Below are 225,207 nucleotides of genomic sequence, written 5' to 3'. Positions count from 1 at the left end.
GTGCCAGGCCGCTGGCCAGGGCGGCTTCTTTACCGATGCGGTAGAAGTCGTCGGTAGAGGCGATTTCCTTGACCATCTGCGGGATGACGCCCTTGCTCAGCACCAGCTGGTGCGCGGTGGTTTCATTGGTGGTCAGCGCCAGGATCACCGCGTTCGGGAAGTATTTACGCACGGATTTCGCCGACTTGCCGCCGCTGGTGGCGACCACGATCAGCGGCGCGTCCAGTTTCTCGGCGGTTTCAACCGCACCCCGGCACACCGCTTCGGTGATGCGCAGCTTGCGGCGATCGTTCAGGGCGTCGATGCGGCTTGGCATCACGCGATCGGTACGCTCGCAGATGGTCGCCATGATGTTGACCGCTTCCAGCGGGTATTTGCCCTTGGCGCTCTCGCCGGACAGCATGACGGCATCGGTGCCGTCCAGGATGGCGTTGGCAACGTCGCCGGCTTCCGCGCGGGTAGGGCGCGGGTTCTTGATCATGGAATCGAGCATCTGGGTGGCGGTGATCACCACTTTACGCGCGCGGTTGCATTTCTCGATCATCATCTTCTGGGCGAAGATCACTTCTTCGACCGGGATCTCCACGCCCAAGTCGCCACGGGCAACCATGATGCCGTCGGACGCTTCGAGGATTTCGTCGAAGTTGTTCAGGCCTTCCTGGTTTTCGATCTTGGAGATGATCTGGATTTGCTCGCCGCCGTGGGCTTTCAGGTGTTCGCGGATCTCCAGCACGTCTGAGCGTTTGCGGATGAAGGACGCCGCCACGAAGTCGACGCCTTGCTCGCAGCCGAAGATCAGGTCGCGTTTGTCTTTTTCGGCCAGCGCAGGCAGCTGGATGGATACGCCCGGCAGGTTGACGCCCTTGTTCTCGCCCAGGTCGCCGTTGTTCAGCACTTTACAAACGACTTCGTTCTCGGTCACGTTGGTGACTTCCATGCCGATCAGGCCGTCGTCAACCAGCACGGTATTGCCGATCTTCAGGTCGGCGGCGAAGCCGGCGTAGGTGACCGCCACGCGTTCGCTGTTGCCGATCACGCTCTGGTCGGTGGTGAAAGTGAAGGTTTGGCCGGCGACCAGCGAGGCGTCTTTGCCGCCTTCCAGTTTCATGGTGCGAATTTCCGGGCCTTTGGTATCCAGCAGGATGCCGGCGTTGATGCCGGTTTTCGCCATCACGGCGCGCATGTTCTTGATGCGGTTGCCGTGCTCTTCATAGTCGCCGTGAGAGAAGTTGAGACGCATCACGTTCATGCCCGCATTGAGCAGGTTGGTCAGCATTTCTTCCGATTCGGTTTTTGGACCGATGGTACAAACAATTTTGGTCTTTTTCATGGCGGAGTTTTCTACAAGTTGTGATGGATAAAAAAACGAATTTGACCGGCGCGGTTTACGCCGGTAGGGAATTTGGGCCGTGCCTGGTGGTGAAAAACATAGTTAAGGATAGGTGACGACAGTTGAAGTGGGGCGGAAAAATTCAGCCCGCGCGGGGGCGCGGGGATGCTGCGCAACGGGGTAAGATCACATCGTGTTGTTATTGCGTTTTCGCAGATCAAGGGCTGAAACCATTCAACTGATAGACGTTGCGCATTATAAAGGCTAAGCGGCGGGAAACAAAATAAAAAACCGCGGCGGTGCGGCGGATATAGCAAAACGGGGCCAAATGTGGCGCAAATGCAACGCGTTGTGGGCCGTTTGTTGCGCAAATAACCTTTCTGTAAATATGGCTTACCGCGTTAGGGGGATTTCCAGCAGCACGCCGGCGCTCAGGCAGAAGCAGCCGCTGGCGACGTTGGCCGGCAATATCAGGCTCTCACCGGCCCGCACCACTCGCGTATCGCCGCCGAGAGTGAACTCGAATTCACCGGATATCACTCGGGTTTGCAGCGCGTGCGGGGGCTTTTGCAACTGGCCGAAGGCGCCGGCTTCGAAACGCACTTCCGCCGCCGGCGAACCGTCGCTCATCACGCCTTCACGGCGGGCAAGGCCATTGTCGAGCGGTAAAAAGGCGGTTTTGGCGGTAAAAGTGGTCATGTGGCGTTCCTGATGACGGTAGCACGGCGCGATCGACATAACGGGCAGGCGGTCGGGCAGAGACGAAATAACGGGAAGTATAACGCGACAGGGGGAGGTGAATCAGCAATATGGTGCGTCCGAGTGGACTCGAACCACCGACCCCCACCATGTCAAGGTGGTGCTCTAACCAACTGAGCTACGGACGCACTGCGCTGCTTCTGAAATTTGGTGCGTCCGAGTGGACTCGAACCACCGACCCCCACCATGTCAAGGTGGTGCTCTAACCAACTGAGCTACGGACGCACTGTACTGCTTCAGGAATTTGGTGCGTCCGAGTGGACTCGAACCACCGACCCCCACCATGTCAAGGTGGTGCTCTAACCAACTGAGCTACGGACGCATCTTTTCCTGCCTGTCATGGCTGACAGCGGGGACGAATATTAACGAGCTACCCGCGTGCTGGCAAGGGGAAAAGCGCAATTTTATTTGGTATTTCACGCGATTGCTGAGGTTGTGCGCAGTCCGGCGTTTTTTTCCGCAAACCGCAGCCCGGCCGGGGATGAAACCGGCCGGGCTGCGGATTCAGCGCGTGGATCGCTGCAGGATGACGGTGGTCGGCTGTTTCTGCAGCCAGCGCATGCGCAGCGCCATCATGATGGCGGCGAAGGTCAGGCCGATGATAAAGCCGATCCAGAAACCGCTCGGCCCCATCGCCGGCACCACCGCGTCGGTTAACGCCAGCAGATAGCCGCTCGGCAGGCCCAACACCCAATAAGCAATGAAGGTGATGAAGAAGATCGCGCGGGTATCTTTATAACCACGCAGCACGCCGCTGCCGATCACCTGGACAGAATCCGAGATCTGGTACAGCGCCGCCAGCAGCATCAGCTGCGAGGCCATCGCCACCACCGCCGGGCTGTCGTTGTACAGTAGGGCGATCGGTTCGCGGAAGGCGGCGGTAAACAGCGCGGTGCAGACGGCCATGGTGATGCCGACGCCGATGGCGGAGTAGGCGGCGACGCGCGCGCCTTCGACCGAGCCTTCCCCCAGACGATAACCGACGCGGATGGTGGCGCCGACGCCCAGCGACAGCGGCAGTACGAACATCAGCGCGCTGAAGTTAAGCGCGATCTGGTGGCCGGCGACCGCGACGATCCCCAGTGGCGACACCAGCAGCGCCACCACGGCGAACAGAGTGACTTCGAAGAACAGCGCCAGCGCCACCGGCATGCCGATGCCGATCAGGCGTTTCAGCGCCGCCCAGTCCGGGCCGCCGAGATCGCCGGTTTGGCGTTTGATGTCGCGCTGCGACGGCGCGCGCTTCACGTAGCCGCGCATCATCAGGAACATGATCCAGTAGACGCTGCCGGTGGCGACGCCGCAGCCGACGCCGCCCAGCTCCGGCATGCCGAATTTGCCGTAGATGAAGATGTAGTTGATCGGGATATTCACCAGCAGGCCGAGGAAGCCGATCACCATGCCGGGCTTGGTTTTGGACAGCCCCTCGCACTGGTTGCGCATCACCTGGAAGAACAGGTAACCCGGCGCCCCCCACATGATGGCGTGCAGATAACCGACGGCTTTATCCGCCAGCTGCGGATCGATGTTGTGCATCATGTCGATGACGAACTTGCAGTTATACAGCACGACGATCAGCAGCACGGACACGCCGGAAGCCAGCCAAAAACCCTGGCGCACCTGGTGAGCGATGCGATCGCGACGCCCGGCGCCGTTGAGCTGGGCGATAACCGGGGTCAGCGCCAGCAGCAGGCCGTGGCCGAACAGGATGGCCGGCAGCCAGATTGAAGTGCCGACCGCAACCGCCGCCATGTCGGTGGCGCTGTAAGCGCCGGCCATGATGGTATCCACCACGCCCATGGCGGTTTGCGATATTTGCGCGATGATGACCGGGATAGCGAGAGCCAATAAACTACGCGCTTCAATTAAGTACTTCTGCACGCATACACCTTTTCTATTTATATATGTGGGAGGGAGGGCTGCCGCGAGAGGACAACAATTAAAATAGCGGAATTTTGTCAAAAAGATTGTACCTGCTCGGCGTCGTTAAGCAAACGCCGCAGATAAATAGTTATTAAATGCGCAGCCATTCGTTTTTTGCCGTCGCGGATTTGGTTTTCAGCGCCAACTGGGGCAAACTGCCGATAGCGTTTTAACCTATTTAGTAAAAGAGGCACATATGTTCACCGGTATCGTACAAGGCACCGCGCCGCTGGTCGCCATTGATGAGAAACCCAATTTCCGCACCCACGTGATCGAAATGCCTGCCGAGCTGCTGCCGGGGCTGGAGCTGGGCGCGTCGGTGGCCCATAACGGCTGCTGCCTGACCGTCACCGCGGTGGAAGGCAACCGCGTCAGCTTCGATTTGATTAAGGAAACGCTGCGCCTGACCAACCTCGGCGATCTGGCGCTGGGCGACATCGTCAATATCGAGCGCGCGGCGAAGTTCAATGACGAAATTGGCGGCCATTTGATGTCCGGCCATATTATCTGCACGGCGGAAGTGGCCAAGATTTATACCTCGGAAAATAACCGGCAGGTATGGCTGCGCATGCCGAATGCCGAATTGATGAAATATGTGCTGCACAAAGGCTTCATCGGCATCGACGGCATTAGCCTGACCATCGGCGAAGTGGTGAATAACCGTTTCTGCGTGCACCTGATCCCGGAAACGCTGGATCGCACCACGCTGGGTAAGAAACGCCTGGGTGACAAGGTGAACATCGAGATCGATCCGCAAACGCAGGCGGTGGTGGACACCGTCGAGCGCGTGCTGGCCAATCGGGAAGCGGCGCTGGCGGCGGCGATGGCGCCGGCGCACAAAGACTGACAGCGATTCGGGCGTTGCCGCCGGAATCGAATCATAAGCAGAGAGGAGAAACGCGTGAAGTTTTATGGGAAAACGTTGTTGTTAACCGCGTTGCTGGCGCTGAGCGCCTGCAGCAGTTCGCCTGAGCAGGGCGCGAGCGCGCAAATGGCCGATGCGGATGATACCTGCGGCGCTTCGCAGTATCAAAACTTCGTCGGCAAACCGATGACCTCGCTGGAAGGCGTGCGGATCGACGCCAAGGTGCGCGCCATTCCGTACAACTCTGCCGTCACCATGGATTTCAACCTGCGCCGCCTGAACTTCCTTGGCGACAGCGACGATAAAATCATCCGCGTCTACTGCGGCTAAGCCGTACGCGTCGAACGAGCAAAAAAAGGCCCCGGCGATATTGCTGCCGGGGCCTTTTTTGTCGGGCAAGCGCTTAGCGGGCGACGCGGATGCCGCCTTCAACGCCTTTCGGGCTGAACACCACCTGCCACAGCTGCAGATCGCGCGCCCGGAACGCGCCGGCGCAGGCGTTCAGGTAATAGCTGAACATCCGCTCGAAGCGTTCGGAATAGCGCGGTGCAAGCTGCGGCCACGCCTGTTTGAAGCGCTCGAACCAGGCCATCAGCGTGCGATCGTAGTCGGCGCCGATGTTGTGCCAGTCTTCCATCACGAAATGGCCTTCGCTGGCTTCGGCGATATGGCTCACTGAAGGCAGGCAGCCGTTCGGGAAAATGTACTTGTTGATCCACGGATCGACGTTCATGTCGGTTTTGTTGGAGCCGATAGTGTGCAGCAGGAAGAGACCGTGCGGCGCCAGATTGCGTTCTACCACATTGAAATAGGTGCGGTAGTTTTTCGGCCCGACGTGCTCGAACATGCCGACCGAGACGATGCGATCGAACTGCTGATGCAGATCGCGGTAATCCTGCAGCAGGATCTGCACATCCAGCCCGGCGCAGCGCGCCTGAGCCAGCTTCTGCTGTTCTGCGGAGATGGTCACGCCGACCACCGATACGCCGTAATTTTTCGCCGCATAGGCGGAGAGGCCGCCCCAGCCGCAGCCGATGTCCAGCAAGCGCATGCCCGGTTGCAGCTGCAGTTTCTCGCAGATCATCCGCAGCTTGGCTTCCTGTGCCTCCTCCAGCGTGGTGGCGTCTTTCCAGTAGCCGCAGGAATATTGCATGTAAGGATCGAGCATCAGGGTAAACAGATCGTTGCCGAGATCGTAATGTTCTTTGCCGACGATCCAGGCGCGCTTTTTCGATTGCAGATTGGTCAGGCGCGCGGCGGCGATACGCAGGGTATCTTTCAGGTGGTGGGGGAGTTTCTTCTCCAGCCCGGCGCTGACCACGCGCTGGAAGAACATATCCAGCCGCTCGCATTCCCACCAGCCGTCCATATAGCTTTCGCCCAGGCCCAGCGAACCTTGCTGCAAGACGCGTTTAAAGAAATCGGGGTTTTTAACCTGAATATCGAAGGGGCGCGAACCGTTGATTTCAATGCCGGCCAGGCCGAGCATTTCGTGCGCGATACGGTACCACTGATTGTCCTGGATGCTCAGATCTTCTATACACGATGAACTCATAGCTTCTCCATCACCTTCTTCTGACTGATGACCCGTTAGGAAACAGCTTAGACAATTTCTGCGGGTGCATACGTTTACCGGCGGAAAATAGGCCCGCGGCGTCTGATATCCGACTATGAACAGAGGAAATTTAAAGAAGCGACCCGGCGCGAACGGCGCGGGATAAACGCATCCTTAAAAAAAGAGTGTGACGCAAAGCGCGTACACAAGCGCTAATTGAGATATAGAGATTATAAGGTGTTACTTTACAAGGTTGTTTTTGAGTATAGGCGTGCCGAGGCGTTGACTCAACTGTAAATCGCACTCGGCACGCATATTCTTTAAGTGATTATTAAACTTGGCAATTATGACGCTGAGTTAGCATGTTCCCGCTGCGGCTTTTGCTGCGCATCGGCCGCTTTTCCACGCTGCAGGAAATACCCCAGCGCGGCCAGGATTACCGTAGACACCATCACCGTCACCGTCGCCAACAGCGGCTGGGCAATAAATGCCGACACCAGCATGCTCGCCACAAAGCACAGCCCCAACTGCAGCGTATTTTGCAGCGCGGCGGCCTTGCCGCTGCTTTCCGGGAACGGCATCAGCGCATTCGCCACCATGATCGGATAGCCGGCGCCGTTGACCAGCGCCATCACGCAGAATGGGATCAGCAGCGTGGTGAGCGTCGGATCGGTCAGGGTGGCCACCAGATACAGCGCCACCATGCTGACACCATAAGCTACCAGCAGCCACGGCAGCAGGGTTTTGCCGTTGATGCGCTTGAGCGCGGCGCGGCAGCCGTAGCCACCCAGCAGGAAGGCCAGCGTTTGCGGCACGTAGCTCAGGCCGATATCGCTCGGGCTGTAGCCCATGTCACCGAGGATGAACGGCGAGCCGGTCAGCCAGGCGAAGAAGCCGGCCGAGCAGGCGGCGTACATGGCGACGTTGCCGCTGAACACCGGGGATCTCAACAGTTGCCAGAAGCTGACGCTGTTTTTTGGCGCATCGGCGCTGGGTTGCGTTTTGGCGCGCTCTTTGAGCAGCAGCGTCGGCAGCAGCAGCAGCGCGGTGATGGCCAACAGCGCGGCGAAGATCGCGCGCCAGCTGGCGTGGTTCAGCAACCAGGCGCCGAGCAGCGGCGCCAGCGCCGGCGACAGCGCTACCAGCGGCATAATGGTGGCGAACACGCGGTTGGCCTGGCCTTCGCGGTAACGGTCAACCACCAGCGCTTGCCAGATGGCGGCGGCGGCGCAGACGCCGACGGCCTGAATAAAGCGCAGGATCCAGAGCTGCACGGCGTTTTCCACCCACAGCATGCCCAGGCAGCCGAGGGCGAACAGCGTCAGCCCGATCAATAATACCGGTTTGCGGCCCAGACGGTCGGAGAGCGGCCCCCACAGCAGCTGCGCAAAGGCGAAGCCGGCCAGGAAGATGCTCAGGCTGGCGCTCACCGCGCCGGCGGAAATTTGCAGTTCCTCCCGCATGGCGCCGAAGGCGGGCAGATACATATCGGTCGCCAGATAACCCAGCATGCTCAGGCCGGCGAGGTAGAACATAAAGCCAAAGGAATTTCGCATGGTATTTCTCGTTAATATTTTAATGTCGCAGGTTTTTAGCGCCGGCCAGTGTATCCGGCTGGATCTCTGCTTGTGAAACGGTAATATTTGCAAAGTGCTGTTAAAAAAATTGAAGGCAAGGCGATGTGGTCTGAATATTCTCTTGAAGTGGTCGATGCGGTGGCGCGCACCGGCAGTTTCAGCGCGGCGGCGCAGGAGCTGCACCGGGTGCCGTCGGCGGTCAGCTATACCGTACGGCAGCTGGAGCAATGGCTGGCGGTGCCGCTGTTTGAGCGGCGTCATCGCGATGTGGAGTTGACGCCCGCCGGTGCGCTGTTTATCAAAGATGCGCGAGTTGTTATCAAAAAAATGCTCGACACCCGCCGCCACTGTCAGCAGGTGGCCAACGGATGGCGCGGCCAGCTGAATATCGCGGTCGACATCATCGTCAAACCGCAGCGCAGCCGCCAACTGGTGCTGGATTTCTACCGTCATTTCCCCGACGTCGAATTGATGCTGCAACCCGAAGTGTTCAACGGCGTGTGGGATGCCTTGGTGGACGGCAGGGCGGACATGGCGATCGGCGCCACGCGCGCGGTGCCGGTCGGCGGCGGCTTCGCCTTCCGCGACATGGGTTATATGAACTGGCTGTGCGTGGTGAGCCCGCAACATCCTCTCGCGCAGTTGACGGGGCCGCTGAATGACGATCAGCTGCGGCCGTACCCTTCGCTTTGCCTGGAGGACACCTCGCGCAATCTGCCCAAGCGCGTCACCTGGACGCTGGATAACCAGCGGCGGCTGGTGGTGCCGGACTGGACTTCGGCGCTCGACTGTCTGTGCGCCGGGCTGTGCGTCGGCATGATGCCGGCGCATCGGGCGCTGCCGCGGGTGCAGCGCGGTGAGCTGACCGCGTTGCAGCTGCAGCAGCCGTTTCCCGCCAGCCCTTGCTGCCTGACCTGGCAGCAGGATAAACCGTCACCGGCGATGAGCTGGCTGCTGGCGTATCTGGGCGATGGGGAGACGCTGAATCAGGAGTGGCTGAGCGAGGTGGAACCGGAAGCCGCGCAGGCTTCCGGCGCGGGGGATTAGCGGCGGTAGTCGATGAACGGGCCGTCGGCGACCGAGCGGCGTTCGATCAGCTTCGGATGCACTTCGATCACCTGCGACTCTTCGCGTTTACTGATAATGCGATCCAGCAGCATGGTGAAAGCCATTTCGCCCAGACGCTCTTTCGGCTGGTGAATGGTGGTCAGCGCCGGGGTGAAGTAGCGAGCGTTGCGCACGTTGTCATAGCCGATCACGGAAATATCCTGCGGCACCCGCAGCCCCAGCTCGTCGGCCGCGCAGATGGCGCCCATCGCCATGATGTCGCCGCCGCAGAATACCGCGGTCGGCCGCTGTTTTTGCGACAGGATTTGGTGCATCGCCTTGTAGCCGGACTCCGGCTCGAAGTCACCCTGGACGATCCACTCTTCGCGAATGTCGATATGCGCTTCCTGCAGCGCCTTCATAAAGCCCTGGTGACGGCCGCCGCCGGTGTTGCGCGACAGCTGGCCCGGAATGGCGCCGATATCGCGGTGGCCGCGCTCGATCAGGTAACGGCCGGCCAGATAGCCGCCTTCGAACGCGTTATCGATGATGGTGTCGGTGAAGTCGCCGCGCGCGGCGCCCCAGTCCATTACCACCATCGGGATGTTGCGGTAATCTTCCAGCATGCCCAGCAGCTGATCCGGGTACTCGGAGCACATGACCAGCAGGCCGTCGACGCGCTTTTGCGCCAGCATCGCCAGGTAGGCGCGCTGCTTGTCCAGATTGTTGTGCGAGTTGCACAGGATCAGGGTGTAGCCTTTGCTGTAGCAGCTGTTTTCCACCGCCTCGATCACTTCGGCAAAGTAGGGCGCTTCGCTCGAGGTGGCCAGCAGGCCGATCGACTTGGTGTGATTGACTTTCAGGCTGCGCGCCACGGCGCTCGGCGAGTAGTGCAGCTCTTTGATGGCGGCCCACACGGCCGCTTTGGTCTCTTCGGCGACGAAACGAGTCTTATTGATGACGTGCGAAACGGTGGTGGTGGAAACGCCCGCGCGTTTGGCCACATCTTTAATCGTTGCCATGTAAGGAATGACTCCTGAACTCACATGTTTACAGCATGTAAGTGTGATGTTAATCGTTTGCCTACGTAGATCCTTCTCCAGAGAAGCGAAAACTGAGTTTTTAGTGTGTTGAAGTCTTCAGCGCTTAATCAGGAGGGGCATGGATGCCGGTACGCAGTTGTGAACTGCGAATTTTGTCGCATATTGAACAAAAGTGGAAGAGGTAATCGAGATTATAAACCGGGAAATGATAACAAGATTTTATCGGCGAACTGTGGGAAAATGATTTGACGTACTAATTGTGCGCCTTTTATCCTTAGGAAAGCCCATTTTAAAGGAGTTGTCATGGATACCGAATTGAAGATGTCGCTGTTCACCACCGTCTGCGCGTTGGCGGTCATTATCGCTTTCAGCTTCGTTGCCGCGTTGAACTGATTTACCCCCGGTTATAAAAAAGGCGCAGCCTGGCTGCGCCTCATCACCTCAGAACCTGCGCTTACGCCAGGTTTTCCGCTGCGAAGGTCCAGTTGACCAACGCCCAGAAGTTTTCCAGGTATTTTGGACGCGCATTGCGGTAATCGATGTAATACGCGTGTTCCCACACGTCAACGGTCAGCAGCGGTTTGTCTTCACCGGTCAGCGGGGTGGCCGCGTTGGAGGTGTTGACGATCGCCAGCGCGCCGTCCGGTTTTTTCACCAGCCAGGTCCAACCGGCGCCGAAGTTTTTCACTGCGGCATCGGTAAACTGCTCTTTGAACGCAGCGAAAGAGCCGAAGGATTTGACGATCGCCGCCGCCAGTTCGCCCTGCGGTTCACCGCCGCCCTGTGGCGACAGGCAGTGCCAGTAGAAGGTGTGGTTCCACACCTGCGCGGCGTTGTTGAAGACGCCGCCGTTTGAGGTCTTGATGATCTCTTCGAGCGATTTGCCCTCGAACTCGCTGCCTTTCACCAGGTTGTTCAGGTTAACCACGTAGGTGTTGTGGTGTTTGCCGTAGTGGTATTCCAGGGTCTCGGCGGAGATGTGCGGCTCGAGCGCGTTTTTCTCATACGGTAATGCAGGTAATTCAAACGACATTGCTTCCTCCTTTACAGCGCCACTCTTTTTCCGCCGGAGCGGGAGCCGAATGGGCCGTTTTTTATTGTGGTCTTTCAATCTTAACAATTTTCATCATAAAAAACAGGAAGAAAAGCGAGAAATGCGCGTGAGGCGGTGTGATGGGTGATAGCTTGAGCAGGCGGTTGCGACCGGGGCCGCAACCGCGCAGAGCAGGGAATTAACGAATGGTTTTCGGCGTTACTACGCGGCGCGCGCCGATGTAGTGGTTTTGCCAATAGTCGTTGTCGAGCTGGCTGATACGGATCTCTTCGCCGGTGCGCGGCGACTGGATGAATTTGCCGTTGCCGAGATAAACGCCGACATGATCCGCCACGCCGCGGTTGTTGATGCGGAAGAACACCAGATCGCCACTTTCCAGTTCGCTTTTCTTGATCGGCGCCGCGTCGCGCAGGTGGTACATCTCGTTGGCGGTGCGCGGCATCTTGATTTTTACCACGTCTTTATAGGCGTAATAGATAAGGCCGCTGCAGTCGAAACCGGTGCGCGGCGAGCTGCCGCCCCAGCGGTAAGGTTTGCCCATCTGGCCCATCAGCTTGGCCATCGCGGTCTGCTTGGCATGCTGATAGCGTTTTTTGTGCGCCGGGCTGAGTTTCAACGGTTTTTCATCACGCGCCAGCTTGGCGGTGGCCATACCGGCTTCGCGGTGGCGGCCGTAGCCTTTTTTGTAGCCCTTTTTCGGCGGGGTGACTTTAATCTTGGCGGTTTTCTGCGCTTTGGCCTTGGGTTTGGCGCTGGCGATCTTTTTCGCGCTTTTCTCGCTTTTCGCCTTGGCGGTCTTGGTTTTTTTCGCGGGGGCCGTCACTTTGGCTTTTTTAGCGGTTTTGTCCGCTTTCTTTTTTCTGCGGTCATCGGGCCGCGCTTCATTAGCATGGCTTTTACGCTGCTCGGCGGCAACACGCGCCTGTGGCGCAGCGTGCGCCAAATTGAAGAAGAGCTGCGTAAACAGCAGCGCAAAGAGCGTAAGAATTAAACGCATGTCGACGTCACCAACCTTGGCCCCGAAACGGATATCGAAAGAGTTACAGTATTCCCGAATTTCGCCATATAAAACAGCGAAGAACTCATAAATAATAATCCATATTGTGAGAAAACGTTAATGACATTTTTTTTGGTTCAAAATCAGCCCGTTGGTGTATGAAAAAGCGCCGGCGGGGGCTATGAATATAATTAATCCGCGCCGTCAGCGCCGCGCAATATATTAGTGAAATGGTCGGATTAAAAATGTTATTCTCAACGTATGTTTTGACCGGAATGACGTGGCCGGTGAAACGCGATCGGCGGCGGGCGAATATCCTTGCAAAAGATGGCGTTTTCTTGCGACTGTTCCAGCCGCTACAATAGCCCGCGTGATGCATGTTGTAGCCATGAAATGTGGCTTGAGGAAGCAATAAATGACGACGACACTTGAAAAAATTCAGCACCAGATCGCTGAAAACCCGATTCTGCTGTACATGAAAGGTTCGCCAAAGCTGCCGAGCTGCGGCTTCTCCGCACAGGCTGTGCAAGCGCTGTCCGCCTGCGGCGAGCGTTTCGCTTACGTGGACATTCTGCAGAACCCGGACATCCGCGCCGAGCTGCCAAAATACGCCAACTGGCCGACGTTCCCGCAGCTGTGGGTAGACGGTGAGCTGGTCGGCGGTTGCGATATCATTATCGAAATGTATCAGCGCGGCGAACTGCAGCAGCTGATCAAAGAAACGGCAGAAAAGTATAAAGCGCAGGAAGACCAGCAGTCTTAATCGACGGGCTTGCGGTTATCGCGTAACGGGCGGCGCCAGTGCAAACTGGGCCGCCTTTTTCGTTGGGCTTATTCGGCGAGATCGCCGGCGGGCAGCGGCCAACCGCCGAGACGTTTCCAGCGGTTAACCAGCTCGCAAAACAGCAGGGCGGTTTGCTCGGTGTCGTACAGCGCAGAGTGCGCCTGGCTGCTGTCGAACGGCATACCGGCCGCGATACAGGCCTTCGCCAACACCGTTTGGCCCAGTACCAGGCCGCTCAGCGCGGCGGTGTCGAAGGTAGCGAACGGATGGAACGGGTTGCGCTTCAGGCCGGCGCGTTCGGCCGCGGCCATCAGGAAGCTATGATCGAAGTTGGCGTTGTGCGCCACGATAATGGCCCGGTTGCAACCGCGATCCTTGAGCCCTTTGCGCACCGCTTTGAAAATGGCGTGCAGCGCGTCATATTCGCTGACCGCGCCGCGCAGCGGGTTGTGCGGATCGATGCCGTTAAACGCCAGCGCTTCCGGCTGCAGGTTGGCGCCCTCGAAAGGCTCCACGTGGAAGTGCAGGGTCTCGTCCCGCTGCAGCCAGCCATCTTCATCCATTTTCAGCGTGACGGCGGCGATCTCCAGCAACGCATCGGTATTGGCGTTAAAGCCGGCAGTTTCAACATCTATTACTACGGGATAAAACCCACGAAAACGACCACTCAGGGCGTTAAGATCACTTTTTTCGGCCATCAGTTTCTTATCTTCATCGAATGCAGCGCGCATTATGGCAAATTTTGCGCCCGGTTGCAGGCGCTATCGCGCGGAGAATCAGCAGGGCGCAGCGCGCCCTGAAGGGGAGGCTTAGTGGCCGAGGCCCTGACCGGCGTGTTTGTTTTCGATCAGCTCGATTTTGTAGCCGTCCGGATCCTCGACGAAGGCGATGACCGTAGTGCCGCCTTTCACCGGGCCGGCTTCGCGGGTGACCTTGCCGCCTGCGCGGCGGATGCTGTCGCAGGTGGCGGCAACGTCGTCCACGCCCAGCGCCAGGTGGCCGAAGGCGGTGCCCATGTCGTAGCTGTCGGTGCCCCAGTTATAGGTCAGTTCGATAACTGCGCCTTCGCTCTCTTCCGTATAGCCGACGAAAGCCAGGGAGTATTTGTACTCCGGGTTTTCGCTGGTGCGCAGCAGGCGCATGCCTAATACCTTGGTGTAGAAGTCGATGGCGCGTTGCAGATCACCGACGCGGATCATGGTATGGAGTAAGCGCATAATTCCTCTGAATTGGCTGTGCCGTGGCAGACGGCGGGTGGATTGAAGCACAAGCGAGTATAGCCTTGTCCCGCAAGGGAATTCAACGTGACGAGTGCGTGACGATGTCACGTATTAGTTTTCCGTCAGCGCTGTCTAAATATTGATCGAGCGTACCGATCGATACAGAGTAATTGATCTGCACAATCAATTATCTATTCCAGCGGCAATCGTGTAAAAATTGAACGGCAATAGAGAACAACACCAGGGAACACCGGCCCGCCTCGTGCGGGCCTTTTTGCGCGCGGCGCACAAAAAAACGGCCATGCGATTGCGTGGCCGTTGGGGTCAGGAAGGGTTACTTCGCCAGAAACGGATAGTCGGTATAGCCTTCGGCGCCGCCGCCGTAGAAGGTTTCCGGCTTAGGTTCGTTCAGCGGAGCGTGCTGACGGAAACGCTCTACCAGATCCGGGTTGGCGATGTAGCTGCGGCCGAAGGCCACCGCGTCGATGAAGCCTTTTTCGATCAACGCTTCGGCTTTCTCGGCGGTGTAGGCGCCGGCGCCGACGATCACCCCGTTAAAGTGGGCGCGCACCGAGTCGCGGAAGGCGTCGGAGTACGGTTTGCCGCCGGCCCAGTCCGGCTCGGAGATGTGCAGGTAAGCGATGTTGCGCTTATTCAGCTCTTCCACCAGATACAGCGCCGCTTCTTCCTGATCTTCACCGTTGTCCAGCCCGTTGAACGGCCCCAGCGGCGAGATGCGGATGCCGATGTGCTCGGAACCCCATTCGGCGATGGTGGCGTCGACCACTTCCAGCGTCAGGCGAGTGCGATTCTCGATGCTGCCGCCGTATTGATCGGTACGTTGGTTGGAAGCCGGTGACATGAATTGATGCAGCAAATAGCCGTGCGCAGCATGCAGTTCGATGAAGTCGAAGCCGGCTTCCCGCGCGTTGGCGGTCGCCTGGCGGAAATCGTTGACGATGCCCGGGATCTCGCTGGTTTCGAGCGCACGCGGCGTGGAGGTCGGCACGCGCACCCAGGCGCCGGTTTCATCACGCACGGTGGTGCGAGTTTCGGCGTTGATTGCCGAAGGGGCGACCGGTGCTTGCCCGCCCGGCTGCAGGCTGGCGTGGGAGATGCGGCCTACGTGCCACAGCTGCACGGCAATATGGCCGTTGTTGTCATGCACTGCCTGCGTGATGTTTTTCCATGCGGCGATCTGCTCCGGCGTATGTAACCCCGGCGCGCCGGCGTAGCCTTTCGCCTGGAAGGAAACCTGGGTCGCTTCGGTCACGATCAGGCCGGCGCTGGCGCGCTGTGCATAATATTCCGCCATCAGCGGCGTAGGAATGTCGCCTGGCTCGATGCTGCGCAAACGCGTCAGCGGAGCCATAAACACGCGGTTGGGCAGGGTGATGGCGCCAACCTTCAGCGGAGAGAGCAATTTTTCAGTCTTCATAGTGCATCCTGTATTTAATAGACCGGTCGTCTAGTAATGGGCGATAAAAAAACCACGAACTGCATTTTCAATAAAAAGAAATTGTTACCGTTACGCTTGCGGCGGGCGCAGCAGCAACTCGATGCTTTCCAGCGCGCTGGTCAGAGGCGCCAGCGAGTGGCGGATCTTGGCGCGCAGCGAGGCACCGAGCCACAGTGAATACAGCGTTTCTGCGGTCGCCGCGGGGCTCATGGCCACCGACAGCGAGCCCTCGGCGATACCGCGCTCGATGGCCTCCTGCAGGTGGCCGATCACGCGAGCGGTGCCCGTTTCCAGCGCATGACGCATCGGTTCCGACAGATCGCTCACCTCGGCGGAAAGCTTCACCGCCAGGCAGGCGTTGTGGCATTCGCTGCGGCAGTGGTAGCTGATGGCCTGAGCGTAATAGCCGAGCAGCTGGTGGCGGGCATCGCCGCGCCTGTCGGCAAACAGCGCCTGCATTTGTGCGTCATAATGGGCGAAATAGCGTTGCAGCATCGCTTCGCCGAAGGCTTCCTTCGAGCGAAAATAGTGGTAGAACGAGCCTTTCGGCACGCCCGCAGTGGCCAGCAGTTCGCTCAGCCCCATGCCGGTAAAGCCCAGGCGCAGGCTGAGGGTTTCGCCGGTGGCGAGCAGATGTTCACGTGTGTCCACGTTGCAATGCGTTGATTTGGTCATCATGGTGCCGAGCATAATAGACCGATTGGTCTAGGTCAATGGGAATAAAAAAACCGGCGCACAAAACGCCGGTTGTCTGCAAACTATTGTGCCCCAGCGGCACGCGGAAGTTAAGCCCTTACGCCGCGTTGCGGCAACGCTGCAGGATATCCAGCCGGGATTGATATTCGCGGGTCTGTACGTTCAGCATGCCCAATAGGGTGTGGAACAGGTTGTCCTGCGACACGTCGCCCTTTTCCGCCAGCGCGTTCAGGCACTGGCGATCGATGCCGAAATTGCGCTGATAGTCGGCCGACATCCACATCAGAAAAGGCACGTGCGTCTGCTGGCTCGGCGCGAAGACATAGGGCGTGCCGTGCAGATACATGCCGTTTTCCCCCAGCGATTCGCCGTGATCGGACAAATAGACCAGCGCGGTATTGAACCGGTCGTCATACTGCCGCAGCAGCTTGATGGTGGCATCGAGCATCGCGTCGGTATACAGGATGGAGTTGTCATAGGTGTTCACCAGCTGTTCATGGCTGCAATCCTGGATCTGATTGCTGTTGCAGGTCGGCGAAAATGTCTGGAATTCTGGCGTGCTGCGGCGGTAGTAAGCCGGGCCGTGGCTGCCCATCTGGTGCAGCACGATCACGCCGTCGTCTTTCAGGCCATTGATATAGTCGTTCAGCTTGTACAGCAGCGCGTTGTCCATGCAAACCTCGCCGTCGCAGTCCTGCGGCAGTTTCAGCTTGGTCATGTCGATGTGCGGCACCCGGTCGCAGGCGCCTTTGCAGCCGCCGTCGTTATCGCGCCACAGCACGCTGACGCCGGCATGCGCCAGCACGTCGAGCATCCCCTCCTGGTGCGCCGCCTGAGTCGCGTCGTACTCCTTGCGCGGCATGTTGGAGAACATGCAGGGCACGGAGATCGCCGTTTCGGTGCCGCAGGAACTGGCGTTCTTGAAGTAGACCACGTTGTCCTGCTTCAGGCGCGGGTTGGTTTCGCGTTGATAGCCGCCGAGGGAGAAGTTTTCGGCGCGGGCGGTTTCGCCCACCACCAGGATCACCAGCGTTTTCTTGGCCTGCCCGGCGATCAGCGGCCCTTTGCGCGCGTCCTCGCCGATCTTGACCAGCGGCAGATTGCGGGTGAAGTAACGCTGTTCGGTAAACTTGATGGTGCCGGCGACGAAGTTGGAAGGGGTCAACATCTTCACCACGCTTTTATTGTTGCGGATCAGCGAAGCATAGTCTTTGTAGAACAGCGCGGCGACGATCAGGATCACCGCCAGCGACAGCATGACGTTGGCGGCGCGCAGTCCAACCATGTACCACCAGGGGCGAGTCTGGCGAATCTGGGTGAAGCAGACCGCTACCGCCGGCAGAATGCCGAGCAGCGCCAGCCACAATCCCATGCGCGGCGTCAGCAGCGCCGTCGCCTCCTGAGGGTTGGTTTCGAAGGCGTTTTGCATCATGTTGCCGTCGATCACCACACCATAGCTGAACATGAAATAGTTGGCTGCGGCGCTGCCGAGCAAGAAAAAGATGATCAGCGGCTTGCGCAGGTAGGGCACGGTCAACACGCTGAAGATGATATTCAGCGCACAGAAGATCACCACCGGCATGCTGGCAGCGAAAATCACGCTGTGGACGCTATCGAAGGTGATATACGACCAGGCGCGATGCAGGAATAACGCGTTTTGAAACAGAGTGAAGAACAGGGCGGTGGCGAGGGTAAAACCGAGGCTGTTGCACCGTAAGCGTTGACGTAACCACATTGCCGAATCGGGATCCTGAAAGTAGATAATGCTTTGAAATCTACCGGATGAAACTTAAGGAAACCTTAGAAACTCAGAATATTGGCGGCGGAGCCTGCGCGGAAAACGCCAGGCCGGGCGGCCTGGCGGTGGGGCGGTTTAGTAGGCGGCGGTGAATTGCGCGCGAATAAACTGAGGCTTTTCAATTTCGTCAACGATAGCGACCGCCAGGTCTTCTACCGAAATGCTGGCCGGCGCTTCGCCGTTCATCAGCAGTTGCGTGGTGCCGAGGCGGAACTGGCCGGTGCGTTTGCCCGGCTCCAGCAGGGCGGCCGGCGAGAGATAGGTCCAGTCGAGCGCCGATTCATTGCGCAGTTTGTTGCGCAGATCGCGCACCGCCTGCGCGCCGGGGCGGATATTTTCCGGGAACTGCGGCGTATCCACCAGTTCAACGCCGGGCGCCACTTCCAGGCTGCCGGCGCCGCCGACCACCAGCAGGCGCTTGACGCCGGCCTGTTCGACCGCGGTGAGGATCTGTTGGGTACCTCGGGTGGTTTTCTCATACAGGTTGTCTTCGCCCCAGCCGGGGTTGTAGGCGCTGATCGCCGCATCCTGACCGCGCAATTGCCCCGCCAGCCAGGCGGTATCGGCAACGTCGCCCAGCGCGACGGTCAGGTTGGCGTGCTCCGGCAAATCTTTTTTCTGGCGGGCGATTGCCGTCACCTGAATACCGCGAGCCAGCGCTTCATCCACCACGCGGCGGCCAACAAAACCGGTTGCTCCAATAATGGCTACTTTCATCTGCATGCTCCTTCGGGGATAGGTTCAGTATCGTGACGCAGGCCGATGTGCCTGCTGCGTGGTGTTTACTCTAGTCCTTAACAATAGCCGTGATTAGTGCCATATTCATGCTTTCTTGATTAAGTAAAACTTCATAATCGTGGATAAACTCAATCGAATGGCGGTATTCGCCACCGTGGTGGCGGAGGGATCGCTGGCCGGCGCGGCGCGGCGGCTGGGCATGACGCCGTCGGCGGTCAGCCAGCACATGCGCTCGCTGGAGAAGGCGCTTGGGGTGCCGTTGCTGCATCGCTCCACCCGCCGTCTGGCGCTGACCGAGGCCGGGGCGGCGTTTTACCCCGGCTGCGAGGCGATGCTGCAACAGGCGCAGCAGGCGGAGCAGCGGCTGGCGGAATTGCGGGATACGCTGGTGGGCGAGCTGCGCATCGCCACCCCGGTCGGCATCGGCGGCCGATCGCTTGCGGAGGCGCTGGCGCCGCTGTTGCAGGCGCACCCCAAGCTGACGCTGCGGGTGCTGGCGGACGATCGCATCGTCGATATGATAGAGCAGCGGGTCGACATCGCGCTGCGGGCCAACCGTCAACTGGCGGACGCCAATATGATCGCGCATCCGCTGACGGCGTGGCCGATGGTGCTGTGCGCCGCGCCGCGTTATCTCAGCCAGCATGGAGTGCCGGAAAAGCCGCAGGATTTGGTGCAGCACCGCTGGATCTCCAGCGGCTACAGCGGGGCCCATCTGGACTTGCTGCACCAGTCCGGCCAGCAGGTTAAGCTGCGGCTGGCGGAAGGGCAGATCGTCAGCGAGAGCATGAACGTGATGCGCGCCTTTACCCGCGCCGGGCTGGGCATTTCCGTTCAGCCGCTGTATGAAATTGGCGACGAGCTTCAGCGCGGCGAGCTGTTGCTGCTGTTGCCTGAGTGGCGGCCGGCGCCGCTGCGGCTGCATGCGCTGACGCTCGAGCGCAACGCGCCGGAGAAAAGCCGCCAGGCGCTGCGCTATTTGCGCGACTATTTTCGCCGCAATGGCGAAAAGGGACTTGCCAGCGGCGGCGATGGCGTCTTCAATTAGCAAGAGAACGCAGGAGGAGCCCCGTGGCGCAGCAGCTTGAGTTTTTCGACATTCCCAGCCCGTGTCGCGGCATTTGCCAGGCCGACGATCGCGGATTCTGCCGTGGCTGCCTGCGCAGCCGCGAGGAGCGTTTTGGCTGGATGAACATGAGCGACGCGCAAAAGCGCGAGGTGCTGCGCCTGTGCCGTCAGCGCTTCCTGCGCCTGCAGCGCGCCAATAAAGCGCCCGACGAGCCGCTGCCGGAGCAGCCGTCGCTGTTTTAACCTTTCCTGATCTGCCGCACGTTCGTGTGGCTTACCGCTTCCCTGTGCCTCACCGGCTTGTGTATGCTGACTGGCAACTAATGTCATGAGGTTTTCGCAATGGTAGAACGTATTCGTCTCGCGCCGCAGGGGCCTGAATTTTCCCGCATGATTTGCGGTTACTGGCGGTTGATGGAGTGGGGCATGTCGCCGCAGCAGCTGCTGACGTTCATCGAACAGCATGTCGAACTGGGCGTCACCACCGCCGATCACGCCGATATCTATGGCGGCTATGCCTGCGAACAGGCGTTCGGCGACGCGCTGCGCCTGAAGCCGGCGCTGCGCCAGTCGCTGGAGCTGGTGAGCAAATGCGGCATCGCCACCACCGCCAAGCCCGGTAACCCGATCGGCCACTACATCACCGACCGCGACCATATCGTACAGAGCGCGGAGCAGTCGCTCCGCCATCTGCATACCGACTACCTCGATCTGCTGCTGATCCACCGGCCGGATCCGTTGATGGACGCCGACGACGTGGCCGAAGCCTTTGTTGCGCTGCACAAAAGCGGCAAGGTGCGCCATTTCGGCGTCTCCAACTTTACGCCCGCGCAGTTCCAGCTGCTGCAGTCGCGCCTGCCGTTCTCGCTGGCGACCAATCAGGTGGAGATCTCGCCGATTCACCAACCGGCTATTCTCGACGGCACGCTCGACCAGTGCCAGCAACTGCGCATCAAGCCGATGGCCTGGTCCTGCCTGGGCGGCGGGCGCCTGTTCAACGACGCCGAGTTCCAGCCGCTGCGCGACGAGCTGCAGCGGGTGGCGCAAGAAATCGGCGCCGAGACCATCGAGCAGGTGGTGTACGCCTGGGTGATGCGCTTGCCGTCGTCGCCGCTGCCGATTATCGGTTCCGGCAAGATTGAGCGGGTGCGTTCGGCGCTGAAGGCGCAGAAACTGGTGCTGAACCGCCAGCAGTGGTTCCGCATTCGCAAGGCGGCGCTGGGGTATGACGTGCCTTAAGGCGGAGTAAAAAAGAGCAAAGCCGGGCGGCGAAAGCACCCGGCTTTTTTACGTCGATCTTTAGGCCAACACCACCTGATCGGTGTTGAAGTGATCGAGCGAGACGCCGATCAGCGTGACCTGGCTGTGGCCGAAGGCCAGCACCAGATCGTCGTTTTGCTGCGTGGCGTAGTCGCGGATATTCCCGCTGGCGCCTTCGGTGCCGACAAACACCAGCTTATCGGTGGCGTTGAAGCCATACAGCTGATCGCGGCCAAAGTCACCGCTGAACAGGAAGGTATTGCCGTTGCCAACGCCCTTCAGGATGTCATCGCCGCTGCCGCCGACGAAGGTCAGGTTGCCGCCGGCGTGGCCGTTAAGGGTGTCGTTGCCGGCGTTGCCGAATAGCCAGGCGTCGTGGCTGCGAGCCTGCAGGACGTCATCGCCGTCGCCGCCGGCGGTGGCGGCGGCATAGGCTTTGAGGCCAGAGTCCGATTTCAATCCGGCGGCGGTCACCTGATGGTCCACCTGTTTGTTGAAGATAAGCCACGAGGTTTCTTTGCTGCGCAGGGTGCTGATGTCGTCCGCCAGCGTAATGCCGCCTTTGGCGTCGCGCAGGTAAAGCGTGTTGCCGTCGTAGGCGATCTCGGTGTTTTTCAACGCCTGTTGGGTATCGAAGATATTGTGGCCTTTGCCGCCGGCGATCAGGTTGTAGCCGCCTGCATCGCGGAAGATATCGTCGCCGTCGCGCCCCTCGAGATAGTCGTTGCCTTTGCCGCCCTTGATCAGATCATTGCCGTCGCTGCCGATGATAAACGTCGGCCCGCTGTGCGTTTCCGCGTTGCGGTTCAGGTCTTCCACCCAGGTATTGCCGCGCGTCACGTTCGACAGGTTGGAGACGATGATGGTCGAGTCTTTGTCGGTCAGCGAATAAAACTCGGAGTTCAGCACCCGCATCAGGCCGTCCTGATAGAAGAACGGCAGGTGCGACAGCCAGGTCGGAATGTTGAGAATGGAAAATGGCAGCAGGTTCCAGGCGTCCGACGCGTAGTGGTCGTTGAAGTTGACGATATTGTTGGTGGCGGAGGCATGGGGCGCATCGTGTACGCCTAACGACGCCCCGGTCAGCGTGGTGCCGTCGAGCGCGCGGAACACCGGATCGTTCTCGTAGCCGATGTTGATCACCTTGCCGCCGGCTTCGTACTGGGTCGGCGAGGCGAAGGCGACATAGTTGGACTGCGCGTAGAAGCCGCCCCAGTTGGCGTCGCTCTGCGCCGCCATGCTGTTGACCGCCAGCCCGCCGAGGCTGTGGCCGCTGACCACCACGTCCTCGCCGCTCAGCCCGTGCGCCTGCGCGAACTTCGCCACGTCGCCCAGCAACTGGCCGAAGGCCTTCAGCGTGTAGCCGTCGGCGTAGCCTTTCGGCCCGAAGCCGGCCAGCAGATCGTTAATCACATCGCCGATGGTATCGCCGATCAACGACTCGCGCGGGCCGCTGGTGCCGCGAAATGAGATGCCAATGGCGGTGAGATTGCCTTCGCTGTCATATTTGCCCAGCACCTCGGCCTGAGCGGTGGTGTAACCGGCGGTCTCGCCGTAGTAGGTGCCGCGCGCATCGGTTTTGCCGGCGTAACCCAGCTGTGCGGCGCTGATCACCGACCAGCCGGCGTTATTCACCGCCTGCTGCGCTGCCTGTTCGGAATCGGGATTCCAGGGAATGCCGGGCAGGCCGCCCTGCGATTGGGTGCTGCCGATCAGCGCAGTGACCAGCGTCAGCGGCAGGCCCAGGCCGAAACCGGTCTGGTGATAGCCTTCATCGAAGCCGTTATCGATATTGTGGTAAGCGTAGGTAGAGATGGCCAAGGCGTCGGAAAATAGCGCTTTCGACGCCTTTTCGTCCAGATCCTTATAGCTAAAGATGCCCATATCAGTTCCTTATGAAGTATGCCGCGGGCCTGTAAGTGGACTCACATGCGTCGGCGGTGGAAACAGGGAAACAACGTTAGCCGAACGACAGCTGGTCAGAGGACCAACATCGGTAGAATTATTATTAGTGTTAAATATTAGGCCCGCGAATCAAATTAGCGAGATTGTGCGTTGGTTAACAGTGCCGGCGCAGGCTCTCCTATACTGATAGCTCGATATAGTCATTAAGGAGACTGATTGATGAAACGTTATTGGTATGCAGCGCTCGGCCTGATGGCGTGTGGTGCGGCTCAGGCGGCGACAACCGACGTCGAGATGCACCTGGTGACCGGGCAGGGGATCGGTCAGGACATCGGCAAGGTGGCCATCAGCGAAACGCCGTATGGCCTGCTGTTCACGCCGAGCCTGAAAGCATTGCCGGCCGGGGTACACGGCTTCCACGTGCATGAGAAAGGCAGCTGCGAGCCGGGCATGAAGGACGGCAAAGCGGTGGCGGCGCTGGCGGCCGGCGGACATTTCGACCCGCAAAAGACCGGAAAACACCTCGGGCCGTATGCCGACGGGCACCTGGGTGACCTTCCGGCCATCTATGTGACCGCCGACGGCATGGCGAACTATCCGGTGTTGGCGCCGCGGCTGAAAAAAATCAGCGACATTGAGGGTAAAGCGCTGATGGTGCACGCCGGCGGCGACAACCATTCGGATCATCCACAACCGCTCGGCGGCGGCGGAGAACGCTTCGCCTGCGGTGTGATCAAATGATTATCCGCCGCTAACGGCCGGTACGGCGGTGGGCTGGCCCATCGCCTGTTGCAACTGCTGCAGCGAGCAGTAGAGCCGCCAGATCAGGCCGGCCAGATCGCGCGCCGCCTGTTCCGGGTGGTGCGCCAGCGCGTTGCTCATGCGCAGCAACTCCTGCAGCGTGGCGTCCAGCGAACTGTGCTGCACGCCTTTCTCCGTCATGATGCCGCGCAGGCAGTGGATACAGACGTTGCGCACCGCCGAGAGCGGATCGGAACGGGTTTGCCAGTCGCGCAGTTGCCAGACGATATGGCTGCAGTTGAGCAGCACCACGCCCCAGCGCAGCAGCCAGGTGCGAGCGTCCTGATCCTGACTTTGATTAAGCTGGCTGATGCGATGGTAGATCAGCGATTCGAACTGGCTTTCGCTCTGCTGCGGCCGTTTGCTCAGCTGATCGATAAAGTCGCGCCGCAGCGCGCGGATAATGCGGCGGCTTTTGCGTTTGTCCGAACTGGGGCGCAGGATCTGAAACGCCAGCCCGGCCAGCAGCACGCCGACGATTTTAGCGATGTTGTCATTGATAAAGGACTGGTAGTCATAGCTCGGCGGATTGCTGACGGTCAGGAACGAGCCCATAAAGACGATCAGCTGCCCCCAGAGCGCGGCATAAGGCGGATTCTGCAGCTTGAGCATCTGCATGGTCACCAGGATCGGGAACAGGAAGGCGCAGAACACCCAGAAGTCGTCAATCTGGATCATCAAACCGAATTTCACCACGAAGCAGGCGACCGAGAGCAGCAGCACCGCCTTGAGCAAGGTGCTGACGCTGTTGATCGGCGAAGGCGTGGAAGAGTAGAGCACGCAGCTGATGGCGGTGAGCGTCAGCGCCGCGCTGCCGGCGTCCCACTGCGTGTTGATCCAGTAGGCGCAGCCGATCACGATGCACAAAAAGGTGCGCAGGCCGTTGTAGGCGGCTTCGTAGCTGTCGGTATGGCGCGCCAGCGAAGTGACGCGCGGCGGTTGGAGATCGCTGACCGCCGTGGCGCTTTCCAACCGCCGCAGCCAGCGGTTGCAGCGCAGGTAAAGCCAACAGAAATCGCGCAGCCGCAGCCAGAAGGCGCGATGGCGGTAGTCCGTAGCCTCTTGCGGGGCGATCTGCTGAAGCAGGCGCGCCAAACGGTATTTGTCGGTGGCGGGATCGCGCAACTCGTCCAGCAGTTGTGTCAGCACCGGCATCAGATTGGCGGGGCGATCCGGCCAGTTCAGCAGCATGCGGCGCAGGCTGGAGATAACGCTGGTCATGCGCAGCTGTTGGTGCAGCAGATAGTTGAGCAGGTTATTTTGCCGCCGCAGCCGGTAGTGGCTCCAGAATGCCTGAATGCGCAGCAGGTTCATGGTCAGGATCTGGCCGATGACCCCTTCGTGCGAGGTGCGCATCTGCGCGGTGATCTCCGGCTGCCACAGCATGGCGGCATGCTCCAGCAGGCGCAGCTGCATGCGCCGCAGCGAGGTCAGCAGGGCTTCGCCGTCCGAGGTGCTGGGCAGGATCATCATCATCAACCCGCCGCACAGAATGCCGGTGATCACTTCGCAAACCCGCGCCTGCGCGATATCGAAGATCTGCTGGGTATCGGTGACGTTGACCGTGCCGAAGGCGATGATGGCGGCGGTATAGCCCGCCAGCGCGAAGGCGTAAGAGACGTTGTTTTGGTAATGGTTGGAGACATAGGTGCACAGCCCGATCCAGGCGGCGATGAACAGCGTAAACAGCCAGGGATCGTTCAGGCAGTGGCCGGCGATCGCCACCGACGCGGCGGCGCCCACCAGGCTGCCGAAGATGCGGCCGATGCTTTTACTGATCACGCCGCCGATGGTGGGGAAGCTTACCACCGCGGCGGAGGTAAGCGCCCAATAGGGTTCGTCGAGTTCGAGCACGAAGGCTACCCATAGCGCCAGACACATCGCCAGTGAGTTGCGCAGCGCATAGCGCCATTGGCCGCCGGTCGCCTTACCCCAGGGGGTGCGGCTCCACTCCAAAAAAGGCAGGTTCACACTTTAGTTCCGCTGATGAATCGAAATGGTGCAGGTGGTGCCGGCGACCAGCGTCAAATCGACGGGCACGTTGAGCAATTTTATCCGTACCGGCACGCGCTGAGCCAAACGCACCCAAGGAACATTAGGCTTTACGTCCATTAATAGATCGTTGCTGCTGTCAACGCTCTGATCGTAAATGGCGCGGCCGATGCTCTCTACTTCCCCCTGTAGCGGCGTGTTGCCGTTATATAAAACGATGTCCGCTTTATTGCCTTCTTTTATATGCTTCAGCTTGGTTTCTTCGAAATAACCGAGCACATAAAACGAATGCACATCCACCAACGCCACCAGCGGCGTACCGGCGTTGGCGTAGTTCCCGACCCGCGCCTGCAGGTTGGTGATATAACCGTCGGTTGGCGCGTAAATTTTGGTTTTGCTCAAATTCCATTTGGCCTGTTCCAGATTGGCCAGGGCGGCTTTATAGGCGGCCTTCATTGCCTGCGCGGCTAAATTTGACTCGTCCAAATCTTCAGCGGAAATAACGTTACGCGGTAAACCGCGGCGGCGGGCAGCCTCGTGGTCCGCTTTGGCCAGATCGGATTGCGCTTTTGCCAACGCGGCCTCGGCATTGTCCAGCGCAATCTGGTAGGGCACCGGGTCGAGGGTAAAAATCAGACTTCCCGCAGGTACGAACTGATTGTCATTCGCGCTTATTTTCTCTAATCTTCCAGAGACTTCAGGGGTGATATTGACGAGTTCGGCGCGCACTTTTCCATCACGGGTCCATGGGGATTGCATATAATAATTCCAGAGCCACCAACCGGCGCAGACGGCAATGGCGCAGACGATCACCGTAGAGAAGTATTTTAATGTTTTATGCTGCATGGGTTACCAACTCGCTAAAATCCATAAGGAACCGCTGACGGTCAGAACGAAAATGGACAGGTCCATCAACATGGGATGCCAGATTTCACCGGAATACATCCAGTCTCTCAGCAGCTGATGAATCAGCAGCCATAAGAGCAGTCCTAGTAAAAAAGCTTTAAATATAGGTGGAAAATAAAGCGATGCTCCCAGGACCAAATCGGGCAAGGGAGATGAGGTGTGTAACCATGATGTATTCACATTAACAATCCCTAAGGGTGAATATGTTGAATATTTGCATAACGATTAAACAATAGCGGCTAAAAATAGTGGCTATTTCCACAATATACATTATATACATTTGTGTTTTTAATGTGAGTTACCCAAAATAGTCTAAGCTCTGGGAGGTAATGTTAGCATGCTAATTATAAGGAGGGGGAAGTGGAGTCAACATTAGGTTCAGATTTAGCACGATTAGTTCGTGTGTGGCGCGCGCTCATCGATCATCGGCTCAAGCCGTTGGAGCTGACCCAAACGCATTGGGTCACGTTGCACAATATCAATCGCTTGCCGCCGGAGCAGTCGCAAATCCAGCTGGCCAAGGCGATCGGTATCGAGCAACCGTCACTGGTCCGTACGCTGGACCAACTGGAGGAGAAAGGGCTGATCACGCGTCACACCTGTGCCAACGATCGCCGCGCGAAGCGCATCAAGCTGACCGAAGCGGCCGATCCGATCATCAGGGAAGTGGACAGTGTGATCACGTCTACGCGCAGTGAGATTTTAAGCGGCATTACCGCCGACGAAGTGCATCTGTTGGTAGGGCTGATTGGCAAGTTAGAACAAAATATCACCGAACTGCAGAACAAATAATAATATTCTTATTTTCTACGATTACAGTTTCACAGCATCAGAAATAAAACCGGAGGCGATTGCCTCCGGTTTGCCGCTTGTCGCCGGCTGGCTTACAGCGGAGAGACGGTGATGGTGTCGCCCATGCGCGCCATGCGCACGCGCTGGCCAGGGCTGAACTTGGTGTCGCCCGCTTTCTGCACCACCACGATGTTCTCTTTCTGGTCGGTTTTGATCTCCAGCTCGTAGCCGGAGGTACGGCCGGCCACTTCACCGATGCTGTTACCTGCCGCGCCGCCGGCGATAGCGCCCGCCGCGGTAGCCAGCGTACGACCGGTGCCGCCGCCAACGGTGTTGCCCAACAGCCCGCCAATCACCGCGCCGCCGATCATCCCCATGGCGTTGGAGCCTTCGCCGCCCTGAATTTTAACCGGACGCACGGAAACCAGCGTCCCGTAGGTGACGGTCTGCACCTGCTTGGCCTGCGAGGACGAGTAGACATCACCGGACATGGATTCATTGGCACAGCCGGCCAGCGTAACGGCGGCGACGGCAACGACGAGAAGACGCTTGATCATACAAAACTCCTGATGGTAGTAGTCCATAACCTGGCAATGCTCTCCAGGCAAGATTCAGTGAAAACGATAGACAAAGTATGGCTGAAAGTTGACACACCGCCATGCTTCATCGCTGCATGCAGCTTAACTTTTCTCTGTTCAACCAATAATAAACCGCGGTTTACCTTTATGACAGCCTTGGCGACATTCCGTCGCCTGTTATGGCACGGTTTAACACATAACCCGTGCCACAGCGGCGTCGGGGGGCATCTGGCTCACGAACCGTAAAAAAAGCATCATAATTCATGGCGTTAATCCGGCAATTCTGGTTTATTTGTCAGGATGAATTTTGCTTACCGCGCGGGTTAGAGGATGTTGCTATGAAGTCAGGCCGCTATATAGGCGTCATGTCCGGCACCAGTCTGGACGGAATCGATGTGGTATTGGCCGCGATCGACGATCGCATGGTGGCGCAGCAGGCCAGCTATAGCCATCCGATGCCGATGGCGTTGAAAAAAGAGATCCTGGGCATGTGCCAGGGGCAGCAAACCACGCTGGCCGCCGTCGGCCGGCTGGACGCGCGACTGGGCACGTTGTTCGGCGAGGCGGTGCTCGGCCTGCTGAAGCAAACCGGCATCGACGCAGAACAGATCACCGCCATCGGGTGCCACGGCCAGACGGTGTGGCACGAACCGGAGGGTGACGCGCGTTTCTCGATGCAGCTCGGTGATAACAACCGCATCGCCGCGCTGACCGATATCACCACCGTCGGCGATTTCCGCCGGCGCGACATGGCCTACGGCGGGCAGGGCGCGCCGCTGGTGCCGGCGTTCCATCAGGCGCTGCTGGGGCATCCCGTCGAGCGGCGCATGGTGCTGAACGTCGGCGGCATCGCCAACCTTTCTCTGCTGTTGCCCGGTACGCCGGTGCGCGGTTTCGATACCGGGCCGGGCAACATGCTGATGGACGCCTGGGTATGGCGCCACCACGCGCAGCCTTACGATCAGGACGGCGGCTGGGCGATGCAGGGGCGAGTCTGCTTGCCGCTGTTGCAGCAGATGCTGGCGGATCCGTACTTCGCGCTGCCGGCGCCGAAAAGCACCGGCCGCGAGTATTTCAATATCGCCTGGCTGGAGCGGCAGCTGGCCGGATTGCCGGCGATTGCGCCGGTCGACGTGCAGGCCACGCTCACGGAGCTGACCGCTGTCAGCATCAGCGAGCAGGTATTGCTGGCCGGCGGGTGCGAGCGCCTGTTGGTCTGCGGAGGCGGGGCGCGCAACACGCTGCTGATGGCGCGCCTGTCGGCGCTGCTGCCGGGCACGGAGGTCGGGCTGACCGACGATTTTGGCGTCAGCGGCGACGACATGGAGGCGCTGGCCTTTGCCTGGCTGGCCTTCCGCACGCTGTCCGGCCAGGCCGGCAATCTGCCTTCGGTGACCGGCGCCAGCCGTGAAACGGTGTTGGGTGGGATTTATCCGGTTTTGCCATTGGGGGCCCGTTAGCTCTGTTAGGATAGCCTGTGAAGGATTTTTCTAAGGAGCAACAGCATGAAAAAAGTCATTTTCGTCGCCGGCGCGCTGGCGCTGTCCGGCTGCAGCTACATCCTGCCGCAAAGCAGCCAGACGATGCACTACCAGTGCGGCACCACGCCGCTGACGGTGGCGCTTGACGGCAAGGCGAGCGAAGTCAGCCTGCTGATGGACGGCGAACAGCTGCATCTCAAGCAGGTGCTGGCGCTGACCGGCGCCAAATACAGCGACGGCAAATACACTTTTTGGTCGAAAGACCGTAACGCCTATCTTGAGCGCAACGGCAAGGTAGTCATGAGCGACTGCGTGTTGACGGAGTGAAGGTCGACGGCGGCGTCGGAGCGATTGAGTTCCTGACGCCGCAGGCGCAGAATGTAACGACGGATTTTTTCAGTTGGTCGATAACCCAGATGATTGAAAAGAGTGAGTTTGATGTTGCGGACCTGCGCCGTGAATACACCCGAGGCGGCCTGCGCCGCAACGATCTTACCGCCAACCCGCTCGAACTGTTCGAGCGTTGGTTGAAACAGGCCTGCGACGCGCGCCTGGCCGATCCCACCGCCATGTGCGTCGCGACCGTCGACGAACACGGCCAGCCTTATCAACGCATCGTGCTGCTGAAGCATTTCGATGAGCAGGGGCTGGTGTTCTACACCAACCTCGGCAGCCGCAAGGCGCAGCAGCTGGCGCACAACCCGCATATCAGCCTGCTGTTCCCCTGGCACATGCTCGATCGCCAGGTGATTTTCCTCGGCCAGGCGGAGCGCCTGTCGACCCTCGAAGTGCTGAAGTATTTCAACAGCCGGCCGAAAGACAGCCAGATCGGCGCCTGGGTGTCGCAGCAGTCGTCGCGCATTTCCGCGCGCGGCGTGCTGGAAAGCAAATTCCTTGAGCTGAAGCAGAAGTTCCAGCAGGGCGAGGTGCCGTTGCCGAGTTTCTGGGGCGGATTCCGCGTGAAATTTGACTCCGTCGAGTTCTGGCAGGGCGGCGCCCATCGCCTGCATGACCGTTTCCTGTATCAGCGGGACGGGAATGACTGGAAAATTGACCGACTGGCACCCTGAAGACGGAAAATCCCCTCTAAGCGCTGGTGCTGACGCCGCCGGCGCTTTATTCTATGCGCTACCCTGAATTTTTATTTCGCCACTGGGCGAAAGGCCGTGTACCGGCAAAGGTGCATTCGTTTATACATGGAGTCATTGATGGCAAGCAGCAACTTGATTAAACAACTGCAAGAGCGGGGCCTCGTTGCCCAGGTTACGGATGAGGAAGCGTTAGCGGAGCGACTGGCGCAAGGGCCAATTGCACTGTATTGCGGTTTCGATCCGACCGCTGACAGCTTGCATTTGGGCCATCTGGTTCCTCTGTTGTGCCTGAAGCGCTTCCAGCTGGCCGGCCACAAGCCGGTAGCATTGGTGGGCGGCGCCACCGGCCTCATCGGCGATCCGAGCTTCAAAGCGGCGGAACGCAAGCTGAACACCACCGATACGGTGAACGAGTGGGTCGAGAAGATCCGCAAGCAGGTTTCCCCGTTCCTCGATTTCGACTGCGGCAGCAACAGCGCTATCGCGGCCAACAACTACGACTGGTTCGGCGGCATGAACGTGCTGACCTTCCTGCGTGACATCGGCAAGCACTTCTCCGTCAACCAGATGATCAACAAGGAAGCGGTCAAGCAGCGCCTGAATCGCGACGACTCCGGCATCTCCTTCACCGAGTTCTCTTATAACCTGCTGCAGGGCTATGATTTCTCCGAGCTGTATAACCGCCACCAGGTGGAGCTGCAGATCGGCGGTTCCGATCAGTGGGGCAACATCACCTCAGGCATCGATCTGACGCGTCGTCAGCACCAGAAGCAGGTGTTCGGCCTGACCGTGCCGTTGATCACCAAAGCAGACGGCACCAAGTTCGGTAAAACCGAAGGCGGCGCGGTCTGGCTGGCGCCGGAAAAAACCAGCCCGTACAAGTTCTACCAGTTCTGGATCAACACCGCCGACGCCGACGTTTACCGTTTCCTGAAGTTCTTCACCTTCATGAGCCTGGAAGACATCAACGCGCTGGAGGAAGAAGACAAGAACAGCGGCAAGGCGCCGCGGGCCCAGTACGTGCTGGCGGAAGAAGTGACCGGCATGGTGCACGGTGCGGAAGGCCTGGCGGCCGCCAAGCGCATCACTCAGAGCCTGTTCTCCGGCGCGCTGCACGACATGACCGAAGCGGACTTCGCCCAGCTGGCACAGGACGGCATGCCGACCATTAAACTGGAGCGCGACGCCGATCTGCAGCAGGCGCTGGTGAATGCCGAACTGGTGCCGTCACGCGGCCAGGCGCGCACCATGATCGGCTCCAACGCGGTGACCATCAACGGCGAGAAACAATCGGATGCCGAATACCGCTTCAGCGATGCGGACCGTCTGTTCGGCCGCTACACGCTGCTGCGCCGCGGCAAGAAACACTACTGCCTGGTGGATTGGCAGTAAGCGTCAGGCAGCCTATATGACGTGAAAAGCCCGGGGAGATCCCCGGGCTTTTTTTATCACATGGCGCGGATGAAGATTAGGCAAACGCCTCCGGCAGCGAGTTTTCGGCCGCAACACCGTTCACGGTAATGGCTGGCGAGTGGTAGTGCAGAGAGACGGCAGCCAGATAGGGATCCTGATTGCCGATCGAGAACACCACATCATCGGCGTCAAACGTTTGGTTATGATTGTTATCCACGATGACATAGAGCGATTTGTCCAACTTTAGCAATCCGACTTCCGCCAGGTTGTTGGCGCTGGCGCCGTTGGTCATCTTCGCCAGAACCTGCGAGAACAGCGCTTGGGCATTGTCCGTCGCATTCAGGCCACTGAACGCATTTTGTAACTCAGCTTGGGTAGTGGCGCTGCCGTACAAGGTTGCGGTCTTGTCTCCTGTCTTGGAGAAAACCCATGGGTTATCGGTTTCTCCCACGGATATGACGCTGTTGGCATAGCCGGTATTGAGCGTGACCATATTGTCTATTTTGCTATCGGTAAAATGTAACGCACCGGCGCTATCCAGCGTCGTGTTGCCCTTAACGTCGGCTTTATAGACGGTCAATCCGGTGCGGTCGACCGTTAACTGGTCGCCGGCAAGTTCGGCAATGACATGGGCGAAATCGTCTTTATTGGCCAGCGTGTTTAGCGTGTTGTAGAAAGCGCCGCCGCCGGTGCCGCCTTTTTCTGCGACGAGGTACAGCTTCATGTCGGAGTAATAACGGCGTTCATCGGTAAATTCGCTGCCTATGATGGTCTTCAGGTTATCGCTAAAATCTGCGGCGACGGTCAGATTAAGCACCAGCGGTTTATCGCCTGTGTACATATAGCCGCTCAGCATCAACGTGCTAATCGAGTTGTCCCCGCCGCTCAGGGTCAACGTGCGATTTTGCACAATGTCGAGATTGCTGCCCATACGGATTTCGAGCGTTTCTTTATGGTTCGATGTAAAGCTGAAAGTACCCATATTGAGGTTGGTTACCGTATGGCTAGCCGCATCGGTAAAGAACAATTTAAAGCTGTCGTCGCTTTGCGCCGTATCGCTGATATGGATACGGCTTTTCGCGGTCAAGTCGCCGCCGAGGGTAAATTGCCCGCTGCTGACGTTGAGCAGCGTTAAATCTCCGGAGTAGGCCGTAATTACCCCCCCAGCCGATCCCGTAGCGTTTTGCGAAGCATTGGGCTGCGCCATTTCGCCTTGTTTTAGCGAGTTGATGTTGCCGTAAATCGGATGGGAGACGGTGGCTTCTTGCGTGAACAACCCAAAGTCAAAGACCTTGTTGCCTTCGGTGGCGACCCGCTGCCCGTTAAGATAAATCTCTCCGGTACCGCGATAATGGGTCAAATCTACATAGTTGAAGTACAGGAACTGATTAACGTTATTTGTGATTTCAGCATCATAGCCACCGCCGGCGCTGGCCGTCAGGTGGACGACCTTGGTGAAAAAATTGGCTGAGACACTGTAGTAAGATGTCTCGGGATCGCTATTAAGCGCCGTCGCTTTGAAATCACTGCTGACCCTATTGCCGCTGTCGGCGGTGGCATTGCCTTGCCAGACAAGCTGATGTTTCCCGGCGGCCAGATTGATTTGCGTGGCCGCCGTCGTCATATCGAGCCGGTCGGCGACGACGGTGCTGTTCTTAACGTTGGTAAAGTTAATCCCTTCGGGGGTGTTCAGCAGATTGCCCTCGCTAAGAATGAGAGTGATATTCAGGTTTCTCAGCGACTGTAGCATTGCGTCATTGGTGGCAAAATCGCCCTGCAGCGTGACTTTTTGCAACGATTTGGCAAAGCTGAGATCGACCGCGGAGCCGACCTCCGCGTTAAGAGTGATCTCGCGCAGTTGGCTGATTTCCGCATGACTTAACGTATGTTGCTTACCGGTATTCAGGCTGCCGTTGAGGGCGCCGTCGGCATTCGACATCGTGACGTTGCCACGGATCTGATACCCCAGCTCGCTGCCAATTTTGTATTCGAGATTGACGAGTTGCTCGTGACTGGGGCTGACTCCGCCCTCCAGCGGCGCTTCCCCGTTGCGGAACGCATGCAAAATATTCAGCGTCGCCTGCAGCGGATTATTGCCGGCTTTGAGCAGAATTGCCTGTTTTTGCAGTTCGCTCAGCGCCGGGCCGTAATACAGTTCGTGATAAACCCTGGCGAAGTCTGCGGCATCTTTGAAGGGGGAGGATTTAGCCAGAATGGTCAGCAGATCAAGCTCGGAATTTCCCGCGGCGAGGAATTTGCTGTAACTGTCCAACCCGGTTGATTCCAGCGTGGCCTTTTTCCCGAGTTGCAGAAAGAGCAGCGCTACGCTTTCCTGATAGTGGGTCGCAGCCATCTCACCCGCAGCGTAGACATGGGTAGCATTAAGAAAAGCCTGTTTGGCTGCGCCATGGGCAGTGTCGTTACGAATATCGGCGATCAGACGCATGATGACGTCGCCGCGCGTTTCGGTATGATTATTCAACCCGGTGACGTAATTGGCGAGCTCGCTTGCGCCTGCATCAACGCCGAACGTATTTTTATAGACGGTTTTGACGAAGTCTTCATTACTTAACGTGGTCAACGCGCTGCGCGTCTCGACGAAACGGCCGGCGATATAGCTGGCGTCGGCTTTTCCCGTCGCCAGAACCTGGCTCCAGTAATTGACGCCTTCCGCCACCGCAAGGCTGCCTACGATGTAAAACAGAGCTTGAATATCGGCTGCCGCTTCGGCGTTGGCGGGATAGGGGGACAAAGCGGGGTGTAAGGTTGTATCAATAATATCAAACAGATGCTGTTGCTGTGCGACCGGTGCCGCAGCGTCGCCCATATAGCTTTTCACGCCGGCGATGAGATCCTTGGTTATCAGCCCCAGCGTTTTTCCTGCATTGGCTTGCGCGACCAGCGTGGCCAGCACTGCGGGCGCTGGATCCGCGCCTGTCGTATTTTTATAGATGTATTGAATTTTTTGCGATGTTGTCAGGCCATCGTAGCGATGATGTCCATCCTGAGACTGGATGAATTTTTCTGCCAGTTGATCTCTGCTGTACTGCCCCGATTCCAGCTGGCGGGCAAAGAAGTTCAAGGCGGCGCTATCGGCTTTTTTACCGAGCGTGGCGTAAAAAAGGATGGCCACATCCTGTTGTGACGACAATAAACTCATGTTAACCCCTGTGTTGACATAGAAATAAGCATCAACAAGTACAGTTCAAAACCGGGTTATTGCAATGCGGCGAAATATGAGGAAATTCTGTTTCTGCCGAAAATGCGGTTGTCCTCTGTGTAAAAGCACTGCGGCGAAAGGCTCGATACTGGGGCAACCCTTTAGTGGCAGTCCACTATCGTAAATATCTTGGCGTGGATCGGGTTTTTCTCTCTGTCGAAGCCATGGCTGCAGGCTCGCGGCTTTTTTTGGATCGGACTTTTCGCTACAATATGCCGCCGTCGAAAGCATAAAAATCCCTCTCATTTCTTGTTTTTAACAGCGCCGGCATGACGTTTTAGCGTCGTGCACCCATTATCATTTCGCCGCGGGCTGATGCACACGGCATGGCGAGGTCAGTTGTTCCGATGAAAAACATTCTTTCTATCCAGTCGCACGTGGTGTTTGGTCACGCCGGCAACAGTGCGGCTGAATTCCCGATGCGCCGCATGGGCGTCAATGTCTGGCCGCTGAACACGGTGCAGTTCTCCAACCATACGCAATACGGCCAGTGGACCGGCTGCGTCATGCCTGCCAGCCACCTGACCGAGATCGCGCAGGGTATTGCCAATATCGAGCAGCTGCAACGCTGTGATGCGGTGCTGAGCGGTTATATCGGTTCGCCGGAGCAGGGCGATCATATTCTGGAGATCGTGCGTCAGGTTAAGCAGGCGAACCCGAACGCCTGGTATTTCTGCGATCCGGTGATGGGGCATCCGGAAAAGGGCTGCATCGTGGCGCCGGGCGTGGCCGAGTTTCACTGCCGCCAGGCGCTGCCGTGCAGCGACATGGTGGCGCCGAACCTGCTGGAGTTGGAGATGCTGAGCCAGATGGCCGTCGCCAACGTGGCCGACGCGGTGCAGGCCGCCCGCGTGCTGATCGCCAAGGGGCCGCGGCTGGTGCTGGTCAAGCACCTGGCCCGCGCCGGCTATCACGCCGACTGCTTCGAAATGCTGCTGGTGACGGCGGACGAGGCCTGGCACATCAGCCGGCCGCTGGTGGACTTCGGCGCGCGTCAACCGGTTGGCGTCGGTGATTTGACCAGCGGTCTGCTGCTGGTGGATCTGCTGAAGGGCGAGGCGCTGGACAAAGCGCTGGAGCACGTGACCGCCGCCGTGTATGAGGTGATGCTGACCACGCAGGAGATGGGCGAATACGAACTGCAGGTGGTGGCGGCGCAGGATCGGATCGTGCAGCCGCTCAGCGAATTCAAAGCGGTAAAGCTGTAAGTGCATCGAGCCCCGGCGACAGCCGCCGGGGCTGAAACTTTACTTCAATCCTTCGGCGTTCAGCGCCGCATCTACCGCCGGGCGCGCCGCAACGCGATCGAACCAGGCCGCCAGATGGGCGTGCTTGCGCACGTCGAACTGCAGGGCGAACGCCCAACGCAACACGGTGAACAGGTAGGCGTCGGCTACGCTGAAACGGCTTCCCAACAGGAAGTGCTGCTTCGCCAGCACCGAATCCAGATAGCTGAACTGCTGCTCCAGCTTGGCGCGCGCGATGGTTTGGTATTCCTCGGGCGTTTTCGGGTTGAACAGCGGGCTGAACCCTTTGTGCAGTTCGGTGGCGATGTAGTTCAGCCATTCGATCGCGTGGTAGCGCGACAGGGTGCCCGCCGCCGGGATCAGGTTGCGATCGGGCACGCGGTCCGCCAGGTATTGCACGATCGCCACGCCTTCTGTCAGCAGGCTGCCGTCATCCAGCAGCAGCGCCGGTACCTGTCCCTTGGGGTTGATGGCGAGGTAATCGGCGCCGCTCTCGGTCTTCTTCTGCGCCAGATCGACCTTCTCCGCCGTAAAATCCAGCCCTGCCTCACGCAGCACGATATGCGGGGACAGCGAACAGGCGCCGGCTTTATAGAACAGTTTCATCGGAAGCTCCTTGTTGATGACGAATGACGGGCATGCTTAACCTCTCATCGTAGTCCCATAGCGCCAAAATTACAGCGGCTTAGCTAACAAATTTAACCGATGATCGCCTCGGCGGGCTGCAGCTGCGTCAGCGTTGCGGCGATCTGCTGTTGCAACGCCTGCGGCGCTACCTGCATCGGCGAGCGCAGCTCGTTGGCGATCAGCCCCTGCTGAGCCAGCACCGTCTTGACCGGCGCCGGATTCGGGAAGCTGAACATCTGGTGGATCATCGGCAGCAGCTCATAGAAGTTGCTGCGCGCCGCGGCCAAATCGCCGGCGGCGACCTGCTGCACCAGCTGCACGAAACGTTCCGGGTGAACATGCGCGGCGGCGGAGATGGCACCGGTGCCGCCGAGGCACAGCGTGGTGAGGATCAGATTGTCTTCCCCGGTCATCACATCGATTTCGCCGTCGGCGATCAGCGCCATGGTGGCGTCAGGATTGCCGCCGCAGTCCTTGATGGCGGTGATGCGCGGATGGCGCGCGAGCCGGCGCAATGTGGCCAGCTCCATGGCGATGCCGGTGCGCTGCGGAATGTTGTACAGGATCACCGGCACGCTGGAGGCGTCGGCCAACTGGGTGAAATAATCGATCAGGCCGCATTGCGAAGGGCGGATGTAGTAAGGCGCCGGGATCAGCACGCCGGCGATGTCGCGCAGCTGAATGGCCTGCTGCATCTGCAGCGTGGCGGCCATGTTATTGCCGGAAAGGCCCATCACGACCTGGTGTGCGGGCGCCACTTCCAGCACGGCGTCGAGCACCGCCAGCTGTTCTTCTTTGCTCAGCGCGGCGGCTTCACCGGTGGAGCCGCAGACCACCAGGCCATTGATGCCGGCGTCGAGCAGGTGCCGCGCCAGGCGTTTCACCGCCGGCAAATCGACGGCATCGTGATTGAAAGGGGTAACCATCGCCACCCAAATACCCGAAAATGAGGCCATAAAATATTCCTTCTGTGTGACCGACAGAGAAGCCAGATGAGAAAATTGAAGGCGGGGCGTTGCGCGCCATCCAGTCAGCTCATCTGACGGGACAGCTCGCCCCGGTCAAATGAGCGTCTGTTTCTTCGATTTAACCGCCGCCAAATCGCCAACGGGCAACGCAGGTGTTATCAGAAAGTCGGCGTTGCGTGGGTAGGCCATGGCGGTCTCGTGAAAAGGGGAAGTGGGGTGATAATGAATATTCTTCATCAGGCTGTCAATTTACAACAGATTGATAACATTGTTATTCATGATTCGGTAGCGAGGATGAGTTTGGCTAATAAATAAAAATCCCCGCAGCGGCGGGGAGAGTTTGGCCGGCTCAGCGCGGCGGGCGGGAGCCGATGGTGGCGGACCAACTGAAGGTGTCGCCGCTCGGCCGATAGCGGTTGGCCTTGCGTTCTGCACGCTCCGCCTTGGCGAGCTTCGCTCTGGCGGCCATGATGCGCGCCACCACTTCATCCTTGACCTTGTGCTGTTCGGCGTTGGTCAGCGGCCTGCCGTGGCTCTTGCGCGCCTTGTCCAGTTCGGTTTTCACTTCCCGCTGTTCGCTTTCCGTCATCTCTTTCAACGTCAACTTTTTCATCTTTGCCGCCCGTTCGGTGAAGTTGACCTACAGTTTAGCGGCGTTATGTGACCGAAAATGTTATGGGCATAACGAAAATGCCTGGTAAGCCGGCATTACACCTCTTCCAGCAGATCGTCGACAAAGCGCCGCATGCGTTCGGTGCGCTGCTCGGCCATGTGCCGCCCGGCGGCGGTCTGGAAGCCGTCTTGCAGTTTGAACAGCTTGGTTTCGAAGTGATCCAGGCTGAAACGCTTGTCGTCGTATTGGCGATGCTCGGCCCGCGGGTCGGCGGCGTCGTACAGCGCGCTGCGCATGCGGCCGCCGATATAGAAGCAGCGCGCCACGCCGATCAGGCCGATGGCGTCGAGGCGATCGGCATCCTGCAGGATCTTCGCCTCCAGCGTTTGCGGGGGGATGCCGGCGGAAAAACTGTGCGCTTCGATGGCGTGAGCCACCGCCGCGATATCCGCCGGCGCCCATTCCAGCCGGGTCAGCGTCAGCGTGGCTTGCTCCGCCGCCATGCGTGAGGCCAGATGGCGCTGCGGCGAATTCTTTTCCACCGCGACGGCGTCGTGCAGCAGCACCGCCGCACAGAGAATGCGCCGGTCGCCGCCTTCCAGCTTGCTGATCCGGCGGCAGTTCTTCCAGACCCGGTGCAGATGCGCCACGTCATGCGAACCGTCGTCCGACTCGAGGGTGAGCGGCAACAGCGTTTGCGCCAGCGCCTGGTAGGGGGAAAAAGGTTGTAACAGCTCTTGCGTCAGCGAGGGTAAAGACACGTTCAGCTCCTGTTGGGGGAAATCGGTCAATCAGCATAGCCGCGCCGGATGCCGGGAGAATGACAGCAAAACGGCTATTGTTTACTAAAGTGCAACCCACTATTGTCATAACTGCGGTTTTTGCAGCGAAACAAGCAACCTAGAATAGCCGCATTCCGCCGTCTCCGCTTGGTGAGAGCCTGTGTCCGCGGAGATGGCCGGAATATCCTCATCAGCCATGGGAGAAGATATATGCCAACCCCTCTTGAAATAGTGCGCGCAACCTATGAAGGCAGCTCCGAAGAAAACGGCCGTAATCTGCTGGCGGCGCTGGCCCCCGATGCCGAGTGGACCGAAGCCGCCGGTTTCCCCTACGCCGGTACCTATATCGGCCCGGAGAACATCATCAAGAACGTGCATCAGCGCCTGGGCAGCGAATGGCAAGGTTACCGCGCCGATGTCGACCACTTTTACGACGCCGGCGACAATGTGATCGCTCAAGGTTTTTATCACGGCACCTACCGGGCCACCGGCAAATCCTTCAACGCCTCTTTTGCGCATATTTATACGCTGCGCGGCGGCAAAATCGTGAAGTTCGTGCAGATTGTCGACAGCGCCAAAGTGCTGGAAGCGATGCAGCCTTAATCGCCGCTGCGCTTGCCGAATTTGCGGTCGAACTCGCGCCGGTAACCCCGGGCCTTGTTGCGATCGCGGATCCACAGATAGCCGCACACCAGCGCAACCGCTCCCGAGAAGGTGACGTTGCGCATATCCCGGTCATACCAAAACACCAACAGCGCATCCAGCGCCGCAATCAGCGCGATCCATTTATACATATGGGATTGACGCCGCGTGGCGGCGTTGAGTCGCTTTAACTGTCTGGCTTCGTCCAACACCGGTTTTTGCTGCATAGCGTTTCGTTATCATCAGGCTGTTCACGCTAAATTAGCAGAATTTCCCTAACCGCCGCAAAGATTAACGCGCGGTGCCATGCGGTTTTCCCCGCCGCTGGCGCGGGGCAGAAAATTTATGCCGGACGCTTGAATTGTCCATTGGGCGTGGTAGGTTATTTATTCGCTATTTTTGGGTTTTTATTCAGCACTCGCCGTGTCATCAAGCTGCAGCACCGGGCGGTTAACGTGATGGGTTCGATACATGCGGCGATTAACTTCGGCAGGAGGATGTGATGAACGATAAAACGGCACGCCCGCAGGATGTGGTTCAGCAACAGCTTGACGCCTATAACGCCCGCGACATCGACGCCTTCATGGCCTGCTGGGCGGACGACGCGCAGTATTACGAGCATCCCGACACGCTGCTGGCCAGCGGCAAGGCGGCGATCCGCGAACGGCATCTGGTGCGTTTCCAGGAGCCGAGTCTGTACGGTGAACGGATAAAACGCATGGCGGTGGGGAACATGGTGGTCGATCAGGAAGTGGTGACGCGTAACTTCCCGCAGGGGCGCGGCAAAATGGATGTCATCGCCATTTACGAAGTGGAACAGGGGCGGATCGCCAAAGCCTGGTTCAAGATCGGCCCCTGCGTGCCGGATGAGGGCGCGCTCTAGCCCCGCATTATTGCAACGCCATCACCGCTTCTATCTCTACGCACACCTGCGGTGAAAACAACGCGCTGACCGCCATCAGTGAACAGGCCGGCAGCGCGCCATCGAAATAGTCAAACAGCACCGGGCGCACGCCCGCCAGATCGGCGATGTCGGTCAGGAACACGCTGATTTTAATCAACGCTTTAAGATTAACGCCTTCGCTGGCGGCGATAGTGGCTAACTGCTCGAGGATCTCTTGCGTTTGCTCCGGCGCGCTCAAGCCTTGCGCGTCGGTGGCGAAGGCCGTCAATCCCGACACGTACAGGCGATCGCCGTGGCGCACCGCATGCACATAGGGGCCGCCCGGCGTAGGCAACTGCGGATAATTCGTGCGTTTTAATAATGTCATGATCAAACCCCGCGCAAGACCGGTTAATAAAATCGACAAACTTGGTTAGGATACTGAGGAAACGGCGGCCAGACGCCGCGCACCGATGATATTTGAGAGTATCATCCTTCTTTATTTTATACGCCCTCTCTCACCAGAATGTGACAGTGTGGCGCAGCTCGGCCACAAGGACGCATGAGACGATGAACCCGCTTTTTACTCCCTACCTGCAACGCTGGCAACTGGAACAGGACGGCAAAGCCTTCGAAACCCACAGCAGTCTGCTGATGCCGGTGCGTTACCGGGGCGAGGCGGCGATGCTGAAGATCGCCCGCGAGCAGGAGGAGCGCTTCGGTGGCCAACTGATGTGCTGGTGGCGCGGGGAAGGCGCCGCGCAGGTGCTGGCGTGGCATGACGACGGCATTCTGCTGGAGCGCGCGCAGGGTGAAGGCTCGTTGGCGCAGCTGGTGCGTGACGGCGACGATGAGCAGGCCACGCAAATCCTGTGCCGGGCGATCGCCGCCTTGCATGCGCCGCGAGCGGAACCGTTGCCCGAGCTGATCCCGCTGCAGGAGTGGTTCAGCTCACTGTGGCCGGCGGCGCAGGCGCACGGCGGCATGCTGCGTCTCTGTGCCACGGCGGCAGCAGAATTGCTGCACAGCCCGCGAGAAGAGAGCGTGCTGCACGGCGATATTCACCATGACAACGTGCTGGACTTCGGCGAACGCGGCTGGCTGGCGATCGATCCCAAGCGTTTGTATGGCGAACGGGGCTTCGACTACGCCAATATCTTCTGCAATCCCAACTATGGCATCGCCACCGATCCGGCCATTTTCCAGCGCCGCGTGGAACAGGTCTGTCGCTTGGCCGGGCTGGAGCGCCGGCGCTTGCTGCAATGGATCCTGGCCTGGTCGGGGCTGTCCGCCGCCTGGTTCATGGAAGACGGGCAGGCGGCGGACATCGACTTTCGCGTCGCTGAGCTGGCGGCGCGCGCGCTGGATCTCCCGCTGCCGGGCGGCGACTCAGGGTTCATCCTGCCAGTAATCGAGCGAGGTTGAAGGGCGCTGCAGGTAGCGCACCTGCTGGCCGTCTGCGCCGCGCGCCATCGCCTGGTATTTGCCGGAATCCGGGTACATCACCAGCTCCGGCTGCTCGCGCGTGCTGACGGACAGGTACTTCAGTGGCGCATCGGAGGTGTTGATGATCTGGTGCGGGTATTCCGGGCCCGGCGGAATGAAGATGACATCCCCGCTGACGATCGGCAGCATTTCTCCGGCCACCCGCAGCGTACCGCTGCCTTCCAGAATGATGAACATTTCCTCCTGAGCGTAGTGAAAATGGTAGGGGCAGGAGCGCATACCCGGCGCGACACAATCGAAAGAGGCGCCCAGCTTGTCGGCGGCGGTGCCGGTGCCGAGGCGAGCGCCGACGCTGTCATACAGCGGCGGCCGCCGATCGTGCCGCTTATCTACTCGTTCGACATTGCGTATCAGGCGCTGAGCCAACAGCGCAGCTTTCTCAGTCATAGGCTTCCTTGGTGACGGCGTCACTTATTTTGTGAATTGATCTCAAGACGACAGAGAAAGTGAAGGCGCCATGGCGGCACTTGTCAATGTAGACCGCCCGTTATGCTTGGCTTGTTCGCTGCGGCAGCGACAGCAGCAGATGGGCGATCGCGCCGCCGACGATGCCCCAGAAGGCCGAACCGATGCCCAGTAACGTGACGCCGGAGGCGGTGATGAGGAAGGCGATCAGCGCCGCGTCGCGCTGTTTCTCATCATGCAGCGCGCGCTGCAGGCTGCCGCCGATGGTGCCGAGCAGCGCCAGCCCGGCGATGGTGTGGATCAGGGCGAGGGGCAGCGCGCTGAACAGCAGGCCGATGGCGCCGCCGAACAGCCCGGCCAACAGGTAGAAGCCGCCGGCGGCCACCGCGCCCATATAGCGGCGCTGCGGATCGGGATGCACGTCCGGGCCCATGCAGATGGCGGCGGTGATCGCGGCGATGCACACCGAGAATCCGCCGAACGGCGCCAGCAGCAGCGCGGTGAGCGCCGTCCAGGCGATCAGCGGTGACGTAGGCACGCGGTAGCCCGCCGCCTGCAGCGTGGCGATGCCGGGCGCATTCTGCGAAGCCATGGTCACCACGAAGAACGGCACGCCGATGCCCAGCAGCGTCGGCCAACTGAAGTGCGGCGCGATAAATTCCGGCATGGCAAACGCCGGCGCGTGTTGCGCCGGCTGGATATTGCCCTGCAGCGCGGCGATCGCCAGCCCGGCCGCCAGCGTCAGCACGATGGCGTAGCGCGGCAGATAACGGCGGCTGAGCAGATAGGCCAGCCCCATGCCGGCGCTCAGCGGGAAATTGAGCTGCAGCGAAGCGAAGGCGTCCAGCCCGAAACGCAGCAGGATCCCCGCCAGCATCGCGGCGGAAATCGCCTGCGGAATATAGTCCATCAGGCGGGCGAACAGCCCGGTGACGCCGCACAGCAGGATCAGGCCGGAAGCGAAGATAAACACCCCGATCGCCTCGTTGATCGGCGTGCCGGGCAGGCTGGTGACCAACAGCGCCGCACCGGGCGTCGACCAGGCGGTGAGGATAGGCGTGCGATAGTAAAGCGACAGTCCCAGCGAGGTGACGCCCATCGCGATCCCCAGCGCGCTCAGCCAGCCGCCGATCTGCGCCGGTGTGGCGCCCGCGGCGGCGGCGGCCTGGAAAATGATCGCGGCAGAGCTGGTGTAACCCACCAGAACGGCGACAAAGCCGGCCATGACGGCGGGCAGGGTCAGATGGCGCAGGGAGAGGGCTGGGCGCATGAGAAGCTCCAATTGGTGGTTGTGCGTTATAACGCACGATGAGAAATCAGCATAGCACCGTGCGCTATAGCGCACAAGCGGGTATAATCGGGCTCGACACGCAGAGGAGAACTGGATGCAGGAACTTGCCGGCCATTTGGCACACACCCTTCGCACGCTGCGCGCACAGCGCGGTTGGAGCCTGACGCAGGCGGCGGAATACACCGGCGTCAGCAAGGCGATGCTCGGGCAGATCGAACGCGGCGAGTCCAGCCCGACGGTGGCGACACTGTGGAAGATCGCCACCGGTTTCAACGTGGCGTTCTCCGCCTTTCTCGAGGCTTCTCCCGCGCAGCAGCAGGCGACGCTGCACCGCTACGGCGATCTGCCGGTCTACGATCAGGACAACGCCGACATGCGCGTAGTGCCGCTGTTTCCCTACGATCGCCAGCTGGGTTTCGATATGTTCGTCATCGATCTTGCGCCGGGCGCGCTCAGCGAATCGTCGCCCCATGAGCCGGGCGTGATCGAGCATGTGATCGTGATCAGCGGCCGGTTGGAGTTGGCGATAGACGGCGAATGGCACAGCCTGGCCGCCGGCGAGGCGATGCGCTTTCAGGCCGATCGGCCACACGCTTACCGCAACGCCAGTTCACAAACGGTGCGCATCCACGATCTGATCCACTATCCTCAATCCTGACTCAACGCGGCGGCCGTGGGCTTTGACTCCGCGCCGCCAAACGCCTACCTTGTTGAAAATGACTCTTATTTCACAGGCTGTCGCCCACGACGGGGCGGCGTTGCAGCCGACTCAAAAGGAGCTTGATTTTGCCGGTCACCAATCGACGTCAGTTTATTAAACTCAGTGCGCAAACCGCAGGAGCCGTATTCGCGATGACTTCATTACCCAACAGTATCCGCCTGGCGATGGCGGCGGAGGGCGGCGCGGCCGCCGGCGATGAATTCCTGTGGCTGGAGGAGCTGCAGGGTAAAAAAGCGCTGCAATGGGTGCAGCAGGAAAATCAGCGCTCCGTGGCGCGTTTCGGCCAGGGCGAAGACTTTCAGCGCATTGAGCGCGAGGTGCTGGATATCCTCAATAAAGACACCCAGATCCCGTGGGTGAGCAAGCGCGGCGAGTACTATTACAACTTCTGGCAGGACCAGGCCAACCCGCGCGGCCTGCTGCGGCGCACCACGCTGGACGAGTACCGCAAGGCCAAACCGGCCTGGGAAACGGTGCTGGATATCGATGCGTTGGGCAAGGCGGAGGGCAAGGATTGGGTTTATCAGGGCTCGCAGCCGCTGGCGCCGGAATACCGCTATTGCCTGATGCAGCTGTCGCCGGACGGCGGCGACGCCACCGAAATCCGCGAATTCGATCTGGTGGCCAAACGCTTCGTCAAGGACGGCTTCAACGTACCGGTGGCGAAAAGCCGGGTTTCCTGGGTCGATCGGGACACGTTGTTCATCGCCACCGATTTCGGCCCCGGCTCGATGACCCAGTCCGGTTACGCGCGCATCGCCAAACGCTGGCGGCGCGGCACGCCGCTGAGCGCCGCCGAAACGCTGTACGAAGCGCAGCCTGAGGACATGGCGGTCTTCGCCTATCACGATCGCACGCCGGGCTTTGAGCGCGATTTCGTCGGCCGCAGCCTGGATTTCTATCGCCGCGACTACTTCTTGCTGGCTCAGGACGGCCGGCAGATCAAAATCGACATCCCGGCGGACGCCGAGCTGGATACGCACCGTGAATGGCTGCTGATTAAACCGAGCAGCGACTGGGAGGTGGGCGGCAAGCGCTATCCGTCCGGCGCGCTGCTGGCGGCCAACTTCGATGACTATCTGGCGGGCAAGCGCGAGCTGCAGTCGCTGTTTACCCCAACGGCGGAGCAGGCGCTGAGCGGCTACAGCGGCACCCGCGATCACCTGATCCTCAGCATCATGGATAACGTGGTCAACCGGCTGGAAGTGCTGACGCCGAAGGGCGGCAGCTGGCAACGTCGCCCGCTGGGCAACCCCGGCGCCATCAGCACCATTTCCGCCGGCGGCATCGACGAAGAGAGCAACGCCTATTTCTTGACCGTCAGCGGGTTCCTGCAGCCGACCTCGCTGTACATGGGCAATCTCGACGGCGGTGAGGCGACGCTGCTGAAACAGGCGCCGCAGGATTTTGACGCGTCAGGCTACCAGGTGAGCCAGCATTTTGCGCGCTCCAAGGACGGTACCCGCGTGCCGTATTTCCAGATTGCCGCCAAAGATCTCAAACCGGATGGCAGCACGCCGACGCTGCTGTATGGCTACGGCGGGTTTGAAGTGCCGCTGCTGCCGGGCTATCTCGGCGGCAAGGCGCCGGCCTGGCTGGAGCGCGGCGGGGTGTACGTGGTGGCCAACATCCGCGGCGGCGGCGAATACGGCCCGGCCTGGCACCAGGCGGCGCTCAAGCAGAATCGCCATCGCGCCTACGAGGATTTCGCCGCCGTGGCCGAAGATCTCATCGCACGCAAGGTGACCTCGGCGCCGCATCTGGGCGCGCGCGGCGGCAGCAACGGCGGCCTGTTGGTGGGCAATATGCTGACGCTGTATCCGCAGCTGTTCGGCTGCATCGTCTGCGAAGTGCCGCTGCTGGACATGCAGCGTTATACGCAGCTTTCCGCCGGCGCGTCGTGGATCGCCGAATACGGTGACCCGAGCAAGCCGGAGCAGTGGGCTTATATCAAAACCTTCTCGCCGTACCACAACATTCAGGCGAAAACGGCCTATCCGCCGGTGCTGTTCTATACCGCGACCAGCGACGATCGGGTCAACCCGGCCCACGCCCGCAAAATGGCCGCGCGCATGCAGGCGATGGGGTATCAGCAGGCTTATTTCTACGAGAATACCGAAGGCGGGCACAGCGCCGCCGCCGACAAGCAACAGGCGGCGTTCCACAGCGCATTGGTGAGCGAGTTCATGTGGGCCAACCTGAGCGGCAAACCCAAGTCAGCGTAAGCCTTTTTCTTGCAGGCATAAAAAAACACCGGGGCGTTAACTCCGGTGTTTTTATTTACGTCTCAATCTGCCGGCGATCAGCGAGCCGCGGTGGCTTCCTGTGCTTTCTGATTGGCGTCTTCGGTGGTGTCCAGCGTCATGCGGTACAGCTTCGGCGCGGTCAGCATCATCAGGATAGCGATGACGGCGGTGACGATACCGATCTGCATAAACACATGGCTGTAGATGGCCAGCGAAGCGTGCGCGTCGTTGATGTCGCTCGGGACGGCGGTCAGACCGGCAACCTTACCGGCGATCAGCGCGGCGGCGGCGGTAGTCAGGAACCAGGAGCCCATGATGAAGCCCATCAGACGCTGCGGCACCAGCTGCGCCACCATCGCCAGGCCCAGGCCGGAAATCATCAGCTCGCCGATGCTCTGCAGCGCGTAGCTCAGGATCAGCCAGTTGACCGACACGATGCCCTGTTCGTTGGCGAAGCTGGCGCCCCACGGCAGCACCAGGAAGGCGCAGGAGCAGAGGATCATGCCGAAAGCGAACTTGTGCGGCATCGGCAGGCGATCGCCCATTTTGTTATACAGCGCCGCCAGAATCGGGCTGGCGAGCATGATCCAGAACGGGTTCAGCGCCTGATACTGCTCCGGCTCGAAGGCGACGCCGAAGATGCTGTGTTCCACGTTGTGGATGGCGAAGAAGTTCAGCGAGGTTGGCATCTGGCTGTACAGCACGAAGAACACCACCGCTTCCAGCATCAGCAGGAAGGCGACGATCATCTTGCGGCGAGCGGCGCCGTGCAGGGCGAAGGTTTCCTTGGCGAACACCAGAACGATGCCGGCGGAAACCAGGGCCAGCGCCCAGCGTGCGATCACCTGGTTGTGCAGCAGCCAACTGGACACGGCGATCAACGCCACGATGCCAACCAGCACCATCAGCAGTTTCGGCAGATGCAGCGGCTTGAAGTCAGGCTTGGAACCGTTTTCCTTCACCCACTTGCGGCACATCATAAAGTTGACCAGGGTGATCAGCATGCCGACCACGCTCAGCGAGAATGCCACGCTCCAGCCGTATTTCGCCGCCAGCCACGGAGTGGCCAGCATAGAGAAGAAGGAGCCGATGTTCACCGACATGTAATACATGGTGAAGGCACCGTCGAGACGCGGATCGTCTTTCTCATAGCAGGTGGACAACAGGGAGGACGGGTTGGCCTTGAACAGGCCGCTGCCCACGGCGATGGTCGCCATGCCCATGTAGACCCAGAAGATGTCGTGGCCGGAGTAGGCCACCATGGCGTAACCGGCGGCCAGCACCAGCGCGCCGAGCACGATCACGCGTTTGGCGCCCAGCACTTTGTCGCCCAGCCAGCCGCCGATGGCGACGAAGCCGTATACCAGGGCGCTGAAGGAAGAGAACAGGGTGATGGAGTCGGCTTCGCTCATGCCGAGCATCTTGACCAGATAAACCGCCATGATGCCCTGCAGGCCGTAGTAGCCGAAACGCTCCCACAGTTCGATCGAGAAGATCAGATAGAACGCTTTCGGCTGTTTGAACGCGTTAAGGCTAACGCTCTCCGGATGTTGGTTGTTTGCTGTTGACACTGGTACCTCTGTTTTTTCGCAGCCCGTCTTTGGAGGACGGGAAAGTACAAAAGTTGATGCGGAACGGCATCCTTTTGCGTTGTTATAGGATGGGGACGGCGGTTAATGTTCACTATCTTTGTCAACGAGGCAAGCAGTTTGTCATATTCGGTTACATTTAACGCCCGCAGGATTATGCGGCGATGTTGCAAATGTTATGCAGTATTAACTTTCGGGTTTTAATGGTTTGCCGATTTTTTGTTTTGATTAAAAGCTATACGAATTTTAAACAGGGATATATTCTGCTGAATTGCTATTTTTTAGCGCATCAGTGTAGGTGAGGTTATTAATCCGTTGGAATGTTGTGTATATGGCGCATTTTGTAAAATTATAGAAATTTGGGAAAACGGGGCTGGCATTTGTGAACGCCTTGTGATCCTGAAAGCGTGACGTTCACCGCAATTTTCGACTAATTTTTCGCTTGAAAATAACACGGCACTGAGTTTTTCACTGAAAACCTCGAAATTGCCGGGGTTACTGCTGCGCGATATCACATTTCCGATAAAAAAGAGGCGCTGGCGGGGGGAGAGGTGGCGACGGGTGCGGTTTGCCGCACCCAACAGACTCAGGATTCCGGATAAACCTTTTCTTTATACTCGCACAGGTCTTCGATAATGCAGGAGCCACAGCGCGGTTTGCGCGCGATGCAGGTGTAGCGCCCGTGCAGGATCAGCCAGTGGTGGCAATCGACCTTGAATTCAGCGGGCACCACCTTCAACAGCTTCTCTTCCACCTGATCGACGTTCTTGCCTGGCGCGAAGTGAGTGCGGTTGCACACCCGGAAGATGTGGGTGTCCACGGCGATGGTCGCCCAGCCGAAGGCGGTATTGAGCACCACGTTGGCGGTCTTGCGGCCGACGCCCGGCAGCGCTTCCAGCGCGGCGCGATCTTCCGGCACTTCGCCGCCGTGCAGCTCCAGCAGCATGCGGCAGGTTTTGATCACGTTTTCGGCCTTGCTGTTGAACAGGCCAATGGTCTTGATGTACTCCTTGACGCCATCAACCCCCAGCGCCAGCATGGCGGCGGGGGTGTTGGCGACCGGATAAAGCTTGGCGGTCGCCTTGTTGACGCTGACGTCGGTGGCCTGTGCGGACAGCAATACCGCGATCAGCAGTTCAAACGGCGTGGTGTACACCAGCTCGGTGGTCGGGTGCGGGTTGTTGTCGCGCAGCCGGGTCAGAATTTCCAGTCGCTTCTGCTTGTTCATCAGGCCTTCTCAGCACGTCCTTGTTCCAGCAGCGGTTCCACCGCCACGGCGCGGGCTTTGCGCGCCTTCATTTTTTCGTCGATCAGATACTTGACCGCCAGCAGCAGCCCCAGGCCGATAAAGGCGCCCGGCGGCAACATGGCCAGCAGGAATGGGCTGTCGAAATGCACCACTTCGATGCGCAGCGACTTGGCCCAGCCGCCCAGCAGCTGGTCGGCGCCGTCGAACAGCGTGCCGTTGCCCAACAGTTCTCGCATCGAGCCCAGCGTCACCATCACGCCGGTGGCGCCGAGGCCGATCGCCAGACCGTCCAGCGCCGAGAGGCCGACCGGTTTTCGCGCCGCCACCGCTTCGGCACGGCCGACCACGATGCAGTTGGTCACGATCAACGGAATAAAGATCCCGAGCGACTGATACAAACCGAAGGCATAGGCGTTGATCAGCATCTGCACGATGCTCACCACCGCGGCGATGATCATTACGTAGATCGGAATACGCACTTCGCTCGGCACCCAGCGGCGCACCGCGGAAATCGAGGCGTTGGTCAAGACCAAAACCAGGGTGGTGGCCAACCCCAGGCCGAGCGCGTTGGTGACGGTGGAGGTCACCGCCAGCAGCGGGCACATGCCCAGCAGCTGCACCAGGGCGGAGTTGTTCTTCCACAACCCCTGGACGATCAATTCTTTGGCTTCACTCATTCGGCGGCTCCACACGCAGGTAAGCTTTCAAGTTTAGGCGGCAGCGTTTCCATATACAACGCCGTGCGGCGCACCGCATTGACCACTGCACGCGGGGTGATGGTAGCGCCGGTGAACTGATCGAACATACCGCCGTCTTTCTTCACCGCCCAGCGCTTATCGTCCGGGCCTTCGATTTTCTTGCCGCTGAAGAAGGAAATCCAGTCGGAAATGCGCAGTTCGATTTTGTCCCCCAGCCCCGGGGTTTCGTGGTGTTCAATCACGCGGGTGCCGAGCACCGTGCCGTTGAAATCGGCGCCGACCAGCAGCTTGATGGCGCCGGAGTAGCCGTCCGGCGCGGTGGTTTCCAGCGCGGCGGCGGTCGGTTGCCCGTTTTTGCGCGCCAGGTACAAGCGGTGCGGCGCGCCGTCGCCCAGCGCCGGATCGCTGACCAGGAAGCATTCGTTCTGCATAATGTTGTCGTAGTTTTCCGGCGGCACCACCTGATCGAGCAGCGCTTTTTGCTGCAGCGCCGCCTGATGGGCGATGGTGCCTTTCGTCAAGGTATAGACCACGGCGGTCAGGCCGGTGGTGACCGCCGCGAACACCGCCAGCGTGGTGCCGTGCTTTCTCATGGAATTCAGCATGGCGGCTCCTCAGCGATGGCCGTACACGCGCGGCTGCGTGTAGTGGTCGATTAACGGGACGGTGATGTTGGCGAGCAGCACCGCGAAAGCCACGCCGTCGGGGTAGCCGCCATAGACGCGGATCAGCCAGACCAGTACGCCGATCAGCGCGCCGTAGATCAGGCGGCCCTTCGGCGTGGTGGAGGCGCTGACCGGATCGGTGGCGATAAAGAACGCGCCCAGCATGCTGGCGCCGGAGAACAGGTGGATCAGCGGCGAAGCCTGATGCGCCGGATCGATCCACCAGGCAAGGCCGGAGCAGAAGGCGATGGCGGCCAACATGCTGAAAGGGATTTGCCAATGGATCAGGCGCCGCGCCAGCATAAACAGGCCGCCGGCCAGGAAGCCGAGGTTGACCCATTGCCAGCCGATGCCGGCCAGCGCGCCGCCGAACAGCGGCTGCTGTAACACCTGTTCCACGCTGTGGCCGCTGCGCAGGCCGGTTTTGAAGCCGTCGAGCGGCGTGGCCTGGCTGATGCCGTCCACGCCCATCTGCAGTTCGTGCAGCGTCGCGCCTTGCGAGGTATGGCCGCTGAAAATGGCCAGCAGCGTGTCGTGGAGCGACAGCGCGGTGGCGCGCAGCTCATCCGGCGGCAGCCAGCTGGTCATCTGTACCGGGAAGGAGATCAGCAGCACCACGTAACCGACCATCGCCGGGTTGAACGGGTTCTGCCCGAGGCCGCCGTACAGCTGCTTGGCGATGACGATGGCGAAGAAGGTACCGATAACGATCATCCACCACGGGGCCAGCGGCGGCAGGCTGATGCCGAGCAGCAGCGCGGTCAGCAGGGCGGAGTTATCCGCCAGCCGGCTGCGCACCGGCAGCTTGCGCAGCCTGAGGATCGCGCCTTCTGCGGCCAGCGCGACGATCGCCGCCAGCGCCACCTGAATCAATACGCCGTAGCCGAAGAACCAAATCTGCGCCGCGATGCCGGGAATGCACGCCAACATCACCCACAGCATGATGCGGCTGGTGCTTTGCTGGTTGTGGGTGAACGGCGAGCTGGCGATGTGTAAGCCTTTGGCGGCTGTGGGTGATACCGGCCTGAACTTCATAGAGTAACGATACCTTCTGCGCCGCGCCTGCGGCAGTTTCGATGCGCCGAATTGCGGGCGCGGCAAAAATAATAGCCGAGCATTCTACCTGATTCGATGCGAGGGTAATACGCCTTAATGATAGGGGTATTCGGCTTTCCGCGCATCTGGCGATCGGGACGGCGCGATTTGATTTTTTTTTGGCCGGAAAATGGGCTAACGTGAGGAATTGTCAGTGGAACTTGTGCCGCCATCGACCGCAATAAATGGGTTAACCGTATGAATGAAATATCATTTTTCACCAGATTTCCGCACAAAATAACAACTTTCACATAATCCGTGTAGGTTACTATCGCGAACATTATTGAGTCAGTGAACCCATAATAATGACAAATGAAGACATTTTTTTTATTGAAGAGCTAATTGAGTGGGTGGAGATACATCTGGAGAAACGGCCAAACCTGGATGAAGTCGCGCGTATTTCGGGCTATTCCAAGTGGCATCTGCAGCGTAAATTCAAGCGTATTACCGGCATTCAACTCGCCACCTACATCCGTTCGCGTATCCTGACGCGCGCCGCGGTGGCGCTGCGCATTACTCGTCGCTCGATCATCGACATCTCCGATGAGCTGGGCTTCGACTCTCAGCAGACCTTTACCCGCATGTTCAAGCAGCGCTTCGGCACCACGCCCAATCGCTACCGATCGATGACGCACTGGGACGTGAAAAACCTGATGCCGCGCTTTAACTTCGATGCCAGCTACGGCGCCGGTTATTACCCGGAAGTGAAGCGGCTGACGCTGCCCGAGATGCAGTTGGTCGGTTTCACGCGCCGGCTGGATTTCGCCTCCGAACAGGAGCTGGAGTACTCTTCCTGCATGGCGATGAAGGACGAGATTTTCAACGACTTCTTCAAGGGGCTGCACGTCGACTGTCGGCGGATTTACAGCATCTACTCCCCTCATGCCGGGGAGGGCGACGAGCTCTCATCCACGCTGGTGATGGCGGTCGATCCTGAACACAAAAAAGATATTCTTTCCAACTATCAAATCGACACTTTCCATCTGCCGAGCCGCGAGTTTATCTCCATCAACCATAAGGGTTCGGCGAAAGAGTGTTTGCAGTTTTTCGGCTACCTGATGTCGCATGTAATGCCGGGGCTGAAGGATGAAGTGCGCGGCAGTATGGAAATGGAGATCATTCAAACCAAAGAGTGGAATCCGGAATCCAAACTGCGCCAGATTGATGTGGATTACACCTACCTGATCTCTATCGATTAAACGGCGCCGGCGTCAGCCAGGCGCCGCTGTCATCATTTGTCTTCCGTTTCCGCCGCCAGCGATTCCCTGGCGGCTTTTTTGGCTTTGGCGCGGGCGATAGCCGCCGCGACCGCCGCCTTGCGCGGATCTTCCTCGGTGACTGCCGCCGCCGTTTCCGCCGCTGCAGGGGCATCCGCCTGCTGAGCCGCTTTCTTGGCTTTGACACGCGCCAGTGCCGCCGCGACCGCGGCCTTGCGCGGATCTTCCTCGGTGGCTGCCGCCGCCGTTTCCGCCGCTGCAGGGGCATCCGTCTGCTGCGCCGCTTTCTTGGCTTTGGCTCGGGCGATAGCCGCCGCGACCGCCGCCTTGCGCGGATCTTCCTCGGCGGTTGCCGGCGCCGTTTCCGCCGCTGCAGGGGCGTCCGCCTGCTGCGCCGCTTTCTTGGCTTTGGCTCGGGCGATAGCCGCCGCGACCGCCGCCTTGCGCGGATCTTCCTCGGCGGCTGCCGGCGCCGTTTCCGCCGGTGCAGGGGCATCTGCCTGCTGCGCCGCTTTCTTGGCTTTGACACGCGCCAGAGCGGCAGCAACCGCCGCCTTGCGCGGATCTTCTTCGGCGCTTGCCGGAGCCGGTTCCGCTGCGGCTGGGGTATCTGCCTGCTGCTCTGCCTTTTTGGCTTTGACGCGCGCCAGGGCGGCAGCGACCGCCGCTTTACGCGGATCGTCCTCTGTTGCCGCCGGAGCAGTGCTGTCTGCGGCCGGCGCTTCCTTGCGCGCTTTCACGCGGGCCAGCGCCGCGGCCACGGCGGCTTTGCGCGCGTCGTCGCCGGAGGCCGCCGGTGGCGCCTCTTTTTCCGCCTCGGCCGCCAACTGGGCGCGGCGTTCACGCGCCTGCGCTTTACGCGCTTCGCGGGCGGCGATCATTTCGCTGTTATCCGGCTGCTGGCCGTCGACCGGCGTGACCGCCGCTTCGGCATTTTTGCTGCGCACGCGCGCCAACGCGGCCTGCACCGCACCCTGATCGTCGTCGGTCAGTTTGACGGCGGCTTTTTTGTGCCGCTCTTCGCGCGCCAGCTTCTCGCGCTCCAGGCGGGCCAGCTTGGCTTCGTAACGCGCCTTGGCCTCGGCGGCGCGCGCCGCTTCCAGATCGATAGCCTTGATCTCGGCCTTTTCCTGACGGTAGTACTGCACCAGCGGGATGTTGCTGGGGCAGACGAACGCGCAGGCGCCGCATTCAATGCAGTCGAACAGGTTATGGTTGCGCGCCTTGTCGTGCTCCTGCCCACGGCTGAACCAGTACAGCTGCTGCGGCAGCAGCCCGGCAGGGCAAGCGTCTACACACAGGCCGCAGCGGATGCAGGACTGCTCCGGCTCCTGCGGTGTCATTTCATCGACCGTCGGCGCCAGAATGCAGTTGCTGATCTTAACGATCGGCACGTTCAGCGCAGGCAGGGTGAAGCCCATCAGCGGGCCGCCCATGACCACCATCTGCTGCGCCTGCGGGCGGAAACCGGCGAAGTCAAGCAGGTGCTGCACCGGCGTGCCGATGCGCGCCCACAGGTTGCCCGGGCGCTCGATCGCGTCGCCGGTCAGGGTCACTACGCGCTCAATCAGCGGTTCACCGTCGACGATCGCTCGCTTGATGGCGAAGGCGGTGCCGACGTTTTGCATCAATACGCCGATGGCAGAGGAGTGCTTGCCGTGCGGCACTTCCTTGCCGGTCAGGATCTTGGTCAGCTGTTTGGCGCCGCCGGACGGGTATTTGGTGGGGATAACGCGCAGCGCAATGCCGGACTGGCCGCGTAACGCCTGCTTCAGCGCCGCGATCGCCTCCGGTTTGTTGTCTTCGATGCCGATCAGCGTGACCTTGGGTTGCAGAATATGTTGCAGGATCTGCGTGCCTTCAACGATCTGATCGGCATGTTCCTGCATCAGGCGATCGTCGGCGGTGATGTAAGGTTCGCACTCGGCGGCGTTGAGGATCAGCGTTTCCACGCCGCTCATGCCGCCCTGCAGCTTGCTAGCGGTTGGGAAACCGGCGCCGCCCAGACCGGCGATGCCGGCCTGATGAATACGTTGAATCAGATCCGCGGCGGGCGCTTGGCGGTAGTCAGCCACCGGATCGCGCTCGCACCAGCGGTCTTCGCCGTCCGCCTCGATAATCACGCACAGCTCCGTCAGCCCGGAAGGGTGCGCGGTGATGTGCGGCGTGATGGCGCTGACGGTGCCCGAGGTCGGGGCGTGAACCGGCACGGTGCGGCCGCGGCCGACGGTCAGCGGCTGGCCTTTCAACACCCGATCGCCGGCATTGACGCACAGCTCGCCTTCAGGCCCCAGATGCTGTTGCAGCGGAATGATAAAGGTCTTGGGCAGGGGAGCGACACGCAGCGGCGCACCGCTGGACTGCGTTTTCATTTCCGGCGGATGGATCCCGCCGTTGAAATCCCAGATCCGGTCTTTTTTAAAGGCGGCGAACAGATTAAGCATGTTGCTCCACGTGGATCACTTGCACCGGGATCGTCTTCATGTCCCACTTCCAGTTGGCGGTGGTGGTGGCGACCGGTCTCATTTCAATACAGTCGGTAGGGCAAGGGGCGACGCACAGGTCGCAGCCGGTGCAGAGGTCGGTGATGACGGTGTGCATGGCGCGGGTGGCGCCGACGATGGCGTCCACCGGGCAGGCCTGAATGCACTTGGTGCAGCCGATGCAGTTGGCCTCGTCGATATAGGCCACTTTACGCTCCGGCTCGGCGGCGGCTTCGCTGCCCAGCGGCTGCGGCTCGACGTTGAGCAGCTCCGCCAGTTTCAACATCACCTGTTCGCCACCCGGCGCGCATTTGTTGATCATCTCGCCGTTGGCCACCGCCTCGGCGTAGGGGCGGCAACCGGGGTAGCCGCACTGGCCGCACTGGCTCTGCGGCAGGATCGCGTCGACCTGCTCGGCGACCGGATCCTCCTCCACCTCAAAACGGCGCGCGGCGTAGCCCAGCACCAGTCCGAACAGCAGCCCGAGCGCGCTTAAAGCCGCGATAGCTATCCACAACGCAGTCATTAGAATTTCACCAGCCCGGTAAAGCCCATAAAGGCCAGCGACATCAGCCCGGCGGTGATCAGTGCGATCGAGGAGCCGCGGAACGGCGCCGGCACGTCGGCGACCGCCAGACGTTCGCGAATGGCGGCAAACAGCACCATGACCAGCGAGAAACCGGCGGCGGCGCTGAAGCCGTACACGGCGGACTGCAGGAAGTTATAGCCGAGGTTAACGTTAAGCAACGCTACGCCAAGCACCGCGCAGTTGGTGGTGATCAGCGGCAGGAAGATGCCCAGCAGGCGGTAGAGCGCCGGGCTGGTCTTGCGCACCACCATCTCGGTGAACTGCACGACGACGGCGATCACCAGAATGAAGGAGAGCGTGCGCAGATACACCAGATCCAGCGGAACCAGAATAAAGGTGTTGATCACCCAGGCGCTGACGGAGGCCAGCGTCATGACGAAGGTGGTGGCCATTCCCATGCCGATGGCGCTTTCCAGCTTCTTGGAAACGCCGAGGAACGGGCACAGGCCAAGAAACTTCACCAGAACGAAGTTGTTCACCAGTACGGTGCCGACAAACAGGAGCAGGTATTCGGTCATTGCGATGCCTAAAAAAATAAAAGCCGCCTATTATCGGGAATCGGCGGCCGGACGACAACATATGAATCGCAGGGGTATTGCCTTTTTTGGCGAAAATTTACACAAAACACCCGATAAAACGTGCTGCAACCGCCCTTAACGTTCGGTAAAGGTGCCTTTGACCCGCTGCGAGCGCTTGATGTAAGGCACCAGCAGCGCCGCCATCAGCAGCGGCCAGCCGAGGCTGCGCACTGCCACTTCATCCGGCACCGGCGCGAAGGCGAAGGCTTTCACCGCCAGGAGCACCGTGATCAGCAGCCACAGCAAGAACAGCTTGGGGAAGCGCTGCGAGCGCTGGCAAAACAGCCACAGCAGCCACAGGGTGAAGCACCACATCAAGAGCGTGGTCAGCACCGAAAAGTACCATTGCAGGGTAAACGCCTGGGCGTTGGTCAGCAGATAGTCGCGCGATTCGGGCATAAAGATCGCCATGGCGTACAGGAGCAGCATCAGGCTGGCGCTGAGCAGGGTGACGATCAGATAGGCCATCGGGGCCAGCAACCAACCGCCGATACGAGAGTATTCAGCTTGAGACATAAAGGCTTCCTGATTGAAACGGGGATCACAGGCGGCATAGCTTAGCGGGTAATACCGGCTTCGTCATCTCAATCAACCGGATAGCTCGACATCGCGGCGGGTGGCAGCACGTTTGGCTACTCGACGCCGTATTAAGCCCGCTTCAAATTAACATCTCATTTACTTCTTGTTCCATCCGGCCGCATGGTGTCAAATCGAAAGGTCTGTCGTGAGCCTGCAAGAGGAAATCCCATGGCTGAGAAAATTCGTGTCGGGCTGGTCGGTTACGGCTACGCCGGCAAAACCTTTCATGCGCCGCTGATCGCCGGTACGCCGGGGCTGGAGCTGGCTACCGTCTCCAGCAGCGATGCCGGCAAAGTGCACGCCGACTGGCCGTCGATGGCGGTGGTGGGCGATGCGCAGGCGCTGTTCGCCGATCCCACCCTCGATCTGATCGTGATTCCCACTCCCAACGACACCCACTTCCCGCTGGCGCAGCAGGCGCTGGCCGCCGGCAAGCACGTGGTGGTGGATAAACCGTTTACCGTGACATTGTCACAAGCGCAGGCGCTGCAACAGCAGGCGCAGCAGAGCGGCTTGCTGCTGTCGGTATTTCACAACCGCCGCTGGGACAGCGACTTCCTTACCTTGAAAGCGCTGCTGAATGAGGGCGCGCTGGGCGAGGTGGTGTATTTCGAGTCGCATTTCGATCGCTACCGGCCGCAGGTGCGCCAGCGCTGGCGTGAACAGGACGGCGTCGGCAGCGGTATCTGGTACGATTTGGCGCCGCACTTGCTCGATCAGGCGCTGCAACTCTTCGGCAAGCCCGAGCGGCTGTTCGTCGATCTGGGGGAATTGCGGCCGGGGGCGCAGGCGGTGGACTATTTCCACGCCTTGCTGAGCTATGGCAATCGCCGCGTGGTGCTGCACGCCAGCATGCTGGCGGCGGCGGAGAGCCCGCGTTACGTGGTGCACGGCACCCGCGGCAGCTATATCAAATACGGCCTGGACCTGCAGGAAGACCGGCTGAAGGCCGGTGAGCGCCTGCCGCAGGCCGATTGGGGCTATGACATGCGCGACGGCGTGGTGACGCTGTCACGTGGCGATCTGCTGGCGGAGCAGCCGCTGCTCAACATTCCCGGCAACTACCCGGCCTATTACGCCGCGGTGCGCGACGCGATCGCCGGCATCGGCGAAAACCCGGTGCCGGCCGCCGACGCCATCACGGTGATGGCATTGATCGAACTGGGGCTGGAATCGGCCCGGCTGCAGCAGGCGCTGCCGGTGGTCTGAGCCCGTCCATTTCTCTGTGGCCCGGCGCAACGTCGGGCCTTTTTACGACTTTACGTGCAAGGAAATCCGTTTCATGTCCTGGTTGCAGCGTTTGCGCATTGATAAATTTTTGCTGGTTCTGATTTTGGTGGTGATCGTCGCCTCGCTGTTCCCTTGCGAAGGCATCTGGAAAACCTTCTTTGAACACCTGACCACCGCCGCCATCGCGCTGCTGTTCTTTATGCACGGCGCCAAGCTGTCGCGCGAGGCGATCGTCGCCGGCATGAGCCACTGGAAGCTGCATCTGCTGGTGTTCCTCAGCACCTTTGCGCTGTTCCCGCTGCTTGGGCTGGCGATGAATCTGCTGGTGCCGGGCATCATGACGCCGACGGTCTATCTAGGCTTCCTCTATCTGTGCGCGCTGCCGGCCACGGTGCAATCGGCCATCGCCTTTACCTCGGCGGCGGGCGGCAACGTGGCGGCGGCGATCTGCAGCGCCTCGGCGTCGAGCATTCTCGGCGTGTTCCTGTCGCCGCTGCTGGTGGGCGCGTTGATGCATACCCAGGGCGGCAATACCGACGTGCTGCACGCCATCGGTTCAATCATTCTGCAGCTGATGGTGCCGTTCGTGGTTGGCCATCTGGCGCGGCCGCTGATCGGCAAGTGGGTCGATCGCCATCGTAAGCTGATCAACCTGACCGACCGCTCGTCGATCCTGCTGGTGGTGTATACCGCGTTCAGCGCGGCGGTGGTGGAAGGGATTTGGCATCGCATCGACGGCTGGTCGCTGCTGACCATCCTGGTGATGTCGCTGGTGCTGCTGACGGTGGTGTTGGTGATCAACACCTACGCGGCGCGCTGGCTGGGCTTCAATACCGCCGATGAGATCACTATCGTCTTCTGCGGCTCGAAAAAAAGCCTGGCGAACGGCATCCCGATGGCCAACGTGCTGTTCCCGGCCGCGGCGGTGGGCGCCATGGTGCTGCCGCTGATGATTTTCCACCAGGTGCAGCTGATGGTGTGCGCGGTGCTGGCGCAGCGCTATGCGCGTAAAACCGCCAAACAACGGGCCGAGGCGGAGGCGCTGGCGGCCAAATAGACCGCAGGCCGCTAACGGCAGCCCAGCGCGTCGAGCAGAAAGTCGGCGCGCTCGTCGGGCGAGGCGCGCGGCAGTTCCTGCAGCCGATAACCCGATCGGCGGTAGACGGCCAGCATCGCTCGATAGGTCTGCTCGGCTTCGGCGAAAGATTGTTTTCTCTCGCTGTCCTGCGCGTAGATCGCTCGCCACGGTGGGGCGATGAACACCGTATCGGCATAGCGAAAAGCGCCGATCGCCGCGGTTAAGGGGGCGGGGATCGGCAACCCGCACAGCGTCAGGTAACCGGCGATATCCGGCAGGCCGCGATCGAAGAACCAGCATGTTGCGCCCGTCGCTTCCCGCCATGAGCGCAGCTCCCAATCCAGCATCCGCTCGGCGAAAGCCTGGCGATCGCCCCACGGCAGCGCATTGCCGCCAATACTCACCTGCTCCTGAATAATCGCCCGGCCCGCCTCCTGCGAATGCGGGTAGCCACGGCGATGAAGAACCTCGATGAGCGTGCTTTTGCCCGAACCCGGGCCGCCGGTCAGCACGATGCGGCGTAGTTTGTCAGACATAAGAAATTCCTCTCGTGCGGCAGAGTTATGGGTGAAAACAGCGATAAAGACGAGCAGGCGGAAGAAAACGGGGGATGAGAAGAAGGCGCCGTGTGGCGCCTTGGGGGAATTTAACCTTGCACTTTGGCGCGCAGCGCCTGTTTTTCCTGCTCGCTGAGGAAGGCCAGCTTCAGGCCGTTTTCCTGCGCGGTGCGGATTTCCTGCGGCGTCAGCCCGGCCTGCGGCGCGGCGACGCGGTATTCGTGCTCGATCTCGATGCCCTGAACCGCCGGATCGTCGGTGTTGATCGATGCCAGCACGCCGTGGCGCAGGAAGGTGGCCAGCGGATGCTGTGCCAGCGAAGGCACGGTGCTGGTCTGGATGTTGGAGGTCAGGCAGGACTCGATGCCGATGCCGTGTTCCGCCAGGAAGTCCATCAGCGCCGGATCTTCGACCGCTTTCACCCCGTGACCGATACGCTCGGCGCCCAGCTCGCGGATCGCCTGCCAGATACTTTCCGGGCCGGCGGCTTCGCCCGCATGCACGGTGATGCGCAGGCCGGCGTCGCGCGCGCGGTTGAAGTGGTTGAGGAACAGGCTGCCGGGGAAGCCCAGCTCATCGCCCGCCAAATCCAGCGCGGTAATGCCGTCGCGGTGCGCCAGCAACCCTTCCAATTCCTGCAGACAGGCGGCCTCGCCAAAGGTGCGGCTCATGATGCCGATCAGGCGAATGTCGATGTCGCGATCGCGGCAGCCCGAACGGATCCCGTCGATCACCGCTTCCACCACGCCGGCGACCGGCAGCTGGTGCTTCATCGCCATGTAGTAAGGGGAGAAACGCAGCTCGGCGTAGTGCAGGCCGGCGTTGGCGGCGTCTTCGACGTTTTCGTAGGCCACACGGCGGCAGGCGTCCAGATCGCCCAGCACCGCCACGCCCCAGTCCAGTTTCTGCAGGAAGCTGACCAGATCCGGTTCGGCGTGGGTGATCTGCACGTGCGGGCGCAGGCTCTCCAAATCGTTGGCCGGCAGGGCGAGATTGAATTGGCGACCGAGGTCGAGAATGGTCTGCGCGCGGATGTTGCCGTCGAGATGGCGGTGAATGTCGGTAAGCGGTAGGCGGGGATCGATCATGCTGGGCACTCGCTAATTTATCGTAGGTAAAGTGCAGAACAGTATAAAAACAAATGAATGAAACTTGCCATCTCGTTGCATAAAAAAGTGACTTGAATCACAAATAATGCGAGATCTATCGCATTATCGTCGTGAATCAGGCTTTCAACACGCTGACGCCCGCCTGCTGCAACGGCGCGATCAATGCGTCGTCGGTGGCGCGTTCAACGATGATGGTATGCGCCAGCGTAATATCGCCGATCGCATACTGCGAGGCGGCGTTAAGCTTGGCGGCGGAGGCCAGCACCACGGTTTCCGCCGCGCGGGCCGCCAGCGCCCGCTTGATGTAGGCCTCTTCCAGATCGCCGGTGCTCAGCCCCGCGGTGGGGTGCACGCCGGTTACGCCCATAAAATAGATATCGGCGCGAATATGCGACATCGCTTCCACCGCGGCGGCGCCAACGCTGACGATCGAATGCTTGTACAGCCGGCCGCCGATCAGGATCACCTCCACCGTGGGGTGATCGACCAAGCCCACGGCGACGCTGGGGCTGTGGGTGACGATAGTGGCGTTCAGATTGGGCGGCAGCTGCCGGACCAGTTCTGCAGAGGTGGTGCCACCATCGATAATCACTACCTGGCCAGGGGCGATCATCGCCGCCGCCGCTTTGGCGATCGCGCGTTTGGCGCCGGATTCCAACTGATTGCGCTCGGCGAAGCTGGCAATGGCAGAGGAAACCGGCAGGGCGCCGCCATGTACCCGTTGCAGCAACCCCTCGGCGTCCAGTTCGCGCAGATCGCGCCGGACAGTGTCTTCCGACAACCCAAACATTTCGCTGAGCTGCTTGGCCAACACCTGGCCGTCCTGGGCCAGTTTTTCCAGGATGATCTTCTTGCGCTGGCTGGTCAACATGGCCATTTTCCTCTCAAAATTGCTTTGCACGAAATACCTTGATCATACACGAAACTGCACGATAGTATCAATTTCCTTCCTATGGCGGAGTAAACCGATGATAGCCACCAAAGACAGGGTTCGCATTGTCGAAACCCGGGTGTTGTCCGATGACTGGTACCTGCTGAAAAAAACCACCTTTGATTTTCTGCGGCGCGACGGCGTTTGGCAGCGACAGAGCCGTGAGACCTATGATCGCGGCGACGGCGCGGTGATTTTGCTGTTCAACCGGCAGGCGCAAACGGTGGTCCTGACACGCCAGTTCCGCTTTCCGGTCTTCGTCAACGGCCATGACGGCATGTTGATTGAGGCCGCCGCCGGGTTGCTGGACAACGCATCGCCGGAGGCGCGTATCCGCGCCGAAGCGGAAGAGGAAACCGGCTATTTCGTGCAGAACGTGGAGAAGGTGTTCGAAGCCTACATGAGCCCCGGCTCGGTCACCGAGAAGCTGCACTTTTTCGTCGGCGAATATCAGGCGAGCGATCGCCTCAACGAGGGCGGCGGGGTGGTGGCGGAGGGGGAAGATCTGGAGGTGCTCGAGCTGCCGCTGGCGCAGGCCCTGCAGGCGGTTCGCCAGGGCACGATCGTTGACGCCAAAACCATCATGCTGCTGCAGTTTGTCGCCTTGAATCGGACGTTGGAGGAAGAACGATGAAAGCGCAACAAATCCTGATCGCCGGCCCCTACCGCAGCGGCACCGATGGCGATCCGCAGCGTATCGCCGCCAATCTGGCGCGCCTGGAACAGGCAGCGCTGGCGGTTTACCAGCGGGGGCACGTGCCGGTGATCGGCGAATGGCTGGCGCTGCCTTTGGCGGCGGCGGCGGGTTCCACTCAGGTTGGCGATGCGGTGAGCGAGGCGTTTCTTTACCCGGTGGCTCACCGACTGATTGCGCAGTGTCAGGCGGTGTATCGCATCGAAGGGGCGTCTGCGGGGGCCGATAACGACGTGCGGTTGGCCAACGAGTGGGGTCTGACGGTCTATCGCCGCCTGGAGGAGATCCCGCCTGTTCAGGGGTAACGAAGGGGCGGGCAGAGGCTCGCCCCCTCGCGCTATTGGTCGCTCAGCACCAACCGCAATCCGGCGATCAGCTTGTCCATGCCGGCCTCCAGCTTGCTGCGCGGGCAGCCGACGTTGAGGCGCAGGAACCCGCGGCCTTCCTCGCCGTAGGTAAAGCCTGGCATGATCGCCACCTTTTCGCGCTCGATCAGCACCTGCTGCAGCGCCCGATCGTCTACGGCCAGCGGCCGCAGATCGATCCAGGCCAGGTAGGTGGCCTGCGGCGGACGCCAGCCCAGCGCGGGAAAAGCCTGCTCCAGCCGCTCGGCGACGTAGGTCAGATTATCCTGCAGGTAGTCGCGCAGGGCGTCCAGCCAGGGTTCGCCGTGGCGATAGGCGGCCACGTGCGCGGCCACCGCCAGCACCGCCGGCGAAGAGAGGCCGTCGCGGGCTTTGAGCTGCTGGAAGTAGGCTTCGCGGCTGGCGGCGTCGCTGATGAAGCCATAGGCGCCGGTCAGTGCCGGAATGTTGAAACTCTTGGAACCTGAGGTCAGCAGGGCCCAGGCGCCGCTCGCCACCTGGCTCCACGGCGTATGGCGGTGTTCCCCCCACACCATGTCCATGTGGATCTCATCGCTGATGACGCGCACGTCGTGGCGCTCGCACAGTTCGGCCATCTGCTGCAGCTCGTCGCGGCGCCACACTTTGCCGGTGGGGTTATGCGGGCTGCACAGCAGCAGGATCTTGGTCTGCGGCCGCGCCAGCAACGCCTCAAGGTGAGCCATATCGCAGCGCCAGTCGTCGCCGGCTTTTTGCAGCGGGCAGGCCAACAGCTGGCGCTGGTTGGCGAGGATCACCTTGTAGAAGGCGTCGTAGGCCGGAGTATGGGTCACCACGTAATCGCCCGGCACCGACCATTGGCGGATCAGTTGCGCCGCCATGTAGATAACGGAAGGGCCGTACACCGCCGTCGCGGTGTCGATGCCGACGTTGAAACGTTGCTGATACCAGTGGCGCAGCGCGCCGAGAAAATCCTCGTGCTGCCAGCGGCTGTAGCCCAGCACGCCGTGCTGCAGGCGCTGCTGCAATGCGTCGAGAATGCACGGCGCGGTGGCGAAATCCATATCGGAGATGGTGAACGGCAGCAGGTCGTCGCTGCCGAAACGATCGGCGATATAGTCCCACTGGGTGCACCAGGTGCCGTGGCGGTCGATCGGGGTGGAGAAATCAAACATGGGTGGCTCCCTGCAGCGCCGCGGCAGGTTGCGCCGTGGCTATCAGTGAGTCTAATTCATCCTTCACCGATTGCACCTGCGGGCCGATCACCACCTGCAGATTATGGTCGTTGAGATGCACCACGCCGATGGCGCGGTTGGCCTTCAGCGCCGCGTCGTCCACCCGGCTCATGTCGTTGACCGACAGGCGCAGGCGGGTGATGCAGTTGTCCAGCGTGATAATGTTGTCCGGACCGCCGAGCGCCGCCAAAATCGCCGGCACGTTGTAGCCGGATTTGCCCACCGCGCCGGCCGGCGCGCTTTGGCTAACGGCGCCGTCGCTCTCGCGGCCCGGCGTTTTGATGTTAAAGCGCTGGATGGCGAAGCGGAAAATGGCGTAATAGCCGACGAACCAGACGGCGGCCACCACCGGCACCAGATACCACTTGGTGGCGGTGCCGTGCAGAATGCCGAACACCACGAAGTCGATGATATTGCCGTCGGTATTGCCGATGGTCACGCCCAACAGCGCCATCACGGTAAAGCCCAACCCGGTGAGCAGCGCGTGGATCAGGTAGAGGAACGGAGCGACGAACAGGAACAGGAACTCGATCGGCTCGGTGGTGCCGCCGACCACGCAGGCCACCACGCCGGAAATCAGCAGCCCTTTGATTTTATGACGGTTCTCCGGTTTGGCGCAGTGATACATCGCCAGCGCCGCGCCCGGCAGCCCGCCGAGGAACGCCGGCATTTTACCCTGCGACAGGAAGCGAGTGGCGCTTTCGGCGAAGCCGGTGGTGGTTGGGCAGGAAAGCTGCGCCTGGAAGATGGTCAGGGCGCCGCTGACGCTGTGGCCGCACACTTCCATGGTGCCGCCCGCCTCGGTAAAGCGGATCAGCGCCACCAGAATGTGCTGCAGGCCGAACGGCAGCAGCAGGCGTTCGCCGGTGCCGAACAGCATCGGGCCAAAGGCGCCGGCGCTGTTGATCACCCAACCCAGCCCGGTGATGCCGGCGGCGAACCACGGCCAGATCAGCGGGATCACCAGGCCGCACAGGCCCAGCACCACGGTGGTGACGATCGGCACGAAGCGCGTGCCGCCGAAGAACGCCAGCGCGTCCGGCAGGCGGATGGTGTGGAAGCGTTCATGCAGGCGATAGACGATGATGCCGACGATCACCGCGCCGAGGATGCCGGTATCGATCGACTGAATGCCGAGGATGTTCTGGATATTGTTGGCTTTCAGTACCAGCGGATCGCTGGTGGGCAGCACGCCGGCGGCGGTCAGGTAGAAATTGGTGCCCAGATTCAGCACGGCGAAGCCGACGAAGCCGGAGAAGGCGGCGACGCCCTTGTTCTCGCGCGCCATGCCCAGCGGAATGGCGATGGCGAACATCACCGGCAGGAAGCTGAAGGCGAAGGAGCCTACCTTGCTCATCCAGGTAAAGATCAGCTGGAAGATCGGGTGGCCGATAAACGGCATCAGGGTGATCACGTCGCGGCTGCTCAGCGAGCTGCCGATCCCCAGCATGATGCCGCAGAAAGAGAGCAAGGCGACGGGCAACATGAAGGTTTTGCCCAGGCTCTGGAAGAACTCCCAGAGGGTGATTTTGGGTTTGTTGGCTGCTGACATAACCGACTTCTCCTGGCGAAAAGACGAGCAAAAAGAGGACTGCAGATTAGGTAAAAAGAAGATAAAACGTTTTACCTAGAAAAAATGCGCCGCCAATCACAAATCTGCCGCCCGGTTTTTGACGACAATGCGGTAGGCAGTAAAACGTTTTACTGAGATAACGGATTCGGTATACCCTTGATCATTACGGCGCGGGTTGCCCAGGAACGGGTTCGCAGAGACTATGAGCATCAAAAAGATCACCATCACCGATGTGGCGCAACAGGCGGGCGTGTCGGTCACCACGGTTTCCCTGGTGTTGAGCGGCAAGGGGCGCATTTCGCCGACCACCGTCGAGAAGGTCAATCAGGCGATAGAGCAGCTGGGCTATGTGCGCAATCGCCAGGCGGCGACGCTGCGCGGCGGGGAGTCCGGGGTGATCGGCCTTATTCTGCGCGACATCTGCGAACCCTTCTATGCCGAAATGACCGCCGGGCTGAGCGAAGCGCTGGAGGCGCACGACAAGCTGCTGTTTTTGACGCAGAGCGGGCGCGACGGCCAGGGCTTGCAGCGGGCGTTTGACGCGCTGCTGGCGCAGGGCGTCGACGGCATCGTGCTGGCGGGCGGCATTCGCGCGGCGGCGGGCCTGAAGGAGAAGGCGGCCGAGCAGGGCGTACCGCTGGTCTGCGTGGCGCGCTCCAGCGGTCTCGACGGCGTGGACGTGGTGCGGCCGGACAACATGCAGGCCGCCAAGCTGGCCACCGAATTTTTGATCAAGCGGGGCCACAGCCAAATCGCCTACCTCGGCGGGCAGAGCGACTCGTTGACGCGCGCCGAGCGGCTGGGCGGCTTTTGCGCCACGCTGGTGCAGTATGGCCTGCCGTTTCGCAGCGAATGGATCGTCGAGTGCGATTGCCGGCAGCGCCAGGCGGCGGAAGCGGCGGAGCAACTGCTGCGCCATTACCCGAATATTACCGCCATCGTCTGCCACAAGGCGTCGGTGGCGCTCGGCGCCTATTTTGGCCTGGCGCGCAGCGGCCGCAGCATCGGTTCGGACGGGGTCGACGCCTACTACGGGCGGCAGGTGGCGCTGATCGGCTTCGGCGACGTCCCGGAGGCCGAACTGACCGAGCCGCCGCTGACCTTCGTCTCCAGCTCGGCGCGGGAAGTGGGGCGCAGCGCCGCCGCGCGCCTGCTGCAGCGCATCGGTGACGCCGACCTGCCGGCGCAGAACGTCATTCTGCCGCCGACGCTGATCCGGCGCGGTTCCGCCTAGCCCTGTTGCTGTTCCTCCTCCGCCTCCCGGCGGATCCAGCCGATAAAGGTTTTCATCGCCGGCGTCAGATCTCGCGATTTCAAATGGGTCAGCCAATAAGCGCCGAGTGCGGCCTCGGCGGCAAACGGCCGCTGCAGCGCGCCGGCGGCCAGTTCGCGGCGGAACATGCTGACCGGCGCCAGCGCCACGCCATCGCACTGGATCGCGCCTTCCACCATCAGCCTTGACGAGTCGAACACCGGGCCGTTGATCCGCCACGGCGTCACCTGTGCCGCCGCGAACCAGCGTTCCCACTCGTCCTTGCGGTAGGTGCGCATCAGCTGCTCGTGCTGCAGATCCTGCGGCGTGCGCAGGCGCGCGGCGACCGCCGGCGGGCAGAGCACCGTCAGCGGCGCGTCGAACAGCTTGATATTGCAGGTGGCGGGCCAGAGGCCTTCGCCGAAGCGGATGGCGAAATCCATGCCGTCGGCCGACAGATTGACCAGGTTGTTGTGGGTCAGCACCCGTAGATCGATAAACGGGTGCGCCGTGCGGAATGCCGCCAGCCGCGGCATCAGCCAGCCGACGGCGAAGGTGCCGACCACCGCCACCGTCAGCACCTCGTGGAAATGCCCGCCTTCGAACTGCTGCAGCACCGCCTCGATGCGGTCGAAGGCGTCGCTCAATACCGGCAGCAGCGCCTGGCCCTCTTCGGTCAGATCCAGCCCGCGCGGCAGGCGGCGGAACAGCTGAATGCCCAGCTGTTCTTCCAGCATGCGCACCTGCTGGCTGACGGCGGCCTGGGTGACACGCAGCTCCAGACCGGCGCGGGTGAAGTTCAGGTGGCGAGCGGAGGATTCGAACGCCCGCAGGGCGTTGAGGGGAAGTCGATTGCGCATTGTCGATAGCCATAAGTTTTTCTTTATGCTGGCTGAAATTATTATCGCTTGTCAACCCGGCGGCAAAATCCGATATTTGGCGCGGCTGCTGTGAGCGTCGCCGCAGCCGTAAAGGAATGACATCATCAATCAGGGAAAGCGCCGTGCATAACGCCAATAAAAACTTTTGGCCGCGGCTGATACCCTGCAACCTAAGAGCTTCTATCATGACGAAAATGAACCGCCTGGCGGCCGCGCTGATCGCCGCACTGATCTTGCCGACCGCGCAGGCCGCGCAGCAGCAGGATATCGACGCCGTTATTCAGCCGCTGATGAAAAAATATGGCGTACCGGGCATGGCGATCGCCGTGTCGGTCGACGGCAAACAGCAGATTTACCCGTATGGCGTCGCCTCGAAGCAGACCGGCAAACCGATCACCGAGGAGACGCTGTTCGAAGTGGGCTCGCTGAGCAAAACCTTTACCGCGACGCTGGCGGTCTATGCGCAGCAGCAGGGCAAGCTGTCGTTCAACGATCCGGCCAGCCGCTATCTGCCCGAGCTGCGCGGCAGCGCCTTCGACGGCGTCAGCCTGCTGAATCTGGCGACGCATACCTCCGGCCTGCCGCTGTTCGTGCCGGACGACGTCACCAACAACGCCCAGCTGATGGCCTACTACCGGGCCTGGCAGCCGAAACACCCGGCGGGCAGCTACCGGGTCTATTCCAACCTCGGCATCGGCATGCTGGGCATGATCGCCGCCAAGAGCCTCGACCAGCCGTTTATCCAGGCGATGGAACAGGGGATGCTGCCGGCGCTGGGCATGAGCCACACCTACGTTCAGGTGCCGGCGGCGCAGATGGCTAACTATGCGCAGGGTTACAGCAAGGACGATAAGCCGGTGCGGGTCAATCCCGGCCCGCTGGACGCCGAATCTTACGGCATCAAATCCAACGCTCGCGATCTGATTCGCTATCTGGACGCCAACCTGCAGCAGGTGAAGGTGGCGCAGCCGTGGCGCGACGCGCTGGCCGCGACGCACGTCGGTTATTACAAGGCGGGCGCGTTCACGCAGGATCTGATGTGGGAGAACTACCCGTATCCAGTGAAACTGTCGCGTTTGATTGAAGGCAACAACGCCGGGATGATCATGAACGGCACGCCGGCCACCGCCATCACGCCGCCGCAGCCGGAATTGCGCGCCGGCTGGTATAACAAAACCGGCTCCACCGGCGGTTTCTCCACCTACGCGGTATTTATCCCGGCGAAAAATATCGCCGTGGTGATGCTGGCCAACAAGTGGTTCCCGAACGACGATCGCGTCGAGGCGGCTTACCACATCGTCCAGGCGCTGGAGAAGCGCTGACGGCCAGGGGCGCCGGCGAGGCGCCCCTACCACCGGTGCTGCCGTTCACGCCGCTCGCGCATGAAATCGATAAAGGCGCGCAGCTTGAGCGGCAGATGCCTGCCGGCGGGAAAGTAGATGAAAAACCCCGACGCTTCGCTGGCGTAATCCGGCAGCACTTCCACCAGTTGCCCCTGCGCCAGCTCCTGCAACACCGTGCCCTGAAAACGCTGTGCGATACCCAGGCCCGCCAACGCCGCATCCTTGAGCAGCCGATCTTCGTTAAAAATTAAACTGCCGCTGACGTCCAGCGCGCGTTCATCGTCGCCCAGGCTGAAATACCAGGGTTCCAGTTTGCCGCTGCCGGGGAAACGGTAGCGCAGGCAGTGGTGAACGGGCAGATCGTCCGGCGTGGCCGGTACGCCGCAGCGCGCCAGATAGTCGGGCGAGGCGACCAGCACCCGACGCTGGCCGTTGTCGATCGGCACGGCGATCATGTCCTTTTGCAGCATGGCATGCATGCGAATGCCGGCATCGAAACTGCCCAGTACCAGATCGGAAAAGCGGTCTTCGGTAAACAGCTCCAGTTGCACGTCGGGATAGCGCCGTTGAAATTCCGCCAGGTGCGGCATCACCAGCAGCGAGGCGGCCAGCTGCGGCAGCGTAATGCGCAGCAGGCCCGCCGGCTGCGCGCCCACAGCGCGCACGTCGTCCGCCGCCACGTCGATCTGGCTCATCGCCGGCGATACCTTCTGATAGAACAACCGGCCCTCGTCACTGAGGCGCACCGAGCGGCTGGTGCGATGAAATAACCGCACTCCCAGCTGATTCTCCAGCGCCTGAATGTTTTGCGACACCGCCGGCGGCGTGACGCCGAGCTGGCTGGCCGCGCGGGTAAAGTTGCCCAGGCGCGCGACGGCTTCGAAATAGGGCAACAGCTGCAGGAGTGAACTCATCTATCAATAACCTGTGCTTAATGATTCATTAAATTATGCCTTATTTTAATTTATGACGAAGGTTTTAGACTGATTTTACTTTCCATCAGAGAGATGAAAATCATGTCGGCAGAACAACGGGCGTTAACAGAACGGATCGCGGCGATCGATCAACAGGCGATGGCCGAAGGGCGCATCGTGGGTAGCGTAGTGCTGGTGGCGCGGCGGGGCGAGATTTGCTACGCCGGGGCGGCCGGCTATGCCGATCGCGAAGCGCGGCGGCCGATGCGGCGAGAAACGCAGTTTCGACTGTCGTCGGTCTCCAAACCCTATACCACGCTGGCGGCGCTGCGCCTGATTGAGCAGGGCAAGCTGAGCCTGGACGACGCGGTCAGCGACTGGCTGCCGTGGTTCACTCCGGCGTTGGCGGACGGCCGGCGCCCGGTGATCAAGATTCGTCATTTGCTGAGCCACACCGCCGGGCTGGACTATCGGCTGAACCAGCCGCCGGCGGGCGTTTATCATCAGTTGGGGATCCAGGACGGCGTGGAGCTGTCGACGCTGACGCTGGAGCAAAACCTGCGGCTGTTGGCACAGGCACCGTTGCTGTCGGCGCCGGGGGAGCGCTTCAATTATTCGCTGGCGATCGACGTGCTTGGCGCGGTGCTGGAACGGGTGACGGGCATGCCGCTGCCGCAGCTGTTTGTCGAATGGGTGGCGCGGCCGCTGGGGCTCGGCAATACCGCGTTTTATGCGACGGACGCCGCGAATCTGGCGACACCGTATTACAACACGCCGCAAGGGCCGCAGCGCATGCATGAAGGCCTGCGGCTGGCGCTGCCGGAGGAGATGGCGGGGGGCGAGGTACTGTTTTCACCCGCGCGGGCGCTTAACGCCGGGGCCTATCCTTCCGGCGGCGCGGGCATGGTCGGCGATGCCGACGATGTGCTGCGCCTGGTGGAGGCGTTGCGCAGCGGCGGGCAGGGCATGTTGCGGCCGGACACGGTGGCGTTGCTGCGCAGCCCGCACGTGGGGGCGCAGGCGCAAACGCAAGGGCCGGGCTGGGGATTCGGTTTCGGCGGGGCGCTGCTGGTGGACACAGATGCCGCGCAGACGCCGCAGCATGCCGGCACGCTGACCTGGGGCGGCGTTTACGGCCACAGCTGGTTCTTTGATCCACAGGCGCAGTTGAGCGTGGTGATACTGACCAACACCGCGTTTGAAGGCATGTGCGGCCGCTATCCGCAGCAGATCCGCGATGCGGTTTACGCCGCGGAAATGGGGTAAATAAAAAGGGCCCCGCAGGGGGCCCTTGATCAGGCTGTCAGGCGATTACTGCGCCGGTGCCGGAGCGGGTTCCGCTTCCTGCGCCGGTTCAGCGTCTTCCGCCGGGGCGCCCAGCATGGCGAACTGGCCGATGAACTCTTGCAGCGACATCTTGTTGCCGTTGAGGTCAACCTGGTTGTCGGCATAGTGGAACGTGCTCGCGATCACGCCGTCTTTCTGGGTGGTCAGCTTGAACATCTGGCCCATGGCCGCCAGGCCCTGCACCTGCTGCTGCGCCAGTTTCTGCGCGTCTTCCGCATTGTAACCCTGCAACAGCGCGGTTTTCGCGGTCACTTCGGTGGCCATCGCTTCCGGAATGGTCAGGTTGATATCCAGCTTTTTAACCGCCTGCGCGATCAGCTGATCCGGCGATTGCGCCGGGGAGGCGGCTTTGCTCGGATCGGTCAGCGCCAGATCCAGCGTGAAGGTGCTCTCGCCCTTGCTGTTTTTCCAGCTCAGCGGCGCGATGCTGAGGCTCGGGTTGCCTTTCAGCAGCAGCGGCAGGTTCTTTTGCAACAGCTCGGCGTTTTGCTGCTCATACACGGCCGGATCCAGGTTCTCGCCCTGTTGCAGCAGCGCCATGGTCTGGCGGTTGTAGCTGTCGGCGAAGTCTTTCAGCGCCTTGCCGTCGACGTTGTCGATTTTCAGCGCCAGCTTGCCGGCGCCGAAATCGTTGCCCTGCACCTTGAGCGCGTCCATGGTGTAGTCGATCTGGCCGCCGATGTTGCTGCTGCCTTGCTCGCCGAACTTGCTCACCAGGTTGAAACCGTCCAACGCCACGGTATCTTTACCGTCGATCGTCAGTTTGAACTGCTTGAGCGTCATCGTCTGATCGCCGAGCTTCACGCCGAACTTGCTCTCGTTGCTGTTGCCTTTCAGGTTGAAGCCCTGGAAGGTGATCTGCTCGTTTTGACCGAATTCGTTCGGGCTGGCGAACACGATATTGTCGCTATTGGCGTCCAGCACGAATTTTTTCAGATCGCTGGACACATCGGCGTTAATGGTGGCGCCGCTGAATTTCAGCGAAGACTTATCCTTTTGGTAGTCCAGCGGGATGATGTCGATGGCGGACGAGGTGTCCCCGCTGTAAGAGATGCGCGAATCGGCGGTAAACAGCGATTTGCCTTTGGTGGTGTCAAACAGGCCTTTCACCGCCGGGGTATTTTCCAGCTCGGTATGCACCGACGCCATGCTCGGCAGCAGATTGAATTTTTTCAGCTGGGCGAAGGGGAACGGGCCGTGATCGATGGTTTCCAGGAACGCCACTTCTTCGCCGGCTTTCAGCGCCGCGTCTTCACTGGTATCCGTGCCGTCGGAACGCAGCACATAACGCACTTTACTGCTGAACAGGCCGCGCTGGTAATTTTCATAGCTCAGCTTAACCCCGGCTTTCGGCAGGTAAGCTTTCAGCTGGCCGTTGGCGTTGTCGACGACTTCGCCCATGTGCTGCTCGATCAGTTTCCCGGTGTACCAGGATGCCCCGGTCCATGCTGCGCCAAGAACCACAATGACGCTGACAGCGACTAACGATTTTTTCATAGCTCTGTTTCATCCTTTTTTCTTATCACCCTCCGTTGCGCGGGAGGGGCAAATAGGGGCCGAAAATAAACGCCCGCAGGCGTTTAATTGTGGGGGTAGCTCTCGCTTTCAGCAAGCAATTTGCTGAAATTTATCAACGGTTAGGCCAGCTGGTTATAAACCCTGGCGATGCGGCCGCTGCCGCTGACGTTGACCGGGGATTCGAAAGCCCCGATAAAGCAGGATTCGCCCGGTTTGAGCGTCAGGCGTTGCCCGGATTTTTCCAGCGTCGCTTCGCCGGTGACGCAGAACACGATGGCGGCGCTTTGCTGCGCCAGCGCCTGCGGGGCGGTGGTCAAATCGTGCAGCGAGAAGGCGAAATCCTCCACCGGAATCGGGAAGAACAGCTCGTTGCCGCGCGGCTCCGGCTGGGTCAGCAGGCCGGAAGCCGGCTGCGGGCGGAACTGCAGATTGGCCAGCAGCTCGGGCACGTCGATGAATTTCGGCGTCAGGCCCGCGCGCAACACGTTGTCCGAGTTGGCCATCACCTCCAGCGCCACGCCTTTCAGGTAGGCGTGCGGCGTTTCGGCATACAGGAACATTGCTTCGCCCGGCGCGAGCTGCACCACGTTCAGCAGCAGCGGTGAGAACAGGCCGCTGTCGTCCGGATAGAAGCCGGCGATAAAGCGTACGGTGTCCCAGGGTTCCCCCTGCTGGTTGTTGAGCGCGGCTTTCAATACGCCGAGCGCCAGCGACTTTTGCTCGCCGCTCATCGTCAGCAGGCTGGCGAACAGGGTTGCGAGATGCGCGGTGTCCGGCTGTTGCAGGAAGGCGGCGATGTCGTGGTGTGCGCCGGCGATCGGTTGCAGCAGGGAAACGATATCGGCCAGTTCGCGAAAGCCGTTCATCGCCAGGAACGGCGTGAGGGCGAACACCAGCTCGGGCTTGTGGTTGGGATCTTTATAGTTGCGTTCGGCGGCGCTCAGGGGGATGCCGGCGGCATTCTCTTTCGCGAAGCCGATTTCGGCCGCCGCTTTGCTCGGGTGGACCTGGATCGACAGTGGCTGATCGGCGCAGAGTACTTTAAACAGGAACGGCAACTCGCCAAAGCGGCTGGCGACGTTGGTGCCCAGCTGTTTTGGCTGGTCTTCATCGATCAGATCGCGCAGCGAACGCAGCTCGCCGTCGGCGCTCGGCACGCGGGAAGGGCTCTTGGGATGGGCGCCCATCCACAGTTCGGCCATCGGCTGATTATCAGGGTTGGCGATGCCGTAAAGACGGGTCAGCGCATCGTGGCTGCCCCAGGCGTAATTCTGTACCGCGTTGGTCATTTTTTGCATGTCGATAAACGTCCTTAGCGTCATTGCCGTACCAGATGGCAATAACTTACTGATTTTATACGGTTAGTTAAATCTGTGCCGACAACCATCATACGCCCGCGTCGGCAGGAAAAATCATGGGCGCGATCAAAACAACGCCGAATAACGTCGCGCCCGGCAACGGGGCCAAAGTATAACGTGATAACGATCGGCGCCTCAATTGGCGCGCAGGCCTCAAGGCGGCCCGGAAAACCCGCCGATCGATTATTTTTTGAACCGGCGGGATTATTGCCGATAGTCCGCTCATCCTGCCGCATTATTTATTATTCAGCATGTCAAAATATGACTGCTGAATTTATTTTTTACCGTCTGAGCCATTCCCTTATTATTATTTTCGCGCTGCGCCGGGCGATCACACGCCGAGCTTAAACCTGCGCGCCAGACCTCTTTACCGTAACGGCTAACGAGTCGATTTAACAAAACCAGAGGTCTGTTGCATGAAAAAACTGTTGTTGCTGTTGGGGCTTTGCGCCGGCGCAGCCCAGGCGGCGGTGATCGTCACCTATCCTTACGCGGCGCCGCGCGCCGTGGCGATCGCGCCGGCGCCGATCGTCGTTGCACCCGCGCCGGTCGCGGTTCCCGCCGCGATCGTGCCCGTGGCGCACCCGTTGGCGCTCACCGCCGGCGCGGTGGCGACCGGGGCGTATCGGCATCATGAACGGCAGGACGCCTACGACGAGATCAATCATCTGCAGCAACAACGTATCGATGAGCTCAATCATTTACAGGCGCAGCGCATCAATAATTTTAATTCGCGTCATCCGCGTTAATGAGTAGCCACAGTTTTATTCTCCTGGCTCATTCCCGGCCGTTTATTTCGCCGCGGGTTAACCGATGGAAAATAACCGCGTCGTTAATGGGTAAAAAAGATGAAACGTGCTGTGAGATAACTCTCTTAATGCGAATAGTTATTATGTCACTATACTGGGAGTGCATGCCGACGGGGGGTAGCGCGTCGGCTCAACCCTACGATTTTAGGAATTATGCTAAGGAGATAATGATGGCAGGCGTTCGTATCGAAAAAGACTCTATGGGCCCCATCGAAGTACCGGCCGACAAGCTGTGGGGCGCGCAAACCCAACGTTCGTTGGCGCATTTCCGCATTTCCTCCGAAAAGATGCCGACCGCGCTGATCCACGCGCTGGCGTTGACCAAGCGCGCCGCCGCGCAGGTGAACGTGGATCTGGGGCTGCTGCCGGCCGAACGGGGCGCCGCCATCATCAGCGCCGCCGACGAAGTGCTGGCGGACAGCCATGCCGACCAGTTTCCGCTGTCGATCTGGCAAACTGGTTCCGGCACCCAGACCAACATGAACATGAACGAAGTGTTGGCCAACCGCGCCAGCGAGCTGCTGGGCGGCGTGCGCGGTGAAGAGCGCAAGGTGCACCCGAACGACGACGTCAATAAAAGCCAAAGCTCCAACGACGTGTTTCCCACCGCGATGCACGTGGCGGCGGTGATTGCGCTGCGCGAACATCTGATCCCCGAGCTGAAAGTGCTGCACAAGACGCTGAGCGACAAGGCTGAAGCCTACCGCGACATCGTCAAAATCGGCCGCACCCATCTGCAGGACGCCACGCCGTTGACCCTGGGGCAGGAGATCTCCGGTTGGGCGGCGATGCTGGCGCACAATCTGAAACACATCGAGGACAGTATCCCGCACATCGCCGAGCTGGCGCTGGGCGGCACGGCGGTCGGCACCGGGCTGAACACCCATCCGGAGTACGCGGTGCGCGTCGCTAAAGCGCTGGCGGAATTGACCCATCAGCCGTTCGTCACCGCCCCGAACAAGTTCGAAGCGCTGGCAACCTGCGACGCGCTGGTGCAGGGGCATGGCGCGCTAAAAGGGCTGGCGGCCTCGCTGATGAAGATCGCCAACGACGTGCGCTGGCTGGCTTCCGGCCCGCGCTGCGGCATCGGCGAGATTTCGATCCCGGAGAACGAACCGGGCAGTTCCATCATGCCCGGCAAGGTCAACCCGACCCAGTGTGAGGCGATGACCATGCTGTGCGCCCAGGTGCTGGGCAACGACGTGGCAGTAAACATCGGCGGCGCTTCCGGCAACTTCGAGCTGAACGTGTTCCGCCCGATGGTGATCCACAACTACCTGCAGTCGATTCGCCTGCTGGCCGACGGCATGCAGGGCTTCAACGAGCACTGCGCGGTGGGCATCGAACCGAACCGCGATCGCATCACCCAGTTGCTGAACGAATCGCTGATGCTGGTGACGGCGCTCAACACCCACATCGGCTACGACAAGGCGGCGGAAATCGCCAAGAAAGCGCACAAGGAAGGGCTGACGCTGAAAGCCGCGGCGCTGAAGCTGGGCTACCTGACCGAAGCGCAGTTCGACGAGTGGGTGCGGCCGGAAGCGATGGTCGGCAGCATGCAGAAATGATTGATCTGTGAGGCAACCGGGGGCTTACTGAGGTAAGCCCTTTTTTTGTGGAGAAATCAAGATGTCGCGCGCACAACGTTTACTCGATCTGATGCAGCTGCTGCGCAGCCGCCGTTATCCGGTGGCGGGTCATGCGCTGGCGCAGACGCTGGGCATCAGCATGCGCACGCTGTACCGCGATATCGCCACGCTGCAGCAGCAGGGGGCGGAGATCGCCGGCGAGGCGGGCGTCGGCTATGTGCTGCGCCCCGGCTTTATGCTGCCGCCGCTGATGTTCTCGCAGGCGGAGACAGAAGCGTTGGTGCTGGGGATGCGCTGGGTCAGCCGCCGCGGCGACAGCCAGCTGGCGAGCGCGGCGGGCCAGGCGCTGGCCAAGATCGCCGACGTGCTGCCGCCGGCGCTGCGGGAGGAACTGGAGGCCAACACGCTATTGATAGCGCCGGTTCAGGCGCCGCCGGTGGCGGATGAGCTGCGGGTGCTGATCCGTGACACCATCCGCCGCGAGCGCAAGCTGCATATCGACTATCTCGATCTGGCGGGGCAGCGCAGCGAACGCCTGCTGTGGCCCTTTGCGCTGGGCTTTTTCGAGCAGCTCCAGGTGCTGGTCGCCTGGTGCGAGCTGCGCCAGGCGTTTCGCCATTTTCGCCTCGATCGCATTCAGGCCGCCATGCCGTTGGAACAGCGCTATCCGCGCGGCCGGCGGCGGCTGCTGAAAGAGTGGCGCCTCAGCGAGGGCATTGCGGAGCAATAGCGGCACGCTGCTGCCATAAACTGTCAGCCGCGCGCTTTAGTCTGTGCCTATCGGGAACCGGCCGGTTCCCATCACCCAGAGGACAGACCGATGACTCTTCCCAGCATGACCCTGCTTTACGTCGATAACCCGCTGAACAGCGCCGCCTTTTATCAACGCTTACTGGGACAGGCGCCGGTGGAACTTTCTCCCGGCTTCGCCCTGTTCGTGCTCAACAACGGCTTTAAGCTGGGGATGTGGGCCAAACAGGGGGTAAAACCTGCGGCGACCCTGACCGGCGGCGGCGGTGAACTGGGCTTTTTGTGCCAGGATCCGCAAGAGGTCGAGGCGCGCTATAACCAGTGGCGCGAACTCGGGCTGCCGATTGAGCAAACGCCGACCGAGATGGCGTTCGGTTACACCTTCGTGGCGCGGGATCCGGACGGCCATCGCCTGCGGGTGTATGCCCTCAGCGAGTAGCGTCGTCGGTATACAGGTGCAGGCGCGGCACCAGCAGCCGCAGCGGCCGGGCGTCGGGTTTGTAACGGTGTTTCACCGCGTCGACGTCGTAGTTGAGCAGCTCGCCAATCTTCGGCACCGCGGCGCCGTTTTCAACCTGACACAGGGCGATCAGCGGCAGCGGGCAGGGGTGTTGCACCTGTTTTTGCTGCTGCTGATACCACACCCGGGCGATCGGCTGCACTTTGACCGGCCGCTTGATTTTCAGCGTCGCGTGCTGCGGCAGGCGGCTGACGTCGTCTATCTCGCGGCTGACCAGGGCAGCCCACTGTTCACGGCTGTGCGGCGGCACCGCGCGGCCGGCTTTCAGGCTTTTCTCCAGCTGCGCCAGAATGTCGTCCCGCTTGACGTTTTTGATGATGTGCTTGTTGGCCCAGCCGAAGCGCACGGAGTCGGGGTTGGTCAGGGCGGTGAGGGTGCGATAGGCGCTGAGGGTAATCAGCCCGTGCAGATGGGTGTGCACGAACTCGAAACGCTGCTCCGGCGCCAGGCCGGAATCGACGGTGATAATCTGTTCCAGCTCGCCCTTCAGGCGATTGATCAGCGCCAGCTGCGTTTGCAGCGCCTGATACTCCGGCTGCTCCACCGCCAGACAGATGACGCCGGGCAGGCGAACGGCGGCCTTGCTGCTGACATTCTCCCGGTTATGGTGGATGAACAGCCGCTGATAGTGCTCCAGCGCCAGATCGCGCGCCGCTTGCCCCACATGCTGTTCGACCGCGATATGTGAGATGGCCTGATGTTCCTGGCCTTTTTCAACCTCCGGCAGGCTGAACACCCGCGCCGCCAGCAACCGCAGCGGGGCGATCTGCTGCTGCAGCGCGCCGAGCGCCTGCTCCAGTTCGGTAAAGCAGGCGTTCATCCGGCCAATCACATCGTATCTGCTCATCGCACCCCCCCTATTTTAGTTACAACATACTATAGAAGAGTGGCGGACTGGGGGCAACATCGGCCCCTGAGCCGACGGCAGCTTCACCGACCACCCGGCTTACCAGCGGAAAATGCGCCATAACAGTCTTTGCCAGCAGGGCACGCCATACACCCGGTATGCGTAGCGTTTTGATTCATTGATGGATTTTCTCCTGTTTGTTTGCGTTTTGTTTAATCCATTTTCCGCTCGCCGTTGTCCAAACGCTGGAACAAACGGAATGGCAGGACGCGATGAGCCCTTGGGGTTATCTTTTCTTCTGTCATTAACGGGCGCTTTAAACGGAGGTTCACTGTGGATATTAAACAGAAAGTCAAAAACATGACGCTGGAAGAGAAGATCGGGCAAAAAATCATGCTGGATTTTCGCTACTGGGATCGGAACGGTAGCAGCAATCAGGATATGACCGTCCCCGATGAAGCCATTGGCAAGCTGATCGCCGATAACCACGTGGGTGGGGTGATCCTGTTTGCCAATAATCTGCAAGACAAGCAGCAGATCAACACGTTGACGGCCTGGTATGCCGCGATGAAAACCCACGCGGGCATTCGTTTGTTTATTGGCACCGACAACGAAGGCGGTAATGTTTTCCGGCTGCCGCGCGGCGACTATGCCTCATTTCCCGGCAATATGGCGCTCGCGGCGGCGATTGAGGGCGGTGCGGATAAACATCTCGCCGTTGAACAAGGCAAACTGATGGCCCAGGATATGCGCGCGTTGCATATCAATACCAACTTTGCCCCGGTCGTGGACGTCAACACCAACCCGTTCAACCCGGTGATTAACGTCCGCGCCTTCAGCGATGATAAAAACACCGTTTCCCGTCTGGCAGAGAAAATGGTGGCGGGCATGAAACAGCAGGGGCTGATCACCGCTTACAAACACTTCCCCGGCCATGGCAGCACCTCGACCGACTCGCATACCGGTTTGCCGCGCGTCGATCGCACGCGGGAAGAGGCTTTTGCCATCGATATCGCTCCTTACAAGCAGGCCATCGATCGCTGCGCGGCGCCGGACATGGTCATGACCGCCCATATTCAGTATCCGGCACTGGATAACCGCCAGATAGACACCCGCAGCGGTGAAAAAATCACGGTGCCGGCCACCATGTCGCATGAAATTCAGACCCAGATCCTGCGCAATGAATTGGGGTATGTCGGCGTAACGATTTCAGACGCGCTGGATATGGGCGCGATTGCCGAGCATTTCAGCCAGCAAGCGGCCGCTGAAAACGTCTTTGCCGCCGGGGTGGATATTGCCCTGATGCCTGTCAGCATCGCTTCGCCGGCCCAGGCGCGCTTGCTGCCGGATCTGATCCGTTACCTTGCGGACAGGGTGAAAACGGGGCATCTCAGCGAGGCTGATATCGATGCCTCGGTCGAGCGAATTTTGCGCCTGAAATTACGCCATAACCTGATGGGCCATAGCGACAGGCCGTGTTCCAACGACGCTTCGTCCTCAGCGCACAAGCTGGAAAAACGCATCGCCGATCGCTCCATTACCGTGGTGATCAATCGCCACAGCCTGTTGCCGTTGAAGGGCAAAACGCTGCGCTACTTTATTTTGACCCCGTGGGGCGAGCAGGCCAACGGCATTGCGCGCGTGATGGCGCAGGAGGGGTATCAGAACGTCGTTGCCGCGAAGGAAACGGAGCTGAGCGACGCCCAGGTCAGAGAGCATATTGCCGGCTGCGACGTGTTCCTGCTCGGAACGCTGTCAACCCGCTTTACGCCTGCCGAGCAGGATGGGGTGGTGACTTCCGCAACCGGAGCGGGCAATGAAGGCAGTCCTTATCCGGGCTGGTTGAAATACGCTGCCGAGCAAGGGAAAAAACGCGTTCACCTCTCACTGCGCGCCCCTTACGATATCGTGAACTATGCCGCAGAGGTGGAGGCGGCCGTCGCCACCTACGCCTACTACGGTTATGACAGCGGCGTGTGGCGCGGCCCTTCGATGGTCTCTTTGGCGCAGGTGCTGACGGGTAAAATCAAACCGCAGGGCAAATTGCCGGTCAACACCTGGCATGACTACGATGCGGAAACCAATACGGGCAAGGTGGCGTTCCCTCGCGGGACTGGGCTGAGCTGGTGATGGGATAAAGGCACCGGCGTCGTCTGAAAAAGGCGACGCCGGCAGCTTGATAACGGGCAGTTTCTTGCTCTGCACGCAACGACATGGGATAACCGTCACTCACGGAAGGAGAATCAGGATGCCGACAGGCGCAACAAAATTAGGCGGATGGCTGTTGATGGCCGCCATGCTGGGCGTGAGCGGATGCGCCAAGCCACCCGAACCGGAGAAGCCCCCGCGGCCGACACCGCCGATAACACCGATGCGGGGCATCTGGCTGGCCACGGTCATTGGCCTGGACTGGCCGCCGGCGGCCTCCCTGAAGGCGGAAACCGCGCAAGAGCGGGTTTGCCAGCAGAAACAGGGGCTGACGGACGCGCTGGACGAGATGGTGAAAACCGGGATTAACACGGTCTATTTTCAGGTTAAACCGGACGGCACGGCCCTGTGGCGCTCAAACATCTTGCCCTGGTCTGAGGTGTTGACCGGCACCGTTGGCCAGGATCCCGGCTATGATCCGCTGGCCTTTATGCTGCAAGAAGCGCACCGGCGCGGCATCAAGGTGCATGCCTGGTTGAACCCTTATCGGGTTTCCATGAATACCCGCCCACAGACGATTGAGGCACTCAATCATACGCTGCAGTCGCCGCCGGCCAGCGTCTATGCGCTGCATCCCGACTGGATACGCACCGCCAACGAGCGCTTCGTGCTCGACCCCGGCCTGCCCGACGTGCGCAACTGGATCACCGGCGTGGTGGCTGAAATAGTCAAAAACTACGATGTCGACGGCATTCAGTTTGACGATTACTTCTATTACGAAACGCCGCAATCGCCGCTGGATGATGAACGAACATATCGCGCATACGGCAAAGGATTTGCAGACAAAGCCGCCTGGCGCAGAGACAACACGCTGCAATTGATAAAACAGGTGTCAGCCGCCGTCAAAGCATTGAAGCCCGAGGTTGCGTTTGGCGTCAGCCCGGCGGGCGTATGGCGAAACAAAGCGGACGATCCTGACGGTTCGGCGACGCGGGCAGGCGCGCCATCGTATGATACGGCCTATGCCGATACGCGCCAGTGGGTAAAACTGGGGCTGCTCGATTATATCGCACCGCAGCTGTATTGGCCTTTTGATCGTGAAATTGTCCGCTACGACGTGCTGGCCAACTGGTGGGCCGAGGTGGTGAAAGGCACGTCGGTTCGGCTCTATGCCGGGGTGGCGCTGTATAAAGTGGGTACGCCTGCGGCTAGCGAGCCGGCCTGGGCCGTCGAGGGCGGCGTTCCCGAACTGAAAAGGCAGCTCGATCTCAACGAAAGCCTGCCGGGAATGGGGGGAACCATCCTGTTCCGGCAACGCTATCTGACTGAGCCGCAAACGGATAAGGCGGTGGCGTACCTGCGCACCCGCTGGAAAACCGGTCAATAATCACAGGCACTGGCATGACAAGCCGCGGCAAACCACCGCGGCTTTTTCTCTTCAAAGGCGCGCCGCTTCCGGCAGGCGTTTCAGGTAATGCACTACCAGCAGCGCCAGCAGCAGCATCAGGCTGATGAACGCCGCCACGCCATTCCAGCCGAAACTGTGCCAGAACACGCCGCCGAGGGTGCCGGCCACGCTCGAGCCGACGTAATAGCAGAACAGATACAGCGACGACGCCTGGCCTTTGGCGCGGCGCGCGCGGCGGCCGATCCAGCTGCTGGCCACCGAGTGGGCGGCGAAAAAGCCGGCGGTGAACAGCATCATGCCGATAAAGATCGCCGGCACCTGCGGCAGCGCGGTAATCAGAATCCCGATCAGCATAATCACGATCGAGGCCAGCAGCACCGGGCCGCGCCCGAAGCGCGAGGTGAGCGCGCCGGCCTTGGGCGAGCTGTAGGAGCCGGTGAGGTACACCACCGACAGCAGGCCGACGATCGCCTGGCTCAGGTGGTAAGGATCCGCCAGCAGGCGATAGCCGATGTAGTTGAACAGGGTGACGAAGCTGCCCATCAGCAGGAAACCTTCCGCGAACAGCAGCGGCAGGCCCTTATCGTGCCAATGCAGTTTGAAATTGATCAGCAGGGTGCGCGGGCGCAGCGAGCTGGCGCGAAAATGCCGCGAGGCGGGCAGGATGCGCCAGAACATGCAGGCGGCGGCGAGGGCGAACAGGCCGATGACCCCGAGCGACAAGCGCCAGGAGAAGAAGTCGGTCAACACCCCGGTCACCAGGCGGCCGCTCATGCCGCCGATCGAGTTGCCGCTGATATACAGCCCCATCGAGAAGGCGACGAAGCTGGGATGGATCTCTTCGCTGAGATAGGTCATGCCGACCGCCGCCACGCCGCTCAGCGACAGGCCGATCAGCGCGCGCATCAGCAAAATGCCGTGCCAGCTGGTCATAAAGGCGCAGATCAGCGTGCAGACCGCCGCCAGCAGCAACGCCACCACCATCACCGATTTGCGGCCGATGGCGTCGGACAGCGGCCCGGTAAACATCAGGCCGATCGCCAGCAGGCCGGTGGAGACCGACAGCGACAGGCTGCTTTCCGCCGGCGATACGCCGAAATCTTGCGACAGCACCGGCAGGATCGGCTGCACGCAGTAGAGCAGCGCGAAGGTCGCCAGCCCGGCGGAAAACAGCGCCAGCGTCACGCGCATAAACTGCGGCGTGCCGCGTTCGATGTAGGGGAGTTTGTTGTTGAGGGTGGAGCGTTTTACTTTTGGCGCAGCGGCCGCGTCATCGTTGGCGGCCAGCGTCGACGGCATCGCGGCCGCAGAACGCACAGGGGTTGTCACAGCGTTTCCTTACCGAACTTCGGGGAGATAAACAGACACTTTGCAGATAACAAAATGATAGGGAGCGGCGATTTTTTTGTCTAATATATTAATAATTAAAATTAAGACATTTTAAATATGAATATCGAATTGAGACACCTGCGTTACTTTATCGCCGTGGCGGAAGAGCTGCATTTTGGCCGCGCCGCCGAACGGCTGCGTATCTCCCAGCCGCCGCTCAGCCAGCAAATCCAGGCGCTGGAAGAGATGGTTGGCGCGCGGCTGCTGGCGCGCAACAACCGCAACGTCAGTTTGACCCAGGCCGGAGAGATGTTCCTGAAAGAAGCCTATCAGGTACTCGATCAGGTCGGGCGCGCGGCGGAAAAGGCGGCGCGTCTGGAGCGCGGCGAGCTGGGGGAAATGACCATCGGCTTTACCTCTTCCGCGCCCTTTATCGGCGTGGTGTCGCGCAGCCTGCGCGCCTTTCGTCAGCACTCGCCGCAGGTGCATATCAAAATGCGCGAAATCAACACCAAACAGCAGATCGAACCGCTGCTGAACGGTGAGCTGGATCTGGGGGTGATGCGCAACACGCGGCTGCCGGAGGCGCTTCACTATCAGCTGCTGCTGCGCGAACCGCTGGTTGCGGTGGTGCCGCAAGGGCATCCGCTGGCGGAAACGCCCGGCGGCGCGCTGCGGTTTCAACACTTGGCGAGGGAGCCGTTCGTGTTCTTTTCGCGTGAAGTGGGCACCGCGCTGTACGACGAAATTCTGCTGCTGCTCGGCAAGGCCGGCATTACGCCGTATATCACCCAGGAAGTGGGGGAAGCGATGACCATCATCGGGCTGGTTTCCGCCGGATTGGGGGTGTCGATTTTACCGGCCTCTTTCGCCCGGGTGCGGGTGGACGGCGTGCGCTATTTGCCGCTGGCGGAACCGGACGCCACCACCGAAGTGTGGCTGGTGCATCACCGCCGGCGGCCGCTGACCGCTGCGGCGCAGGCGCTGATGGCGTTGATGCTCAAATGACGCCGTAACCGGGTAAATAAAAATCAATTCACGCTGAAATCGCGAGGAATTTGTGCAGCAAATCACATAACGAATCAAATAGTTGACGCTGTATGACAAAAGCCCCACCATAACCCCTAGTCTTTATTTAGAAGCGCGAAAAATAGTAGGAGCAGGTTTGTGATTGCGGTTGGGCAGCCTGGGCATATCGATCAAATCAAGCAGACCAATGCGGGGGCGGTTTATCGGCTAATCGATCAACTGGGCCCGATTTCGCGCATCGAACTGTCAAAACGCGCGCAGCTGGCGCCCGCCAGCATCACCAAGATCGTGCGCGAACTGCTGGAAGCCCATCTGGTCAAGGAAACCGAGTACCAGGAAATCGGCAGCCGGGGCCGCCCGGCGGTGGGGCTGGTGCTGGACACCGAGGCCTGGCACTACCTGTCCGCCCGCATCAGCCGCGGCAGCATCACGCTGGCGCTGCGCGATCTCAGCAGCAAACTGGTAGTGGAGGAGCTGCTGCCGCTGGCGGCCGAACACCCTGAACCGCTGCTGAAACGCATCCTGACCGAAGTCGATCAGTTCTTTATCCGCCACCAAAGCAAGCTGGAGCGGCTGACGGCGATCGCCATCACGCTGCCGGGCATGATCGACGTGCAGTCCGGCGTGGTGCACCGCATGCCGTTTTACGACGTGCTGGAGATGCCGCTTGGCCCGGCATTGGAAACCCGCACTGGCCTGCCGGTTTACCTGCAGCACGACATCAGCGCCTGGACCATGGCCGAGGCGCTGTACGGCGCCTCGCGCGGCAGCCAGAACGTCATTCAGGTGGTGATCGACCACAACGTCGGTGCCGGGGTGATCACCGGTGGCCATGTGCTGCACGCCGGCAGCCACAGCGTGGTGGAGATCGGCCACACCCAGGTCGATCCCTACGGCAAACGCTGCTACTGCGGCAACCACGGCTGTCTCGAAACCGTGGCCAGCATCGAAAACATGCTGGAGATCGCCCAGCAGCGGCTGAGCGGCTCGATGAGCTCCAGCCTGCACGGCGCGCCGCTGACCGTCGAATCGCTGTGCGACGCCGCGCTGGCGGGCGATCAGCTGGCGCGGGACATCATTCTCGGCGTTGGGCACAGCGTGGGGCGCATTCTGGCAATCATGGTCAATCTGTTCAATCCGGAGAAGATCCTGGTGGGCTCGCCGCTCAACCGCGCGGCGGAGATCCTGCACCCGGCCATCGCCTCCTGCATTCGCCAGCAGGCGCTGCCGGCCTACAGCGAGCAGGTCAAGGTCGAATCCACGCAGTTCTTCAATAAGGGCACCATGCCCGGCGCGGCGCTGGTGAAAGAGGCGCTGTACAACGGTTCGTTGCTGGTACAGCTGCTGCAGGGCTAACATCAGAACTTCTTATTAATTCCGCAAAAGATTGAGCTACCTCAAGCCCCTATGGGGGCGCATCCCCTAGAATTTTTCCGCAAGACTTCTTCGCCGCCGGTGCGGCGACACATTGTTAACGGGGCATTCTGGGGCATTTTATTCATGTTGAAGCGTTTATTTGTGACAGGCACGGATACCGACGTCGGTAAAACCGTGGTTTCCCGCGGGTTGATGCAGGCGCTGGCCGCCGATGGCCGTTCGGTGGCCGGCTACAAGCCGATCGCCGCACGCTGCCAGGAAACCAGCGAGGGCATCCGCAATAAAGACGCTTTGGTGTTGCAGGCATCGTCAACCCTGCCGCTGTCCTACGAGGAGATCAATCCCATCACCTGCCTGGATGAGGTGTTTCACGCGCATGCGACCGAGGACATCAACTATGGCGTGATGAGCAGCGGTCTGCGGGATCTGTCCGCCAAAGCCGACACGGTGGTGGTGGAAGGCAGCGGCGGTTGGCGGGTGCTGATGAACGATCTGCGGCCTTACGCCGAGTGGGTGGTACAGGAACAGCTGCCGGTGGTGCTGGTGGTGGGCATCAAGCTGGGCTGCGTCAGCCACGCACTGCTGACCGCGCAGTCGATCATCAACGACGGCCTGCCGCTGTTGGGTTGGGTGGCCAACCGCATCAACCCGGGGTTGGCGCACTATGCCGAAACCATCGCGGCGCTGCAGCAGCGCATTCCCGCGCCGCTGCTGGGTGAGATTCCCTATTTGCCACGCGCAGAGCAGCGCGAGCTGGCGCACTACCTCGATATTTCCACGCTGCTGTAAGCCTGCTCAGGTGCACAGCGCCGCCAACAGCCGGGCGGCAATCAGCAGGCCCAGCCCATACACCGTGTGGGTGAGCAGGCTGAGGAGCCGCGCTTTTCGCGGGTAGGCGGTTTTCGCCGCCGCCACGCCAAAGCCCAGCGCGGGCTGCATCACCAGAAACGGCGCCGCCAGGCTCAGCCAGCCGCTCAACAGCGCGATGAGCGGCTCCGGCGCCGCATACCACCCGATGCCCGCCAAACCGATCGGGATAAAGGCAAACGCGATGCCGATGGCGTAATGCAATATCCAGCCGATTGTTCTCTCTCCCCGGCGCGGCGGCGCCGTAATGATGGTGGCGTGAAACCAGCGGCCGTCGAACATGCCGAGAAACCAGCGGCCCACCAGCGCATAATCGAGAGAAGGGATGCCGAAGCGCCGCCTCAGCAGCAGCGCCCACAGATCCATGCAGAGGGTGGCGCCAACGCCGGTTAACAGAATGCGCACTAACAGTTCAGGGGTCATAGGGGTGTCCTTGGCTCAGTGACGTGATAATGTGCGCACAGTGTGCAACTTAAAGTCGGCTTCAAGTCAATGGCAAAAGAACTGGATATCGGCACGGTGGCGCGCCTGAGCGGGATCGCGCCTTCCGCGCTGCGGCATTACGAGAAGAAAGGGCTGATCGCGTCGACGGGCCGCCACGGTTTGCGTCGCCAATACGCCGCCGGCGTGCTTGACCAACTGCGGCTGATCGCGCTGGCGCGCCTGGCCGGTTTTACGCTGGACGAGATGAGCGCCTTGTTTGACGAACGGGGCAAGATAGCGCTCGATCGCGGGCTGCTGGCGGCGCGGGCGGATGAGCTGGATCGCCATATCCAGCGCCTGGTGCAGGTGCGCGACGGGCTGCGCCACTTGGTTGATTGCCCTGAACCCGAGCACCTGCAGTGCCCGCAGTTCAGGAAAATCCTGCAGCAGGGCGAGTTCTAAGCCTCGCGTTTGGGTGGCGGCGCCGAATGATACACCGACACCGGCCGCAGGCCGCGCGACACGGTGGTGGCGATCACGCACGAGAGCAGAATGCCGGGCAGCAGGGCGTACTCGCCGGTCATTTCAAACACCATCAGCGCCGCCATGATCGGCGCATGGGTGGTGGCGGCCAGCAGGGTAGCCATGCCGGTCAGCGCCAGCAGCAGCGGCACCGCCGTATCCATGCCCGGCCACAGGCCAAACAGCTGACCGATGATCGAACCGAGCGCGGCGCCGACGAACAGCGTCGGGGTGAAGACCCCGCCCGGCGCGCCCGACCCGCTGCTGGCGAGGATCGCCAACAGTTTGCACACCAAGATCGCCCCCAGCAGCAGCACCCCCGGCGGCGCGATCAGCAGCGCCTGCACCACGCTGTAACCGTTGCCCCATACCTGCGGGAACAGCAGCGAAAGCAGCCCGACGATCAGGCCGCCCAGCGCCAGCTGCAACGGCGGTTTCAATCTCAGCGAGCGGAAGGCATGGCCGGTGGCGGTCATCAGCCATAAAAACAGCGGCCCGCCGGCGCCGGCCACCACGCCGACCAGCGCCATCAGCAGGTATTGCGTCGGCAAGGGAGCCGCGAGCGGCGTCACCAGATAGAGCGGCGCCTGGCCGCCGTTGAGCAGGTTGGTCATCAGCAGGGCGCTGACCGCCGCGATCACCACCGGGCCGAGCGAGGCCAGCATCAGGGTGCCGAACAGGATCTCGGCGATAAACAGGCTGCCCGCCAGCGGCGCATGATAGGCGCTGGCCATCCCGGCGGCGGCGGCGCAGGCCACCCACAGTTTCCACTCTTTCTCGTGCGTAAAGCGCTGAGCGAACAGTGAGCCCACCAGCGCCGCCAGCAGGATCATCGCGCCTTCGCGGCCGATGGCGCTGCCGCTCGACACCACCAGCAGCGACGCCAGGCACTTCACCAGGCTGGCGCCGGTGTCCAGCTTGCCGTTGCCGGTCTCGATCGCTTCCATATAGTCGGTGGGCGCCGCCGGGCGCTGGTGGCGGTAGCGCTGGTGAATATACAGCAGCAGGCCTGCCGCCAGGCCGCCCAGCGCCGGAGTGAGGGCGCGCCGCCAGCCGGGCAGCGCGGCGGCGGCGGCCACCAGGCTGCCGTCGGCATTGCCGAGCAGCAGCCACTCGAGGCCAATCATCGAACGGTGGAACAGCCACACCGCCAGAGCGGCGGCGACGCCGATGAACACGGCGATAAACAGGCTGCGCAACAGGGCGCGATAGTGGTGCAGGTGGACCAATCTTTTCATGCGTGGGCGGCGTCGTGAGAAAAATCAAAGGGTCATCAGCGCATTGTGCTTGGCGCTCCGGCCGATGACCAGTGAATCTTTAGCAAACTGCGGCGTGGGCGGGGCGGTGAGCGCCCCTGAGTGAGTTATTGCGGCGTCAGCACCCGGCGCGTGCGGCCGGAGCTGAGGTAGTCGGCGATGTAATCCTGCGAGATTTCGCCGCTGTAGCGGCCGTCTTCATCGACGATCGGCATCCAGGAGGTGTTGTGCTCGTACAGTTTCGACAGCACCACGCGCAGGTTCTCCTCCGCACGCGCGGTGACGCGGAAACGGTGCAGACTGTCGGCGCAGACGCCCGGTGCGCCGCGCGCTTCACGGCGTTTGACGTACCCCAGCGGCTTGCCGTCGGCGTCCACCACCGTCACCGAGCGGGCGTCGATATCGTCCATCAGCCCGAACGCTTCCACTAGCGGCGTCTCCCGCCGCACCGTCACCGTTTCCTGTTGATCGGCCACGTCGCCGGCCTGCACCAGCAGCAGGCGCTTCAGCGTGCGGTCCTGGCCGACAAAGGAGGCGACGAACTCGTTCGCCGGCCGCGCCAGCAGCTCATCGGCGCTGGCGTTCTGTACGATTTTGCCCTGGCGGAACACCGCGATGCGATCGCCGAGCTTCAGCGCTTCATCGATGTCGTGGCTCACCAGCATCACGGTCTTTTTCAGCTGGCGCTGCATGTCGAGAAACTCGTTCTGGATGGTTTCGCGGTTGATCGGGTCCACCGCGCCGAAGGGTTCATCCATCAGCAGCACCGGAGGATCGGCCGCCAGCGCACGGATCACGCCGATGCGCTGCTGCTGCCCGCCGGACATCTCTTTCGGGTAGCGGTGCAAAAAGCGCTTGGGATCCAGCGCCACCATGCTCATCAGCTCCTCGGCGCGATCGTGGCAGCGTTTTTTGTCCCAGCCCAGCATGCGCGGCACCACGGTGATGTTCTCCTCGATGGTCATGTTGGGGAACAGACCGATCTGCTGGATGACGTAGCCGATTTTGCGGCGCAGGCTGACGGTATCCAGCGCGCTGGTGTCTTCACCGTTGATCAGAATGGTGCCGCCGGTGGGTTCGATCAGGCGGTTGATCATCTTCAGCGTGGTGGTTTTGCCGCAGCCGGAAGGGCCGAGCAGCACGCAGATTTCGCCTTCCGGTACGTCCAGATTGATGTTGTCGACGGCGTTGAACGGCGTGCCGTTCTTCTGCATGAACTGTTTGGTCAGATTTTCCAATTTAATCATGAGCGGATCCCCTTGGGCGTAAGCGCAATTTGCAAGCGGTGCAATAACCAATCGAGGACGATCGCCAGCAGGCTGATCATCACGGCGCCGGTAATCAACTGGCGGATGTCGCTGCTGCTGATGCCGTTGAGCAGCAGCAGGCCGAGGCCGCCGGCGCCGATCACTGCGGCGATCGCCATCACGCCGATATTCATCACCACGGCGGTACGAATGCCGCCGAAAATCACCGGCAGCGCCACCGGGATCTCTACCCAGCGCAGGCGTTGCCAGAACGTCATGCCGATGCCGCGGCCGGCTTCGCGCAGCCCGCCGGGCAGATTGTCGAGCGCGGTGTGGGTGTTGCGCACGATCGGCAGCAGCGAATAAAGGAACACCGCGGTGATCGCCGGCACGTAGCCGATGCCGTGGCCGATTAAGGAAAACAGCGGGATCATCAGCCCGAACAGGGCGATGGAGGGCACGGTCAGCACCAGCGTGGCCAGGCTCAGCACCGGCGTCGCCAGCCATTTGTGGCGGACGATCAGCACGCCGAGCGGCACGCCGATCAGGATCGCCAGGCCGACGGCGACGCCGACCAGCAGCAGGTGCTCCAGCGTCAATCCGGCGATATAGGCCCAGTTTTGCCAGGCGTAAAGTACAGTATTCATCACATGCCTCCCTAAATCAGGCCGCGCTGCTTGAGGAACGCGTCGGCGACCTGTTGCGGCGTCTGGTAGTCGATATCCACCCTGGCGTTAAGCTCGGTGATCACCTGATTGTTGAACTGTTTCGACAGCGTGTTCAGCGCCGCTTCCAGCCCCGGCGTGTTTTGCAACACGTCGGCACGCACCACCGGCGTGACCGCATAGCTCGGGAAATAGCCCTTGTCGTCTTCGAGCACCTGCAGATCGAAGCCTTTCACCCGGCCGTCGGTGGTGTACACCAGCCCGGCATCGACGAAGCCGTCGCGGATGGCGTTGTAAACCAGGCCGGGGTCCATTTGGCGGATTTGCGGGCGATCGAGCGGCATGTCGTACAGCGCCTGCATCGGCTTCAGGCCGTCCGAGCGGCCGGCAAACTCCAGATCCAGCCCCAGCAGCCAGTTGTGTTTCGGGTCGGTTTTACGCACCTGTTCCACTTTGGCCACCAGCTGCGACATGGTGCGAATCTGCTCTTTTTCCGCGCGCTGGCGCTGCATGGCGAAGGCGTAGGTGTTGTTCATGTCCGCCGGCTGCAGCCACACCAGGCCGAGTTTGGCGTCGAGCTTTTTCACCGTGTCGTAAGTTTCCTGCGGCGTCATGCGCTTATTGATGTGGTTAAAGATGATCAGCGAGGTGCCGGTGTATTCCCAGGTCATGTCGATCTGTTTGTTGATCATGGCGTTGCGGGTGATCACCGTGGCCAGATTGGTCTTGGGTTCGACCTGAAAACCTTTGGCCCGCAGGTATTGCACGGTGATCGCCGACAGAATGCGCTGTTCGGTAAAGTTCTTGCTCGCCAGCGTGAGCGGGGCGGCCCAGGCGGCCGCGCCGGTCATCAGCAAAGAGAACAGCAGCGCGTGGCGGAGGCGTTGTAACCATCGAGTCATCGCGTTTCTCCCATCAGGATGCGGTGTGCGGGCTGAGCCGGCGGCCGAGACCGGCCAGCGCCAGATCGAGCAGCAGGGCGATCAGCGCGGTGGCGGCGGCGCCGAGGATCAGCGTCGGGAAGTCGTTCAGGTAGATGCCGGGGAAGATCAGTTCGCCGTAGCTGCTGGCGCCGATCAAAAACGCCAGCGGCGCGGTGCCGACGTTGATCGCCATCGCGATGCGCACCCCGGCGAAGATCACCGGCAGGGCGTTGGGCAGTTCGACCTGGCGCAGCCGCTGCCCGGCGGTCATGCCAATACCGTTGGCGGCCTCGACCAGCGCCGGCGGCACCGAACGCAGGCCGGCATAGGTATTGCGCACGATGGGCAGCAGCGAGGCGAGGAACAGCGCCACCACCGCCGGCCGGTCGCCGATGCCGATGATCACCATCGCCAGCGCCAGCACCGCCAGCGGCGGCAGGGTGTTGCCGACGTTAAAGATCTGCATCACGTGCTCCGCCCAGCGGCGGGCGAAAGGGCGGCTCAGCAGGATGCCGCTGGGAATACCGACCAGCAGCGACAGCAGCATGGAGCACGCCACCAGGAACATGTGCTGCTGGCCGAGGTAAATCAAATCTTCCCGGCGCGACTTGAGGGTTTCCCAGCCGATGCCGTAAACCAGCAGCGCGACGACGGCGATAAACAGCAGGCTCCCGAGGAGCAGGCGCCGGTATGGCGCTGACTTGTGCATGATGTTGCGTCCTCCGTTGCGCGGAGCGGCCGATAGGCGGCGCATTCCGCTCTGATTGTTACCCACTGCCCGGCGGGCGTGGCGGTACAAAACGGGCGTTTCGCATGAGGTTAGCGAGATTGAGCGAAGGGTGCGTTCGGCACAGCGTGCTGAACGTAGGCTCAATACGTGAGTTAATCAGCATAAGATACTGATATTTAAACCCGAGAAAGCACGAAGCCCAAAGGCGCCGGCTAGGGAAGGTATAGCACCCTGACGTTGAGCGTGCCAAGTTTTATGAACAAAATCAGCTGATTGAGTTTGCCCAGATTGGCGCCGCAGACCGCGTCAGCGCTGGGATGCGTGGAAAGTAAAAAAAATCCGCAGCAAAAAGTTACGCCGTAACAATCAGTCCAAATGGTGCGATTCGCCGCCGGCAAAGGCAGGATGTGAGGGCGGATAGACTCGGCGCAGACGCTTGCTGATATACTCAAGGAAAATAAAAACGCCAGGAAGCCTGCATAACGCCATGACAAATAACGTTTCACCCGCACCCATCACCCATCGCCCGCTGATCCTGATCGCCTGCATGCTGGCGATGTTCATGTCGGCGATCGAAGCCACCATCGTCGCCACCGCCATGCCGACCATCATCGGCGATCTCGGCGGCTTTTCGCTGCTGGGCTGGGTGTTCGCGGTCTATTTGCTGGCGCAGGCGATCACCATTCCCATCTACGGCCGGCTGGCGGATCTCTACGGCCGCAAGCGGGTGTTCTTCTTCGGCGCCACGCTGTTCCTGCTGGGATCGGTGCTGTGCGGCTTCGCCCCCGACATGTATTGGCTGATCGGCTTCCGTCTGCTGCAGGGGCTGGGCGCCGGTGCCATCATGCCGATCGCCTCCACCATCATCGGCGACATCTACAGCGCCACCGAGCGGCCGAAGGTGATGGGCTACCTGTCGAGCGTGTGGGGCGTGTCGGCGATCATCGGCCCGCTGCTGGGGGCGTTTATCGTGCAGCACCTGCCGTGGGCGCTGGTGTTCTGGGTCAACCTGCCGATCGGCCTGCTGGCGATGTTCTTCCTCTGGCGCTATCTGCCGGCGCATCAGCAGCTGCGGCGGCACGCGCTGGATCTGGCGGGCACCGCCTGGCTGACGCTGTTTGTTTCGGCGCTGCTGCTCGCGCTGTTGCAGATGGAAAGCCTGGGATGGTGGGTGGCGCCGTTGCTCGCGCTGGCGGCGGCGTCGCTGGCGCTGCTTGTCCGCCAGGAGCGGCGCGCGGTCGAACCGCTGTTCCCGCTGGCGCTGTGGCAAAGCCGGGTGATCGTCGCCGGCAACATCGGCGGGCTGGTGATCGGCGCGGCGATGATGGGCATTAGCGCCTTCCTGCCTACTTTCATTCAGGGCGTAATGGGCGGCTCGCCGCTGGAGGCGGGCACCACGCTGGCGCTGATGTCGATCGGTTGGCCGCTGGCCAGCACGCTGAGCGGCCGTTTGATGCTGATGACCTCGTACCGCGCGACGGCGTTGCTGGGTGCGCTGCTGTTGGTGGCGGGCGGCCTGATCCTGCTGATGCTGCAGCCGACCGGCGGCCTGCTGTGGGGCCGGGTGGCGGCGTTTATGGTCGGCGCCGGCATGGGGTTGTGCAACACCACGTTTTTAGTGTCGGTGCAGAACGCGGCGCATTACAGCATTCGCGGCATCGCCACCGCCTGTACGGTGTTTACCCGCATGGTGGGTTCGGCCATCGGCACTGCGATTTTGGGCGCCACGCTGAACCTCAACCTGCAGTGGCGTTTGCCGGAGGTTGACGATCCGGTGCAGCGGCTGATGGAGCCGGCGGTGCGGCAGAGCATGGGAAGCGAAGCGCTGGCGCAGCTGATCCAGCAGGTGGCGGCTTCGCTGCATTGGGTGTTCCTGGCTTCGGCGTTGGTGTCGTTGCTGGCGCTGGCGGCGGCGATGCTGATCCCGGCGCGTTGTCGGCCGCAGGGCGAAGGGGAAGAGGCGGAGCAGGCGTAAGGGAAAAGTAAAGGGCGCGGCTGTGAATGAACTGCGCCCTGGATAGCCGATGCGGCTTACTGCGTGTTGGAGGTATCCTGGCTGCTGCCGGTCTGCGCCGCGTCACCGCGATCGTCGCCATTGTTCAGGCGGGTATAGACGATCTTCTGGGTGTCGTTTTCGCAGTGGCCGACCACTTGGCCGCCCGCTTGATCGGCCTGATCGTTAGGCACGATCTCCAGTTTGAAGCCGGACTCCGGAACGCCGTTATTGATGATTTTCTGCGAAATATCCGCTTTCACGCTTTCGCAGGAGGCCAGAGCCGCCAACGGCGCGCCGGCCAGCAAGACAGCGGTTAATATCAGCGTTTTCTTCATCACGTCATCCTTTTAGACAATGGATTTCCTGTAACAGGATAGCAGTAATGGCGGCCGGGTTTCACGCTTGCCCGCCCGCCGCAGGCGGATTAAGGATTAATCCGACGCCCGGTCTGACGATCCAGACATTTACGGGTGTCCGGCTCCCAGTACGCGTTGACGTTGTTGCTGTCGTTGCAGCGATCTTCGTCATCCGCCGCGCGATCGGCCTTGTCGAACTCTTTCTCGACGCGAGTGTTAACCTTGTGGCGCAGGGATTTGGTATCATTCCACTGCTCTTTGCTCTGGCGTGCTTCTTCGGTGCTCATCGCGCCGCTGCCTTTGCCATCGACGGTGACGCAGGTGCTGCCCTGCGTGCAGGTGGCGGCCAGCGCCGGCGCCTGCCAGGCGCCCATAACGGCCAGCATGGCGACCGGCAGCATCCCGCGCAGCAGTCGTTGGGTCGAAAATGTTTTCATCGTTTCATCCTTATGAGTGAGTGCGCCTGATGATGGCGACACTGGCGTTACTTCGCCCGCAGGCGTGGTGACAAATATACCACCGCGCTTCTGAAATTCACCAGCCAAGCGCCGATTCGTTTACTTTATCGAGAGAAAACTGCGACCGATGTTAAAAACCACGCTGTTGTTTTTCGCCACCGCCCTGGCTGAAATTATCGGCTGTTTCTTGCCTTATCTCTGGCTCAAAAAGCAGGGCAGCGCCTGGCTATTGCTGCCGGCGGCAGTGAGCCTGATGCTGTTTGTCTGGCTGTTGACGCTGCATCCGGCGGCCAGCGGGCGGGTCTATGCGGCCTACGGCGGCGTGTATGTGGCGACGGCGCTGCTGTGGCTGCGGGTGGTGGACGGGGTGAAGCTGTCTGCGCTGGACTGGGTGGGCGCGGGGGTGGCGCTGGCGGGCATGTTGATCATTGTTTCAGGCTGGCGCGCAGCCTGAGCAAACACGGCGGGAGTCGCCTCCCGCCGCCGGAGATCAGGCGCCGCGGTGGATGTTCAGCCCGGCGAAGGACTGGCTGACCGGCATCATTTCCAGCGTGTTGATGTTGACGCGCGCCGGCAACGTCGCGACCCAGAACACCGACTCGGCGATGTCTTCCGGCGTCAGCGCATCGGCGCCTTCGTAGGTTTTGTTGACCTTGCCGTCATCGCCCTTGAAGCGCACGTTGGAGAACTCGGTGCCGCCCACCAGGCCCGGCTCGATATCGGTCACGCGGATGCGCGTGCCGTGCAGATCGGCGCGCAGTCCCAGGCTGAACTGTTTGACGAACGCCTTGGTGGCGCCGTACACATTGCCGCCGGCGTAAGGCCAGTTGGCGGCGGTGGAGCCGATGTTGATCACATGGCCGACGTTGCGCTCGACCATGGCCGGCAGCAGCGCGCGCGTCATGTTCACCAGCCCCTTGGCGTTGGTGTCGATCATGGTTTCCCAGTCATCGGCGTTGGCCTTGTGCGCCGGCTCCAGCCCCAGCGCCAGCCCGGCGTTGTTCACCAGCACGTCGATCTGGCGCAGCTCGGCAGGCAGTGCTTCAATCGCCTGTTGAATGGCAGCGCGGTTGCGCACGTCGAGCCGCACAATGTGCAGCGCTTGCCCTAATTCGTCCCGCAGCTCTTCGAGACGCTCAAGGCGGCGCCCGGCGGCGATCACCTGATGGCCTTCACGGATAAAACGGCGTGCGATTGCCTCGCCGAAACCGGAGGTGGCGCCGGTAACAAAAATAATCATGTTGCTGTTCCTCAACTGTTTTTACCCTACATGCCTCTATCATTAGCACAAACCCGCTGGCAGTGGCAGCGGTTATCGCGGCGCAGAGAAAAAAAGGCCGCACCGGGCCGGCTGCCCGGCGCGGATCAATGCTGAGGCGGCAGGTGGTAGACCACGGCGTCATACTTGATGTTTTCACGCTTGCCGGCCAGCACGCCGCCCAGCGACTCGGCGAGGCGGCGGCTGGCGGTATTTTGCTCGGCCACCGGGTAGATAAGGTGCTGAGGCTGAAAGCGCTCGCTGACCCAGCGCGCGATGCCCTGCACGATTTCGCGCCCGTAGCCCTGGCCGTGCAGGCTCTCTTTCACCCAGATGCCCAGCTCCGGGGTGCGGCTGCGCAGGTTGTGCGCGCCGCCGACGCCAACAAACTGCCGGTCTTCGCGCCGACGGGCGACGAAGATCACTTCTTCGCCTTCGCGCATCAGCGGCAGCCAGCCTTGCCAGACGTTGGCGAAATCTTCCGGCGACGCCTCCGGCTCAAAGGCCATAAAGCGCGTCAGAGTGGGGGTGATCGCCTGGTAAACATCGTCGGCGTCTGCTGCGGTAAAGGGGGCAATCAACAAACGGTCGGTGTCCACGCGGCACTGAGAAAGGTCATTATGATTCATCTTATTTTCCCTCGCTTTTCAGGCCAGAACGGCAAAAAATCCGCGCCCATAAATCAGGGCGGATCGTCGATATTACGCGCATTGACGGCAGAAGCGACTTATTTTTCGCCGCTTGGGCAAGATGGAAAGATCGGGGTTGGTGACAATGTCACGTTATGAATGAAGCGGCGAGCGCGATGAGGTGCGCCCGCCGCCGGGGATCAGAACTTCACCGAGCCTTGCAGATAGATCGTACGCGGCTGGCCGATGTACAGACCTTTGTTATTATCGTCATAGGCACGGGTGAAATACTCGTGGTTGAACAGGTTTTTCACGCCGACGCCCAGATTCAGGCCGGCCATTTCCGGGCCAAAATCATAGGCGGCGCGCACGCCCCACAGCATATAGCCGGGAATGCGGCCGGTGCTGCCGTCGGCGCTTTCCGCCACGGTGTTGGCGTTATCGGCGAACTGGCTGGATTGGAACTCGCCGTTGAGGTTAAACGCCCAGTTGCCCGGCGTGTAGTCCAGCCCCAGCGTGCCTTTATGTTTCGGTGAGAACGGCACCTGGTTGCCCTTGTAGCCGCCGTCTTCGCGGATAGTGGCGTTGACGTAGGCGTAGCTGGCGTAGGCGGTCAGATCGTCCAGTTTCGGCGTCAGCTGCGACAGATCGTAACGCAGGCTGCCCTCCAGCCCGGCGTGGCGAGTTTTGCCGCGCGCGGTCACGCTGTCGGTCACCTGGTTGGAGTCGTACTGGTTGTTGAAGTTGATCAGGAACAGCCCGATCTCGCCGGTCAGCGCATCGCCGGCGTAGCGGGTGCCCAGCTCCCAGGTGCGCGCCTTCTCCGGTTCAATCTTGCCGCTGTCGACCGCTTTGCCCATCTGGCTGTACTGCACGGTGCCGAAGGAGCCTTCGGTGTTGGCGTACAGGTTCCAGTATTCGTTAAGGTGATACATCACGTTCAACGCCGGCAGCGGCGCGTTATAGCTGACGTCGAGGCGGTTGTTCTTGATGTAGTTGTTCTGATACGACTTGATGTACTCGTAGCGCATGCCTGGCGTGATGGTCCAGTCGCCGATGTCGATGCGATCGTCGATATAGAAGGCGTGCGCCTCGGTGCCGGACTGGGTATCGCGATCGTACGGGCTGGCGCTGGACGGCAGCCGGCCGGTGCTGGCCTTGCTGGTGTAGCGCAGCTCGTGGGTGGATTCGCTGACGTAGCGGTAGCCGACGCCGACCTCATGCGCCGAGTCTCCCCAGCGGAAGCTCTGGCTGTAGCGCGGTTCCACGCCGCGCACCCAGTATTCGCGCGGTGACAACGTCAGATTTTTGCCCTGATCCAGATAGCCGCTGCGCAGGGTGTAGGTGTAGAAGCTCTGCACGTCGAACTTGTGCTGTTGATCCGGCTGATACTGATAGCCGAAGTTCGCCAGCTGGCGGCGGCCCCAGAACTTGTCGTACGGGCGCGTCGACTGGAACGGGTTGGCGTTGTAGTCCGCCCGGCTCAGGCCGCCCGGCATGTCCGCCTCGCCTTCGTAGTATTGCAGCAGGCTATTGAAGGTGTGCACCTCGTTCGGGGCGTAACGGCTTTTCAGCATCACGTCGTCAATCTTGGTTGTGCTGTGCTCGCGCCAGTCGCTGCCGCGGGTGCCGGAGTAGAGCAGCGCCGCGCCGAAGCCGTTGTCGGCAGTGCCGCCGATCATCAGGTTGCCGGTGCCTTTCGGGTGATCCTGGCGCGAAGTCGGGCTGAGCTGCCCCTGCATGCCGGCCTCCATGCCGAAGGTTTTCGGGATGGCGCGGGTGACGAAGTTGACGACGCCGCCGACGCTCTGCGGCCCATAACGCACCGCGCCGCCGCCGCGCACCACGTCGATCGCGTCCATATTGCCGAGCGAGACCGGCGCCAGCGACAGCTGCGGCTGGCCGTAAGGCGCGAAGGGCACCGGGATGCCGTCCATCAGTACGGTGGAGCGGCTGGCGAGGCGCGGGTTGAGGCCGCGAATGCCGAAGTTCAGCGCCATGTCATGGCTGCCGGTGCCGTTGTTCTCCGGCGCCACCACGCCCGGCACCCGGTTCAACGCTTCGCGCACGGCGGTGGTGCCGGTTTTGGCGAATTCTTCGCGGCGCACCACGTCGCGCGCACCGGGATGTTCGAACACGTCTACCTGGCGGCCTTCCGCCAGCCAGTCACCGACCACGGTGATGTCTTCTTCCTTCTGCGGCTGCGGCTGCGGCCGTTTGGCCAGCGTGTAACCGTTGTTGCCGAGCGCTATAGCCTGCAGGCCGCTGCCCGCCAGCAGGGCGTTCAGGCCGTCATCGACGCCGTAGCTGCCGCTCAGGCCCGGCGAACGTTTACCGGCGGTCAGCGTGCCGTCCACCGAGAGCGCGATGCCGGCGCGCGCGGCGAAAGCGTTCAGCGCGCCGTCCAGCTCACCGGCCGGAATATGATAGGCTGCGGCGGCGCTGGCGGCGCTCGCCGTCAGCGGTGCGGCGAATGCCAGGCCAATGGCCACGGCCAGCGGCGTGGCGCGTTTTCCCCAAAGCGAAGCCGGCGCTCCCTTTCCCCAAGCGTTGTTCATACCTTCTCCTGAATCATTTTTTATTTATTGCTGCAGTGTTTTCCTGGGAGTCGGATGAGCGAAGCAAAAGGGACAATCAAGAATGCGATTTTTTATCATTTTCATTTAAAAAATTCAGGCGGGAACGATTTGCAGCCAATAGCGGGTAAAGCTTTGCAGGCGCACCGGCAGCGTCTGGCTGAGCAGGGCGAGGGCGCGATCGGTATCGTTGAGCGGGAAACTGCCGCTGACGCGCAGGCCGGCGACGGCCGGATCGCAGCTCAGGTGGCCACGTCGGTAGCGCGCCAGTTCGGCGATCACCTGGTCCAGCCGCCATTGGCTGACGCTCAGCACGCCGCGCAGCCAGCCGTCCTCCGCCGCAGCCGGTTGCTTGTCGCTGAAGGCCGAGGCGCTGAAGCCGATCTGTTCCCCGGCGTCCACCCGGCGCGTTTGCTGCGGATCCTGCGCCAGCTGCGCTTCGACCGCATGCTCCAGCACCGTCAGGCGCGTCTCGCCGCCGATCTCGCGCACCAAAAAGCGGGTGCCGAGCGCGCGCATCGCCCCCTGCGGGCTTTGCACCCACAGCGGCCGGGGGTCGCGCCCGGTAATCAGGCTGATTTCTCCGGCGTGCAAACGGATCAACCGTTGACGATCGTCGTAATGCACGTCCACCGCACTGGCGGTGTTCAGCACCAGTTGGGTGCCGTCGCTTAACACAATGGGTTTGATTTCGCCGGTGGCGGTGCGGTAGTCGGCGCGCAGCTCCCGGCCGAACGGCGATTGGTAAAGGAAACCGCCGCCACCTACGCCAAGCAACAGCAGCAGGCTCTTCAGCAGGGTGCGGCGATCGATTGCCGACTGGCGGCCGGCGCGATCGAGCGCGCGGTAGCTGAACTTGCCCGGCACGCCCTGCAGCTGGCTCTGCAGCGCTTCGACGCGCTGCCAGGCCCAGCGGTGATCGGCGTGCTGCTGGTGCCAGGCTTGCCACTGTAGGCGCTGGCGGTCGGTGACGTGCTCATCGCACAGCAGGGCATACCAGTGTGCGGCCATCTTCAGCGCCTGGCGCTGCTCGGGGGTAATGGCGTTGCTCATGAGAAAACGTCGTTTTCCAGGCTGAACAGCAGGCAATGTTCGGTGGCCTTGGCCATGTATTTTTTAACCGAACTGACCGACACGCCGAGGCGCACGGCGATGTCCGCATAGCCCAGGCCTTCGAGCTGCGACAGCAGAAAGGCCTGTTTCGCTTTCGGCCCCAGGCCGTCGAGCATGGCGTCGATCTGCTGCAGGCTTTCCAACAGGCTCTGGCGCTGTTCCGGCGACGGGGCGTAGCCTTCCGGGATCAGCGTCAGCATCTCCAGATAGGCGCGCTCCAGCGTTCTGCGGCGGAACAGATCGACCATCACCCGCTTGGCGACGGTGACCAGAAAGTCTTTCGGCTCGCGCAGGGTCTCCGCGGCGTCGCTTTTCAGCAGGCGCATAAAGGTGTCCTGCGCCACATCGTCCGCGTCGAAAGCGCAGCCCAGCCGCCGGCGCAACCATCCCTGCAACCAGGCGTGATGGGTGGCGTAAAGGCGCGACAGCGCGGCGTGCGGGGCGGAAGCGGTGGCGGACATGGTTTTCGCATTGCTGGTCAAAAAGATGCGCGGATGATAATTGAGAATGGTTATCGTTTCAAGTTTGTCGGGTGGGTTCCTGAATGGTTCCGGCCTCTTTTTATCGCGTTGAAATAGGCTGACGGGCGCGAAAATATCCCTTTGCCCATTAAAGGTGCAGCAAAGGTGTTATTCCGGTAAGCAAACGGTTGCTATTAATCTGCCGTCGAAGATCGCCGCGTGTTTTATTCTTTTTCTTCGGTTGGTTTTCTTTGTTTAATTGGTATCACTTTGTTTTAACGTGAAAATATATTTTTTGTCGGTCTGTTGGCACACGGCTTGCTATGCTTAACCTGGTCTTTAAGTTTGGGCAACAGAAGGCATTGTTTCATCGACGCAGGTTATTATGCGGGTGAGATTGGCCGGTCGTCACAAGGAAGAAAATAATGGCACTGCAATTCACCACGGCTATTCGTGGCAATTTTTTTGATATCGCGGCCTGCGTGGAGGAACCGCAACAGCTTGACGAACGCCTGCGGCACATTCCCGACGGTTTGTTGCTGCTGAATGGGGGCGTCATCGCCTGGTTCGGCAGCTGGCAGCAGGGTGAGGCGCTGTTGCCGCCGGGTTTCGCGGTCACGGAGTATCGCGACAAACCGATCGTACCGGGCTTTATCGACACCCATATCCACTATCCGCAAACCGAAATGATTGGCGCCTATGGCGACCAACTGCTGGACTGGTTAAATAATTACACCTTCCCGACCGAAAGCCGCTATGGCTGCGAGCGGCACGCCGACGCGATGTCGGCCTTCTTTCTGCGGGAGTTGCTGAGCAACGGCACCACCACCGCGCTGGTGTTCGGCAGCGTGCATCCGCAGTCGGTCGATGCGCTGTTCAGCCAGGCGCAAACGCTGAACATGCGCCTGATCGCCGGTAAGGTGATGATGGATCGCCATGCGCCGCAGGCGCTGCTGGAAACGCCGGAGCAGAGTTACCGCGACACGCGCGAGTTGATTGAACGCTGGCACGGCAAAGGCCGCCTCGGTTACGCCATTACGCCGCGCTTTGCGCCAACCAGCACCCCGGCGCTGCTGGCGCAGGTGCAGCGGCTGCGCGAAGAATTCCCCGACGTGTGGCTGCAGACGCACCTGAGCGAGAATCCGCAGGAAGTGGCCTGGGTAAAATCGCTGTTCCCGCAAAGCCAAAGCTATCTGGACGTTTACCATCGCTACGGCATGACCGGCGGCAAAAGCGTGTTCGCCCACTGCCTGCACCTGGAGGAGCAGGAGTGGGACTGCCTGTGCGAGACCCGCTCGGCGATCGCCTTTTGCCCCACCTCCAACCTGTTCCTCGGTAGCGGGCTGTTCGACCTGCAGCAGGCCTGGCGCAAGCGGGTGAAGCTCGGCATCGGCACCGACGTGGGGGCAGGCACCTCCTTCAATATGCTGCGCACGCTGGGCGAGGCGTACAAGGTCGGCCAGCTGCAGCATTACCGGCTCTCCGCCGTAGAAGCGTTCTATCACGCCACCCTGGGCGGCGCCCGCGCGCTGTCGCTGGACGACAAAATCGGCAACTTCGACGTCGGCAAAGAGGCGGATTTCGTGGTGCTCGATCCGGCGGTGACGCCGCTGCAGCAGTTACGCTACGCCAACAGCGCCACGCCGGCGGAACAAGGCTTCGTGCTGATGACGCTGGGGGACGATCGCAATATTTATCGCACCTATGTGGACGGCAAGGTGGTTTATCAGGCGGCGGTGTCAGACTGATTTCATTCGCGGTGTTGGCGCAAAGGCATATTGGAATACGCCGACACCGCGTGGCGACAATTTTAACATAAGGAAGTGAAAGCCTTGATAGCGTTATTGCTGCACACGTTGTGGATGAAAAACAGACAATGGAAGGGCGGCGCATGATTATTTATTGGACATGCCGAGATGTAGTCTGAATACGATTATTTGGTTAGGAGACTCTTTATTGGTTTTTTATGAATATACCTAGTGATATACAGCCATGTTGCTGGATAAGTGCGTAAAAAGCATTGCATTTCTTCGGGGGGCTCTATATCATAATGAGAATAATTATCTTTACGATATCGCTGCTTAAAAAGCAACAGGCTTGTTTTAATCACTGTTGCTGTTTTTTCGGTGTACTTCTGCATTTTACGAGCCAGGATTGGCTTGAGCTTTATTTCTGGAAAGGGATTTCATGCGTGATTTGTTTCGACAGGAAGCCACGGATCATCAGCGGGCGAAATGGGCGGGTAAGGCCTTATTGATAAACGGCTTGCCCGCCTGGTGCTTTGGTCTTTTATCGTTTTTATTTATTCTTGTTTTCCTCTCTTTTCTTATATTCAGTCATTATACGCGCCGCATTAATGTTTATGGTGAAATCACCACCTTCCCCCGCTCAGTCAATGTGTTTGCACCCCAGCAGGGTTTTATCTCGGAACGCTTCGTCGAAGTGGGCGACGTGGTTAAAAAAGGCCAGCGTCTTTATCAGATTGATGTCAGCCGGGTGACGGATAACGGGAAAGTGAGCGCCAATACGCGCCTGGCGCTGGAAAACCAGTTAAAACACGTTGACAGCATCATCCTTAAGTTGCAAGACAACAAGCGCATGACGCTGGAAAATCTACGCGCGCAAAAAAAACAGTATGAATTGGCGCACATGCAGTCCAAACAGCTGTTGGATAACGCACGAGAAGGGGTGGCATTTGCTCAGGACAACATGCGTTCCTATAAGGAATATCAGCAGCGCGGTCTGATTACCAAAGATCAGCTTAGCGGACAAACCTATTCGTTTTATCAACAACAAAGTCTGTTCCAAAACCTGCATAGCCAACACATTCAGGAATCGTTGCAAATTACGAATTTGGAAAGCGACATCGTTACGCGCGCGGCAGATTTCGATAATCAAATTTCACAGTACCAGTTTCAGCGTAATGATTTGCAACGGCAGTTAGCGGAAGCCGATGCCAGCGGCGCATTGATCGTGAACGCCCCGAGCGATGGCCGCATTGAATCTCTCAGCGTTACCCCGGGTCAGATGGTCAATAGCGGTGACAGTCTGGTACAGATTATTCCACGTAATGGCGCGATTTATCAGCTAGTTTTATGGTTGCCGAACGCCAGTGTGCCTTATGTTTCAGCGGGGGACGCCATCAACATTCGTTATGATGCTTTCCCCTATGAGAAGTTTGGCCAGTTTCCCGGCAGGATAGAAAGCATCGCTTATGTGCCGGCCTCCATGCAAGAAATGTCAACTTACAGCAGTTCTCCCGTGCATCAGCCCAACGCGCAAACGGCATCTTATTACAAGGTCACCGTTTCCCTGGATGAAACGCATATCAGTTACCAGGGCAAGGCGTTGCAGCTCACTAACGGCATGCGGGCTCAATCCACGCTGTTTCTGGAAAAAAGGCCTTTATATCAATGGATGTTCTCGCCTTTCTACGATATGAAAAACAGCCTGATGGGGCCAATCAATGACTGAATCTTATTTCGACACGCTAAAGGGCAAACTCAATTTGTCGCTGCGCCGCAAAGTGCCGCAGATCCTGCAAACTGAAGCCTCGGAATGTGGGCTGGCCAGTCTGGCGATGGTATGCCATTACCATGGCTTGCAAATCGATCTGTTTAATCTGCGCAGCCGCTACGGCTTTTCTTCACGCGGGGCGACGCTGTCCGCGCTGATTGACATCGCGAGCGCACTGAAACTGCAATCCAGAGCGTTATCGCTGAATATCGATGAACTTAAGGCATTGAAAATGCCTTGTATTCTGCATTGGGACATGAAGCATTTCGTGGTGCTTGTCAGTGTCAGCCGAGGGCGGGCGGTGATCCATGATCCTGCCTTTGGCCGTAAAGTGCTGGGGTTGCATGAACTGTCGCGGCATTTTACCGGCGTAGCGCTTGAGCTGTGGCCAGACAGTGAATTTCAGCCGATCAAACAGCAAAGCAGATTGCGTTTTCGCAAGCTGATGAGCAATGTGCGCGGCCTCAAGGGGGCCTTGCTAAAGATCTTCTGTCTGTCGATCGTGATTGAAACGGTTAATCTGCTGTTACCCGTCGGTACGCAGTTGGTCATGGACCATGTGATTCTGGCCGGCGATCATGATCTTTTAGCGCTGATATGCATAGGATTGCTGTTTTTTATTTTATTCCGTACCGGCGTATCCATGTTGCGCTCGTGGATCTCTATCGTCATGGGCGCGTTGATAGACGTGCAGTGGAAGGCGGGAGTGTTCGATCATCTGATGAAATTGCCGCTTTCCTTCTTTGAGAAGCGCAAGTTGGGTGATATTCAATCCCGTTTCGGCTCATTGGATACGATAAGAGCGACTTTCACTACCAGCATCGTCAGCAGTATTATTGATGGCATCATGTCCGTAGGCGTATTTATCATGATGCTGCTCTATGGCGGCTGGTTGGTTTGGGTGGTGCTCGGCTTTACGGCGATATACGTTATTCTCAGGTTGTCGACCTATCAATATTATCGGCAGCTGTCGGAAGAGCAGTTGGTGAAAGGGGCACGAGCCGGGTCTCATTTCATGGAAACGTTGTATAGCGTCAGTACGTTAAAGGCGCTGGGGTTATCTGAAACCCGTTCGCAGTATTGGCTGAATCTAAACGTAGAAACGATCAATGCCGGTATCAAGCTGACCAAATTAAACATGATGTTTGGCGGCCTGGGGGCGTTTATCGCCACCTGCGATCAGGTGATCATCCTTTGGCTAGGCGCGGCATTGGTCATAGACAATCAAATGACGATCGGCATGTTTATCGCGTTTAACGCCTACCGCGGGCAGTTTTCGGAGCGTGCCAGCAGCCTGATCGACATGATGCTTCAGCTGCGAATGCTGAGTTTGCATAATGAAAGGGTGGCGGACATTGTGCTTTCGTCACCGGAATCGCAAATGCCCGCGCGCCAGCTCTTCACAAAAGGCAAAGCCGCGGAGCTTCGGGTGCGGAATCTGCGCTACCAGTATGATCGCTTGGCGAAACCCATTATCGCGGATTTGAATCTCAGCATTGCAGCGGGAGAAAGCGTGGCGATTGTCGGTCCCTCCGGCGCGGGTAAAACCACGTTGATGAAGTTAATGTGTGGGTTGCTGTCGCCGGATGAAGGGGCCGTGCTGGTCGACGGTATGGATATCAGCAACATTGGCGTTAATAATTATCGCCAATGTATCGCTTGCGTGTTGCAGGATGACAAGCTGCTGGCGGGATCTATCGCTGAAAATATTTCAGGATTTGATGCCGAAATGGATCTGAAGCGTATTGAGGCGTGCGCACGACGTTGCAATATGCATGATGATATTCAAAACATGCCGATGGGCTATGAAACATTGATCGGCGAACTGGGGGGGAGCCTTTCTGGCGGGCAGAAACAGCGCTTATTGATAGCCCGTGCGCTCTATCGTCGCCCCAGCATTCTGTTTATGGACGAAGCGACTAGCCACCTGGATCTAGATAATGAAACACATATTAACCGCGCTATTTCACAACTGAACATTACCCGCGTGATTATTGCGCACCGTCCGTCGACGATTGCCTCTGCGGATAGAGTCATTCGACTCGGGTAATGTCAGCTTCGCTTTACCTGGCCTCTTCACCCCGATATTTTCGCTACGTCAACCGCGCACTCATCCTGCGGTGAACCCATGAAAAAAGGGTTATCACAATGATAACCCTGGCATGATGTGACGCTTTAGGCGCTGAAGCCAATGTTAACCGCTGAGGTCAACCGCGAGGCTTGCAGGGCCCCGATCAGTTCGAATCGGTATTGTTGTTGTTCCCCCACATGGTACCGCCGCCGTTGCTCCCGCCCCAGGGAATGCCTGATGGGCCAACTGAGCCGGGGGCACGATCGCCGGTGACATAGTTACCGACAGCACCGCCGACAATAGTGCCGACAACGCCGCCCGCCACGCCACCGATAGAGCCGATGCCGCCGCCGATCGCTGCGCCGACAGTTTCTGCGGAAACCGTCAATGTACCGCTGCGATCTCCTGCACCGGAAATGATTGAACATTCTTCAGAGGTAAGATTGCGCATACTTGCTCCTTAGTAATTAAATTTTAAAATAAGCCACGTTGATCATGCTGAGCGTCGCCCGTGATCGCTATTGAGCAATTTATGCGTGGCGATAACGGCAAAGGCGATAAGGGCGTATTTCAAGAAACGATTGAGGCTGAAATAATCCGCAATCGCGCCAACAACAAGCCCGATTAAAATGGCGAACAATATAATGAATAATCTTTTCATATGATGGATACGAATCTTCCTGCATTAGTTACTGTCGGCAGGATTGTTCGTCGATGTTTGTTTATTGCCACCCAACATGGACTCCACCATTTTGCCAGCGGTATAGGCGGCACCACCGATAACGGCACCGGCAACAGCGCCTGGGCCAGCACCGACGCCGCCAGCCATGGCGCCGGTCATCGCTCCACCAACCGCGCCGGCAGCGACTGCACCGCCCAACTCTGCATAGCTGAAATCCCCAGCTGCCGCGATAAAGTTCACTTCATTAAGTGTAAGCTCTCTCATAATGACTTCCTTATATTATTGGTTTTTGGTTTTTGCAGTTTTCCGATACCAGAAAAATGCCACTAGCAAGGTTGAAAAGATAAAGGATTGAATGATTGTGCTGGTAAACCTCCTGTCTTCGGAAAAAAATAAAGAATAAAAAATATCCATAAATGTGTAGTAAAAGCAGAACAAAAAAATCCAACTGCTTGGTAATTTCATCAGTGCCTCGATAGGTTTGATTGATAGGGGGTATCTTCTCGCGTTATTCCAATGATGTTGACAACGCGTGCAGCAATTGCGTCAGCGCTCGAAGAAGTTGAGCGTTGTTTAAAATGCTGTAATGCGTTTCTGCACAATAACTGAGTTGAACGCTATGCGAGGATTGCATCTCCCAGCGTTGTGCAAGATGGGGGTGTTTACGCTGACGTTGCTGGCTGAGCCAAAGCGTTAGCGGTATCGCTATCTGCGGCAGGGGGCCGGCGTTATTCGTTAGTTCGAACGATTTTTTCAGCGCCCAACAGAAGGTTTCGGCATGTTCCAGCGTGATCTTCTCCGCAAGCACGCTCTGATTCAGCGCATAGTGCATTTTTATCTCGTTGGCGAAGCTGTCTATCGCATTCGTTTCTTGACGCCGACACAAATGGCGCGCAATACCGAGGGAGTCGAACAGACTGAGGTAACTTTGGGCCACGCTGAAACGTCGCTTCACTGCGGGCTGCTGGGCGGGAAAACCGCTGTCGACAACCACCGCATGCGCAAAGGGCGCGCCTTGTTCCGTGGCCAGCGCCGCCATATGGACAGCTAATTGGCCACCCAATGACCAGCCGGCGATAACGGCCGTGTCGCGTTTGGCACGCGGTATGGCCGCCAAGTGGGAGGCGGCCAATCGCTGCAGGGTGAGTGTGTCGTCTGCGCCTGGCGCGGCCAACCCCGGGCTGGCGATGGTAATGATGTTGGCGCAGGCACAAAGCTGTTTTGTCCACTTTGCATATTGATGTACCTGGCCGCCGGCGCCATGCACCAAATACAAGGTGGGCAGAGAGAGGCGATCGGCTGAGCCGGACAGCATCGATAACGGCAGGGGCGCATTCGCGCGCAGACGCTCGGCAAGTTTATCGAGCTGTGAGTAGCCAAGGATTTCCGCCAGGGTTAATTCCACATTAAGGGCGCGCTTGATGTTGCCCAAAAACGTGATGCCGGAAAGCGAGCTGCCGCCATTGCTGAAGAAGCTGGCATGGGGGTCGATCTTGTCTGGGGTACAGCCTAACGTATTCGCCAACAGCTCTCGTAGCAGCATGAGTTCCGCGGACGCCGCGGGTGCAACATCGCTGGCCTGACTCCGTTTGGCGCCTGGCGATAGCAAGGTGCGATCCAATTTGCCGTTGCGTGAAAGCGGGAAACGTTCAATGAGATGATAGCGGGATGGCGCCATATACGTGGGCAATGCGGCCGTAACCAGCTCGCGTATTCTTTGCTCTGCTTGAATGCAGGTTTTCCCCGCCTCGGTCAATGTGATGTAGGCCTCCAGATGCGGTGTGCCGTTCCCGGTTTCATCGCGACAGACGACACACGCTTCAGCGACCAGCTCGCTGCTTTTGAGCGCGAATTCGACGTCACCCAATTCGACGCGAAAACCCTGCAGTTTCACCTGTTGGTCTTCGCGGCCGAGAAACTCGATGTAACCGCTGCGATGCCAACGGCCGCGATCGCCGGTGCGGTACACGCGTTCTCCGGTGGTTGGGAAAAGCACAAAGCTGCCGGCGGTGGTTTGGCTATCGCGCCAATACTCGCGGGCAACCCCAACGCCACCGATATAAATGTCGCCGGTAACGCCGAAACCGCACGGCTCGAGTTTTTCATCCAACACCCACATGCTCTGATTTGGCAATGCGGTTCCATAGGGGATGGCGTTTCTGTAGTGCGTATCTCGTGTAACCGGATGATAAATTGACCATATTGCCCCTTCGGTTGCACCGCCAAGGCTGGTGATGGTGGCGTTGGGGCAAAGCCGATGTGCCTCGGCGATCAGCCGCGAAGAGATGCGATCGCCGCTCAGCCAAATATGCCGCAGTTGAGGCAGCGACAGGATGTTTTCTTGTGCGCAATATTGCACCAGCATTTGCAAGATGGCGGGAACCGAGTTCCAGATGCTGATTTGCCGCTGGCGTATCGCATTTAGCCATGCTGACGGCTCTTTCGCTTCATGCGGCGATAGCACCGTTACCGATGCGCCGGCTAGCCAGCTGCCGAACAGGTCATAGACCGATAAATCGAAGGCCAGATCGGCGAGCGCCAATACGTTGTCAAGATGAGAAACGTTAAACTGTCGGTTCATGGTCAGCAAGGTATTGGTGACGGCACCCTGTTCCATAGCCACACCTTTTGGCGTGCCGGTCGTCCCCGACGTATAAATGACATAGGCGAGCGCTTCCGCTTCGCCTGGCGGGAAGGTCGCTGTGTCTGTGACATGAGGGGAAAACAGCGCCTCCAGATCTTGAATGCGGGTAGTCTGCGGATAGCGGGCGCGATGGTGAGCCTGGTTGCTCAAAACCCAGGCGCAACCTGATATCCGCATAATGGCCGCTGCGCGGGCATCCGGCAATCCTTCGGCCAACGGCAAGTAGGCGCGTCCGGCGAGGATCACGCCGAGCGCCGCAATAGCTTGATGAGCGCCGCGTGGAAGATCGATGGCGATGAGCGCGCCTGGGGCGGTATGGGCGATCAGCCAATGCGCCACGAGGCCGGCGTGCCGCAACAGTCGATCGTAATGCCATACGCTATCGCCCTCGTACAACGCCGGGCGATCCGCATGCTGGTGGGCAGTGCGTAACAGCCGATCGGAAAGAGGTTGCCGCAAGAATTCCGGCATTGCCTGTCCGATGGAGAGCTGACGCAATTGCCGGTTATCGGCCATTGACGCCAGCGAATAGTGGCCGACGGCCCGCGAGGGATCGCAGGCAATTTGCTGCAGCAGCAATGCGTAAGCTTGCGCCAATCCATCAATGCGCTCCGGCGTAAACAGCTTGGCGTTGTATTGCCATTCCAACTGAATGCCCTCTGCGCTGGAAATCACTTCCAGAACCAGATCAAACTTGGGCGGCGCATAGCCTCTCGGCAGGGTGTTAACCTGCGCACCGCCAACATTTAGCTCATTGCTTTTGCGATGTTGGCAGACGAACATGATTTGAAAAATGGGGTGAAACTTGCCGCGCGTGGGCTTGAGTTGTTCAACCAGGTAAGAGAATGGCAAACCCTGATGTTTGAAAGCGCGCGCAAATTTATTCGCGTTCTTTTGCAGCAGCGCGGTGAAACTGTCGTCGCCAGTGATGATAAATTGGTGAGCGATCGTGTTGACGAAGCTGCCCACGGCATCGTTTAACGTTGGCTCGTTCCTGTTGGCGATCGGGCTACCGATGACCACGCGATCCGTCGCAGATTCTCTGGCAATCAGTAACGCGAAGGCGGAGTGCAACAGCGTAAACAGCGTCGTACCGTTATGTTTGGCTAACTGGGCCAGAGCCGACTGCAGTTCGTTCGTCAGCGATGTTCTGACGATATTCTGTGTTTTTCCTGCCGCGGTGATGGCGATATCGTATTCAAGCGCGTGTTTTTCCGGCGCACCATCCAGTTCATCGCGCCAAAACGCCATGCTGTCATCGACATTGGCGACGGCGAGGAAAGGGTCTTCAAGGTAGCGGAAAAACGCCTGGCCGTTGTCATAATGGCAATGCTCTTCGTGCGCGTGATAGCCACGGCTCAGTTCATCCACCAGCAAATTGGCCGTCCAGCCGTCGACCACACAATGGTGAAAGGTCAAGAACAGATAGTGGTGCTGCGCGCTCTTTCTCAAGATCCGGCAGCGCAGGGGATACTCGGCACCGAGATCAAACGGAATCGTGCACTGGGCGTTAAGCGCCGCTAGCATACTTTTTTGCTGCTCCTCACTATTCTGCCCGCTGATGTCCTCGAGACTGTGTTCGAAAATGGTTTCATCAGGATGCACGATGTCAACGGTGATGGCTTCCCCGTCTAGCCGATAGCGGCCGCAAAGCGCACCGTGCCGCTTGAGTAGTTTTTTCAGCGCGGCGAGCAAACGCGTGGGTTCAAAGGGCCCCAGGATCTCTTTGGCGATCGGAATGTTATACAGCGGGCTGTTCTTGGTGAAGTTTTCATACAGCCACAGGTATTGCCCCGCGTAGTGATTGACGGTGTAACAAGGCTTCTCCCCGGTGTCTCGCACTGCATTATCTGGCGTACAGACAGATAAAAATGCGGTGATGTCTTCCTGCACCGCACTGAGGGCGGCGGCGTCGACATGCTCGATGGTTTGGCGTCGAGGCGACAGCTCGCCGAATGTTGCTCCCTGTTTCGCCATTTCCATCAGATTGATCAGGCCGATGACGCTCATCAGTGCACTCCTTCCATGTTGACGTCGATAGCTTTCCCTGTTCGACCGCTTTTATTCGGGCGTTTGTCGCTGTGGGCGGAAATCAAATTCAGCCAATGCGACAAGCTACACAACTGCACTCCCGGGTTTCTCCGCTGTGCCATTGTGAAGGCGGCGCGATGATCGATATTCTCGCCATCATCGAAGCCGAAGATCCTCAGTACGCAGCCGTTCAATCGCTCATTGGCCGTATCGAACCGGATGTGCGGGAAATAGCCAAGCCGCGCGGAAAAGGCTATCAACTCAGTAACGCCGGCGTCGACGGCTTGGCGGCGCGAATCGGTTTTATGCAGCAACAGCAGCCGCTCATGCCGAAAATCGCGCAGCAGGCTTTGCGTGAGTCTGGCGCCGCCGGCTGTATCATGCATAAAGATCATGTAGTTAACTCGGCCGGGCAGGACGAGCAGCAGGGCCGAAAGCGCATCAAGCCAGCTGGCATATTGCGTGGCTTCGTTCGGTACGTTGAATATGGCCGCGTTCAGCGGCCATTCAGCATGCAACGGCAGCGCCTGCGGTGACAGAATGTCCACACCGTGTTTGTCGGCGAGGGCGGCCAACAAAAGTCGTTCATCTGCGCCTTCGGGAGATTGAATAAACAGCCGGCTGCTGGCCGGCGCCTCGGTTGATAGGCGGCGGCCGATAGCGCAGCGGATGTCCAGATGCTGCGGATCCAGGCCATAGCGTGCATGGGCCAGCTGCGTTAGGTGTCGGCAGAAATCGGCGAGTCTCGGATGTTCAAAAATGTCGCTCAGGTTCAGATCCAACCGACAGTGGGCGTTAAGCGCGTTAATGATTTTTATGGCCTGCAGCGACTCGCCGCCGAGCGTGAAGAAGTCGCCATCGTCACTGCCCAGCGTCGCGAGCCAAACCTCATTCACCAGGGTGTTGAATGTCGTCGAACGCAATTCCCGTGTGGGTTCAGGCAGCCGGGATTGTCTTTCCAGGGTGCGATAATCAATCTTGCCGTTAGCCAGTTTGGCCAGCGGCGTTGGGTGATGCACGAAGCGCTGAGGAATATGTGCATTGGGCAGTTCGCCATACAGCGTGCGGCGCATTGCCTCGCTGAGCGGCTGCCGGCTGTGATAATGCGCGTACAGTTCCGTTCCCGCGTCGCCGCTTTTGGCCAGCACGGCAATTTCGACAATTGCGGGCAACCGGGCCAGACAGCTTTCTATCTCACCCATATTGACGCGCTGCCCGGCGATTTTCGCTTCACGAATTTTGCGGCCAAGGAACACCAGCTGCCCATCCTGGCGCTGGCAGGCGATATCGCCGGTACGAAAGGCGGGCATGGGATGGCCGTTAACCTCAAGGGTGACGAACTTTTCCGCGCTCAGCGTTGGCTGATGCAAATATCCCAGGCTGACGGTCGCTCCGGCTATCAGTAATTCGCCGCTGCAGCCGAGCGGCAACAGCCTGAGATCCTCGCCGACGATCGCCGTGTATATACCGTCCAACGGTGCGCCTATCGTCACGGCGGCGCCATCGTTTTTGATTTCGGCGACCGTCGCCACCACGGTTGTCTCGGTTGGGCCGTAGGAGTTGAATAACTTTCTGCCTTTGGGATAGTGCGCGAACCAGCTTTCTTTGGCTCGCGGTGAAAGGCTTTCGCCGCCGATGATAACGGTCGTGACGGCCGGCGGCAGCGTCTGTTCGCCGCCGGAGGCGAACAGCATCTCATTAAAGTAGGCGGTCGGCAGATCCAGCAGGCTGATTTGATGATCGGCGCAGAATGTGAAGAAAGCGGCAAAACTGTGCTTGACGGCCTCAGGGGCGATACACAGGTGGGCGCCGGCACCCAGCGTCATGAAAATTTCTTCAATGCACGCATCGAAATGCAAGGGCGCAAATTGCAACACGCGTTCATGCGGTTGAATGCCATAGCATTTTATCGCCGCATCGACAAAAACGTTGAGAGCATGTCGGGCGCCTATCACGCCTTTAGGCATTCCCGTCGAGCCGGAGGTAAACATGATATAGCCGGTTCCGGCCGGGAATGGCGGCGCCTCTGCCGCTGTTTGCCGGCGAAACACGGTGAAGTGCGCGAAATCCGCCGGCATATCGAGTGTCGATGCGCGCCAATGCGCCAATACGTCAGGTTCGGAATGAAAGGAGGGAAGTGTGCGATCGGTAATCAGGATAGCGTCGCTAAACTGTTCAAGCAGTTGACGATGAGCCGCTCCATCCCCTTTGGCATTCAGGTTGACGAACGGCATTTTCAACTGCAGCGCAGCAAGCATGCAGATGATGGCTTCCGGCCCTTGCGGCAAGTCGAGCAACAGCACGGTGTATGCAGCACGGGCGGGGGCCAGGGTATCGGCCAGCGCACGCCACTGTTGCTGCAAAACGGCATAAGACAGCGCTCTTAGCGACAACGAAGCGTGTGCGGGCGTGAGGATCGCCGTGCGTTGCGGCGCTTGAACGACGGCACGATCGATACGTTGCATTATATCGACCACGTTCTCGTTGGCTGCTTTACCCTGCAGCGAGAGCGGGAAACGTTGTCGCAATGCCGCGACGGAAAGATTTTCCGGGTCGTGATACAGCAAGTCGCACAAGGTCTGTATCCCCTGGCTGTGCCGCACCAGGCTGGCCGCATCGTAAAGCCCTGAGTCGGCATCGATCTCCAGCCGAAGCGTTTGGTTATCGAGATCGGGACGCATGTTGAAGACCAGATCCTGCGCGCCTCCTGAGCGTAAATTACGGATTTCGCTGCGCTGCGCGGAAGAAAATGAGGCTGCCGCTTCAAAGGGAATGATATTGACCACGATGTTGAACAGCGGCGAGCGGCTGGTGACGCTCCTCAGACTTTTTATCTCTTCGTAACGGAACGCTTGATGTTTTTTGAGTTGCCTGAGCATGCGTTCAATGGTTTGCGCCAACTGTCGGCATGAGGCCGTGTCCTCAATATCGAGCGTCAAAGGAACAACGTTGGTTTTGCAAGTCAGCGCCTGCCTCGTCAGGGAGTCTGTTCGCGCCATCATTGGGACGCCGATCGTTTGCTGTTTCTCGCCGGTACACAAGTACAAATATGCCATCACTGCCACGAAAGTGCGCGCCAGCCAAGAAGGGTGCCCGGTTTGCAGCGCAAGGCGCTCGGCAGGATAGGGCAACGAAGTCACATGGCGGATCGTTTGTCCCGAGGGAATATTGGCGCAGGCTAATGTCATCGGGTCTGGCAGTGAGGCGCTGGCTGCTTGCCAAAAATGTCGGTCCGCTTGATAGGCGGCTGACTGTTTATACTCAGATTCAGCCCTGAGCAAGGCATCGATCGCAGGTACGTCTTGCGGTTGCTGCGTTTGGCCTCGGTAGGCCTGTGCCACTTGGTGGATCAGCAAATAAGTGCCGTAACCATCAAGCAGCAGATGGTGGCTGCAGAAATACCACAGAAAGCGTTGCTCACCCAGTCTAATGATTTTTTGTCTGAATAACGGCGCAGCGTTCAACGAGAACGGGCGCTTGGTATCCGCTTCCATTAATTCGATAGCGGTGGCCATATTGTTGGCGCGCTGCGAAAGATCTACCCATTCCACTGAGATGTTGGCGGTGACGGGATATTGATAAGGCGTACCGTTATCTTCATCAAACAGAACGTGCAGCGTCGGCGTTTGGCTGATGACGCGATGAATGGCACGTTTCATTCTTGCGATATCGAGAGTGTGATTTATTTCGACATATTCCGCGATATTATAGCTCGATTTGTCATCGCCGATCTTGGTGCCGTAGTAAAATCCCGCCTGTGAATCCAATAGTTGATGCTTGCTCATCGGCTCATCCCTGATGTTTATTTTTCTTTATTTTTTTACCGTCATCAGTTTGCCCGTTCGGCGGGAACGCCATACAACCGTGCGACGTTCTGCGATTGGGTGAACTGTTTTAAGGTGTTCCAAACATAAATGCGCGCTGCCTGGCTTGCAGCAAAAATCTAAAATACACAGCGTGCCGCCCTCATCCCATTCTGAGGTATGGAGAAGAAACTGCGGATCGTTAATAAATCGACCCAGCGTCTCATCTCTCAGGTAGGCCCAGGTTATATATCCTAACGGATTATCCAAATGGTCGAATAATATTTTGAATTGGTTTTGATTAATCGCTTCCTGAGTCCATAGCTGCAACGTTTTTATATGGTACAAACTGTAATTTTTATTCATCAGCATACAGTTAACGGCGAAGCCCAGGCTCTCGTATTGACTGAACTTACTTTTACCCTGCTGGTTTTCTTTGATAAAACTCACGAAATATCCTCAGCGTTATTATTGTAATACGTTGATCGCCTGGCGCTCGAAACGATCCAGATAGGTTTGCAACTGTTCGCTGATCTCGCTGACTTCACCGCGCCAGCCGGCAATTTCTTTAAAAATCACTTCACGGCGCATGAACGCGCGGGAGCCCAACCTTCGGGTGACGGTCTGCTTCATCGCCTGTTGTAATCCGGCGGCGGTTTGATCCGCTGATGTTTCCTGAAGGTACTTCGCGTATAACCGCTGGAATGCCAGAGAAAATTTCTCCTCTGCTGTCGTACCCTGTTGTTCGGCGGAAACCCTTACGGGCGAGTCGATGAGCCGATGCAACAGGGCAATCGCCGGATGAGCATTCCCCTGGCCCAGACCTTGTCGACGGCTAAAGACGCCGGGAGCCAAATCGAACATTTTTTGCAAGCGTTCGCCTAAGGCGAACCATTCGGCGGTGAGAGGCAGGCGTTGTAAAAATGCAGGGGCAAAACCCGCCATACCGAGATTATCCAGCAGGCAGGCTCGCTTGTAGGCCATACTAAAGGCCGCGCCGATGCCTTGGTGCGCTGCCGCGAGAAATGCCGGGCCAAATTGATGCTTGGCTAAATAAAATGCGAGATCTTGCATGCCTCTCAGCAACAAAGGGGCGTCTTCGTTGAGTTTGTTGTGCTGAATGTAGCTGCGGCCGGGATCTCGACGTTCTGCGGGAAAAACGCTGCGAACACCATGAAAGTCCAGCAGCCTGCCGGCCATATCACAATTGGAGGGTGAGGTCATCATCACCAAATGGCGGGTACGGCAGTAAGCTATCTGCGTCGCAAGGCGCCGGGCAAGCTCGCAGAGCCCGTAGAATGCTCGTTCTTCCTGCGGCAATGCCAACCAGCGCACAGCGTCAAACTCAGAGGGACGAGGCAGAAAGGACGGTGCGGCGACAATGAGCTTTTCGGTTCGCTCAATATCCGAAGGCTGCCTTTGCATCGCATCATGAGGATGATAGTAGGGCGCGCGGCAAAAATGTGCAGGGCGCACGACGGGTTCGCGCACCAGCAACGCCTTGCGGTTATGGACATCTCCCGCCGATGCAGGAGAGAGGGTGGCGATGGGGTTGTCGGTCAGCAAGATCGCCTTATTGGGCACGGCGCCGTAAGGCAGCAGTTTGGCCATGACGTTTCCCCACAATGCCTCCAATACTGCGCCGGTCATTGTCAACTCGCCATCGACATGCTTTGCCCCTTGACCGACTAACGCATTGGCTCCGATGCCTTTAACCTGCCATAGCCCATCAAAGCCACAGCGTGCGCCACCGCCGTTGCGCGAAATAGCCCCGCCGCCATAACGTTCGGCGAAAAAGACTTTTTCATCGTTTAAGAGCGGCGTGCCGTCATCAAAAATAGCATGACGATTATTTTCTTCGATGAGATAGCTGGCCTCATTTTTCAGTTCGTCCTGCTCGGCAGGGCTTAATTCGTTGTGCCAGAGTAATTGAGAACCTGTCTTTTTTGCGACAAAAGGAATCAAGCTTTCGTGAAGCATGGCGAGGTTTTTCATTTTTTTAATCGTTATTTTTATGGGCGCAGGGCAAGTTAAATATCGGCCTTATTTTTCAAGGGATAATAAGGTCCACGTTTTTTTAATTTGAAGAATCCGGTGTTGAAAGTGACGACGACGGTGAAGGGCGACCACCGCCACTGCCATTCCATGTTGGGCCCATGGGAACCTGTGGAATAGCAACGTTAACCGGCATGTGCGGTGCGGCCTGAATAGCGATTTCCGTGCCCACGCCCACGGCTAATGATACGGGGGTGGGCAATTTCGCTATTGTGCTCAGGCTGCCGACAATAAGTGAAGTCGGATTATAAGAATCATTGCCGTCAGAACCGTTAATACATGACAACTCAACTTCCGTTAAGGCTCTCATTTAAGCTCCTTCTTGCGAGAGGTAATAGATAACACAAGCGAAAAAATAACTGCCATCGACAAACCATACATTGCCGTGATTTTAAGGGCGGCCGTATCCAAAAGGATCGCTTGGCGCTGCCGGCAGTAGTCTAAAAATACGGCAAGGGGGAATATCAAGAACAGCATGACGATATGGTACGTGCGCAAGCCTTTTTTCTTCGCGTTTTTATAAGTTGCACTGATAATGAGGATGAAAATGACAATAAGAACTATTTCCGTTATAAGCTGCAATTTGATTAGCTCCATTAATCAAAATTTACATCAAGTTACATTGAGTAACCTGATAAGTCAACAGGGTATTTTATGATTCTTCTTTATTTATCAATGGCATTGAATTAATTTCCTATAAACTAATTACATTATGTGACTATATATTGATGATAAAAAACAAAGATGTCACTGGAGCTTCTGGCAGCGGCCGGCGAGGCGGCTAACTTCTAATCACTTGTTTTTGCTCAAACTGCCAACTGCACCTAAGCTAGGAGGTGACTCAGAGGGAGCGATACCCCGAGACCTTATTCCGTGAACATGGAGGAGTTTCGATTTGATGCGTTTATCCACATTGGTGCTGGCGATCGGCATGGCGCTGGGCTCGCAGGCACAGGCAGCAGAAACCCAACCTCACGCCGACCATAGCGCACTGCCCAGCGGCCAGGCGAAGGAGGCTAACGTGACCGGTGAAGCCAATCAGCACGACAAGCAAAAGACTCAAAATCCGTTCTTCTATCAAAGCCGTCTGCCGTTCCAGGCGCCGCCGTTCAACCTGATCAAGGAGAGCGACTACGCGCCGGCGATCGCAGCGGGCATCAAGCAAAAGCGGGAAGAGGTGGAGAAGATCGCCAACAACCCGGCCAAGCCCAACTTCAAAAATACCTTCGTGGCGCTGGAGCAGGCTGGTTCGTTGCTGACGCGGGTGATGAACGTGTTCGGCGCCATGACCTCGGCCAACACCAGCGACGCGCTGCAAAAGCTGGATGAAGAAACCTCGCCGAAGCTGGCGGCGCTGAACGACGACATCATGCTCAACGGCAAGCTGTTCGCGCGCATCAAGGCCATCTATCAGGATCGCGATGCGCTGAAGCTGGATCCGGAGTCGCGCCGGCTGGTGGAAGTGACCTATAAGAACTTCGAGCTGGCGGGCGCCAACCTGTCGGACGCCGATAAGGCCAAGCTGAAGGCGCTGAACCAGGAAGCGGCGACGCTGAGCACCCAGTTCACCAACAAGCTGCTGGCGGCGAGCAAAAACGGTGCGCTGGCGATAACCGACCAGGCGAAGCTGGACGGCCTGTCGGAAGGCGAGCTGGCTGCGGCGGCCCAGGCGGCCGCCGAACGCAAGCTGGAGAAACAGTGGCTGCTGGTGCTGCAAAACACCACGCAACAGCCGTTGCTGCAGAGCCTGAAAGATCGCGACACCCGCCAGGCGCTGTTCGACGCCTCCTGGACTCGTGCGGAGAAGGGCGACGGCAACGATACCCGCCAGACCATTTCCCGTCTGGCCAAGGTGCGCGCCGAGCAGGCCAAGCTGCTGGGCTACCCGAACTACGCCGCCTGGAAACTGCAAAACCAGATGGCCAAGACGCCGGATGCCGCGCTGAGCTTTATGCGCAACATCGTGCCGGCGGCCACCGCGCGCGCCGAGCGTGAAGCCAAAGACATTCAGGCGGTGATCGACCAGCAGAAAGGCGACTTCAAGGTGCAGGCCTGGGACTGGCAGTTCTACGCCGAACAGGTGCGCAAGGCCAAGTACGATCTGGACGAGTCGCAGATCAAGCCTTACTTCGAGCTGAACAACGTGCTGAACAACGGCGTGTTCTACGCCGCCAACCTGCTGTACGGCATCAGCTTCAAGGAGCGCAAGGACATTCCGGTCTATCAGCCGGACGTCAAGGTGTACGAAGTGTTCGACAAGGACGGCAAGTCGCTGGCGCTGTTCTACACCGACTACTTCAAGCGCGACAACAAGGGCGGCGGCGCCTGGATGAGCAACTTCGTCGATCAGTCGAAGCTCAACGGCACCAAGCCGGTGATTTACAACGTCGCCAACTTCACCAAACCGGCGCCGGGCCAGCCGGCGCTGCTGTCGTATGACGACGTAATCACCATGTTCCACGAGTTCGGCCATGCGCTGCACGGCATGTTTGCCGATCAGGAATACCCGAGCCTGTCGGGCACCAACACCGCGCGCGACTTCGTCGAGTTCCCGTCGCAGTTCAACGAGCACTGGGTCAGCGATCCGAAAGTGTTCAGCCACTTCGCCAAGCACTACCAGACCGGCGAGGCGATGCCGCAGGAACTGGTCGACAAGATCAAGAAGGCCGACAAGTTCAACAAGGGCTACAGCATGACCGAGCTGCTGTCCGCCGCGCTGCTGGACATGCACTGGCACATGCTGACCGCCGATCAGCCGCAGCAGGACGTGGACAAGTTCGAGGCCGAGTCGCTGCAAAAAGACAAGGTCGATCTCAGCTACGTGCCGCCGCGCTACCGCTCCAGCTACTTCCAGCACATCTGGGGTAACGGCTATGCCGCGGGCTACTATGCCTATCTGTGGACGGAAATGCTGGCGGACGACGCCTTCCAGTGGTTCACCGAACACGGCGGCCTGACCGCCGAAAACGGCCAGCGCTTCCGCGACATGATCCTGTCGCGCGGCAACAGCCAGGATCTGGAGAAGCTGTACATCGACTGGCGCGGCAAAGAGCCGAGCATCGAACCGATGCTGATCAACCGCGGGCTGGAGGACGAGTAAGTTCGGCCACTCCCGGTAAGCAAACAAAAGGGCGCGTTATGCGCCCTTGGTCTTTTTGGCTTGGTCGACATTCAGCGGTTCACCACCTTGGCCGGCAGGGCCACTACCAGCAGCGAGCTGAGCAGCAGGCAGCCGGCGAAGGCCCAGAGCGCGCCGCCGCTCTTGCCGGTCAGATCCAGCGCCAGCCCCATCAGCGAATTGCTCACCAGCCCGGCGATGTTGGCCAGCGAACAGGCCAGCGCGAAGCCGGTCGCCGCCGCCGTGCCGCGCAGGAAGGTGGCCGGCAGGCTGAAGAACACCGGCACCGCGCCGATGATTGCCGCCTGGGCGATGGAGAACAGCAGCACCGTGGCCAGCGCGTTGTGGGTAAAGAAGGTGCTGCCGGCCATCGCCACCGCGCCGACGATAAACGGCACGATGATATGCCAGCGCCGTTCGCGCAGCCGGTCGGAACTGCTGCCGATCAGCAGCATGCCGAGCAGGGCGGCGACGCTGGGGATCGCCGTCAGGTAGCCGATGGTGGTGATGTCGGTGACGCCGGCGGTTTTGATGAAGGTCGGCATCCAAAAGCCCATGGCGTAGGCGCTGAGCAGAATGGCGAAGTCGATGCCGCCGAGCATCCAGACTTTCAGGTTGAAGAAGCCGTCGCGGAAGCTGTGCTTGCCGTGATCGGCCTCGGCGTCGTCGCGCGCCAGATCGTCGGCGATGCGCTGTTTCTCCTCGGGTGTCAGCCACTTGGCCTGCTGGTAGGTGTTAGGCAACAGCCAAAAGGTCAGCACGCCCAACAGCACGCTGGGAATGCCCTCCAGCAAAAACAGCCATTGCCAGCCGTGCAGCCCGTGAAGCATGTCGAAATGGCCCATGATCCAGCCGGACAGCGGCCCGCCGATCACGCTGGACAGCGGCAGGCCGATCATGAACAGCGCGATGATGCGGCCGCGGCGATAGGTCGGGAACCACAGCGTCAGGTAAAAGAGCACGCCGGGCAGGAAACCGGCCTCCGCCACGCCGAGCAGGAAACGAATGACGTAGAACTGGGTCGGCGTGGTGACGAACATGGTGGCGGTGGACAACAGCCCCCAGGTGATCATGATGCGGGCGATCCACATCTTGGCGCCGACGCGCTGCAGGATCAAGTTGCTCGGTACCTCGAACAGAATATAGCCGACGAAGAACAGCCCGGCGCCGAGGCCGAAGGCCGCTTCGCTCAGCTGCAGCGCGTCGGCCATCTGCAGCTTGGCCAGCCCGACGTTGATGCGATCGAGGTAGGCCGCCAGGTAACACAGGCAAAGAAACGGGATCAGTTTCCAGGTGATTTTGCGGTACAGCAGCAGCGATTCTGCGTCCGCTTTCCCCGCCAGCGGGGTGTCGACAATGGCCATGATGTTGTCTCCAGGTGGTGCGTGTTGGCCTCCGCAGGAGGCGCCTGTTGTGTTTGCGTTGCAGGGGCGCCGCCCTGTTTCGGGCGGTCGCGTGAGGCGCTGTTTGCGCCTTCGTTATTGTCGTTGCAGGTGAATCCTTGACTCATAACCGGTTCAGGTAGTCGAGCGCCTCCCGTTTGTGCACCACGTCGCCGTATTTGCTGTCGATATCGAACAGGTTGGCTTCGTGCGGGCCGGGGTGACGATCGCCGACGCACTCGCGCACCACCATGGCGCGAAAGCCGTGCTGCACCGCGTCCACCGCGCTGGCGCGGATGCAGCCGCTGGTGGAGCAGCCGATCATCAGCAGCGTGTCGATCCCTTGCGCCACCAGCAGCGGCGCCAGCGCGGTGCCGAAGAAGGCGCTGGCGTATTGCTTGCTCAGCACCACCTCATCGGCCAGCGGCGCCACCGGCGGACAAAACGCCGCCAGCGGGTTGCCCGCCACCATGTCCTTCATCACCGGTGCTTTCTTCACCCACAGGCCGCCATCGGCAAAATGGCCTGCATGATAGCGGATGTGGGTGTGGATGACAGGAATTCCCGTGCGGCGCGCGCAGGCCAGCAGCTCGCGGCTCTCCTCGACCGCGCTCACCACGCCCGGCGCGAACAGCGGCGCGCCTTCGGTGGTGTAGGCCTGCATAAAGTCGATCGCCAGCAGCGCCGGGCGCCGGCCGAAGCCGATGCGCTGGCCCCAGACGCCGCGGTAGTTGTCGCTGAGGGTGTCGTTCATCCTGCCTCCTCAATAGGCGCCGGACAGCAGGGCGCCGGCGCCGGGGACGATCGGTTCCAGCTCCAGCGCGGTCAGCATCGCGTAAGTGGTGGCGATGGCGGCGGTGATCACCGGCTTGCCGGTTTGGGCCTCCACCGTCGGAACCGCCGGCAGCGAAGGCATCTGCACGCAGGCGGACAGCACGATAGCATCGACCTCGCGTAAATCCATCTCGGCGACGATCCCCGGCAGCCTAGCCGGATCGTGCCGGCCGACTTCGAGGTTGTCCGGGATCTCCAGCGCGCGCCACACCTTGACCTCAATGCCTTCGTGCTGGATGTAGTCCACCACCAGCTGGGTCAGCGGTTTCATGTAGGGCGCCACCAGCGCGATGCGTTTGGCGCCGATCACCTTCAGGCCGTTGACCAGCGCGCCGGCGCTGCTGATAACCGGCGCGGCGGCCTGATTGTCTTTCGTCACCTGCGCCAGCCGGGCCTGCGATTCGCGGTGGTAGCCCAGCCCCATCGCCATGATGGCCACCAGGCAGGCGTAGCCGAGCACGTCGACCCGCGCGTCGGACAGCTCCAGCGCGCAGCGATCGGACTCGGCGTCCATCGCCGCCAGCTCTTCTTTATTGACGTGTTTCATGCGCATGCGGCTGGAGTGAAAGGTGAAGCGCTCCGGGCGTATCAGCTGGCGCGCGCCCAGCATCGCCGGGATCTCGGTTTCCATCGTGGTGTTGGAGCTGGGCACGATCTGGCCGATGCGGTAGTGGTTGCTCATGTCGGTGTTCCTCAGTTAATCCAGAAAATCGCCCAGGGCGCGGAAGAAGCCGTCGAAGTCGTCCCACGGGATCATGTGCCCGGCGTTCTCGACCTCGACGATGGCGATCTCCGGCTGCAGCGCGCGGATCTCCGCCCGGTCTTCGGGCTGAATGACGCCGCCTTTGCCTGCGGCCATCAGCAGCGTCGGCATGGTCAGCAGCGGGTAGTCGCGGTGGCTGTCCACCTGATGAAAATCGTCGTAGGCGCGTTGGATCGCCGGCTCGTAGCAGGTGTGCAGCCACTCGGCGCGCAGTCGGCGCTGCTCTTCGCTCCAGGTCGGGCAGAAGGCGCGCATCTGCTCGGCGCTCATGCCCGGCAGCGACTGCCGGATCGAGTCGGCGTACCACGGCCATTGGCCGGGATAGGCGCGGCGGCCGGGGCCGGAAACCGGCGGATCGACCAGCACCAGCCGCCGCACGCCGGCGGGCTGCAAAACGGTGGCGCGCAGGGCGAAGCGGGCGCCCATCGAATGGCCGAGCAGGGCGTAACTGTCCAGGCTCAGCGCGGCGGCGAAGGCGTTGACGTCCTGCGCGCAGGTCTCCGCGTCATAAGCCAGTTCCGGGCCGCTGGACGACAGACCGCGGCCGCGCACGTCGAGCACGTAGACGTCGTATTTTTTCCCCAGCCGCTCGGCGACGAAACCCCAGGTGATCGCCGGGCTGGTGATGCCGGGGATCAGGATCAGCGCCGGGCCGTGGCCGCCGTAGCGCAGGTAGTGTTGGCGAATGCCGTTGGCGTGAACGTGGGCGCCGTAGAGGAAGGTGCTCATGCGGCGTTCTCCGATTTCAGCGCTTGCGCGTACAGGTCATAGCCGTAGACCCAGGCCGGATCTTCCTGGGTGCGCAGGAAGGTGTTGGCGTTGGACACCGCCTGCACCCTGGATGCGCGTTCCTTGCGGTTGGCTTCATACAGCTGGAAGGCGGTGCGGTAGTCGCCGAGGCCGGTTTCCTGCAGGCAGCGGGTCAGCATGGCGGCGTCTTCGATCGCCATCGCCGCGCCCTGCGCCATATGCGGCTTCATCGGGTGGCAGGCATCGCCGAGCAGCACCAGGCGGCCCTCGCTCCACAGCGGCAGCGGTTTGCGGTTCAGCAATGGCCATTTGGTGACCTGTTCGCTGGATTCGATCAGCGCCTGCACGATCGGGTGGTAGCCGGCGAAGGTCTCGAACATCTCTTCGCGGCTGCTGTCGATGAAGCTGCCCTGGAAATCCCAGGCCGGGTGCGGCACGCCGCTGACGTAGTAATACTCGTCGCGCCGTTGGGTGGTGTAGTAGACCATCAGATGGCGGTCCGCTGACCACCACTTCACGCAGTCTTCGAACGTCAGGTTGTATTTCGCCAGCTTCTCGCCGCGGATCAGCGCGCGGTGGGCCACCCAGCCGCTGTAGGTCGGCGCTTCGGCGCCCAGCAGATGTTCGCGGATGCGTGAATTGATGCCGTCGGCGCCGATCACGATGTCGGCATGGGCCGAGGTGCCGTCGACAAAGTTCAGCACCACCTCGTCACCGCGATCTTCAATCTTGCTCAGGCATTTGCCGAAGTGCAGGGTGCCGGGCTGCAGCGCGGAAAGCTGCAACGCCTGCAAATCGCCGCGGTGCACCGTCACATAGGCGGCGCCGTACTCCCGGCGGGCGAAGCCGCCCAGTTCGATGCGCGACAGGTAGTCGCCGCTCTCGGCATCGCGGCTGAACCAGAAATCGGGATGAGACGCCATCTGCTCCAGCCGCTGCTCAATGCCGAGCCGGCGGAAAATCTTCAGTACGTTCGGCCCCATGTGAATGCCGGCGCCGAGGCGCGAGAACGCCGGGCTCTGTTCATACAGATCGACGGTAAAGCCGGCTTTTTGCAGCAGCCCGGCGGCGGCGGCGCCCCCCAGCCCGGCGCCGACGACGGCGATGCGTGGTTGTTTGCTCATCATGTTTCCCCTGTCTGTTGGCTTTTTTCAGCGTAGGTCCAACGCATAGCTGGACGATCGATTTATAGTGTATGCGCTAGATAACGCAAAGTTGCAAAAGTGTTAAATCAGATCTTGCTCACGCTAATTGACAGCGCTTTACTGTTAAACTCATGTTAATCACAGAATTGACAAGGGATGAAATAGGACTTTCTTATGGTGGATATTCGCAGCTTGCTTTCCTTTGATTTTTTGACTTAGATAAAAATGAGTGTGTTCGCTTTAAATTGTTTGAAAAATCACCGCCGCCTTGCGGGCGTCGGACATCCTTGACGAGACAGGAGACAGGCCATGGCGGTCAATGAAACCCAGTTGGTACAGCTGTTCGAGCAGGTGCTTACGCTGTCGAAGGTCGATGCTTCGCAGAGCGTGGCGATTTTGAAAAGCCATTATTCCGATGCGCGCACGGTGCGCGCCGCGACCGACGCGGCGCTGCGGCTGGGCGCCAAGGTGTATGCCGTCGAGCTGCCGGCGTTCAACCATCCGCGGGCGATGGGCAACGACATGACCGCCTATTGCGGCGATACCGCGCTGACCGGCAACCTGGCGGCACAGCGTGCGCTGGAAGCCGCCGACCTGATCGTCGATACCATGATGCTGCTGCATTCGCCGGAGCAGGAGCAGATCCTGAAAACCGGCACCCGCATCCTGCTGGCGGTGGAGCCGCCGGAGGTGCTGGCGCGCATGTTGCCTAACGCGGAGGACAAGGCGCGGGTGCTGGCCGCCGCCGCCGTGCTGGAGCAGGCGAAGCTGATGCAGGTGACCTCCGCCGCCGGCAGCGATTTCCGCGCGCCGCTCGGGCAATACCCGACGGTGACCGAGTACGGCTATGCCGATGAACCGGGGCGCTGGGATCACTGGCCGAGCGGTTTCCTGTTCACCTGGCCGAATGAGGAGCAGGCGGAAGGGGTGTTGGTGCTGGAGGTCGGCGATATCTTGCTGCCGTTTAAAAGCTACGCGCGCGAACGCATCACGCTGGAGATCGAACAAGGCTTCGTCACCCGCATTCACGGCGGCTTCGAGGCGGAATACCTGCGCGAATACATGAAATACTTCGACGATCCGGAGGTGTACGGCATCTCGCATATCGGCTGGGGCCTGCAGCCGCGCGCCCAGTGGACGGCGATGGGCCTGCACGACAAGAACGACGGCATGTGCATGGACGCGCGCGCGTTCTACGGCAACTTCCTGTTCTCCACCGGGCCGAATACCGAAGTGGGCGGCACGCGCAAAACGCCTTGCCATATGGACATCGCGCTGCGCCGCTGCGACATCCGCCTCGACGGGCAAACGGTGGTGGCGGATGGGGAAGTGGTGGCGCCGGAGGCCTCGCGCGCGCGTCGGGCTTAATCGTTGCTGCCAACGGCGGGGGTTTGTACTATTCTCGTGAATTCCATAGATGGTGAGAGTAACGCAATGACGCCCCCCGAATACCCGTCAGCCGTGAGCGGCCAACCCGAAAATTATCATTTTACCGAGCAAGTCGGGCACCTGCTGCGCAAGGTTTATCAGCGCCACCTGGCGATTTTTCAGCAAAACGTCGGCGATTCGCAGCTGACGGCGGTGCAGTTCATCACCCTGTGCGCGGTGCGCGATATGGGGCCGAGCTCGCTGACCGAGCTGGTGCAGGTGACGGCGGTGGATCAGGCCACCATACGCGGCATCGTCGAGCGGCTAAAGGCGCGCGATCTGATCACGGTGACGCCGGATCCGGTGGATCGGCGCAAGGTGGTGGTCGGCCTGACCGACGCCGGCGCCGTGCTGCTGACGGAAACGGTGCCGCAGGCGGCGAAAATCACAGAGCTGACGTTCGGCACGCTCAACCCGGCCGAACGGATAGCGCTGATATTCCTGCTGAATAAAATGCTGGAAGATCCGCCCACCGGCTGATTCGCCCGCGCAACGTCGGTTGCCTGGTGGTCGGTGGCGAGAGGCCAGCCCATAAGACCATCAAGTGCAGGCGGAGACGCGAACAATGGCGATATCTGAAGTGCAGTCGCCCAGGGAAGGCGCGAAAACCACGCTGACGGAGCATCCGCTGATGCTGTCGGTGAACGGCGAACAGCTTCATGCGCAGGTGATGGCGGATACGCCGCTCTTGCTGGTACTGCGCAACGATCTGGCGCTCAACGGCCCGAAATACGGCTGCGGCCTGGGCGAATGCGGCGCCTGTACCGTGTTGATCGACGGCGTGGCGGCGCGCTCCTGCGTGATCCCGGCGCTCGGCGTGTCCGGCCGGGCGATCGTGACTCTGGAAGGCCTTGGCGATCGCCAGCGCCTGCATCCGGTGCAGCGCGCCTTTATCGAAGAGCAGGCGGCGCAATGCGGCTACTGCCTCAACGGCATGATCATGACCACCAAAGCCCTGTTGGATCGCAATCCCGCCCCGAGCGAGGCGGAGATCCGTCAGGCGCTGTCCGGCAACCTGTGCCGCTGCGGCACCCATCTCGAAATCCTGCGTGCGGTTCAGCGCGCCATCATTCTCTGCCGCGATGAGGGCGCCCACGCTTATGACTGATTCCCGTCCCTCATCGCCGAGCCAGGCCGAATTGCTGCAGCGCGACGGCGTGCTGCTGATCGTCGACAGCGTGCAACCGCCTTCGGGGCCGGTGCCCAAAGGGCAAGCGCCGGTGCTGAAGCCCAGGGAGCAGGGGCTGTTTATCGCCCTGTGCGACAGCGGCGAAATCTATGCCTTTAACGGCCATGTCGATCTCGGCACCGGCGTGCGCACCGCGCTCGGCCAGATCGTCGCCGAAGAGCTGTACCTGCGCATGGATCAGGTGCAAATGGTGTTGGGCGATACCGAGCGCGCGCCGAATCAGGGCGCCACCATCGCCAGCGCCACGCTGCAGATCTCCGCCGTGCCGCTGCGCAACGCCGCCGCCGAAGCGCGCCGTTGGCTGTTGCGCCAGGCGGCGCAGCGCTTCGATGCGCCGGTGGAACAGCTGACGCTGGAGGAGGGCGTGATCCGCAGCCCGCAGGGGCAGGCGCTGAGCTACGCCGAGCTGGTGGCCGGCGGTCATGTCGAGCTGTCGATTTCCGGCGACGCGCCGCTCAAACCGCAGGCGGAGTATCGCCTGGTGGGCACCAGCGCCGCGCGCGTCGATATTCCGGCCAAGGCGACCGGCGAAACCACCTACGTACACGATATGCGCCTGCCGAACATGCTGCACGGCCGGGTGGTGCGGCCGCCCTATGCCGGGTACGACAGCGGCGAATTCGTCGGCACCAGCCTGCTGGCGGTGGACGAAACCTCGATCGCGCATATTCCCGGCATCGTCAAACTGGTGGTGATCGGCGATTTCATCGGCATTGTCGCCGAGCGCGAAGAGCAGGCGATCAAGGCGGCGCAGGCGCTGCAGGTCAGTTGGAAAGACTGGCGGCGCAATTTGCCGCAGATGACCGACGTGGCGCAGGCGCTGCGCGACAACCCGCACTCGACCCGGGTGGTGCACGATACCGGCGATGTGGACGCGGCGCTGGCGGCCGCCGACAGGCGTTTCACCCGCAGCTACCTGTGGCCGTATCAGCTGCATGCCTCGATTGGCCCTTCCTGCGCGCTGGCGGACTACCGGCCGGAGCGCCTGCAGGTCTGGTCGGGCAGCCAGAACCCGCACCTGCTGCGCGCCGATCTGGCTTGGCTGCTGGAATACCCGGAAGCGCAGATCGAGATCGTTCGCATGGAGGCGGCCGGTTGCTATGGCCGCAATTGCGCCGATGACGTCTGCGCCGACGCGGCGCTGCTGTCGCGCGCGGTGGGCAGGCCGGTGCGGGTGCAGCTGACCCGCGAGCAAGAGCATGTGTGGGAACCAAAGGGCACCGCGCAGCTGATGGAGGTGGACGGCGGGCTGGACGCCGCCGGACATCCGGTCGCCTACGATTTTCGCACCTATTATCCTTCCAACGGCGCGCCGACGCTGGCGCTGCTGCTGACCGGCCGGGTTGAACCGCTGCCGGTGGCCTATGAAATGGGCGACCGTACCTCGGTGCCGCCTTATGAATATCCGGCGCTGCGCGTCAGCATCGAGGACATGGCGCCGATCGTGCGCGCCTCCTGGATGCGCGGTGTTTCCGCCTTGCCGAACACCTTCGCCCACGAATCTTATATCGATGAGCTGGCCCACGCCGCCGGTGTCGATCCGCTGGAATATCGGCTGCGCTATATCGATGACGAACGCGCCAGTGAGCTGATGCGCAGCACGGCAGAACGCGCCGGCTGGACGCCGCATACCGAACCGATGCAGACCCCGGCGGAAGACGGCGTGCTGCGCGGGCGCGGCTTTGCCTACGCCCGTTACATCCACAGCAAGTTTCCCGGCTTTGGCGCGGCCTGGGCCGCCTGGGTGGCCGACGTGGCGATCGACAAAGCCAGCGGCGAAGTGGCGGTGACGCGCATCGTGGTCGGCCACGACGCGGGCATGATGGTCAACCCGGACGGCGTGCGCCACCAAATTCACGGCAACGTATTGCAATCGACCAGCCGGGTATTGAAAGAGCGCGTGACCTTTGAGGAATCGACGGTCTCCGCCAAAGAATGGGGAGCTTACCCGATCCTGACCTTCCCGGAGGTGCCGGAAGTGGACGTGGTGATGATGCCGCGCCCTTACGATCCGCCGCTGGGCGCCGGGGAGTCGGCGTCGGTGCCCAGCGCGGCGGCCATCGCCAACGCGGTATTCGACGCCACCGGCATTCGTTTTCGCGAGCTGCCGATCACCTCGGATAAACTGCGCGAGGCGCTGAACGGGCCGGACGCCGAGCGGCAGGCCGCCCCGCCCAAGAAAAAGAAGCGCGGCAAATGGTGGTTCGGCGGTGCGGCGGGGCTGTTCGGCGCGGTGCTGGGCATCGCCGGCAGCGCCTTGCCGTGGCGGGCGGAGATCGCGCCGGTGGCGACGCCCGGCGCCGGCACCTGGTCGGCGGCCACGCTGGAGCGCGGCCGCCAGTTGGCCGCCGCCGGAGACTGCGCGGTTTGCCATACCGCGTCGGAAGGGGCGACCAACGCCGGCGGGCTGGCGATGGCGACGCCGTTCGGCACGCTCTACAGCACCAACATTACCCCGGACGTGGTAACCGGCATCGGCAACTGGTCGTTTACCGCGTTCGATCGGGCGATGCGGCAGGGCATCGCCCGCGACGGCCGCCATCTGTATCCGGCATTTCCTTACACCGCCTTCAGCAAAATGACCGACGGCGACATGCAGGCGCTGTACGCTTATCTGATGTCGCAACCGGCGGTGCGCCAGAGCAATCCGGCCAATCAGATGCGCTTCCCGTTTAACCTGCGGCCGCTGATGGCCGGCTGGAACGCGCTGTTCCTGCGCCAGGGGGAATTTCAACCCGATCCGCAACAAAGCGCGCAGTGGAACCGCGGCGCCTATCTGGTCAACGGACTCGGCCACTGCGCCGCCTGCCATTCGCCGCGCAATCTGCTGGGGGCGGAAAAGGGCGGCGCGGCTTTCCTGGCGGGGGGAATGGTGGACGGGTGGGAAGCGCCGGCGCTGAATCAATTGGCCAATGCGGACAAGCCCTGGACCGAGGAACAGCTGTTTCAGTACTTCCGCAGCGGGCATTCCGCCGAGCACGGCGTGGCGGCCGGGCCGATGGGGCCGGTGGTCAGCGAACTGGCGACGTTGCCGCAGAGCGATCTGCGGGCGATGGCCAACTATGTGATGTCGCTGAGCACCAAGGCGACGCTGAATGTGGAACCGCAGGCGCAGTTGGCGGCCCGCGCCTTGCCGGCGGCAGGGCAACTGGCCGGCGAGCGGTTATTTCAGGGCGCTTGCCAGGCCTGCCACAGCGCCGCCGCCGGCGGGCCGCAGCTGTTCGGCGTCAGTCCCGATCTGGCCAATAACACCAATATCTTCAGCGATCGCCCCGATAACCTGATCAAGGTAATCCTGCAAGGGATCCCCAAACCGGCTACCGCCGAATTGGGCTTTATGCCGGGCTTTAAGGACAGCTTTTCCGATCGGCAGGTGACGGCGCTGGTGAATTATCTGCGTCAACGCTATGCCGGCGACAAACCGGCCTGGCGCGACGTGGAGGCGCAGGTGGCGCGGCTGCGCGCGGAGCCGGGGAATCATTAACATTGTAAATTGTTACATTGGGTTATTGACTGGCGGCGCTCATTTGGTGATTAATGTTAGCCTGATTTTTACCTTACCTATAAAAAACAGGAAGTTAACATGGCATTAACCACGCATAAAATGGAAAGCGGCCTGGCCGTAACAGTTCGTTTACCTGAGAATCAGGCCAAGGTTCCGGCGATTATTCTGTGTCACGGCTTCTGCGGCATTCAGGAGCTGTTGCTGCCGGCCTTTGCCGAGGCCTTCGTCAACGCCGGTTTTGCGGCGGTGACGTTTGACTATCGCGGCTTCGGCGCCAGCGAGGGTGAACGCGGGCGGCTGGTGCCGGCGCTGCAGATTGAGGACATTCTGGCGGTTAGCCGTTGGGTGCAAACGCAGCCGCAGATCGACAGTGAGCGCATCGGCCTGTGGGGCACATCGTTTGGCGGTTGCCACGTGTTCGGCGCTGCCGCGGCCGATCCGGCCATCAAGTGCATCGTTAGCCAGCTGGCCTTCGCCGACGGGGAAACCATCGTGACGGGGAAAATGGCCGCCGACGAAAAACAGGCGTTCATCGCCACGCTGGACAAAATGGCGGAGAAGAAACAGGCCACCGGCAAAGAGATGTTTGTCGCCGTCACCCGGGTGTTGAGCGATGACGAGTCGAAAGCGTTCTTCGAGGAGAACAAGGCGCGCTACCCGGCGATGGACATCAAGATCCCGTTCCTGACCGTGCGCGAAACGCTGCGCTATCAGCCGCGCGACAATGCGGCGCGCGTCACATGCCCGGTGCTGGTGGTGGTGGCGGGCAACGATACCGTCAACCCGCCGGAGCAGGGCATCGCGCTGTATGAGGCGGTAGGCAGCGCGAAAAAGGCGCTGCACGTCGAGCAGAATGCGAAGCACTACGACATGTACACCGGCCCGCATTTCGCCGGCATCATCGGCCGTCAGATCGCCTGGTTCAACGAGCACCTGTAATACCGTCCTCCTCCTGGCGCAGAAATGCCACCAGCCGCTGCGCCGGCAATGGCAGCTGCGCCCGTTCGCGCACCACGATCGACAGACGGCGGATCGCCCAGTCGTCCGTCAGCGGCAGGGCGTTGCGCAGGATCTCGGGCAGCCGCCGGGCGCTCTCTTCCGGCACCACCGCCAGCCCGGCGCCGCGCAGCACCATGCGGCAGATGGCGTCGAAATTGGCGGCGCGCGCCCGCAGCCGCATCGGGCCGCCGCTGCGTATCGCCAACTGCTCCAAATGCTGTTGCAGCGCGCTCTGTTCCGGCAGGCCGATAAAGTCGAAAGGCAGGGCGTCCGCAAAGCTGAGCTGGCGGCGGCCGCTGAGCGCATGCCCCGGCGGCAGCGCCAGCACCAGACGATCCTGCCGGAAGGGGTAGCTTGCCAGCCCGCGCAGATCGGCATGATCCGCCACGATGCCGATATCCGCCGCCCGTTCGGCGATCGCCTGCGCGATGGCTGGGCTGGGCAGCTCCTCCAGCGCGATGTCGGTGTACGGGTGCAGCACCAGAAAATCGGCCAGCAGTTCCGGCAGAAAAGCGTCGGCGGCGACGGTATTGGCGACGATGCGCAGCTGGCTGCGCTGGCCCGGTGCGAACTCGGCCATGTCGCCGCGCAGCCGGTCGCGCTGCTGCAGCAGCACGCGCGCGTGTTGCAACAGGCGTTCACCGGCGGGCGTCGCCTGGACGCCGCGCGGATTGCGCGTCAGCAGCGCCACGCCAGCCTGTTGCTCCAGCCCGCGCATGCGTGCGCTGGCGGCGGCCAGCGACAGCCCGACGCGCTCGGCGCCGGCGGTGATGCTGCCGGTCTCGAGCACCGCCGCCAACAGCCGCAGATCGATAAAGTCAAAATGCATGCGTTCTTCCTCTGTCTTTGCCGCAGGCAGGCTCTGCCATTGCCGCATTGTGCCGCGGTGCGGCGCCGGCCACAATCGGGCCGTTGATTCGCCATAAGGATAGACGCATGTCGCTGACGTTACTCGAAATTGTCGCCCTGACGGGCATTTTTACGCTGGCCGGCACGGTCAAAGGGGCGATCGGTTTGGGATTACCGACGGTGTCGATGGGGCTGCTCAGCCTGATGATGCCGCCGGGGCAGGCCGCCGCGCTGCTGCTGTTGCCCTCATTGATCACCAACCTGTGGCAACTGCTGTGCGGGCCGCGGTTGGGGGCGCTGTGCCGTCGGCTCTGGCCGATGATGCTGTGCGTCACGCTGGGCACCTTGCTGAGCGCCGGCACGCTCACCGCCATCGACGGCCGCCTGGCGCCGCTGGCGCTGGGCATTTGCCTGACCGGCTATGCGCTGTTGGGTTTTACCCGTTTCGACTGGCGCGTTTCCGCTGCGGCGGAGCCTTGGCTGGGGCCGCTGTGCGGCCTGTTGACCGGCGTGCTGACCGGCGCCACCGGCGTGTTCGTCATACCGGCGGTGCCCTATCTGAACGCATTGGGCCTGGCGCGTGACGATCTGGTGCAGGCGCTGGGGCTGTCGTTCACCGTCTCGACGCTGGCGCTGGCCGCCGGATTAGCCTGGCATCAGGCGCTGCCCGGCGCGCTGCTCGGCGTTTCGCTGTTGGCGCTGCTGCCGGCGTTGGCCGGCATGTGGCTGGGCGGGATCGCGCGTCGTCACAGCAGCCCGCTGATTTTTCGTCGCCTTTTCTTTATTGGCTTATTCATCTTGGGCGTTGAGATTATTTGGCGTTCAATTAATTGAATCGATAGCATCTACGTGTAATCAGGTTCGGTATATTATTCTGGGTTTTATTCTAATATGATGGTTTTCGATATTTAAAATACACTTTGCTTATTGGTTTGTTTATGAAATACAGAGTAGTTATGGATTGTTATTAGTGTATTTTACTTTTGCAACTACAACCCGTTTTAAACAGGGTAACCCCAGTGAATCCATAGGAGAATATTGATGAAGGAAATTTTAAGCAGCCAACTCGATGCGGTGTCGGGTGGATGGCAGGATCGAGATGGGAGTGGAAAAAGATCGTCTGATAACGGAGGCTCCGGTTCTTCAAGTCGCGGCGGAAATAACGGCGGTGACCGCGGGCTTCAGTCATTCCTGTCAAAAAATAGCCCGTATGGCAGTGGTTCCGGCGCCAGTGGTTTCTGGGGGAATGGCGGTTCTGCAAGAAATGGGTATGGCGGCAATGGCACTGGGCCGAGAGAAGCCAGAGAATTCGGAACCAAACGCTAATTAACTGATGCAATCCCAGCACAGAAGTAAAATTCTGTGCTTTTATGGGGTATATGATGAATAGATATGTTGTTTTTATAAAGAGTGATGAATCAAGAGTGCTAAGAAAGGACGTGGTTACACGCGAAATCATTAAGGATATGAAGCTGAAGGGCTTCAGAAAGCATCATGTCGAAGTAGAGGCTGATAACGAAAGCGATGCCATTAACAAATTAAATAAGAACAGCAATGACTATTTGGATTCATTGAAAAATTTTTCCGGTGATTTATTGCTCTGTTCTATTTGTGTTATTGTGATGGCGATCGTCTATTTTTTTTAGCTAAGCCATAATCCAGCATTGAATCATTCAAGTTTTCCATACTATAGTTTTCGTGGTGATTTAAATGAGCCATCAGGCATTGGGTATTGATTTATCAAAGGTAGAAAGGTCATCCGTTCCAAATATCCTGCATTTTGTATGGATTGGTGACTTAAATGAAGTAAATACGCATTATATCGACATATGGAAAAAAACAAACAAAGATAAGCAGATATTCTTTTGGTATGACCAAGACTCTTCACTGTGCCATTTGCTAAACAATGCCATACGCGATTTCGTCAGCGTCAAAAAAATTAAAAATAAAGTTAAGGCTGAATTAAAAATAAAAAATCAAGCCTTCAAATATATATATCCAAAAATAAAGGCAGGTTTTTCTTTTGATGAGCTCGTTATTGAATTCTTAACCAAGCATGAAATCCCTTATCAGAGGCCGCCAAAAGCGATTGAAGACGCATGGTTTGGCAACAGAGGTTTTATAAAAAGGTCTATAACGGAGCTTTTTTGCAATGATTTCGATGATTTTATGAAATATTATTACTATGAGATTATACTAAGACATAACATTGCCAGTGCAAGTGACATTGCCAGGCTTTTAATTATCTATCAGTATGGCGGTACTTATATAGATGTTGATACGCTCCCATACATTGACAATATATATCATAAATTAAATGAATATATAAGAAAAGAGGGCATTGTCGAGAGTGACTCCTTTCTATTGTTTAAAACCGTATGTTTTTTAAAAAAGATAAATTCAGAAGGGGGGCTGCCTGAAGCCGTGATCGGCTGCGATGAAAATGAGTTAGGGCTAGATGCTGTTGGATTTGAAGAAATCAAAAGGCTTATCGAACTGGATCTCGCTGATTTTTCTCTGGATATGATATTGCCATTGGGTGAGACATACGTTCATAAAAATTTATTGGCGCTAGGATCACTCAGAAGATTTAAAGGTGTTTATTTTAATAACTTCATATCCTCTCACCAAAAATCCAAGGCGGTAAGGATCATTCTTAGAGTAATGAAAAAAAGATACCGCTTTTTAGAAAGAAATAATTGCATATTTGACTGTTATATTGATGATGGGTCAAGGTGTTATCTGACCAGGATCTTACCATGGAGGAGCGAGTTAACAACAAGAAACTATTGCGTTACCTCGGTCTTAACGGGGCCGGGTTTAATTGTCGAGGTTTTATTGGGGTTGGCTTATAAGGCCTTTAATATTGGGTGTCTGATAGAGCCCTCCAGCATTGCGGAATATATGCAAAATCCTGATTTTGGAATTGCATTGTTTCAACACACCATAGATACCCCTGATGGCGCCTATTCCACGTGGCGCAAATAAAAAGGGATGGTTTGTAATGCAGATTAACTGACGTTCCGCTTGTTTGATTACCAATGCAATAGCCTGTGAATTTGAATATTAGCTTTCAATAAGGGACGCTGATCATGTTTCGCCAGGAAGCGATCGATAATCAGAAAATGAAATGGCGTGGTCGGGCCATCCTGCTACCCGGTATTCCCTTTTGGCTCACGGCAGGGCTCTGCCTGTTTTTTCTCATTGCTTTTCTCACCTTCGCAATCGCCGGCACCTATACCCGGCGGGTCAACGTGACCGGCGAAATCAGCACCTATCCCCGGGCCGCCAACGTCTATTCCGCCGTCCAGGGGGGGGTGGTCAAACAATTCGTCACCGAAGGGCAGGTGATCGCCGCCGGCGCGCCCATTTACCAGATTGACGTCAGCAAAAGCACCCGCAGCGGTGTAGTCAGCGATAACCAGCAGCGGGATATCGACGGCCAGCTGGCGCACATTGCGCAAATCATCAGCCGGCTGGAAAGCAGCAAGCAGGCCACGCTTACCATGCTGGAACAGCAGAAGGCGCAATACACCGCTGCATTCACCCGTTCAACCGACATCCTCAAACGCGCCCAGGAAGGGATACGCATCATGAAGGAAAATATGGAGAATTACCGGCACTATCAAACCAAGGGATTGATCACTAAGGATCAGCTCACCAACCAGGTGGCGCTGTATTACCAGCAGCAGAACAACCTGCTGGGCCTGTCCGGCCAGAACGAACAGAATGCGCTGCAGATCACCGCGCTGGAAAGCCAGATCCATATCCAGGCCGCCAACTTCGACAACCAGATTTACCAGATGGAGCTGCAGCGCCACGAGCTGCAGAAGGAGCGGCTCAACATTGATGCCGGCGGGGCGATCATCGTTCGCGCGCTGGCCGACGGCCGCATCGATTCGCTGAGCGTCACGGTTGGCCAGATGGTCAACGTCGGTGACAGTCTTCTGCAAGTGATCCCCCACAATATCGCTCACTACGCCCTGGTGCTATGGGTGCCCAACGACGCCATCCCCTACATCGCCGCCGGTGACAAAGTCAATGTGCGTTATGACGCCTTTCCGGCGGAGAAATTCGGCCAGTTTGCCGCTACGGTAGCCGTCATCTCCAAAGCCCCGGCCTCACCGCAGGAAATGCTGACCTACCAGGGGGCGCCCAAAGCGGCGCTGACCGCCGCCGTGCCGTACTACAAGACGATCGTCATTCCGGAAAAACAATCCATCGCCTATGACGGTAAACGTCTGACCCTGGAAAACGGCATGAAAGCGCAAAGCACCCTGTTTCTGGAAAAAAGGAAGATTTATCAGTGGATGTTGTCACCGTTCTACGACATGAAACACAGCGCGACGGGGCCGGTCAATGAGTAAGCCCACATTCAAACAGCGGATCAGCCAGCTGGACCTGCGGCTGCGCCACCGAGTTCCGATGGTGCACCAGACCGAGTCGTCAGAATGCGGGCTGGCCTGCCTGGCGATGATCTGCGGTTACTACGGTAAAAACGTCGACCTGATCGCGCTGCGCCGGCAGTTCAGCCTGTCGACCCGCGGCGCCACGCTGACCGGGTTAACCGGTATAGCCGAACAGCTGGGGCTGGCCACTCGCCCTCTATCACTTGATATTGACGAGCTCAGCGCGCTGAAACTCCCCTGTATTTTGCACTGGGAGTTCAACCATTTCGTGGTGCTGGTCAGTATCAAAGGTCACCGCGCGGTGCTGCATGATCCGGCGCGCGGGCGCCGGGCCGTCAGCCTGACGGAACTGTCGCACAGTTTCACCGGCGTGGCGCTTGAGGCCTGGCCCGGCAGCGCCTTCACCGCCGACAGCGTCCGCCACCGTATTCACCTGCGCACGCTGATTGGCAGCGTACACGGTCTTAAGGGGGCGCTCGGCAAAATCTTTTGCCTGTCTCTGGTGTTCGAAACCATCAACCTGGTGATGCCCATCGGCACGCAACTGGTGATGGATCATGCTATTCCCGCCGGGGATCGCGGGTTACTGACGCTCATCTGCGTTGGTCTGATGCTGTTCATCCTGTTACGGGCAGCTGTCGGCATGGTGCGCGCCTGGGCCGGACTGGTCATGTCGACGCTCATCAACGTGCAGTGGCAATCCGGTCTGTTTACCCACCTGTTGCGCCTGCCGTTGGGCTACTTTGAACGACGCAAACTGGGTGACATTCAGTCACGCTTCGGCTCGCTGGATACGCTGCGCAGCACCTTCACCACGAGCATTGTCGGCGCCATCATGGACGGCATCATGGTGATCGGCGTGCTGGTGATGATGGTGCTGTATGGCGGCTGGTTGACCTGGGTGGTGATTGCATTCACCGCGCTCTACGTGCTGATGCGGCTGCTGACCTACGGTTATTATCGCCAACTGTCCGAAGAAGCGCTGGTCAGGGAGGCCCGCGCCGGCTCGTATTTTATGGAGACGCTGTACGGTATCGCCACCGTCAAGATGCAGGGCATGGCGGAACGTCGCATTGCCCATTGGCTCAACCTTGAAATCGACACCATCAATACCGGTATCCGGGTCACCCGCATGGACATGCTGTTTGGCGGGATCAACACCTTCATTGCCGCCTGCGATCAGGTCGTTATTCTTTGGCTGGGAGCCAGCCTGGTGATCGATAACCAGATGACACTCGGCATGTTTGTGGCGTTCGGCGCCTTTCGCGGGCAGTTTTCCGACCGCATCGGGTCGCTGACGGAATTTCTGTTGCAGCTGCGTATGATGAGTCTGCATAACGAGCGCATCGCCGATATCGCCTTGCACCCACGAGAAAACCGTAAACCGGACCTTCCTTACGCGGCGGGCCTGCAACCTTTGGGATTGGCGACCCATGCCCTGAGCTATCGTTACGACAGCCAGTCACCGGCGGTCTTTGATGCCTTGGACATCAGTGTTGCGCCGGGCGAGAGCGTGGCCATCGTGGGCCCGTCGGGCGCCGGCAAGACCACGCTGATGAAGGTGCTGTGCGGGTTGTTTCCCCCGGACTCAGGGCGGGTTGAGGTGAACGGCGTCGATATCCGGCAGCTTGGCATCAACAACTACCACAAGATGATCGCCTGTGTGATGCAGGACGACAAACTGTTCTCCGGCTCGATCCGGGAAAATATCTGCGGGTTCGCGGACGAGGTGGACGACGCCTGGATGGAAGCCTGTGCCCGTGCCAGCTATCTGCACGACGTGCTCATGCGTATGCCGATGGGGTATGAAACCCCGATCGGCGAGTTGGGGGAAGGTTTGTCCGGCGGGCAGAAGCAACGCCTGTTCATTGCCCGGGCGATTTACAAGAAGCCGGCGATTTTGTTCCTGGATGAGGCCACCAGTGCGCTGGATAAGGAGAGCGAAGCTGTGGTGAATCAGGCCATCAAGAGACTCAATATCACGAAGGTGATCATTGCCCACCGTGAAACGACCATTGCGTCGGCAGATCGGGTCATCCATTTTGGATAAGGGGGGATATCACCCGCGGCACCGGCCGTTAACCCTGTTTTGCCCCCTAAAAACCCAATATGCTCAGGCCTGCGGGCCGCCAAAATGGTCCCCCACATGCCGGCGAGTTGGTCTGAACGGCGATGGGGAAAGGCTATTTTTTCTGCCCGCTCCGGTTTTCAATTTACTGGGCGCTTACATTGCGCGATATTCTGGTTTTCTGATGGGCTAACGGCGGATGAGGGAACCATGACGGACAGCCAGGCGTTTGAACAACAAAGCCTCGACAATCTGCTGAGCTATTGGCGGCGCCATCGCCGCCTACCGGGCGCGCGCTATCCGGCTGGCCCGACCGACACCCTGTGCGACGTGCCGGGCGTCAGCGTCGGGCATCACACCTTGGCCGACGGCGAATGCCAGACCGGCGTTACCGCCATCGTGCCGCCGGGCGATCTGTTCAACCAGCCGTTGCCGTGCGGCAGCGCGGTGCTCAACGGCTTCGCCAAACCGCTGGGGCTGGTGCAGCTGAACGAGCTGGGGGTGCTGCAAACGCCGATCCTGCTGAGCAACACTTTCGCCGTCGGCACGCTGTTCAATGCCATGGTGCGGCGCAGCTGTCTGCGCTACCCGCAAATCGGCCGCGGCAGCGCCACCATCAACCCGCTGGTGCTGGAGTGCAACGACGGCTACCTCAACGATATTCAGGCGATGGCGGTGCGCGAGGAGCACGTCTTCAGCGCGCTGGATAACCATTCCACCCGCTTTGCGCGCGGCAGCGTCGGCGCCGGGCGCGGCATGAGCAGCTTCGGCCTGAAAGGCGGCATCGGCACCGCCTCGCGCTATTGCCCGGGGCTTGGCACCACGCTCGGCGTGCTGGTGCTGGCCAACTTCGGCACCCTCGACTCGTTGACGCTGAGCGGCGTGCGCGTTGGCCAGGCGCTGGGCAGGCTGCTGGCAGATCCGCCGCCGCAGGTGGACGCCGGTTCGGTCATTATCATCATCGCCTGCGATCGGGCGCTGGACAGCCGCCAGCTGAACCGCATCGCCCGCCGAGCGGGCGCGGGCCTGGGGCGAGTGGGCAGCCATTGGGGGCACGGCTCAGGCGATATCGCGCTGGCGTTTTCCACCCGGTTGCTGGGGGCGACACTGCCGGACGAACGGCTGGAGCCGCTGTTTGCGGCGGCGGCGGACGCTACCGAATACGCGGTGTTGGATGCGTTGCTGAGCGCCGAGGGCGTCAGCGGTTTCCAGCGGCACGATCGCATGGCGCTGGGGCCGCTGCTCGATCGGCTGGCGGAAAATTAAATAACGGGAGCGTGACGTGAAAGTCTTTATCTCTGCGGATATCGAAGGTATCGCCGGCGTAATGCGGCCGGAGCAATGCAACCCGGCCCATGCCGACTATGCGGCGGCGCGCGAGCTGATGGAGCAGGAGGTCAACGCGGCCATCGACGGCGCTTTCGCCGGCGGGGCCACCGCGGTGACGGTGGCCGACAGCCACGCCATGATGCAGAATCTGCGCGCCGATCGCCTCGATGGGCGCGCGCGCCTGGTGCAGGGTAAACCGCGTGGGCTGTCGATGGTGGAAGGGCTGCAACACCAACGTTACGACGGCCTGATGTTCATCGGCTACCACAGCGCCGCCGGCGAGCATGGCGTGCTGGCGCATACCATCAACGGCCGGGCCTTTTACCGCGTCAGCCTGAACGGCGAAGCGGTGGGCGAAAGCGATCTGTACGCGGCGGCGGCGGCCGAGTTGAACGTGCCGCTGTGGCTGGTGAGCGGCGACGACGAGCTGCAACGCTGGGTAGCGGAACGTTACCCGCACGTCGGCTATGCCTGCGTCAAGCGTGCGATCTCGCAAACCGCCGCCGAATCGCTCAGCCCGCAGCGGGCGCGCGCCGAGATCCGCGAACGGGCAATGCAGCAGGTGCGCCAGGGCGGGAAGCTGCCGGTGGAGCGCCGCTTCATGCCGCCTTACCGGCTGACGCTGATGGCGGCCAAACCGGTATTGGCGGATCTGTTCAGCCTGGTGCCCGGCGTGGAGCGCCAGGACGCGCTCACCGTGGCCTTCGACAGCGACAACATGGCGGCGCCAATCCGCCTGCTCAGCGTCTTTTCGTATCTGGCGACGACGCAGAATTGATGCACGATGTGCGAGCTAGCCGCCCGCAGCGCACGATTCCTCAACGAAAAAATCCCTTATCAAGATTAGGCCTGCTGGATAATAGGCTACGCTAATTATTGCTCTGTTGCGCTATGTCACCCGACGGGCGCAACAACCCATTCCCATAACAAGATTTGTTTCGCCGAAGGCAGTGACGCCTTCGGCTTTTTTGGAGTCATGAGCAATGAGCATATCCCAAGTTCCGCTTTCGCGGCGGCGGTTTATCGTCGGCGCCGGGGCGTTGGTGATCGGCGCCTATCTGCCGTCCACCGGCGCGCTGGCGCGGTCGAATGCCCCGGCCGCCTCCGGCGCGGCGGCGTTTGACGCCAACGCCTTCGTTCAGATCGGCGCCGACGGCGTCGTCACCGTCATCAGTAAACACACCGAAGTGGGCCAGGGGGTCTATACCGGCATGGCGACGCTGGTTGCCGAAGAGCTCGATGCCGACTGGGCGCAGGTGCGGGTCGTCGCCGCGCCGGTGGACACCCATATCTACAAAAACCTGGCCTTCGGATTCCAGGGCACCGGCGGTTCCAGCTCGGTGGCCAATGCCTATGAGCAAATGCGCCGCATGGGCGCCATGGCGCGTGCGCTGCTGGTGCAGGCCGCCGCGCAGAGCTGGAAAACCTCGGCGCAGGAAATTACCGTGCAGGCGGGCAAGATCCGCCATGCCGCCAGCGGACGCGAAGCGGGCTTCGGCGAATTCGCCGCGCTGGCCGCCACGCTGCCGCCGCCCGATCCCGCCAGCCTGACGCTGAAGGATCCGGCTAATTTCACCCTGATCGGCAAAACGCGCGGCCTGCATCGCGTCGATTCGCTGGCGAAAACCAACGGCAGCGCGCAGTTCTCGCAGGATATCCATGAGCCGGACATGCTGACCGTCACCATCAAGAAACCGCCGCGTTTCGGCGGCAAGGTGGCGGCCTTCGACGCCGAACGCGCGCTGGCGGTGCCGGGCGTGGTGGCGGTGAAACAGGTTGCCACCGGCGTGGCGGTTTACGCCAAAAATACCTGGGCGGCGATCCAGGGGCGGGAGCGGCTGAAGGTGACGTGGGACGATGCGCAGGCCGAACGGCGCAACACCGAGGAGATCTACGCCGAATTCCGCCAGGTGGCGCAGAAAACCGGCGTGGTGGCGAAGAGCCACGGCAAGCCGGACGAGGTGTTCGACAAGGCCGATAAGGTGATCGAGGCCGAATACACCTTCCCGTACGTCGCCCACGCGCCGATGGAGCCGCTGGACGGCTATCTGTTCTGGGACGGCGAGAGCGTCAAGGCGCGCTACGGCTGCCAAATTCAAACGCTCGATCACAAGCAGCTGTGCGATCTGTTCGAGTTGCCGCCGGACAAGGTGCAGATTGAAACCATTCTGGCGGGCGGCAGCTTCGGCCGGCGCATCGATTTAGGCAACCCGACGCTGGGGCCGGATCTGGCGGCCGACATGGCGGCGGCGGCCAAGGGTATCGGCCCCGGCCACGGCGTGAAGGTGGTATGGACGCGCGAGGACGACATCCGCAACGGCTGGTATCGCCCGATGATCCTGCACCGCCTGCGCGGCGCCATTCGCGGCGGCAAGGTGGTGGGCTGGACCGATACCGTGGTCGGCCACTCCTGGACGCGCCACAGCGCGATGGATGCGCTGGTGGTCAACGGCCTCGATCAGATGATGGTCGAGGGCGCCAGCGAGGTGTCATACACCTTCGAAGCCTTCCGCTGCGATGCGCACATCGTGCCCGGCAAGGTGCCGACCACCTCGCTGCGGTCGGTCGCCAGCACCCACACCGGCCACGCGGTGGAGAGCTTTATCGATCAACTGCTGCAGGAAACCGGCCAGGATCCGGTCGAAGGGCGGCTGGCGCTGATGGGCGACGCGCCGCGCGCGGCGGGCGCGCTGCGGGCGGTAGCGAAAGCCGCTGACTGGCAGGGCGCGAAAGTGGTGGACGGGCGCGCGCGCGGCGTGGGCGTCGCCAAGGCGTTCGATACCTATGTGGCGCAGGTGGCCGAGGTGTCGATCGGCGAAGGCGGCATCCCGAAAGTGCACAAGGTGTGGTGCGCGGTGGACTGCGGCGTGGCGGTGAACCCCGACGTGATCCGCGCGCAGATCGAGGGCGGCATCGGCTACGGCCTGAGCATGGCGCTGTACGGCAACATCACGCTGAAAGACGGCGTGGTCGAACAGTCCAACTTCAATAACTTCCGCCCGCTGCGCATCGATGAGATGCCGGAGATCGAAGTGATCATCGTGCCCTCGAACGAGAAACCGACCGGCGTGGGCGAGCTGGGGGTGCCGACCATCGCCCCGGCGGTCGGCAATGCGCTGGCGCTGCTCGGGCGGCCGCGCACCTCGCTGAGCCTGCCGCTGCATAATCCCACCGCGAACCCGGCGTCTGACAAGGAGAGAACCTGATGATTCAATTAACCGTAAACGAGCAGCCGCTGACCTTCGAGGGCGATCCGCACATGCCGCTGCTGTGGTTCTTGCGTGACGAAGCCGGCCTGACCGGCACCAAGTTCGGCTGCGGCATCGCCATGTGCGGCGCCTGCACCGTGCATCTGGACGGCGTGCCGGTGCGGTCGTGCATGACGCCGATTTCGGCCGCCGTCGGCAAAAAAATCACCACCATCGAAGCCGTGGGCGCCACGCCGGAAGGCAAGGCGGTGCAGGAGGCCTGGCTTGATCTGGACGTGGTGCAGTGCGGCTACTGCCAGTCCGGCCAGATCATGAGCGCCAGCGCGCTGCTGGCGCAAAGTAAAAATCCGAGCGATGCGGACATCGACGCGGCGATGGGCGGCAACGTCTGCCGCTGCGCCACCTATGTGCGCATTCGTGCCGCCATCCACCAGGCCGCCAAGGCGTTGGGTTAGGGAGAGATGTGATGAGCAACGCCTTGAAAGGGCTGTTATGGCTGATTATCGCCGTGGTGGTGTTGGCGGGAGGATATGCGCTGTACACGCTGCTGCGGCCCACCGGCGCCGAGCCTGCGGCGCCGATCGCCGGAGCGCCGGCCGGCATCACCGATAAACTGGCGCGCGGCGAGTACCTGGCGCGCGCCGCCGACTGCGTGGCGTGCCACACCGCGCCGGGCGGCACGCCTTATGCGGGCGGCTTCGCCTTCAAACTGCCGTTCGGCACCATTTACGGCACCAACATCACCGCCGACAAGGAGACCGGCATCGGCAACTGGAGCGACGATCAGTTCGTGCGCGCGGTGCGTGAGGGCATCGGCCCGCAGGGCAACCTGTATCCGGCGATGCCGTACACCTCCTACACCGGGCTGAGCCGCGACGACGTGCTGGCGATCAAAGCCTATCTGTTCAGCCTGCCGCCGGTAAAGCAGGCCAACCCGCAAAACGATCTGTCGTTCCCGTTCAACCAGCGTTGGGGCATGAAATTCTGGAACCTGGCGTTCTTCCATGAGCAACGCTTTACGCCGGATCTCAACAAGGACGAGCAGTGGAACCGCGGCGCCTATCTGGCGACCGCGCTGGGCCACTGCGGCGAGTGCCACACACCGCGCAATCTGGGGTTCGGCCTCAACCAGAGCAAGCACCTGAGCGGTGAAGTGGTGCAGGGCTGGTTCGCCGCCAACATCACGCCGGACAAACAGACCGGCATCGGCGGCTGGAGCGACCAACAGCTGTCGCAATATCTGGCCACCGGCCATGCGCCGGGGCGCAGCAGCGCCGCCGGCCCGATGGCGGAAGCGGTGGAAAACAGCCTGCAGTTCCTGACGCCGGAAGATAATCTGGCGCTGGTGAAATACCTGCGCGATATCGAACCGATCGCCGGCGACGCCGCTGCGGCGGTGAATCTGCAGCCGAAGGGCGCGGGGGCTTCCACCCCGATCCTGCCGGGCGGGCAAGAGCAGTCGCTCGGGCGGCGGGTGTTCGCCAACGACTGCAGCGGCTGCCACCAGTGGAACGGGCCGGGCCGCCAGAGTGAGTACGCCTCGCTGGTGGGCAGCACGGCGGTGAACGATCCGCAGGGGCGCAGCGTGGTGCAGGCCATCCTGAAGGGGACGAGCATCAGCATCGGCGATCGGCATGAAATGATGCCGGCGTTCGGCAGCGCCTATTCCGACGAGGAAATAGCGGCGGTCGCCAACTTCGTGGTCGGCCACTTCGGCGATAAGCAGGGCAAAGTCACCGCCAAACAGGTGGCGGAGCAGCGCAAGCAGTAGCGCATCGCGGCCGCCACGGTGGCGTGCAGGGTAAAGGCGGCGATATCGGTGATGTCGCCGCTTTTTTTATAAAACAGGACAGAGCAGTTTATTCCTTCTGCATAGAAGGATCGACGTCATACGCGAAGGCGCAATTTCATTCTATCTCTCCCTCTCGCTTTCTGTTTTTCTCATCATGAACGTTGTGCGCATTTATGCACGTGCGATTGCGATAAAGACAATAACCGAACGCAAAGAGGCGGGTATGACAGGGAATATGATTGATTTGGTTTCATACACTTTTGCAACTGCCTTCACGCCTGGCCCCAACAATATCGTTGCGTTGGCATCGGTCATGGCGCTCGGCCTTAGGCGCAGTGTCCCCTTTTTATTGGGAATAGGCGCCGGAATGGGCGTGACCATGTTGGTCACGGGTACATTGACCTCTTGGATCTTGCTCACCTTTCCGGCGGCTGTCGTTTATTTAAGAGGGCTGGGTTTTATTTATCTGGTCTGGCTTGCGTATAAAATTGCCACCAGCCGCCGTTTTGACGAGGAACAACGTGAAGGCGGTTATGGTTTCCTCAGCGGTTTTGTTCTTCAGGTTATCAATGCAAAAATCATACTGTTCACCATAACGGCCATTTCCGCTTTTATCATTCCGGTCGGTAGCGGCCTGTTGTTCATTTTAGGGGCATGCCTGGTCACTGCATTGATAGCGTGTTTGGGCACGCTGACCTGGGCGGTCGCAGGGGCGTTTCTCAAAAAAGCTTATCTGAGGCACTTTAAAGCGGTAAATATCACCATGGCCGCCGTACTGATCTATTTCGCCTGCAAAATGATTATTTAAGCTGTTCGGGGCCTGTAGGTGAGCCGCGGTTAATCGCCCTGGCTTAATTGATTGAAAAGATAGTCAAAGACTACGCGCACGCGCGCCGGGCAGGCATGCTGATGCGTATGATAGAGGTTGACCGGCCAGGGCGGCGGAGCGTCGCCCGGCAGAACGGCCACCAGCTCACCCGCGGCGAGGTGTTTTTCAACCAAATACCCGGCCAGTTGGCCAAAGCCTAAACCGGCGAGCACCGCTTTACGCTCTATATCGGGCGTATCGGTGACGAAGGCGGCGGACTTCGGGTAGAAATAACGTTTTTGGCTAAACTCCCAGGGCCAGTAGCGCCCGGTTTTGCGGTTCACCAGCGCGACAATCGGCAGATGGGCAAGCTGGTCTACCTGCTCCGGCGGCGGCAGGCGATCAAGCAACGCCGGCGAAGCAACCAGATGGAAAGGCATGGTTCTGGGTTGGCGAACGATGCAGGTTTGGTCGTGCAGAAAACCGATGCGAATGCCGATATCAATTCTTTCTTCGACGAGATCGCTGTGGATATTCGACAGGTGGAACTCGATCGTGATCGCGGGATACTGGCGCGCGAATTCCGCCAGTATCGGCATGACGACCTCGCTGCCATAGGTATGCGGCGCCGTAATGCGCACCACGCCGCCGAGATCTTCCGCCGCTTTCCCCTGCGGCTGAAACAGCCTGTTCAACTGATCCATCGCCGCTTTAGCCTGCTCAAGAAAGCCGAGGCCGAAATCCGTGATTTTCACGCTGCGGGTATTGCGGTGGAACAGCTGCTCACCGAGCACCGACTCGAGCTCTTTGATGGCTCGGGTGACTTTTTGCGGGGAAATGCCGAGCCTGGTCGCCGTGTGTTTAAAGTTCATCTCCTCGGCGGCGGCGCAGAAAATGCGCAAGGCTTCTTGTCTATTTTGCATGTTGACCTCTTTGTTCCAAAAAATGGAATTCTCAAAGCATAACACTTCCATTTACTGGCCGGAAACGGCGGATAAAGTATTCGCACTGACCCTAACAAGAGGAACGAGAGATGAACCGCATTTCAGGCAAAGTGGTGGTGATTACCGGCGCCAGCAGTGGGCTGGGCGAGGCGACCGCAATACATCTGGCCGCGCAGGGGGCGACGGTGGTGGTGGCGGCGCGCAGGAAAGATCGTCTTGATGCGCTGGTTCGGCAAATCGTTGGCGACGGCGGCACCGCGTTGGCGCTGCAGGTGGATGTGACGAAGCGCCAGGAGGTCGAAGCGATGATCGCCCAGGCCGTCAGGCAGTTTGGCAAGATTGATGTCTTGGTCAATAACGCGGGGCTGATGGCGATCGCACCGCTGAGTGCCGTGAAGGTCGATGAATGGGAACGGATGATCGATATCAATGTGAAAGGCGTACTGTACGGCATCGCGGCAACCTTGCCGCTGTTCGAAAAGCAGCAATTCGGTCATTACATCACCATTTCCTCCATTGCCGGCAAGAAGGTGTTCAGCCCCGGCGGCACGGTCTATAGCGGCACGAAATTTGCGGTCAGCGCGATCGCCGAAGGTTTGCGCCACGAAGTCGGCGGCAAGATCAGAACCACGACGATCGCCCCCGGCCTGATCGACACCGAACTGAAACAGGGCAGTTCGCACGCGGAAAGTTTGCAGGCCGTTGGCGAACTCTACCAGAGCCAGGCAATTTCCGCCGATGCCATCGCGCGCGCCATCGCCTATGCGATCGAGCAGCCTTCGGACGTGGACGTGAGTGAGATTGTCATCAGGCCGACCGTGCAGGAGTTTTAAATCGCCAGGGGCATTCCCGGAATTTTTAGCCGTATTTTCTTACCGTTACGAGGTTTTCTATGCGTATGCGTCGCAATCTGCTTATTGGCGCCTTTTTCGCCGCTTTTTCTGCCGCTGCAATGGCCGCGGCGCCTTTTTCTGCAATAGACAATCCCGGGTTCTACCGGATCATGCTGGGCGATGTGGAAGTGACGGCCCTGTCTGACGGCATCAGCCCGATGCCCGCCGATAAAATCTTGATCAACACCCGGCCGCAGCAGCTTGAAAAGGCGATGGCGGCCAACAACCTGTCGCTGCCGTTGCCGACCTCGGTGAACGCCTACCTGATCAATACCGGAAACAAGCTGGTTCTGGTCGATGCCGGCACCGGCGCGCTGCATGGCGAAACGCTGGGCAAAATGATGAAAAACCTGAACGCTTCCGGCTATCAGGCGGAGCAGGTGGATGAGATTTATTTGACGCACCTGCATCCCGATCATGTGGGCGGGTTGATGGCGGACAAGCGTCTCGCCTTCCCGAACGCCACCGTCTGGGTGGAAAAAGACGAAGTCGCCTTTTGGCTGAGCGAAGAGAAAAAACGGCAGGCGGAAGAGAAAGATAAACGTTTCTTCGATGCCGCCATCGCCTCACTGCAGCCTTACGTCACGGCGGGGAAACTCAAAACGTTTGCAGGGAATCAGGCGCTCACCCCGGGGATTTCGGCTATCGATACGCGTGGGCACACGCCAGGGCACAGCGTGTTCGCCGTCGAAAGCAAAGGGAAAAAGATGGTGATTCTGGGGGATATGATCCACGTCGCCTCCGTGCAGTTTACCGATCCGAATGTCGCCATCGCCTATGACATCGACGTCCCCGCCGCCGTTGCGCAGCGCAAGCGGCTGTTCGATGACCTCGCGCAGCAAAGGGCGCTGGTCGCAGGGGCGCATTTGTCTTTCCCGGGCCTTGGCTACATCAATAAACAAGGGAAAGGTTACGACTGGCAGCCGTTGAACTATGGCGCGATGAATCCACATTAATCGGCATGAGAGCAAGGCAAGAAGGCAAATGAACAATGCGAAGGGGCCAGCCGGCCCCTTTTTGCCGACGTTCAGAAAGCCGCTTCCGTGCAGAGCGCAGAGCTTTCACACGGTACGTTGTGTGTTATTTTGGCCGCTGTGGATAACCGGCAATCGGGTAAAAGAGGATGGGCAATTCGGCATTTATGCATCGTTTTGACGCATTGGGCGGGCTTGAACTGCTCGTCGCGGACTTTTCAGACCATCGGTTTGACGTGCATTGGCATGATACCTGGTCGATTGGCGTTGTCCTGCGCGGCGCCAATAACAACAGCGCCAAAGGCGATGCCGACGGTATCGTCAGCCGTGGGCAAGTCAGCCTCATCGCGCCGGGGCAGATGCATGCCGGGACGGTGCTGGGAGAAGAGGGATGCCATTATTTCATGTTTTACCCCAGCCACGAGATGCTGCTGGACGCGGCGGAAAACATGGAGATGCCCCTGCCGCCGGCAGTGAAGGGGAAGCATATCGACCATGCGCCTTTCGCCAACCGGTTGTGTGAGGCCGCGACGGTATTAACCGCGGCGCAATCCAGCCGTTTCGATCGGGAGGTGGCCTGGAGCCACTGTGTGGCGGATCTGCTGGCGGTGTGTTCCCCGCGGCGCGCGCCATTGGCAGACGCCGGCATCGCGCCGGGCTTGCGCAGGGCGAAAGAGTATCTGCACGATAACCCGGCGCGGGAAGTGCGTCTGGAGAGGCTGGCGCAGGCCGCCAGTCTGTCCAGGTTTCACCTTTGCCGCCAGTTCTCGGCAACATTCGGCTTGTCGCCGAGCCGCTATCAGCGGCAGCTTAGGCTGCAGCAGGCGAAGGCCTTGCTATCCCGGGGCGGCGACATCGCGGAAATTGCCGTCGCCTGCGGGTTCGCCGATCAGTCGCACCTGGGCAGGGCGTTCAAGTCGAGTTACGGCGTGACGCCGCGCGGCTATCGCGATCGTTGCCTGTGAGCAATATCGTTCTATCTCGCCGACTTACGGGGGCCGACAATACGCCTATTTACGACGCGAGAAAATCATGGTCATCGAATTATCCACGCTGGGTTTATTTGCCCTTTCGGCCGCCGTCTTAACGCTTATTCCCGGCGCCGATATGCTTTGCGCACTGTCCAACGCCGTCAGCCAGGGAACGAAAGCGGGGCTGATTACCGTATTGGGGGCGGTGACCGGGGTGATATGCCATATCTGTTTTGCGATTGTCGGCGTCACGGCGCTGATCGCCTCTTCGCCGCTGCTGTATCAGCTTTTCGTTATCGGCGGCGCGCTGTACATCATGTGGGTCGGGTTGGGCATTTTTACCCAGGCAAATGCGATTGGCCTGGAAAGCCACGGCGAGCGCAAAAGCCGCAAAAGGCTCTATTCGCAAGGATTCCTGACCAATCTGCTTAACCCCAAGGCCATTATTTTCATGCTGGCGTTTATTCCGCAGTTTATTCGGGTGGAGGCGGGCAGGCCGGGAATGCAGATGCTGATATTAGGCATTGAACTCATCGTCATCATGTTTCTGATTGAAATTCCCCTGGTATTTCTGGCGGGAAAGATCGCGCTGAGGATAAAACGGCGTCCGGCCATCGGGATTTATATCAATAAATGCTTCGGTGGCGTCATTCTGTTATTAGCCTGCGCCATTTTGGCCGCGCGGTTATGCTAAAAAATTAAATTCGCTTTTGGGCAAGGTTGTTCGTTCGATAAGGTTTTATGTTCGCCCCGCTATGCTGCACGGCGAGCATTTACCGTAATCTTCTCCCGAGTTTCACAGACACTGAGGAGAATGACGAATGAAACGCTTTGAAAATAAAGTTGCCCTGGTGACGGGCAGTTCAAAGGGCATTGGCGCCGCCATTGCTAAACGCCTGGCGGCGGAAGGCGCCGTGGTTTTCATTAACTATTCCCGCGGGCGTGAAGATGCTAACCGGTTGGTTAAAGAGATCAATGAGCAGGGCGGCGTCGCTTTTCCGCTGCAGGCCAATGTCGGTATTGAGGCCGAAGTCAACGGCCTGATACAAAACATTGTCGAGCAGTATGGTCGCCTGGACGTGTTGGTCAATAACGCCGGGGTTTATGCCACCAATAGCCTGGAAGCCTTCAGCGACGCGGAATATGAAAGGCACTTCAATTTAAATGTCAAAGGGCTGATTTATTGCTGCAAGGCGGCGGTCGCCGCCATGCCTGAATCGGGCGGCAGCATCGTCAACATCAGCTCCAGCGTGACCTCGTTTACGCCGGCCAATTCCCTGGTTTATACCGCTTCCAAAGCCGCGGTGGATTCGATCACCAAGACGCTGGCCAACGAGCTTGGCGGGCGCAAGATCCGGGTCAATGCGGTCAATCCTGGCTTGGTCATCACGGAAGGCGTGCATGACAGCGGCTTTTTCGATACCGATTTTAAAACGCACATTGAATCCATCACCCCGCTGGGGCGCATCGGCACACCGGAGGATATCGCCCCGGCTGTGGCCTATCTCGCCTCGGACGAGGCGGGTTGGGTGACCGGCGAGAGCCTGATCGTCGGCGGCGGTTTGCATTAATTTAGCGAAGAATGGAACAGAAATGACATTAGATAAAGCCTACGGGCCACTGATTAACGGCGTATTCGAGCTGGATGGCACGGACATTCATCCCGTTATTTCCCCCTCGACCGGGGAGCGCCTGGCGGATTTGCACTACTGCAACGAACGGGACGTCGAGCGGGCCGTGTTGGCGGCGGAAGCGGCTTTCCCCGCCTGGAAGGCATTAGGGCAGCAGGCCCGCGCTCGCCTGGTGGCGCAGCTGGCGGATGTGCTGGAAAGCGATCTGGAAAGAATGGCGCAAATCGACGCGCGGGATGTGGGCCGCTGTATCAGCGAAGTGCGCCGCGATTATCAAACGGCGGTCAGACACTATCGCTATTTCGCCGCGGTTGTCATGGGGCACGAAGACAGCGGCAGAAGCATCGCGGACGGCTACAGCCTGGCGAAACGCGAGCCGCTCGGCGTCTGCGGGCAAATTATTCCCTGGAATGCGCCGGCGATCATGGCGGCGTTCAAGCTGGCACCGGCGCTGGTGACCGGCAACACTGTGGTGCTGAAGGCCGATGAAAACGCCTCGCTCTCCACGCTGGAGCTGGGCAAGATGATCGCCAATATTTTCCCTGCCGGCGTCGTCAACATCATTACCGGGCTCGGGAGCGTGGCGGGGGCGGCACTGACCGGCAACCGCAAGGTGCGCAAGCTTTCGTTCACCGGCAGCACGGAGGTGGGCAAGCGGGTGGCCAAGGCCGCCGCGGAGCGGCTGGTGCCCGTCACGCTGGAGCTGGGCGGGAAGAGCCCCAATATTGTGTTCCCGGACATCGAAGACCTGGACGCGGTGCTGGACAACGTGACCTTTGCCGCCATCCACAATAACGGTCAGTCCTGCCTGGCGGGCACCCGGCTGTTCGTTCACGCGGACATTTACGACCGTTTCAGCGCCAAACTGGTGACGGCTTTCGAACGGGTGCGCGTCGGTTCACCGCTGGCCGAGCAATCCCGGGTCAGCTGCCTGGTTTCTGAGAAGCAGGGCGAGCGGGTGCTGGCTTATATTCGGACCGGCCTCGAGGAGGGCGCTACCCTGCTGACCGGCGGCAAACGCCGCGCCGTTGCCGGCTGCGAGCACGGCTACTTCATTGAGCCGACGATTTTTGCTGCGGAAAATGGCATGCGCATTTGTCAGGAAGAAATTTTCGGGCCGGTGCTGACGCTGATCAAATGGTCAGACTACGACGAGATGATCGCCCAGGCTAACGACAGCGAATATGGGCTGGCGTCGGGGATTTACACCCGCAGCCTGAAAAACGCCCTGGCGACCGCAGACCGGCTGGAGGCCGGGTCCGTGTGGATCAACCGCTATTCAAACATTACCGATGGCACCGCGTTTGGCGGTTACAAGAACAGCGGGATCGGCCGCGAGTTCTGCAAAGAAACGCTCAATGCCTACACGCAAATAAAAACCATCACGCTGCAGACGGATCTGCCCGCGGCCTGGTTTGCAGAATAAGGACAAGACCGGCACAGGGATGAGCCGCCGTCGGCCGCTTCAGGAAATATGGCTGCCGATATAACTCCTTGGCGACGCGCCCATGCTTTTTTTGAACGCGGTGCTGAAGGCGCTTTCCGATTCATATCCCAGGTCAAAGGCGATCTGGGATATTTTTTCTTTATTGGCGACCATTCGCTCAATGGCCAGGCTAAAACGCCAGATGCGAATGTATTCGTTGACGCTGTAGCCGGCCAGCTTTCTGAAGCGGGTGGTGAAGGCGGTGCGCGACATGCCGGCCACGCCGGCGAGCTCGTCCAGGCGCCATTTCCTGCCCGGCTGGTCGTGTATGCGGGTCAGCGCCAGGCCGATATGTTTGTCCGCCATCGCGTAAAACCAGCCCTCGCCGCGGCCGAGCGCGCCGGAAGAGAGCAGCATGCGCAGCGCCTGCGTCAAAATGATCTGCAGCAGATGCTCGGTGATGAGCTCACTGCCCGGGCCGGGATTTTCTATCTCCGACGAGAGACGGCTCAGGAAATCCTTGATGCCGGCGTTCTCCTCCCGCTGCGTTTTGATCACGATGGGTTCGGGCAGGCTGGTGATAAAGCGGAAGGTATCGTTGATCTGAAAGACGAAGCGGCAACCCACAAAGGAGAAATCGCACCCGCCGTTGCTGAAGCAGGAAGAGCGGTCTTTCATCACGTGAACTTTTGTTATATCGATGGCCGGCGCGTTAGGGCTATCAAAAATGCTGAATTCGCGCCCGCTGGATAAGATCAGCACATCGCCTTGTTCAATCGGGTAACTGTTGGCGTCGCCCGCCAGTTTAATGAAAAAAGATCCGCGCTTGGCGATATAAATTTTCATCCCGGAATAGTCGGGAAACAGCGCTTTGGTATTGGCGCTCATGTCAAACGTCACAATTTTCTGGCTGCTGATTTTTAGCCTGGAAACAATATCGGATAACGGATCCATTATTACCTGCTTGTCTGATGCGTTTACTGTTGAGCATAGTCGCTATTGCGCCAGGGTTATGCATGATCCCGGCAGTGCGGCGAGGTGAACGCATTATGGGTGAGGCGCCAGCCGGTGTACAGGCTATCTCGCCGTCCTGTCCGAACGATAAGAAAAAAAGTGCGAACGCGAAAGTTCGCGATCCGGCCGGGTGCTACGATCGGTATTTTCCATGATGGTGGCATAATGACTTCTGACCAGACAAACCGCAGCCAGGTGAGCCTATTGGCGGCGTTGACGATCGCTTTATTTTTTATCTTGTTGAACAGCGGTTCTCCCACGCCGTTATATCCCCTCTATCAAGAAACCCTTGGCCTAAGTAATATCGACCTGACCTTCATTTTCTCTTCCTACGGGTTTGGCGTATTGCTGGCTTTGTTTTTATCACGCAGGCTCACCATCACCGATAAAAATGCCCGGCTGCTGGTGGTGGTGTCGCTGATGGTGGTGGTGGTGCCTACGCTGTGCTTTTCCTTTGCTCGTTCTTTGCAGGCGCTGTGCCTGTTCAGGTTTATTTCCGGTTTAGGGGCCGGTACGGCCACGGCCATCATCAACATCTTGTTGATTAACGTCAGCCGCGGCGACAGCGCCAAACGCGCCGCGCTGTTGGGCAGCCTGGCTTTGGTGACCGGCCTGGCGCTGGGCCCGGTGATCAGCAGCGTTTACGCCCAGCTGGCGTTTTATCCGCTCACTTCGCCGGCGGTGACCATCGCCGCATTGGTTTTCCTCTCCGCGATCGCCATCGTCCTGCTTTGGCCGAAGAAAGGATTGCCTACCCTCGGCGTTGCGGACACGAAAACGGCAGAAAAGGGCGCCGGTTTTAGCCAACCGCTGTTCTATCTGCTTGCGCTATGCGTGTTTATCTCCTGGTCATACGCCGCGCTGATCCTGTCGTTGGGGCCGACGGCCGCGATCCAGGTCTTCGGGCTCCAGTCACCCGCGGGCTTTGGCTATATCGCCACCGGTTATTTACTGGTGGCCGGCGTGGTGCAGTTCACGATCCCGCGTTTTCTGAAGCCTGAGTTTTCTTTGGTGCTGGGGCTGATTGCGCAGGTTTTCTCCATGGTGATGATGACCATGGCGCTCGAGAGCGGTTCTGTGGCCAGCGCGGCGGTGAGTCTGGTGCTGTCCGGCTTCTCGTACGGCGCGGTTTTTGTGGGCGGTGCCATCCTGGTCAATAAGCTCTCGCTAGCGGCGCCAGGGTGGAACGCGGTGTCGAAGTTTTACTTTATCGTCTATTTGTTCAATATCATGCCGCCGGCCGCAGGTTGGCTGGCGGATAAAATAGGGGTAGTGAGCGCTTTGTTCGCCGCCATTGTCCTTTTTATGGCGATATACATCGCCTTTGCCGTGCTGGCGCTGTGGGCGCTGTTGCTGAGAAAGGCCTGACGTTCCCTGCGTTGGGGAAGGGCTTTACAAGCCCCCCTGGCTTTCATAAGCTTGGCGGCGTGTTTTGGCGCTGATTGCTGATGATTGCCGCGCATAACAGCGGCTGCCCGGCGACTCTGCTTTAACACGCCATGTTTTACATAAGTTCAGGTAAGAGAACGGCCCCATCGATGATTGCCGGCGCCCATAGAAATCGGGCGTTGCAGTGAGGATGGGGTGATGCCGTGCCGGCTTCGGTGATGAGAGGTGTGTCCGCCTTCACCGGTTGCCGCATGCATAGGTTACTGACCTGTTGATGAATTTTTGGATGGCCTGCCGTCTGACTCATTACAGGATTAACATATTGTGATGCTTACCCTAGATCATTCCTCGTCTCACCGCGTTTTTTACCGCATTCACTCCTCCTTCAACGAGGCCTTCGCACCCATGCCGTCACTCACGGTGCGCGAAAACGTGCTCGTTGGCCTGCATAAATAACCCTTGGGAGCCATTTTATGGAATGGAATGTAAACCAAACCACGCTCTCTCGAGCGCAGATGGTTTCCCTGCCGAAGGCGGAAGTGCATGTGCATCTGGAGGGCTGCTTTGAGCCGGAACAGCTCTCGGCCTGGGCGTTATCCTCGGGGATACCGATGCCCAGAAAGCAGGACGAGCTGCTGAATTTTAACGGGCTTGCCGACTTTCTCGATTTCCTCGATTGGTCCTGCAGCCTGGTGAGCAGCCGTGAACGCCTGGCGCAGTTAAGCTACTCCTATGCACAACGGCTGTCGCGGGATGGTGGGCTGTACGCCGATCTGATTTTCAACCCGACCCATTGGAAAGCGTGGCGCGGCAGGCTCGGTGACATGATCGACGCGATTGACGCCGGTTTGCGCGCGGCCGAAGAAGATGGATTGGCGTCCGTTGGGCTGTGCGTCAGTTTGCTCTGCCGGCAAACCGCCGCCGAGGCGAGTGAGCTGGTGGATTTTTTAACCGCGCTGCGGCACCCCAGAGTGGTCGCGCTGTCCGTCGATGGCAATGAGGCCGTCACCAAAGGCAGCGGTGCGCGTTTCGCGCAGGCTTTCGCCCAGGCGGGCAGGGCCGGGTTGAAGCGAACCGTGCATGCCGGGGAGTCCAGCGGCGCAGAGGGCGTGCGCGACGCCATCTTGCTGCTCGGGGCCGACCGCATCGATCACGGCGTTCGGGCGATAGACGACCCGGCCGTCGTGGAACTGTTGGCTGAACGGCGTATCCCCATCGGCGTATGCCTGACCTCGAACATCAAACTGGGCGTCTATCCCGGCTACGCGGAGCATCCGCTGCGCCGGCTGCGGGATGCCGGGGTCATCGCGACCATCAATACCGACGACCCGGTCTTATTGCACACCACGTTGGTGGATGAATATCTGATCTGTCAGAGCGAATTTGCATTTTCCACCCAGGATATCGTCGATGTGGCCCTGAATGCTTTTGCCGCCAGTTTCGCCGGCGACGAGGCAAAAAAGGAGTATCGAAAGAAAATGGCCCCTTGGGTTGCTTCTCTTAATACAGAAAATGGAGACAAGCGGTGAGCGAGAAGAAAATAAAATTATATTTTGATTGCGATACCGGCATCGATGATGCGATGGCGCTGGGCTATTTGCTCGCAGAAAGCGACAAGGTGGATATTCTGGCGATCGGCACGGTTTGCGGCAACGTCGCCGCCGATGCCGGGGCCAGAAATACGCTGGAGCTTGCCCGCCTGGCCGGTTTTCCCGCGATCCCCGTCGCCGTGGGGGAACGGGATTACCTGCGCCAGGCGTATCTTTGCGATGTGCAGCATATACACGGTGACAACGGCATCGGCGACATCGAGCTGGAAGCCTCACACGCCAAGCTGGCGCCGCTGTCGGCCCCCGACCTGTTGGTTGAGCTGGCCAGAGCGCACCCGGGGGAGCTGGACATCTTGGCGACCGGCCCGCTGACCAACATCGCCAAAGCCTTGCAGCTTGAGCCCGCGTTAGGGGAGCTTATCGGCACGCTGACGATCATGGGCGGTGCGGCACTGGCGCCCGGCAACCGAACGCCCGTTGCGGAGGCGAATATTGCCTGCGATCCGGAGGCGGCGGCCATGGTGTTTAAGGCGATGAAGAATATCGTGATGGTGCCGCTTGATGTCACCATGTCGCATACTTTTGAAGAGGCGGATCGGCTCAAACTGCTGTCGGCCGAGAGCCGGTTTGCGCAGGCGATAGGGCAAATGCTGGAGCGGTATATCCAGTTTTATATCAATACCTACGGCCGCAAAGCCTGCGCGCTGCACGATCCGGTGGCTGCGGTGTTGGCGGTGCAGGGCATCGGCGCCTGCCTTGCACCTAACGTGAAGGTGACGATCGATGATTCTGACGGGCCAGGCCGCGGGCAAACTCTGTGCGATATGCGGGGACGATATAGGAACTATCCGCCGCAGCCCGATGCCAACTGCCATGTGGTATTAAGCACCGAGCTTAATATGTCGGAGTTGCTGCTCGCGAAGCTGCTGTCGTTGGCGTAATTCGTCTCTATCGACAACGTCTGAGTGTATAAGAGGCCTTTCCGGAGGCCTCTGAATGAGCACTGAAGAAGGGGGAAAGAGATCGGGCTGGATTTATCGATCCGCAGGCGTGCGAATCCAAATCGATAGATGTGTTTGCTGTTTGTTTAGCGAATATTGAGTACAGTGTTTCCCCTGTGCAGCCTGATTATTGATGCGTTTTGCCGAATTCAGCCGGGCCATAAAATATTAACCAATCCTCCTTTTTTATTTTATATATGCGGAACACGTTGTGGAAAATGAAAATTTAACGTTGCATTATGACAATGATGCACGCTCCTTTCTGGAGGGCCAGCTCGATAGATTTAATTCAAAGTTCATGGGGTTAAATGCTCACGAGTATGATGTTTATTATAAAGACGGCGATGAGAAAATAATCGCGGGACTTTATGCAGAGTCTTACGGGGCCGTTTTTTACATCCATTATCTTTGGATTGATGAAGCGCAGCGCGGCCGGCGTTTAGGCCACCGTCTGCTGGAAGCCGCAGAGGCTCATGCCAGACAGTTGGGATGCGTCAGCGTCGCCGTGGACACGTTTAGCTTTCAGGCGCCCAATTTCTACCTGAAACAGGGTTTTCAAATGATTGGCGAGTTGGATTGCGGCAATGAAATAACACGCTCCTATCTGAACAAACAACTGTAATATCTGTTTTTTATAAAAGGAATTCGGTTAACTCACTGAGATCAATGTATTGTTCTTAATATGAAATATGACGCTTTGGCCGATGTGACGGAGGCGAGGGAGTCTCTCCCTCGCCGTGGCGTCAGCGGCTGCGGCGCGACATCACCCGTTTGTCTTTCGGTCTATCCTGCCAGTCCTCAATCTGATTATTGAAGTTGTCCGCCAGCAGGTAGGCCGGGGTTTTCGCCAGCCAGTCGGATAGCGAAATGTCCTGATAAATGCCGTTGTCCATCACGATCAATACCTTCAAATCCTCATCGCCGATGTTCTCGATGTAATGGCCGAAGCCCTGCGGCACGTAACCGACGTCCGAAGGGGCGTACTCTTCCGTCTGCGCGTGGCCGTGTGAGCTGAACACCGTCATCCGGCCTTTGCCGGCAATATAGTATTGCCATTCGTTGGCATTGGGGTGCCAGTGCAATTCCCGGATCGCGCCGGGTTTCACGATCTCGATGATGCCGGTCATGGTGGTGGAGATGGGAAATTCTTTCGATGACACCAAATGGACGCTGCCGGCGTCATTTTCAAAGAACGGTTTTTGCTTCATTAATTCATAGCGGTGGGTCAGCGGGGTGTTATTTAATCCGCCGTCGTTTTTCGGCAATGGCAAGGTGGGCGGAACGGCGCCGTCGACAATATAAGCCTCGCCCTGTTTGGCCTTGGAAAATACCGCCGCCGGCATGTTGACGCTTTTTTCCAATACCTCTTTCGGCATATGCGCCACCCAATCGGTAATGCTGAAGGTGCCGAACTCGGAGAAATGGCCGTTATCGAACGCCAGAATAAAATGCGCGCCATCTGCCAGCGCCTGAATGGAATGGCCATAGCCTTTCGGGAAATACCACACGTCACCGGGGCCGAAATCCGCCACTTCGCATTTGCCCTCGGGATCGAGGATGGTGATACGCGCATGGCCTTCCAGCATAAACGCCCATTCGGCGGCGATGGCGTGCCAGTGCAGCTCGCGCACGCCGCCCGGCTCCAGCGTCATGTCCACGCCCGCCACGCCTTCGGAGATCGGGAATTGCTCGACGGTGGCTTCGCGCGCCCAGCCGCTGGGCAGGCTGCGCTTCTTGCTGTCGGTGAATTTGTATTTATAGAGATGCTGCGCATCGGCAGGCGGCTGATAGCTGCTGGGGGGGACGATATTGCGATGATCGTCGGCAGCGGCATTTTTTACGATGCCGCCGATCATGCCGGCGGCGGCCGCGCTGACGGCGGAGACTTTCAATATATCACGACGCGATAGCATAGCATTTTCTCCAATATAAAACCGCGCGTCTGAATAGGCAGGCGCAGGGAAGGCAAAATTGCTCTTGAAAGGTGTTTTGTCATCGGCGGGAATAGGCTGTGACCCTTAAATCCTAGCGGCTGGAATGTATTGGGTAGGCGTTTATTTGTTTGCGTTTGTTACTAAGTGAGTGCAGGTTTAATTAATTTATCTGAAGTTGAATAGTCATTAAGTGGAATTAAATTTAGTCGCCGAATAGTTTAAATCAATAATAAACGAACTTCATTTATTATTGGCCGTTCGGGCTTTTTAAGACTGCGCCACGGTCTCCAACACCAGCTGACGAAAGCGCTCGACGATCGGCGAAGCCGGGCTGCGGCGCAGCGCCAGGTAAAGTGGGGCGCTGAGCTGCGCCTCTTCGGCGAGGGTGCGGTAGACGATGCCGTCGCCGCCCAGCCGCCGCATCGAGCCGGGCACCACTGACAGCCCCAGTCCGGCGCCGACCAGGCTGAGGGTGGCCGGCAGGCGCGGCGCTTCCTGCACGATGCGCGGGCTGAAACCGGCGCGGTGGCAGGCGGCCAGGATGGCGTCGTACAGCCCCTGGCCGGCCGGGCGGCGATAGAGAATAAATGCCTCGTGGGCCAGTTCGGCCAACGGCAGCGGCTGCTGCGTTTCTTGCGCCAGCCGGTGGCCCAGCGGCAGGGCGACGATCATCGGCTCGCTGAGCACCGGCTCGACGCTCAGGCCGGGAATGCCGTTGGCCGGCGAGCGCACGAAGGCGGCGTCGAGGCGCTGTTCCAGCAACGCCTCCATCAGTTCGCCGCTGCCGGCTTCTTCCAGTTGAGTGGTGATGCCCGGCAGGATGTCGCGGTAGCGGCGCAGCAGGTTGGGCACGAACGGGTGCAGCGCGGCGGAACTGGTGAAACCGATGGCGATGTGGCCCTGCTCGCCGCGGGCGGCGCGCTGCACCGCTTCGCGCAGGCGTTCGGCGCGCGCCAGCAGGGCGCGGGCCTCTTCGAACAGCACGCCGCCGGCTTCGGTGACGCGCACGCCGCGCGGCAGGCGCTGCAACAAGGTGACGCCCAGCTCATCTTCCAGCCCCTGCAGCAGGCGGGTCAGCGGCGGCTGCTGGATAAACAGCCGCTCGGCGGCGCGGGTGATGTTGCCTTCTTCCACCACGGTGACGAACGCCCGCAGGCGACGCAGTTCGATCATAGCCATACCTCAAAGGTATCTTTGGTTGTTCCGGAATGCATTAGACATCATGGCACGGCGGCGCGCATGATACCAGACATCAAAACAAGCGATGTGGAACGGCAATGTCATGTCAGATATCAATACGTTAAAACCGCACCCGGCGGCAGCGCCGGGCAACGCGGAGCTGTTTGTGGGCTTTCTGTGGCTGGGGCTGATCGGCTTCGGCGGCGTGCTGCCGTTGGCGCGCAGCATGCTGGTAGAGCGCCGGCGCTGGTTGAGCGGCGAACAGTTCACCGAGCTGCTGGGGCTGTGCCAGTTCCTGCCCGGCGGCAACGTCATCAACCTGTCGGTGGCGGTGGGCATGGAATTTCGCGGGTTGCGCGGCGCGCTGTGCGCCTTGCTGGGCCTCATCAGCGCGCCGACGGCGATCGTGGTGGGGTTGGGCGTGGTCTACGCCCGCTTCCAAAACGATCCGCACGTGCAGCATGTGTTCGCCGGGCTGGCCGCCGCCGCTGCCGGGCTGCTGCTGTCGACCGGGATCAAGATGCTGCTGCCGCTGCGCGGTAAATGGCCGGCGCTGGCGATCGTCGCGCTGGCCTTGATCGCCATCGCCTGGCTGCGCCTGCCGCTGCTGCCGACCATGCTGGTGCTGGCGCCGCTGAGCATTCTGCTGATGTGGCGGTGGCCGTCATGAGCGGGGTTTTAATTGCGCTGGCGCTGATCTTTACCGAGCTCTCGCTGCTGGCGTTTGGCGGCGGTATGACCATTCTGCCGGAGATGCAGCGGCAGGTGGTGGAGGTGCATCGGTGGATGAGCGCCCAGGAGTTCAGCGCGCTGTTCGCCATGGCGCAGGCCGCGCCGGGGCCGAACATGATGATCGTGCCGCTGGTCGGCTGGCACGTGGCCGGTTGGGCGGGGCTGCTGGTTTCTTCGGTCGCCAAGTTCGGGCCGTCTTCTATCGTTACGTTGCTGGTGATGGGCGCCTGGCGGCGCTTTAAGGATCGCCCGTGGCGCCGCATCGTGCAGGCCGGTCTGGTGCCGCTGACCGTGGGGCTGGTGGCGGCCAGCGGCATCTTGATCGCCGAGGCTTCTGCGCCCAGCTGGCGGCTGGCGGCGATCGTGGCGCTGGCGACGGGATTGAGCATGAGCAAGCGCCTCCATCCGCTGTGGGTGCTGGCGGGCGGCGCGCTGCTCGGGTTGCTGTTCGCCTGAGGGATTAGCGCGGGATCAGCATAAAGCGTGAAGGGCCGTTGCGATCGATCAGCTCATAGCGCTTCGGCGCGGTCAGGGCCAGAAACGCCACCATGCCGCCTTCGGCGTCGGTCAGCGTCATGCCGTCCGGCGTCGGCCGCCAGGCGACCGGCAACGTTTGCAGCGCCAGCGGCTGCAGGCACTGGGCGGAGGAGCTGAAGCGGAAGGCGTTGGTGTTGGCCACCGCTTCGTCGCTCAGCTGCACCTCGCAGACGGCTTTACCGTCGCCGATGGCGGCGAGCTGCCAGTCGCCCTTCAGCGCGGCGGGTTCCAGCAATGGCAGTGAACTGCCCAGGGCACTGCTGCACAATACGCTCATAACGACTCCCGTCAGGCTGGCGCGGCGCAAGGCGCGCATAAGAAAAAAGGTTGGCATCGGGTCACTCCTTTCGGCTGTCCGTTCACACTTTAGCACGTACCCACCTTGATGATGAGGGAAGGATTAGGTTTTTTAATCCTCGATTATTCTGATCTAACCGGCGATAAAATGCGCAAAAAGACGAATGATTACCCCGTTAATGCACTTATTTTTCTCATTAATATAGTGAGAATACAAATTGTTACGAGTATCTCCATTTCAATGCCCGGCACGGTGAAGCCAGGCGGGATGGGCTCGCGCCGCCGGGGTGAGTCACTATACTGGTCATTCCTAAGCCTTGGCTTAGATTAGAACGACTGATGAATAGTCTTACAAAGCGAGTGGGTTCCTATTGTGTAAAAGGAGAATGCAATGCGCCGTAGCCACAATGACATTTTGCAAGATGATGATGAGTTCACCAGCCTGGCCGCCACATCCCCCAACGATCATAACTATCAATTTTACTATCACCAGCCCGGCAGCCCCTATGACGGATTGGGCTACGGCGCGCTGTTTACGCTGGACAACGCCAACCTCTACAGTAACCAGCGCGGCGGGGCAGCCATCAACAACCTGGGTAAAATCCGCGATAACTTCAGCTTCGATCGCGCCGCCGATCAGCTGACGCGGCCGGGCCTGACGCACAACGGCGATCAGGTGTATCACCAGCCGGTGGCGCTGACCTATTCCTTCCTGACGCAGAGCGCGCTGAACCGCATCGGCCAGACCGGCGACGGCGACAAGGGGCTGCAGCCGCTGACCCAGGCGGCGCAGGCGCAGGCGCTGAAATCGATGCAGGCCTGGGCCGACGTGGCGAACGTGACCTTTACCGAAACGGCGTCCACCGATATCAATCATCGCGCGGACATCACCTTCGCCTACTTCACCCAGCGCGCCGACGGCAGCACCGCAGCCGGCAGCGGCCCGAATGCCATTAATGCTTACGCCTATTACCCGCCGAGCTCCAAACCGGGCAGTGATAACGCCTTTGCGGGCACGGTGTGGTTCAACAAGAACTTCGCCACCCATCAGGCGCCGGTTAGCGGCGACTTCAGCAGTCAGACCTTCACCCACGAGCTGGGGCATGCCCTGGGGCTGGCGCACCCGGGATCTTATGACGCCTCGTTGGGCAACCCGAGCTACCAGAACGACGCGGCTTACTATCAGGATTCGCTGCAATACTCGATCATGAGCTATTTCAACGCCGGTTACACCGGCGCCGACACCAAAGGGGTGTACGGCTATGGCCCGATGGTGGATGACATCGCCGCGATCCAAAAATTGTACGGCGCCAACATGAACACCCGCACCGGCGACACGGTGTACGGCTTTAACTCCAACACCGGGCGCGATTTCCTGACCGCCACGGCGGACAACGGCAAACCGGTCAACTTCGCGGTGTGGGACGCCGGCGGCAACGACACGCTGGACTTCTCCGGCTACAGCCAGCAGCAGATGATCAACCTGAACGACGGCGCGTTCTCCAGCGTCGGCGGCGGCACGCAGAACGTCGCCATCGCGCGCGGGGCGATCATTGAGAACGCCATCGGCGGCAGCGGGCGCGATGTGATCATCGGCAACGATCAGGACAACCTGCTGGCGGGCAACGCCGGTTCCGACATCCTGTACGGCGGCCTGGGGGCGGATCATCTGTGGGGCGGCAAAGACGCCAACAACTTCACCGACTATTTCGTCTATCTCAATGCCAAAGAGTCCTCGGTGGCGGCGTTCGACGTGATTGAAGACTTCGAGCACGGCATCGACAAGATCGATCTCTCCGGCCTGCGCTTCAACAACAGCCTGAGCGAGCTGCGCTTTATCGACAGCGGCAGCGCCTTCAGCGGCCAGAAAGGCGAGATCCAGCTCAACTTCGACGCCTTCAACGGCACCACCGATCTGTTGATGAACACCCAAAGCAACAGCTATGCCGCCGACTTCAAGATCCACGTGGTCGGGCAGGTAGAGCAGAGCGATATTCTGTTTGCCTGAGGGCGATGCAGGGGAAAGAGAAAAGGGCCGAACGGCCCTTTTTTTACGGCTGGGCCACCGCCGCGCTTTCCGCCACGAAGGAGCCGGTTGCCACCGCGCCGGCGCGGCGGTAGTGGGCCACGATCACGCCGCCGGGCGAGACCACCGATTGGGCCAGCGTGAAGGCCGCCGGCGCCGCGTTGTCATCAAACAGCCGTTTGCCGCCGCCGAGCAGCACCGGGTAGGTGAGCAGGCGCAGTTCGTCCACCAGATCGTTGGCCAGCAGCTGTTGCATCAGCGTGCTGCTGCCCTGCACCAGCAGCACCGGCCCCTGCGCGCGTTTCAGCTCGCGCAGCCGGGCGAGGATATCCCGCCCCAGCCACTGGCTGTTCTGCCACGCCAGCGTCTCGCCGTGGTGGGTGGCGACGTACTTGGTGGCCTGATTGAACACGCGGGCGATATCGGCGGAAAACGGATCGGCCTCGTCGGTGATCTGCGGCCAGTAGCCGGCGAAAATGTCGTAGGTACGCCGCCCCAGCAGCAGATCGAACGGCGCGGAGAAAAGATCGCCCATCGTTTCCGCAATGGCGTCATCCCAGTAGGGGGCTGTCCAGCCGCCGAAGCGAAAGCCGCCGCTGCGGTCTTCGTCCTGCCCGCCGGGCGCCTGCATCACGCCGTCGAGGCTGACGAAGGCGCTGGCAATAATCTGTCGCATGGCTGTCTCCTGCCGTTGAGTGCCAGCTGAAAGTTTAGCCGCCGCGCGGCGGCTGCGCCAACCGGCCGCTCAGGGCTGCAGCGCCTTGAGCAACGCCTGATGGAAACGCTCCGGCTCCTCCATTTGCGGCGCGTGGCCCAGCCCGGCGAACTCGATCAGCGTGGCGTGCGGGATCAGCTTCGCCGCCTGTTTGCCTAACACGTCATAATGCCCAATCCTGGCCTTGACCGCCGGCGGGGCGATATCGCTGCCGATGGCGGTAGTGTCGGCGGTACCGATCATCAGCGTGGTGGGGGTTTGCAGATCCTTGAACTCGTAGTACACCGGCTGGGTGAAGATCATGTCGTAGATCAGCGCCGAGTTCCATGCCACCAGGCGATGGCCCGGCCCGTTGTTCAGCCCGGCCAGCATATCCACCCAGCGATCGTACTCCGGCTTCCAGCGGCCGCCGTAGTAGGTGCGCTGCTCATAGTTGCGGATGCCCTCGGCGGAGGTGTTCAGTTCGCGCTCGAACCATTGATCGACGCTGCGCCACGGCACGCCTTTGGCCTTCCAGTCCTCGAGGCCGATCGGGTTGACCATGACCAATTGCTCCACTGCCTGCGGATACATCAGGCTGTAGCGCGTGGCCAGCATGCCGCCGGTGGAGTGGCCGATGACGATGGCCCGGCTGATTTTCAGGTTCTGCAGCAGGCCGTGGGTGTTTTGCGCCAGCTGTTGGAAGCTGTACTGGTAATGCGCCGGCTTGGTGGAGGAGCAAAAGCCGATTTGATCCGGCGCGATGACGCGGTAACCGGCCTTGCTCAGCGCCTTGATGGTGTCCTGCCAGGTGGCGGCGCAGAAGTTTTTACCGTGCAGCAACAGCGCGGTGCGGCCGTTGGCGGCACCTTCCGGCGGCACGTCCATATAGCCCATTTTTAACGGCTGGCCCTGCGAGGTGAAGCTGAACTGCTGCAACGGGTAAGGGTAGTGAAAGCCCTGCAGCTCCGGGCCGAACTTCGGCGTTTCGGCGGCGGCGGGGAACGCGGCCAGCGTGGCGCACAGCAGCGCGCGACGGGTGAATCTCAGCATCCTGATCTCCTGAAAAACGGACGATAGCCGAGTATAGCCACAATCAGGGCGTCGGCGCGCCAGCAGTTTCAGATAATTCTGTAATGTTACGGCCCGATCCCAGGCAAGGTTCCGGCCACGGCCTTGTACACAGTGAACGCGGTCACGCCGCGCAATATTGGCGGAGCCTGAAGGTTTTATTTCAAGGCTAAGTTATGCGATGCTTAAGCATTATTTATGCAAAAGGATCCTCGCATGTCCGCTTTATCCCGCTGCGCTTTCAGCGAAGGCAGCGTCGCTTTGCCGGAAGGCTATGCCGATCGCACCGTCAACGTGCTGTTGGCCGGCGATGATGTTTCCCCCTCAATCAATATTTCCCGCGATGCGCTGCAGCCGGCGGAGAACCTGGAAGGCTACGTCACCCGCCAGCTCGAGGCGCTGGCGCAGGGGCTGAAAGGCTGGGCATTCAAAAGCCGCGAGCCGGCGACGCTGGGCGATGGATTAACCGCCGGTGAATGGGTGTGCGCCAGCTACCTGCGCGACGGCAAGCGCATCTGGCAAAACCAGGCGGTGTTCGCGCTGGCGGAGGGTCGGGTGCTGGTCTTCACCCTGGCGATGGCGCGCAAGCTGACGCCGCAAGATGACGCCCTGCTGCAGCAGGTGCTGAGCAGCTACCGGGCGGCCTAACGATGAACTCTTTGCGTAAAAGGACCTTACGATGACCGAAGCGGCTCGCGTCGGCGATACCATCGGGCATTCCCATGCCCTGGCCGGCATGATTGCCGGCACGATTGTCGGCGGCCTGATCGCCGCCGCAGGCGCGGTGGCGGCGGGTGCGCTGTTCGTCGCCGGCCTGGCGGCTTCCTGTATCGGCGTCGGCGTGCTGCTCATCGGCGCCAGTCTGGCGGTGGGGTATCTCACCGGGGAGGCGGCCACCGCGGCGCGCGACGGCATTGCCGACGCCGGTGCCGGTAGCCTGACCCCCAAAGGCAATATCGTCACCGGCTCCCCCAACGTCTTCATCAACGGCAAACCCGCCGCGCTCGCCACCAACAGCCAGGTGGCCTGCAGCGACGACGGCCCGAGCATGCAGATGGCGCAGGGCTCCGACAAGGTCAGCATCAACGGCCAGCCCGCCTCGCGCGTGGGGGACAAAACCAACTGCGACGCGCAGGTGATGGAAGGTTCGCCCAACGTGTTTATCGGCGGCGGCACCGTCACCACCTTGCCGATCAAGCCCGAAGTGCCGGATTGGCTGTACAAGGTCTCTGACCTGACGCTGCTGTTCGCCGGCCTGGTGGGCGGCGTGGGCGGCGCCGCCGGCAAGCTGGGGGCGCTGGGCAAACTGCTGGGCAAGCTGCCCGGCATCAACAAACTGGCGCGCATCGCCTGCCGCGCCGGCACCCTGATGACCGCCACCGCCGCCGTCGGCATTATCGCCCGGCCGGTGGATATCGTCAGCGGCCAGAAATTCCTCGACGGCGAAGACGATCTCGATTTCGTGCTGCCTTCGCGCCTGCCGGTCGCCTGGCAGCGCTATTGGCGCAGCGGCAACCCCGGCGACGGTGTACTGGGCCGCGGCTGGAACCTATTCTGGGAGAGCAGCCTGCAGCCGTATCAGGACGGCCTGGTGTGGCGCGCGCCTTCCGGTGACTTCGTCGCTTTCCCCAGGGTGCCGCGCGGCCACAAAACCTACTGCGAAGCCGAAAAATGCTGGCTGATGCACAACGACGACGGCAGCTGGCAGCTGTTTGACGTCGGCGAACAGATTTTCCACTACCCGCCGCTGGCGGGCGATCAGCCGAGCCGGCTCAGTATGATCACCGACGCCATCGGCAACGCCACCTCGCTGTTTTACGACGACGAGGGGCTGCTGAGCGAACTGGTGGACAGCGCCGGGCAGCGCCTGATGTGCCGTTATGCGCAGGGCCGCCTGCGCGAAGTGGCGCTGCAAACCGCCGAAGGCGAACGGACGCTGGCGCGCTACGGTTACGATGAGCAGGGCCAACTGACGACGGTGAGCAACCGCGCCGCTGAGGTAACGCGCCGCTTCGGCTGGCGCGACGGCCTGATGATCAGCCACCAGGACGCCGCCGGGCTGCTGAACGAATACCAATGGCAAGAGATTGACGGCGTGCCGCGCGTGACGGCCTACCGCAACAGCGCCGGAGAATCGCTGGAGTTCGGTTATGACTTCGCCGGTGGGCGCCGCAGCGCGGTGCGCGGCGACGGCAAGCGCGCGGAGTGGCGGCTGGATGACGATGACAACGTGGCGCAGTACACCGACTTCGACCAGCGCCGCTACGGTTTTATCTACCAACGCGGCGAACTGTGCAGCGTGCTGCTGCCCGGCGGCGCGCAGCGCCAGAGTGAATGGGATCCTTACGGCCGCCTGCTGTCGGAGACCGATCCGCTCGGCCGCGTGACGCGCTATCAATATTCGCGCAACAGCGGCCGGCTGTTCGCCGTCGCGTACTCGGACGGCAGCAGCGAGGCGCAGCATTGGGACACGCTGGGGCGCCCGACGCGCTATGTCGATGCCCTGGGCAATGCCACGCTGTACCGCTATCCGGATGACGAAGAGAGCCTGCCCGCTAGTGTGATCGACGCGCTGCGCGGGGAGGTGAAGCTGGAGTGGGACGCCCGCGGCCAGCTGACGCGCTACACCGACTGTTCCGGCAGCGTGACGGCTTATACCTACGATGCGCTGGGGCAACTGACGGCGCAGACCGATGCCGAAGGCCACCAGACGCGCTACCGGTGGGATAACGGCGGGCGCCTGCACACCCTGATCCACCCGGACGGCGGCGAAGAGCGCTTTAACTGGAATGCGCACGGCCAGCTGGCAGAACATCAGGACGCGCTGGGCAGCCTGACCCGCTGGCAGTACAACGCCCTGGGGCTGCCGGTCAGCATCACCGACCGCATTAACCGCACCCGACGCTATCACTACAGCCCGCAGGGCTGGCTGACGCGGCTGGAGAACGGCAACGGCGGCGAATACCGCTTCAGCTACGATGCGGTGGGCCGCGTGCTGGCCGAAGAGCGCCCGGACGACACCCGCCACTATTATCGCTACGGCGCAGCCGGGCTGCTGGAGGAGCACCGAGAGGTCGGCCTGCCTGGCAGCGCGGGTGAGCTGACGCAGCGCGAACAGCGCTTCCGCTTCGACGAGGCTGGGCAGCTGGTCTGGCGCGGCAACGCCAGCGCGGAATGGCATTACCGTTTCGACGCCATGGGGCGGCTGCGCGAGCTGAACCGCCTGCCGACGGCGAGCGGCGCGGCGCTGGGCATCGAGCCGGACAGCGTGCAGATGCGCTATGACGCCGCCGGGCGGCTGCTCGGTGAGCAGGGCGTGAATGGCGAGCTGCAATACCAGTGGGATGCGCTGGCCAACCTGCAGGCGCTGACGCTGCCGCAGGGCGATCGCCTGCAGTGGCTGTATTACGGCTCCGGCCACGCCAGCGCCATCAAATTCAACCAGCAGGTGGTGAGCGAATTCACCCGCGATCGCCTGCACCGGGAAACCGGCCGCAGCCAGGGCGCGCTGCAGCAGCAGCGGCGTTACGACGCCATGGGGCGCCGCAGCTGGCAAAGCAGCGCCTTCGGCCACGACAAACTGACCCGGCCGGAAGACGGCGTGCTGTGGCGCGCTTATCGCTATACCGGCCGCGGCGAGCTGGCCGGAGTGAGCGACGCGCTGCGCGGCGAAGTGCACTACGGTTACGACGCCGAAGGCCGCCTGCTGCAACACCGCGAGCCCAATCAGGGCAAACCGGGCGCGCGGCTGGTGTACGATCTGGCGGATAACCTGCTGGGCGAACGCAGCCCGCAGAGCGACATCGACGCGCACCTGCCGCTGGCGCCGATCGCCGATAACCGGCTGACGCACTGGCAAAAACTGTTTTACCGTTACGACGCCTGGGGCAACCTGATCAGCCGGCGCAACGGCCTGTACGAACAGCACTACCGCTACGACGCCGACAACCGACTGGTGCAGGCGCACGGCCGCGGCCCGCAGGGCGAGTTCGAGGCGCAGTACCATTACGACGCGCTGGGCCGCCGCAGCCGCAAGGCGGTGCGCTACAAGGGCAAAACCGAACAGACGACCCGTTTCCTGTGGCAGGGCTACCGGTTGCTGCAGGAGCAGCGCGACGACGGCAGCCGCCGCAGCTGGAGCTACGATCCGGCCAGCCCGTGGAGCCCACTGGCGGCGCTGGAGCAGGCGGGCGACAGCCGCTCGGCAGATATTTACTGGTATCACACCGATCTGAACAGCGCGCCGCTGGAAGTGACCGACGCGGCGGGCAACCTGTGCTGGTCCGGGCAATACGACACCTTCGGCAAGCTGCAGGGCCAGACGGTGGCCGGCGCGGCGAAGCGGCAGGGCGCGCAGTATCAGCAGCCGCTGCGCTACGCCGGGCAATATCAGGACGACGAAAGCGGCCTGCACTACAACCTGTTCCGCTACTACGAACCCGAGGTGGGGCGTTTTACCACGCAGGATCCGATAGGGTTACGCGGCGGGTTGAACCTTTATCAGTATGCGCCGAACCCGCTGATGTGGGTGGATCCGTTTGGGCTTGATGTTATACGTTTACGGCATTACACAAGTAATCAAGGTTTTGCAGCAATAAAAGAAAGTATGAAGATACTTGCAGGTGATCAAAATGCTGTATTTGCAGTTAGAGCAAAAGGAAAGCCATTAAGCATGGCTGATGCAGCAGATAAATTTAAAATAAAGCAAAACCACGCTAGAAATTACATCGATTTTGATATAGATAAAAAACGAGTAGAGTTTAGAAAAAATGATTTAGGCGTTGAAGAATATAAGATAAAAGGCGATATTGAATTAGATGCGAAAACAACTAAATTTAATAAGAGATGCTAGAATTATGAGAGAGAATAACTCAGGAAGTACTAATGATCTAAAAGAGATTTTAATATCTTTGGAAGAGATTGTTACTGTTATAGATAAAATAGGCTCTGGGTTCGATAAAAGCGGAAAAACGGCATCGGCATTGTTGCTTTTCTTTAATCAATGTGATGTGTTAGACAAATTATCCAGAACAAGAAAGTATTTATATCAGGAGTTAGAAAATCGATTGTCTCCTGAAGAGTATGATGAGTGGATAGAAAAAGATTTTCCCACATGGAAACCGCCATATGAGAAAACTGAAGAGGAAATATTGGGGATGTTAAATTCAATGAGGCCAAAATAAATTTTTATATAACATCAAAAAATTGATAAAATTCGGAAGGGTTGCTCGATCCTTCCGGTTGTTTTTATCCGTTATTAGATGGGATTTATAATCGTTACTTGTCGGTACGCAAGTATATTCCATTGCTGTAGCTGTTTTATCACCTTGCCGGACATCACATTGATCGCCAGCGATTGGTCGACCAAGTCGTTTTGCGTCAGCTAATCCTCAGCCAGATACAATTAGCCGTCATCTCGTTCTCTGATGGTTGGGCAGTCAGCGTGCCGTGAATTTAGCAAGAGTGCCGAGTTTTACAATAATTAAAACAATGAGTTAGTATGTTTTTGTGGTGCCGTTATACTCTAGCTGAAGGCAAAAGACGCACGTCAGAGCGGCTGTATTTTGAGTATGTTAAAAGAGTAACGGGTAATAGCCGGGAAGCCAGCAACGGTGCGGGCGGTTGCGTGCTATGAGAAAGGCCGACCAAGGAATAAAAGTGATAGGTGCTTCTAATGAGAATAAAGCTGATTACTGATGCAAAAGCTAGTTTAAAAAAAATTGGTGTCTCAGTAAAAGACACGGATTTTTCTCTGGTTAATGTGTTCTCAAGCGACGAATATGAGCTATACATAAAAAAGTTATGGGAAACAATAAATAGCTTTAAGGTTAAAATGATTGTATTCCTTGATGATGACTATTATGTGGATAACGTAAGTGACAAAATAAAAAGTATAAAAAGAGCTGTGGGTAAAAACGGTTTGATGGAACTAAAGAAAAATGTAATTAAAAAAGAAGATATTATTTTTAATAATAGAAACTATTTTATTGATATGGTTGAGGTTAGTGATGATGTGAGCCTTCTAACTGTGAGGGGATTTATAAAGCAATATATAGTGGTGGTGGGGTTTATTTATTCTTGCAGGCGGATTTAGTTTGTGAGGATGATTCACTGTTAGGGTTGATAAATTCGTATGATGATGAGTGTAGTATTTCTTGTAAATTACACTTTGGCGAAACTCTGACATCAGAGAGATACTTCATTCTAACAGCAGTGAGTGAAGATAATAATTCTCACTTATTGAGTGGAGTTGCAAGGTTTACAGGTGAAGAGGTTGATAAACTCATTGAAAAAACATCCCACCATTACCCAATGGTATTTGAAAAGCAAATATTAAAGTTTGAAACTCGCTCGCTGAGATAGGAATAGGACGACGAAAGCGGCCTACACTACAACCTATTCCGTTACTACGAACCCGAGGTGGGGCGTTTCACCACGCAGGATCCAATAGGGTTGCGCGGCGGGTTGAGCCTTTATCAGTATGCGCCGAACCCGCTGATGTGGGTGGATCCGTTTGGGTTGACATGTAGCCATTCTGCTAAAAATCCTAAGCAGGCTCACGCTGCTATAAAGGATAAATGGGGACACGATATTACCCCTAAAGAAATCAAGGAGTTACATAAAACAGTAGACAATATCAAATTGAATAGGCCAGCTTATGCAAGGAATGGTATTGAATTTGAAAATAGTTATCGTATATCACCGAATAGCCAACGACTAGATACAGGTAGTGGGCCATATAGAGAATGGACAGTTAAGACCCCTGGTGTTGGTAATCGAGGTACAAGACGTATTGTTTTTGATAAAACGACAGGGAAAGCTTACTACAGTCATGATCATTATGATTCCTTTATAGAAATAGATCTTTCAGGGTGGAAATGATGAAGTTTAAACGGGTGGTTGTTGATTTTTCAGAAATAAATACGGATGATGAATTTCATGATGAAATGAATAGGGTTTTTGGTTTTCCCGATTTTTATGGGAATAACTTTAACGCTTTGGTTGACTGTTTAAATAGTCTTAGATTTCCTGATGATGGGATGACTAGTATACACTTAGATAAGGATGAATATTTGCTGATGAAAATCAATGGAATACATTCATTGTCTGACGATATTAGATATAATTTTTTATTGGCGGTAGAGGCTATAAATAAGGGGGCTATCTCGTTTGGTGACGAAGCATTGATTCTATTGCTTTTGGTTAAATAAAAAATGTACTAAAAAGGTGCTCAACTTTGAATTAATGTGGCGCTTTTTTAATGATTAAAACAGAGCATTTTTTTAGGGTTGGATTGGCATATCAGACCATTGCGATTCTCTGTTTAGTCGCAATCGTATGCTCAATTTTCTCGGTTTTTCATGGGAGGCAATGAATTCAATAAAGCAAGGGAGGGCTAAGTGTTGTCTGTCGGTAGCTAATGAGTAACTTTTTTATAATGGTCTGCTTTCAGGTAACATCTAATTGATATGAAAAATTAAAATGTGAATAGATAATCTTCAGCTCTTTAAAAATAAAGAATCATAGAAAATTAATATTCCAAGTGTTTATTGTAGAGCATGCAATCTGTTGTAACACCGCGAGCCCAATCAGGGCAAACCGGGCGCGCGGCTGGTGTACGATCTGGCGGATAACCTGCTGGGCGAGCGCAGTCCGCAGAACGACATCGAAGCGCACCTGCCGCTGGCGCCGATCGCCGATAACCGGCTGACGCACTGGCAAAAACTGTTTTACCGTTACGACGCCTGGGGCAACCTGATCAGCCGGCGCAACGGCCTGTATGAACAGCACTACCGCTACGACGCCGACAACCGGCTGGTGCAGGCGCATGGCCGCGGCCCGCAGGGCGAATTCGAGGCGCAGTATCATTACGACGCGCTGGGCCGCCGCAGCCGCAAGGCGGTGCGCTACAAGGGCAAAACCGAACAGACGACCCGTTTCCTGTGGCAGGGTTACCGGTTGCTGCAGGAGCAGCGCCCGCCGCAGCTGGAGCTACGATCCGGCCAGCCCGTGGAGCCCACTGGCGGCGCTGGAGCAGGCGGGCGACAGCCGCTCGGCGGATATTTACTGGTATCACACCGATCTGAACAGCGCGCCGCTGGAGGTGACCGACGCGGCGGGCAACCTGTGCTGGTCCGGGCAATACGACACCTTCGGCAAGCTGCAGGGCCAGACGGTGGCCGGCGCGGCGAAGCGGCAGGGCGCGCAGTATCAGCAGCCGCTGCGCTACGCCGGGCAATATCAGGACGACGAAAGCGGCCTGCACTACAACCTGTTCCGCTACTACGAACCCGAGGTGGGGCGTTTCACCACGCAGGATCCGATAGGGTTACGCGGCGGGTTGAACCTGTATCAGTATGCGCCGAACCCGCTGATGTGGGTGGATCCGTTTGGGTTGAGTATTGAATGGGTTAATCCATCAGATATCAATTTCTCACAGAGAACAATATCTGCAAATGATTATGCCGAGATCATGAAAAAAGGAGAATGGGATTGGGGGCGTTCTCCTCTAAATGTATTAGAGGTTGATGGCCAATTAGTCACATATGATAATAGAAGGTTAGATGCTGCTTTGGAAGTAGGTGTAGAAAAAGTTGCTGTTCAACGAGTTGACCCTAATGCTGTTCATCCTTCATCTACGACAGGAAAAACATGGCAGCAAAAATTCCAAGAGCGTTTCAAAGACCGCAGAAATGTTAAAGCTGGCGGTGTGATTCCGGATAAAGGGCTCAATAGCCGACCTAAGAGGTGTCCATAAAAAATGAAGAATGTAATCACTAAACTGTGGAAAGCTGGTGAGTTACCGATTAAAAATGCTCTGTATTTTTCAGATGGTAGAGCTGAGTTGATCGATATCATATCCTACCCCACGCCTAAAGTATCTAAATCGGGATGTTTCGATTTTTGTGAGTTCTATGAAGAAAATAAAAATGAGGTTACTACTGTTGATGTAATAAAAAAAATTAATTTGAGTTGTGGTGGATACTTATGCTTAGGGGAGGGGAGTTATGGTTCAGAAGGTTTTATCGCTTATTTGGATCGCGAAGAAAAACTAGTTTGGGTTGTTTACTCGGAAAACTCCAACCCCTTCGTTTCTGCAACCATATTACATGATTCAACGGTTGCTATAGATTCAAGCGCTGGATTCCGACTGAAGGTCAATGTGCTAAAACCTGAGGAAATGGTGATAGTTTGATTGCTGAAGGTGCAGGCATTGAATGAGGAAATAAAGAACATGGAGGATTACCATGAGGTTTTTTATCGGTGATGACGGTTATCCATCTATAGAAGCCAATAGTGATTATAGAATACTAGCTGACTTTATAATGGATGATATCCAAAGAAGTTTTTATGGTGTCAATGAGTTTATTGAAGCCTGTAAACTTGTGAGGTCCGGAGTCCTGCCTTTTTGGGAGGAGACGGGAAACTCTCATACTATAACTATTAAACCTAATGGCGTGGAGATTTTTAATGAATACACCGAGGAGTCTATGACTGTTTCAAGTATAGATGAGTTTGAGGGGCGCCTTGAACAATGGAAGAGTTTATTTTTTAATATGGGTGATTTTTTAAATGAAACTAAATAAAGAAAATGAGAGAATAGTTCTATCTGGCCATGAAGCAATGGACATATTGTCTGAGGTTGAGTTTATTTTGATATCATTGCGGAACATTGCACGGCATTATTATACCGATGCAAGTGGGGAGGTAAGTCAGAAGGTGAGAAATGCATATTGTGAGGAAACTACGCAGTTTATTGATAAAAATAATGTTACTGGCCGCTTATCAAAAGTAAGAGGGGTTATTTCTGAAAAGTTTAGTTATGAATTAGGGCTGGATGATATGGATGATATAGAAAGGGAAATGGAGAAAATCATTTATTGGGAGAAACCGTTGACGAATGATGTTTAAATCTATTTGAGAAAATACTTTATGAAATTTATTGATGACAATATAATCAATGAGTGGGTTTCCCAGCATTATGCTACGATTAACCTTTCTCCATCTATGGCACTATTTGATAAATTATCCGCTCTTCCTTGGATAGCTGGGCATCTGGATTTTTCAAAATTAAATCACAGATTGATAAATGTGCAGGAGATGCTAGATAATGATGATGAAAATCAATGCGTTAGAATAAATGAGTGGTTAAAAGGCAGTACATTTGAAAAGTGTTCACACGTATTGTTTTGGTATGGAAAGGTTAACCCTTGTGTGATCTGTGAAACTAGCTTTGGGTTGAGTAACATTGATACTGCATATTGGGGTGTTCCTGGTTGGAACTACATATTTAGCTGTGATTTTGAAAGTAATGACGTTAAATTGAATTGTGATAATATTTTATCCTTTGATGGAGCTAATCAGTTGGTATTATTAATGCAATAATTTCAACAAAAACTCTTTAAAATTAACCCCCGCTAGCTGAACTTCTTTCAGCGAGAGATAATTACTGAGCCTCATTAGGGCAAGCCGAATAGACAGATAAAACCACTCCCTCCAACCTGTTACCCCAAACTAAATACCCAATGTGCCATCAATCAGGGTGCGGCACTGCCCGCCGATCCAGGGTTCGCCGTCAATAAAGCGCACGCTCACGCGGCCATCTCGATTCAGTTGGGTGCCCTGGCGCACCTGGTAACCCTGTGCGGTCTGGCTGCCGTCGGGAAAGTGGTTGGCCTTCAATAAGCGCGCCAGGCAGGCGTTGGCGCTGCCGGTCACCGGATCTTCAATCAAGGCGCCGCATTCCACCATAAACGCGCGCATTTCGTAATCGGCCGGTTCGGTTGCGGAGCAGGCGCCATAAATCACCACGCCATCCACATTGCAAGACGTTTGCAGGCGTTTAATCGTGGCCTGATCCGGCGTCACCGCCAGGCAGGATTGTGCGTCCGGCAGGCGCACCATCAGCCAGCGAATGCCCATCTCGGCAATCACCGGCAGAGGGCTTGCTGCCATCACCGCGGGCCGTAAAGCGGCCATCAGCCGTTCTGTTTCCTCAGCCGCCATTGGGCGGAGCTCAACTTCGGGCGCGGCGAACGCCAATGTACCTTCCTGCTGGATATCGACCGCCACCAGGCCGACGCCGCATTCCTGCATCACCATCCCAGGCCGTTTAGGCGTCAAACCGGCTTCCAGCAGGGCGTGGGCGGTGCCCAGCGTTGGGTGGCCGGCGAAGGGCAGCTCTTTTTCGGTGGTGAAAATGCGCACCTTATAATCCGCCGCCGGGTGCGTCGGTTTAAGCACAAAGGTGGTTTCCGAAAGGTTGGTCCAACGGGCCAATGCCAGCATTTGCGCGCTGCTCAGCCCCTCGGCCTCCAGCACCACCGCCACGGGGTTGCCCTGCAGCGGCGTACGGGTAAACACGTCCACCTGTTTGTAGGCGCGGGGTGTCACATCATCACTTCTGAGCATTTGCCATCATCCGTTATCAACAAAACCTGATGATAACGATATTCGCCAATGGCTTCAAAGGGTTGAGTTTTGTTTTGAGATACCTGGCCGTCGCCATTTCAGCCCCGGCTTGGCGAACATCACCAGGTTGCCCAGTAGGATCAGGCACAGGCCCAGCACGGCGTTGAAGTGCCACTGATAGCCTTCGTAGATCGTTGAGATGGTCAGCGCTACCAGCGGGAACAGCAGGGTGCTGTAAGCCGCCGCGCCGGCGCCGATGCGGCCGAGCAGGCTGAAGTAGGCGGCGAAGGCGATCACCGATCCGAAAATCGCCAGGTACAGCAGGGAGCCGATATAGTGGCTGCTGAATTCGATCTGGAACGATGCGCCCTGCGCCAAGGCGATCAGCGCCATCAGCAGCGCGCCGTAGGTCATGGCGTAGGTGTTGGTGGAAAAGATATCCAGCCCGCGGCGCTGATGGCGCGTGCTGATCATGTTGCCCAGCGAGAAGCCGTAGGTGCCGAGCGCGCTCAGGCCGATGCCTTTGAGCAGCTCCGGCGCCATGCGGGTGGCGGCCAGATCTTGCCAAAACAGCGCCACGATGCCGGTCAAACCCAGCAGCGCCGCCGGCAGCAGGTTGGGGCTGGGGCGCTGGCGGAAAAACAGCAGGCTGTTGAGGGCGTTGAACAACACCGCCATCGAGAAGATCACCGATTCCAGGCCGCTGCTGATGTAGGCCGCCGCGTGGTAGAAGCAGAAGAAGTTGAAGCCGAATACGCAGCAGCCCTGCAGCACGCAGAACAGATGATCGCGCGGGGCGAGGCGGCGCAGGCGGCGTGTTAGCAACAGCACGGCGAACATCACCGCGGCGGAAATGGCGAAGCGGTAAGCAATCGAGACGGGAATGGCCACCGGGCCTTCCTGTTGCAGGGTGATCGCAATCCAGGTGGTGCCCCAAATCAGCACTACGGCGAGGTACAACAGCGCATTCATTCTATTTGTTACTCCGAAAAAACCGATGGCGCAGTATCCGCTTTGGCGCGCGGCGGCGCTTGCAGCGCTTTGCGGCCAGTTGCATATTCTTGCGCTTTTTTTGCCAAAAGCGCGGGGCGGCGGCTGGTATGCGGCGGCGCCACTCTTTACACTGTCGGCATGTCGAACAACGGGGCCGGCGATGTCCAACTATCAGGCGTTTGAAACACTGCGTGAGCACAAGGCGCGGCTGCACGGCAGCGTGCTGCTGGGCACCGGCGTGGAGCTGGCCGCCTGGTCCAACTGCAACGATCGCGTCACGCAGGAAAGCGCCGACCACCATACCCTGAGCCTGTACGTCGCCGACGGCTATGAGTGCTACCAGCAGGTGCCGGGCGGCTGGCGCAACGGCGGCGGGCCGGATCGGTTCTGCATCATGCCGCGCCAATACGCCTCCACCTGGGACGTGCGCAGCGATCTGTCGTTCGTGCACCTGTATTGCACCGACGGGCATCTGCGGCAGCTGGCGGAGCAGACCTGGGATCGCAGCCCGGCGGCGATCAACGTAGAGCCGCGCAGCTTCGGCGAAGATCCGCAGATCACGCTGCTGTATCGCCAATTTTTGCTCAACTGCGACTGGCGGGACAGCGCCAATCTGCTGGCGCTCAGCAGCGCGTCGAACCTGCTGATGTCGCATCTGATCCAGCGTTACAGTCAGTTGCAGTGGAAGCTGCCGCAGGCGCGCGGCGGCCTGGCGCCTGCGGTGGCCAGGCGGGTGCGGGAATATATCGAAAACCACCTCGATCGGCCTTTGCTGTTGGCGGATCTGGCGGCGCAGGCCGGGTTGAGCGAATACCATTTCGCCCGCATGTTCAAGCACGCCACCGGGCTGGCGCCGCACCAGTTTGTGATGCGCGCACGGCTGCAGCGGGCGGAACGGCTGCTGCGGCACAGCCAACAGCCGATCACCGAGATCGCGCTGGCGTGCGGCTTCAGCTCCGCCAGCCACTTCAGCAACCGCTTCAAGGCGGCCTATGGATTTGCTCCGCTGCAGGTGCGGCAGGGGCGCTAACCGAAAGGGAGTGCAGCATGGATCAACAGTTTGCCGGGCTGGGCGTGTTGTTTGTCGCCGGATTCGGGCCCATCACGCGTGAGAGCGACGAGAGCAAGGCGTTTTATGTCGAGGCGCTGGGGCTGCCGCTCAAGCCGATGCCGGGCAACGAAACCTATCTGCTGTCGGAGCAAGGCGCGCTGGACGGCGTAAAGCATTTCGCCCTGTGGCCGCTGGCGCAGGCGGCGCAGTCCTGCTTTGGCGACGATCGCTGGCCGGCGGATCTCGCGCTGCCGCAGGCGTGGATCGAGTTCGACGTGGCCGACATGGCGGCCGCCACCCAGGGGCTGGTCGATCGCGGTTATCGGCTGTTGGTCGCCAACCGCGAAGAGCCGTGGGGGCAGAGCGTTACCCGTTTGCTCAGCCCGGAAGGGGTGCTGGTCGGCGTCACCCATACGCCCTGGCTGCGTTAAACGCGACGCCGTTCGCCACCGCCTTTCGGGGGGGGCGGCTTAAGAACAAATACGCATTAGCTTAAAGCGATCTGCGCTATAGACCCATCAAATCTCCGAGCAGTTTCCCTTCCTGAAAGCAGAAATTCCGTTCATTGCGTAAAAACCAATGGCCAGAATGCGCTATTGCCATGCCATTCCGCGGCGATTTTTCGCCGTCTTTTTTCGCCGCCAGGTGCCTGATAGGAATAGAGATTATTCTTATATTTCTGGCCATCGCCAAGTGATGATAATGATTCTCGTTTTCAACCACGGAAAGGAGAAGGAACGATGAAAACAGTGAAGAGAACGGGCATCGCGCTGGCGATAGCCCTGACTTTCCCCCTCGCATTACCCGCCGCTACGGCGGCGCAACCCTCCCTGACTAACAGTAAGGCGGCAACGATGACGGAAAAACACGGGCAGTTCATTGCGGTCGGTAAAGTGGTGCAGGTGACCTTCGGCGATTTCGCCTTCAAGCTGGATTTTACCGATGACAAGACCATGACGTTCACCGGTATCGGTGAGGCGTCGCAGGGCATCACCGACACCGTGCAGTACACCGCGGTGGAGATCCGGCCAAAGGTCTATATGGTCTATTGGCATGAGCCGCAGTCCGGCGACAACGTGACGCATATCGAGGACTTTGAGCGCGGCGAGGTGTACACCAACATCGCCGCCAAGGACGGTAGCTTCACCCATCTGAAAGGGCAGCTGAAAATCGTAGGTCACTCAGGAAAATAAGGAGCAGTTATGAAAAAGGCATTGATCACCTGTGCGATCGTCGGCGGCTTGTTGGCGAGTTACCCGGCGCTGTCGACGGATCAGGCGGCGTCTGACAAATCGGCCGGCAAAGGCGGTTATCATCATGCTCAGCAGAAGCTGAAGGTGGTGGAAGACCTGTACGCGGGCTTTTTCAATCGCCACGACATCGGCGTGGCGCAGAAGCTGATTGTGGAAAACTACAAGCAGCATAACCCGTTCGTCGGCGACGGCATCAAGCCGTTCCTGGATTTCTTCAGCCAGACCTTTAAAGACAATCCGCAGTACAGCGCCAAAATATACCGCAGCGCGGTCAACGGCGATTTGGTCTACGTTCACGTCAAATACCAAAATAACCCGCAGGATCGCGGCACTGCCAGCGTGGATATTTACCGGGTGAACGATCAGGGGAAAATCACCGAGCATTGGGACGTCAATCAGGATGTGCCGGAAAAATCGGCCAACGACAATACCATGTTCTGATCCGCAAGGGCCGCTGCGGCGGCCCTCAACACGCCCGCAACACTTTATTTACTTACATAAATACCAAACGATCGCCGCGTCGAGTAGGCTACGGCCGCCTTTGGCAGTGGTGGCACGGTTGATGGGCGTCATTGTCCCGCCACTGCTTGAGGCGTTTCCCCGCATTCCCCGTTATCCCGCGCGTTGGCTCTCCACTTTTTTGAACTGATGGCGCAGCTGCAGCGCATTGCAAAGCACCAACACCGCCGTCACGGCGAACACCCAGCGGAACCCCATCATCGCCGAAATGCCCGACCCCAGCAGTGGGCCAACCACGTTGCCCAAGTACATAAAGGATTGGTTATAGCCGAAGATGCGCCCGGTTACCTGATCTGAGGAATACTTCAGCAGCAGCGCCTGCACCGCCGGCATCAGCGCGCCGTCGGCGAAGCCGAGCAGGAAACGCAGAATGCCCAGCTGCAGCGGCGTATTGACCCAGGCCATCACGGCGAACAGGCCGGTGGTGAACAGCAGCGCGGCGATCAGGATGCGCGCGGTGCCGATGCGATCGCCGAGCCGCCCGAGGCGCGGCGCCGAGATCAGCGCTGCAATGCCGGGCACGGCGGCGATCATGCCGCTGACAAAGGCGATATTGCTGACGTCGCCGGACAGCTCGCGAATGAACAACGTCAGGATCGGGCTGATGGACGAGTTGGCCAGCTGGATCATCAGGGTGCAAACGAACAGGGTGAGGATCAGCGTCGGATAGGGCAGCGAACGGAACACCGCCTTGCCGCTCAGCTGATCCGCTTTTTTCACCGTGATGCGCCGCTCTTTAATCAGGAACAGCGTCACCAGGAAGCTGACGAACATCAGCCCGGCGGTGACGAAAAACACTACCCGCAGCCCCAGATGGTCGGCCATCAGCCCGCCCAGCAGCGGCCCGGCGATCACGCCGGAGATCTGCCCGGTAGAAAGCGTGCCCAGCGCCCAGCCGCTTTTATCGCGCGGCACCTGCGAGGCGACCAGCGCCATGGCGTTGGGAATATAGCCGGACGTCAGCCCCATCAGGGCGCGCAGTGCGAACAGCTGCCAGACGTTGGTGGCCAGCCCCTGCAGCGCGATGACGATCGCCATGCCCAGCGAGGCGCGCAGCAGCATCAGTTTGCGGCCTTTGCGGTCGGCCAGGCTGCCCCACAGCGGCGACACCACCGCCGAGACCAAAAAGGTGCCGCTGAACACCAGCCCGGACCACAGGCTGAGGGATTGGTGATCGCTGACGCCGAGCTGTTCGACGTACAGCGGCAGAAAAGGGAGGATTTGGCTCATCGCCAGCCCGGTGAAGAAACACCCGAGCCAGACCGAGATCAGATTGACTTTCCACGCTTCCATCGGCTTACCGTACCACGTTGAATAAGGAGGGATTTATTGAGCAAAATAATAATAACACTGCAAATTAATCGGCGAGAGGCAATGCGTGAGCAAACGTAACCCTGCCGACGCAGTGTCTTTTTGCTATATATTAATAGCTATATTATCATAGGTAATTGGGTTAAGCCAGAGCCGCGCGATCCGGCGGTGTGAAAGCAGAGATAAACTGAACGCTAGATTGATGCCAATGAAAAAAGATCACCCTGAAGACGTGACGCTGCTGCGCACGCAGTTAATGTCGCTGGTGCGCCGTATGCGGCGCGAATCGCGCAGCGACGAAAAATCCTGGGCCCAGCTGATGCTGTTGGGGGCTATCGATCGCCACGGCGGCGAGGCGACGCCGTCGCTGCTGGCGGAATCGGAGCGCATGCGTTCCTCAAATCTGGCGGCCGCGTTGCGTGAGCTGGAGGCCGATGGGCTGCTGGTGCGCACGCCGGATGCCGAAGACAAACGCCGGGTGCGGGTGCGCCTGACGCCCGCCGGGCTGGGCCTGCTGCAGGAGAGCCGTACCCGGCGCGAGGCGTGGCTGCTGGCGGCGATGGAGAGCTGTTTAACGGAGCGGGAGCAGGCGCTGTTGATTGAGGCGGGGGCCTTGATGGCGCGGCTGGCGGCGGCGCCGTCAACGGAAACGGAATAATCGGCGGGGCGGCCGGTGCGCCGCCCCCGCGGCGAGGTTACGGCATCGGCCAATCGACCGGCATGGTGCTGACCACGTCCACATAGCGATCCCAGGCCGATGACCAGAATTGGGTGAAAGCTTCCAGGGTGAGGTGGATGCCCATCAGGCCCATCACGAACCAGCAGGCGGTAAACAGGCCCAGGCTGCTGAACATGAACGCCATGCCGTTACGGCTGGTTTTACGGCAAACGACGTTTAACTGGCTGGCGAAGAACATCATCACGGCGCTCAGCAACTCCCAGCGCATCATGACTAAACCGGTGGCAATGGTACTCATCGAACTCGATCCTATGTAACAAAAAGCCGCATCCGGCAGGGCGCCGACAGGGAAATGCGGGGGAATATCGGGAATATTGTGATTCAGATCACATTGTAGCATTGGGGCGAACGGCGGCTCAATGGGAAGCGCGGTGAAAAAAACGCCGCCGGTAACATTCCAATATGCTGAAACAGTTATGCCATTTCATTAGCAACCTTTTCATGGGGCGGTGCGCCCGATAACGCTATGCTTGCCGGCTTTTCAGTTCCCTGATTTTGCGGGGAAATGTGACGCAAAAGGTATTGGCACCGCATGGCCCTGTTAAAAGAAACAATTCGCGACCACTCTGCGGAAGAGAGGCTGTTTATCCACCGGGCAGGCGTGGCGCTGGCGCTGGTGGTGGTCTGTTTTGGCGCGCTGATCGTCAACCTCTACCGGCTGCAAATCCGCCAGCACGGCTTTTACCAGACGCGCTCCAACCAGAACGACATCAAAATGCTGCCGATCGCCCCCAGCCGGGGGCTGATCTTCGATCGCAACGGCACGCCTTTAGTGCGAAACGTGACACTGTATCGTATCGAGATCACGCCCAGCAAAATCAGCGACATGGCGGCACTGCTGCAGGCGCTGACGCCGATCGTCGACCTGACGCCGGAGGACATCAGCGCGTTTCGCGACGACATGCACCACAACAGCCGCTACAAACCGGTGACGCTCAAAGCCGGGCTGAGCGACACCGAGGTGGCGCGCTTTGCCGTCAATCAATACCGTTTCGACGGAGTGACGATCGATACCTATCAACAGCGTGAATATCCTTACGGCGCCCAACTGGCGCACGTGCTGGGCTATGTGTCGAAGATCAACGACAGCGATCTCAAACGCCTGGACAAGGCCGGGCTGAGCGAGAACTATGCCGCCGACCGCAACATCGGCAAACAGGGCATCGAGGCCTATTACGAGGCCGAACTGCACGGCACCACCGGCTATCAGGAGGTGGAGGTGGATAATCACGGTCGCGTGATCCGCCTGCTGAAAGAGCAGCCGCCGAAGGCCGGCAAGAACATCTACCTGACGCTGGATCTGCCGCTGCAGCAGTACATTGAATCGGTGCTGAAGGGGCAGCGCGCCGCGGTGGTGGTGGAAGATCCGCGCGACGGCGGCATCCTGGCGATGGTTTCCAGCCCCAGCTACGATCCCAATCCTTTCGTCAAAGGCATCGGCTATCAGGCCTATAAGGCGCTGCTGACCAACTCGGATTTGCCGCTGATCAACCGCGTCACCCAGGGCTTATACCCGCCGGCGTCGACGGTGAAGCCCTACATGGCCGTTTCGGCGCTGTTCGCCGGCGTGATCACGCCCACCACCACCTTTTTCGGCGCCCCGACCTGGACGCTGCCCGGTACCGAGCGCCGCTACCGCGACTGGCTGAAAACCGGCCACGGCATGCTCAACGTCACCAAAGCGATCGAGGAATCCGCCGACACTTTCTTTTATCAGGTGGCGTATGAGATGGGCATCGATCGTATCCACCACTGGCTGAGCCAGTTCGGCTACGGCCAGTCCACCGGCATCGATCTGAACGAAGAGTACCGCGGCGTGCTGCCGAGCCGCGACTGGAAGCTGAAGGTGCACAAAAAAGGCTGGTATCAGGGGGATACGGTTTCGGTGGGCATCGGCCAGGGGTATTGGGTGGCGACGCCGATCCAGATGGTGAAAGCGCTGACCACGCTGATCAACAACGGCCAGGTGAAAACGCCGCACCTGCTGTATTCGCTGCAGCAGGGCAACCGGGTGACGCGCTACCCGCCGCCGGCGAAAACGGCGCAGATCGGCGATCCCCATTCGCCTTACTGGGGCATCGTGCGCAATGGCATGTACGGCATGGCCAATCTGCCGAACGGCACCGGGTACAAGCTGTTCCACACCGCGCCGTATCAGATCGCCGCCAAATCCGGCACTTCGCAGGTATTCAGCCTGAAGCAAAACCAGACCTACAACGCCAAAATGATCCCGGTGCGGCTGCGCGATCACATCTTCTATACGCTGTTCGCGCCTTACAAAAACCCACGGGTGGCGATGGCGCTGATCCTGGAAAACGGCGGCGGCGACGGCGTGGTGGCGGGGCCGACCGCGCGCGCCATCCTCGACCATATTTTTGACCCGGCCAACGCGCCGCAGCCCGGCGATGCGGGGCAAAGTAAACCGCAGTTAAACGACAGTGCCGATGTGCAACGGTGAGGCGGTTTGTTTTTACTTTCTTACAAACTGCAATCTCCTGACCATTTCCGGCAAGGTAGACTGAAATAACACCATAAACCGAATAAAAACGCAGGGTTAACACAACAGTGGCGCCATCGACCAAAAAAAGCGGTAAAACCTATTCCACAGTTCGTTTCGGCTGGATTTGCGCCGGTATGCTGGTCTGTTTTTTTCTGTTGGCGTTCAGGGTCGGTTACCTGCAGCTGCTGGAGCACCAGCAGCTGGCGGATCAGGCCGACCAGCGTTCGATCCGCACCCAGGTGGTGCCGACCAACCGCGCCATGATCACCGATCGCAACGATGAGGCGCTGGCGGTCAGCGTGTCGTCCAAAGACATCGTGCTGGATCCGAAGCATATTCTCGATTCCCAGACCGACACCGGCAACGAGCGCTGGCAGAGCATGGCCAACGTGCTGAAGATCCCGCTGGCGGACGTGCAGCATCTGATCCAGAGCAACGCGCACAAGCGTTTCGTCTATCTGGCGCGCAAGGTGGAGGATGACAACGCTGCCTACATCAGCAAACTGCACCTGACCGGCGTCAGCACCGAGCAGGATTTCAGCCGCTTTTATCCGATGGGCCAGGACGCCGCCGGGCTGATCGGCATCGTCGGCCAGGACAACCAGGGGCTGGAGGGCATCGAGCTGGGCTTCAACCCGCTGTTGCAGGGCAAAAACGGCCTGCGGGTCTATCAGAAGGACGGCAGCGGCGCGGTGATCGGCGTGCTTAAAAGCGTGGATCCGGTGCCGCCGCCGAACGTGACGCTCAGCATCGACAAATTTATCCAGTACGTGCTCTATGCGCAGATCCGCGACGGCGTGGTGGCCAACCAGGCCGACTCCGGCTGTGCGGTGCTGGTCAAGATCGACACCGGCGAGATCCTCGGCATGGCCAGCTACCCGTCGTTCAACCCCAACAACTATGCCGGCACCCCGGCGAAAGACATTCGCAACGTGTGCAGCAGCGACAGCTTCGAGCCGGGCTCGACGGTGAAACCGGTGGTGGTGATGGTGGGGCTGGAGCATAAGCTGATCCGGCCGGATACGGTGCTGGACACCACGCCGTATCGGGTGAACGGTCACCTGATCAAAGACGTCGGCCACTGGTCGAAGCTGACCATCACCGGCGTGCTGCAAAAATCGAGCGACATCGCGGTATCGCACATTGCGCTGGCGCTGCCGGCCACGGTGCTGCCGGCGGTCTACCGCAGCTTTGGCCTGGGGCGGCCGACCGAGCTCGGCATCGGCAACGAGAGCAGTGGTTATCTGCCGCAGCATCGTGAACGCTGGGCCGATATCGAACGCGCTACCTTCTCCTTCGGCTATGGGCTGCGCGTGACGCCGCTGCAGATGGCGCGCGAGTACGCTGCGATCGGTTCCTTCGGCATTTATCGGCCGCTGTCGATCACCAAGGTGACGCCGCCGGTGATGGGGCAACGCATTTTGCCGGCGGATACGGTACGCTCCGTGGTGCATATGATGGAGAGCGACGCCTTGCCGGGCGGCAGCGGGGTGAGCGCCGCGGTGCCGGGCTACCGGCTGGCGATCAAAACCGGTACCGCCGAGAAAATGGGCCCGAGCGGCAAATACGACGGCGGCTACATCAACTACACCGCCGGCGTGGCGCCGGCCAGCGATCCGCAGGTGGCGCTGGTGGTGATGGTCAACAACCCGAAAGCCGGCAAGCACTTCGGCGGTTCGGTGGCCGGGCCGGTGTTCGGCAAGATCATGGCCCAGGTGCTGGAGCACATGAATATTCTGCCGGACGCCCAGCCGCTTAACGTGGTGTCGTCGGTCAAGGGGTAACCGAGGGCGAGCGAGATTCCAGCAGGCGCTTCAGCGCCTGCAGATCGGCGTTCACCAGCCCGGCGTCGCGGGCGAACAGCGCGTCGACCATGCCCGGCTGGCGGCAATGCTTCAGTGTAGATCCCGCCGCGTTCAGAAGTAGTAACCGATGTTTACGTTGGTGCGAAAATACCATTTATTGCTGCCGGAGGATTGGGTGCCGGTCCAGCCGGTGGCGTTTTCCACGCCGCCCCACGGGTTGGCGTTCTGCGCCCAGGTCAGATCCACCCACAGCATCACCGGCATGGCGAACACCTGAACCCCCAGCGTGTTCATTTTGGAATCTGAGCCGCCGTGCCTGTCTTTCCATAGCACGCTGTAGTCGTTGTAGAACCGCAGCTTTTTCACCGGCCCCCAGGGCACGTCGACGTCGCGCGCCAGGTTGATGGCGGCGGTGGTGGCCTGCGACGGGATCAGATAGGCCGGCGTCAGGCCGTTGCCCCCCATCAGGATCACCGAATTGTTGGCCCCGGCCGGGCCTTTGGCGTCGTAACCGTAGCGGATCACCTGGCCGGACAGATGCCAGGGATCGTAATTCACCAGCGTATGTAAACCCGCCGCCCAGAAGCTGCCGTTATCGCCGGTCGCCTGGTTATAGAGCCGCGAGGCCGCCAGCGAACCGCCGAGCTCATTGTCCCAGCCGCCCTGATGGAAAGCGCGCGTCAGCCGCAGGTTTACCTGATCGCGTTTTTCGTTGCGCTGCAGGTGCTGTGACGCATAGTTGGTGTTTTTCAGATCGTCGTAGCTGGCGACGTCGGGGGCGTAACGCACGCCGGTCGGCATCATGCGCGGGTAGTAGGCGGCGTCGAAGGCCCAATCGTCATGTTGATATTGGTATTTGGCGCCCAGCCCGGTGTTGACGCCAAAGCCGAGGTAAAACGGAATGCCGTACGACCAGCCGAACTGCGGGTAGGGCATCAGGCCGAACGGTTTGAACGGCGCACCAAGCTGCACGGCGGAACGTTCAGACAGGTGGTAACCGACATAGGCGCGGTCGATGGCGTATTTGCGCCGATCCTGAAACCAGAATCCGCTATCGAAAAACGCGTCGTTTATCTGGCCGGCGGCATCGATGCGAAAGGCGTCAAAGCGTAAATGCGGCGGATTCCGATAATTGCTGCTGTGCCAGTCTTCATAGCGATAATTGGCACGCAGCGCGCCGCCGATATCAATATTCTTTTTATTATCCTCGCTTTGCCAATGAATATGCGGCAATGCCGGACGGCTTTTTTTTACCGGTGCCGCGGTGGCGGCAGCGTCGTTGGGCAATGCGACGGTGGCCGCATAACTCACTGGTGAAACAAGCAAAAAACAAAGCGTGATCGTGCGCATGCCTGGCCCCTGATGAAAGTAGACTGTTTATTAAGGCGAGCGAGTTTCACCTGTGAACAGGGCATTTACGCTCATTGGTTTTATATTTGAGACGATTTTATTGTGCGTTTCATATATTAAATTCAGCGTCGGTTAATATATGAAACTTTGTTTCTTGTTTAATGGAAAAACTATAAATCCGGTATTAAACAAGTCAAGAAATAAAAATGAGAGTTGACGGGCAATACCGATTATTGGGCGCCTTGGCCTGCGGGGGCGACGCAAAGCAGGCTGAAATATTAGTGTCATCAATGCCCGTTAGACTCGCGGCATCCTGGTATTACTGACTAAAAATCATGAACATAAAACTGACGCTGGGCCGCAGGGTAAAATCTGCGGCAGCGCTGCCGCGCGCGTTTGGCTTCGGCAAGAGCATGGGCCTATTAAGCGGCGTAATTTGCGTTATCGCGCTATTTTCTCTGCTGCAATTGTTTTCCACCGTATTTATTTCCAATATTTTGCGCGACGCCAAGGTTAACCTGGTGACGGGCGACGCCTTGCATCGCCAGCAGGCGACGATGGATCGCGCCAGGCTGTCGCTACTGACGGCCAGCGACACCCTGAACCGTGCGGGCATCTATTATCTGCAGGACAAAGCCACCGGCTCCGACGGCAGCTGGCACAGCCTGCTGGATGAGTCGTTGGCGGCGCTGCAGGCTTCAGAGCAGGCCTTTGCCCGGTTCGAGCGCTTGAGCGCGGATGCGCCGGAAGCGCCGGGCGCCCTGCAAGACAGCTATCGCCTGTTCTATGACGGCCTGAAAGAGCAGGCGCAAGGATTGCAGGGCAACAGCATCGATGCGTTTTTCGCCGTGCCGATCCAGGCGTTTCAGGCGGATTTCAACGAGAAGTATCTCGCTTACCAGGCGCTGAATGAACGGCGTGGCGATGACGTCAACGTGCGGCAGTTGGCGGCGCTGGAGCAGGCCAGAACCTTTGCGCTCGGCGCGTTGGCCGCGCTGGCGCTGATCGCCGTGGGCGTTTGGTTCGGCGTCTCTCGCTGGGTGATCGCACCGCTGCGGCAGGCGATCGCGCACCTCAACGTACTGGCCGCCGGCGATCTTTCGCGGCCGCTGCCGCCTGGGCGCGCGTTCAACCGTGAGATGCGTCAGCTGCAGACCAGCATTGGCCATATGCAGGGCGGCCTGCAGCGCCTGGTGAGCGAGGTGCGCGATGCGGCGGGCGGGATCCTGAACGGCGTCGGGCGGCTGGCGGACGGCAATCGACAGTTGACGGCGCAGTCGGCGAAGCAGGACGGCGAATTGCAGTTGGCGACCGAGCACGTGCGGCAACTGGCGGCGCGGGTGGAAGAAAACGGCCAATATGCGCAGCAGGCCAGCCAACGAACCGAACAGGCCCGGCAGTGCGCGGGCGCCGGTGAGCGGATGATGCAAACCGTCAATGTTTCGATGCAAGGGATCGTCAACCAATCGGCCGAGATGCGCGGCATCGTCGCGCTGATCGACAGCGTGGCGTTCCAGACCAATATTCTGGCGCTGAATGCGGCGATCGAGGCCGCGCACGCCGGGGGGCACGGCCGCGGCTTTGCCATCGTGGCCAAAGAGGTGGGCCTGTTGGCGCAAAAGAGCAGCCATTCGACGCGCGATATTCAGCAGTTGATCAACCGTTCGCTGCAGCAAATCGATCAAGGCTCGCAGGCGGTGGATCTACTGACGGGCAACCTGCGCCAAATTATCGATCTGGTGAACAAATGCAGTGCGCTGATGGGGGACATTTCCCTGGCGTCGCTCAATCAGGGGGAGAGCATTCAGGACGTGACGGCGCGCATCGCGGCGCTGAATCAGGTAGCGCGGCAAACCGGCACGGTGGTGAACGCGGTGACCGAGGCTTCGCAGCGGTTACAGGGCGAGTCGGAACGGTTAGAAAAAGCGATGGCGCGCTTCAGGCTGCCGGCGCAATAAATAACCACGCCGCAGATTAATGAATAATAAAGCTGCGTTTAACGTTATTTATTATTTTCCCTCACTGAGGGAATTTATCTCGATAAAAAAAACAGGCTGGCGCTTATGGGTTAAAAAAGCGCCGGCCTGCAGAGATTATTTTAACCGGATGATTAACGGCCGGTCTGGTGGCCGATAATGCCGCCCAGCGCTGCGCCGCCCAGGGTGCCCAGCGTACTGCCGTCGGTCAGCACAGCGCCGCCGACGGCGCCCACGCCCGCGCCGATCGCCGTGTTGCGATCGCGCTTGGACATATGCCCGCATGCGGTAACGGAAAGCGTTGCCATGACCACCACCAACACACCTGCGGCACGTTTAATATTCATAATGAGTTCCTGGTAAATTGGCTGATTAATGGATTAAAAATAATCCGATTAACCTGCCGGTAGAAGTTGAGATGAATGTATTCCTCCGTAAGAAAATCGAACAGGTAAAAATTCTTAATTTTGCGGCGCTGAAAAGTAATTGCTCGCCGAATGCGCGGCCGCCGGCAAAACCGCTGGTCTATACTGGGAAGACGCCTCGCGGCGGGGCGCACACTCTGGAGGCCGCCATGTCCGATCTCGTTTCCGCATCCGGCAAACCGGTGAAAATCCCCGGCCCTGATCACCCGATCACCTTGACCTGCCATCCGACGCGGGTCGTGGTGCGTGCCGGCGGTCAGACCCTGGCCGACAGCCGCCATGCGCTCATTCTGCAGGAAGCCAGCTATCCGCCGGTGTTTTACTTTCCGCGTGAGGACGTGAATATGGCGCTGTTGCAGAAAAACGAGCACGTCAGCTACTGCCCTTATAAGGGCGACTGCAGTTATTTCTCCCTGGCGCTTAACGGCGAGCAGGAGGCCAATGTGGCCTGGAGCTATGAAATGCCCTACAACGCCGTGGTGGCGATCAAGGATCATCTGGCATTTTATTCCGACAAAGTGGCGGAAATCCGTGCCGAAGCCTGAGCCCCGCCGCATCCGGGCGTGGGCAGGTTGACATTCTTCTTATCCCTACTCATTATGTGTATTATCGGAAATTGATACGTTTTCCTTATGTTTTAATCCGACATAAACGAAACTCTGAGCAGGTGCCAAGGTGTCTACCTCTACGCGATTTGCCGTTGCCATCCATATTCTGACCAATATCACGCTGTGCCGTGGCCAGACGGTGCGTTCCGAAGATATCGCGCGCAGCGTCAACACCAACCCGACGGTGGTGCGGCGCATCCTCGGCGCGCTGGCGGAGGCCGGGCTGACCTATTCACAGATGGGGCAAGGCGGCGGGGCGCTGCTGGCGCGGCCGGCGGAAGCGATCTCGTTGCTGGACGTGTATCGCGCGGTGGAAGATCAACCGTATTTCATGCTGCACCGTACCCGGCCTAACGATGCGTGCTATATCGGCCACGCCATTACCCCGGTGCTGGAGCAAGAGTTTGCGCGCGTCGGTCTCGCGCTGGAAGCCAGCCTGGCGCAAACCAGCATCGCCGAAATGGCCGGGCAGGTCGAGCGGCGCGCAGGCTATCCTTTTGTCCCTTGTTCGCCGCAATATCAAGCGGATACGCAATAAAAACCCGCGCCAATTCCTTCTTCGCGCAGAGCATTTTTTGCATTGCGTTAATGTAATTGTGTAAGTTACATTAGCTCGCATCAAGTGTGATGTAGCTCACGTTTTAGACTGCCTCCCCACGATACTCAACCGATTGGCCGGAAACCTTTTCTTCCGGCACAGATTCGCTGTGCTTATAAACCAGGAGAGAACGATGTTAGAAATGATTGAAAGCTTGGCCACCGTGGTGGTCCTGGTGCCGGTAATGGTAGCCGTCTTGCTCGGCGCGATTTACGGCCTGGGTGAAGTGTTCAACGTCTTTTCCGCTATTGGCCGCAAAAACGGCTGATGGCACGCCAGGGGGCGCTCAGCCCCCGGCTCTTTTATCTCCTTTCCTCTCTAAGATTGCGCTGTGGCGTCAATCATCGCCATCACCTGCCGAAACATCGCGCTTTCCGCATCGGCCAGTTCGTTGACCAGCGTAAAGTGATTGCAGTGGCGATCGGCCAGCAGCTGGACGTCGAGGCCGCGCGCCAGGCAGGCGTCATAATAGGCCTGCGTCTGGTTTTTGAAGCCTTGGGTTTCCCGCTGGCCGACGTCGAGCAGGATCTGCGGCGCATGCGATTTCGCCGGCAGTAAAAACAGCGGGCTGAGGGCTTGCGCCTGTTCGGGCGTCAGGTGCAGCCAGTCGTTGATATAGATATCGCACAGCGGCCGCAGATCGTAGAGGCCGCTCAGCGCCAGCGCGCCTTTGATCGCGTCGGGCGGCAGGCGATAGCGTTGCTGCCAGCCGTCGGCGATCAGCATGCCGCACAGGTGGCCGCCGGCTGAACTGCCGCTGACGAAAATGCGCGCCGGATCGATGCCGAAGGGCGCCCCGTGATGATAGAGCCAGGCGACGGCGCTGCGCACCTCGTGCACGATCTCCGCCAGCGTCGCTTCCGGCGCCAGCGTATATTCCAGCGTGGCGACCGCCACGCCGCGGCGGGCAAACGCGGCGGCCATCGAGCAAGCTTCCTCTTTGCGCTGTGAATGCCAGTAGCCGCCATGAATAAAGATCAGCAGCGGGGCGGGCTGTGCGCTGGCCGGGAACAGATCGAGGCGCTCGGCGGCGCTCATGCCGTAGCGCAGATCGTAAATGCCCGGCGTCTGCGCCCTGGCACGCTGGGCCAGCGCGGCGTATTCCGCCATGCAGGCGTCAAAATCTTCCACCGAAGCGCGGGCGTTGTATTGCACGGCGCGCGCGCTCAGGTCTGTAAACGTCAGATCGATGCTCATCACCTCTCCTGATTGTTATGCGTTATGCCCTCATCGTCGTCCCGCAGGCGAAAAGATGTTTGATCTTCGGTGCGCATCATTGCGGCTTCTCTGATGCTGTTTTCTGCTGTATATTGCTGTTTTATGCTTTTTACTGCGGAATAAACCCATGCACAAAGCGGCACGACAGCGCCATTTACTGGATTTGCTCAGCGAACGCGGGCAGGCGGCGGTGGCGGAATTGGCTGGCGCCATCGGCGTTTCGGTCGATACCGTGCGCCGCGATCTGGCCGATCTCGAGCGGCAAGGGTTGGCGCAGAAACATCACGGCGGGGCGATCGCGCTCGAACCGTCCGGCATGCCGCGCCAGGCGCGCGCGGCGCTGTTGCCGCAGGTCAAGCAGCGGCTCGGCCGCGCGGTGGCCGCGCAGATCCCGCCCGGCAGCACCCTGATGTTGGATGCGGGCAGCACGCTGCTGGCGGTGGCACAGGCGCTGCGCGGGCCGGCTACGGTGATCACCGCTTCGCTGGATATCGCGCAGTGCCTGAGCGACAGGCCGGAGATCAACCTGATTCTGCTCGGCGGCCAGTGGGATGCGCGCCAGCGGCTGTTCGCCGGCAGCGCCACCCTGGCGTTGCTGGAACGCTACCGCGCGGATATCGCCTTGCTGGGCGCCTGCGCGGTGCATGCGCAGCTGGGGCTGAGCGCCGGCGAGGAGGCCGATGCAGAGGTCAAACGCGCCATGCTGGCCAACAGCGGCGAGCGCTGGCTGGTGGCCGACCATATGAAGCTGGATCGCTGCGAACCGCATCACGTTGCGGATCTGGCGCAGATCCAACGGCTGTTTACCGATCGCCCGTGGGACAAACTGGACGAACAGTCACTGATTGAACTTTGTGTCGTCGCCGACGACCGCTAGAGGAGAACACTGATGAACGATACCGCTCGACCGTTGCAGGTGGCGCTGATTGGCTACGGCTTTGTCGGCAAGGCGTTTCACGCGCCGCTGATTAACGCGGTGCCGGGGCTGGAACTGAGCGTGGTGGCTTCGCGCGATGCCGCCAAGGTGCATGCCGATCTGCCGCACGCGCAGGTGATAGCCGATCCGCTGGAGGCCATCCGCCGGCCGGAGGTGGATTTGGTGGTGATCGCGTCGCCGAATGACACCCATGCGCCGCTGGCGCTGGCCGCGCTGGAGGCGGGCAAGCACGTGGTGGTGGATAAGCCCTTTACGCTGGACTTGGCGCAGGCGCGCACGCTGATTGCGGCGGCGGAAAAACACGAACGCCTGCTGTCGGTGTTCCAGAACCGCCGCTGGGACAGCGACTACCTAGGGGTGAAGCAGGTGATCGAACAGGGGCTGATCGGCAAGGTGACGCACTTTGAGTCGCACATCGATCGTTACCGCCCCGAAGTGCGGGTGCGCTGGCGTGAGCAGAACCTGCCGGGCAGCGGGCTGTGGTTTGATCTGGGGCCGCACATGGTCGATCAGGCGCTGCAGCTGTTCGGTTTGCCGCACAGCGTGCAGGCCAACATCGCAACGCTGCGCCCCAACGCGCAGGTTAACGACTGGGCCCACGTGGTGCTCAACTACCCGACGCACCGCGTGATCCTGCACGGCAGCATGCTGGTGGCGGGCGGCGTGTCGCGCTTTACCGTGCACGGCGAGAAAGGCAGCGTGGTCAAAACGCGCGCCGACGGGCAGGAGAGCCAACTGCTGGCCGGCGTGACGCCGGGCTCGGCGGAGTGGGGCAAAGACGACGACGCGATGAGCCTGTTTATCGGCACGGAGTCGGTGCGCACGCTGCCGACGCCGGATGGCGATCAGCGCCAGTATTACTTCCAGGTACGCGACGCCCTGCGCGGCGCCGGCAGCAATCCGGTTACCGCTGCGCAGGCGCTGGCGGTGATGGCGGTGCTGGAGGCGGCCACCCTGGCGGCGGAAACCGGCGTTACCCAAACCCTGCCGCTCACCGAGGCGGAGATCGCCGCCTGGTAACGGCTCGCGTCAGATAAGGCGTCAGACGCATGGATACAGTGCATACCGTGCGTCTTCCGCCATCCCAACCCCTGGCATAGGCTAATCCTCAGTCTATGTCAGGAGTGTTTACCATGTTATCCCAGCCTTCGCCGCAGGGCGTCCGCGGCATATTGGCCGCACTGTCTCTGAGCATGCTGCTGTCATCGCTCGGCATCAGCATCGCCAACGTTGGGCTACCGGCGCTCGCCGCCGCGTTCCATGCTTCGTTCCAGGCGGTGCAGTGGGTATTGCTCTGTTATTTACTGGCCGTCACCACCTGCATCATCGGCATCGGCCGCCTCGGCGACAGCCTTAATCGCCGCCGCCTGCTGCTGGCGGGCATCGCGCTGTTTACCGCCGCTTCGCTCGCTTGTGCGCTGGCCCCGCAGCTTTGGCTGCTGCTGGCGGCGCGCATGGCGCAGGGGCTGGGGGGAGCGGTCATGATGTCGATCGCCATGGCGCTGGCGGGCGAGGCGCTGGGCACGGATAAAATCGGCCGCGCGATGGGTCTGCTCGGCACGATGTCGGCAGTGGGCACCGCGCTGGGGCCGTCGTTGGGCGGCGCGCTGATCGCCGGTTTCGGCTGGCGGGCGATGTTTCTTATCAATCTGCCGCTGGGCCTGTTGGCGCTGTGGCTTGCCTGGCGATACCTGCCGAATGGGCCGTGCGCGGCAGCGCGCCAGGAAACGTTCGATCGCGCCGGTACGCTGCTGCTGGGCGGCGCATTGCTCTGCTATTCGCTGGCGATGACCCTTGGGCGCGGCAACTTCGGTGCGCTCAACCTGGCGTTGATGCTGGGGGCGCTGTTGGCGGGGGCGCTGTTCATCGGCGTGGAACGCCGCGCCGCATCGCCGCTGTTGGCGCCGGCGATGTTCCGCCATCCGGCCCTGACGGCGGGGCTGGCGGCCAGCGCGCTGGTGATGACGGTCATGACCGCCACGCTGGTGGTCGGGCCGTTCTACCTGTCGCGCGCGTTGGGGCTAAGCGCAGCGCAGGTCGGGCTGGTGATGTCGGCGGGGCCGGCGGTGGCGATCCTGACCGGCATTCCGGCCGGTTATCTGGTGGATCGTTTTGGATCGCAGCGCATTGGCCAGTTTGGGCTGGCGGCGGTGGCCGCCGGGGCCGCGTTGCTGTCGCTGCTTAACCGCTGGGGCGTGCTCGGCTATGTTGGCCCCATCGCGCTGCTGACCGCCGGCTATGCGCTGTTTCAGGTGGCAAACAACACCATGCTGATGAAGGATCTGTTTCCCGAACGGCGCGGGCTGATCGCCGGCATGGTGAACCTGGCGCGCAATCTTGGGGCGATCACTGGCGCTTCGGCGATGGGGGCGCTGTTTTATCTGGCTTCGCAGCGGGTGGCGGGCGCGGGCGCCGCCGCGGCTTACGGCATGCAGGTGACCTACGGCGTGGCGGCGCTGTTGGCGTTAGCGGCGCTGCTCATCGCCTTCGGCGGCCGCCGCCCGCGTCGGCGATGAATCCGTCTACGCCGGTGGCGATATGAACCGAACATTTCATCAGGCGAGATCGCCCCGGTACACCACATGGACCTTGTTGCCGTCGGGGTCGCGCAGGTAAGCGCCGAAATAGCCCTTGCCGTAATGCGCGCGTTCGCCGGGCTCGCCTTCACCGCTGCCGCCCGCCAGCAGGCCGGCGGCGTAAGCGCGTTTGACCTCCAGCTCATCGGCGGCGAGAAACGCCAGCATGCTGCCGTTGCCGGCGCTGGCGGGTTGCCCGTCGAAGGGTTGGTAAGCATAGAAACGCGGCAGCGTTTGGCCCGGCATCACCCAGCAGCGGGCGGCGGGGCCGCCGTCCGGCGTCACTTCCCGCCGCTGTAATCCCAGCGGCAACAGGATGGCGTCGTAGAAGGCGGCGGCGGCGTCCAGATCGCTGACGCCGACGGTAATATGGCTGAACATGGCGCTTCCTTTCCGAAGAGAGAGTATGAACGCATAAAACAGTAGCAGCGATATTGCCGAATGGACAGACCGCAACGGAGGATTCGGATTAGAGACGCGCGCAGGGGCAAAGCGCTCTTCACGGTGTGCGGGGCAGGCCGCCGCTCAATTGCTTTCGACGCGAGGATTGGCGTGAGTCGGTTGGCTGGGATAGTCCACCTGATGCTTGTGCAGATAATCGCGGATCAGCTGGCGCACCACCTGGGAAGGGGTGACGTCCTGTTGCAGGCACAGTTCCTCCAGGGCTTTCTTCTTGTCCGGGTCAATCAGCACCGTTAGCCGCGCCGTTTTCTTTTCCATCAGGATCCTCCAGAGAATGATAACTGAATGATAATACCATGTGGGTGAAGCGGCCAGCCAGACCGCGTCGCCGCCCGTCTTTAGCGGAAATGCAACCGCTCTATTTTGCGTGACAGGTAGCCGAGTTCGCAGTTGAACAGCTCGCCGCTGCTGGCGGCCAGGCTGCGCAGCGCGCTCAGCGGCAGCGTCACCTGGGCCGGCGTGGCGTAAATGATCACGTTGCCGCTGGGGGCGACGCAAAACAGTACGGTGCCGAATATTCGCTGCAGGCTGTGGTACAGCAGGCTGTTTTCGTCAGGCAGATCGTGGTAATTGAGCACCAGCCAGCCCCCGTCGTTCAGCCGCGCGGCGCAGTTTTCCAGGAAGGTCTGGGTGCCTTGCTGCGGATCCATGGCGAACGCCGAATAGAGATCGGAGAAGATCAGATCGTAGCGCGTCTCGACGGGCGGGCGCACGAAGTCCATGGCGTCGGCGGTGCGCAGGCTGATGGTGTCGGTGGCCGGCAGCGTAAAATAGCGGCGCGCGACGGCGATCACCGCAGCGCGCAGCTCGACGACGTCGAGGCGCATGGCCGGATCGAGCGCGTGCAGCGCGCGCAGCAGACTGCCGCCGCCCAACCCCAAAATCAACGCCGAGCTCGGCGGTTGCCAGGCTACCGCCATCAGCATCGCTTTGATGTAGTTGTGGATCGGCTGCGCGGGGTTGCTGAGGCTCATCTTGCTCTGTTCGCAGATGCCGTCAAACCGCAGCGTGCGGTAGTCCTTGTGATCGGAAACGATGATTTCGCCCCAGGCGTCGGCTTCGCGAGCGATCACCTGGCCGCGCGGAGAGAAATCGAGGGTTCTGAGTAAGCTGTCAACCAGAGACATGGTATTCGCAGGGCTCCTTTGGCAAGCGGCCTATTTACGGGCGCACATGAAATCGGCGGTGCAAATGCGCCGGCCATCGATGCTGGCGCGGCCGGTAAAGCGAGCGATCGCCCCGCGCCGACGAACAAAAGCGACCTCCATCAGCACCTGGTCGCCGGGGCGGGCAGCGCGATAAAACCGCGCGCGCTGAATGGCGGCGAAATAGTAATGCTCCCCCTCATTCAGCGCCCCGAGATAGTAGTGGGCCAGCAGACCGGTGCTTTGCGCCAGCGCTTCCACCAACAGCACGCCGGGAAATCCGGCGAAGTGCGCGTGGCCGTTCCAGAACGTCGGCTCATTGGCGGTGATGTTCTTGATGGCGCTCAGCCGCCCTTCGGCAATGCAGGTGCCGGCGGGCAGTACGCGATCGACCAGCAGGCAGGGATAACGATGAGGCAAAATCGCCTGAATATCGTTGAATTGCAGGGGGTGACCAGTCAATGGCATGAGAGAGCGTGATCCTGTCTGCGGCGAAACCGGTGCGAGGGCCGGCGTTCAGTCCATGATGAGTGTAATAACATTATAATAAAATTATCATCAGATGTGCCAGATGAAAAAAACGACGGCGCAGAAACAGGCGAAGAGAGGAGCGAGAGGGAGGCACCCGATCCTGGCGATCGGGTGTGGCAGCGCGTTTAGTGCTTGGAGCGGGTCACTTTATCCAGGTAGCCCATCACGAAGGCGGACAGCACAAAGGTAAGGTGGATGATCACATACCACATCAGCTTGTTGTCCGGCACGTTCTTGGCGTCCATAAACACCCGCAGCAGGTGAATGGAGGAGATGGCGACGATAGACGCAGCAACTTTGTTTTTCAGCGAGGTGGCATCCATTTTGCCCAGCCAGCTCAGCTTTTCTTTCCCTTCGGTGATATCCAATTGCGAGACGAAGTTTTCATACCCGGAGAACATCACCATCACCAACAGCCCGCCCACCAGCGCCATGTCGACCAGCGACAGCAGGGTCAGGATCAGATCGGCTTCGGCGATAGAAAAAATGTTGGGCAGGACGTGCAGGATCTCCTGAAAAAATTTGATCGACAGGGCGACCAGAGCCAGTGAAAGGCCGACATAAACCGGTGCGAGCAGCCAACGGGAGGCGTACATCGTGTTTTCGAGCAAGCGTTCAATCATAAAAATTTATTAATTACGTGGCTAAAAGAGCGCTCAGTATAACTCAGGAGACCCGGGCGAAATCAACCGCGTGCCAATGGCTTGGAGAAATTTGCGAATGGACGTTCGCTTCGAACGGGTTCATGACAATGATATCGCATGGGGATAAACTGCCGCGATATCTTGCCTTGCTACTGTTCCGTCAATCGCTGCTCAAAACTAAGGATGGTTATATGGTCGACAATGCGTTTATCGCGAGAACGCGAGCCGTCAACGGCTGCTTTTCCATGTTTTTGCTGATGTTCCTGATTACGTTTATTCCGCTGTTCCTTGAGAACAGAGCCGCCTTGATGCGACAAGGGCTATTGCTGCCGCTGCTGTATGGAATGGAATTCGTCGCTATCTTTTCGTTATACCTGCTCTTTTTCCGCCGCAGAGAAGGATTGGGCAAAGGCGAGGTTAAACGCAGCGATTTTGCACTGCTGCTGTTCGCGCTGTTGGTGATTCAGTTTATTTTCCCGCGTTTGATGGGCGTGGAGAAAACGGAAACCTGGGTGACGGAGCAGGTGGCATTGCCCGGCGAGATTTTGGCGCTCAATGCCGCTTTGTTGGTTTTCGTCGTCCCCGTCTATGAAGAGATCGTATTTCGCGGCTGTCTGTTTAACGCACTGATGTATTGGTTTAACGACAAGGTGCTTTGGGCCGCGTTAACGGTGTCTGTCATCTTTGCCGTTTTGCATACCCAGTACACCGATTGGCGCACATTAGCAGCTCTGGTGCTCATCTCGCTGGTGTTGACGGCCGCACGAGTCAAATCCAAAGGGATCTATTTGCCCATCGGGCTGCATATGACCATGAACGGCGTCGTGATGGCGGCCAGCTATGCGTTAAGCTGAAGCCGTGCTTACCGCCCGATTTTCAGTGCCGGGCTTTTTTACCGTCGCTGTGGCCGAGAGAGCGATCGGGGAAGCTGTGATCGCGCAGCCGTTGCTTTAACTGCGCCGCATCGGGGAAACCGCCGTCAATCTTGCGATCCCAAATCATTACGCCATCGACGCTGATTTGATAGACCCCGCCGGTGCCCGGCATCAGGGTGACGGAGGCGAGATCGTCGCCGAAGGTGTTCAGCAGCTCTTGCGCCATCCAGCCGGCGCGCAGCAGCCAGTTGCATTGTGAACAGTAGTGGATCGTAACGGCGGGGGCATTTTTCATCGATGATCGACCGGTAGTGGTAACGGCTTGCAATCAGCCTGAGGAACCTGCAAACGATGGTGGCCTCGTCTCGCCAAATAGTCAAGCGTCTGCAGCGGCAGGAACGAGAGGGGGGTCGAGCGCGCGTCACGGCCGCTTGCTGCCGGCAAACCATTCAACCCCACGCAGCATGCCCGCCCAATAAAACCGGGGTAAAAACCAGGCTTTCAGCCACCAGGCCAGACGGCTGGGCTGGGTGGCGTCGAGCAGCGGAAACGTGGGCAGCAATTTACCGTCATAGCCAAACTCCGCCAGCACAACTTTGCCTTTCTCAACCGTCAATGGACAGGAACCATAACCATCATAATGGGCAGTGAGAGGCGCGCCTTGAATCAGCGCCGCGACGTTTTCCGCCGCCACTACCACCTGCTTTCGGGCTGCCGCCAGGGTTTTGGCATTTGGCGTCGAGCAACAGTCGCCTACCGCAAAAATATCCGACCAATGCTTATGCTGCAGCGTCAATTTATCCACATCGCACCAGCCGGATCCCTCAGCGAGCCCGCTTTGCGAAATAAACGCCGGGGCCGATTGAGGCGGCACCACGTGGAGCATATCGAAGGGCAGGGTTAACTCGCGTTTTCCCTCTTCATTTGTCTCTACGGCAAATGTTGCTTGCCGATTCGGGCCATCAACACGAATTAAATGATGATTGAAATTGACCTTTGCACGGTATTTTTGTAAATACTCGCTCAGCGGGGGGACAAATTGCGGAATGCCGAAAATCGCCGTGCCCGCAAGGCAGAAATTGACGTTAATATTATTCAGGATGCCTTGGCGGCGCCAGTGGTCGCATGAAAGATACAGGGCTTTTTGCGGTGCGCCGGCGCATTTTATGGGTAGTGCCGGTTGAGAAAATATCGCCTGGCCGCCTTTCATTTCCTGAACCAGTTGCCAGGTGTATTCGGCAAGATCAAATCGATAATTAGAGGTGACGCCGTTTAATCCCAGGGTGTCTTCAAGGCCTTCTATTTTATCCCAGCGTAAAACGAGGCCGCACGCAACAATAAGAAAGTCATAGTTTATTTTCTGCCCCTGGCGGGTCTCGATGTATTTTTGGCTGGGCTCAACCCTGACCACGCTATCCTGTATCCATGCGGTGCCTGAGGGCAGAACGGCATGCATGGAGCGCCGTGTTTTCGTGATATCAAAGAGCCCGCCGCCCACCAGAGTCCATGCCGGTTGATAATAATGACAATCGTTAGGCTCCACTATCGTTATATCGATGTCTTTAACTCGCTTCCTTATGCTTGCCGCGATACCTATTCCGGATGAACCGCCGCCAATAATAACGACGCTTTTCTGGGGGGGTATTTTTTCTGGTTTCATGCAGGCCTCCTTTCATAAGAAAGTAGGGGGTTGTCGCCCAGATTAAAAGCGAATTCATAGAACTTGTGGTTATATAAAAAATCACATATTCCATTTTGCTATATGTAATAACAAATCGAAATAAGTTATTTGACATTGCCGGTGAACTGATCGTTAATAAATGGCATGAGCATCATTAAGGGATTAACACAGTGGATTTTTTCCATTTCAGTTTTTATATCGTGATGCTGTTAGTGGTCACCGGGGGAATTGTGGGATTTCTCCTGGCCCTGACCGGCGGCGGCGGCTCAATCGTCTGCGTGCCATTATTGCTGTATATGGTGAAAGTGCCGGATACGCATTTGATTATAGGGACCAGCGCCATGTCTGTGGCCGTTAACGCGCTGATCAACCTGGCCGCGCACGCCTCCAAAGGCAACGTCAGGTGGCAGACCGGGCTTGTCGTTTCGCTGCTTGCCGTCATGGGGGCTCTGGCCGGCTCTCAGATGGGAAAAATCACGGACGGACACTACATAACCCTGCCTTTCTCCCTGTTGATGCTGGTGGTCGCCGGATTGACGCTGAAAAGAAATCCCCTTGCCGGCAACCCCTTGCCGTCCTCCCATTCTGCCGTTCATCCCGCCATCGTATGGCCCAGCGTTCTCGCGCTGGGTGGGCTGGCGGGCTTTCTGGGCATTGGCGGCGGATTTTTGGTTGTGCCGGCGCTGGTCTGGTTTTTTCGCTTCTCGATGGTTGAGGCGGTGGCAACCTCACTGGTGGTCGTGGCGGCCATGGGGCTGTCGACCAGCGCCAGCTACGCCATGTCCGGAAAGGTGTCGCTCGCCATTACGTGCTGGCTCATCGTCGGCGGCGTTCTGGGGGGCGTGGTGGGGGTGGCGCTCGCCGAGCGCCTGAAAAAACGCGAGGGCATTATCAACGTGCTCTATGCCCTCATGCTCCTGGCGCTGGCCCTGTATATGTTATTTAAAAGCCTATGAAACGGAAGGAAACAAACATGCGCATCCGCACTTACCACCCTCAACTCTCCTTTTCGGGCGCGCCCGAAGCGAGTGATTTCAAGGCGCTGTCTCAACAGGGCTACTGCCTTATCGTCAACAATCGGCCGGACGAGGAGCCGGGGGAGTATCTTGACCATCAGCAAGAGAAAGCGTTGGCTGAACAAGGGGGAATGCGCTACGTCTATCTCCCTTATACGTTCGATACGCTGACCTGGGAGACCGTTTACACCTTCCAGTTTCTGTTGCGGCAAGGCAAGAAAACCCTGGCGCACTGCAGAAGCGGGGCTCGCTCTGCCTGCCTTTCCCTGCTGTATGCGCTGCGCGAAGGTCAGATAAATGAAGCGCAATTTCGCCGCCAATGCGACGAATACGGCGCGGACGCCGATAAGGCGCTCAGCTGGTACGGCAAGCATCGGTCCGTGCGGGCCACGGCAGAAGTTCACGCGTTTTATGAACCGGAAAGCGGCAGCCTGCAGTATGTGGTTGCCGATCCCGAGGCGCGCCGCTGTGCGATTATCGACCCGGTGCTGGATTTTGACCGCCGATCGGGCACGGTCTCGCATCAACAGGCCAATGATATCCTGAATTTTATCCATCAACGGGGGTGGGGAGTGGCCTGGGTGCTGGATACGCACCCGCACGCCGATCATTTTTCGGCCGCCACCTGGCTGGCGCAGAAAACCGGCGCCTTCACCGGCATCGGTGAAAAAATTACCGCCGTTCAGGGGCTGTGGGAAGAGATCTATAATTTAAAAGACCTGCCTGCGGCCAATACCGTCTGGGATGCGCTGTTCGCGGACGGCGACGTCTTTTTTATCGGCAACCTGCGCGCTGAAGTCCTGCTGTCTCCCGGGCACACGCTGGCGTCCGTCACTTATTACATTGCGGATGCGGCGTTTATCCACGATACGTTCTTCATGCCGGACAGCGGTACCGCAAGGGCCGATTTTCCTGGCGGCAATGCGGAAGCCTTGTGGGAGTCATTGCAGCGGATCTTGAGCCTGCCGGCGGATACCCGCCTGTTTACCGGCCATGATTACCGCCCGGCGGGGCGTGAGGCCCGCTGGGAAAGCACCGTGAGAGAGCAGCGCGAGAACAATCCCTGGGTGGTCAACATGGATAAATCCCGCTTTATTGCGCAAAGAAAGCAGCGGGACGCTACGCTGCCGCACCCGGAACTCATGCTGATGGCGCTGCAGGTCAATATTCGCGGCGGCGTGTTGCCTGACTGCGAAGACGATGGGCAACGCTACCTGAAAATTCCCGTGAATCGATTTCAGCGCTGAATCAAGCCAGAGGTGCGCGATCGTTCGCCGCCGCTGCGGTCAATGCGAATGAGATCGCGCCGTCTGTTAATTGTTTTTTATGAAATAATCATGCTGGTTCATATTTAATTATTTGTTTTTACACAAATCATGCGGCGCTTGCCCTCACCGAATACAGTCACTACATTAACAACTGTACTTCCCACTCAGCTAAGGAAAACACCATGAAAGCTGCCGTAGTGACGAAAAACCATACCGTAGACATTCAGGATAAAGTGCTGCGCCCGCTGAAGCACGGCGAAGCGGCGTTGAAAATGGAGTGTTGCGGGGTGTGCCACACCGATTTGCACGTGAAAAACGGCGATTTCGGCGAGGTGCCGGGCATTACGTTGGGGCATGAGGGCATCGGCGTGGTCTCCGCCGTCGGTGAGGGCGTCACCTCGCTAAAAGTGGGTGACCGCGCCAGCGTCGCCTGGTTTTACCAGGGGTGCGGCCATTGCGAATACTGCGTCAGCGGCAACGAAACCCTGTGCCGTTCGGTGAAAAACGCCGGCTACAGCGTTGACGGCGGCATGGCGGAAGAGTGCATCGTGGTGGCGGATTACGCGGTGAAAGTGCCGGACGGGCTCGATTCTTTCGCCGCCAGCAGCATCACCTGCGCCGGCGTCACCACCTACAAGGCGGTGAAAATTTCCGATATCAAGCCGGGGCAGTGGATCGCCATCTATGGCCTGGGCGGGCTGGGCAACCTGGCGCTGCAGTACGCCAAGAACGTGTTTAACGCCAAAGTGATCGCCATCGACGTCAACGATGGCCAGCTGGAGTTCGCCAAACAGATCGGCGCCGATCTGGCCATCAATTCCAAAACGCAAAACGCCGAGGAGATCATTCAACAGCAAACCGGCGGCGCTCACGCGGCGGTGGTGACGGCGGTGGCGAAAGCGGCCTTCAACTCGGCGGTCAATGCGGTGCGCGCCGGCGGTAAAGTGGTGGCGGTGGGGCTGCCGCCGGAGAGCATGGATCTGAGCATTCCGCGCCTGGTGCTGGACGGCATTCAGGTGGTGGGTTCGCTGGTGGGCACGCGCGAAGATCTGAAAGAGGCGTTCCAGTTCGCCGCCGAAGGCAAAGTGACGCCGAAAGTGACCAAACGGCCATTGGGCGACATCAACGCCATCTTCGACGAGATGAAGGCGGGCACCATTCGCGGTCGCATGGTGATCGATCTCGGCATGGCGAAATAAATCACGCCACCAACCATGCCAAATAAGAAGGCCACCTGCGGGTGGCCTTCTGGTTGTTACGTCCGGCTCAGAACAGGCCCAGCGGTTTAGCGTCGTAGCTGACCAGCAGGTTTTTCACCTGTTGATAGTGCGACAGCGCCGCCTTGTGGGTCTCGCGCCCGATGCCGGAGTTCTTGTAGCCGCCGAACGCGGCGTGCGCCGGATACAGGTGGTAACAGTTGGTCCACACGCGCCCGGCCTTGATCGCGCGGCCCATGCGATAGGCGCGGTTGATGTCACGGGTCCACAACCCGGCGCCCAGCCCGAACTCGGTGTCGTTGGCCAGCGCCAGCGCTTCGGCTTCATCTTTAAAGGTGGTGACGCCGATCACCGGCCCGAAGATCTCCTCGCGGAAGAAGCGCATGCTGTTGTTGCCGGTAATCAACGTCGGCTGCAGGTAGAAACCGTTTTGCAATTCATCCCCATGCTGCGTGCGTTTGCCGCCGGCGAGGATGTTGCCGCCCTCATTCTTGGCGATGTCGATGTAGGACAGGATCTTATCGTACTGTTCTTGCGACGCCTGCGCGCCGAGCATGGTGTCGGTGTCGAAGGGATCGCCCTGGCGGATGGTGGCGATGCGCGCCAGCACTTTCTCCATAAACTGCGGATAGATAGATTCTTCAATCAGCGCGCGTGAAGGGCAGGTGCAGACCTCCCCCTGGTTGAAGAAACCGAGCACCAGCCCCTCAATCGCCTTGTCGATGAACTCCGGCTCCGCCTGCATGATGTCGGCGAAATAGATGTTGGGCGATTTACCGCCCAGCTCGACGGTGCTGGGGATGATGTTTTCCGCCGCGCAGGCGAGGATGTGGCGGCCGATCGGCGTGGAGCCGGTGAACGCGATCTTCTCGATGCGTTTGCTGCGCGCCAGCGCTTCGCCGGCCTCGGCGCCGAAGCCTTGCACCACGTTGAGCACGCCCGGCGGCAGCAGATCGCCGATCTCTTCCATCAGCACGCTGATGCCGAGCGGGGTCTGTTCCGCCGGTTTCAGCACCACGCAGTTACCGCCCGCCAGCGCCGGCGCCAGTTTCCAGGCGGCCATCAGCAGCGGGAAATTCCACGGGATGATCTGGCCGACCACGCCCAGCGGTTCATAGATATGGTAGGCCACGGTGTTCTGGTCGATCTCCGCCGCGGTGCCTTCCTGCGCGCGCAGGCAGCCGGCGAAGTAACGGAAATGGTCGACCGCCAGCGGCAGATCGGCATTCAGGGTTTCGCGGATCGGTTTGCCGTTGTCCCAGGTTTCGGTCAGCGCCAGCATCTCCAGCCGCGATTCGATGCGATCGGCGATCGCCAACAGCACGTTGGAACGCGCCTGCACGCTGGTTTTGCCCCAGGCGTCCGCCGCCGCGTGCGCCGCGTCGAGCGCCAGCTCGATGTCCTTGGCGTCGGAACGCGGGAATTCGGCGATCGGCTGGCCGGTCACCGGCGAGGTGTTGGTGAAGTAGTTGCCGGATACCGGTTCGACGAATTTGCCGCCAATGTAGTTGCCATAGCGTTTGCGGAACGAAACCAGCGAGCCAGGCAAACCGGGGTGGACATATTTCATGTTAAGCACCTCTCTGCAGATGAAAATCAGCGCTATTGGGCTGCGCCTGTGAATGCGGCATGCCGCCGCAGCACAGAGAAGCACGGCGCGTGCCAGATTAACGAAAGGCGAGAATGCTGATTAAAAGGGCTTATTTATTAGCGTGTTAAAAAATGATGTGGCTTAGCGAATCGGGCGATTCCGCCGGCGTCGGTGTTTTTTTGTGTCCCGTGTCGCAACGCTTGGTACACATCTGTGATACATATTTGCAACACTCGCGAACGGGGGAGAAACGCATGTTGCCTGACGACCGCTTGCCCACCGAGGGCGCCAGTCCGCTGGCGGAATCCTGGCAGCGCAGCCGGGGCTACGGCCTGACGCGCGCCGATCGCCATATCCCCTTTATCAAAGCCGGACTGCTCGAAGAGCTGCGCAGCCGCAACGACTGGGTGCCGCAACGGGTACAGCCGCTGATCGAGCAGCTGGGCGCGCAAATTACGCGCCAGCCCGCCATTGTGGTGATCGCGGACGCCGACGGGCTGGTGCTGGAAACCCGCGGCAATACCGACTTTTTGCACAAGGCGTCGCGCTTTGCGCTGGCGCCGGGCAACCAGTGGGGAGAAGCGGAGCGGGGCACCAACGCCATCGGCACCGCGCTGGCGCTGGGCGCGTTCTGCGAAGTGCGCGGCGACCAGCATTTCCTCAACCAAAACGCCGGGTTGAACTGCACCGCCGCGCCGATCTATCGGCCGGATGGCCGCATTGCCGGCATACTGGATCTCTCCGCCCCCGCGCAGCGGCCGTATCGCGATGCGCAGCGCCTGATCATGCAGGCGGTGCGGCATATTGAACACCGCTGGGTCAGAAGCGCGATCGCCGATCGTCACTGGACGCTGCGCCTGCACGCCGATGCCGGTCGTCTGGGCAGCGCGCAGGAGCTGCTGCTGGTGTTTCACGACGAAGTGCTGGTCGCCACCAATCGGCTGGCGATGATGGAGTTTCAGCTCTCGCCGGCCGCATTCGGCTCCGTCGAGTTCGCCCAGCTGTTCCCCGATCTGTTGCGACAGCCCTCCGGCGCGCCGCGTCAGACGCTGGCCGGCAATCAACGGCACTATTATTCTCTGCTCGAGGCGCCGCAGCGCCGCGTCAGCGCCCTGCGTTCCACGCCGCCGGCGGAACGGCATGACGAGCAGCATCAGAAAGCGCTGCGGATCCTCAACGCCGGCCTTTCGCTGTGCGTGACCGGCGAAACCGGCTGCGGTAAAGAGCACTTCAGCCGACGCCTGTTTCAAGAGAGCCGCTGGCGCAACGGCAACTTCGTGGCAATCAACTGTGCGGCGCTGCCCGAGCCGCTGATCGAATCCGAGCTGTTCGGCTATGCGCCGGGGGCGTTTACCGGCGCCAATCCGAAAGGCTATATCGGCAAGATCCGCGAGGCGGACGGCGGCGTGCTGTTCCTCGATGAAATCGGCGACATGCCGGCGGGCCTGCAGACGCGCCTGCTGCGGGTGTTACAGGAAAAAACGGTCACGCCGCTCGGCAGCCGCAGCGCTTATCCGGTCGATTTCGCGCTGGTCTGCGCCACGCACCACGATCTGCATCGGCAGGTAGAGGCGGGGGCGTTTCGCGAGGATTTGCTGTACCGCATACAGGAATACAGCCTGCTCATTCCGCCGCTCCGAGAGCGGGCGCAGCTGGAGGCCTTTATTATGCAGCTGTGGCGAGAGTTGGGCGGTGAGCGGCGCGACATTCGCCTGCTGCCGGAAGCGCTGGCGATGCTGGCGCGCTACCCGTGGCCCGGCAACGTGCGGCAGCTGTTGAGTACGCTCAAGGTGCTGCTGGCGCTGGCGGACGATCATGCGGTGCTCACTCTGGACGATCTGCCGCAGTACATCGCGGTGCTGGCGCCGCGCCAAGAGAGCGCCGATACCGGCCTGGAGGCGCTGCAGGCGGCGATCGACAGGGCGGGCGGCAACCTCAGCCGGGCGGCCAAGGCGCTCGGCGTTTCGCGCAGCACGCTGTACCGCAAGCTGGGAAGGCAGAAAGCGGCGGCGGAATGACACTTCTCGATTGAGCGGCGATAAGGCCCCGCTGCGCGGAGCCTGTTGCTCTCTCAATCCCCTAGCCCCGGCGGGTTAATCTCCGAATGGGCGATCTTCTCGTCGCTCTCCGCCCAGCGATCCAGCACCTGCAGATAGCTGCCGTTGGCGATGGCGCTGTTGAGCGATGCCTGCACCGCATCCACCAGGCCATTGCCTTTCTTCAGCGTGACGGCGATGTTGGCGGTCTTCGGCCAGCCGCCAGGCACGATGCCTACCAGCCGGGTTTTGCCGGTCAGCCGCGCCTGATAAGCGCCGGAGACGTTGGGGCCGAAGGTGGCATCGGCGCGGCCGGACTGAATGGCTAGCGTGGAGGCGGCCTTGTCGGTGACATACACCGGCTGCAGCGGTGCCAGTCCCTTGGCGCGGTTCTCCTTGTCCCAGGCCAGCAGCACCGCTTCCTGATTGGTGCCGGAATCGACGATGATCTTTTTACCGGCGATATCCGGCGCGGTGTTGATCTGGGTGATTTTACTGTCGGATTTGACGTAGAACCCCAGCGTATCCTGGCGATAGGTGGCGAAATCGAATTTGGTCTTGCGTTCGTTGGTTACGGTGATGTTGTAAACCGCGGCGTCATATTTGCCGGAGGCCACCCCCAGCGGCCAGTCTTCCCACGAGGTGGGCACCAGCTTGAGTTTCAATCCCAAGCCGTCGGCCACCAGGCGCGCGATGTCCGCCTCGCTGCCGATCACCGTTTTATTGTCGCGGGCGTACAGGCCGAACGGCGGGCCGCTGCCCAGCAGGGAAATGGCCACCGTCAGCGTGCCGGGTTCCACGAACCGGAAGCCGGCGGGGATTTTGGCCACGGCTTCGGCGCTCTTCACCGTGTGGATCGGCGTTTCGTTGGCGACGAGATCCACCCCTGGCGCGGCCGCGGCGGAAAAGCTCAGCAGCGCCGCCATCACAATCATCTTTTTGCTATATATCATTATGTTAATTACCTTCATTATTATGGGTGTCACAAGGTCGTTGCACTATCTCTAAAGGCGGCAGATCTGTGAACGAACAAAATCAACTATCCAATCTTGGAAATGTCATGAAGCGCCGCCGGTGGCGCTGAATCTCTCGAGGATGGACCATGCTGTCGCGTTTCGCTACGTTGGGCCGCATACCGCGCGGCGTGTGGGTATTGGGTGGGGTGAGTCTGTTGATGGACGTCTCCTCGGAAATGATCCACAGCCTGCTGCCGCTGTTTATGGCGACGACGCTCGGCGCCAGCGTCATCGTCATCGGGCTGATCGAAGGGCTGGCGGAGGCGACGGCATTGATCGTCAAGGTGTTCTCCGGCGTGCTGAGCGATTACCTCGGCAAGCGCAAAGGGTTGGCGCTGCTGGGCTACGGGCTGGGCGCCATCAGCAAACCGTTTTTCGCCATCGCGTCGTCGTCCGGCATGGTGATGAGCGCGCGCCTGCTGGATCGCGTGGGCAAAGGCATCCGCGGGGCGCCGCGTGATGCTCTGGTGGCCGACGTGACGCCTCCGGAGATTCGCGGCGCGGCCTTCGGGCTGCGCCAGTCGCTGGATACCGTCGGTGCCTTTTTAGGGCCGCTGCTGGCCGTCGGCCTGATGCTGCTGTGGCACAACGATTTTCGCGCCATCTTTTGGGTGGCGGCGATCCCGGCGGCGCTGGCGATTGCGCTGCTGTTTTTTGGCCTGAAAGAGCCGGCCGCCGCGATAACCCACAAGCGCACCAACCCGATCACCCGCGCCAATCTGCGGCTGCTGGGGCGCGGCTATTGGTGGGTGGTGGGTATCGGCGCCGTCTTCACGCTGGCGCGCTTCAGCGAAGCGTTCCTGGTGCTGAAGGCGCAGCAGGGCGGCACGCCGCTGGCGTTGATCCCGCTGGTGATGGTCGCCATGAATCTGGTCTACGCCTGCTCGGCCTATCCGTTCGGTAAACTGTCCGATCGCATGAGCCATGAAGGATTGCTGAAAGCCGGGCTGCTGGTGCTGATCGCCGCCGATGTGGTGTTGGCGCTGAGCGATCATTGGGGCGGGGTGCTGTTTGGCGTGGCGCTGTGGGGCGTGCACATGGGCATGACGCAGGGACTGTTGGCGGCGATGGTGGCGCATACCGCGCCGGCGCACCTGCGCGGCACCGCGTTCGGCATGTTCAATCTGATCAGCGGCGTGGCGCTGCTGCTGGCGAGTCTCGGGGCCGGAACCCTGTGGGAGCTGTTCGGTTCCGCCTCCACCTTCTACGCCGGGGCGCTCATCTGCGTGGTGACGCTGGTCGGCATGCAGCTGGCGCCGTTCGGCGAACGGCGGGGCGCTTAACGGCCGTCGACAAGTTGCGGCATCGCCTGCAGCAGCTCGGGCACCCGCTGGGATTCCACAGCCCGGCTGAACAAATAACCCTGGCCGATATGGAAACCGGCTTCGCACAGCGTTTGCCGCTGCTGCTCGGTTTCCACGCCCTCGGCGATGATATCGATCGACAGTTTTTGGCCGAGGATGCCGATGCTTTCCACGATCGCCAGGATCGCCGGTTCGGTATTCATCCGTTGAACGAAGTCGCAGTCCAGCTTAATGCAGTCCAGCGGGTAATCCATGATATGGCTGAAGGAGGAGTGGCCGGTGCCGAAATCGTCCAGCGCGATGCGGATGCCCATCTCCTTGAGCATTTGCAGCGCGCGCAGCACGTACTTCGAGCCGTGCTTGTTGAACGCGTGTTCGGTCACTTCCAGTTCGATCAGAGGGTGGGGAATGTGGAACTTCAGCAGGCGCTGCAGGAAGGTTTCGGCGTAGTTGTCGCGTAAAAACTCGATCGGCGACACGTTCAGCGAGATGGGCCGCACCGCCACGCCGGCCGCGCGCCAGCGGGCGATATCGGCGAAGACCTTCAGCTGCATGGCCTCGCTGATCTTGGTCGCCAGCTCGTAGTCGTTGAACGCCTCGCTTACCGTTGCCGGCAGCTGCACGCCGTTGATCGGGCAGTGCCAGCGCAGCAGCGCTTCAAAGCCGACGATGCTGCCGTCGGTCAGGCAGACCTTCGGCTGGTAGCTGGGACGGATGCAGTTGTCGCGCACGATCTGGCGTGCGTAGTTGAGCTGGCTGGCGCGGGCGCGCGCTTTGTCCATCATTTTGCGGTCGAACATATAGACACCGCCGCGGCCGCCGTCTTTCAGCTCATACAGCGCGGTATCGGCGCATTTCATCAGCTCTGAAGCGTCGCGCGCGTCTTTGGGATAGATGGCGCCGCCAAGGCTCATGCCGCAATGCAGCGTCTTGCCGCCGTGGGTGATCGGCGTCTCCAGCTGCAGCAGAAACTTGTTGGCGATGCGGAAAATATCCTGCTCGTTTTCGACGTCGCTGATCACCACGGCAAACTCATCGCCGCCGAGGCGAGAGACGAACGAGTGCGCATTCATGCAGGCGCTGAGCCTTTTACCCAAGATCCGCAGCAGATGGTCGCCCGCCGCGTGGCCCAGCGTGTCGTTCACCAGCTTGAAGTGGTCAAGATCCAACAGCATCAGCCCGAGGGACTTGTTGCCGTGCAGGGCGCGCTTCATCTCTTGCTTCAGCTTTTTCTTGAAGAGGCGCCGGTTGGGCAGGCCGGTCAATTCGTCATATTCGCTGGCGAGCAACAGACGTTGTTCCATCACGCGCTGTGAAGTCACGTCGCGCGAGACGCACAAGATCTCGGCCACGGTGCCGTGCTCATCGCTGACCGGCGTGAGAATGTTGTCCCAGTGCTGTTTTTTACCCTGCGGCGTCACGCTCAATCCGGTGAAGCGCGCATTCTTTCCGGCTCTGACGCTGCGCAGCGCCTTACTGCCGCGGCGCCGGATCTCGGGCGACAGCAGCCCCAGCCAGGGCATGCCAAACTCTTTTTGCGCCGGATCAAGGCCAAGGGCCAGGCTGCCGGAGCGGTTCATGTGGCGCAGCGTGCCGTCGTGATTGATCACTTTGATGCAGTCGACGCTGGCGTCCAGCATGTCTTGCTGGATAGAGAGCGCCTGAACGTTTTGCTGGCGCTGCAGCATTTGCGGATGGATGTCGGTCGCCGTGAGGTACCAGCTGAGCTCCAGCGCCATGCCGTCCTGCCGGGCGTTGAACGCCAGCATAAACCAACGGTAGGCGCCGCTGCGATCGCACAGGCGGGCTTCGCCGGCGAACGAGGAAAGGGCCACGATCGCCTGGCGCCATTGCGCGGCCAGCCGCTCGCGATCGTCGGGGTGCAGGGCATCGAGCCAGTCGGCGGCGCCGTGTTCACCGGCGATGGCGCCGGTATAGTCGCGCCACTGTTTATTGAAGTAACCGCCAAGGCGGTTGCCGAAGCAAATCAGGCCGGGCAAGTCGTCTACGATTTCGCCATAGAGATCAATCGGATTTTTGTTATTGCTCTGCTTGGGCAACAGGGTCATGCGGTATTTCCTCGGAAAATTACCCATATTCTCGCTCTAGGGCAGAGCTTCTTTCAATATAGTCTTGCCAATTAAAATGGGAATAGCCAGCGGGCGCGGCTAAAAATCGGCCCGCCAGCATGGAATACATCCCGCGTGAACGCATTAGGAATACTCCTGTTATTTATAAGCATCCCTTATATTGCAGCGAAAAATAAGTAATCGGACCACGCCGCGTTATTGCCGTGAAAATTAATCATTCCTGATGTTTATCTGTGGCCAAATGTTCAGTCGCCATGATGTACTTCCGAACGGTATTCTGCCTGCTCTATGCGGTAACACTGACAAAAACCCCAGTCCAGACGGTGATAAACGCCATTTTATGCACTCTGCAACGCCCGTCATCGCCCGTTCACTGGGGCTTAGCGAAAAAATCATGATGAAAATCAAGAAATGTTTTGTTTCATCTGTTGACACTTCGCTTACGTGTGAGATAGCCTCGCGAATGATAATCATTAGCAAAACTGGATGGTGGCGCAAATGCATTCACGTAATTTTCTTCGGGTAACAGTTCGGATAACAGGCAACGGTCACAACACGAGACCACGTCTGCTGTTGTCTCTGGCAACGAGACAATGCATCGAACGGCCGTTGTCATCCGCCCCTTTGAGCGGCATCTCAACCTAGCCTCAACGCGCAAACTCTGGAATCAAACCCTTGCCGGATCAATGCGCCTATTATTTCCGTGCATTTTGCACGGAAATATCGCGATCTCACGCAGTTGCATCAGTTCTCAATCATGGGTAAGGAGGCATCGGGTAGTTAAAAGTCAATTGTAAAGGGATAGGCAAAAAGAGTGGGGCGTATCGGGTGATCGCTATTCTCAGGATCTTGATTATCCCCAAGGGACATTTCGGATGTCATAGCAATACTAGCTACTTTGTGGAGAAAGTTATGGGTAATACCATGAATGGAAACGAAACGGGTTGGGACAGCGTTAACGATCTTATTCACTACCATGAGCGCGGAAATGGTCTGACGATAAATAACAAACCGTCTTATGACATAAATAAGGCGGGGTTGCAGATCGCGCGCGGCGATAAAACCTGGAATGGCGTACACGTCACGGGAAAAGAGGCGACGGTGACCTATTCCTTCCCGGATTGGGATTATAACGAACTGAACCTGGGCCACCGCTCCCCGGAACGTGATACGGGGCTGAGCTCGTTCACGCAACAGCAACAAGAACAGGCGAAGCTGTCTTTGCAATCCTGGGCCGATGTTGCCAACATCAAATTTGTCGAAGTTGCCGCAGGCCAACCCTCCAATATTACCTTTGGCAATTATGAGGGGACAGGACAAGCGTATGCCTTGAAACCGTTCTCATATAATGGCAATGATTACAGGGGGTTCAATTCTGATGGGCAAAGTTGGTACAACATTAAGAATCACTCCGAAAATTTGCATCCTGAGCTAGGTAATTACGGCCGCTTAACCATTACCCATGAGGTTGGCCATACTCTCGGGTTAGATCACCCGGGCACTTATAATGCGGGGCAAGGCAGCCCAAATTATACCAAGGCAGTTTACGCCGAAGATACCCGGCAGTTTAGCGTAATGAGTTACTGGAATGAATCCATTACCAACGCGGATCATGGCCATTACTATGCCGCTGCGCCGCTGGTTGATGATATCGCGGCCATCCAGCATCTTTACGGCGCCAATATGACCACCCGAACCGGCGACACCATTTACGGGTTTAATTCAAATACAGGCCGAGACTTCTATACGCTCAACGACAGCCACGACAAACTGGTGATGTCTGTTTGGGATGCAGGCGGTAATGACACCCTTGATTTCTCGGGGTATAGCCAAAATCAACGTATCAACTTGAACGAAGGCGCTTTCTCCGACGTCGGGGGATTAAAAGGGAATGTTTCCATCGCCGCTGGCGTCACCATCGAAAACGCGATAGGGGGCTCAGGTAATGACGTCATTGTTGGGAATCACGCAGACAATACGCTCAAAGGCGGCGCCGGCAACGATGTCATTTACGGTGGAGCGGGCCAGGATCAATTATGGGGAGGGCAAGGCAACGACATTTTTGTCTTCTCTGATGTGAATGACTCGCCTGTTCGGGCTCCTGATACCATTTGGGACTTTGAGTCAGGCAAGGACAAGATCGATCTGTCCTTCTTCAACCAGGGCGCTAAAGGCAGTGATTTCATTCAGTTTGTCGATCATTTCAGCGGGCAGGCCGGTGAGGCGCTGGTATCCTATGATACCCAGAGCAATCTGAGTGAATTGGCCTTCAATATCCATGGCGGTGCAAATCCAGACTTCCTGGTGCACATCGTCGGGCAGGCCGACGTCGCTGTTGACTTTATCGTGTAAAACGGCAACGGTGGGCGATGATGCCCACCGTTTCGCATGGGCCAGCTATGTGCAAATTTATTCTTGTCGGAATAATTTTCTTGTTTTCAGGAGCCTCTATGGCAAGCAGTCTGGTGTTACCTTCCGCCGAAACGCTATCCGGGCAGTGGACGGTCAGTGATAAATCAAAGTCTTGTGTTGTGCAGCTCAACGCGGAGAGTGTGGAATCGGCCGGCGGCTATAGCCTGAAATTTTTATCTGATTGCACGCCCGACGTCTTGCCGCAAGAGCCTGTGGCGTGGCGTCCTGCTCCCGATGGCATTGCGCTGTTGGACAAGGATGGGCTGACCGTACTTTTCTTCTCTCAGGAAGACGATCATTATCGCAGCCAGATCTGGGCTGAAACTGGGAAGATCCTGAAGAGAAATAACTAGCGGAAAACGCCGGCTTGACCCGGCGCTTCTGAACGCGGTTATCACGCCTCACATCACCCAGCCTCCGCCGTAACGGCGGGGGCTTTTTAATGGGCGGGCGGCAAGCCGTCGACGATGGTAATCATGGCTTCCGCCACGTGGCACCGCTGTTGTTTCGCCAACTGATAGGCCGGCGAATGGTAGCAGGCCAACGCGGTGGCGTAGTCGTCGAATTCGATCAGCACATGTTTCACAAACGATGGGCCTTCCAGCGTTTGCGCCTGTTCGCCGCGGGCGAGAAAACGGGCGTTGAACTGGCGAAACGCCTGGGGCGCCAAATCCATGTAATGCTGATATTGCTGCGGATCTTTCACGGTAACATGGGCAATCCAGTAAGCGGGCATCTCAGGACTCCTGTTGCAGAATGCGCTTGGCCAGCGCGGCGGCCTCGGTCAGGTGATCGATGACTTCTTGCCTGGCCTGCGTCGGATTGTTTTGTTCGATGGCGTGATAAATGCGCGTCATGCGCTCGAAGCCGGCCAGCTGGCGCTCCGGGGTTTTCAGGGTCAGGGCGCGCAGGCGGCTGATGCGGCTGTTCAGGCGTTGAACGATTTCCCAGGCGATGGCGTGATGGGCCACCTGGAAAATGGTTTCATAAAAGGCCTGCGAGGCTTCAACGCGCTGAATATCGTCCTGCCCGGCCGACGCCTGATTAATCGCAATTAATTTTTCATGCAGTTTCTTTTTATCTTCCGGCCCGGCTTTCAGGGCGCAGTCGTGAGCGGCATCCTGTTCAAGCAGCAGGCGAATAGTATAAATCTGCTCGGCAATTTCCCAGGTCAGAATAGCGACAATCGGCCCTTTCTTGCCGAGCGTTTCAATGAGCCCCTCCGCTTCGAGATAACGGATCACCTCGCGCACCACGCTGCGGCTGACGCCCAGCTCCTCGCACAGGCTGCGTTCCACCAAACGATCGCCGGCCTGAAAATACCCTGAGATAATCGCCTGCCTAATTTTCGCCAATGCCAATTCGCGCAAGGTGACCGGTGCATTCTCAATCTTCAATGACGCCTGAACCATAATTGTCTCTATTTTTGTGGATCATCATTAATCCGGATAACGACGCGAATTCCCGTTTGCCCGGTACTATTAACATCTTTCCAACCTGCAAAGCAACGGCGGCCGATTTCGCGCCGCATCGCCAAAACGGTGAATGTTGCAGCAGCTCACAAAATCGAAAGATAGCCTAAAAAAACCGCTTTTCGGTGCTGATAGCCGCTGGCTCAACGGCTGCGGCACGGGCACAGGGTGCTGAGCGGACGCGGTCGTGGCCGGTGTTTCACCCCCGGCCAAAACCTACGCGGGTTTATTAATATATTGATTAATAGTGGTTATTTTTAATTTCTCTTTACCATCTCAGATGAAAATAAGAATACCGTATTATGGTATACCAAATTTTGACATACCAATCTGCCCGATGCTATACCCTCGACTCGCGACATCTGATTAACATTTGATTTACTTTTCGAGGTCCCTTATGCATCAAGACATCCGCAAGACCCTGGTTTCCACAGAAACCCTCTACGCCGACGGCGGCAAATCGGCGAGTAAACCGCTGGTGATGATCGCGGCGGCGGCGGTGATTAAAAACCCCTGGGCCGGGCAAGGCTTTGTCGAGGATCTGGCGCCAAAGATTCGAGAAATGGCGCCGGTGCTGGGCGAGCTGCTGACCGGTTTGATCCTCAAAGAAGCCGGCTCCGGCGAGCGGGTGGAAGCCTTCGGCAAAAGCGCGGTGGTGGGGCTGGGCGGCGAGTTGGAACATGCCTCGGCGCTGATCCACACGCTGCATTTCGGCAACCACTACCGTTCGGCGGTCAACGGCAAGAGCTATCTGGCGTTCAACAATACCCGCGGGCCGGCCAACGCGCCGATCCTGATCCCGATGATGGGGAAAAACGACGAAGGCAGCCGCGAGCACTACCTGACATTTCAGTTCAACATCAACGACGCACCCTTCGACGATGAAATCGTCATCGCACTGGGCGCGGCGCTGGGGGGGCGGCCGCACCACCGCATCGGCAACCGTTATCTGGATCTGAAAGAGCTGGGCCATGATCAGAACAATCCGGCAGCTGTCTGAACCCGCTTTGCGGGTGGGGTATTTGGAGGCCGGGCGTGGCGAGCCGCTGGTATTGATCCACGGCGTAGGCATGAACGCGGAGGCCTGGTATCCCCAGCTCGATGCGCTCAGCGCGCACTTTCGGGTCATCGCCGTCGATATGCCGGGCCACGGAGAAAGCGAAGGCTTCGCCCACGCCGCGACGCTGGAGGATTACGTGCGCTGGATGGCGGCCTTCTTAAACACCCTGGGCGCGCCGAGCGCTGCGGTGGCGGGGCACTCGATGGGGGCGTTGATCACCGCCGGTCTGGCGATCGATTATCCGGAGCGAGTCAATCGCGCGGTGGTGATGAGCGGCGTGTTTCAGCGCTCAGCAAAGGCCAGCGCCGCGGTCGCGCAACGCGCCAGCGCGTTGGCCAGCGGCCAGACGCAGCTCGACTCGCCGCTGAGCCGGTGGTTTGGCGCCGATCCCGCCGAACAGCGTCTGCGCCGCCAGGTGGGCGGCTGGTTGCAACAGGTGGACATATCGGGCTACGCACGCGCCTATCAGGCGTTTGCTACCGGCGATCGGGTGTATGCCCAGCGTTGGCACCTTATCCGCTGCCCGGTGTTGGTGCTGACCGGCGAGCACGACGCCAACTCCAGCCCGGAGATGGCGCGGCAAATGGCGCAGGCCGCACCGAACGGGCGCGCGGTAATCATTGAGAACGCCAAACACATGGTCAGTCTGACCGATGCGCAACGCGTCAACGCGCTGATGCTCGATTTTCTGACCTCAGAGCAACCTTTGACTTTAGGAGCGGCAAATGGACGCGGATAAACGCAGGCAGTTGCGCGACGCTTTCGGCGCCTTTATGACCGGCGTCACCATTGTGACCTCGGTAGACAAGCAGGGGAAGCCGATTGGCTTCACCGCCAATTCGTTTTCGTCGGTGTCGCTGGATCCGGCGCTGCTGTTGGTGAGCATCGATAAACGTTCGGCGAATCTGGCGCATTTTACCCAGTGCAGCCATTTCGCCATCAATATTCTGGCGGAACAGCAAAAAGAGGCTTCAACCATTTTTGCGCAAAAGAACGAAGACCGCTTTGCGCTGATCGATTGGCGCTGGAGTGCGTCACGGGTGCCACTGATCGATAACAGTTCGGCGTGGTTCGACTGCTCGCTGCATCAGGTGGTGGACGCCGGCGACCATGCCATTCTGATCGGCAAGGTCGAAGGGTTCGAGTCCAACGCCACCGCCGGTCTGGGGTATTACCGCGGCGCTTATTTCACGCCTTATCAAAACGCGCAGTCGCTGATTGGTGGGCCGCAGGTGGTGGTAAGTGCGTTGATCGAGTTTGAAGGGCACGCCGTGATGGTGCGGCAAAATGACGGCGGCTATCAACTGCCGTCCAGCGCGGTGGAGAAACGCAGCGTCAGCGAAACGTTGGGGGAGCTGCTGCAACAGCTGGGCATTAATGCCCATCCGGGCTTCGTCTATTCCGTCTATGACGACCGCCAGAAGCACCAGCAACACATCGTTTTCCTGTGCGCGCTGCCGACCGACGCCGGCAGCCTGACGCCGCAGCTGGGCGCGGCGGAATGGTTCGACATGCCGACGCTGGCGCGGCTGCCGATCAAGGATCCGGCGCTGCGATCGATGCTGGGCCGATTCGTCAAAGAAAACGCCGTGGGCAATTACGGTATCTATTATGGCGATGAGCACAGCGGTGCCATCAAGCAATTCGCCGGTTGAGGCTGAACGGGAGAGTGTGATGAAACTGTCTTTATTCGTGCATATGGAACGAACGTTACCCGACGAACCGCAGGAAAAGCTCTACCAGGAGATGATCGAACTGTGTGAAATCGCCGATCGCGGCGGCATGCACGCCATCTGGACCGGCGAGCACCACGGCATGAATTTCACCATTGCGCCGAATCCGTTCATCAATCTGGCGGACATTGCCCGGCGCACCTCGCGGGTGCGGCTCGGCACCGGCACCATCATTGCGCCGTTCAATCACCCGATCCGTCTGGCGGGCGAGGCGGCGATGACCGACATCATCACCGGCGGCAGGCTGGAGCTGGGCATCGCGCGCGGCGCCTATTCCTATGAATACGAACGGCTGATGCCCGGTTTGACCGCCTGGGATGCCGGGCAGCGCATGCGCGAGCTGATCCCGGCGGTGAAAAAACTGTGGCAGGGCGACTATGCCCATCAGGGGGAATACTGGTCGTTCCCGGCGACCACCTCGTCGCCGCTGCCGAAACAGCAGCCGCATCCGCCGATTTGGGTGGCGGCGCGCGATCCCAACAGCCACGAATTTGCGGTGCAAAACGGCTGCAACGTTCAGGTTACGCCGCTGCATCAAGGGGAAGAGGAGATCGTGCGGCTGGTGACCTGTTTCAACGAGGCGCGTGCACGCTTCGCCGCCGAGCAGCCGCTGAAGATCATGCTATTGCAGCATGGCTACGTAGCGGAAGATGAGGCGGACGCCCGCCTGGCGGCGGAAGAGCTCAACCGTTTCTACCACTACTTCGGCGCCTGGTTCAAGAACCAGCGGCCGGTGCGGCAAGGGCTGATTCAGCCGCTGAGCGACGAAGAGATCGCCGCCAATACCTATTACTCCGCCGAGATGATGCGCACCAACCTGGCTATCGGCACCGCCAATGAGGTCATTACGCGGCTGAAAAAATATGAGGCGCTGGGGTATGACGAGTTTGCGTTGTGGATCGACAGCGGCATGAGCTTTGCGCGTAAAAAGGCCTCTCTGGAGCGGTTCATTCGCTGCGTGATGCCGGAATTTCACTGACGGAGGCGCTGATGGAATCGTTCAAACTCTACATCGACGGCCGGTTTGACGCCGGTTCGGCCACCTTCGACTCGATCAACCCGGCGA

214 protein-coding genes, 3 tRNA genes and 2 pseudogenes (2 of these 219 running past the window's edge) are annotated in these 225,207 nt (G+C 59.6%); 113 read left to right on the top strand and 106 right to left on the bottom strand.

All coding sequences use genetic code 11. The annotated features are described in order from the left end of the window. From pykF to ACSBQQ_RS07300, 6 genes are all read right to left on the bottom strand, one after another. On the bottom strand, positions 1 to 1,330 hold the 5' portion of the coding sequence (gene pykF, locus ACSBQQ_RS07325) for a pyruvate kinase PykF (RefSeq protein WP_033638367.1). Its footprint begins 83 nt before the window's first position; 1,330 of the gene's 1,413 nt are visible here — the first part of the coding sequence; the start codon lies at positions 1,328 to 1,330; the stop codon falls past the left edge of the window. Positions 1,331 to 1,723: 393 nt separating this feature from the next. Next, positions 1,724 to 2,029 (bottom strand): cupin, encoded by a 306-nt coding sequence (locus ACSBQQ_RS07320; protein WP_049196154.1) that lies wholly within the window; start codon positions 2,027 to 2,029, stop codon positions 1,724 to 1,726. Between the two features lie 111 nt (positions 2,030 to 2,140). Beyond that, positions 2,141 to 2,217: transfer RNA gene (locus tag ACSBQQ_RS07315), tRNA-Val, on the bottom strand. Between the two features lie 20 nt (positions 2,218 to 2,237). Continuing rightward, positions 2,238 to 2,314: transfer RNA gene (locus ACSBQQ_RS07310), tRNA-Val, on the bottom strand. Positions 2,315 to 2,334: 20 nt separating this feature from the next. After that, a tRNA-Val gene (locus tag ACSBQQ_RS07305) sits at positions 2,335 to 2,411 on the bottom strand. A gap of 182 nt (positions 2,412 to 2,593) precedes the next feature. Further along, positions 2,594 to 3,970, bottom strand: coding sequence for an MATE family efflux transporter (locus tag ACSBQQ_RS07300; RefSeq protein WP_033638369.1), 1,377 nt, complete (start codon positions 3,968 to 3,970; stop codon positions 2,594 to 2,596). Between the two features lie 238 nt (positions 3,971 to 4,208). Between ACSBQQ_RS07300 and ACSBQQ_RS07295 the strand changes: the two genes are divergently transcribed. Continuing rightward, entirely contained in the window at positions 4,209 to 4,859 is a 651-nt protein-coding gene (locus ACSBQQ_RS07295) for a riboflavin synthase (RefSeq protein ID WP_033638371.1), read from the top strand. A 54-nt stretch (positions 4,860 to 4,913) separates the two neighbouring features. Next, positions 4,914 to 5,207 carry an I78 family peptidase inhibitor gene (locus ACSBQQ_RS07290; RefSeq protein WP_033648175.1) on the top strand — a complete coding sequence of 98 codons (294 nt, stop codon included), beginning with the start codon at positions 4,914 to 4,916 and terminating at the stop codon, positions 5,205 to 5,207. Between the two features lie 73 nt (positions 5,208 to 5,280). Here ACSBQQ_RS07290 and cfa read toward each other — a convergent pair whose 3' ends face one another. Both cfa and punC read right to left on the bottom strand, forming a co-directional pair. Continuing rightward, positions 5,281 to 6,432, bottom strand: a complete 1,152-nt coding sequence (gene cfa, locus ACSBQQ_RS07285; RefSeq protein WP_033638372.1) for a cyclopropane fatty acyl phospholipid synthase — start codon at positions 6,430 to 6,432, stop codon at positions 5,281 to 5,283. A 344-nt stretch (positions 6,433 to 6,776) separates the two neighbouring features. After that, positions 6,777 to 7,988 (bottom strand): purine nucleoside transporter PunC, encoded by a 1,212-nt coding sequence (punC, locus tag ACSBQQ_RS07280; RefSeq protein ID WP_060428189.1) that lies wholly within the window; start codon positions 7,986 to 7,988, stop codon positions 6,777 to 6,779. Positions 7,989 to 8,111: 123 nt separating this feature from the next. Between punC and punR the strand changes: the two genes are divergently transcribed. Beyond that, positions 8,112 to 9,056 carry a DNA-binding transcriptional activator PunR gene (gene punR / locus ACSBQQ_RS07275; RefSeq protein ID WP_047567756.1) on the top strand — a complete coding sequence of 315 codons (945 nt, stop codon included), beginning with the start codon at positions 8,112 to 8,114 and terminating at the stop codon, positions 9,054 to 9,056. Here punR and purR read toward each other — a convergent pair. Continuing rightward, positions 9,053 to 10,078 (bottom strand): HTH-type transcriptional repressor PurR, encoded by a 1,026-nt coding sequence (purR, locus tag ACSBQQ_RS07270; RefSeq protein WP_033638375.1) that lies wholly within the window; start codon positions 10,076 to 10,078, stop codon positions 9,053 to 9,055. The two genes, punR and purR, sit on opposite strands and share 4 nt — an antisense overlap. Before the next feature lie 324 nt (positions 10,079 to 10,402). Between purR and ACSBQQ_RS07265 the strand changes: the two genes are divergently transcribed. Further along, entirely contained in the window at positions 10,403 to 10,492 is a 90-nt protein-coding gene (locus ACSBQQ_RS07265; RefSeq protein WP_019455989.1) for a YnhF family membrane protein, read from the top strand. 61 nt (positions 10,493 to 10,553) lie between these two features. Here the strand turns inward: ACSBQQ_RS07265 and sodB are convergent, their stop codons facing one another. Together sodB and ACSBQQ_RS07255 are read right to left on the bottom strand one after the other, a co-directional pair. Beyond that, positions 10,554 to 11,132, bottom strand: a complete 579-nt coding sequence (gene sodB / locus ACSBQQ_RS07260; RefSeq protein ID WP_004931333.1) for a superoxide dismutase [Fe] — start codon at positions 11,130 to 11,132, stop codon at positions 10,554 to 10,556. A gap of 199 nt (positions 11,133 to 11,331) precedes the next feature. Further along, on the bottom strand, positions 11,332 to 12,150 hold the full coding sequence (locus ACSBQQ_RS07255; RefSeq protein WP_033638376.1) for a C40 family peptidase: 819 nt from the start codon (positions 12,148 to 12,150) through the stop codon (positions 11,332 to 11,334). Positions 12,151 to 12,565: 415 nt separating this feature from the next. Between ACSBQQ_RS07255 and ACSBQQ_RS07250 the strand changes: the two genes are divergently transcribed. Continuing rightward, positions 12,566 to 12,913, top strand: a complete 348-nt coding sequence (locus ACSBQQ_RS07250; protein WP_004931329.1) for a Grx4 family monothiol glutaredoxin — start codon at positions 12,566 to 12,568, stop codon at positions 12,911 to 12,913. Positions 12,914 to 12,981: 68 nt separating this feature from the next. Here the strand turns inward: ACSBQQ_RS07250 and rnt are convergent, their stop codons facing one another. From rnt to ACSBQQ_RS07220, 6 genes are all read right to left on the bottom strand, one after another. Next, on the bottom strand, positions 12,982 to 13,665 hold the full coding sequence (rnt, locus tag ACSBQQ_RS07245; RefSeq protein WP_016927925.1) for a ribonuclease T: 684 nt from the start codon (positions 13,663 to 13,665) through the stop codon (positions 12,982 to 12,984). Positions 13,666 to 13,743: 78 nt separating this feature from the next. Beyond that, entirely contained in the window at positions 13,744 to 14,151 is a 408-nt protein-coding gene (gene gloA, locus ACSBQQ_RS07240) for a lactoylglutathione lyase (protein ID WP_004931325.1), read from the bottom strand. A 337-nt stretch (positions 14,152 to 14,488) separates the two neighbouring features. Further along, a complete protein-coding gene (locus ACSBQQ_RS07235) occupies positions 14,489 to 15,592 on the bottom strand; it encodes an alkene reductase (protein ID WP_033638377.1) in 1,104 nt (367 codons plus the stop codon). 90 nt (positions 15,593 to 15,682) lie between these two features. After that, positions 15,683 to 16,303, bottom strand: coding sequence for a TetR/AcrR family transcriptional regulator (locus ACSBQQ_RS07230; protein ID WP_033648177.1), 621 nt, complete (start codon positions 16,301 to 16,303; stop codon positions 15,683 to 15,685). Positions 16,304 to 16,406: 103 nt separating this feature from the next. Continuing rightward, positions 16,407 to 18,044, bottom strand: coding sequence for a phosphoethanolamine transferase EptA (gene eptA / locus ACSBQQ_RS07225; RefSeq protein ID WP_060425713.1), 1,638 nt, complete (start codon positions 18,042 to 18,044; stop codon positions 16,407 to 16,409). Positions 18,045 to 18,182: 138 nt separating this feature from the next. Continuing rightward, entirely contained in the window at positions 18,183 to 18,824 is a 642-nt protein-coding gene (locus ACSBQQ_RS07220) for an NAD(P)-dependent oxidoreductase (protein ID WP_060428187.1), read from the bottom strand. Positions 18,825 to 18,963: 139 nt separating this feature from the next. Here ACSBQQ_RS07220 and ACSBQQ_RS07215 point away from each other — a divergent pair, with 139 nt between their 5' ends. The 3 genes from ACSBQQ_RS07215 (at position 18,964) to ACSBQQ_RS07205 (ending at position 21,152) form a co-directional block, all read left to right on the top strand. Further along, positions 18,964 to 19,893 (top strand): LysR substrate-binding domain-containing protein, encoded by a 930-nt coding sequence (locus tag ACSBQQ_RS07215; RefSeq protein ID WP_195903455.1) that lies wholly within the window; start codon positions 18,964 to 18,966, stop codon positions 19,891 to 19,893. A gap of 23 nt (positions 19,894 to 19,916) precedes the next feature. Then, complete coding sequence (locus ACSBQQ_RS07210) at positions 19,917 to 20,156, top strand: DUF1289 domain-containing protein (RefSeq protein ID WP_015377731.1); 240 nt, start codon at positions 19,917 to 19,919, stop codon at positions 20,154 to 20,156. A 99-nt stretch (positions 20,157 to 20,255) separates the two neighbouring features. Further along, positions 20,256 to 21,152, top strand: a complete 897-nt coding sequence (locus tag ACSBQQ_RS07205; RefSeq protein WP_033638383.1) for an aldo/keto reductase — start codon at positions 20,256 to 20,258, stop codon at positions 21,150 to 21,152. 60 nt (positions 21,153 to 21,212) lie between these two features. Here the strand turns inward: ACSBQQ_RS07205 and ACSBQQ_RS07200 are convergent, their stop codons facing one another. Further along, entirely contained in the window at positions 21,213 to 23,057 is a 1,845-nt protein-coding gene (locus tag ACSBQQ_RS07200) for a polyurethane esterase (RefSeq protein ID WP_086556912.1), read from the bottom strand. 240 nt (positions 23,058 to 23,297) lie between these two features. On the opposite strand from ACSBQQ_RS07200, the gene sodC reads away from it, so the two are divergent. After that, positions 23,298 to 23,819: a superoxide dismutase family protein gene (gene sodC, locus ACSBQQ_RS07195; RefSeq protein ID WP_033648185.1), complete on the top strand. Its 522-nt coding sequence runs from the start codon at positions 23,298 to 23,300 to the stop codon at positions 23,817 to 23,819. On the opposite strand, the gene ACSBQQ_RS07190 is transcribed toward sodC, so the two are convergent. From ACSBQQ_RS07190 to ACSBQQ_RS07180, 3 genes are read right to left on the bottom strand one after another with little or no spacing between them, the layout of a single operon-like run. Then, positions 23,820 to 25,850, bottom strand: coding sequence for an FUSC family protein (locus ACSBQQ_RS07190; protein ID WP_060425714.1), 2,031 nt, complete (start codon positions 25,848 to 25,850; stop codon positions 23,820 to 23,822). A gap of 3 nt (positions 25,851 to 25,853) precedes the next feature. Beyond that, positions 25,854 to 26,717 carry an efflux RND transporter periplasmic adaptor subunit gene (locus ACSBQQ_RS07185; RefSeq protein ID WP_060418493.1) on the bottom strand — a complete coding sequence of 288 codons (864 nt, stop codon included), beginning with the start codon at positions 26,715 to 26,717 and terminating at the stop codon, positions 25,854 to 25,856. A gap of 3 nt (positions 26,718 to 26,720) precedes the next feature. Continuing rightward, positions 26,721 to 26,957, bottom strand: coding sequence for a DUF1656 domain-containing protein (locus tag ACSBQQ_RS07180; RefSeq protein ID WP_049234481.1), 237 nt, complete (start codon positions 26,955 to 26,957; stop codon positions 26,721 to 26,723). Positions 26,958 to 27,137: 180 nt separating this feature from the next. Here ACSBQQ_RS07180 and slyA point away from each other — a divergent pair, with 180 nt between their 5' ends. After that, complete coding sequence (gene slyA / locus ACSBQQ_RS07175; RefSeq protein WP_004931301.1) at positions 27,138 to 27,569, top strand: transcriptional regulator SlyA; 432 nt, start codon at positions 27,138 to 27,140, stop codon at positions 27,567 to 27,569. A 92-nt stretch (positions 27,570 to 27,661) separates the two neighbouring features. On the opposite strand, the gene ACSBQQ_RS07170 is transcribed toward slyA, so the two are convergent. After that, positions 27,662 to 28,126, bottom strand: coding sequence for a glycine zipper 2TM domain-containing protein (locus tag ACSBQQ_RS07170; protein WP_028128178.1), 465 nt, complete (start codon positions 28,124 to 28,126; stop codon positions 27,662 to 27,664). Between the two features lie 359 nt (positions 28,127 to 28,485). Here ACSBQQ_RS07170 and anmK point away from each other — a divergent pair, with 359 nt between their 5' ends. The 4 genes from anmK (at position 28,486) to tyrS (ending at position 32,111) form a co-directional block, all read left to right on the top strand. After that, complete coding sequence (gene anmK, locus ACSBQQ_RS07165; RefSeq protein ID WP_060428181.1) at positions 28,486 to 29,607, top strand: anhydro-N-acetylmuramic acid kinase; 1,122 nt, start codon at positions 28,486 to 28,488, stop codon at positions 29,605 to 29,607. 45 nt (positions 29,608 to 29,652) lie between these two features. Continuing rightward, the gene (locus tag ACSBQQ_RS07160; protein ID WP_004931294.1) at positions 29,653 to 29,955 is read left to right on the top strand and encodes an MliC family protein; all 303 of its coding nucleotides are present in this window, start codon (positions 29,653 to 29,655) and stop codon (positions 29,953 to 29,955) included. Between the two features lie 89 nt (positions 29,956 to 30,044). Further along, on the top strand, positions 30,045 to 30,698 hold the full coding sequence (gene pdxH, locus ACSBQQ_RS07155) for a pyridoxamine 5'-phosphate oxidase (RefSeq protein WP_033648477.1): 654 nt from the start codon (positions 30,045 to 30,047) through the stop codon (positions 30,696 to 30,698). 138 nt (positions 30,699 to 30,836) lie between these two features. Then, a complete protein-coding gene (tyrS, locus tag ACSBQQ_RS07150; protein WP_033648189.1) occupies positions 30,837 to 32,111 on the top strand; it encodes a tyrosine--tRNA ligase in 1,275 nt (424 codons plus the stop codon). Between the two features lie 76 nt (positions 32,112 to 32,187). On the opposite strand, the gene ACSBQQ_RS07145 is transcribed toward tyrS, so the two are convergent. Beyond that, positions 32,188 to 35,292, bottom strand: coding sequence for a DUF4214 domain-containing protein (locus tag ACSBQQ_RS07145; RefSeq protein ID WP_049213016.1), 3,105 nt, complete (start codon positions 35,290 to 35,292; stop codon positions 32,188 to 32,190). Positions 35,293 to 35,699: 407 nt separating this feature from the next. On the opposite strand from ACSBQQ_RS07145, the gene pdxY reads away from it, so the two are divergent. After that, the gene (pdxY, locus tag ACSBQQ_RS07140) at positions 35,700 to 36,560 is read left to right on the top strand and encodes a pyridoxal kinase PdxY (protein WP_060420856.1); all 861 of its coding nucleotides are present in this window, start codon (positions 35,700 to 35,702) and stop codon (positions 36,558 to 36,560) included. Positions 36,561 to 36,599: 39 nt separating this feature from the next. Here the strand turns inward: pdxY and gstA are convergent, their stop codons facing one another. The 4 genes from gstA to ACSBQQ_RS07120 all read right to left on the bottom strand — a co-directional run bounded on the left by gstA (position 36,600) and on the right by ACSBQQ_RS07120 (position 39,598). Beyond that, positions 36,600 to 37,205: a glutathione transferase GstA gene (gstA, locus tag ACSBQQ_RS07135; protein WP_033638396.1), complete on the bottom strand. Its 606-nt coding sequence runs from the start codon at positions 37,203 to 37,205 to the stop codon at positions 36,600 to 36,602. Between the two features lie 92 nt (positions 37,206 to 37,297). After that, on the bottom strand, positions 37,298 to 38,182 hold the full coding sequence (gene dapA / locus ACSBQQ_RS07130; RefSeq protein WP_060428179.1) for a 4-hydroxy-tetrahydrodipicolinate synthase: 885 nt from the start codon (positions 38,180 to 38,182) through the stop codon (positions 37,298 to 37,300). 361 nt (positions 38,183 to 38,543) lie between these two features. Beyond that, on the bottom strand, positions 38,544 to 38,807 hold the full coding sequence (locus ACSBQQ_RS07125; protein WP_004938373.1) for a DUF3811 domain-containing protein: 264 nt from the start codon (positions 38,805 to 38,807) through the stop codon (positions 38,544 to 38,546). Between the two features lie 95 nt (positions 38,808 to 38,902). Beyond that, entirely contained in the window at positions 38,903 to 39,598 is a 696-nt protein-coding gene (locus tag ACSBQQ_RS07120; protein ID WP_079656471.1) for an HD domain-containing protein, read from the bottom strand. A gap of 201 nt (positions 39,599 to 39,799) precedes the next feature. Between ACSBQQ_RS07120 and ACSBQQ_RS07115 the strand changes: the two genes are divergently transcribed. Next, positions 39,800 to 40,192, top strand: a complete 393-nt coding sequence (locus tag ACSBQQ_RS07115; protein WP_033648196.1) for a nuclear transport factor 2 family protein — start codon at positions 39,800 to 39,802, stop codon at positions 40,190 to 40,192. Here ACSBQQ_RS07115 and ACSBQQ_RS07110 read toward each other — a convergent pair. Further along, positions 40,189 to 40,458: a hypothetical protein gene (locus ACSBQQ_RS07110; RefSeq protein ID WP_004938382.1), complete on the bottom strand. Its 270-nt coding sequence runs from the start codon at positions 40,456 to 40,458 to the stop codon at positions 40,189 to 40,191. The two genes, ACSBQQ_RS07115 and ACSBQQ_RS07110, sit on opposite strands and share 4 nt — an antisense overlap. 275 nt (positions 40,459 to 40,733) lie before the next feature. Between ACSBQQ_RS07110 and ACSBQQ_RS07105 the strand changes: the two genes are divergently transcribed. Further along, the gene (locus ACSBQQ_RS07105; protein WP_033638401.1) at positions 40,734 to 41,114 is read left to right on the top strand and encodes a nuclear transport factor 2 family protein; all 381 of its coding nucleotides are present in this window, start codon (positions 40,734 to 40,736) and stop codon (positions 41,112 to 41,114) included. Between the two features lie 7 nt (positions 41,115 to 41,121). On the opposite strand, the gene ACSBQQ_RS07100 is transcribed toward ACSBQQ_RS07105, so the two are convergent. After that, on the bottom strand, positions 41,122 to 41,502 hold the full coding sequence (locus ACSBQQ_RS07100; protein ID WP_033654780.1) for a RidA family protein: 381 nt from the start codon (positions 41,500 to 41,502) through the stop codon (positions 41,122 to 41,124). A gap of 182 nt (positions 41,503 to 41,684) precedes the next feature. Here ACSBQQ_RS07100 and ACSBQQ_RS07095 point away from each other — a divergent pair, with 182 nt between their 5' ends. Beyond that, positions 41,685 to 42,539: an aminoglycoside phosphotransferase family protein gene (locus ACSBQQ_RS07095; protein ID WP_033654766.1), complete on the top strand. Its 855-nt coding sequence runs from the start codon at positions 41,685 to 41,687 to the stop codon at positions 42,537 to 42,539. On the opposite strand, the gene ACSBQQ_RS07090 is transcribed toward ACSBQQ_RS07095, so the two are convergent. Both ACSBQQ_RS07090 and ACSBQQ_RS07085 read right to left on the bottom strand, forming a co-directional pair. Beyond that, entirely contained in the window at positions 42,504 to 43,007 is a 504-nt protein-coding gene (locus ACSBQQ_RS07090) for a cupin domain-containing protein (protein ID WP_033638403.1), read from the bottom strand. The genes ACSBQQ_RS07095 and ACSBQQ_RS07090 overlap by 36 nt on opposite strands. A 100-nt stretch (positions 43,008 to 43,107) precedes the next feature. After that, positions 43,108 to 44,295 (bottom strand): benzoate/H(+) symporter BenE family transporter, encoded by a 1,188-nt coding sequence (locus ACSBQQ_RS07085; protein ID WP_033638404.1) that lies wholly within the window; start codon positions 44,293 to 44,295, stop codon positions 43,108 to 43,110. A 115-nt stretch (positions 44,296 to 44,410) separates the two neighbouring features. On the opposite strand from ACSBQQ_RS07085, the gene ACSBQQ_RS07080 reads away from it, so the two are divergent. Beyond that, positions 44,411 to 44,974, top strand: coding sequence for a helix-turn-helix domain-containing protein (locus ACSBQQ_RS07080; RefSeq protein ID WP_033638405.1), 564 nt, complete (start codon positions 44,411 to 44,413; stop codon positions 44,972 to 44,974). Positions 44,975 to 45,168: 194 nt separating this feature from the next. Beyond that, positions 45,169 to 47,262 carry a prolyl oligopeptidase family serine peptidase gene (locus tag ACSBQQ_RS07075; RefSeq protein ID WP_060428177.1) on the top strand — a complete coding sequence of 698 codons (2,094 nt, stop codon included), beginning with the start codon at positions 45,169 to 45,171 and terminating at the stop codon, positions 47,260 to 47,262. A 77-nt stretch (positions 47,263 to 47,339) separates the two neighbouring features. Here ACSBQQ_RS07075 and dtpA read toward each other — a convergent pair whose 3' ends face one another. The 6 genes from dtpA to ACSBQQ_RS07045 form a co-directional block, all read right to left on the bottom strand. After that, positions 47,340 to 48,854 (bottom strand): dipeptide/tripeptide permease DtpA, encoded by a 1,515-nt coding sequence (dtpA, locus tag ACSBQQ_RS07070; protein ID WP_033638407.1) that lies wholly within the window; start codon positions 48,852 to 48,854, stop codon positions 47,340 to 47,342. A 604-nt stretch (positions 48,855 to 49,458) separates the two neighbouring features. Then, positions 49,459 to 50,100, bottom strand: a complete 642-nt coding sequence (nth, locus tag ACSBQQ_RS07065; protein ID WP_019455952.1) for an endonuclease III — start codon at positions 50,098 to 50,100, stop codon at positions 49,459 to 49,461. Further along, complete coding sequence (locus ACSBQQ_RS07060) at positions 50,100 to 50,798, bottom strand: electron transport complex subunit E (RefSeq protein ID WP_033638408.1); 699 nt, start codon at positions 50,796 to 50,798, stop codon at positions 50,100 to 50,102. The genes nth and ACSBQQ_RS07060 overlap by 1 nt, the downstream gene beginning before the upstream one ends. Then, complete coding sequence (gene rsxG / locus ACSBQQ_RS07055; protein ID WP_033638409.1) at positions 50,795 to 51,424, bottom strand: electron transport complex subunit RsxG; 630 nt, start codon at positions 51,422 to 51,424, stop codon at positions 50,795 to 50,797. The genes ACSBQQ_RS07060 and rsxG overlap by 4 nt, the downstream gene beginning before the upstream one ends. A gap of 9 nt (positions 51,425 to 51,433) precedes the next feature. Continuing rightward, positions 51,434 to 52,519, bottom strand: coding sequence for an electron transport complex subunit RsxD (gene rsxD / locus ACSBQQ_RS07050; RefSeq protein ID WP_033638411.1), 1,086 nt, complete (start codon positions 52,517 to 52,519; stop codon positions 51,434 to 51,436). Next, on the bottom strand, positions 52,516 to 52,860 hold the full coding sequence (locus tag ACSBQQ_RS07045; RefSeq protein ID WP_125875309.1) for a hypothetical protein: 345 nt from the start codon (positions 52,858 to 52,860) through the stop codon (positions 52,516 to 52,518). Before ACSBQQ_RS07045 ends, rsxD begins: the two co-directional genes overlap by 4 nt. A gap of 24 nt (positions 52,861 to 52,884) precedes the next feature. Here ACSBQQ_RS07045 and ACSBQQ_RS07040 point away from each other — a divergent pair, with 24 nt between their 5' ends. Then, positions 52,885 to 53,778: a helix-turn-helix domain-containing protein gene (locus tag ACSBQQ_RS07040; RefSeq protein ID WP_039566349.1), complete on the top strand. Its 894-nt coding sequence runs from the start codon at positions 52,885 to 52,887 to the stop codon at positions 53,776 to 53,778. Between the two features lie 32 nt (positions 53,779 to 53,810). Here the strand turns inward: ACSBQQ_RS07040 and rsxC are convergent, their stop codons facing one another. The 4 genes from rsxC to ACSBQQ_RS07020 all read right to left on the bottom strand — a co-directional run bounded on the left by rsxC (position 53,811) and on the right by ACSBQQ_RS07020 (position 57,962). Then, entirely contained in the window at positions 53,811 to 56,240 is a 2,430-nt protein-coding gene (gene rsxC / locus ACSBQQ_RS07035) for an electron transport complex subunit RsxC (RefSeq protein WP_060428175.1), read from the bottom strand. Beyond that, positions 56,233 to 56,805 (bottom strand): electron transport complex subunit RsxB, encoded by a 573-nt coding sequence (gene rsxB, locus ACSBQQ_RS07030; protein ID WP_004938428.1) that lies wholly within the window; start codon positions 56,803 to 56,805, stop codon positions 56,233 to 56,235. Before rsxB ends, rsxC begins: the two co-directional genes overlap by 8 nt. After that, the gene (gene rsxA / locus ACSBQQ_RS07025) at positions 56,805 to 57,386 is read right to left on the bottom strand and encodes an electron transport complex subunit RsxA (RefSeq protein ID WP_004938443.1); all 582 of its coding nucleotides are present in this window, start codon (positions 57,384 to 57,386) and stop codon (positions 56,805 to 56,807) included. The genes rsxB and rsxA overlap by 1 nt, the downstream gene beginning before the upstream one ends. 135 nt (positions 57,387 to 57,521) lie before the next feature. After that, positions 57,522 to 57,962, bottom strand: coding sequence for a DUF2569 domain-containing protein (locus ACSBQQ_RS07020; RefSeq protein WP_019455945.1), 441 nt, complete (start codon positions 57,960 to 57,962; stop codon positions 57,522 to 57,524). 231 nt (positions 57,963 to 58,193) lie between these two features. On the opposite strand from ACSBQQ_RS07020, the gene ACSBQQ_RS07015 reads away from it, so the two are divergent. Together ACSBQQ_RS07015 and ACSBQQ_RS07010 are read left to right on the top strand one after the other, a co-directional pair. Further along, complete coding sequence (locus tag ACSBQQ_RS07015) at positions 58,194 to 59,234, top strand: oxidoreductase (protein ID WP_060428174.1); 1,041 nt, start codon at positions 58,194 to 58,196, stop codon at positions 59,232 to 59,234. 73 nt (positions 59,235 to 59,307) lie between these two features. Beyond that, a complete protein-coding gene (locus ACSBQQ_RS07010) occupies positions 59,308 to 60,312 on the top strand; it encodes a bile acid:sodium symporter family protein (RefSeq protein WP_033648207.1) in 1,005 nt (334 codons plus the stop codon). 11 nt (positions 60,313 to 60,323) lie between these two features. Here ACSBQQ_RS07010 and ACSBQQ_RS07005 read toward each other — a convergent pair whose 3' ends face one another. The 3 genes from ACSBQQ_RS07005 to ACSBQQ_RS06995 form a co-directional block, all read right to left on the bottom strand. Beyond that, positions 60,324 to 60,869, bottom strand: coding sequence for an AAA family ATPase (locus tag ACSBQQ_RS07005; protein WP_043147398.1), 546 nt, complete (start codon positions 60,867 to 60,869; stop codon positions 60,324 to 60,326). A 110-nt stretch (positions 60,870 to 60,979) separates the two neighbouring features. Beyond that, entirely contained in the window at positions 60,980 to 61,978 is a 999-nt protein-coding gene (gene add / locus ACSBQQ_RS07000; protein ID WP_033638417.1) for an adenosine deaminase, read from the bottom strand. A gap of 136 nt (positions 61,979 to 62,114) precedes the next feature. Next, positions 62,115 to 62,870, bottom strand: a complete 756-nt coding sequence (locus tag ACSBQQ_RS06995; RefSeq protein ID WP_033654756.1) for a DeoR/GlpR family DNA-binding transcription regulator — start codon at positions 62,868 to 62,870, stop codon at positions 62,115 to 62,117. A 97-nt stretch (positions 62,871 to 62,967) separates the two neighbouring features. Between ACSBQQ_RS06995 and ACSBQQ_RS06990 the strand changes: the two genes are divergently transcribed. Both ACSBQQ_RS06990 and ACSBQQ_RS06985 read left to right on the top strand, forming a co-directional pair. Next, entirely contained in the window at positions 62,968 to 63,564 is a 597-nt protein-coding gene (locus tag ACSBQQ_RS06990) for an NUDIX domain-containing protein (RefSeq protein ID WP_043147399.1), read from the top strand. After that, on the top strand, positions 63,561 to 63,929 hold the full coding sequence (locus ACSBQQ_RS06985; RefSeq protein WP_033638420.1) for a hypothetical protein: 369 nt from the start codon (positions 63,561 to 63,563) through the stop codon (positions 63,927 to 63,929). The genes ACSBQQ_RS06990 and ACSBQQ_RS06985 overlap by 4 nt, the downstream gene beginning before the upstream one ends. Before the next feature lie 32 nt (positions 63,930 to 63,961). Here the strand turns inward: ACSBQQ_RS06985 and ACSBQQ_RS06980 are convergent, their stop codons facing one another. Both ACSBQQ_RS06980 and malX read right to left on the bottom strand, forming a co-directional pair. Continuing rightward, on the bottom strand, positions 63,962 to 65,143 hold the full coding sequence (locus tag ACSBQQ_RS06980) for a MalY/PatB family protein (protein WP_043147400.1): 1,182 nt from the start codon (positions 65,141 to 65,143) through the stop codon (positions 63,962 to 63,964). Then, on the bottom strand, positions 65,136 to 66,755 hold the full coding sequence (gene malX, locus ACSBQQ_RS06975) for a maltose/glucose-specific PTS transporter subunit IIBC (protein ID WP_043147401.1): 1,620 nt from the start codon (positions 66,753 to 66,755) through the stop codon (positions 65,136 to 65,138). Before malX ends, ACSBQQ_RS06980 begins: the two co-directional genes overlap by 8 nt. Before the next feature lie 223 nt (positions 66,756 to 66,978). Here malX and ACSBQQ_RS06970 point away from each other — a divergent pair, with 223 nt between their 5' ends. Beyond that, the gene (locus ACSBQQ_RS06970) at positions 66,979 to 68,010 is read left to right on the top strand and encodes a Mal regulon transcriptional regulator MalI (protein WP_033648213.1); all 1,032 of its coding nucleotides are present in this window, start codon (positions 66,979 to 66,981) and stop codon (positions 68,008 to 68,010) included. On the opposite strand, the gene ACSBQQ_RS06965 is transcribed toward ACSBQQ_RS06970, so the two are convergent. Further along, positions 68,007 to 68,888, bottom strand: coding sequence for a LysR family transcriptional regulator (locus ACSBQQ_RS06965; RefSeq protein WP_039566322.1), 882 nt, complete (start codon positions 68,886 to 68,888; stop codon positions 68,007 to 68,009). The genes ACSBQQ_RS06970 and ACSBQQ_RS06965 overlap by 4 nt on opposite strands. A 206-nt stretch (positions 68,889 to 69,094) precedes the next feature. On the opposite strand from ACSBQQ_RS06965, the gene blaSRT reads away from it, so the two are divergent. Further along, positions 69,095 to 70,231 (top strand): SRT/SST family class C beta-lactamase, encoded by a 1,137-nt coding sequence (blaSRT, locus tag ACSBQQ_RS06960; RefSeq protein ID WP_047567658.1) that lies wholly within the window; start codon positions 69,095 to 69,097, stop codon positions 70,229 to 70,231. Positions 70,232 to 70,257: 26 nt separating this feature from the next. Here blaSRT and ACSBQQ_RS06955 read toward each other — a convergent pair whose 3' ends face one another. After that, entirely contained in the window at positions 70,258 to 71,166 is a 909-nt protein-coding gene (locus ACSBQQ_RS06955; protein ID WP_060428172.1) for a LysR family transcriptional regulator, read from the bottom strand. Positions 71,167 to 71,268: 102 nt separating this feature from the next. Here ACSBQQ_RS06955 and ACSBQQ_RS06950 point away from each other — a divergent pair, with 102 nt between their 5' ends. Beyond that, the gene (locus ACSBQQ_RS06950) at positions 71,269 to 72,432 is read left to right on the top strand and encodes a serine hydrolase domain-containing protein (RefSeq protein WP_048322074.1); all 1,164 of its coding nucleotides are present in this window, start codon (positions 71,269 to 71,271) and stop codon (positions 72,430 to 72,432) included. Positions 72,433 to 72,477: 45 nt separating this feature from the next. On the opposite strand, the gene ACSBQQ_RS06945 is transcribed toward ACSBQQ_RS06950, so the two are convergent. Together ACSBQQ_RS06945 and manA are read right to left on the bottom strand one after the other, a co-directional pair. Next, on the bottom strand, positions 72,478 to 74,010 hold the full coding sequence (locus ACSBQQ_RS06945) for a YdgA family protein (protein WP_041034957.1): 1,533 nt from the start codon (positions 74,008 to 74,010) through the stop codon (positions 72,478 to 72,480). 140 nt (positions 74,011 to 74,150) lie between these two features. Continuing rightward, complete coding sequence (manA, locus tag ACSBQQ_RS06940; protein WP_060428170.1) at positions 74,151 to 75,329, bottom strand: mannose-6-phosphate isomerase; 1,179 nt, start codon at positions 75,327 to 75,329, stop codon at positions 74,151 to 74,153. A 476-nt stretch (positions 75,330 to 75,805) separates the two neighbouring features. Here manA and ACSBQQ_RS06935 point away from each other — a divergent pair, with 476 nt between their 5' ends. From ACSBQQ_RS06935 to ACSBQQ_RS06920, 4 genes are all read left to right on the top strand, one after another. Beyond that, complete coding sequence (locus ACSBQQ_RS06935) at positions 75,806 to 76,138, top strand: hypothetical protein (RefSeq protein WP_033654745.1); 333 nt, start codon at positions 75,806 to 75,808, stop codon at positions 76,136 to 76,138. Between the two features lie 230 nt (positions 76,139 to 76,368). Next, positions 76,369 to 77,766 (top strand): class II fumarate hydratase, encoded by a 1,398-nt coding sequence (fumC, locus tag ACSBQQ_RS06930; RefSeq protein WP_033638434.1) that lies wholly within the window; start codon positions 76,369 to 76,371, stop codon positions 77,764 to 77,766. Between the two features lie 61 nt (positions 77,767 to 77,827). Continuing rightward, positions 77,828 to 78,517, top strand: coding sequence for a helix-turn-helix transcriptional regulator (locus tag ACSBQQ_RS06925; RefSeq protein ID WP_060428168.1), 690 nt, complete (start codon positions 77,828 to 77,830; stop codon positions 78,515 to 78,517). Between the two features lie 90 nt (positions 78,518 to 78,607). Then, the gene (locus tag ACSBQQ_RS06920; protein WP_033638436.1) at positions 78,608 to 78,976 is read left to right on the top strand and encodes a VOC family protein; all 369 of its coding nucleotides are present in this window, start codon (positions 78,608 to 78,610) and stop codon (positions 78,974 to 78,976) included. Here the strand turns inward: ACSBQQ_RS06920 and tus are convergent. Then, positions 78,966 to 79,904, bottom strand: coding sequence for a DNA replication terminus site-binding protein (tus, locus tag ACSBQQ_RS06915; protein WP_043147415.1), 939 nt, complete (start codon positions 79,902 to 79,904; stop codon positions 78,966 to 78,968). The two genes, ACSBQQ_RS06920 and tus, sit on opposite strands and share 11 nt — an antisense overlap. Before the next feature lie 333 nt (positions 79,905 to 80,237). Between tus and ACSBQQ_RS06910 the strand changes: the two genes are divergently transcribed. Both ACSBQQ_RS06910 and ACSBQQ_RS06905 read left to right on the top strand, forming a co-directional pair. Next, positions 80,238 to 82,034 (top strand): glycoside hydrolase family 3 protein, encoded by a 1,797-nt coding sequence (locus ACSBQQ_RS06910; RefSeq protein ID WP_060428166.1) that lies wholly within the window; start codon positions 80,238 to 80,240, stop codon positions 82,032 to 82,034. A 118-nt stretch (positions 82,035 to 82,152) separates the two neighbouring features. Continuing rightward, the gene (locus tag ACSBQQ_RS06905; RefSeq protein WP_060426205.1) at positions 82,153 to 83,439 is read left to right on the top strand and encodes a glycoside hydrolase family 10 protein; all 1,287 of its coding nucleotides are present in this window, start codon (positions 82,153 to 82,155) and stop codon (positions 83,437 to 83,439) included. A gap of 51 nt (positions 83,440 to 83,490) precedes the next feature. On the opposite strand, the gene ACSBQQ_RS06900 is transcribed toward ACSBQQ_RS06905, so the two are convergent. Then, positions 83,491 to 84,759 (bottom strand): MFS transporter, encoded by a 1,269-nt coding sequence (locus ACSBQQ_RS06900; protein WP_170929842.1) that lies wholly within the window; start codon positions 84,757 to 84,759, stop codon positions 83,491 to 83,493. Between the two features lie 147 nt (positions 84,760 to 84,906). Between ACSBQQ_RS06900 and ACSBQQ_RS06895 the strand changes: the two genes are divergently transcribed. From ACSBQQ_RS06895 to bioD, 3 genes are all read left to right on the top strand, one after another. Further along, the gene (locus tag ACSBQQ_RS06895) at positions 84,907 to 85,797 is read left to right on the top strand and encodes a LysR substrate-binding domain-containing protein (RefSeq protein ID WP_060428162.1); all 891 of its coding nucleotides are present in this window, start codon (positions 84,907 to 84,909) and stop codon (positions 85,795 to 85,797) included. Between the two features lie 159 nt (positions 85,798 to 85,956). Next, entirely contained in the window at positions 85,957 to 87,174 is a 1,218-nt protein-coding gene (gene mlc / locus ACSBQQ_RS06890) for a sugar metabolism global transcriptional regulator Mlc (protein ID WP_060428160.1), read from the top strand. Between the two features lie 144 nt (positions 87,175 to 87,318). Beyond that, the gene (gene bioD / locus ACSBQQ_RS06885; protein ID WP_060428158.1) at positions 87,319 to 87,984 is read left to right on the top strand and encodes a dethiobiotin synthase; all 666 of its coding nucleotides are present in this window, start codon (positions 87,319 to 87,321) and stop codon (positions 87,982 to 87,984) included. A gap of 6 nt (positions 87,985 to 87,990) precedes the next feature. Here bioD and ACSBQQ_RS06880 read toward each other — a convergent pair whose 3' ends face one another. Next, positions 87,991 to 88,485, bottom strand: a complete 495-nt coding sequence (locus tag ACSBQQ_RS06880; RefSeq protein WP_060428156.1) for a DUF2938 family protein — start codon at positions 88,483 to 88,485, stop codon at positions 87,991 to 87,993. Positions 88,486 to 88,554: 69 nt separating this feature from the next. Between ACSBQQ_RS06880 and ACSBQQ_RS06875 the strand changes: the two genes are divergently transcribed. Next, on the top strand, positions 88,555 to 88,947 hold the full coding sequence (locus tag ACSBQQ_RS06875; RefSeq protein WP_060428154.1) for a helix-turn-helix domain-containing protein: 393 nt from the start codon (positions 88,555 to 88,557) through the stop codon (positions 88,945 to 88,947). On the opposite strand, the gene clcB is transcribed toward ACSBQQ_RS06875, so the two are convergent. The 5 genes from clcB to ACSBQQ_RS06850 form a co-directional block, all read right to left on the bottom strand. Beyond that, positions 88,944 to 90,245, bottom strand: a complete 1,302-nt coding sequence (gene clcB / locus ACSBQQ_RS06870; RefSeq protein ID WP_038873948.1) for a voltage-gated ClC-type chloride channel ClcB — start codon at positions 90,243 to 90,245, stop codon at positions 88,944 to 88,946. The genes ACSBQQ_RS06875 and clcB overlap by 4 nt on opposite strands. A gap of 125 nt (positions 90,246 to 90,370) precedes the next feature. Continuing rightward, the gene (gene osmV / locus ACSBQQ_RS06865; RefSeq protein ID WP_060419095.1) at positions 90,371 to 91,510 is read right to left on the bottom strand and encodes an osmoprotectant ABC transporter ATP-binding protein OsmV; all 1,140 of its coding nucleotides are present in this window, start codon (positions 91,508 to 91,510) and stop codon (positions 90,371 to 90,373) included. After that, on the bottom strand, positions 91,507 to 92,157 hold the full coding sequence (gene osmW, locus ACSBQQ_RS06860; protein WP_049199194.1) for an osmoprotectant ABC transporter permease OsmW: 651 nt from the start codon (positions 92,155 to 92,157) through the stop codon (positions 91,507 to 91,509). The genes osmV and osmW overlap by 4 nt, the downstream gene beginning before the upstream one ends. An 11-nt stretch (positions 92,158 to 92,168) precedes the next feature. Continuing rightward, positions 92,169 to 93,026, bottom strand: a complete 858-nt coding sequence (locus ACSBQQ_RS06855) for a glycine betaine ABC transporter substrate-binding protein (protein ID WP_204275976.1) — start codon at positions 93,024 to 93,026, stop codon at positions 92,169 to 92,171. 64 nt (positions 93,027 to 93,090) lie between these two features. After that, complete coding sequence (locus ACSBQQ_RS06850) at positions 93,091 to 93,807, bottom strand: ABC transporter permease (protein ID WP_033638459.1); 717 nt, start codon at positions 93,805 to 93,807, stop codon at positions 93,091 to 93,093. A gap of 508 nt (positions 93,808 to 94,315) precedes the next feature. Here ACSBQQ_RS06850 and ACSBQQ_RS06845 point away from each other — a divergent pair. Continuing rightward, positions 94,316 to 95,803 (top strand): MDR family MFS transporter, encoded by a 1,488-nt coding sequence (locus ACSBQQ_RS06845; protein WP_049196804.1) that lies wholly within the window; start codon positions 94,316 to 94,318, stop codon positions 95,801 to 95,803. 56 nt (positions 95,804 to 95,859) lie between these two features. Here the strand turns inward: ACSBQQ_RS06845 and ACSBQQ_RS06840 are convergent, their stop codons facing one another. Both ACSBQQ_RS06840 and ACSBQQ_RS06835 read right to left on the bottom strand, forming a co-directional pair. After that, positions 95,860 to 96,159: a DUF1161 domain-containing protein gene (locus ACSBQQ_RS06840; RefSeq protein ID WP_033648229.1), complete on the bottom strand. Its 300-nt coding sequence runs from the start codon at positions 96,157 to 96,159 to the stop codon at positions 95,860 to 95,862. A gap of 89 nt (positions 96,160 to 96,248) precedes the next feature. Next, complete coding sequence (locus ACSBQQ_RS06835) at positions 96,249 to 96,617, bottom strand: DUF1283 family protein (RefSeq protein WP_004938560.1); 369 nt, start codon at positions 96,615 to 96,617, stop codon at positions 96,249 to 96,251. A 148-nt stretch (positions 96,618 to 96,765) separates the two neighbouring features. Between ACSBQQ_RS06835 and ACSBQQ_RS06830 the strand changes: the two genes are divergently transcribed. After that, positions 96,766 to 97,092 carry a YnfA family protein gene (locus tag ACSBQQ_RS06830; protein ID WP_033648230.1) on the top strand — a complete coding sequence of 109 codons (327 nt, stop codon included), beginning with the start codon at positions 96,766 to 96,768 and terminating at the stop codon, positions 97,090 to 97,092. Between the two features lie 36 nt (positions 97,093 to 97,128). On the opposite strand, the gene ydfG is transcribed toward ACSBQQ_RS06830, so the two are convergent. From ydfG to fecI, 5 genes are all read right to left on the bottom strand, one after another. Further along, on the bottom strand, positions 97,129 to 97,878 hold the full coding sequence (gene ydfG / locus ACSBQQ_RS06825) for a bifunctional NADP-dependent 3-hydroxy acid dehydrogenase/3-hydroxypropionate dehydrogenase YdfG (RefSeq protein WP_033648231.1): 750 nt from the start codon (positions 97,876 to 97,878) through the stop codon (positions 97,129 to 97,131). A gap of 125 nt (positions 97,879 to 98,003) precedes the next feature. Further along, on the bottom strand, positions 98,004 to 98,525 hold the full coding sequence (locus tag ACSBQQ_RS06820; protein WP_033638468.1) for a GNAT family N-acetyltransferase: 522 nt from the start codon (positions 98,523 to 98,525) through the stop codon (positions 98,004 to 98,006). A 200-nt stretch (positions 98,526 to 98,725) separates the two neighbouring features. Beyond that, the gene (gene fecA, locus ACSBQQ_RS06815) at positions 98,726 to 101,083 is read right to left on the bottom strand and encodes a TonB-dependent Fe(3+) dicitrate receptor FecA (RefSeq protein ID WP_033648232.1); all 2,358 of its coding nucleotides are present in this window, start codon (positions 101,081 to 101,083) and stop codon (positions 98,726 to 98,728) included. Positions 101,084 to 101,197: 114 nt separating this feature from the next. Beyond that, a complete protein-coding gene (gene fecR, locus ACSBQQ_RS06810; RefSeq protein WP_033648233.1) occupies positions 101,198 to 102,154 on the bottom strand; it encodes a ferric citrate uptake sigma factor regulator FecR in 957 nt (318 codons plus the stop codon). Next, positions 102,151 to 102,675 (bottom strand): ferric citrate uptake sigma factor FecI, encoded by a 525-nt coding sequence (gene fecI / locus ACSBQQ_RS06805; protein ID WP_033648234.1) that lies wholly within the window; start codon positions 102,673 to 102,675, stop codon positions 102,151 to 102,153. The genes fecR and fecI overlap by 4 nt, the downstream gene beginning before the upstream one ends. 425 nt (positions 102,676 to 103,100) lie before the next feature. Here fecI and guaD point away from each other — a divergent pair, with 425 nt between their 5' ends. From guaD to ACSBQQ_RS06790, 3 genes are all read left to right on the top strand, one after another. Beyond that, positions 103,101 to 104,423: a guanine deaminase gene (gene guaD / locus ACSBQQ_RS06800; protein WP_033648235.1), complete on the top strand. Its 1,323-nt coding sequence runs from the start codon at positions 103,101 to 103,103 to the stop codon at positions 104,421 to 104,423. Between the two features lie 439 nt (positions 104,424 to 104,862). After that, positions 104,863 to 106,149, top strand: a complete 1,287-nt coding sequence (locus ACSBQQ_RS06795; RefSeq protein ID WP_033648236.1) for an HlyD family secretion protein — start codon at positions 104,863 to 104,865, stop codon at positions 106,147 to 106,149. Beyond that, positions 106,142 to 108,241 carry a peptidase domain-containing ABC transporter gene (locus ACSBQQ_RS06790; RefSeq protein ID WP_033648237.1) on the top strand — a complete coding sequence of 700 codons (2,100 nt, stop codon included), beginning with the start codon at positions 106,142 to 106,144 and terminating at the stop codon, positions 108,239 to 108,241. Before ACSBQQ_RS06795 ends, ACSBQQ_RS06790 begins: the two co-directional genes overlap by 8 nt. Before the next feature lie 184 nt (positions 108,242 to 108,425). On the opposite strand, the gene ACSBQQ_RS06785 is transcribed toward ACSBQQ_RS06790, so the two are convergent. From ACSBQQ_RS06785 to ACSBQQ_RS06750, 8 genes are all read right to left on the bottom strand, one after another. After that, the gene (locus ACSBQQ_RS06785) at positions 108,426 to 108,713 is read right to left on the bottom strand and encodes a hypothetical protein (RefSeq protein WP_025302730.1); all 288 of its coding nucleotides are present in this window, start codon (positions 108,711 to 108,713) and stop codon (positions 108,426 to 108,428) included. Between the two features lie 234 nt (positions 108,714 to 108,947). Then, positions 108,948 to 109,208, bottom strand: a complete 261-nt coding sequence (locus tag ACSBQQ_RS06780; protein ID WP_049196799.1) for a hypothetical protein — start codon at positions 109,206 to 109,208, stop codon at positions 108,948 to 108,950. A 244-nt stretch (positions 109,209 to 109,452) separates the two neighbouring features. Continuing rightward, positions 109,453 to 113,598, bottom strand: coding sequence for a non-ribosomal peptide synthetase (locus tag ACSBQQ_RS06775; protein ID WP_060428152.1), 4,146 nt, complete (start codon positions 113,596 to 113,598; stop codon positions 109,453 to 109,455). After that, entirely contained in the window at positions 113,598 to 117,404 is a 3,807-nt protein-coding gene (locus ACSBQQ_RS06770) for an AMP-binding protein (RefSeq protein ID WP_060428150.1), read from the bottom strand. Before ACSBQQ_RS06770 ends, ACSBQQ_RS06775 begins: the two co-directional genes overlap by 1 nt. Positions 117,405 to 117,431: 27 nt before the next feature. After that, positions 117,432 to 117,872 carry a toxin-activating lysine-acyltransferase gene (locus ACSBQQ_RS06765; RefSeq protein ID WP_033634445.1) on the bottom strand — a complete coding sequence of 147 codons (441 nt, stop codon included), beginning with the start codon at positions 117,870 to 117,872 and terminating at the stop codon, positions 117,432 to 117,434. A gap of 18 nt (positions 117,873 to 117,890) precedes the next feature. After that, entirely contained in the window at positions 117,891 to 119,417 is a 1,527-nt protein-coding gene (locus tag ACSBQQ_RS06760) for an MchC protein (protein ID WP_140367554.1), read from the bottom strand. A gap of 82 nt (positions 119,418 to 119,499) precedes the next feature. Then, positions 119,500 to 119,787 (bottom strand): hypothetical protein, encoded by a 288-nt coding sequence (locus ACSBQQ_RS06755; RefSeq protein WP_125460888.1) that lies wholly within the window; start codon positions 119,785 to 119,787, stop codon positions 119,500 to 119,502. Further along, entirely contained in the window at positions 119,784 to 120,074 is a 291-nt protein-coding gene (locus ACSBQQ_RS06750) for a hypothetical protein (RefSeq protein WP_049211873.1), read from the bottom strand. The genes ACSBQQ_RS06755 and ACSBQQ_RS06750 overlap by 4 nt, the downstream gene beginning before the upstream one ends. 301 nt (positions 120,075 to 120,375) lie before the next feature. On the opposite strand from ACSBQQ_RS06750, the gene dcp reads away from it, so the two are divergent. Then, positions 120,376 to 122,577: a peptidyl-dipeptidase Dcp gene (gene dcp, locus ACSBQQ_RS06745; protein WP_060428148.1), complete on the top strand. Its 2,202-nt coding sequence runs from the start codon at positions 120,376 to 120,378 to the stop codon at positions 122,575 to 122,577. A 71-nt stretch (positions 122,578 to 122,648) separates the two neighbouring features. Here the strand turns inward: dcp and ACSBQQ_RS06740 are convergent, their stop codons facing one another. The 5 genes from ACSBQQ_RS06740 to ACSBQQ_RS06720 form a co-directional block, all read right to left on the bottom strand. Continuing rightward, complete coding sequence (locus ACSBQQ_RS06740; protein ID WP_060428146.1) at positions 122,649 to 123,959, bottom strand: MFS transporter; 1,311 nt, start codon at positions 123,957 to 123,959, stop codon at positions 122,649 to 122,651. Positions 123,960 to 124,101: 142 nt separating this feature from the next. Next, the gene (locus tag ACSBQQ_RS06735) at positions 124,102 to 124,731 is read right to left on the bottom strand and encodes an N-carbamoylsarcosine amidohydrolase (RefSeq protein WP_033634448.1); all 630 of its coding nucleotides are present in this window, start codon (positions 124,729 to 124,731) and stop codon (positions 124,102 to 124,104) included. A gap of 9 nt (positions 124,732 to 124,740) precedes the next feature. Next, the gene (locus ACSBQQ_RS06730; RefSeq protein ID WP_015377793.1) at positions 124,741 to 125,493 is read right to left on the bottom strand and encodes a maleate cis-trans isomerase family protein; all 753 of its coding nucleotides are present in this window, start codon (positions 125,491 to 125,493) and stop codon (positions 124,741 to 124,743) included. Positions 125,494 to 125,508: 15 nt separating this feature from the next. Continuing rightward, positions 125,509 to 126,303: an alpha/beta fold hydrolase gene (locus ACSBQQ_RS06725; RefSeq protein ID WP_060428143.1), complete on the bottom strand. Its 795-nt coding sequence runs from the start codon at positions 126,301 to 126,303 to the stop codon at positions 125,509 to 125,511. After that, a complete protein-coding gene (locus ACSBQQ_RS06720; protein WP_033634450.1) occupies positions 126,300 to 127,451 on the bottom strand; it encodes an FAD-dependent monooxygenase in 1,152 nt (383 codons plus the stop codon). The genes ACSBQQ_RS06725 and ACSBQQ_RS06720 overlap by 4 nt, the downstream gene beginning before the upstream one ends. A gap of 327 nt (positions 127,452 to 127,778) precedes the next feature. Between ACSBQQ_RS06720 and ACSBQQ_RS06715 the strand changes: the two genes are divergently transcribed. The 5 genes from ACSBQQ_RS06715 to uilS all read left to right on the top strand — a co-directional run bounded on the left by ACSBQQ_RS06715 (position 127,779) and on the right by uilS (position 134,530). Further along, positions 127,779 to 128,837: a 2,5-dihydroxypyridine 5,6-dioxygenase gene (locus tag ACSBQQ_RS06715; protein WP_060428141.1), complete on the top strand. Its 1,059-nt coding sequence runs from the start codon at positions 127,779 to 127,781 to the stop codon at positions 128,835 to 128,837. A 66-nt stretch (positions 128,838 to 128,903) separates the two neighbouring features. Beyond that, complete coding sequence (locus tag ACSBQQ_RS06710; protein WP_033634451.1) at positions 128,904 to 129,377, top strand: MarR family winged helix-turn-helix transcriptional regulator; 474 nt, start codon at positions 128,904 to 128,906, stop codon at positions 129,375 to 129,377. A gap of 85 nt (positions 129,378 to 129,462) precedes the next feature. Further along, positions 129,463 to 130,005: a (2Fe-2S)-binding protein gene (locus ACSBQQ_RS06705; RefSeq protein ID WP_033634452.1), complete on the top strand. Its 543-nt coding sequence runs from the start codon at positions 129,463 to 129,465 to the stop codon at positions 130,003 to 130,005. After that, positions 129,998 to 133,570 carry a molybdopterin cofactor-binding domain-containing protein gene (locus ACSBQQ_RS06700; protein ID WP_060428139.1) on the top strand — a complete coding sequence of 1,191 codons (3,573 nt, stop codon included), beginning with the start codon at positions 129,998 to 130,000 and terminating at the stop codon, positions 133,568 to 133,570. Before ACSBQQ_RS06705 ends, ACSBQQ_RS06700 begins: the two co-directional genes overlap by 8 nt. A gap of 99 nt (positions 133,571 to 133,669) precedes the next feature. Next, positions 133,670 to 134,530 (top strand): UilS family quorum-quenching N-acyl-homoserine lactonase, encoded by an 861-nt coding sequence (uilS, locus tag ACSBQQ_RS06695; RefSeq protein WP_060418542.1) that lies wholly within the window; start codon positions 133,670 to 133,672, stop codon positions 134,528 to 134,530. Here uilS and ACSBQQ_RS06690 read toward each other — a convergent pair. Further along, positions 134,514 to 135,419, bottom strand: a complete 906-nt coding sequence (locus ACSBQQ_RS06690) for a LysR substrate-binding domain-containing protein (protein WP_039566275.1) — start codon at positions 135,417 to 135,419, stop codon at positions 134,514 to 134,516. The genes uilS and ACSBQQ_RS06690 overlap by 17 nt on opposite strands. Before the next feature lie 107 nt (positions 135,420 to 135,526). On the opposite strand from ACSBQQ_RS06690, the gene ACSBQQ_RS06685 reads away from it, so the two are divergent. The 12 genes from ACSBQQ_RS06685 (at position 135,527) to ACSBQQ_RS06630 (ending at position 149,054) form a co-directional block, all read left to right on the top strand. Further along, entirely contained in the window at positions 135,527 to 136,273 is a 747-nt protein-coding gene (locus ACSBQQ_RS06685) for a sulfite exporter TauE/SafE family protein (RefSeq protein ID WP_033655282.1), read from the top strand. A gap of 207 nt (positions 136,274 to 136,480) precedes the next feature. Then, the gene (locus ACSBQQ_RS06680) at positions 136,481 to 136,765 is read left to right on the top strand and encodes a hypothetical protein (protein WP_154611270.1); all 285 of its coding nucleotides are present in this window, start codon (positions 136,481 to 136,483) and stop codon (positions 136,763 to 136,765) included. A 56-nt stretch (positions 136,766 to 136,821) separates the two neighbouring features. Continuing rightward, positions 136,822 to 137,085 (top strand): hypothetical protein, encoded by a 264-nt coding sequence (locus ACSBQQ_RS06675; RefSeq protein WP_060418766.1) that lies wholly within the window; start codon positions 136,822 to 136,824, stop codon positions 137,083 to 137,085. Between the two features lie 64 nt (positions 137,086 to 137,149). Beyond that, positions 137,150 to 138,427: a TcdA/TcdB catalytic glycosyltransferase domain-containing protein gene (locus tag ACSBQQ_RS06670; protein WP_060428138.1), complete on the top strand. Its 1,278-nt coding sequence runs from the start codon at positions 137,150 to 137,152 to the stop codon at positions 138,425 to 138,427. A gap of 104 nt (positions 138,428 to 138,531) precedes the next feature. Beyond that, the gene (locus ACSBQQ_RS06665; protein ID WP_060428135.1) at positions 138,532 to 139,806 is read left to right on the top strand and encodes an HlyD family secretion protein; all 1,275 of its coding nucleotides are present in this window, start codon (positions 138,532 to 138,534) and stop codon (positions 139,804 to 139,806) included. Then, a complete protein-coding gene (locus ACSBQQ_RS06660) occupies positions 139,799 to 141,898 on the top strand; it encodes a peptidase domain-containing ABC transporter (RefSeq protein WP_060428132.1) in 2,100 nt (699 codons plus the stop codon). Before ACSBQQ_RS06665 ends, ACSBQQ_RS06660 begins: the two co-directional genes overlap by 8 nt. Positions 141,899 to 142,126: 228 nt before the next feature. Continuing rightward, positions 142,127 to 143,182 (top strand): P1 family peptidase, encoded by a 1,056-nt coding sequence (locus ACSBQQ_RS06655; protein ID WP_033648254.1) that lies wholly within the window; start codon positions 142,127 to 142,129, stop codon positions 143,180 to 143,182. A gap of 16 nt (positions 143,183 to 143,198) precedes the next feature. Then, complete coding sequence (locus ACSBQQ_RS06650) at positions 143,199 to 144,023, top strand: M55 family metallopeptidase (protein ID WP_033648255.1); 825 nt, start codon at positions 143,199 to 143,201, stop codon at positions 144,021 to 144,023. A 205-nt stretch (positions 144,024 to 144,228) separates the two neighbouring features. Next, complete coding sequence (locus ACSBQQ_RS06645; protein ID WP_039566261.1) at positions 144,229 to 146,451, top strand: xanthine dehydrogenase family protein molybdopterin-binding subunit; 2,223 nt, start codon at positions 144,229 to 144,231, stop codon at positions 146,449 to 146,451. Then, on the top strand, positions 146,451 to 146,909 hold the full coding sequence (locus ACSBQQ_RS06640) for a (2Fe-2S)-binding protein (protein ID WP_033648257.1): 459 nt from the start codon (positions 146,451 to 146,453) through the stop codon (positions 146,907 to 146,909). The genes ACSBQQ_RS06645 and ACSBQQ_RS06640 overlap by 1 nt, the downstream gene beginning before the upstream one ends. Before the next feature lie 11 nt (positions 146,910 to 146,920). Further along, positions 146,921 to 148,225, top strand: coding sequence for a cytochrome c (locus ACSBQQ_RS06635; protein ID WP_033648258.1), 1,305 nt, complete (start codon positions 146,921 to 146,923; stop codon positions 148,223 to 148,225). Between the two features lie 244 nt (positions 148,226 to 148,469). Beyond that, entirely contained in the window at positions 148,470 to 149,054 is a 585-nt protein-coding gene (locus tag ACSBQQ_RS06630; RefSeq protein WP_060436686.1) for a LysE family transporter, read from the top strand. A gap of 29 nt (positions 149,055 to 149,083) precedes the next feature. Here ACSBQQ_RS06630 and ACSBQQ_RS06625 read toward each other — a convergent pair whose 3' ends face one another. After that, positions 149,084 to 149,977, bottom strand: coding sequence for a LysR family transcriptional regulator (locus tag ACSBQQ_RS06625; protein ID WP_072269931.1), 894 nt, complete (start codon positions 149,975 to 149,977; stop codon positions 149,084 to 149,086). Positions 149,978 to 150,087: 110 nt separating this feature from the next. Here ACSBQQ_RS06625 and ACSBQQ_RS06620 point away from each other — a divergent pair, with 110 nt between their 5' ends. From ACSBQQ_RS06620 to ACSBQQ_RS06595, 6 genes are all read left to right on the top strand, one after another. Next, positions 150,088 to 150,831 carry an SDR family oxidoreductase gene (locus tag ACSBQQ_RS06620; protein ID WP_060428129.1) on the top strand — a complete coding sequence of 248 codons (744 nt, stop codon included), beginning with the start codon at positions 150,088 to 150,090 and terminating at the stop codon, positions 150,829 to 150,831. 65 nt (positions 150,832 to 150,896) lie between these two features. Continuing rightward, the gene (locus ACSBQQ_RS06615) at positions 150,897 to 151,847 is read left to right on the top strand and encodes an MBL fold metallo-hydrolase (protein ID WP_060418566.1); all 951 of its coding nucleotides are present in this window, start codon (positions 150,897 to 150,899) and stop codon (positions 151,845 to 151,847) included. A 167-nt stretch (positions 151,848 to 152,014) separates the two neighbouring features. Then, complete coding sequence (locus ACSBQQ_RS06610; protein ID WP_060418570.1) at positions 152,015 to 152,830, top strand: AraC family transcriptional regulator; 816 nt, start codon at positions 152,015 to 152,017, stop codon at positions 152,828 to 152,830. A 67-nt stretch (positions 152,831 to 152,897) separates the two neighbouring features. Beyond that, entirely contained in the window at positions 152,898 to 153,530 is a 633-nt protein-coding gene (locus ACSBQQ_RS06605; RefSeq protein ID WP_060428127.1) for a LysE family translocator, read from the top strand. Positions 153,531 to 153,657: 127 nt separating this feature from the next. Further along, entirely contained in the window at positions 153,658 to 154,407 is a 750-nt protein-coding gene (locus ACSBQQ_RS06600; protein ID WP_043147437.1) for an SDR family NAD(P)-dependent oxidoreductase, read from the top strand. A gap of 22 nt (positions 154,408 to 154,429) precedes the next feature. Further along, positions 154,430 to 155,893 (top strand): aldehyde dehydrogenase family protein, encoded by a 1,464-nt coding sequence (locus ACSBQQ_RS06595; protein ID WP_060428125.1) that lies wholly within the window; start codon positions 154,430 to 154,432, stop codon positions 155,891 to 155,893. Positions 155,894 to 155,932: 39 nt separating this feature from the next. On the opposite strand, the gene ACSBQQ_RS06590 is transcribed toward ACSBQQ_RS06595, so the two are convergent. After that, a complete protein-coding gene (locus ACSBQQ_RS06590; RefSeq protein ID WP_039566244.1) occupies positions 155,933 to 156,847 on the bottom strand; it encodes an AraC family transcriptional regulator in 915 nt (304 codons plus the stop codon). 84 nt (positions 156,848 to 156,931) lie between these two features. Here ACSBQQ_RS06590 and ACSBQQ_RS06585 point away from each other — a divergent pair, with 84 nt between their 5' ends. The 4 genes from ACSBQQ_RS06585 to ACSBQQ_RS06570 all read left to right on the top strand — a co-directional run bounded on the left by ACSBQQ_RS06585 (position 156,932) and on the right by ACSBQQ_RS06570 (position 161,469). Further along, positions 156,932 to 158,275, top strand: coding sequence for an MFS transporter (locus tag ACSBQQ_RS06585; RefSeq protein WP_139340180.1), 1,344 nt, complete (start codon positions 156,932 to 156,934; stop codon positions 158,273 to 158,275). A gap of 494 nt (positions 158,276 to 158,769) precedes the next feature. After that, positions 158,770 to 159,825 carry an adenosine deaminase gene (add, locus tag ACSBQQ_RS06580; protein ID WP_039566242.1) on the top strand — a complete coding sequence of 352 codons (1,056 nt, stop codon included), beginning with the start codon at positions 158,770 to 158,772 and terminating at the stop codon, positions 159,823 to 159,825. Continuing rightward, complete coding sequence (locus ACSBQQ_RS06575; RefSeq protein ID WP_072269921.1) at positions 159,822 to 160,787, top strand: nucleoside hydrolase; 966 nt, start codon at positions 159,822 to 159,824, stop codon at positions 160,785 to 160,787. The genes add (ACSBQQ_RS06580) and ACSBQQ_RS06575 overlap by 4 nt, the downstream gene beginning before the upstream one ends. 271 nt (positions 160,788 to 161,058) lie before the next feature. Further along, positions 161,059 to 161,469 (top strand): GNAT family N-acetyltransferase, encoded by a 411-nt coding sequence (locus tag ACSBQQ_RS06570; protein ID WP_050498673.1) that lies wholly within the window; start codon positions 161,059 to 161,061, stop codon positions 161,467 to 161,469. A 121-nt stretch (positions 161,470 to 161,590) separates the two neighbouring features. Here the strand turns inward: ACSBQQ_RS06570 and ACSBQQ_RS06565 are convergent, their stop codons facing one another. Next, positions 161,591 to 162,760: a cupin domain-containing protein gene (locus ACSBQQ_RS06565; protein WP_039566237.1), complete on the bottom strand. Its 1,170-nt coding sequence runs from the start codon at positions 162,758 to 162,760 to the stop codon at positions 161,591 to 161,593. A 288-nt stretch (positions 162,761 to 163,048) separates the two neighbouring features. Beyond that, positions 163,049 to 163,960 carry a LysR family transcriptional regulator gene (locus tag ACSBQQ_RS06560; protein WP_049211855.1) on the bottom strand — a complete coding sequence of 304 codons (912 nt, stop codon included), beginning with the start codon at positions 163,958 to 163,960 and terminating at the stop codon, positions 163,049 to 163,051. Between the two features lie 103 nt (positions 163,961 to 164,063). Here ACSBQQ_RS06560 and ACSBQQ_RS06555 point away from each other — a divergent pair, with 103 nt between their 5' ends. Then, a complete protein-coding gene (locus tag ACSBQQ_RS06555; RefSeq protein ID WP_033634481.1) occupies positions 164,064 to 164,630 on the top strand; it encodes a chromate transporter in 567 nt (188 codons plus the stop codon). Then, positions 164,627 to 165,148: a chromate transporter gene (locus tag ACSBQQ_RS06550; RefSeq protein ID WP_033655286.1), complete on the top strand. Its 522-nt coding sequence runs from the start codon at positions 164,627 to 164,629 to the stop codon at positions 165,146 to 165,148. Before ACSBQQ_RS06555 ends, ACSBQQ_RS06550 begins: the two co-directional genes overlap by 4 nt. A 4-nt stretch (positions 165,149 to 165,152) precedes the next feature. Here ACSBQQ_RS06550 and ACSBQQ_RS06545 read toward each other — a convergent pair whose 3' ends face one another. Then, positions 165,153 to 165,506, bottom strand: coding sequence for an AprI/Inh family metalloprotease inhibitor (locus ACSBQQ_RS06545; RefSeq protein ID WP_049211891.1), 354 nt, complete (start codon positions 165,504 to 165,506; stop codon positions 165,153 to 165,155). 411 nt (positions 165,507 to 165,917) lie between these two features. Here ACSBQQ_RS06545 and ACSBQQ_RS06540 point away from each other — a divergent pair, with 411 nt between their 5' ends. Then, on the top strand, positions 165,918 to 167,534 hold the full coding sequence (locus ACSBQQ_RS06540) for a serralysin family metalloprotease (RefSeq protein ID WP_060428123.1): 1,617 nt from the start codon (positions 165,918 to 165,920) through the stop codon (positions 167,532 to 167,534). Between the two features lie 43 nt (positions 167,535 to 167,577). Here ACSBQQ_RS06540 and ACSBQQ_RS06535 read toward each other — a convergent pair whose 3' ends face one another. Both ACSBQQ_RS06535 and ACSBQQ_RS06530 read right to left on the bottom strand, forming a co-directional pair. After that, positions 167,578 to 168,228: a dihydrofolate reductase family protein gene (locus tag ACSBQQ_RS06535; protein WP_060428121.1), complete on the bottom strand. Its 651-nt coding sequence runs from the start codon at positions 168,226 to 168,228 to the stop codon at positions 167,578 to 167,580. A 69-nt stretch (positions 168,229 to 168,297) separates the two neighbouring features. Then, positions 168,298 to 169,299: an alpha/beta fold hydrolase gene (locus tag ACSBQQ_RS06530; protein WP_060428118.1), complete on the bottom strand. Its 1,002-nt coding sequence runs from the start codon at positions 169,297 to 169,299 to the stop codon at positions 168,298 to 168,300. A gap of 234 nt (positions 169,300 to 169,533) precedes the next feature. On the opposite strand from ACSBQQ_RS06530, the gene ACSBQQ_RS06525 reads away from it, so the two are divergent. From ACSBQQ_RS06525 to ACSBQQ_RS06470, 12 genes and pseudogenes are all read left to right on the top strand, one after another. After that, positions 169,534 to 169,965 (top strand): DcrB-related protein, encoded by a 432-nt coding sequence (locus ACSBQQ_RS06525; protein ID WP_060428116.1) that lies wholly within the window; start codon positions 169,534 to 169,536, stop codon positions 169,963 to 169,965. Positions 169,966 to 169,996: 31 nt separating this feature from the next. After that, complete coding sequence (locus tag ACSBQQ_RS06520; protein ID WP_230201440.1) at positions 169,997 to 174,169, top strand: RHS repeat-associated core domain-containing protein; 4,173 nt, start codon at positions 169,997 to 169,999, stop codon at positions 174,167 to 174,169. Positions 174,170 to 174,173: 4 nt separating this feature from the next. After that, entirely contained in the window at positions 174,174 to 174,500 is a 327-nt protein-coding gene (locus tag ACSBQQ_RS06515; RefSeq protein ID WP_072269922.1) for a hypothetical protein, read from the top strand. A gap of 491 nt (positions 174,501 to 174,991) precedes the next feature. Next, a complete protein-coding gene (locus tag ACSBQQ_RS06510; RefSeq protein WP_060428115.1) occupies positions 174,992 to 175,411 on the top strand; it encodes a hypothetical protein in 420 nt (139 codons plus the stop codon). A gap of 275 nt (positions 175,412 to 175,686) precedes the next feature. Next, a pseudogene (locus tag ACSBQQ_RS06505) lies at positions 175,687 to 175,842 on the top strand (RHS repeat-associated core domain-containing protein); the annotation flags it as partial. Further along, the gene (locus ACSBQQ_RS06500; protein WP_230201612.1) at positions 175,816 to 176,199 is read left to right on the top strand and encodes a ribonuclease domain-containing protein; all 384 of its coding nucleotides are present in this window, start codon (positions 175,816 to 175,818) and stop codon (positions 176,197 to 176,199) included. The pseudogene ACSBQQ_RS06505 and the gene ACSBQQ_RS06500, both read left to right, overlap by 27 nt. After that, positions 176,196 to 176,528, top strand: a complete 333-nt coding sequence (locus ACSBQQ_RS06495) for a barstar family protein (RefSeq protein WP_060428113.1) — start codon at positions 176,196 to 176,198, stop codon at positions 176,526 to 176,528. The genes ACSBQQ_RS06500 and ACSBQQ_RS06495 overlap by 4 nt, the downstream gene beginning before the upstream one ends. Positions 176,529 to 176,892: 364 nt before the next feature. After that, positions 176,893 to 178,075, top strand: a pseudogene (locus ACSBQQ_RS06490) (RHS repeat-associated core domain-containing protein); the annotation flags it as partial. 3 nt (positions 178,076 to 178,078) lie between these two features. After that, positions 178,079 to 178,513, top strand: coding sequence for a hypothetical protein (locus ACSBQQ_RS06485; protein ID WP_072269923.1), 435 nt, complete (start codon positions 178,079 to 178,081; stop codon positions 178,511 to 178,513). Positions 178,514 to 178,565: 52 nt separating this feature from the next. Next, on the top strand, positions 178,566 to 178,904 hold the full coding sequence (locus tag ACSBQQ_RS06480; protein ID WP_049199484.1) for a hypothetical protein: 339 nt from the start codon (positions 178,566 to 178,568) through the stop codon (positions 178,902 to 178,904). After that, positions 178,891 to 179,229 carry a hypothetical protein gene (locus tag ACSBQQ_RS06475; protein WP_060428107.1) on the top strand — a complete coding sequence of 113 codons (339 nt, stop codon included), beginning with the start codon at positions 178,891 to 178,893 and terminating at the stop codon, positions 179,227 to 179,229. Before ACSBQQ_RS06480 ends, ACSBQQ_RS06475 begins: the two co-directional genes overlap by 14 nt. A gap of 21 nt (positions 179,230 to 179,250) precedes the next feature. After that, positions 179,251 to 179,703, top strand: a complete 453-nt coding sequence (locus ACSBQQ_RS06470) for a hypothetical protein (protein WP_154632415.1) — start codon at positions 179,251 to 179,253, stop codon at positions 179,701 to 179,703. Positions 179,704 to 179,832: 129 nt separating this feature from the next. On the opposite strand, the gene ACSBQQ_RS06465 is transcribed toward ACSBQQ_RS06470, so the two are convergent. Both ACSBQQ_RS06465 and ACSBQQ_RS06460 read right to left on the bottom strand, forming a co-directional pair. Continuing rightward, the gene (locus tag ACSBQQ_RS06465) at positions 179,833 to 180,729 is read right to left on the bottom strand and encodes a PhzF family phenazine biosynthesis protein (protein ID WP_039566209.1); all 897 of its coding nucleotides are present in this window, start codon (positions 180,727 to 180,729) and stop codon (positions 179,833 to 179,835) included. A 54-nt stretch (positions 180,730 to 180,783) separates the two neighbouring features. Next, on the bottom strand, positions 180,784 to 181,701 hold the full coding sequence (locus ACSBQQ_RS06460) for a DMT family transporter (protein ID WP_043147447.1): 918 nt from the start codon (positions 181,699 to 181,701) through the stop codon (positions 180,784 to 180,786). Between the two features lie 181 nt (positions 181,702 to 181,882). On the opposite strand from ACSBQQ_RS06460, the gene ACSBQQ_RS06455 reads away from it, so the two are divergent. The 4 genes from ACSBQQ_RS06455 (at position 181,883) to ACSBQQ_RS06440 (ending at position 184,467) form a co-directional block, all read left to right on the top strand. Beyond that, positions 181,883 to 182,752 carry a helix-turn-helix domain-containing protein gene (locus tag ACSBQQ_RS06455; RefSeq protein ID WP_033634491.1) on the top strand — a complete coding sequence of 290 codons (870 nt, stop codon included), beginning with the start codon at positions 181,883 to 181,885 and terminating at the stop codon, positions 182,750 to 182,752. Positions 182,753 to 182,769: 17 nt separating this feature from the next. Further along, positions 182,770 to 183,204: a glyoxalase/bleomycin resistance/dioxygenase family protein gene (locus tag ACSBQQ_RS06450; protein WP_049212371.1), complete on the top strand. Its 435-nt coding sequence runs from the start codon at positions 182,770 to 182,772 to the stop codon at positions 183,202 to 183,204. A 309-nt stretch (positions 183,205 to 183,513) separates the two neighbouring features. Next, complete coding sequence (locus ACSBQQ_RS06445; protein WP_204275775.1) at positions 183,514 to 183,966, top strand: MoaF-related domain-containing protein; 453 nt, start codon at positions 183,514 to 183,516, stop codon at positions 183,964 to 183,966. 9 nt (positions 183,967 to 183,975) lie between these two features. Next, the gene (locus tag ACSBQQ_RS06440) at positions 183,976 to 184,467 is read left to right on the top strand and encodes a nuclear transport factor 2 family protein (protein WP_033648272.1); all 492 of its coding nucleotides are present in this window, start codon (positions 183,976 to 183,978) and stop codon (positions 184,465 to 184,467) included. A gap of 171 nt (positions 184,468 to 184,638) precedes the next feature. Here the strand turns inward: ACSBQQ_RS06440 and ACSBQQ_RS06435 are convergent, their stop codons facing one another. Continuing rightward, positions 184,639 to 185,838 (bottom strand): multidrug efflux MFS transporter, encoded by a 1,200-nt coding sequence (locus ACSBQQ_RS06435; protein WP_039566203.1) that lies wholly within the window; start codon positions 185,836 to 185,838, stop codon positions 184,639 to 184,641. 226 nt (positions 185,839 to 186,064) lie between these two features. Between ACSBQQ_RS06435 and ACSBQQ_RS06430 the strand changes: the two genes are divergently transcribed. Next, complete coding sequence (locus ACSBQQ_RS06430) at positions 186,065 to 186,514, top strand: MarR family winged helix-turn-helix transcriptional regulator (RefSeq protein ID WP_039566201.1); 450 nt, start codon at positions 186,065 to 186,067, stop codon at positions 186,512 to 186,514. Positions 186,515 to 186,551: 37 nt separating this feature from the next. Here ACSBQQ_RS06430 and ACSBQQ_RS06425 read toward each other — a convergent pair whose 3' ends face one another. Beyond that, complete coding sequence (locus ACSBQQ_RS06425; RefSeq protein WP_033634498.1) at positions 186,552 to 186,833, bottom strand: YjcB family protein; 282 nt, start codon at positions 186,831 to 186,833, stop codon at positions 186,552 to 186,554. A 294-nt stretch (positions 186,834 to 187,127) separates the two neighbouring features. On the opposite strand from ACSBQQ_RS06425, the gene mrdA reads away from it, so the two are divergent. Beyond that, positions 187,128 to 189,053, top strand: a complete 1,926-nt coding sequence (mrdA, locus tag ACSBQQ_RS06420; protein WP_033648274.1) for a penicillin-binding protein 2 — start codon at positions 187,128 to 187,130, stop codon at positions 189,051 to 189,053. Between the two features lie 107 nt (positions 189,054 to 189,160). Beyond that, a complete protein-coding gene (locus ACSBQQ_RS06415; RefSeq protein WP_033634500.1) occupies positions 189,161 to 190,879 on the top strand; it encodes a penicillin-binding transpeptidase domain-containing protein in 1,719 nt (572 codons plus the stop codon). Here ACSBQQ_RS06415 and ACSBQQ_RS06410 read toward each other — a convergent pair. Both ACSBQQ_RS06410 and ACSBQQ_RS06405 read right to left on the bottom strand, forming a co-directional pair. Next, a complete protein-coding gene (locus ACSBQQ_RS06410) occupies positions 190,869 to 191,054 on the bottom strand; it encodes a hypothetical protein (RefSeq protein WP_071883812.1) in 186 nt (61 codons plus the stop codon). The two genes, ACSBQQ_RS06415 and ACSBQQ_RS06410, sit on opposite strands and share 11 nt — an antisense overlap. After that, positions 191,012 to 192,250, bottom strand: coding sequence for a hypothetical protein (locus tag ACSBQQ_RS06405; RefSeq protein WP_033648275.1), 1,239 nt, complete (start codon positions 192,248 to 192,250; stop codon positions 191,012 to 191,014). The genes ACSBQQ_RS06410 and ACSBQQ_RS06405 overlap by 43 nt, the downstream gene beginning before the upstream one ends. 413 nt (positions 192,251 to 192,663) lie before the next feature. Between ACSBQQ_RS06405 and ACSBQQ_RS06400 the strand changes: the two genes are divergently transcribed. Next, on the top strand, positions 192,664 to 194,208 hold the full coding sequence (locus tag ACSBQQ_RS06400; RefSeq protein WP_170310553.1) for a methyl-accepting chemotaxis protein: 1,545 nt from the start codon (positions 192,664 to 192,666) through the stop codon (positions 194,206 to 194,208). 152 nt (positions 194,209 to 194,360) lie between these two features. Here the strand turns inward: ACSBQQ_RS06400 and osmB are convergent, their stop codons facing one another. Continuing rightward, positions 194,361 to 194,573, bottom strand: a complete 213-nt coding sequence (gene osmB / locus ACSBQQ_RS06395; RefSeq protein WP_033648276.1) for an osmotically-inducible lipoprotein OsmB — start codon at positions 194,571 to 194,573, stop codon at positions 194,361 to 194,363. Positions 194,574 to 194,800: 227 nt separating this feature from the next. Here osmB and ACSBQQ_RS06390 point away from each other — a divergent pair, with 227 nt between their 5' ends. The 3 genes from ACSBQQ_RS06390 (at position 194,801) to ACSBQQ_RS06380 (ending at position 196,125) form a co-directional block, all read left to right on the top strand. Then, positions 194,801 to 195,196, top strand: coding sequence for a DUF427 domain-containing protein (locus tag ACSBQQ_RS06390; RefSeq protein ID WP_060428106.1), 396 nt, complete (start codon positions 194,801 to 194,803; stop codon positions 195,194 to 195,196). 130 nt (positions 195,197 to 195,326) lie between these two features. Beyond that, the gene (locus ACSBQQ_RS06385) at positions 195,327 to 195,797 is read left to right on the top strand and encodes an Rrf2 family transcriptional regulator (protein WP_033648278.1); all 471 of its coding nucleotides are present in this window, start codon (positions 195,327 to 195,329) and stop codon (positions 195,795 to 195,797) included. A gap of 193 nt (positions 195,798 to 195,990) precedes the next feature. Further along, positions 195,991 to 196,125: an AcrZ family multidrug efflux pump-associated protein gene (locus tag ACSBQQ_RS06380; protein ID WP_033643027.1), complete on the top strand. Its 135-nt coding sequence runs from the start codon at positions 195,991 to 195,993 to the stop codon at positions 196,123 to 196,125. 50 nt (positions 196,126 to 196,175) lie between these two features. Here ACSBQQ_RS06380 and ACSBQQ_RS06375 read toward each other — a convergent pair whose 3' ends face one another. After that, the gene (locus ACSBQQ_RS06375; protein ID WP_060387739.1) at positions 196,176 to 197,054 is read right to left on the bottom strand and encodes an alpha/beta hydrolase; all 879 of its coding nucleotides are present in this window, start codon (positions 197,052 to 197,054) and stop codon (positions 196,176 to 196,178) included. 148 nt (positions 197,055 to 197,202) lie between these two features. On the opposite strand from ACSBQQ_RS06375, the gene ACSBQQ_RS06370 reads away from it, so the two are divergent. The 3 genes from ACSBQQ_RS06370 (at position 197,203) to ACSBQQ_RS06360 (ending at position 200,528) form a co-directional block, all read left to right on the top strand. Beyond that, a complete protein-coding gene (locus ACSBQQ_RS06370) occupies positions 197,203 to 197,952 on the top strand; it encodes a DeoR/GlpR family DNA-binding transcription regulator (protein ID WP_039566192.1) in 750 nt (249 codons plus the stop codon). A gap of 12 nt (positions 197,953 to 197,964) precedes the next feature. Beyond that, positions 197,965 to 199,032, top strand: coding sequence for an oxidoreductase (locus ACSBQQ_RS06365; protein ID WP_039566191.1), 1,068 nt, complete (start codon positions 197,965 to 197,967; stop codon positions 199,030 to 199,032). 113 nt (positions 199,033 to 199,145) lie between these two features. Continuing rightward, complete coding sequence (locus ACSBQQ_RS06360) at positions 199,146 to 200,528, top strand: MFS transporter (RefSeq protein ID WP_060428105.1); 1,383 nt, start codon at positions 199,146 to 199,148, stop codon at positions 200,526 to 200,528. A 39-nt stretch (positions 200,529 to 200,567) separates the two neighbouring features. On the opposite strand, the gene ACSBQQ_RS06355 is transcribed toward ACSBQQ_RS06360, so the two are convergent. The 5 genes from ACSBQQ_RS06355 to ACSBQQ_RS06335 form a co-directional block, all read right to left on the bottom strand. Then, on the bottom strand, positions 200,568 to 200,969 hold the full coding sequence (locus ACSBQQ_RS06355; protein WP_033634513.1) for a VOC family protein: 402 nt from the start codon (positions 200,967 to 200,969) through the stop codon (positions 200,568 to 200,570). Positions 200,970 to 201,113: 144 nt separating this feature from the next. Further along, the gene (locus ACSBQQ_RS06350) at positions 201,114 to 201,308 is read right to left on the bottom strand and encodes a ribbon-helix-helix protein, CopG family (RefSeq protein WP_004928567.1); all 195 of its coding nucleotides are present in this window, start codon (positions 201,306 to 201,308) and stop codon (positions 201,114 to 201,116) included. Positions 201,309 to 201,388: 80 nt separating this feature from the next. Continuing rightward, positions 201,389 to 202,177 (bottom strand): spermidine synthase, encoded by a 789-nt coding sequence (locus ACSBQQ_RS06345; RefSeq protein WP_060418602.1) that lies wholly within the window; start codon positions 202,175 to 202,177, stop codon positions 201,389 to 201,391. Between the two features lie 30 nt (positions 202,178 to 202,207). Then, positions 202,208 to 202,663 (bottom strand): 3-hydroxyacyl-ACP dehydratase FabZ, encoded by a 456-nt coding sequence (gene fabZ, locus ACSBQQ_RS06340; RefSeq protein WP_033648284.1) that lies wholly within the window; start codon positions 202,661 to 202,663, stop codon positions 202,208 to 202,210. 188 nt (positions 202,664 to 202,851) lie between these two features. Beyond that, positions 202,852 to 203,346, bottom strand: coding sequence for a TIGR00645 family protein (locus ACSBQQ_RS06335; RefSeq protein ID WP_033648490.1), 495 nt, complete (start codon positions 203,344 to 203,346; stop codon positions 202,852 to 202,854). A gap of 215 nt (positions 203,347 to 203,561) precedes the next feature. On the opposite strand from ACSBQQ_RS06335, the gene ACSBQQ_RS06330 reads away from it, so the two are divergent. Then, on the top strand, positions 203,562 to 204,224 hold the full coding sequence (locus ACSBQQ_RS06330; RefSeq protein WP_060418608.1) for a CPBP family intramembrane glutamic endopeptidase: 663 nt from the start codon (positions 203,562 to 203,564) through the stop codon (positions 204,222 to 204,224). Between the two features lie 22 nt (positions 204,225 to 204,246). On the opposite strand, the gene ACSBQQ_RS06325 is transcribed toward ACSBQQ_RS06330, so the two are convergent. Both ACSBQQ_RS06325 and ACSBQQ_RS06320 read right to left on the bottom strand, forming a co-directional pair. Continuing rightward, complete coding sequence (locus tag ACSBQQ_RS06325; protein WP_004928553.1) at positions 204,247 to 204,540, bottom strand: SelT/SelW/SelH family protein; 294 nt, start codon at positions 204,538 to 204,540, stop codon at positions 204,247 to 204,249. 126 nt (positions 204,541 to 204,666) lie between these two features. Next, positions 204,667 to 205,905, bottom strand: a complete 1,239-nt coding sequence (locus ACSBQQ_RS06320; protein WP_060428102.1) for an NAD(P)/FAD-dependent oxidoreductase — start codon at positions 205,903 to 205,905, stop codon at positions 204,667 to 204,669. Between the two features lie 191 nt (positions 205,906 to 206,096). Here ACSBQQ_RS06320 and ACSBQQ_RS06315 point away from each other — a divergent pair, with 191 nt between their 5' ends. From ACSBQQ_RS06315 to adhP, 3 genes are all read left to right on the top strand, one after another. Further along, positions 206,097 to 206,882: a sulfite exporter TauE/SafE family protein gene (locus ACSBQQ_RS06315; RefSeq protein WP_080281292.1), complete on the top strand. Its 786-nt coding sequence runs from the start codon at positions 206,097 to 206,099 to the stop codon at positions 206,880 to 206,882. Between the two features lie 17 nt (positions 206,883 to 206,899). Beyond that, on the top strand, positions 206,900 to 208,189 hold the full coding sequence (gene blh / locus ACSBQQ_RS06310; RefSeq protein ID WP_033648287.1) for a bifunctional sulfur transferase/dioxygenase Blh: 1,290 nt from the start codon (positions 206,900 to 206,902) through the stop codon (positions 208,187 to 208,189). Positions 208,190 to 208,392: 203 nt separating this feature from the next. Then, positions 208,393 to 209,409: an alcohol dehydrogenase AdhP gene (adhP, locus tag ACSBQQ_RS06305; protein WP_033634519.1), complete on the top strand. Its 1,017-nt coding sequence runs from the start codon at positions 208,393 to 208,395 to the stop codon at positions 209,407 to 209,409. 67 nt (positions 209,410 to 209,476) lie between these two features. On the opposite strand, the gene exaC is transcribed toward adhP, so the two are convergent. Next, positions 209,477 to 210,997, bottom strand: coding sequence for an acetaldehyde dehydrogenase ExaC (exaC, locus tag ACSBQQ_RS06300; protein WP_043147457.1), 1,521 nt, complete (start codon positions 210,995 to 210,997; stop codon positions 209,477 to 209,479). A gap of 275 nt (positions 210,998 to 211,272) precedes the next feature. Here exaC and ACSBQQ_RS06295 point away from each other — a divergent pair, with 275 nt between their 5' ends. After that, positions 211,273 to 213,036 (top strand): sigma-54-dependent Fis family transcriptional regulator, encoded by a 1,764-nt coding sequence (locus tag ACSBQQ_RS06295; RefSeq protein ID WP_060428100.1) that lies wholly within the window; start codon positions 211,273 to 211,275, stop codon positions 213,034 to 213,036. Positions 213,037 to 213,089: 53 nt separating this feature from the next. On the opposite strand, the gene ACSBQQ_RS06290 is transcribed toward ACSBQQ_RS06295, so the two are convergent. Further along, the gene (locus tag ACSBQQ_RS06290) at positions 213,090 to 214,007 is read right to left on the bottom strand and encodes an ABC transporter substrate-binding protein (protein ID WP_086556917.1); all 918 of its coding nucleotides are present in this window, start codon (positions 214,005 to 214,007) and stop codon (positions 213,090 to 213,092) included. Between the two features lie 149 nt (positions 214,008 to 214,156). On the opposite strand from ACSBQQ_RS06290, the gene ACSBQQ_RS06285 reads away from it, so the two are divergent. Further along, entirely contained in the window at positions 214,157 to 215,353 is a 1,197-nt protein-coding gene (locus ACSBQQ_RS06285) for an MFS transporter (protein ID WP_048321558.1), read from the top strand. Here ACSBQQ_RS06285 and ACSBQQ_RS06280 read toward each other — a convergent pair. Continuing rightward, positions 215,350 to 217,443 carry a putative bifunctional diguanylate cyclase/phosphodiesterase gene (locus ACSBQQ_RS06280; protein ID WP_060428099.1) on the bottom strand — a complete coding sequence of 698 codons (2,094 nt, stop codon included), beginning with the start codon at positions 217,441 to 217,443 and terminating at the stop codon, positions 215,350 to 215,352. The two genes, ACSBQQ_RS06285 and ACSBQQ_RS06280, sit on opposite strands and share 4 nt — an antisense overlap. Before the next feature lie 933 nt (positions 217,444 to 218,376). Between ACSBQQ_RS06280 and ACSBQQ_RS06275 the strand changes: the two genes are divergently transcribed. Together ACSBQQ_RS06275 and ACSBQQ_RS06270 are read left to right on the top strand one after the other, a co-directional pair. After that, positions 218,377 to 219,816, top strand: coding sequence for a serralysin family metalloprotease (locus ACSBQQ_RS06275; RefSeq protein ID WP_060428096.1), 1,440 nt, complete (start codon positions 218,377 to 218,379; stop codon positions 219,814 to 219,816). A gap of 98 nt (positions 219,817 to 219,914) precedes the next feature. Continuing rightward, positions 219,915 to 220,229 carry an AprI/Inh family metalloprotease inhibitor gene (locus tag ACSBQQ_RS06270; RefSeq protein WP_033648294.1) on the top strand — a complete coding sequence of 105 codons (315 nt, stop codon included), beginning with the start codon at positions 219,915 to 219,917 and terminating at the stop codon, positions 220,227 to 220,229. An 86-nt stretch (positions 220,230 to 220,315) separates the two neighbouring features. On the opposite strand, the gene ACSBQQ_RS06265 is transcribed toward ACSBQQ_RS06270, so the two are convergent. Together ACSBQQ_RS06265 and ACSBQQ_RS06260 are read right to left on the bottom strand one after the other, a co-directional pair. Beyond that, complete coding sequence (locus tag ACSBQQ_RS06265; RefSeq protein WP_033655039.1) at positions 220,316 to 220,612, bottom strand: DUF1330 domain-containing protein; 297 nt, start codon at positions 220,610 to 220,612, stop codon at positions 220,316 to 220,318. 1 nt (position 220,613) lies between these two features. Further along, entirely contained in the window at positions 220,614 to 221,288 is a 675-nt protein-coding gene (locus tag ACSBQQ_RS06260; protein ID WP_033648296.1) for a GntR family transcriptional regulator, read from the bottom strand. A 457-nt stretch (positions 221,289 to 221,745) separates the two neighbouring features. Between ACSBQQ_RS06260 and ACSBQQ_RS06255 the strand changes: the two genes are divergently transcribed. The 5 genes in view from ACSBQQ_RS06255 to ACSBQQ_RS06235 are tightly spaced (at most 19 nt apart) and all read left to right on the top strand, a layout consistent with a single transcriptional unit that may run on beyond the window. Beyond that, positions 221,746 to 222,348: an amino acid synthesis family protein gene (locus ACSBQQ_RS06255; protein ID WP_041035081.1), complete on the top strand. Its 603-nt coding sequence runs from the start codon at positions 221,746 to 221,748 to the stop codon at positions 222,346 to 222,348. Further along, entirely contained in the window at positions 222,320 to 223,147 is an 828-nt protein-coding gene (locus ACSBQQ_RS06250) for an alpha/beta fold hydrolase (protein WP_033655041.1), read from the top strand. Before ACSBQQ_RS06255 ends, ACSBQQ_RS06250 begins: the two co-directional genes overlap by 29 nt. After that, positions 223,134 to 224,063 carry a flavin reductase family protein gene (locus ACSBQQ_RS06245; protein ID WP_047567507.1) on the top strand — a complete coding sequence of 310 codons (930 nt, stop codon included), beginning with the start codon at positions 223,134 to 223,136 and terminating at the stop codon, positions 224,061 to 224,063. The genes ACSBQQ_RS06250 and ACSBQQ_RS06245 overlap by 14 nt, the downstream gene beginning before the upstream one ends. A 19-nt stretch (positions 224,064 to 224,082) precedes the next feature. Beyond that, the gene (locus tag ACSBQQ_RS06240) at positions 224,083 to 225,120 is read left to right on the top strand and encodes an LLM class flavin-dependent oxidoreductase (protein WP_033648300.1); all 1,038 of its coding nucleotides are present in this window, start codon (positions 224,083 to 224,085) and stop codon (positions 225,118 to 225,120) included. A gap of 11 nt (positions 225,121 to 225,131) precedes the next feature. After that, on the top strand, positions 225,132 to 225,207 hold the beginning of the coding sequence (locus ACSBQQ_RS06235) for an aldehyde dehydrogenase (protein WP_033648301.1). It continues 1,391 nt past the right edge of the window; 76 of the gene's 1,467 nt are visible here — the first part of the coding sequence; its start codon is at positions 225,132 to 225,134; the stop codon falls past the right edge of the window.

The sequence above is a fragment of the Serratia sp. G204Y genome (assembly GCF_051172435.1).
In the GTDB taxonomy this organism is placed as follows: domain Bacteria; phylum Pseudomonadota; class Gammaproteobacteria; order Enterobacterales; family Enterobacteriaceae; genus Serratia; species Serratia sarumanii.
The sequence above is the reverse complement of the archived record's forward strand: the minus strand, read 5'-3'. Positions and strand labels throughout refer to the sequence as shown.

Coding starts and splice junctions, on each gene's coding strand:
- ACSBQQ_RS06740 (WP_060428146.1), bottom strand. CDS start 123,959: ATGGCCATTGTCGACACCCCGCTGGCGGGGAAAGCGGACGCAGAATCG.
- ACSBQQ_RS06530 (WP_060428118.1), bottom strand. CDS start 169,299: ATGCTGAGATTCACCCGTCGCGCGCTGCTGTGCGCCACGCTGGCCGCG.
- ACSBQQ_RS06880 (WP_060428156.1), bottom strand. CDS start 88,485: ATGACCCCTGAACTGTTAGTGCGCATTCTGTTAACCGGCGTTGGCGCC.
- ACSBQQ_RS07010 (WP_033648207.1), top strand. CDS start 59,308: ATGTCCTGGTTGCAGCGTTTGCGCATTGATAAATTTTTGCTGGTTCTG.
- uilS (WP_060418542.1), top strand. CDS start 133,670: ATGGCATTAACCACGCATAAAATGGAAAGCGGCCTGGCCGTAACAGTT.
- ACSBQQ_RS07085 (WP_033638404.1), bottom strand. CDS start 44,295: ATGCGCCCAGCCCTCTCCCTGCGCCATCTGACCCTGCCCGCCGTCATG.
- ACSBQQ_RS06850 (WP_033638459.1), bottom strand. CDS start 93,807: ATGCACAAGTCAGCGCCATACCGGCGCCTGCTCCTCGGGAGCCTGCTG.
- ACSBQQ_RS06345 (WP_060418602.1), bottom strand. CDS start 202,177: ATGTCTCTGGTTGACAGCTTACTCAGAACCCTCGATTTCTCTCCGCGC.
- pdxY (WP_060420856.1), top strand. CDS start 35,700: ATGAAAAACATTCTTTCTATCCAGTCGCACGTGGTGTTTGGTCACGCC.
- clcB (WP_038873948.1), bottom strand. CDS start 90,245: ATGAAAAGATTGGTCCACCTGCACCACTATCGCGCCCTGTTGCGCAGC.
- ACSBQQ_RS06480 (WP_049199484.1), top strand. CDS start 178,566: ATGAGGTTTTTTATCGGTGATGACGGTTATCCATCTATAGAAGCCAAT.
- ACSBQQ_RS07045 (WP_125875309.1), bottom strand. CDS start 52,860: ATGTTCGCGATAGTAACCTACACGGATTATGTGAAAGTTGTTATTTTG.
- manA (WP_060428170.1), bottom strand. CDS start 75,329: ATGCAAAAAATGACCAACGCGGTACAGAATTACGCCTGGGGCAGCCAC.
- ACSBQQ_RS06525 (WP_060428116.1), top strand. CDS start 169,534: ATGTCCGCTTTATCCCGCTGCGCTTTCAGCGAAGGCAGCGTCGCTTTG.
- ACSBQQ_RS06535 (WP_060428121.1), bottom strand. CDS start 168,228: ATGCGACAGATTATTGCCAGCGCCTTCGTCAGCCTCGACGGCGTGATG.
- ACSBQQ_RS07200 (WP_086556912.1), bottom strand. CDS start 23,057: ATGGGCATCTTTAGCTATAAGGATCTGGACGAAAAGGCGTCGAAAGCG.
- malX (WP_043147401.1), bottom strand. CDS start 66,755: ATGTCAGCAGCCAACAAACCCAAAATCACCCTCTGGGAGTTCTTCCAG.
- punR (WP_047567756.1), top strand. CDS start 8,112: ATGTGGTCTGAATATTCTCTTGAAGTGGTCGATGCGGTGGCGCGCACC.
- rsxD (WP_033638411.1), bottom strand. CDS start 52,519: ATGAAGTTCAGGCCGGTATCACCCACAGCCGCCAAAGGCTTACACATC.
- ACSBQQ_RS06840 (WP_033648229.1), bottom strand. CDS start 96,159: ATGAAGAAAACGCTGATATTAACCGCTGTCTTGCTGGCCGGCGCGCCG.
- ACSBQQ_RS06955 (WP_060428172.1), bottom strand. CDS start 71,166: ATGAGTTCACTCCTGCAGCTGTTGCCCTATTTCGAAGCCGTCGCGCGC.
- ACSBQQ_RS06475 (WP_060428107.1), top strand. CDS start 178,891: ATGAAACTAAATAAAGAAAATGAGAGAATAGTTCTATCTGGCCATGAA.
- mrdA (WP_033648274.1), top strand. CDS start 187,128: ATGGCCCTGTTAAAAGAAACAATTCGCGACCACTCTGCGGAAGAGAGG.
- exaC (WP_043147457.1), bottom strand. CDS start 210,997: ATGAAATATGTCCACCCCGGTTTGCCTGGCTCGCTGGTTTCGTTCCGC.
- ACSBQQ_RS06615 (WP_060418566.1), top strand. CDS start 150,897: ATGCGTCGCAATCTGCTTATTGGCGCCTTTTTCGCCGCTTTTTCTGCC.
- ACSBQQ_RS06245 (WP_047567507.1), top strand. CDS start 223,134: ATGGACGCGGATAAACGCAGGCAGTTGCGCGACGCTTTCGGCGCCTTT.
- ACSBQQ_RS06565 (WP_039566237.1), bottom strand. CDS start 162,760: ATGCTATCGCGTCGTGATATATTGAAAGTCTCCGCCGTCAGCGCGGCC.
- ACSBQQ_RS06255 (WP_041035081.1), top strand. CDS start 221,746: ATGCATCAAGACATCCGCAAGACCCTGGTTTCCACAGAAACCCTCTAC.
- ACSBQQ_RS06735 (WP_033634448.1), bottom strand. CDS start 124,731: ATGAACGACACCCTCAGCGACAACTACCGCGGCGTCTGGGGCCAGCGC.
- ACSBQQ_RS06285 (WP_048321558.1), top strand. CDS start 214,157: ATGCTGTCGCGTTTCGCTACGTTGGGCCGCATACCGCGCGGCGTGTGG.
- ACSBQQ_RS07230 (WP_033648177.1), bottom strand. CDS start 16,303: ATGCTCGGCACCATGATGACCAAATCAACGCATTGCAACGTGGACACA.
- rsxB (WP_004938428.1), bottom strand. CDS start 56,805: ATGACTGCGTTGTGGATAGCTATCGCGGCTTTAAGCGCGCTCGGGCTG.
- ACSBQQ_RS06715 (WP_060428141.1), top strand. CDS start 127,779: ATGGCGGTCAATGAAACCCAGTTGGTACAGCTGTTCGAGCAGGTGCTT.
- ACSBQQ_RS07265 (WP_019455989.1), top strand. CDS start 10,403: ATGGATACCGAATTGAAGATGTCGCTGTTCACCACCGTCTGCGCGTTG.
- ACSBQQ_RS07075 (WP_060428177.1), top strand. CDS start 45,169: ATGACTTCATTACCCAACAGTATCCGCCTGGCGATGGCGGCGGAGGGC.
- sodC (WP_033648185.1), top strand. CDS start 23,298: ATGAAACGTTATTGGTATGCAGCGCTCGGCCTGATGGCGTGTGGTGCG.
- ACSBQQ_RS07220 (WP_060428187.1), bottom strand. CDS start 18,824: ATGAAAGTAGCCATTATTGGAGCAACCGGTTTTGTTGGCCGCCGCGTG.
- tyrS (WP_033648189.1), top strand. CDS start 30,837: ATGGCAAGCAGCAACTTGATTAAACAACTGCAAGAGCGGGGCCTCGTT.
- eptA (WP_060425713.1), bottom strand. CDS start 18,044: ATGTGGTTACGTCAACGCTTACGGTGCAACAGCCTCGGTTTTACCCTC.
- ACSBQQ_RS06540 (WP_060428123.1), top strand. CDS start 165,918: ATGCGCCGTAGCCACAATGACATTTTGCAAGATGATGATGAGTTCACC.
- ACSBQQ_RS06700 (WP_060428139.1), top strand. CDS start 129,998: ATGACTGATTCCCGTCCCTCATCGCCGAGCCAGGCCGAATTGCTGCAG.
- ACSBQQ_RS06630 (WP_060436686.1), top strand. CDS start 148,470: ATGACAGGGAATATGATTGATTTGGTTTCATACACTTTTGCAACTGCC.
- gstA (WP_033638396.1), bottom strand. CDS start 37,205: ATGAAACTGTTCTATAAAGCCGGCGCCTGTTCGCTGTCCCCGCATATC.
- ACSBQQ_RS07090 (WP_033638403.1), bottom strand. CDS start 43,007: ATGACTGAGAAAGCTGCGCTGTTGGCTCAGCGCCTGATACGCAATGTC.
- ACSBQQ_RS07320 (WP_049196154.1), bottom strand. CDS start 2,029: ATGACCACTTTTACCGCCAAAACCGCCTTTTTACCGCTCGACAATGGC.
- ACSBQQ_RS06945 (WP_041034957.1), bottom strand. CDS start 74,010: ATGAAAAAATCGTTAGTCGCTGTCAGCGTCATTGTGGTTCTTGGCGCA.
- ACSBQQ_RS06950 (WP_048322074.1), top strand. CDS start 71,269: ATGTCGGCAGAACAACGGGCGTTAACAGAACGGATCGCGGCGATCGAT.
- anmK (WP_060428181.1), top strand. CDS start 28,486: ATGAAGTCAGGCCGCTATATAGGCGTCATGTCCGGCACCAGTCTGGAC.
- osmV (WP_060419095.1), bottom strand. CDS start 91,510: ATGATTAAATTGGAAAATCTGACCAAACAGTTCATGCAGAAGAACGGC.
- dapA (WP_060428179.1), bottom strand. CDS start 38,182: ATGGCCTCATTTTCGGGTATTTGGGTGGCGATGGTTACCCCTTTCAAT.
- fecI (WP_033648234.1), bottom strand. CDS start 102,675: ATGTCCGCCACCGCTTCCGCCCCGCACGCCGCGCTGTCGCGCCTTTAC.
- ACSBQQ_RS06590 (WP_039566244.1), bottom strand. CDS start 156,847: ATGGATCCGTTATCCGATATTGTTTCCAGGCTAAAAATCAGCAGCCAG.
- fabZ (WP_033648284.1), bottom strand. CDS start 202,663: ATGCCATTGACTGGTCACCCCCTGCAATTCAACGATATTCAGGCGATT.
- ACSBQQ_RS06640 (WP_033648257.1), top strand. CDS start 146,451: ATGATTCAATTAACCGTAAACGAGCAGCCGCTGACCTTCGAGGGCGAT.
- ACSBQQ_RS06370 (WP_039566192.1), top strand. CDS start 197,203: ATGCACAAAGCGGCACGACAGCGCCATTTACTGGATTTGCTCAGCGAA.
- ACSBQQ_RS06350 (WP_004928567.1), bottom strand. CDS start 201,308: ATGGAAAAGAAAACGGCGCGGCTAACGGTGCTGATTGACCCGGACAAG.
- ACSBQQ_RS06730 (WP_015377793.1), bottom strand. CDS start 125,493: ATGAGCAACCACTACCGCATCGGCCAGATCGTGCCCAGCTCCAACACC.
- ACSBQQ_RS06425 (WP_033634498.1), bottom strand. CDS start 186,833: ATGAGTACCATTGCCACCGGTTTAGTCATGATGCGCTGGGAGTTGCTG.
- ACSBQQ_RS06710 (WP_033634451.1), top strand. CDS start 128,904: ATGACGCCCCCCGAATACCCGTCAGCCGTGAGCGGCCAACCCGAAAAT.
- ACSBQQ_RS06295 (WP_060428100.1), top strand. CDS start 211,273: ATGTTGCCTGACGACCGCTTGCCCACCGAGGGCGCCAGTCCGCTGGCG.
- fecA (WP_033648232.1), bottom strand. CDS start 101,083: ATGAACAACGCTTGGGGAAAGGGAGCGCCGGCTTCGCTTTGGGGAAAA.
- ACSBQQ_RS06270 (WP_033648294.1), top strand. CDS start 219,915: ATGGCAAGCAGTCTGGTGTTACCTTCCGCCGAAACGCTATCCGGGCAG.
- ACSBQQ_RS06280 (WP_060428099.1), bottom strand. CDS start 217,443: ATGACCCTGTTGCCCAAGCAGAGCAATAACAAAAATCCGATTGATCTC.
- ACSBQQ_RS06355 (WP_033634513.1), bottom strand. CDS start 200,969: ATGTTCAGCCATATTACCGTCGGCGTCAGCGATCTGGACGCCGCCGCC.
- ACSBQQ_RS06965 (WP_039566322.1), bottom strand. CDS start 68,888: ATGCGCAATCGACTTCCCCTCAACGCCCTGCGGGCGTTCGAATCCTCC.
- ACSBQQ_RS06895 (WP_060428162.1), top strand. CDS start 84,907: ATGAATATCGAATTGAGACACCTGCGTTACTTTATCGCCGTGGCGGAA.
- ACSBQQ_RS06790 (WP_033648237.1), top strand. CDS start 106,142: ATGACTGAATCTTATTTCGACACGCTAAAGGGCAAACTCAATTTGTCG.
- ACSBQQ_RS06845 (WP_049196804.1), top strand. CDS start 94,316: ATGACAAATAACGTTTCACCCGCACCCATCACCCATCGCCCGCTGATC.
- ACSBQQ_RS06410 (WP_071883812.1), bottom strand. CDS start 191,054: ATGGTATTTTCGCACCAACGTAAACATCGGTTACTACTTCTGAACGCG.
- ACSBQQ_RS06655 (WP_033648254.1), top strand. CDS start 142,127: ATGACGGACAGCCAGGCGTTTGAACAACAAAGCCTCGACAATCTGCTG.
- ACSBQQ_RS06935 (WP_033654745.1), top strand. CDS start 75,806: ATGAAAAAACTGTTGTTGCTGTTGGGGCTTTGCGCCGGCGCAGCCCAG.
- ACSBQQ_RS06680 (WP_154611270.1), top strand. CDS start 136,481: ATGAAGGAAATTTTAAGCAGCCAACTCGATGCGGTGTCGGGTGGATGG.
- osmB (WP_033648276.1), bottom strand. CDS start 194,573: ATGAATATTAAACGTGCCGCAGGTGTGTTGGTGGTGGTCATGGCAACG.
- ACSBQQ_RS06835 (WP_004938560.1), bottom strand. CDS start 96,617: ATGAAAACATTTTCGACCCAACGACTGCTGCGCGGGATGCTGCCGGTC.
- ACSBQQ_RS07040 (WP_039566349.1), top strand. CDS start 52,885: ATGACAAATGAAGACATTTTTTTTATTGAAGAGCTAATTGAGTGGGTG.
- ACSBQQ_RS06440 (WP_033648272.1), top strand. CDS start 183,976: ATGAAAAAGGCATTGATCACCTGTGCGATCGTCGGCGGCTTGTTGGCG.
- ACSBQQ_RS06250 (WP_033655041.1), top strand. CDS start 222,320: ATGATCAGAACAATCCGGCAGCTGTCTGAACCCGCTTTGCGGGTGGGG.
- ACSBQQ_RS07250 (WP_004931329.1), top strand. CDS start 12,566: ATGACGACGACACTTGAAAAAATTCAGCACCAGATCGCTGAAAACCCG.
- ACSBQQ_RS06720 (WP_033634450.1), bottom strand. CDS start 127,451: ATGATGAGCAAACAACCACGCATCGCCGTCGTCGGCGCCGGGCTGGGG.
- ACSBQQ_RS06455 (WP_033634491.1), top strand. CDS start 181,883: ATGTCCAACTATCAGGCGTTTGAAACACTGCGTGAGCACAAGGCGCGG.
- ACSBQQ_RS06855 (WP_204275976.1), bottom strand. CDS start 93,026: ATGACCGGCGCGGCCGCCTGGGCCGCCCCGCTCACGCTGGCGAGCAAG.
- ACSBQQ_RS06610 (WP_060418570.1), top strand. CDS start 152,015: ATGGGCAATTCGGCATTTATGCATCGTTTTGACGCATTGGGCGGGCTT.
- ACSBQQ_RS06390 (WP_060428106.1), top strand. CDS start 194,801: ATGTCCGATCTCGTTTCCGCATCCGGCAAACCGGTGAAAATCCCCGGC.
- ACSBQQ_RS06780 (WP_049196799.1), bottom strand. CDS start 109,208: ATGAGAGAGCTTACACTTAATGAAGTGAACTTTATCGCGGCAGCTGGG.
- ACSBQQ_RS06500 (WP_230201612.1), top strand. CDS start 175,816: ATGTGGGTGGATCCGTTTGGGTTGACATGTAGCCATTCTGCTAAAAAT.
- ACSBQQ_RS06515 (WP_072269922.1), top strand. CDS start 174,174: ATGAGAGAGAATAACTCAGGAAGTACTAATGATCTAAAAGAGATTTTA.
- gloA (WP_004931325.1), bottom strand. CDS start 14,151: ATGCGCTTACTCCATACCATGATCCGCGTCGGTGATCTGCAACGCGCC.
- ACSBQQ_RS06380 (WP_033643027.1), top strand. CDS start 195,991: ATGTTAGAAATGATTGAAAGCTTGGCCACCGTGGTGGTCCTGGTGCCG.
- ACSBQQ_RS06795 (WP_033648236.1), top strand. CDS start 104,863: ATGCGTGATTTGTTTCGACAGGAAGCCACGGATCATCAGCGGGCGAAA.
- ACSBQQ_RS06665 (WP_060428135.1), top strand. CDS start 138,532: ATGTTTCGCCAGGAAGCGATCGATAATCAGAAAATGAAATGGCGTGGT.
- ACSBQQ_RS06760 (WP_140367554.1), bottom strand. CDS start 119,417: ATGAAAAACCTCGCCATGCTTCACGAAAGCTTGATTCCTTTTGTCGCA.
- ACSBQQ_RS06995 (WP_033654756.1), bottom strand. CDS start 62,870: ATGTTGACCAGCCAGCGCAAGAAGATCATCCTGGAAAAACTGGCCCAG.
- ACSBQQ_RS06430 (WP_039566201.1), top strand. CDS start 186,065: ATGAAAAAAGATCACCCTGAAGACGTGACGCTGCTGCGCACGCAGTTA.
- ACSBQQ_RS06405 (WP_033648275.1), bottom strand. CDS start 192,250: ATGCGCACGATCACGCTTTGTTTTTTGCTTGTTTCACCAGTGAGTTAT.
- ACSBQQ_RS07205 (WP_033638383.1), top strand. CDS start 20,256: ATGGTAGAACGTATTCGTCTCGCGCCGCAGGGGCCTGAATTTTCCCGC.
- ACSBQQ_RS06690 (WP_039566275.1), bottom strand. CDS start 135,419: ATGCATTTTGACTTTATCGATCTGCGGCTGTTGGCGGCGGTGCTCGAG.
- rsxA (WP_004938443.1), bottom strand. CDS start 57,386: ATGACCGAATACCTGCTCCTGTTTGTCGGCACCGTACTGGTGAACAAC.
- ACSBQQ_RS06905 (WP_060426205.1), top strand. CDS start 82,153: ATGCCGACAGGCGCAACAAAATTAGGCGGATGGCTGTTGATGGCCGCC.
- bioD (WP_060428158.1), top strand. CDS start 87,319: ATGTTGAAGCGTTTATTTGTGACAGGCACGGATACCGACGTCGGTAAA.
- fecR (WP_033648233.1), bottom strand. CDS start 102,154: ATGAGCAACGCCATTACCCCCGAGCAGCGCCAGGCGCTGAAGATGGCC.
- ACSBQQ_RS06900 (WP_170929842.1), bottom strand. CDS start 84,759: ATGCCGTCGACGCTGGCCGCCAACGATGACGCGGCCGCTGCGCCAAAA.
- ACSBQQ_RS06660 (WP_060428132.1), top strand. CDS start 139,799: ATGAGTAAGCCCACATTCAAACAGCGGATCAGCCAGCTGGACCTGCGG.
- ydfG (WP_033648231.1), bottom strand. CDS start 97,878: ATGATTATTTTTGTTACCGGCGCCACCTCCGGTTTCGGCGAGGCAATC.
- ACSBQQ_RS06625 (WP_072269931.1), bottom strand. CDS start 149,977: ATGCAAAATAGACAAGAAGCCTTGCGCATTTTCTGCGCCGCCGCCGAG.
- ACSBQQ_RS06465 (WP_039566209.1), bottom strand. CDS start 180,729: ATGCTCAGAAGTGATGATGTGACACCCCGCGCCTACAAACAGGTGGAC.
- ACSBQQ_RS06360 (WP_060428105.1), top strand. CDS start 199,146: ATGTTATCCCAGCCTTCGCCGCAGGGCGTCCGCGGCATATTGGCCGCA.
- fumC (WP_033638434.1), top strand. CDS start 76,369: ATGGCAGGCGTTCGTATCGAAAAAGACTCTATGGGCCCCATCGAAGTA.
- ACSBQQ_RS07185 (WP_060418493.1), bottom strand. CDS start 26,717: ATGCAGCATAAAACATTAAAATACTTCTCTACGGTGATCGTCTGCGCC.
- add (WP_033638417.1), bottom strand. CDS start 61,978: ATGATCGATCCCCGCCTACCGCTTACCGACATTCACCGCCATCTCGAC.
- sodB (WP_004931333.1), bottom strand. CDS start 11,132: ATGTCGTTTGAATTACCTGCATTACCGTATGAGAAAAACGCGCTCGAG.
- ACSBQQ_RS06820 (WP_033638468.1), bottom strand. CDS start 98,525: ATGAATCATAATGACCTTTCTCAGTGCCGCGTGGACACCGACCGTTTG.
- ACSBQQ_RS06985 (WP_033638420.1), top strand. CDS start 63,561: ATGAAAGCGCAACAAATCCTGATCGCCGGCCCCTACCGCAGCGGCACC.
- adhP (WP_033634519.1), top strand. CDS start 208,393: ATGAAAGCTGCCGTAGTGACGAAAAACCATACCGTAGACATTCAGGAT.
- ACSBQQ_RS07255 (WP_033638376.1), bottom strand. CDS start 12,150: ATGCGTTTAATTCTTACGCTCTTTGCGCTGCTGTTTACGCAGCTCTTC.
- blaSRT (WP_047567658.1), top strand. CDS start 69,095: ATGACGAAAATGAACCGCCTGGCGGCCGCGCTGATCGCCGCACTGATC.
- ACSBQQ_RS06675 (WP_060418766.1), top strand. CDS start 136,822: ATGAATAGATATGTTGTTTTTATAAAGAGTGATGAATCAAGAGTGCTA.
- ACSBQQ_RS07110 (WP_004938382.1), bottom strand. CDS start 40,458: ATGCAGCAAAAACCGGTGTTGGACGAAGCCAGACAGTTAAAGCGACTC.
- punC (WP_060428189.1), bottom strand. CDS start 7,988: ATGCGAAATTCCTTTGGCTTTATGTTCTACCTCGCCGGCCTGAGCATG.
- ACSBQQ_RS07020 (WP_019455945.1), bottom strand. CDS start 57,962: ATGTCTCAAGCTGAATACTCTCGTATCGGCGGTTGGTTGCTGGCCCCG.
- ACSBQQ_RS06240 (WP_033648300.1), top strand. CDS start 224,083: ATGAAACTGTCTTTATTCGTGCATATGGAACGAACGTTACCCGACGAA.
- ACSBQQ_RS07125 (WP_004938373.1), bottom strand. CDS start 38,807: ATGAAAAAGTTGACGTTGAAAGAGATGACGGAAAGCGAACAGCGGGAA.
- ACSBQQ_RS06520 (WP_230201440.1), top strand. CDS start 169,997: ATGACCGAAGCGGCTCGCGTCGGCGATACCATCGGGCATTCCCATGCC.
- ACSBQQ_RS07160 (WP_004931294.1), top strand. CDS start 29,653: ATGAAAAAAGTCATTTTCGTCGCCGGCGCGCTGGCGCTGTCCGGCTGC.
- ACSBQQ_RS07015 (WP_060428174.1), top strand. CDS start 58,194: ATGGCTGAGAAAATTCGTGTCGGGCTGGTCGGTTACGGCTACGCCGGC.
- ACSBQQ_RS07235 (WP_033638377.1), bottom strand. CDS start 15,592: ATGAAGACTGAAAAATTGCTCTCTCCGCTGAAGGTTGGCGCCATCACC.
- ACSBQQ_RS06785 (WP_025302730.1), bottom strand. CDS start 108,713: ATGCGCAATCTTACCTCTGAAGAATGTTCAATCATTTCCGGTGCAGGA.
- ACSBQQ_RS06705 (WP_033634452.1), top strand. CDS start 129,463: ATGGCGATATCTGAAGTGCAGTCGCCCAGGGAAGGCGCGAAAACCACG.
- ACSBQQ_RS06375 (WP_060387739.1), bottom strand. CDS start 197,054: ATGAGCATCGATCTGACGTTTACAGACCTGAGCGCGCGCGCCGTGCAA.
- add (WP_039566242.1), top strand. CDS start 158,770: ATGGAATGGAATGTAAACCAAACCACGCTCTCTCGAGCGCAGATGGTT.
- ACSBQQ_RS06600 (WP_043147437.1), top strand. CDS start 153,658: ATGAAACGCTTTGAAAATAAAGTTGCCCTGGTGACGGGCAGTTCAAAG.
- ACSBQQ_RS06770 (WP_060428150.1), bottom strand. CDS start 117,404: ATGAGCAAGCATCAACTATTGGATTCACAGGCGGGATTTTACTACGGC.
- osmW (WP_049199194.1), bottom strand. CDS start 92,157: ATGAATACTGTACTTTACGCCTGGCAAAACTGGGCCTATATCGCCGGA.
- nth (WP_019455952.1), bottom strand. CDS start 50,100: ATGAACAAGCAGAAGCGACTGGAAATTCTGACCCGGCTGCGCGACAAC.
- ACSBQQ_RS06830 (WP_033648230.1), top strand. CDS start 96,766: ATGTTAAAAACCACGCTGTTGTTTTTCGCCACCGCCCTGGCTGAAATT.
- ACSBQQ_RS06685 (WP_033655282.1), top strand. CDS start 135,527: ATGTCGCTGACGTTACTCGAAATTGTCGCCCTGACGGGCATTTTTACG.
- ACSBQQ_RS06670 (WP_060428138.1), top strand. CDS start 137,150: ATGAGCCATCAGGCATTGGGTATTGATTTATCAAAGGTAGAAAGGTCA.
- ACSBQQ_RS07295 (WP_033638371.1), top strand. CDS start 4,209: ATGTTCACCGGTATCGTACAAGGCACCGCGCCGCTGGTCGCCATTGAT.
- ACSBQQ_RS06485 (WP_072269923.1), top strand. CDS start 178,079: ATGAAGAATGTAATCACTAAACTGTGGAAAGCTGGTGAGTTACCGATT.
- guaD (WP_033648235.1), top strand. CDS start 103,101: ATGGCACTGCAATTCACCACGGCTATTCGTGGCAATTTTTTTGATATC.
- ACSBQQ_RS06320 (WP_060428102.1), bottom strand. CDS start 205,905: ATGAAACCAGAAAAAATACCCCCCCAGAAAAGCGTCGTTATTATTGGC.
- ACSBQQ_RS06330 (WP_060418608.1), top strand. CDS start 203,562: ATGGTCGACAATGCGTTTATCGCGAGAACGCGAGCCGTCAACGGCTGC.
- ACSBQQ_RS06450 (WP_049212371.1), top strand. CDS start 182,770: ATGGATCAACAGTTTGCCGGGCTGGGCGTGTTGTTTGTCGCCGGATTC.
- ACSBQQ_RS06325 (WP_004928553.1), bottom strand. CDS start 204,540: ATGAAAAATGCCCCCGCCGTTACGATCCACTACTGTTCACAATGCAAC.
- ACSBQQ_RS06595 (WP_060428125.1), top strand. CDS start 154,430: ATGACATTAGATAAAGCCTACGGGCCACTGATTAACGGCGTATTCGAG.
- ACSBQQ_RS07115 (WP_033648196.1), top strand. CDS start 39,800: ATGCCAACCCCTCTTGAAATAGTGCGCGCAACCTATGAAGGCAGCTCC.
- ACSBQQ_RS06750 (WP_049211873.1), bottom strand. CDS start 120,074: ATGGAGCTAATCAAATTGCAGCTTATAACGGAAATAGTTCTTATTGTC.
- rsxC (WP_060428175.1), bottom strand. CDS start 56,240: ATGCTTAATCTGTTCGCCGCCTTTAAAAAAGACCGGATCTGGGATTTC.
- ACSBQQ_RS06290 (WP_086556917.1), bottom strand. CDS start 214,007: ATGATATATAGCAAAAAGATGATTGTGATGGCGGCGCTGCTGAGCTTT.
- ACSBQQ_RS06635 (WP_033648258.1), top strand. CDS start 146,921: ATGAGCAACGCCTTGAAAGGGCTGTTATGGCTGATTATCGCCGTGGTG.
- ACSBQQ_RS06510 (WP_060428115.1), top strand. CDS start 174,992: ATGAGAATAAAGCTGATTACTGATGCAAAAGCTAGTTTAAAAAAAATT.
- ACSBQQ_RS06620 (WP_060428129.1), top strand. CDS start 150,088: ATGAACCGCATTTCAGGCAAAGTGGTGGTGATTACCGGCGCCAGCAGT.
- ACSBQQ_RS06460 (WP_043147447.1), bottom strand. CDS start 181,701: ATGAATGCGCTGTTGTACCTCGCCGTAGTGCTGATTTGGGGCACCACC.
- ACSBQQ_RS07060 (WP_033638408.1), bottom strand. CDS start 50,798: ATGAGTGAAGCCAAAGAATTGATCGTCCAGGGGTTGTGGAAGAACAAC.
- ACSBQQ_RS07100 (WP_033654780.1), bottom strand. CDS start 41,502: ATGACATTATTAAAACGCACGAATTATCCGCAGTTGCCTACGCCGGGC.
- rsxG (WP_033638409.1), bottom strand. CDS start 51,424: ATGCTGAATTCCATGAGAAAGCACGGCACCACGCTGGCGGTGTTCGCG.
- ACSBQQ_RS06605 (WP_060428127.1), top strand. CDS start 152,898: ATGGTCATCGAATTATCCACGCTGGGTTTATTTGCCCTTTCGGCCGCC.
- ACSBQQ_RS06265 (WP_033655039.1), bottom strand. CDS start 220,612: ATGCCCGCTTACTGGATTGCCCATGTTACCGTGAAAGATCCGCAGCAA.
- ACSBQQ_RS07005 (WP_043147398.1), bottom strand. CDS start 60,869: ATGTCTGACAAACTACGCCGCATCGTGCTGACCGGCGGCCCGGGTTCG.
- ACSBQQ_RS07080 (WP_033638405.1), top strand. CDS start 44,411: ATGCAGGAACTTGCCGGCCATTTGGCACACACCCTTCGCACGCTGCGC.
- ACSBQQ_RS06755 (WP_125460888.1), bottom strand. CDS start 119,787: ATGAGAGCCTTAACGGAAGTTGAGTTGTCATGTATTAACGGTTCTGAC.
- blh (WP_033648287.1), top strand. CDS start 206,900: ATGCGCATCCGCACTTACCACCCTCAACTCTCCTTTTCGGGCGCGCCC.
- ACSBQQ_RS06435 (WP_039566203.1), bottom strand. CDS start 185,838: ATGGAAGCGTGGAAAGTCAATCTGATCTCGGTCTGGCTCGGGTGTTTC.
- ACSBQQ_RS07095 (WP_033654766.1), top strand. CDS start 41,685: ATGAACCCGCTTTTTACTCCCTACCTGCAACGCTGGCAACTGGAACAG.
- ACSBQQ_RS06920 (WP_033638436.1), top strand. CDS start 78,608: ATGACTCTTCCCAGCATGACCCTGCTTTACGTCGATAACCCGCTGAAC.
- ACSBQQ_RS07170 (WP_028128178.1), bottom strand. CDS start 28,126: ATGATCAAGCGTCTTCTCGTCGTTGCCGTCGCCGCCGTTACGCTGGCC.
- ACSBQQ_RS06725 (WP_060428143.1), bottom strand. CDS start 126,303: ATGAGCACCTTCCTCTACGGCGCCCACGTTCACGCCAACGGCATTCGC.
- ACSBQQ_RS06775 (WP_060428152.1), bottom strand. CDS start 113,598: ATGAGCGTCATCGGCCTGATCAATCTGATGGAAATGGCGAAACAGGGA.
- ACSBQQ_RS06990 (WP_043147399.1), top strand. CDS start 62,968: ATGATAGCCACCAAAGACAGGGTTCGCATTGTCGAAACCCGGGTGTTG.
- purR (WP_033638375.1), bottom strand. CDS start 10,078: ATGGCAACGATTAAAGATGTGGCCAAACGCGCGGGCGTTTCCACCACC.
- ACSBQQ_RS06365 (WP_039566191.1), top strand. CDS start 197,965: ATGAACGATACCGCTCGACCGTTGCAGGTGGCGCTGATTGGCTACGGC.
- ACSBQQ_RS06400 (WP_170310553.1), top strand. CDS start 192,664: ATGGGCCTATTAAGCGGCGTAATTTGCGTTATCGCGCTATTTTCTCTG.
- ACSBQQ_RS06645 (WP_039566261.1), top strand. CDS start 144,229: ATGAGCATATCCCAAGTTCCGCTTTCGCGGCGGCGGTTTATCGTCGGC.
- ACSBQQ_RS06925 (WP_060428168.1), top strand. CDS start 77,828: ATGTCGCGCGCACAACGTTTACTCGATCTGATGCAGCTGCTGCGCAGC.
- ACSBQQ_RS06875 (WP_060428154.1), top strand. CDS start 88,555: ATGGCAAAAGAACTGGATATCGGCACGGTGGCGCGCCTGAGCGGGATC.
- ACSBQQ_RS07105 (WP_033638401.1), top strand. CDS start 40,734: ATGAACGATAAAACGGCACGCCCGCAGGATGTGGTTCAGCAACAGCTT.
- rnt (WP_016927925.1), bottom strand. CDS start 13,665: ATGCGCGCTGCATTCGATGAAGATAAGAAACTGATGGCCGAAAAAAGT.
- ACSBQQ_RS06560 (WP_049211855.1), bottom strand. CDS start 163,960: ATGGCTATGATCGAACTGCGTCGCCTGCGGGCGTTCGTCACCGTGGTG.
- ACSBQQ_RS06555 (WP_033634481.1), top strand. CDS start 164,064: ATGTCAGATATCAATACGTTAAAACCGCACCCGGCGGCAGCGCCGGGC.
- ACSBQQ_RS06545 (WP_049211891.1), bottom strand. CDS start 165,506: ATGAGCGTATTGTGCAGCAGTGCCCTGGGCAGTTCACTGCCATTGCTG.
- ACSBQQ_RS07145 (WP_049213016.1), bottom strand. CDS start 35,292: ATGAGTTTATTGTCGTCACAACAGGATGTGGCCATCCTTTTTTACGCC.
- ACSBQQ_RS06550 (WP_033655286.1), top strand. CDS start 164,627: ATGAGCGGGGTTTTAATTGCGCTGGCGCTGATCTTTACCGAGCTCTCG.
- pdxH (WP_033648477.1), top strand. CDS start 30,045: ATGATTGAAAAGAGTGAGTTTGATGTTGCGGACCTGCGCCGTGAATAC.
- ACSBQQ_RS06495 (WP_060428113.1), top strand. CDS start 176,196: ATGATGAAGTTTAAACGGGTGGTTGTTGATTTTTCAGAAATAAATACG.
- ACSBQQ_RS06260 (WP_033648296.1), bottom strand. CDS start 221,288: ATGGTTCAGGCGTCATTGAAGATTGAGAATGCACCGGTCACCTTGCGC.
- tus (WP_043147415.1), bottom strand. CDS start 79,904: ATGAGCAGATACGATGTGATTGGCCGGATGAACGCCTGCTTTACCGAA.
- ACSBQQ_RS06275 (WP_060428096.1), top strand. CDS start 218,377: ATGGGTAATACCATGAATGGAAACGAAACGGGTTGGGACAGCGTTAAC.
- cfa (WP_033638372.1), bottom strand. CDS start 6,432: ATGAGTTCATCGTGTATAGAAGATCTGAGCATCCAGGACAATCAGTGG.
- ACSBQQ_RS06470 (WP_154632415.1), top strand. CDS start 179,251: ATGAAATTTATTGATGACAATATAATCAATGAGTGGGTTTCCCAGCAT.
- ACSBQQ_RS06445 (WP_204275775.1), top strand. CDS start 183,514: ATGAAAACAGTGAAGAGAACGGGCATCGCGCTGGCGATAGCCCTGACT.
- dcp (WP_060428148.1), top strand. CDS start 120,376: ATGCGTTTATCCACATTGGTGCTGGCGATCGGCATGGCGCTGGGCTCG.
- ACSBQQ_RS06980 (WP_043147400.1), bottom strand. CDS start 65,143: ATGTTTGATTTCTCCACCCCGATCGACCGCCACGGCACCTGGTGCACC.
- ACSBQQ_RS06970 (WP_033648213.1), top strand. CDS start 66,979: ATGAGCATCAAAAAGATCACCATCACCGATGTGGCGCAACAGGCGGGC.